Source organism: Dactylosporangium sp. CS-047395 (assembly GCF_050942185.1).
Lineage (GTDB): Bacteria > Actinomycetota > Actinomycetes > Mycobacteriales > Micromonosporaceae > Dactylosporangium.
This window is the reverse complement of the sequence record NZ_CP192015.1, coordinates 1480919-1708458: the sequence shown is the minus strand read 5'-3', so window position 1 is coordinate 1708458 and position 227540 is coordinate 1480919. Positions and strand designations below refer to the sequence as shown.

The following is a 227540-nucleotide window of genomic DNA, read 5'->3' as shown; positions in this document are numbered from 1 at the left end:
GCGCCGGACGGGGCCGGGCGATCGCTGGACGTCGATGACATGCTGATCCCGCAGGTGCGGTGGCACGTGTCACTCGATCAGGATGCCGTTACCGGGGCGTGATGCGGTTGCCGCCCAACGGTGCCCTGACTTGTCCAGATCGTGGGACTTTCAGCCCAGCAGTTCGCCGAGGCCCACGGTGAGGCCGGGGCGGGCGATGACGGAGCGCACCGCCAGCAGTACACCCGGCATGAAGGAAACCCGGTCGTAGGAGTCGTGCCGCAGGGTGAGGGTCTCCCCCGCCGTGCCGAAGAGCACCTCCTGGTGCGCGACCAGGCCGGTGGCCCGCAGCGCGTGCACCCGGATGCCCTCGACGTCGCTGCCGCGGGCGCCGGCCATCTCCTCCTTGGTGGCGTCCGGGACCGCGCCCAGACCTGCCTCCGCGCGCGCCTCGGCGATGATCTGGGCGGTCCGCAGTGCGGTACCACTGGGGGCGTCGATCTTCTTCGGGTGGTGCATCTCGACGATTTCCACCGACTCGAAGTGCCGGGCCGCCCGGGCCGCGAACTCCATCAGCAGGACCGCGCCGATGGCGAAGTTGGGGGCGATCACGATGCCGAGGCCGGGCTTCGCGGCGAGCCGGTCCTGGACCAGCTCGATCCGCTCGGTGGTGAAGCCGGAGGTGCCGACGACGACGTTCACGCCGTGCTCCAGGCACCAGTCGATGTTGCCGAGCACCGCGTCGGGGGTGGTGAAGTCCACCACCACCTGGGCCGTCGCCAGCGCCTCGAGGCTCTCGCCCTCGTCGACGGTGGCGACCAGCTCCAGGTCGTCCGCGCCGCTCACGGCCTTGCACACCTCGGTGCCCATGCGGCCGCGCGCACCCAGCACACCGACCCGGATCGTCTCGCTCACCGGTTCAACCTAGCGGGTCGGCTCCGGGCTCTCAGTGCAGGGCTTCGGAGAACGCGCCCTCGTCGAAGTCACCGATCACGGCGAGCGACATCGGCCGGGCCAGGAGCTCCTCGGTGACCTTGCGGACCTGCTCCGGGGTGACCTCGTCGACCCGGCGCAGGATGTCGTCGACCGACAGCAGGTCGTCGTAGAGCAGCTCGCCCTTGCCCAACCGGCTCATCCGCGACCCGGTGTCCTCCAGGCCGAGCACGACCGCGCCCTTGAGCATCCCCTTGCCCCGCTCGATCTCGGCGTCGGTGAGGCCGTCGGACGCCACGCGGGCCAGCTCCTCGCGGGTGATGGCGAGGACTTCCTCGACCTTGCCCGGCGCGCACCCGGCATAGACACCGAAGAGCCCGGCATCGCTGTACTGCGAGGTGAACGAGTACACCGAGTACGCCAGTCCGCGCTGCTCGCGGATCTGCTGGAACAACCGGCTGGACATGCCGCCGCCGAGCACGTTGTTCAGCGCGCCGAGGGCGAAGCGGTCGTCGTGCTGGCGCGGGTACCCGGTGCAGCCGAGCACCAGGTGCGCCTGCTCGGTGTCCTTGTTGCGCACCACGACCTGCCCGGAGCGGGTGGGCACCCGGGTGGTGCGGGCGCGGCGCGGGGCGGGCACCGCCGGGTCGCCCCAGCCGGCCCGCTCGAACGCGGCGCGCACGGCCCGGACGACCTTGTTGTGGTCGAGGTTGCCGGCGGCCGCGATGACCATGGCCTCCGGGCGGTACCGGCGGCGGTAGAAGCCGTCGATCTGCTTGCGGGTCAGCGCCGAGATGCTCGGCACCGTGCCCGAGATCTGCCGGCCGAGCGGGTGGTTGCCGTAGACGGCCTCGGTGAAGACGTCATGGACCTCGTCACCGGGCTCGTCGTCGTGCATGGCGATCTCCTCGAGGATCACGCCACGCTCGGTCTCCACGTCCGCCTCGGTCAGCACCGAGTCGGTGACCAGGTCACAGACGACGTCGATGGCCAGCGGCAGGTCCGCGTCGAGCACCCGCGCGTAGTAGCACGTGTACTCCTTGGCGGTGAACGCGTTGGTCTCCCCGCCGACCGCCTCGATCTGCGCGGAGATGTCCAGCGCGCTGCGCCGCTTGGTGCCCTTGAAGAGCAGGTGCTCGAGGAAGTGCGAGACGCCCGACAGTGCGGGCGTCTCGTCCCGTGAGCCGATGCCGACCCAGACCCCGAACGAGACGCTCCGCATCGCGGGAATCGCCTCGGTCAGGATCCGGAGCCCGTTGGGCAGCACGGTGCGGCGCACCGTGCCACCCAGCGGGTCGTCGGACAGCGTCTGGGTCTGTGCTCGGCTCGCCATGGATCAGTCGCGCCGGCTGCGCCGACGACGGAACTCGCCGTCCTCGCCCGACGGCGCGCCCTCACCGGACGGCGCGCTCTCGCCACCCTCGCCACCTTCGGCGGAGGCAGCCCGCGGGGCGCGGTCGCCACCGCGGTCGCCGCGGTCACCACCACGGTCGCCGCGGTCACGGCGCGGGCCACGGTCGCCGCGGTCGCCACGGTCACCACCACGGTCGCCGCGGGGCTCACGGGCCGGACGCTCGCCGCCCTCGGCCGGCGCCGGCGGCTGCTCGCCCTCGGCCAGGACCTTGTCGAGGTAGATCTTGCCGCGGTTGTCGATGTCCGCGATCTGCACCTCGACCTTGTCGCCGACGTTGAGGAAGTCCTCGACCTTGTCGACCCGCTTGCCGTTGCCCACCTTGGAGATGTGCAGCAGGCCGTCGCGGCCGGGCAGCAGCGAGATGAAGGCGCCGAACGCGGCCGTCTTCACCACGGTGCCGAGGAACTTGTCGCCGACCTTGGGCATGGTCGGGTTGGCGATCGCGTTGATCCGCTCCACGGCGGCCTCGGCCGACGGGCCGTCGGTCGCGCCGACGTAGATCGTGCCGTCGTCCTCGATGCTGATCTCGGCGCCGGTCTCGTCCTGGATCGCGTTGATGGTCTGACCCTTGGGCCCGATCACCATGCCGATCTTGTCGACCGGGATGCGCACCGTGGTGACCCGCGGCGCGTACTGGCTCATGCCCGCCGGCGACTCGATGGCCTCGGCCATCACGTCGAGGATGACGTGCCGCGCGTCGTGGGCCTGCTGCAGGGCGCCGGCCAGCACGTCCGACGGGATGCCGTCGAGCTTGGTGTCCAGCTGCAGCGCGGTGACGAACTCGCGGGTGCCGGCGACCTTGAAGTCCATGTCGCCGAACGCGTCCTCGGCGCCGAGGATGTCGGTCAGCGTGACGTAGGACGTCTTGCCGTCGACCTCGTCGGAGATGAGGCCCATCGCGATGCCCGCGACCGGCGCCTTCAGCGGCACACCGGCCGACAGCAGGGCCATCGTGGAGGCGCAGACCGAGCCCATGGACGTCGAGCCGTTGGAGCCCAGCGCCTCGGAGACCTGCCGGATCGCGTAGGGGAACTCCTCGCGGGTCGGCAGGACCGGGATCAGCGCCCGCTCGGCCAGCGCGCCGTGGCCGATCTCGCGGCGCTTGGGGGCGCCGACGCGGCCCGTCTCACCGGTCGAGTACGGCGGGAAGTTGTAGTTGTGCATGTACCGCTTGGACTTCTCGGGCGCGAGGGTGTCCAGCGTCTGCTCCATGCGCAGCATGTTCAGCGTGGTGACGCCCAGGATCTGGGTCTCGCCGCGCTCGAACAGCGCCGAGCCGTGCACGCGGGGCAGGACCTGCACCTCGGCGGTCAGCGGCCGGATGTCGCGCGGGCCGCGGCCGTCGATGCGGACCTGCTCGCGCAGCACGCGGGCACGGACCTCGTTCTTCGTCAGCGACCGCAGCGCGGCGCCGATCTCCTTCTCGCGCCCCTCGAGCTGGCCGCCGACCCGCTCGAAGGCGGCCTCCTTGATCCGGTCGAGGGCCTCCTCGCGCTCCGCCTTGCCGGCGATGCGCAGGGCCTCGGCGACCTCGTCCTTCACCGCGCCGGCGACGGCCTCGTAGGCGTCGGGCTGGTAGTCGAGGAAGGTCGGGAACTCCTGCACCGGCTTGGCCGCGACGTCGGCCAGCTCGGCCTGGGCCCGGCACAGCTCGCGGATGGCGGGCTTGGACGCCTCGAGACCGCCGGCGACGACCTCCTCGGTCGGCGCGGGCGCGCCGCCGGCCACGAGGGCGACGGTGTGCTCGGTGGCCTCGGCCTCGACCATCATGATGGCGACGTCACCGTCGGGCAGGACCCGGCCGGCCACGACCATGTCGAAGGTGGCGCGGGCCAGCTCCTCGACGGTCGGGAACGCCACCCACTGCCCGTCGATGTGGGCCATGCGGGTCGCGCCGATCGGGCCGGAGAACGGCAGGCCCGAGAGCTTGGTCGACAGTGAGGCGGCGTTGATCGCCACGACGTCGTACGGGTGGGCCGGGTCGAGCGCCAGCACCGTCTCGACGACCTGGACCTCGTTGCGCAGGCCCTTGACGAAGGACGGGCGCAGCGGGCGGTCGATGAGGCGGCAGGTGAGGATCGCGTCCTCGCTGGGGCGGCCCTCACGGCGGAAGAACGAGCCCGGGATGCGCCCGGCCGCGTACATCCGCTCCTCGACGTCCACCGTCAGCGGGAAGAAGTCGAACTGGTCCTTGGGCTGCTTGCCGGCCGTGGTGGCCGACATGACGACGGTCTCGCCGAGCTGGGCGAGCGCCGAACCGGCCGCCTGCCGCGCGAGGCGCCCGGTGGAGAACGTGATCTCCCGGGTGCCGAACGAGCCGTTGTCGATGACGGCCTTGCTGCTGTGAGTACCGAGAGTGCTTGGCTCGGTCATGTGTGGAATTGCTCCCTTTGGGTCGTTGGTTCGCCCTGGCGGAGCTGTCTGCGGCCGGTCTTCGATCGAAGCTCACGGGGTGTGTCCTTCACCCGGAAGCCACTACCGAGGACCGGTGCGCCGACCCGCTCGGCGGGGCGCTGCCATTCCAGTGTGTCACTACTCGACGGGGGAGCGCCGAATGTCGGCTACTCCCCCGTGAGTGCGTGTCGTGTTATCGCCGCAGGCCGAGGCGCTCGATGAGCGAGCGGTAGCGGGCGATGTCGCTGCGCTGCAGGTAGTTGAGCAGGCGGCGGCGACGGCCGACCAGCAGCAGCAGGCCGCGCCGGCTGTGGTGGTCGTGCTTGTGCTGCTTGAGGTGTTCGGTCAGATCCGCGATCCGCTTGGTCAGCATCGCCACCTGGACCTCCGGCGAACCGGTGTCACCCTCAACGGTGGCGTACTTGCCCATGATCTCGGTCTTCTGCGCAGAGTCGAGCGCCATGTTCTCCCTTTACCGTGGATTCAATCGGCCGGCTCCCGCGGCGTCGTGCAGGCAGCCTGACCCCCGCCGGTCACCCGGCGTCAACCCAAGGCTAACAGACGGCCCGGTTCAGTCCCGAATCGGACCATTGCGCAGCACCTCGCGGGTCTGCTCGACGTCCTCGCCGATCTGCGCGATCAACGGCTCGATCCCCGTGTACACCCGCTGCTCCCGGAGGCGGTCGGCGAAGTCGAGGCTGACCCGCTCGCCGTACAGGTCGCCCTGGAAGTCCAGGACGAAGGCCTCGACCCGGCGCTCCTTGCCGGAGAACGTCGGGTTGGTGCCGATCGACACCGCGGCCGGCAGCCGGACCCCGTCCCGCTCCCGGATGAGCCAGGCGGCGTAGATGCCGTCGGCCGGCACCGCCGCCCGGGCCGGAACGAGCAGGTTGGCGGTCGGGTACCCGAGCTCCCGGCCGCGCTGGTCACCGCGCACGACGACGCCTTCGAGCCGGTGCGGCCGCCCGAGCGCCCGCGCCGCGGCCACCACGTCCCCCGCGTCCACGCAGCTGCGGATGTAGGTCGAGGAGAACACGGTCCCCTCGTCGGCGACGAGGGGCGCACCCTCGACGGCGAACCCGAACGTCCGCCCGAGCCGCGTCAGCAGCTCCACGTCGCCGGCCTGCTTGTGCCCGAACCGGAAGTTCTCCCCCACCACGACCAGCGCGGTGTGCAGGTGCTCGACGAGCGCGTCGTGCACGAACTCCTCGGGCGAGAGCCGCGAGTACTCCGCGGTGAACGGGATGACACACAGCACGTCGACCCCGAGCGCCTCGATCAGGTCCGCCTTGCGCGCCGGCTCGGTCAGCACGGCGGGGTGCGACCCGGGCCGCACGACCTCGGCCGGGTGCGGGTCGAACGTGACCACGACGGACTGCACGCCGAGCTCCCCGGCCCGCTTCACGGCGTGGCCGATGATCTGCTGGTGACCGCGGTGGACACCGTCGAAGACCCCGATCGTCGTGACCGCGCGGCCCCAACCGCCGGGTGCTGCCTGCGTTCCCCGCCACCGCTGCATGCCCTGAGCGTACTTGCCCGCGCGGCGGCTACGGCACCAGGACGATCTCGGGGCGCGCCCTGCCGTCGCGCTCCTGGACGATCGCGAGCACCGTGCCGTCCGGGGCGAACACCGCGTACGGCTCCGCGAGCCCGATCGGCGCCAGCGGCCCGCCGTGGGACAGGATCTTCGCCTCTTCGTCGTCGGCGTCGCGGCGGGCGAAGCAGCGGTCGGCGGCGGCCGGCAGGGGCATCGTCACCGGGTCCTCGCGCTCGGCCAGCTCGTCCAGCGTGGCCGCCTCGGCGAGGGTGAACGCGCCCACGGCCGTGCGCCGCAGCGCGGTCAGGTGCCCGCCGACGCCCAGCGCCCCGCCCAGGTCGCGCGCGAGGGCGCGGATGTACGTGCCGGACGAGCAGGCCACATCCACGTCCAGGTCCACGTGCGCGCCCGCGCGCCGTACGGCCAGCACGTCCAGCCGGGAGACGGTGACCGGGCGGGCGGCGAGCGCGACCTCCTCGCCCTGGCGGACCCGGTGGTACGAGCGCACGCCGTTCACCTTGATCGCCGACACCGAGCTGGGGACCTGGAGGATGTCGCCGCGCAACGGGGCCAGCGCGGTCTCGATCTCGGCGTCCTCGACGGTCGACGCGTCCGTGCGCGCGACCACCTCGCCCTCGGCGTCGTCGGTGATCGTGGCCTCGCCGAGGCGGATCGTCGCGGCGTACTCCTTGGTGCTGCCGATCACGTAGGTCAGCAGCCGGGTCGCCTTCTCCACGCCGATGATCAGCACGCCGGTCGCCATCGGGTCCAGGGTGCCGCCGTGCCCGACCCGCCGCGTCCGCGCGAGCCGGCGCATCCGGGACACCACGTCGTGCGAGGTCATGCCGCCCGGCTTGTCGACGACGACAAGGCCGCCCGCGGTCGCCGCCTTCGAAGCCATGCGCGACACCCTAGCGTTTCAGCCGTACTGGACCAGGCAGTGCCACAGGTACTTGAGCAACTGCAGCACCTCGGCCGGCGTCCCGTAGGCCGCCCAGTCCTGCGGCGCGCGCGCGGCCACGCCGATCAGCGCCGGGTCCACCGCGTCGACCCCGGAGCGCGCACACAGCTCGCGCGCCAGGACCGGCACCTCGGGCCCGCGGAAGTCGTCCGGGATGTGCGCGGGCGCGAGGCGAAACCCGGTCCGCCACTCCACGGCCAGCCCGTAGCGCTCGGCGAGGGTGGTGGCGGCTTCGGCGGTACCACATCCGGAGCCCTTGAAACTGTCGTCCAGGACGAGCGCCTCGACATCGTCGGCCAGTCGCACCGGCCCGTGGATCTGGGCCTCCACGTAGTCGTCGAGCGCGCGTCCGGGCCCGGCGAGCCGTGGCCGGTGCAGCGCGTCCGCGCCGTGGTGCGCGTGCAGTGCGGCGAGCACCGCGTCGAACGCGTCCGCGGTGCCGGCCTCGGTCGGCTCCCGCGCGCTGTCCCCGAACGTGAACGTCGCCCACGCGTTGACGTGCGGACGCAGCCGCAGATGCGCGGACCCGAAGCGCGGCGCGGCGCCGTCGTCGTGGTGCAGCAGGTTGAGCGCCCCGTACTTGGGCCGGTCGGCCGCGCGGACGCCCGGCCGCTGGTAGGCGCCGCCGAACATGCGCTCCTCCCAGCGGTCGCGGTCGCCGCCCGGGAACGCGGTCAGCCCGCCGTTGGAGATGCCGGTCTCGAACTGGCTGCGGAACCGCCCGTCGGCCACGAGCCCCTGCAGGACGGTCCCGGCGCCGGCACTTCGATCGGGGTGGAAGTTGATCGTGATCACCGCCGCGCTCCCGAGCGGCGTCCGCGCACTGCCCCGGCGGCGGACGTAATCGAGCGCCGCCAATTGAGCCTCCGTCAACACCGCGCCAGCGTACGGCGCCGCCGCGTTCAGCGGACGGCGCCCGCCACCGCCCACCGGTCGCCCGCGAGGCGCCAGAGCAGCCCGGCCAGGCGCAGCGCGATGAACAGCGTCAGCGCCATCCACACGCCGCGCAGCCCGGCGTCGAGGAAGTAGGCCAGCCAGATACCCGGCAGGAACCCGCCCAGGGCGCTGACCAGCGTGAGATTGCGCAGGTACCCGACGTCCCCCGCGCCCAGGAACACCCCGTCCAGGGCGAACACGACCCCCGCCGCCGGCATCATCGCCACGAAGAACCACCACGCGTGGCGGGCCTGCGCGTAGACCTCCGGATCGGCGCCGAACCACGGCCGCACCGCCAGCAGCGCCGCCGCCACCAGCAGCGCGAACACGCCCCCCGCGACCAGCCCGGCGGCGGAGATGCGCCGCGCCAGGTGGCGGGCCTCGGCCACCCGTTCGCCCCCGAGCGCCGCGCCGACCAGCGACTGCGCCGCGATCGCCAGCGCGTCGAGCGCCAGCGCGGTGAAGAAGAACAGCTGGATGGCGATCTGGTGGGCGGCCAGCGCGGCGTCGCCGAAGCGTGCCGCGACCGCCGACGCCGAGAGGAAACAGGCCTGGAACGCCGCACCGCGCAGCAGCAGGTCGCGCCCGAGCGCGAGCTGCCGCCCGATCACGGCGAACTGCGGCCGCAGCGGGACCTGCTCGGAGACCAGGGCGCGCACGAACAACAGGCCGACGACGGTCTGCGCGGTCACGTTGGCGACGGCCGAGCCGATCAGGCCGAGGCCCGCCGGGTACACCAGCAGCGGGCACAGCGCCGCCGACAGCGCGTTCGCGGCGAGCACGTAGTACAGCGGGCGGCGGGTGTCCTGCACGCCGCGCATCCAGCCGTTGCCGGCGGTGCCGAGCATGAGCCCGGGTGCGCCCAGGGCGGCGATGCGCAGCCAGCTCTCGGCGTTGGACGCGACGACGCCCGCCCCGCCCGCGAGGGCGCGGGTGAGCGGGCCGGCCGCGGCCTCCAGGACGAGGAGGATGACCAGGCCACCGCCGAGGGCGAGCCAGGACGCCTGGACGCCCTCCTCCACCGCCTCCGCGCGCTGGCCGGCGCCGAAGCGGCGGGCGGCGCGGCCGGTGGTGCCGTACGCCAGCACCGTGCCCAGCCACACCGCGAACGACATGACGGAGCCGCCGATGGCCAGGCCGGCGAGCTGGGAGCGCCCGAGGTGGCCGACGACGGCGGTGTCGACGAGGACGTAGAGGGGTTCGGCGGCGAGTACCACGAGCGCCGGAAGGGCCAGCGCGGCCACCCGGCGCATCGTCGGAGCCTGATCGACCGTCACCCGGTCATCGTAAGGTCAAGCTCGGCCGACGGCACTTACAACGTGACGTGGCACAACCTCCGGGAAACCGTGACGTCGCGCAGGGCGTCCCGGCTTCCCGGAGCTTGTGTCAGCTGGGCTCAGCCCCGGCGGTCCATCGACATCTGCAGGGCGGCGCGGGCGCGCTCGCGGGTGTCGGTGGCCGGCTCCTGCGGCTTCGGCTGGGGCTTCTGCTGGTCAGGCATGACGCTGGTCTCCTCTGTGGCATGGTGCTGATGGTCGGTGCTTGCTCGGTCGCGCCGGGGTCACCGGGAGACACGTGCGGCACACGCCAAGGAGACCGACGTGGGTGTTGTCGGCCTGTTGACACTGGTTGTCGCGCACGTTGTTCCTCGCTTCCGGCGAAATGGATCGGGCCTAGTCACCCGCCGCCGGAGTCCGCTGCTACGAGCGGTGCGCCCGGGGCGGGCAGCGAAGAATTCGTACTGTGCGCATACGACTAAGTTATCGTTCAGTTCCAGCATGTGCGACGTTATCCCGCGATCTGGAACCGGCGTGTCGCGCGGCAGCTGATCAATACCGCAGCTCAGCGGGCCAGCAGGTGCCAGCCCAGCCACCACCAGAACCCGAACATGGCGATCCGCCCGACGGGCAGCGGCCCCACCCGGTAGCGCATGACGACCCCGCACACGTCGCCCAGGCTCGGCACCCGCGACCCCTCGCGCCGGGACGCGATCTCGACCGCCGCGACGAGCCCGAGCGACACCGTGAACAGCACCGCGACGAGCACCTGACCGGCGCTCATCGCCGCACCAGCGCCCAGAAGCCCCACAGCCACCCGAAGTACGCCCCCGCGCGCGCCCAGTAGTGCTCGAGGACCGGATCGGCCAGGCGGGACAGCGTCGGGTACGCGTGCGAGCCGCCCAGAAACGTCACGCCCTCGACCACGCCGAAGAGCAGCAGCGGCACCAGCCACCAGGCGGCGCCGCGGGTCAGCCGGGGTGGCGAGGGCCGGCGCGGCACCGTGGCCGCCGTGCCGAGCCAGAACAGCGCCCCACCTGTGGCCAGGACGAGCAGGTTGGCCCGCAGCCCGAACGACGGTGAGGCGCCCCCGACCAGCGCGATCAGCGCGAAGACGGGCGTGAGCACAACCGGCCGGGCCCAGGCCCGGTCGACCTCCGCGGCGAGCTCCGGTCGGTCCATGAATCGATTGTCACCGCAATGGATGCCCGCGATCCAGCCGTTATAGCCCGGAGATTCTCCCGGAGTTCACCCTGACCCCGCCGGGCAGCGAAGGAGCCGGCAGCAGACCGCGGATCGCGTCGACCACGTCCTCGACCGTGCCGGAGGCGCTGAAGCCGGCCGCGAAGCGGTGCCCGCCCCCACCCAGCGCCACCGCCACCGCGGCGACGTCCACGCCGCCCTTGCTGCGCAGCGAGACCGACCACTCCCCGGCCCGCACCGGCTTGACCACGCACGCGACGTCGGCCTCGGCCACCGGACGCACGCTGTCGATGAGCGCCTCCACGGCCGCCGGCGGCTGCGCGTGCGCGGCGAGGTCCTCGACGGTGAGGTACGTCCAGGCGAACCCCAGCCCGCCCGCACCGGACGGCTCGAGCACCAGGCGCGACAGCGCGACGCCGAACAGCCGCAGCGCCCCGACCGGCCGGGTGTCGAAGAGGCGCCGGGAGATGTCCCCGACCGGGATGCCGGTGGCGATCAGCCGCGCCGCCAGCTCGTGCACGGCCGGCGTGACCGAGGCGAACTTGAACGACCCGGTGTCGGTCGCGAGCGCGACGTACAGGCATTCGGCGATGTCGGCGGTGAGCGGTACACCCAGACGGCGCAACAACCCGTCGGACAATACGGACGTCGCGGCGGCCGCCGGGTCGACGAGATTGATGGCCCCGAAGCGCGGGTTGGAGGCGTGGTGGTCGAGCACGATGCCGACGGGCGCGGCCCGCAGCCGGTCGGCCAGGCCGCCGAGCCGTTCGATGCTCGCCACGTCGAACACGAGCATCGCGTCCGGGGCCGGATCGGCGTCCTCCTCGGCCACGAGCAGCTCGGCGCCGGGCAGCGTGTCGAACGGCGCGGGCACGACCAGCGGCCCCGGGAACGTCGCCGCGAGCCGGTCGAAGCCGAGCGTGCGCAGCCCGAGGGCGACCCCCAGCATGCTGCCGAGCGCGTCGCCGTCGGGGTTCACGTGGCAGGCGAGCAGGACCCGCGCGCCGGGCGGCAACCCGTGCACCGCCGCGACGGCCGCCGCCCAGTCAGCGGCGGCCGCGGGGTCGTCCCCCGCGGCCGCGGCGCTCATCCCCGGTCCCGGCCCACGACGACCTCGTCGTCGGCCTCGAGGTCGTCCGCGTCGGACTCGTCTTCGAGCTTGTACGGCTGCGGGTCGCCCGCGTAGTGCGCGCCGGCCGCGAGGCGCTGCACCTCGGCGTCGGCGCTACGGGCGCTGGCCAGCAGCTCGTCGATGTGCTTGACCTGGTCGGACACGTCGTCGTGGACGAACGCGAGGCTGGGCGAGTGCCGCAGCCCGAGCGCCTTGCCGACGGTCGAGCGCAGCAGGCCCTTGGCGCTCTCCAGGGCGGCCGCGGTGCCCGCCTGGGCCGCCGCGTCGCCGAGCACCGTGTAGAACACCGTCGCCTCGCGCAGATCGGCCGTGATCCGCGCGTCGGTGATCGTGATCATGCCCAGCCGCGGGTCCTTGATCTGCGTCCGCACCACCGATGCGACCAGTTCCCGCACGCGCTCCGCGTGCCGCCGCACCTTCGCCGGATCCGTCATCTCGAACACCTCCGCAGCCAAACGGCCGACCGCCGGCCCTGGGACCGGCCCGCCGGACCTGTAGATCTGACCAACGCCTTGACAGTACCCGCGACCCGCCCGTGAGGCCGCTTCCCGAAGCCAGGTTTACTCGTCGTCGTCACCGTGCAACCGACGGCGCACGGAGAGCAGTTCCAGCTCCGGGCGCCCGGCCACGGCCCGCTCACACGTGTCGAGCACCTCCCGCACATGCGCCGCCTCGGCGGCCACGACGGCGATGCCGATCTCGGCCCGTCCGGTGAGATCGAGCGCCCCGACCTCGGCCACGGACACCTCGAACTTGCGCAGAAACGCCACGAGCGGCCGCACATATGAGCGCTTGGCCTTCAGCGAGCGCGAGTCCCCGGGCAGAAGAAGGTCGAAGACCGCGGTTCCGGTGTACACGGCGCAAGATCCTAACCGCCGACGGTCCTTTTCGCGCCTGGTTAACGAGCAAAAAACGCGGCTCTTGTACTGCCTGTGCCGCGCCGACCCCCGCAAACGCCCGACTGACCGGCCGGCATTCCGCACCGGCCGGCATTCCGCACCGGCCGGCATTCCGCACCGGCCGGCATTCCGCACCGGCCGGCCGAGCAGCGCGGGTGGCCCGCCGCCGGGGCGACCGGCGACCCGGACAGGCGCCCGGACAGGCGGCCGGACAGGCGCCCGGACAGGCGCCGGTCGAGGGGGCGCGCAGCCGTGGCTAGGCGACCAGCAGCGGGGGCTCCTCGGTCGTCGTCAGCGGCGGTTCGAGCGGCGGCCGCGCCACGATCGGCGGCTCCGGCTCGATCGGCACCGCCGCGGCCCCGGCCGCCGGCAGTGGACCCCGCCGGCGCGGGTGGACGGCGCCGGCACTGCCTCCGCGCCCGCGGTACACGTAAAGGGAGTCGGGAGCCACCGCGTCCAGCGCGGCGATCACCGCGGGCAACTGCCGGAACCGCTGCCAGTCGGCCTCGTCGGCGAACCCGAGCTCGAAGACCACCCCGAAGTCCTCGGAGCGGAAGGCCCAGTCCCGGGCCCCGTGGGTCAGCGCGGCCTCGATGAGGGCCGGGCTGTACGCGTCACGCCACGCTCGCGCCGGGTACTCCCCGTCGCGCACCTCGATCGACCACCACGACAGATCCATAATGTGATTCAGGTTACGCCGCGGACCTGAGAAGCCAAAGGGGGCCGCGGCGAACCGCGACCCCCTTCTCGTCATGCCGGCGATCAGGTGCGGGGCTTCTCCCGAAGCTCCCACGTCTCGACGACGTCCCCGACCTGAATGTCGTTGTACGACCCGAGCGTGATACCACACTCGAAGCCCTCGCGGACCTCGGTCGCGTCGTCCTTGAAGCGGCGCAGGCCGGCGATCGTCAGGTTGTCGGCCACCACCGCCCCGTCCCGCATCAGGCGCGCCTTGGTGTTGCGCCGGATCAGGCCGGTGCGGACGATGCAGCCCGCGATGTTGCCGAACTTGGACGAGCGGAAGACCTCGCGGATCTCCGCCGTGCCGAGCTCGACCTCCTCGTAGACCGGCTTGAGCAGGCCCTTGAGCGACGACTCGATGTCCTCGATGGCCTGGTAGATGACGGTGTAGTACCGGATCTCCACGCCCTCGCGGTCGGCCAGGTCGCGCGTGCGGCCCTCGGCCCGCACGTTGAACCCGATGATGATCGCGTCCGAGGCACTGGCCAGGTTGACGTCGTCCTGCGTGACCGCACCGACACCGCGGTGGATGATCCGCAGCTGGACCTCGTCCGAGACGACGATCTTGACCAGCGCGTCCTCGAGCGCCTCGACCGAGCCCGAGCCGTCACCCTTGAGGATGAGGTTGAGCGTGGTCTTCTCGCCCTGCTTGAGCTGGTCGAACAGCGTCTCGAGGGTGACCCGGCCGGTACGGGCGGCCATCTCGGCCGCGCGCCGGCGAGCCTGCCGCTGCTCGGCGATCTGGCGCGCGGTGCGGTCGTCGTCGGCGGCGAGGAACGTGTCGCCGGCGCCGGGCACCGAGGTCAGGCCGAGCACGAGGACCGGACGGGCCGGACCCGCGTGCGGCACGGGCTTGCCGTTCTCGTCGAGCATCGCGCGGACGCGTCCGTAGGCGCGGCCGGCGACGATCGAGTCACCGACGTTGAGCGTGCCCTTCTCCACCAGGACGGTGGCGACCGGGCCGCGGCCGCGGTCGAGGTGCGACTCGATCGCGATGCCCTGGGCCTGGCCGTCGATCGGCGCGCGCAGGTCGAGCGCGGCGTCGGCGGTCAGCAGGATGGCCTCGAGCAGCCCGTCGATGTTGATCCGGCTCTTGGCCGAGATGTCGACGAACATGGTCTCGCCGCCGTACTCCTCGGCCACCAGGCCGTACTGCGTGAGCTCCTGCCGCACCTTGGCCGGGTTGGCCTCGGGCTTGTCGATCTTGTTCACCGCGACCACGATCGGCACCTCGGCCGCCTGGGCGTGGTTGAGCGCCTCGATGGTCTGGGGCATCACGCCGTCGTCGGCCGCGACCACCAGCACCACGATGTCCGTGGCCTGCGCACCACGGGCACGCATGGCGGTGAACGCCTCGTGACCCGGGGTGTCGATGAAGGTGACCGCGCGGTCCTCTTCCTCGTGCTGGACGTGGACCTGGTACGCACCGATGTGCTGGGTGATGCCGCCGGCCTCGCCCGCCGCGACGTTCGTCTGGCGGATCGCGTCGAGCAGCTTCGTCTTACCGTGGTCGACGTGACCCATGACGGTCACGACCGGCGGCCGGACGACCAGGCGCTCCTCGTCCACATCGGCATCGAGGTCGATGTCGAAGCGGGCCAGCAGCTCGCGGTCCTCGTCCTCGGGGCTGACGATCTGCACGTCGAAGCCGAGGTGCTCGCCGAGCAGCTCCAGGGTCTCGTTGGTGCACGACTGCGTCGCGGTCACCATCTCACCCAGGTTGAACATCTCCTGGACGAGCGAGCCCGGGTTGGCGTTGATCCGGTCGGCGAAGTCCGACAGCGACGCACCCTGCGGGAGGCGGATCGTCTGACCCTGACCCCGCGGGGCGCCCGAGCCCATGGTGGGCGCGGAGAGGTTGTCGAACTCCTGTCTGCGCTGCTTCTTCGACTTGCGGCCACGCGTCGGACGGCCACCCGGACGCCCGAAGGCACCCGCGGCACCGCCGCCACGGCCACGACCACCGGCGCCACCGCCGGGACGACCGGCGCCGGCACCCGCGGGCGCTCCGCCGCCGCCACCGGGGCCACCGCGGTAGCCACCGCCACCGCCGGCACCGCCGCCGCCACCGGGACCGCCACGGAAGCCGCCGCCACCGCCGCCGCCCCCACCGGGACCGCCACGGAAGCCGCCACCGCCGCCACCGCCACCGGGACCGCCGGGACGGCCTGCGCCGCCACCGCCGGGACCGCCGCGGAAGCCGCCACCGCCGCCACCGGGACGACCGGGACGGTCACCGCCGGGGCCACCGCCGGGACGACCGGGCCGCTGGCTCGGCATCTGCGACGGGTTGGGCCGCGGGCCGCCCATCTGCGACGGGTTGGGCCGCGGCGGCATGGAGGACGGGTTGGGCCGGGGAATGTTGCCGGGTGTCGGCGGGCGCGGCGAAGCGCCGCCGGACACGCCGAACGGGTTGTTGCCGGGCGAGCGGGCCGGCGGGCGGTTGCCCTGACCGGGACGCGGGCCCTGGCCCGGACGCGGACCGCCCGGAGCCGGAGCGCCACCCGACGGACCCTGCGCGGGTCCGGGACGCGGGCCCGGCGCGGGCGCGCTGGGCGCACCGCCGGACGGCGCCGGGGTGTCCCGGCGCGGGTTCTCCCGCTCCCGCTGACGGGCCTGCTGGGCGGCCTTCATGGTCGCTTCCTGCTCGGCCTTCAGCGCGGCGGCGCGCTGCTCGGCCGCCTGCACCTCGATGTCGTGCGCACTCGTCGGCTTCACGGCCGGCGGGGTCGGACGCGGCGGCCCGGGCACGGGGCCACGGCCGCCCCCACCCTTTCCTTCGGAGCCGCTCGATCCGCCACCCGCGGGCGGCTGGGGCCGCTTCGGGGGCGCGAAGGGTTTCGCCGCTGGAGACGGCGTCGGACGTGGGGCCGTCGGAACGGGCGTCGACGACGGGGTCGACGCGGACGGCGCTGGGGGTGCCGAGGGCGCCGGAGCGGACCCTCCACCGTTTTCGAAGCTCGCACGCAGACGGCGCGCCACGGGCGCCTCGACCGTGCTGGATGCGGACTTCACGTACTCGCCAAGCTCTTGCAGCTTCGCGAGCACGGTCTTGCTTTCGACCCCGAGCTCTTTTGCAAGCTCGTGTACGCGGGCCTTGCCTGCCACTACACTCCTCACCTCGAGGCCGGGCGGCAAGTTCCGCTCCGACCTCACTCGTGCACTTGAAGCCTGGTCATCTCAGGGACTTCATCGTGTGCTCATGTCCGTCGTCCTACCTTGCGATCCGGGTGGGGCGTCGCGCTCCCACCATCGGCGGTTCCGGTCACTGCGTATGCTCCGGCTCCGTCACCGCCGCCGAGGCGACGGCTTCGGCCAGCGGGCCGGTGTCGAAGACCCCGGTGACGCGCAGAGCCCGCCCGAAGGCGCGCCGGCGCTCCGCTAGCGCGAGGCAAGCCGGATCGGGATGCAGGTGCGCGCCCCGGCCCGGCCGTCTGCGAGCCGGATCGGGGACAGCCTCGAACTGGTCGGGGCCGGTCTCGATCGCGACAAATCGCAGCAACTCGGAGGATGACGCACGCTTCCGGCATCCGATGCAGGTGCGAACCGGTTGCTCTCGATCTGCGGTCCGAACGGGCTCAGCTCGATCGGGTGCAGCCGGAATCGCGGGCATGCCAGCCGGGGGCGTGCGACGTACCGTCAAGAAGTCTACCCTGCACTTTCGGCGCGTGCCGCGCCCGGTCCGGTGACGTGATCGACGTTGCCCTCCGGAGCGTTGTCCGGTCTGATATCGATCCGCCATCCGGTGAGCCGCGCGGCGAGCCGCGCGTTCTGGCCCTCTCTGCCGATGGCCAGGGAAAGTTGGAAGTCGGGAACGGTCACCCGGGCGGCCCTGTTGGCCGCGTCGACGACCTCCACGTTGAGCGCTTTCGCGGGAGAAAGGGCATTTCCGACGAACTGCGCGGGGTCCTCGGACCAGTCGATAATGTCGATCTTCTCACCGTGCAGCTCGCTCATGACCGCGCGGACGCGCTGCCCCATCGGGCCGATGCAGGCCCCCTTCGCGTTCACCCCCGCGACCGTGGAACGGACCGCGATCTTGGTGCGGTGGCCGGCCTCGCGGGCGATGGCGGCGATTTCGACGGTACCGTCGGCGATTTCCGGCACTTCCAGCGCGAAGAGGCGCTTCACCAGATTCGGGTGGGAGCGCGAGAGCGTCACCTGCGGGCCGCGGAAGCCCTTGGCCACGTGCACCACGATCGCCTTGATCCGCTGGCCGTGCTCGTAGCGCTCGCCGGGCACCTGCTCGGCCGCCGGGAGCATCCCCTCGATCTTGCCGAGGTCGATCGTCACGATGCCCTTCTCGGCCCGCGCCTCGTGCGCCTGGATCACGCCGGTGACCAGGTCGCCGTCGCGCCCGACGTATTCGCCGAAGTGGGCCTCGTCGGTCGCCTCGCGCAGCCGCTGCAGGATCACCTGCTTGGCCGTCATCGCGGCGATGCGCCCGAAGTCGTGCGGGGTGTCGTCGTACTCGCGCACGATCGACCCGTCCTCGTCGACGTCCTGGGCGAGCACCGAGGCGGCGCCCGTGCGCCGGTCGATCTCCACCCGGGCGTGCGGGTTGGCCCCGTCCGTGTGCCGGTAGGCGGTCAGCAACGCCGTCTCGATCGCCGCCAGGATGGTCTCGAACGGGATCTCGCGCTCGCGCTCCAGTGCGCGGAGGGCCGCAAGGTCGATGTTCACTTCCCGTCCTCCCCTTCCTCGTCGTCGTCTACGTCTGCGTCTTCGTCGATCTCTTCGTCATCGCCCTCGAGCTCGTCGTCCTCGGGGTCGGGCAGCTCCGCGAGGCGCTTGAGCTCCACCTCCACCCGGCCGGGGCCCAGCTCGCCGTAGGGATGGGTGCTCTTCGCCCCGTCCACGTCGAGCGTCACGCCGGTCTCGCTCGCGGCCGTGATGCGGCCGGTCACCTCGCGGCCGGCGACCTTCACCTTCACCAGCCGGCCCCGATTGCGCCGCCAGTGCCGCGGCAGGGTCAGCGGCCGCTCGACACCCGGCGAGCCGACCTCCAGCTCGTACTCCCCCGCGATCAGCTCGTCGCCCTCGGCCTCGGCCTTGTCCAGCGCGGTGGAGATGCTGCGGGACAGCTCGGCCACGGCGTCGAGGTCGACGCCGCTGTCGCTGTCGACCGCGATGCGCAGCAGGTGCCGCCGCCCGACCCGGGTGACGGTGAGGTCCTCGAGGTCGAATCCACCGGCCGCGACGACCGGTTCGACCACCGCGAGGAGGCGCTGTCGATGCTGCTGCGCCATAGATCGACACCCCTCCCGATAGCGCCTCCACGGGCGCACGGCTCAATGCCGCCTGCGCCGAAGCGCGCGGGCGGCTCGTGCAGAGCGTAACGCGGCGCGCCGGGCGGCGTCCCCTCGGCGCTCCGAACGCCACCCGGCAGCGCCATCTACCAGCGCCTTCAGAGGGCGGGTGCGCGGCGAGGGGCGCCGATGGTGTTCACTGTTGCCCGTGCCACTCCGTCGACGCGCCCTGCTTGCCGCCGCGGCGGCCGCGACCGCGTCGCTGGCGGGCTGCGATCTCGGCGGCGATCCCGAGGACCCGCCGTACGACCCGACGAGCGACGCCCTCATGCCGCTGCTGAGCCGCACCGTCGCGCTGCGCGGGCGCTACGGCGAGGTCCTGACCGCCTTCCCGGCCCTGCAGGACCGGCTCGGCCCGCTCAAGGACGACCACGACCAGCACGTGATCGCGCTGGCCCGGGAGATCGGGCTGCCCGAGCGGGGGCCGTTCCCGGCGCCCAGCGGCTCGCCGGCGGTGACGGCCTCGGCCGGCCCGGTGCCGGGCGACCAGTCGGCGGTCCTCACCGAGCTGCAGAAGCTGGAGCAGGACGGCCGCGAGGACGCGGAGGGCGCCTGCCTGGCCGCCCCGTCCTACCGGGCCGCCCTGCTCGGCTCGATCGCCGCCTGCCGGGCCGGGCACCAGGAGGTCCTGAAGTGACGCCGGCCGACGAACGCCTGGTGGCCGCGCTGCAGGCCGAGCACGCCGCCATCTACGGCTACGGCGTGCTGGGGCCCAAGCTCGACGGCGCGACGATCGGCCTGGCCCGGGCGGCCGACACGGCCCACCGCGGCCGCCGCGACGCGCTGCTGGTCCGGCTGACCAGCGACGGGGTCACCCCGCCGCCGACCGCGGCCTCCTACCAGCTGCCCTTCGCCGTCACCGACCGCGCGGCCGCGCTGAAGCTCGCCGTCCAGCTGGAGGACCGCACCGCGGCCCAGTGGCGCCTGGCGCTGCCGGCCACCGACGGCGACGTACGCAAGATCGTGCTGGACGCGCTCATCGACTGCACCACGCGCGCGGTCGCGTTCCGCAAGGCGGCCGGCAGCACGCCACTGGTGCCCGCGTTCCCGGGCAAACCGGACTGAAGCCCCTCTACTCCCGAACTTGTGCCACAGCAAGGCCGCGTCACTCCATCGGGCTGTCCGCTCCGCGACGATCGTTGCATCACGCCACGAGCGTCTAGACGAGAGGAGGGCCAGACATGCGCCGCACCGCGTGGGCCGGTCCGACGATGCAGCCGCGTCGTTAATCAGAACGCCGTCTCGTGAACCTGCCGTCTCGGGGTTTCCACTCCTCCCGAGACGGCCCAGGTTCCTGAAGCACCGGATGGTCTGTCTGGCAGCGGTGTATGCCGCGTTATGTCCTGAAGAGCGGTGGGGGAGCTTCGCTCCACCCACACCCCCTCAAGACCGCACCTGATCCGACCGGCGGCAAGCTGAGCCTAGGGCAGGGTGAGGATTTCGTAGCCGTCCTCGGTGACGACGATCGTGTGCTCGAACTGGGCCGTCCACTTGCGATCCTTCGTCACCACCGTCCAGCCGTCGCGCCACATGTCGTACTCGTGCGTCCCGAGCGTGATCATGGGCTCGATGGTGAAGGTCATCCCCGGCTCCATGATCGTGGTCAGCCGGGGGTTGTCGTAGTGGGGCACGTAGAGCCCGGTGTGGAACACCTCGTTGATGCCGTGCCCGGTGAAGTCGCGCACGACGCCGTAGTGGAAGCGCTTGGCGTAGGCCTCGATGACCCGCCCGATCGCGTTGAGCGGGCGCCCGGGCGCGACCGCGCGGATGCCGCGCATCATCGCCTCCTTGGTCCGCTCGACCAGCAGCCGGTCCTCCTCGGCGACGTTGCCGACGCAGAACGTCGCGTTGGTGTCGCCGTGCACGCCGCCGATGAACGCGGTGACGTCGACGTTGAGGATGTCCCCGTCCTCGATCACCGTCGAGTCGGGGATGCCGTGGCAGATCACCTCGTTCAGCGAGGTGCAGCAGGACTTCGGGAACCCCTTGTAACCCAGCGTCGACGGGTACGCCCCGTTGTCGCACAGGAACTCGTGCACGACCCGGTCGATCTCGTCGGTCGTGACCCCCGGCTCGGCGTGCTTCCCGGCCAGCTCGGTCGCCTGCGCCGCCAGCCGCGACGCCACCCGCATCCGCTCGATGATCTCCGGCGGCTGCACGTCGGACCCGCGGTGCTTGGCCGGCGCCCGCTTGCCGACGTACTCGGGCCGCACGATGTCAGCGGGAACCTGACGCCGGGGCGTCTGCGTGCCGGGGGCGAGCGGGGCGCGAACCTTCATGGCCAGAAGCCTAACGCGCATCAACTCCCGCTTGTCCGGGTAACCACCCAGGCATGATCGACGACGAACGCATCCGCGAGCGGGCCGACCTGCTGCCGGAGGAGCTCGCCGCGGGCTCCGACGACCCCGAGGCCCAGGCCGAAGCCGTCCTGCAGGACTCCGACGACCGCGAGGGTTACCGCGAGACCGCGCCCGACCTGCGCATCGAACACCGCACCTCCGACGAGGCCGCCTCCTAACCCTCGGCGAGCAGCGCCTTCACCGACACCTCACGGGTCAGCACGTATTGGCCGTCGCGCAGTTCGTGCATCAGGACGACGTGGCCCTCCGCCGTCTGTTCCACGCGCCAGTACTGCGGAATCCCGGCCCGCGCGTAAACCCGCGGCTTGAGCATCCGGTCCATGTCGCCGGACGTCGGCGACACCACCTCGACGACGGTCTGCACGATGGCGGCGGACTGTTCGTTGACGGAGTCGTCGACGACCGCGCCGGCCCGTAGCACGGCGATGTCCGGGATTCGGTAATTGGCGTCGTCGATCACGACGCCAATTCCGGGTATTGCCTCCAGCTCACCGCGGCTGAGGTGCAGGAGCAGGTCGCGCTCCACCCGCTGGTGGCCGACGGACGGTGGCGGAACCACCAGGAGCACCCCTTCGTGCAGCTCGAAGCGCATGCCCTCGACGTCGTCCAGTGCGACGACGTCCGCCACGGTCCAGCCGGAGGCCGAGATTTGACGGTCGAGCAATTCGGCTTTCCTCACTGTGCAGAGGGTATCAGCTATTAGGGCCGTGTGGCCACTTGGTCGCGGTGGGCCCGGGCGGCCTCGACGAAGGCGGCGAAGAGGCGGAAGTCCGTGGTGTCCTCGGGGTGCCACTGCACGCCCACCGCGAACGCCTTCGCCGGGTCCTCGACCACCTCGATCAGGTCGTCCTCCGGGCACCAGCCGGTCGGGACCAGGCGCCCCGGGTCGGCGCAGCCCTGGTGGTGGAACGAGTTCACGATCACCGCGTCGCCCAGGATCGCGGCGGTGCGGGAGCCGCGTGCCAGCCGTACCGGATGCTCGCCGAACTTCGGCCCGCTCACCGGGCGGTGGTTGTGGTGCCCGAGGACGTCGGGGAGGTGCTGGTGCAGGCGCCCGCCGTAGGCGACGCACATGAGCTGCATGCCGCGGCAGATGCCGAACAGCGGCAGGTCGGCGTCGAGCGCGGCCCGCATGAGCAGCAGTTCGGCGGCGTCCCGCTCCGGCTTGACCTTGGTGGTGGCGTGCGGGGGCTCGCCGTACAGGTCGGGGTTCACGTCGGAACCGCCGGTGAACATGATGCCGTGCAGCCCGTCGAGCACGTCGGCGTCCGGGTCGTCGGGGGTGACCAGCACCGCCCGGCCGCCCGAGGCGTGCACCGCGTGGACGTAGGAGAGCGGCAGGACCGCGGAGAAGGTGTCGTTGAGCCCGAAGCGGGTTTCCTCGGCGTACGTGGTCAGGCCGATGACCGGTCGCGACATGACCTCAACTTAGCCCCCGCGGGGTGAGGTTGTGCAGGATGTCCATGGCCCGTGCCTCGGCCGCCTCCGGGTCCAGGTCAGGGCCGGCGACGGTGGGGTCGAAGTTGAGGTCGTAGAAGATCTCGGTGACACCCTGGGTGGCGAGCCACGCGACGTCCTCGCGGATCTTCTCCCAGGAACCGGACAGGAAGTCGCGTCCGGGCCGGAACAGCGAACCGCGGCACACGATGCGCACGTCGTCCGGGTCGCGGCCGGCCTTCTCCGCGCCCGCGCGGACGAGGTCGATGTCCTGGGCGATGGTCGACAGGTCGTGGGCGCTGCGCGACACCCAGCCGTCGGCGATCTCGCCGGCCCGGCGCAGGGCGGCCGGCACGGTGCCGCCGAGCAGGATCGGCACGCCGTCCTCCTGGGCCGGCTTGGGGTGCATCCGACCGGCGGGCACGGTGTAGAACTCGCCGTCGAACGCGCTGACGTCGTCGCGCCAGAGGGTGCGCAGTACCGACACGAACTCACGCGTCCGCGCGGGCCGTCGCTCCGCGCTGGCGCCGACCGCGGTGAACTCGGCGTCCGACCATCCGGTGCCCAGGCCGAGATCGATCCGCCCGCCGCTGAGGACGTCGAGGCTGGCGATCTGCTTCGCGAGGTACACCGGATGCACGAACGGCACGTTGATCACGGCGACGCCGAGGCGCACCGTCTGCGTCCGCGCGGCCGCGAACGCCAGCGCGACGACCGGGTCGAGCACGCTGCGGTACACCGGGTCGACCTGCTGATCCTCGCCGACGAACAGGCGCTGGAAGCTCCACAGGGAGTCGTACCCCTGGTGCTCCGCCGCCACCGCCACCCGACCCAGCCGCTCCGGTGTGGCCCACGTGCCCGACACCGGCAGCCCGAACCCGATTCGCATGTCAGTCAACCTACCCAGAAGCGCGCATTCCCACCGCCGCCACGAGGGCCTCGAACGGACGCGGGTCGCCCATCTCCTCCGGGTGCCACTGCACGCCGAGCACGAAGCGCCGGTCGGGGTCCTCGACCGCCTCGATCACGTCGTCGTCCGCCCACCCCGTGACGCTGAGCTTGCCGGGCGAGTCGATGGCCTGGTGGTGGTACGAGTTCACCTCGGCCGCCGGGCCGAAGATCTGCTCCGCGCGGGAGCCGGGCGCGAAGTGGGCCGGGTGCGCGCCGTACACCCCGGGCGCCGGCTGGTGCCGCCCGTTGCCGAGCACGTCGGGCAGGTGCTGCAGCAGCGAGCCGCCGTACGCGACGGCGAGCAGCTCCATGCCGCGGCACACGCCGAGCACCGGCAGGTCGGCGTCGAGCGCGGCGGCGAGCAGGGTGAGCTCCCCCGCGTCGCGGTCGGGGCGGGTCTTGGTGGTCGGGTGCGCGTCCGCGCCGTACCGGGCGGGCTCGATGTCGGCCCCACCGGCGAGGACGAGGCCGTCGAGGCGCCCGATCAGCGCGGCCGCGTCGTCGAGATCATCCGGCGGGAGGACGACGGGCCGGGCGCCGGCCGCGCGCACCATCCGCACGTACGCCTCCGGCACCAGCACCGCGCGGGTGTCCCACACGCCCCACCGCGCCGCCTCGACGTACGCGCTGATCCCCACGATCGGTCGGTTCATGATCAGCCCTACAGCGGTGTGACGTAGGCGCCGGTGATGCCGCCGTCCACGAGGAAGGTCGAGGCGGTGATGAAGGAGGCGTCGTCGCTCGCCAGGAACGCCACCGCGCCCGCGATCTCCTCGGGGGTTCCGAAGCGCCCCATGGGTACGTGCACGAGCCGCCGCTGCGCCCGCTCGGGGTCCTTGGCGAACAGCTCCATGAGCAGCGGCGTCGCGATCGGTCCCGGGCACAGCGCGTTGACCCGCACGCCCTGCCGCGCGAACTGCACCCCGAGCTCGCGGGTCATCGACAGCACGGCGCCCTTCGACGCGGTGTACGCGATCTGCGACGTCGCCGCCCCGAGCAGGGCCACGAAGCTCGCCGTGTTGATGATCGAGCCCTTGCCCTGGGCGAGCATGTGCGGCAGCGCGTACTTGCAGCAGTAGTACACGCTGGTGGTGTTGACCTTGAGCACCCGCTCCCAGGCCTCGACGCCGGTGTCGAGGATCGAGTCGTCGTCCGGCGGCGAGATGCCCGCGTTGTTGAACGCGATGTCCACCCGCCCGTGCCGCTCGGCGACCCCGTCGAACAGGGCCTTGACCGCGGCCTCGTCGGCGACGTCGACGGCCACGAACTCGCCGCCCACCTCGGTCGCGGCGGCCTTGCCGGCCTCCTCGTTGAGGTCGACCGCGATCACCTTGGCGCCCTCGGACGCGAAGCGGCGCGCGGTCGCGAGCCCGATGCCGCTGCCGGCCCCGGTGATGACCGCGACGCGGTCCTGCAGACGTGGCTGCACCTATACCTCCGTGCTGAAGAAGACGTTCTTGACTTCACAGAACGCGGCGACCGCGTCCGGGCCGAGCTCGCGGCCGAGACCGCTCTGCTTGACCCCGCCGAACGGGGTCCAGTACCGCACCGAGGAGTGCGAGTTCACGCTGAGGGCGCCGGTCTCCACGCCCCGCGCGACGCGGATGCCCCGGCCGAGGTCGCGGGTCCAGATCGAGCCGGACAGGCCGTACTCGGTGTCGTTGGCCAGCCGTACCGCCTCGTCCTCGTCCTCGAAGCGCAGGACGGACAGGACCGGGCCGAAGATCTCCTCGCGCCAGTGGCGGTCGTCGGTGGACCGGGCGGTGAGAACGGTCGGCGCCATCCAGTAGCCGGGGCCGTCCGGGGCGCTGCCGCGGAAGGCGACCGCGTCGTCGTCCACATAGGACCGGACGCTGGCCCGCTGCCCGGCCGAGATCAGCGGGCCCATCTGGGCCGACTCCAGGGCCGGGTCCTCGCAGCGGAACGCCTTCACCGACTCCTCGAGCCGGGCCATGAACTCGTCGTAGACGCTCGCCTGCACCAGCAGCCGCGACCGCGCGCAGCAGTCCTGGCCGGCGTTGTCGAACACCGAGCCGGGCGCGGACGCGGCCGCCTTGTCCAGGTCGGCGTCGGCGAACACGATGTTGGCGCTCTTGCCGCCCAGCTCCAGGGTCACCCGCTTCACCTGCTCGGCGCAGCCGGCCATGATGCGCTTGCCGACCTCCGTGGAGCCCGTGAAGCAGACCTTGCGCACCAGCGGATGCGTGACGAAGCGCTGGCCGACGATGGAGCCCTTGCCCGGCAGTACCGTGAAAACGCCCTCCGGCAGGCCCGCCTCCAGGGCCAGCTCGCCCAGCCGGATCGCGGTCAGCGGGGTGAGCTCGGCCGGCTTGAGGACCACGGTGTTGCCGGCGGCCAGGGCGGGCGCGAAGCCCCAGCCGGCGATCGGCATCGGGAAGTTCCAGGGCACGATGACGCCGACGACGCCGAGCGGCTCGTAGAAGGTGACGTCCAGGCCGCCGGCGACCGGGATCTGGCGGCCGCTGAGCCGCTCGGGCGCGCCCGCGTAGTAGTCCAGGACGTCGCGGACGTTGCCCGCCTCCCAGCGCGCGTTGCCGATCGTGTGCCCGGCGTTGCGCACCTCGAGCTGCGCGAGCTCCTCGTTGTGCGCGTCGACCACGGCCGCGAAGCGGCGCAGCAGCCGCGCGCGGTCGCCCGGCGAGACCGCCCGCCACGTCGCGAACGCCGCGTGGGCGCGCTCGATCGCGGCGTCGGTCTCCGCCTCGGAGAGGGACGGGACCGTCGCCACGACCTGTTCGTCGACCGGCGAGATGACGTCGTGCATGGTTCAGACCCCTTACAACCGCTCGAAGCCCCGCATGAGCTCCCAGTCCGTGACCGCCGCGTCGAACGCTGCCAGCTCGACGCGCGCCATGTTGGCGTAATGCGCGACGACGTCCTCGCCGAAGGCCGCGCGGGCGAGGTCGCTCGACTCCCACAGGGCGAGCGCCTCCCGCAGCGTGGCGGGCACCCGCTCGGCGTCCGCGTCCTGGTAGGCGTTGCCGGTGTAGGCGTCCTCGAGCTCCAGGCCGTTGCGGATGCCGTGCAGCGCGCCCGCGCACAGGGCGGCGATGGCGAGGTACGGGTTCACGTCGGCCCCGGGCACCCGGTTCTCCACGCGCATCGACTGCCCGTGCCCGACGAGGCGCAGCGCGCAGGTGCGGTTGTCCAGGCCCCAGCGCACCGCGGTGGGCGCGAACGAGCCGGCCTGGAAGCGTTTGTACGAGTTGATGTTCGGGGCGTACAGCAGGGTGAACTCGCGCAGCGTGGCGAGGATGCCCGCCATCGCGCCGCGGAACATCGGCGACACCCCGTGCGCGCCGTCGCCCGCGACCGCGGAGCGCCCGTCGGCCCCGCGCAGCGAGAAGTGGATGTGGCAGGAGTTGCCCTCCCGCGCGTTCGGCTTGGCCATGAACGTGATGGAGACGCCCTCCTGCGCGGCGATCTCCTTGGCCCCGTTCTTGTACAGCACGTGGCCGTCGGCGTTCGGCAGCGCGGCGTCGTAGCGGAACGCGATCTCCAGCTGCCCGAGGTTGCACTCGCCCTTGGCGCTCTCGGGGGTCAGCCCGGCGCCGGCCATCTCGTTGCGGATGCGGCGCAGCAGCGGCTCGACCCGCGCCGTCTGCAGCAGCGAGTAGTCGGAGTTGAACAGGGTCACCGGGGTCAGCTCGCGGTACGACTGCCGGAACGCGTCCTCGTAGGACTCCCGGAACGCGACGAACTCCAGCTCGGTGCCGGTCCAGGCGCCGTATCCGGCCTCTCGCAGGGCGTCCAGCTGGGCCTGCAGCACCTGGCGGGGCGAGGCGGTGACCGGGCCGCCGGAGAGCAGCTGGAGGTCGGCCAGGACGAGCGCGGTGCCGGGCTGCCACGGGATGCGCCGCAGCGTGGTGAAGTCCGGGATCATCGCGAAGTCGCCGTAGCCGCCGGCCCAGCTCGACATCGCGTAGCCGTCGACGGTGTTCATGTCGACGTCCACGGCCAGCAGATAGTTGCAGCCCTCGGTGCCGTGCGCGACGACGTCGGCCAGGAAGTGCGCGGCGTGGAAGCGCTTGCCCTGCAGCCGGCCCTGCATGTCCGTGATCGCCACGACGACGGTGTCGATCTCGCCCTCGTCCACGGCGATGCGCAGCTGCTCGACGGTCAACATCGGCTTCCCCTAAGGTCTAGAACCAAACCATAAACTCAACCCAGCAGGCCGCGCAACAACGCCGCGGTGGCGTCGCAGTGCTCCTCCATCGCGCTGCGGGCGACCGCCGGGTCGCCCGCGAGAATCGCCTCGACCACGCGCTCGTGCTGAGCGTCGGAGTGGTCGAGATTGCGCCGCAGGACCGGGATCGCGGCCAGCAACCGGTCCAGGCGCAACTGCACGTCGGCGATCGCCGCCGCCACCGAGGTCGAGCCGCCGGCCGCCGCGATCGCCAGGTGCAGCCGCGAGTCGTTGACCCGGCGGGTCAGCGTGTCCCGCGTCCGCGCGGCGGCCAGGCAGGCCACCAGGTGCGCGCGGTCGGGCGCGGACAGCGCGCGGGTCGCGGCGAGCGCGGCCGCGCCCGGCTCCAGCACCCGGCGGAAGTCCAGCGCGTCGTGCAGCGCGTCGCCCATCTCCCGGGCCAGCGCCGCGGCGTCCTGCGCGGAGTCCGAGCCGTGCCCGGACTCGGACCCGTCGCCGGTCGCCCGGACCACGAACGTGCCGCCGGAACGGCCGCGGCGCGACTCGAGGAACCCCGCCTCGCGCAGCGCCGCGATCGCCTCCCGCAGCGTGACCCGGCTGACCTGCAGCCGCTCGGCGAGCTCCCGCTCGGGCGGGAGCCGCTCGCCGACCGGCACGAGGCCGAGCCGGATCGCCTGGGCCAGCCGGGCGACGGTGATCTCGAACGCGTTGCCGCCGCGCACGGGGCGCCACATCGGCACGCCCGACAGCGGCTCGGTCGACACCGGCATCCGGCCTCCCCCGAATCGGTCTCCGGGCCGGCCATCGCGGCGACCGGCCCGGAGACCATCATCCCCTAATCCTGAGCGGCGGCCGTGTCCTCGGCCAGGGCCTGATCGATGGTCCGGATCGGGCCGTTGAACCAGTTGCGGGCCGAGAGCACCCACCACAGGGCCGCCCCGCCGATCACGATGATCATCGCGATCGGGGCATAGTTGACCGCGGTCCACGTGAAGCCCTCGTGGCCCGGGATCGCGGTCGGCGTGAACGGCATGATGAAGTAGATCGACACGATGACGATCTCCACCACCGCGATCCAGCCGAGCACCTTGTACTTGCTGCCCAGCGTCCACGGGCCGGGGACGAACCGGTCGCCCATCCGCAGCCGCAGGTAGATCGGGATGAGGAACGCGACGTAGAGGCCGATGACGGCGACGGAGACGACGGCGTAGAACGCGGTCGGCGCACCGGTCGGGCTCTTGTACAGCGCGGGCAGGGTCAGCACCAGGCCGGCCGCGGCCGCGCCGATGATCGCGTTGACCGGGGTGCCGTTGCGGTCCACTTTGGACCACAACCGCCAGCCCGGCACCGCGCGGTCGCGGCTGAACGCGTACGTCATCCGGGACATGCTCGTCACGCAGCTCATGCCGCAGAAGAACTGCCCGATGGTGGAGATGACGATGACCGCCTTGAAGAAGCCGGGGCTCAGCGCGGTCTCGAAAATGGCGCCGGAGAACCCGGCCGCGGCCGTGATCTCGTCCACGTGCGTCGCTGCGAACAGGAACGACAGCAGCAGGATCCAGCCGCCGATCGCCGAGTAGAAGATGGACTGCCACAGCCCGCGCGCGGCCGCCTTCGACGCGCCCTTCGTCTCCTCGGACACATGGGCACAGGCATCAAAGCCCGTGATCGTGTACTGCGTGAGCAGGAACCCGAACGGCAGCACCAGGAACCAGTAGGTGGCGTCGGAGTACCCGGAGTTGTTGAAGCGCTCGGTGAACACGAACGAGAGGCTCTGGTGCTTCTCCGGCACGAAGATGAGGATCAGCACGATGACCGCCGACCCGGCGACGTGCCACCACACCGAGACGTTCTGCAGGACGTCGATGATGTTGTGACCCCAGATGTTGATGGCCACGTGCGCGGCCAGGATCACCACGAACAGCAGGAACGTCAGGTTGAGGTTGGTGCTGTCCCAGCCGCTGTAGGCGTCCAGGACCAGGCTCATGAATGTCGCGCAGCCGTAGTCGACCGAGGCGGTCACCGCGACCAGGCCGACGAGGTTGAGCCAGCCGGTGAACCAGCCGTGCACCGGCTTGCCCATCTTGGCGGCCCACCAGTAGATGCCGCCGGCCGTCGGGTACGCCGAGACCAGCTCCGACATGCAGAAGCCGATGATGAGGATGAAGATCGAGATGAGCGGCCAGCCCCACGAGATGGCGATCGGGCCGCCGTTCATCCAGGCCTGGCCGAAGGTCGTGAAGCAGCCGGCGAGGATCGAGATGATGGAGAAGGAGATGGCGAAGTTGGAGAACCCGCTCCACTTGCGGTGGAGCTCCTGCTTGTAGCCCAGTTCGGCGAGCCGCTTCTCGTCGTCGTCGTCGAGCGGTAGGCCGGCCTGGGTCGGCGATGCCGACATGGCACCTCCTTGTTAGGGGTTGGGGGTGATGGGATTCCTTCCCGTCGCCGCGCCCAGCAGGCGTCCGAGCGCGGGGTCGTCGAGCGCGCCACGCGCCTGACCCCACTTGTCGGCCGCCTCCGCCTCGTAGTCGAAGCCCACCCGGTCCCCGCCGCGGGCGGCGGCGAGCAGTCCATGGTGGACGGTGAACCACAGGGCCCAGGTCACGTTGGACGCGATGTGGAACAGCCGGACCCGCGCGAGCAGCGCCGGGCTGAGTTCGGCGCCGAAGTACGCCTCGGCCAGCCGGCCGGTGAGGTCCGGGTCGAAGTCCGCCTCGGCGGCGATGTCGCCGAGCTCGAACGCCGGGTCGTTGTTGCCGGAGAGCTGATAGTCGATGATCCGCACGCCGCTGGACGTCGCGATGAAGTTCTCGGCGAGCAGATCGTTGTGGCACGGTACTTTCGGCAGCGGCCGCTCGTGCAGCGCCCGCCGCAGGACGTCCACTGTGGACTCCCCGTCCAGGTAGCCGTCGGGCAGCGGCAGGCCGTTGCGCCGGCACACCTCCAGCAGCTCCGCGCGCTTGGCGAAGATGTCGAAGTCGTTGCCGAACGCGGGCCCCGCGTGCAGCCGCCGGCAGGCCTCGGCGAGCGCCGGGATGACCTCCGGGCGGCGCACCTCGGCCGGCCCGAGCGTGCGCCCGGGCAGGAACTCCAGGACGATCGCGGGGACGTCGGGGAGCGTGGCGTACACCTGCGCCCCCACCGACGCCGCGGCCGCCAGCGTGTTGGCGATCTCGACCGCGGGCGCCACGCCGAGCCCGGCCGCCGAGACCTTCGGTTCGAGCACCCGGAGCACGTAGGGCACCCGATCGACGTCGACCCGGTACACGTGGTGCGACAGCCCTCCCGCGAGCCGCTGCCACTCGACCGCGCGGCCCACCCACGACGGGACCCGCTCCAGCAGGTCCGCGATCGATGGCACCGCACTCATGGCATCCGGCCCCTTCGCCGCCATCCGCCGGCCGAATTCGGGCGAAGCCAGGCCTTTAACCCGGCGACATCCGTGTGACCGGCGTCATGGTGAACCGAGTTAACGCCGCCGTAAGCCACTCGTCAAGAGCGATCCTCACGTTTACGAGCCGGAAACAGTTGGCCCAACACCAGACCTTTTACGGCCCCGCACGAGTCCTATTGCTCGGGCCGGTCGATCACCCGCAGCCACGTCCCGTCGGGCTGGCGGCGCACCACCTGGACCCGTCCGCCGGTGCCGTCCTTGGGCTTCGTCGAGGTCAGCGCCAGTTCCCCGTGGTGGATGGTGGGCAGCGCCTCCTCCACCTCGAAATGCGGGACGTGCTTGAGCATCTCCTCGCACACCGCCTGAATGGCCGCGCGCCCGACCGTCGTGCGGCCCGGCGGGTAGGCCAGCACGGCATCGACCTCGTACAGCGCGGCCAGCCCGGCGGCGTCACCGGCGTTGGCGCGCTCCACGAACAGGCGGGACAGGTCTTCCGGAGTCTTCGCAGTCATGCCTCCATTGTTTTTGGGCCGATCCAGAAGACCAAGACGCATCGAAGACCGGACCTAGAATCACCGCTTATGGAACTGCACCAGCTGGAGTACTTCCTGGCCGTGGCCGAGGAGCGCAGCTTTACCCGCGCGGCCGCGCGCCTGCGGGTCGCCCAGCCCGGCGTGAGCGCCCAGATCCGCAAGCTGGAGCGCGAGCTGGGCCTGCCCCTGCTCGACCGCACGACGCGCTCGGTCCGGCTGACTGCGGCCGGCGAGGCGGTGCTCCCCCACGCCCGCGCCGCCCTGGCGGCGGTGTCCGGCGCGCGCCAGGCCGTCGACGAACTGGCGGGCCTAATGCGCGGTCGCGTGGCCGTCGGTACCGTCACCTCGCACACCGTCGACCTGGCCGCCATCCTCGCCGACTTCAACACCCGCTGGCCCGACGTCGAGATCACCCTCGTCGAGGACGCTTCCGACCACCTGGTGGACGCCGTGCTGGACGGCCGCCTGGACGCCGCGATCGTCGCCTACTCCAACGTCCCCGACGGACTGGACGTCCACGTGGTCACCGACGAGGCCATCGACGCCGCGGTGTGGCCCGGCCACGACCTGGCCACCCGCGACACGGTGACGCTGAGCGACCTGCGCGACCGCGCGCTGATCTGCCTCCCGCGCGGCGGCGGCATCCGCGCGATCCTGGACGCCGCGTGCGCCAAGGCGGGCTTCGCCCCGCGGGTCGCGTTCGAGGCCGGCTCCCCCGCGGTCATCGAACAGCTGGCCGCCCGCCGCCTGGGCATCGCCGTCCTGCCCGAGTCGATCGCCCGCCACCGCGACACCCTGCACCCGCTGCGCATCGTCGAACCGGAACTGCGCGGGCGCCTCGGGCTGGCCTGGCGCGGCAACGGCCCGACCAGCCCGGCCGCCGCGGCCTGGCTCCGCCACGCCCGCGGCTATCTGTAGGCCCGCGCGCTACCAGGGCACGACGCCGTCCTCGTCGTGGAAGGCGCCCGTCGGCCCGTCGTCGGGCAGCGTCGCGAGGCGGACCGCGGCCGTGGCGCCCTGGGTGGGCGTGCGGGGGCCGGAGTGGAAGTTCAGGTCGGTCGCGCAGTACCCGGGGTCGGCCAGGTTCACCTTGATCGGCGTCGACCGCAGCTCGTTGGCGTAGGACAGCGTCACCGCGGCCAGGGCTGTCTTCGAGGAGTTGTAGGCGAGCAGCGGATTCTGCGCGTACACGTGGGACGGGTCCGCGGTGAAGGCCAGCGAGCCCAGGCCACTGCCCAGGTTCACGATGCGCGCGGACGGGGCGCGACGCAGCGCCGGCAGGAAGGCGTTGGTCACGGCCACGACGCCCAGGACGTTGACCTCGAACGTCTCGCGCAGCATGGCCACCGGGGTGGCGCTCGGGAGCGCGCCCCGTTCCAGCAGGATGCCCGCGTTGTTGACCAGCACGTCGAGCACCTCGACCTGCCCGGCCGCGGCGGCGATGGAGTCCGGGTCGGTCACGTCCAGCTGCAGGAACTCGGCGCCGATGGCCGTGGCCGCCTCCTTGCCCCGCAGCGGGTCGCGGGCCCCGACCAGCACGTGCAGCCCGAGCGCGCGCAGCTGCCGGGCGATCTCCAGGCCGATGCCCTTGTTGGCCCCCGTGACGAGGGCGGTCTTGGTCGTCATGCGCTCCACCGTGGCCGCCGCGACCGCGCGGCGGGAGAGGCGCCTTGAACCACGGACCGGCGATCCCTGGTTCGGCGGGGCGCGGGCGCGCAGGATGAGGGGCATGAACCGGGTACAGCTGGCCGAGTTCCTCAAAGACCGCCGGGCCCGGGTGCGGCCCGCCGACGCCGGGTTGCCCGACGGCACCCGCCGGCGGACGCCCGGGCTGCGGCGGGAGGAGGTGGCGCGGCTGGCCGGGATATCCGTGGACTACTACGCGCGGCTCGAACAGGCGCGGGGGCCGCGGCCCTCGCGGCAGGTGCTGGGAGCGCTCGGGCGCGCGCTGCGGCTGTTCGAGGACGAGCGGGCCTACCTGTTCCAGCTGGCCGGCGAGCAACCCGGGCCGCCGGCCGGGCCCAGTCAGGTGGTGCCGGCCGGGATCCGGCACCTGCTCGAGCGGCTCGATGACACGCCGGCGTTCGTGATCGATGCGAAGTACGACATCCTGGCCTGGAACCGGATGGCCGTGCGGCTCATGGGTGAGCCGCCGGCCGAGCGGAACATGATCTGGAACGCGTTCTGCGGGCCGATGGCGATCAACGCCGACTCGCCCGGCGAGGCGCAGACGTTCGCGCAGGAGTCGGTGGCCGATCTGCGGGCCGCGTCCGCGCGGTACCCGGACGACGAGGGGATCCGGAGCCTGATCGCGCGGCTGCACGCCGGGAGTGCCGAGTTCACGCGGCGGTGGAACCAGCACCGGGTCTGCGTGCGGCGTACGACGGTCAAGGTGCTCACCCACCCCGAGTTCGGCGAGCTGCACCTCGAATGCCAGGTCCTGCACGCCGACGACAGCGGGCAGCGGGTCGTGTTCTACACCGCCGCGCCGGGCTCACGAACGGCGGACGTCCTCTGCGGCCTCCGCGAGGGGGCCCGCGTGTGACAGCGTCTCGTCCGGATCGACCCGCCGGGTCCGGTCCGCACCGACCCGACGCGTCCGGTCCGCATCGACGCCACGCGTCTCGTCCGGGTCGGCGCCGCCAACAGCGTCCGGGTCGGCGCTGCGCACAGCGTCCGGGTCGAGGCGCCGGGTAGCCTCCGGGCCGACGAACTCGGTGGCCTTGGTCGACTCGTGCGAGAGCCGCCCCGCCACCAGCGAGGCCTGCCAGGCCAGCCCGAAGACGACCCCGGGCGCCAGCGGCAGCAGCCAGTCGGCCACGAACCCGGTGGCCGGCAGGTGCACGACGATCAGCGTGCCGAACCCGACCACGGCCCCCTGCGCGAACCCCCGCCACGAGGCACGCCCCACGGCCGAGGCGGCGTCGCGGCGGGGCGTCCGCGCGTTGAGGGCCTCGGCGGCGGCGAGGTCGCGGCGGCCGAAGTTGAAGCCGGCGACCCCGGAGGCGACGGTGATGCCCAGCGTGGTGGCGGCGAGCCAGCTGCGGGTCAGGAAGTACGTCAGCCCGAGCACCGCCCCGCCCGCGCCCACGGCGAGGAGGGCGCGCAGCCACTCTTTCTTGTCGCCGGGGTACCAGTAGTAGCGCGTCGTGTTCGGCCCGATCTGCCGGATCAGCTGACCCATGCGACCGCTCCTAGCTGCACCCGAAAAGGGACGGATCCGATATCAGAACAGTACCGTCGCGAACGTCCCGACCTGCTGGAAACCACACCGTTCGTACACCCGGCGGGCCGGCAGGTTGTAGTCGTTCACATACAGGCTGACCGATGGCGCGACGCGGCGCAACGCATCCCGGACGACGGCGGCGATGCCGGCCGTGGCCAGGCCGTGCCCGCGCAGCTCGGGGTCGGTCCAGACGCCCTGGATCTGGGCGGTGTGCCGGGTCACCACGGCCAGCTCGGCCTTGAAGACGACCTTGCCGTGGTGGAAGCGCGCGTACGCCCGGCGGGCCCGGACGAGCTCGCCGATGCGCTCGCGGTAGGAGCGCTCGCCGCCGTCGGCGGTCGGCGAGACGCCGACCTCCTCGGTGTACATGGCCACGGCGGCCGGGAAGAGCAGGTCGATCTCGTCCGGGCGCACGAGGCGCACGTTCGGGTCGGGGGCGATCGGCGAGGGGTTGGAGATGGCCATGAGCGGCTGGTTGGGCCGCACGTCGCGGGACGGGCCCCAGCTCGGCGCGAGATGCGACCACAGCCCGAGGACCGCGTCGGACGCGCCGACGATGGACGAGCAGCCGCGGGGCTCGCCGGCGACCATCTCGGCGAAGGCGGCCACGGCGGCGGACGAGGCGTGCACGGGGATCAGGTTGGCCCCGACCCAGCACAGCGACTCCAGGTTGCGCCGGGAGCCGTAGCCGAAGATCCGCGCGTCCTGCCGCCACCAGGCCAGTCCGGCCATGGAGACCCGCTCGGCGACCTGGGCGCCCGCGAACGGGTCCCGGTCGAGCAGGCGTTCGACCGATCCCCGCTCGGCGTCTCCGAGCAGGCGCGCAGCCACCGTCAGCATGTCTACCAGCCTGCCAGATCTCGCCGAATATGGCTGCACGAACCCCTCGCCATGGTGAAGCCGAGCGAACCGGGCGTCAGTGCACGGTCACGGTCGGCCCGACGAGGCCGCGCAGCTCCTCCGGGAGCTCCACGCCCTGCGCCTCGGCCAGCCGCAGCGCCTCTTCCACCAGGGTCTCCACGATCTGCGACTCGGGCACCGTCTTGATGACCTGGCCCTTGACGAAGATCTGGCCCTTGCCGTTGCCGGAGGCGACGCCCAGGTCGGCCTCGCGGGCCTCGCCGGGGCCGTTGACGACGCAGCCCATGACCGCCACCCGCAGCGGCGCCGGGAACCCGTCCAGCGCGGCGCTGACCTGGTCGGCGAGCGTGTAAACGTCCACCTGGGCCCGGCCGCACGAGGGGCACGAGACGATCTCCAGGCCGCGCTCGCGCAGCCCGAGGGACTCGAGGATGGCCTGGCCGACCTTGATCTCCTCGACCGGCGGCGCGGACAGCGAGACCCGGATCGTGTCGCCGATGCCCTCGGCGAGCAGCGCGCCGAACGCCACGGAGGACTTGATCGTGCCCTGGAACGCCGGGCCGGCCTCGGTCACGCCGAGGTGCAGGGGGTACTCGCACTGCTCGGCCAGCTGCCGGTACGCGCGAATCATGACGACCGGGTCGTTGTGCTTGACCGAGATCTTGATGTCGCGGAAGCCGTGCTCCTCGAACAGCGAGCACTCCCACAGCGCGGACTCGACCAGCGCCTCGGCGGTCGCCTTGCCGTACTTCTCCAGCAGCCGCTTGTCCAGGGATCCCGCGTTGACGCCGATGCGGATCGGGATGCCGGCGTCGGAGGCCGCCTTGGCGATCTCCTTGACCTTGTCGTCGAACTGGCGGATGTTGCCCGGGTTGACGCGGACCGCGGCGCAGCCGGCGTCGATCGCGGCGAACACGTACTTCGGCTGGAAGTGGATGTCCGCGATGACCGGGATCTGCGACTTCTTGGCGATCGCGGGCAGCGCCTCGACGTCGTCCTGGCTGGGCACGGCGACCCGGACGATCTGGCAGCCGGACGCGGTCAGCTCGGCGATCTGCTGCAGGGTGGAGTTGACGTCCGCGGTGAGGGTGGTGCACATGGACTGCACCGACACCGGCGCGCCGCCGCCGACGGGGACAGAGCCGACCATGATCTGACGGGACTTGCGCCGGGGCGCCAGCGGAGGCGGCGGCACGGCGGGCAGGCCGAGGCTGACAGCGGTCATGTGAAGGCCCTTACTTCAGCGTGATCGGGTTGACGAAGTCGGCGGTCACCGTCAGCAGGACGAAGACCCCGAGGACACCGATCATGGCGAGCGTGAGCGGCGCGAGCTTGTAGTAGTCGACGCGGCCCGGGTCGGGCCGGCCCATCCGGGCGGCGATCCAGGAGCGGACCCGCTCGAACCAGGCGATCGCGATGTGCCCGCCGTCCATAGGCAGCAGCGGGAACAGGTTGAAGATGCCGAAGAACAGGTTCAGGGTGGCGAACAGCGACAGCAGCGAGGCCCAGTCGCCGAGCTCGAACAGCTCGCCGCCGATCCGGCTGGCGCCGACGACGCTGACCGGGGTGTCGGGGTCGCGCTCGGCCCCGAAGATCGCGTTCCACAGGTTCGGGATGCGCTGCGGGATGGCCTTGAACGACTCGAACGTGCGCTCGACGAGCGTGGCCGTGGCCGAGGCGGTCTGGCCGGCGCCGTCGAGGGCGCCGTAGCGCAGGACCGGCAGGTCGCTGCTGCGGATGTCGACGGTGATGCCGAGCATGCCCCCGCGCTCGAGGTCGTCCGCGGTGATCTGGTCCGCCGTCTTGGTCACCGACGACTTGACCCGCTGGGCCTCAGGGATCTTGGCAGTCCCGCTGAGGGTCTCTTCCCCTCGCTTGTACTGCACCGTCACCGTCTTGCCCACGTCGTTCTTGAGCTCGTCGCGCAGCGCCTGGTTGCCGCCGATCGCGTGCCCGTCGATGGCCAGGATGATGTCGCCGGGCTGCAGGCCGAGCTGGGCGGCCGGGCTCTGCGGGTCGGTGGCCGGGTCGCAGGTCTTCTGGGTCTTCGTCGTGGGGTCGTACTGGTACGTCGGGCTCACGCACGGGCTGGTCGTGCCGACGCGCACCGGGACCGCGTTGGCCTTGGCCACGTCCGGGACGCCGACGAAGGAGAACAGGATCCACAGCGTGATCAGGGCCAGCGCGAAGTGCGTGATCGAGCCCGCGGCCATCACGATCGTGCGCTTCCACACGGGGAATCGCCACATGGCCTTCGGGTCGTCGGCCCCGGACTTGCCCGTCTCCGGGTCGATGTCCTCTTCCTGCGGCGTCATCCCGACGATCTTGACGAACGCGCCGAAGGGCAGCGCCTTGAGCCCGTACTCCACGCCGTTGCGCTTGAACGCGAAGATCGTCGGGCCGAAACCGATGAAGTAGCGGGTCGCCTTCATGCCGAACCAGCGGGCGGACCAGAAGTGTCCGGCCTCGTGGATCGCCACGGCGATCAGGATGCCCAGCGCGAACAGGACGATCCCCAGCACGAAGGTCATTCGGCCCCTCTCCGGTCGGCACCCGCGGCGATGAGCGCACGGGCGTGGGCCCGCGCCCAGTTCTCGGCGGCGAGCACGTCATCGACGGTACCTGGTTCCGCGAAATCCGGTGCCTCGGCCAGGGTCCGTTCGAGCGTCTCGACGATGCCCAGGAAAGGCAGATCACCGGCTGTGAACGCGGCCACACACTCCTCGTTGGCGGCGTTGAAGATCGCCGGGCGGCACCGGCCGGCCTCCCCGGCCGCCTTGGCCAGGGAAACTGCCGGGAACGCCTCCTCGTCCAGCGGCGCGAGCTCCCAGGTGTGCGACTTGCTCCAGTCAACCGCGGGCGCGGCGTCGGCGACCCGGTCGGGCCAGCCGAGCGCGAGGGCGATGGGGATGCGCATGTCGGGCGGGCTGCACTGGGCGAGGGTGGAGCCGTCGTCGAACTCGACCATGGAGTGGATCACGGACTGCGGGTGGACCATGACGCTGATGTCGGCGTAGGGCACGGCGAACAACTCGTGCGCCTCGATCACCTCCAGCCCCTTGTTCACCAGGGTGGCGGTGTTGATCGTGACGACCGGGCCCATGTTCCAGGTCGGGTGGGCCAGCGCGTCGGCCACGGTCACGTCGCGCAGCTGGTCGCGGGTGCGGCCGCGGAAGGCGCCGCCGGAGGCGGTCAGCACCAGCCGGCGCACCTCGCCGCGGGCGCCCCCGCGCAGGCACTGGGCGAGCGCGGAGTGCTCGGAGTCGACCGGCACGATCTGGCCGGGCTTGGCGACGGCGCGCACCAGGGGGCCGCCGGCGACCAGCGACTCCTTGTTGGCCAGGGCGAGGATGCGCCCGGCGCGCAGGGCGGCCAGGGTGGGCGCGAGCCCGAGGGAGCCGACGACGCCGTTGAGCACGGTGTCGCAGGGCCACTGGGCGAGCTCGGTCATCGCGTCGGGCCCGGCGAGGATCTTCGGCAGCTTGAAGTCGCCGGTGGCCCAGCCGCGGCGCTGCGCCTCGGCGTAGAAGGCGAGCTGCAGGTCCTGGGCGACGCTGGCCCGGGCCACCCCGACGGCCTCGACGCCGAGCTCGAGCGCCTGGGCGGCGAGCAGGGCGACGTTGCCGCCGCCGGCGCCGAGCGCCACCACCCGGAACCGGTCCGGGTTGCGCCGCACGATGTCGATGGCCTGTGTCCCGATGGAGCCGGTGGAGCCGAGCAGCACGATCTCGCGGGGGGTCACGCCCCCATTGTGTCAGGCCCCGCGCGGGCGCGGCCGGAGCCTGCACGGTGGCTCCATCAGGCCCGCGACAAACGTTCACGATCAGGACACCGGAATTGTCCGTCCTTTGTGGATCTCCAGCGGAAAGCGGCCGGCAGTTTCCCCCCGCCGGCCGCTTTCCCTCATGGCCTCGACTGCTCCCGCCGGACATCCTCCACAGCGGCTTGAGCTGGGCCGATACGCAGCACGCAGCGCGTGCCCCCGTGAGTTACCGCGGTGAATCCCAGATGCCGTCCCCGTTCGTACGCATGTTTTAATTATAGATCATCATTAAGTTCCCGACAACCGAATTACTACGGGGTGAGCCGGTGCAGATCGCGCGGGAACAGCGTCGTCTCCCGCACGTTGCCGGCCCCGCTGAGCCGCGCGAGGAAGCGCTCCAGGCCGATCGCGAACCCGCCGTGCGGCGGCATCCCGTGCTTGAACGCGGCCAGGTAGCCCTCCAGCGCCGCCGCCTCGTCGCCCAGCACGGCCAGGTAGTCGGCGTAGCGGTGCCGCCGCTGCCCGCCGGTGACCAGCTCCAGGCCCCGGAACAGCAGGTCGAAGGAGTTTGACCAGCGCGGGTCGGACGGCTGCGGGTGGGTGTAGAACGGGCGCTTGGTCATCGGGTAGCCCTCGACGTACACGAAATCCGATCCGTGCTTCTCGAGTGCCCACGCACCCAGCGCGCGCTCGTGCTCGGGCGCGAGGTCGGGCTCGTGCGGGTCGGCCCCGGCGATCTCGAGCGCCTCGGTGAAGTGCAGGACCGGAATTTCCGGCGGCATCTGTACCGCACCGAGCCCGGCCGCCTCGACCATCGCGCGCACGACGCGGGTCAGGACCGCCATCACGTCCCGATGGTCGCGCACGAACCCGAGCTCGGCGTCGAGCGACGTGTACTGCGCGAGATGCCGCGACGTGTCGTGCGGCTCGGCCCGGAAGACCGGCCCGACCTCGTAGACGCGCTCGAACACCCCGACCATCGTCTGCTTGTAGAACTGCGGCGACTGCGCGAGGTAGGCGCGGCGGCCGAAGTAGTCGAGCGGAAACACGTTCGCGCCGCTCTCGGTCGCGCCCCCGACGATCTTCGGGGTGAAGATCTCGGTGAACCCGAGCCCGTCGAGGGTGGCCCGGAACGCGCCGACGGCCGCCGCCCCCGCGCGGAACACCGCCCGCCGCCCGGGATGGCGCAGGCTGACCGCGGCGTGGTCGAGCAGCGCGGGGAGCCCGGCGTCGAGCTCGGGCCGGAACAGCTCCACCGGCGGCGCCTCGGCCTCACTGAGCACCTCGAGCGCCCCGTACGCGACCTCGTGGCCGCCCGGCGCGACCTCGTTGGCCACGACGGTGCCCGTGACCTCGACCACGGACTCCTCGGGCGGCACGGGCACGCCGGCGGGCACCACGACCTGGGCCAGGCCCGCGCGGTCGCGCACGATCAGGAACGTGACCCGGGCGAGGACGCGGCGGCGATGGACCCAGCCGGCGATCCGGACGGATTCCCCGATGTGCTCGTGGAGTTCGGCGGACATCACGCGGTACGACATGCGACACCTCCTGGAAAGGGACACTCCCCGGAGGCGTGGGCGATGGGGCCGGTCGCGGTGCCACCACACCTTCGCCGCGGCGGGTCTGCCGCGGCCTCTGGCCCGTTGACGCCGGACCGCACGGCGGCACGTTCATCGGCGTTCGTCAGGCGCCCGTCCCGCACTTCCGATCATCGGCCCTCCCACGCGCGGGCGCGACCGGGTTTCCCGTCCGGGTTTTCCATTCGCACACATCGGGAACGCGGTCGGCGTGAGCAGCACGAGGCAGGTGCCCGAGACCAGCAGCATGTCGCGGGACGAGTTGTCCGCCGACGACGCGTGGCAGGCGCTGCGCCACCACGGCGGCTGGACGCTGGTGCGCGAGGCGTTCCTGCGCTTCCGGTACGGCGACGGCTTCAGCCACTCCCGCGCGCTCGGGCTGCAGCTGTGCCTGGCCATCGTGCCGTTCCTGATCGCGCTGGCCGGGCTGGCCGGCAAGCTCGGCGTCGAGGAGGGCGGCGACGTGGTGGCCGACACCGTCCTGGCGCTCACCCCCGGCGCGAGCGAGCAGGTGGTGCACGACCTGCTCACGCCGGGCGACTCCGAGGAGGCGGGCGAGCTCGCGCTGCTGCTCGGGCTGGTCACCGGGATGCTGGCGCTGACCACCACGATGGCCCAGATCGAGCGCGGCGCCAACCGGATCTACGGCGTCGAGCGGGACCGGCCGGCGCTGCTGAAGTACGCGCGGGCGGCGATCCTGGCCGCGGTGGCCGGCGTCCCCGCGCTGGCCGGGTTCCTGATGCTGGTCGGCGGGGACGCGCTCGGCGAGTCGCTGCGGGTGCGCTACCCGGCGTTCGGCGCGCCGTTCGCGACCGTCTGGGCGGTGGCGCGCTGGCCGGCCAGCGTCCTGCTCGTCGTCACCGCCGTCGCGGCGATCTTCCGGTTCGCGCCGCGGCGCCGCCAGCCGGCCTTCTCCTGGCTGCTGTTCGGCGCCGCGCTGTCCACGGCCCTGTGGTGGGGCATCAGCGCCCTGCTGGCCCTCTACGTCCAGGGCAGCGGCGCGTTCGGCGCCACGTACGGCTCGCTGACCGGGATCATGGCGCTGCTGCTGTGGGCGAACGCGACCGGCGTCGTGCTGTTCCTCGGCATCGCCTTCGGCGCCCAGCTCGAGGCCTACCGGGTCGGCGTGCCCGGCCCGATCGTGCCCGACCGGTGGGCCCCGCCGGGGGTCAAGACCGAGCGGTGACCTCGGCCTTCGTGGTCGTGCCGACGCGTACCGCCCCCAGGTCCGCCCGCTGCCCGGCCGCGCTGCCCGCCTCGAAGCCGCCGCCGCTGAGCCGCCGGCGGCGACCGGCGCGCACGTTCGGGTACTCCGCCTCCACCGCGAGATCCACCGCCCGCTCGCGGTCGGCCAGCACCAGCGCGGTGCCGGGCGCGGCGGGCTCCTCGGCCTGGGCCGCCGCGGCGGCGAAGCGCTGCTGGACGGCCGAGCCGAAGCCGATCAGCCACGAGCGGCGCCAGGCGGCCGCCTGCTGCCCGTCCGGGACCGCCTCGCGCAGCATCCCCCGCGCGGCCTGCACCAGCAGCGACGCGAACAGCAGCTCCACCCCGGCCACGTCGGACTCGAAGCCGAACAGGTGCACCGAGACGCGCAGGCCGTCCGCGGTACGCCGCTCGAGCCGGATCGACCGGCACCGCAGCGCGGCCGCCACGACGTGCAGCAGGTACGCCTTCTCGCGCAGGTACGGCGCGGCCAGCTCGACCAGCCGGTTGCCGACGGCCTGGTGGCGCTCCTCGCGGGCGTCGAGCAGGGCCTGGTCGATGCCGTACTTCGCGATCAGCGCCGCGGCCTTGGCGGTCAGCGCCTCGGCCTCCTGCGGCGTGCAGGCCGGGTCCTCGGCCTTGGCCAGCAGCTTGCGAACCTTGTCGAGCAACCTCTACTCGCCCGCGGCCTGGGCGGTGGCGACCGTGTCCGTGGCGGTGTCCGTGGCGACCGCACCGGGCGCCGGGGTGCCGGCCGGCCGCGAGCGCAGCTCGTGCCCGACGCTCGTCAGGCAGCGCCCGCTGGGCAGGTCGAACTTCCAGCCGTGCAGCTGGCAGGTCAGGGTCTTGCCGTCGACGATGCCGAAGCGGGTGAGATCGGCCTTGAGGTGCGGGCACCGCCGCTGCACGATCCAGTCGCCCAGCTTGATGTCCTCGGCGTCGGGCTTCTGCTCGGCGAACCAGCCCTCGGCGTACTGCAGCCGCTCCTCCGAGAGGCACTTGAAGAACGAGTAGACGAACTCGTTGTACTGCCCGATGCGCGCGGCGGAGAACCGGCAGGACAGGAAGAGCGAGTTCACCCAGTCAACCTCCTCGATGAACAGGAGGTGCTCGATCAGCGCGCGCTCGGTCCGGAAGCGGTACCGCACCTTCTCGTCGGCGTACGCGCGCACCTGCTTGCCGGGGAAGTCCACCACGATCGACTCGACCGACTCGCCGTCGTAGCCCACCAGGTCGAAGCGCACCGGGCCGCCGACGCCCTTCGCGAGGTACACGGACTCGTCCAGCAGCGGCTCGATGCGCTCCTGCATGCCCTTGAGCACGTCGATCTCGGGGTGCCGCCAGGTCGCCTTGGCCGCGTCGATCATCGGCCGCTTGCGGGTGCGCATCTCCTCGAGGTGCTCCCGCTTGTGCGCGAAGAAGTCCGCGACGTCGGTCGGGTGCGTGGTGGTCGCGGAGTCGGCGGTGAGCTCCATCACCGAGCCGGGCAGCAGGACGGTCGAGTTGGTGCCGCCGGCCTTCGCGTACTCCTGCTGGAAGACCCACTGGTCCGGGAAGATGTTGCCCTCGTCGCCGAAGATGTCGTTGAACTGCCACAGCTCGTCGTCGAGGAAGCAGGGCGGGCCGGCGATCGGCACGACGTTGGAGGCCTTGAGGTCGTCGATGTAGCGGAACGTCCGGTCGAACTGCCGGTCCCGCTTCTGCTTGCCGAACGCGCGCTTGGCCGCCTCGGGCAGTTCGTAGACCATCGGATACCAGATGGCGCCCGAGAACTGCAGCAGGTGCGCGTGCACGTGGCCGAGCGCGTTGAACGTCGTCAGATCGGTGGGACGGGCGTCGTTCTGATTCAGGACCCGGATGCCGTCGTACTCCACCCACAGCGAGCTGTCGCCGATGGGCCCGTCGGTCGGCGAGGTCAGGGCCTGAATCATGATCTTCAGGCCGCCGTCGAGCTCGTGCACCTGCTCCGACTTGGTCTCCAGGAACCGCGTGAAGCCCAGCGCCTCGAACTCGTCGCGCATCTCGCTGGTCGGAAACTCGGGCAGCAGGACGGTCGCCTTCTTCGACACGAACCGCTTGAGGTGCTCGGCGTCGAAGTGGTCGCGGTGCAGGTGCGAGACGTAGAGGTAGTCGCAGTCGCCGAGGGTCTCCCAGTCGAGCAGCGAGTTGTCCGGGAACGGGAACCACGAGGCGAAGTAGGCGGGATTGACCCACGGGTCGCACAGAATGCTTCCGGCCGGCGTGTCGATGCGCAGGCTGGCGTGGCCGGTCCCGGTGATCCGCACCGCTTTTCCTCCTCGATCGGTACCGCAGATTGCGCGCTCGACGCTACCCGACCGACCCGCAACCGTCCTGGCCGGTGCCGCATGCCAGACTTTCCCGGAAGCCTGTCGCATGCCCGAAAGGACGAGCCGTGTCCGAGCACGAGCCAGTGACCGCACCAGACCAGCTCAAGCCGGGTCACCCGCGCGCGGCCCGCATCGGCGCGGCCGTGTCGGCCCTGATCCTGCTGACCATGATCATCGGCAACCACCACGGCCGCATCGAGGACATCTTCCTCATCGTCGGCGCCGGCCTGCTGGTGCTCGCCATCGTCGGCGACTGGGTGCTGCGCCGCAACGGCCTGCGCTGACGGCCGTCCTTCGGGCGGACGATATGTCGGGCGCTGGCGCGCCACGACATATCGGACTTATACCCCGACGGCGGATACGCCACGGCTGAGCGCTTTGTCGGTTTTTCGTCACGCTGCGTGATCGTCAGACAATGACGAGCAGCTGTCATGTTTCGAACTGTGCACAAACGAAAGGGCGCGCCCGGCTCCGGCCGGACGCGCCCTCTCGACGTTCTGCTTCGGGTCAGCGACGCCGCGTGACGATGTCGCGAACCTCCTTGAGGGCCGCGTCGACCTCGGCCTCGAAGTACCCGCCGGGCACGAGGTTGAAGTGCGACGGGTCGAGGTCGCCGTCGTTCAGCGGGCCGCCGCGGCCGGTCAGCGAGGCCATGACGCCCTCGAAGAGCCGGTCGACCTGGGCCCGGTCGTAGCCGCTGCCGAACCGGCGCAGCTGGAACGTGCGCCGCAGCTGGTCGATGCGGGCCACCTCGGTGGACTGGTGCTGCTGGGCCGGCGGCGGGCCGCCGTACGGGTCGCCCTGGGGCCCGCCGTACGGGTCGCGGTCCGGCGGCGCGCCGTAGGGGTCGCGCTCGGGCGGGGCGCCGTACGGGTCGCGGTCCGGCCCGGGAGCGCCGCCGTAGGCCGGGGGCTCGGGCCGGTCCATGCGGATCTCGGCCGTCATGTCGGCCCGCGGCGCGCGGGGGCCCTGGTCGTAGCCGCGGTCGTCGTCGAAGGCGCCGCCGTAGGTGGGCTCGTCGTAGCGGCCGCCGTAACCGGGTCCGCCACCGGGTCCACCGGGCGGCGGGCCGGCCGGGGCCTGGCCGGGACGGGTCGGCAGCGGCGCGCCGGGCGGCGGGGGCGCGGGCCGCTCCATCGTGCGGTCCACCGGCCGGTCCATGCCCATCGTCCGGTCGACGGGGCGGTCCATGCCCATGGTGCGATCGACCGGGCGGTCCATCCCCATCGTACGGTCGACCGGCCGATCCATCGGCTGACGATCCATCGGCGGGCCCATCCGGTCCATGCCGGGCGGTCCCATGCGGTCGGGTCCGGGCGGTCCCATGCGGTCCGGCCCGGGGCCCATGCGGTCGGCGCCGGGCGGCGGCCCCATCCGGTCCGCGCCCGGGGGCGGGCCCATCCGGTCGGGCGGGGGCGTCATGCCCGTCATGCCGACCCGGTCGGGCATGCGCTGCGGTTCCATCCGGTCCGGCATGCGCTGCTGGTCCATGCGGTCGGGCATGCGCTGCGGCTCCATGCGCTCGGGAGCCATCCGCAGCTCGCCGCTGCGGGAGTCCAGGGCCCGGCCGAAGCCGCCGCCGCTTCCGCTGCCGCGCTCCTCCAGCTCGGCCAGCTGCCGCTCCACGCGGTCGAGGTGCAGGTCGACCTGCCATTCGTCGTAGCCGCCGAAGCGGACGCGGAAGACCACGTCGTGGACCTCCTGCGCGCTGACGGGAGCGCCCATGGAGTCTCCGGAGAGGGTTGCCTCCACCCGGTCGAGGAACGAGTCGACCTCGTCGACCTTGTATCCCCGCCGCATCGCACGGCGCCGGAACCGCTGACCCTGACTCACTGTGTCTCCTCGTTCGCTCGCCGTGCTAGCAAGCCGTCCTCACGCTCTCCCACCTTGCCACCTCCGGAGGCCGCAAGCTGCCCGCAGGCTCCGTCAATCTCCCGACCCCGGGTGTCACGCACCGTAGTGGGCACCCCGGCAGCCCGGAGGCGCCGGACGAACTCCCGCTCGACCGGCTTGGGGCTCGCGTCCCATTGACTCCCCGGTGTCGGATTGAGCGGGATGAGATTGACATGTGCGAGACGGCCGGACAAGAGCCGACCGAGCAGATCCGCCCGCCACGGATGGTCGTTCACATCCCGGATCATTGCGTACTCAATGGACACGCGCCGACCGGTGCGAGCCGCATACTCGAACGCGGCATCAAGCACTTCGGCGACCTTCCAACGTTGGTTGACCGGTACGAGCGTGTCGCGCAGATCATCATCGGGCGCGTGCAGCGACAGCGCAAGCGTCACCGACAGCCCCTCCTGCGTCAACCGGCGCATGGCGGGCACCAGCCCGACGGTCGACACGGTGATGTGCCGCTGGGAGAGCCCGAGGCCCTCCGGCGCGGGCTCGGTCAGCCGCCGTACCGCCGCGATGACCCGGTTGTAGTTGGCCAGCGGCTCGCCCATGCCCATGAACACCACGCGCGAGAGCCGGTCCGGGCAGCCGGGCAGCGCACCGCGCGCGGCCAGCCCGGCGAACCACACGACCTGGTCGACGATCTCGGCGGTGGACAGGTTGCGGGTCAGCCCGGCCTGGCCGGTGGCGCAGAACGGGCAGGCCATGCCGCAGCCGGCCTGGCTGGAGATGCAGACGGTCACGCGGTCGGGGTAGCCCATCAGCACGCTCTCCACGAGCGAGCCGTCGTGCAGCCGCCAGAGCGTCTTGCGGGTGGTGCCGTTGTCGGTGGCGAGCTCGCTCACGGGCGAGAGCAGCTTCGGCAGCAGCGTGCCGGTGATCGCCTCCCGCGTCCGCGCGGGCAGGTCGGTCATCTCCTGCGGCTCGCGCACCAGGCGGCCGAAGTAGTGCGTGGAGATCTGCTGCGCGCGGAAGCCGGGCTCACCGAGCTCGGTGACGGCGGCGCGCCGGCCCGCGAGATCGAGATCCGCGAGGTGGCGCGGGGGCAGGGAGGCACGGCGGCCGCCGGGGGTGGTGCCGGCCGCGGTGGAGGACAGGTTCAGTACGGGCAGCTGCGTCATGACTCATCCAGTGTCCCATGCCCGGCCTCATGATCTGTAAGACCGCTGACCAGCACGGCTGGGCGACGTTTTCCCTGGTCCTCATCGACTCAGGGGGACTGTATATATCCGCTCCGGCGGAGGCTCAGCGGCTCCACGGGACCAGGAACGCCAGTACGGCGTAGGCGGTGGGGAGGGCCAGCAGGACCGAGTCGAGGCGGTCCATGAGGCCGCCGTGGCCGGGCAGCAGGTTGCTCATGTCCTTGACGCCGAGGTCCCGCTTGATCAGCGACTCCCCCAGGTCGCCCAGCACCGAGGCGATCGACACCGCGACGCCGAAGATCGCGCCGTGCCACCAGATCGCGTCGTCGAGCAGCAGCGGCAGGGCGACCGCGCTCCCGGCACCGGTCCAGAAGATCGAGCCGGCGAACCCCTCCCAGGACTTCGCGGGGCTGACCGAGGGCGCCATGGGGTGCTTGCCGAGAAAGACACCCGTCGCGTACCCCCCGGTGTCCGACAACACCACGGCGAGAATCGTCACCAGGACCCGCACGGCTCCGTCGTGGGCCGGATAGGCGAGGAGGGCGGCGAAGGAGCCGAGGAACGGGACGTACACGGCGATGAGGGCACCGGCGGTGACGTCGCGCTGGTAGTGCGGGACGCCGTCGGCGAAGCGCCAGACGAAGACCAGCAGCAGGGTGGCGACCAGGCCCAGGGGCAGCCGCTCGGCCCCGCCGAACCACGCCAGGCAGACCATGAGCGGGGCGCCGAGCAGCAGCGGCACCAGCGGCGGGCGGGCCTTCTGGACGCTGACGGCGCGGACCATCTCCCAGACGCCGATGGTGACGGCGGCGATCACCAGGAAGAGGAAGAGCGTCTTCCAGACGAAGAGCGAGACGACGACGAGGCCGCCGAGGCCGGCCCCTACGCCGATGGCGGCGGGCAGGTTGCGGCCCGCGCGGCTCTTGCGCTTCTCCGGCTCGGGGGTGGCGTTCCCGGCTTCTGTGGCGCTCCGGAGCTCGCCGGAGTCGGTGCCGGTGGACGTCGCGGTGCCGTTGGGCATGACGTCGGGCATGACGTTGGGCATGACGTTGGGCGGCTCGGTGGCATGAGTCGCCGCCGTGCCGTTGGGCGTCGCGGCGACGTCGTTCGAGTCGGTGCCGGTGGACGCGGCGGTGCCGTTCGGAGGCGCGGTGTCGTTCGGGTCGGGGCCGGTGGACGGGGCGCTGCCGTTCGGGGACGCCGCATTGTCGCCGTGGTCCAGTTGGACGTTACGGCGGACGGGGGTACCCGTGGAGGGAGGAGCGGTGGGCAGTGGGAGCGGTGGGGGTACAAAATCCGGCTCTTCTGCTTTTTGCTCTTCTGCAAAGGACTCGGGCGCGGCATGCTCTTGCCGCGCCCGTGTCTTCGACGGGTCGGGGCCCTGCTGAGCCCGCTTGAGGTGGGCCATCAGACCTCGAGTAGCTCGGCTTCCTTGTGCTTGAGCAGCTCGTCGACCTGCGCGACGTACTTGTGCGTCAGGTCCTCGAGCTCCTTCTCCGCGCGGCGCACCTCGTCCTCGCCGGCCTCGCCGTCCTTGACGATGCGGTCGAGCTCCTCCTTGGCCTTGCGGCGCACGTTGCGGATCGCCACGCGCGAGTCCTCGGCCTTGTTGCGCGCCACCTTGATCATGTCGCGGCGGCGCTCCTCCGTCATCTGCGGCAGGAGGATGCGGATCTGGGTGCCCTCGTTGTTGGGGTTCACGCCCAGGTCCGAGTCGCGGATCGCCTTCTCCATCGCGCCGATCTGGGACGCGTCGTACGGCTTGATGATCGCCATGCGCGGCTCGGGGATCGCGATCGAGGACATCTGCGGCAGCGGGGTCGGGGTGCCGTAGTAGTCGACCATCACCTTGCCGAACATCGCCGGAGTGGCGCGGCCGGTACGGATGACCGCGAACTCCTCCTTGGCGTGCTCGATGGCACGCTCCATCTTCTCTTCGGCCTCGAAGAGCGTCTCTTCGATCACGGGGTCTGTCCTCCTCGATCCGGGGCGGGTTCGGCGGTGATGAGCGTCCCGATCCTCTCACCACTCAACGCGCGAGCGACGTTGTCCTCCCCCTCCGCGCCGAAGACGAGCATCGGCAGCGCGTTCTCCTGGCAGAGGCTGAACGCCGTCTGGTCCACCACCCGCAGCCCCTGCAGCAGCGCCTCGGCGAACGTGAGGCTTTCCAGCTTGCGGGCGGTCGGATCGGTGCGCGGGTCGGCGGTGTACACGCCGTCGACGCCGTTCTTGCTCATGAGCACCGTGTGCGCGTGGATCTCCAGCGCGCGCTGGGCGGCGACGGTGTCGGTGGAGAAGTACGGCAGGCCGGCGCCGGCGCCGAAGATCACGACGCGGCCCTTCTCCAGGTGGCGGATCGCCCGCCGGGGGATGTAGGGCTCGGCGACCTGGGCCATCGTGATCGCGCTCTGCACGCGCGTCTCGATGCCCTCCTTCTCCACGAAGTCCTGCAGCGCGAGGCTGTTCATGACCGTGCCGAGCATGCCCATGTAGTCCGCGCGCGAGCGGTCCATCCCGGCCCGGGAGAGCTCGGCGCCGCGGAAGAAGTTGCCGCCGCCCACGACGACGGCGACCTGCACGCCGCGGCGCACGACCGTGGCGATCTGGCGCGCCATGCCGCGCACCACGTTGGGGTCGACGCCGACGGCGCCGCCTCCGAACACCTCACCGGAGAGCTTCAGCACGACGCGCCGCACCCCGATCGGGGCGGGGGTCAGGGGCTGCCTGGCCGCTTCGACGGCGGTGTTCGTCATATGGGCACCCTTCTGTCCTCGTTGTGGAAAGGGGGTCACGGCCTCCATCCGGTGGACCGTGACCCCCTCACTGCTGTTGTACTGCCGGTCAGGCCTGGCCGACCTCGAAGCGTACGAACCGCGTCACTTCGATACCAGCCTCCGCCAGCACCTGCTTGACCGTCTTCTTGTTGTCGCCGACCGAGGGCTGCTCGATCAGGACGAAGTCCTTGAAGAAGGCGTTGACCCGGCCCTCGATGATCTTCGGCAGGGCCTGCTCGGGCTTGCCCTCCTCGCGGGCGGTCTCCTCGGCGATACGCCGCTCGGAGTCGACCACGTCGGCGGGGACCTCGTCGCGGGTGAGGTACTTCGGCCGCATGGCGGCGATCTGCATCGCCACGCCGCGAGCGTCGGCCACGGCCGCCTCGTCGGTCTTGCCGTTGAACTCGACCGCCACGCCGACCTGCGGCGGGAGGTCCGGGCTCTTGCGGTGCATGTAGATCGCGACCGGCTCGTTGAGCACCGCGATGCGGTTGATCACGAGCTTCTCGCCGATGCGGGCCGACTCGGCCTGGATCAGGTCGGCGACCGTGCTGTCACCCAGCTTGGAGGCGAGCAGCGCGTCGACGTCGGCCGGCTTGGTCGCGTCGACGTGGGCCGCCAGCTTCTGGCCCAGCTCGACGAACGCGTCGTTCTTGGCCACGAAGTCGGTCTCGCAGTTGATCTCGACCAGGCCCGAGCCCGAGTGCGCGACGAGGCCGTTGGCGGTGGTGCGCCCGGCACGCTTGCCGACGTCCTTGGCACCCTTGATGCGCAGCAGCTCGACGGCCTTGTCGAAGTCGCCCTCGGCCTCCTCGAGCGCCTTCTTGCAGTCCATCATGCCGGAACCGGTCAGTTCGCGGAGCCGCTTGACGTCCGCGGCGGTGAAGTTGGACATGACTCTCTCTCGCTCTGTGGGTTACGCCTGGTTGGTCTCGTCGGCGGCCGGAGCGGCCTGAGCCGCCGGAGCGGCGGCTGCGGGAGCCTCGCCGGCCTTGGCACCGCCCTCGAGCAGCTCGCGCTCCCACTCGGCAAGCGGCTCGTCACCGGCCACGACGCCCGGCTCGGGCTTCTGGTCGGCACGGGTGGCGCGCCCGGAACGAGCGATCAGGCCGTCGGCCACCGCGTCGGCGACCACGCGGGTCAGCAGCGCCGCGGAGCGGATGGCGTCGTCGTTGCCGGGGATCGGGAAGTCGACCTCGTCGGGGTCGCAGTTCGTGTCGAGCACGGCGATCACCGGGATGCCCAGCTTGCGGGCCTCGTCGACCGCGATGTGCTCCTTCTTGGTGTCGATGACCCAGATCGCCGACGGGAGCTTCTGCATGTCGCGCAGACCGCCCAGGGTCCGGCTCAGCTTGGTCTGCTCGCGGGACAGCTGCAGGGTCTCCTTCTTGGTGTACCCCTGCGCGGTGCCCGTGAGGTCCAGGCTCTCCAGCTCCTTCATCCGCTGAAGGCGCTTGTACACCGTCTGGAAGTTGGTCAGCATGCCGCCGAGCCAGCGGTGGTTGACGTACGGCTGGCCGACGCGCGTCGCCTGCTCGGCGATCGCCTCCTGGGCCTGCTTCTTGGTGCCGACGAACAGCACCGAGCCGCCCTCGGCCACGGTGTTGCGGATGTAGTCGTACGCCTTCTCGATGTAGTCGAGCGTCTGGCGCAGGTCGATGATGTAGATGCCGTTGCGCTCGGTGAAGATGAAGCGCTTCATCTTCGGGTTCCAGCGGCGGGTCTGGTGCCCGAAGTGGACGCCACTCTCGAGCAGCTGGCGCATGGTCACGGCCATGTTCTTGGTGAACCCTCCTGGTTGTCCCACGGCGGACCGGGTGGCCTGCCGTGCCTGGCGCCCGGTCGTCGGCCGTCTCACCCGTCGCACGCGCGGTGGTGCACCGTGCGTTCTCTTGGGACCAGGGCGGCCGCCGCCCTGTGGTAGCTGACCCGTCGCGGGAATACATCCGGCGGGCTAGGGAGGGCGCGCGAGGTCGACCGCACGGTGTGCGGTCGCCGGGGCAAAGTGTACGCGCCGGGGCCGGGCTTCTACGAATCCCCCCACTGGCGTGTAGTTCGCCCGGTTTTGTCCGTCTCCGTTAGGCGGCCATTCCCGCCGCCATGAACAGCAGCACGGCGACCGGCAGATAGCAGAGCGGGGCCCGCAGCCACGGCCGGATGCCCGGGGCGGCGGCGGCTGCTCCACCGATCAGGCCGTACAGGCCGAGGGAGAACATGGGCAGCGCCGGAATCATGAAGATCCCGGCGAGGGTGCCGCCCGCGGGGACCTGATCGGCGGTCATGGCGTCGATGAACAGCCGCAGGACCGGGATCTCGAACAGCACGGTGATCACCACGAGGGCGACGGCGAGGCCGGGGCGCTTGCTGCGGTACACCGCGCCACCCGGATCCCCTCCGTACTGCTGGGGCTGCGGCTGCTGCGGCGCCGGCACGGCGGCGGTCAGGGCGGTGGGGGCGGCGAAGGCGCTGGTGCCTTGAGGTGCGCCGGAGCCGGGCATGGCCGACACGGGGGCGGCCTGCGGGATCGAGCCCAGCGGGCCGCTGCTCGACGGGGTGATCGTCGGCAGGCCCTGGATCGGGGAACCGGAGGTGGTCAGGCCGGGGATCTGGGCTCCGGCCAGGCCGTTGGGGGCCGCGTTCGGTGCCGCGCCGCCGGAGACGGGGCGCTGGAGGGCGCCGCGGTCGATCGCCTCGGAGCGGCGGGCGCGGCTGGCGTACTCGCCGGAGTACTCGCCGGAGTCGCCGCCCGCGCGGCTGGGCAGGGCGGACGGGGGGAACTGGCCGCTGGGGGTGTCGCCGTACGTCAGCGGGTCGGCGCCGTAGGTGCGGCTCGCTCCGGCCGATCCGGGCTGTCCGCCGGGGCCGCCGCTTGCGCCGCGCGGCTCCGGGGCTCGGTAGCCGGGGTCGTCGTACTCGCGCTCGTCGGCGTACCTCGTGGGGGTGTAGCCGCGGTCGGCTTCGCCGTATTGGCGGTCGGCTTCGCCGTAGCCGCGGTCACGGTCCGCTTCGCCGTAGGCGCGGTCGTCGTCGCCGTACCCGCGATCGGCGTCGTCGCGGCGGCGCCCTCGATCGCTGGTGGCGCGGTCGTCGTACCCGCGATCGTCGTATCCACGGCCGTCCGGGTACCAGCGGGAATCCGCATCCGGGTCCGGGGGGAAGTTCCGGCGTCCATCCACGGTGCGTCACGGTAGGCCCTCCACATGATCCTCGCCACCCGGCGAAGGGGCTTGTAATCTGCGTCGCTCCCGGACGTCCACCGGCCTTTCCTTCGCGATCCGGGCATTTGGGACCGCGTGCGTTCCTCTTTCGGGGGCGTCCTGCTGCGCCTCGCCCTTTCGGCTGCCCTGGTTGGCGGGTTCCTGACAGCGCCGGGCGTGTGGTGCTGGGCGTGCCTCCTGGTGGCGCCAGCCTGGTGCTGAACGCGACTCCCGGCAGTGCTCATTTGTCGCCGGTCGTGGATTCCTGCTTGGGAACGCGGGCTTCCCCTCGGTGCTGCTCCTTTGCGGTGTGGGACCGCTGTCCGTGCGAGGCGGCAATAGCAGCTCCGGCGGCGTCTGCTCTCGCGCCTGTCCCTGCGCCCGTGCCTCCTGCACCTCGGACCGCCCCCGTGGCCAGGCGAGCGCCCTCCACCACCGCTTCAGGCCTGACGGCACGCGAGGTCGGCGCAGACTCCCATCGGCCCAGACCGCCCGCAGCGACCGGCCGCGCCCGATCCCGCCACCCCGGCCCCGGAGCCCGCACCCTCGCCTTCCACCGCACGCCCCGGCCCACACCGGCCCGACCGCCCCCCTCGGCCGCATACTCGGTGGGTGACTGACGCCCCGCGTAACCCGCTCATCGCCCGCATGCGCCCGTTCGGCACGACGATCTTCGCGGAGATGTCGGCGCTGGCCGTGCGCACCGGCTCCGTCAACCTCGGGCAGGGCTTCCCCGACACCGACGGCCCGGCCGCGATGCTCGACGCGGCGGCGGCGGCGATCCACGACGGGCGCAACCAGTACCCGCCGGGACCCGGCATCCCGGAGCTGCGCGCCGCGATCTCGGCTCACCAGCGGGCGTTCTGGGGCCTCGAGTACGACCCGGACGGCGAGATCCTGGTCACCGCCGGCGCCACCGAGGCCATCGCCGCGAGCATCCTCGCCCTGTGCGAACCCGGCGACGAGGTCGTCTGCTTCGAGCCCTACTACGACTCGTACGCGGCCTCGATCGCCCTCGCCGGCGCCGTCCGCCGCCCGGTCACCCTGCGCGCCGTCGACGGCCGCTACGCCTTCGACCCCGCCGAGCTGCGCGCCGCCTTCGGCCCGAAGACCCGCCTCGTGCTGCTCAACTCGCCGCACAACCCGACCGGCAAGGTCTTCACCGCCGCCGAGCTCGCCACGATCGCCGAGCTGTGCATCGAGCACGACGCCCTCGCCATCACCGACGAGGTCTACGAGCACCTGGTCTTCAGCGACGCGTCCGCCCCGCACGTCCCGCTCGCCGGCCTTCCCGGCATGCGCGACCGTACGGTCCAGATCTCCTCGGCCGGCAAGACCTTCTCCTGCACCGGTTGGAAGATCGGCTGGGTCTGCAGCACCCGCTCCCTGGTGTCGGCCGTGACGCGCGTGAAGCAGTTCCTCACGTACGTCAACGCCGGCCCCCTCCAGCCCGCGATCGCGGTCGCCCTGCAGTCGCCGCCGTCCTACTACCAGGAGTTCCGCGACGACCTGCAGCGCAAGCGCGACCGCCTGTGCAAGGGCCTGACCGAGGCCGGTTTCGCGGTACTGCAGCCCGAGGGCACCTACTTCGTCACCGCCGACATCACCCCGCTGGGCGGCACCGACGGCGTCGACTTCTGCCTGTCGCTGCCGGAGCGCTGCGGCGTCGTCGCCGTCCCGACCCAGGTCTTCTACGACAACGTCGAGGCCGGCCGGCGCCTGGTGCGGTTCGCGTTCTGCAAGCGAGACGAGGTCCTCGACGAGGCGGTGGCCCGCCTCCAGCGGCTCTGAACCATCCACCTCCTCGATGGCGCCGCGGCTCGGCCGCAGCGGCCCGGAACGGTTCACCGCTAGCCCGTCTCGCCCTGAGGTCGCCACGTCCTCGATGACGCCGCGGCTCGGCCGCAGCGGCTCTGCATCGTCCGCCGCTCCCTCGCCTCGCCCTGAAGTCGCCACGTCCTCGATGACGCCGCGGCTCCGCTGCGGCGGCCCGGAACGGTTCATCGCGCCCCACCGCCACCCACGACCCGACGGTGGCGGCCCCGACCCGTTCATCGCGACCCATCGCCAACCGTGGCCCGGCAGTTGCGGCTCCGGCTTGCTCACCGCTCCCCCTCCTCGCCGATCGCAGCCCGGGGCACGTTGCTGAGCCGGTACCCGTCCGGCGCCGACACCACGAACCCGAGCTCCTCCAGCAGCGGCAGATTCCGCCGCGCGTCGCGCCCGCTCACCCCCGCCGTGGCGGCGATCTGCTCCGCCGTGGACGCCCGCCGCGGCCGCACCGCGTCGAGAATGCGCGCCTGCAACGGATCGAGGTTGTCCTCGGGCCGCCCCACTCCATGGATCGGCGTGGCCAGGTCCCCGACGCTGCCGATCTCCTCGACGATCTCCTCCACCCGCGTCACCAGCACCGTGCCCGGCTGCCGCAGCTCGATGTGGCACCCGACCGACATCGGCGAGTTGATCGGCCCCGGCACGACCATCACCGAGCGTTGCAGCAGCCTGGCGTACCCGAGCGTGCTCCGCGCCCCGCTGCGTGACCCGGCCTCGACCATCACCGTGCCCTTCGTCGCCGCGGCGATGACCCGATTGCGGGTCAGGAACCGCGTCTTGTGCGGCTGGGTGCCCGGCGGCCACTCGGTCAGCAGCAGCCCCTCGGCCCCGATCTGCTCGAACACCGCCGCATTCGCCGCCGGGTACGCCTTGTCGATCCCGCATGCCAGCACCGCGACCGTCGCCCCTCCCCCGGCCAACGCGCCCCGATGCGCCGCGACGTCCACCCCGAGCGCCCCGCCCGACACGACGGTCCACCCGCACTCCGCGAGCCCGTACGCGAACTCCGAGGCGACGAACCCGCCGTACCCGGAGACCGCCCGCGCCCCGACCACGGCCACGGCCCGCTCCAGCGTCTCGCCGAGCCGCAGCGGCCCCCGCAACCAGATGCACATCGGCGGATCGGTGTCCCGCCGCAGAATGTTCCCGGGACGACTGGCCAGAACCAGATCGTCGAGCGCCGCCGGCCACTCCTCATCCGCCGCGGTGACGATCCGCGCCCCGAGCCGCTCCGCGAGCTCGCCCATCCGCCCGGCAACCGTGCCGGCCACGTCGCCGTCGCCGTCCACGCCCGCTTTCTGCATCCTCGCCTGTACCGCACCAGCCAGCCCAGCCGAGATCCCGTACCCGCCGACTACCCGGACCAGCGCCTCCTGCGCGCCCACGGACCGCACCAGCACGCCCAGCTCACGACAGCCAGGTTCGACGAGCATCCCGAGCGCCATACGCGCCGCCCGCTCCCCTCCATCGCTCACAGCACGCTCCTCGAACGCAGCTCAAGCGCCTCACGCACATCGGCGGCGTCTGGCCGCTCCCGCCCGTCGAGATCCGCGATCGTCCACGCCACGCGCATCGAGCGTTCGAATCCTCGGGCCGAGATCCGGCCGCGATCGAGTTCGATGGTCAGCGGATGGAGCACCGGCCTCGGGAGCCGGTACCTCTTGTCCCGCAACACCGAGGCCGGGACGTCGCCGTTCGTCTTCGCGTGAGGTCCCCAGCGATCCGACGCGATCTCTCTGGCTCCCAGCACCCGCTTCGCGATGATCGCGGAGGGCTCGACGTGCTCGGTGGTGAGCAACGCGGTGGATCGAACCGGGTCGAGGTCGACCTGCAGGTCCACGCGATCCATCAGCGGACCCGACAGCCGGGACTGATACCGCCGGCGGACTATCGACGGGCACTGACATGCCGGGCGGCCACCGGGTTTCGCGCACGGACACGGGTTGGCGGCCATGACCAACTGGGTTCGGGCCGGGTAGGCGGTCTCGCCGTACGTTCGCCGGAGCCTGACCTCCCCGTCCTCCAGAGGCTGCCGCAGGGCGTCCAGCACGCCGGAGGAGAACTCGGCACATTCGTCGAGGAAGAGCACACCGTTGTGGGCGAGGCTCACCGCGCCGGGCTTGGCGAGGCCGGACCCGCCCCCGACCAGCGCTGCGACCGACGCCGTGTGATGTGGGGCCTGCAACGGTGCCCGGCGGATCAGCGCCGCACCCGGTGCGAGCGTGCCGGCGATCGAGTGCAGCGCCGTGACCTCGATCGCCTCCTGGTCGTCGAGGGGCGGCAGCACTCCGGGCAGGCGGGCGGCAAGCATGGTCTTGCCGGTGCCGGGCGGCCCGAACATCGCGACGTGGTGCCGTCCCGCGGCGGCGAGCTCGATGACGCGGCGGCCGCGTTCCTGGCCGAGCACGTCAGCGAGGTCGAGCGGGGCGGCTTCGTCCGGTGGCGGCTGCGCGGCCGGGTCGAGCAGCGACTCCTGCCCGTGCAGGTACCCGATGAGCCGGCCGAGACTGTCGGTGCCCAGGACCTCGATGTCGGGTACCAGGCGGGCCTCGGTGACGTTGGCCAGCGGTACCAGGGCCATGGCCTTGCCGGCCCGGCTCGCCGCGAGGACCGCCGGCAGCACCCCGCGCACCGGCCGAACCGTGCCGTCCAGGCCCAGCTCGCCGAGGACGACGGCTTCGTTGAGACGGGCCACGGGCAGATCGGAGCTGGCCGCGAGGATGGCGAGGGCGACCGCCGTGTCGAAGCCGGAGCCGTGCTTGCGGACATGGGCGGGCAGCAGGTTGACGATGATGCGTTCCAGCGGCCACTTGCCACCGGAATTGGTCACGGCCGACCGCACCCGGTCCCGAGCCTCGCTCAGCGCCGCGTCGGGCAGCCCGGAGACGACGAAGTTGGGAAGTCCGAAACTCACGTCCGCCTCGACGACGATGACCTCGCCGGCCACGCCGTGCAGGGCGACGGAGTAGACCTGGGCGTAGCCCATCAGAACGCCCCGCGCAGGTGCTGCAGCGCCACCGACCGGCCGATGAGCACGCTGATCACGTCGAATCGGATACGTTCGCAGCGCTCGTCGTGCTCGGCCAGCCACATCCGGGCGAGCGAGCGGATCCGGCGGACCTTGGCGGGCACGAGAGCCTCGACCGGCTGGCCGTAGCGGACGCTGCTGCGGGTCTTGACCTCGACGAACACCAGGTCGCCGCCGTCGCGGGCGACGACATCGAGTTCACCCGCCCGGCTGCGCCAGTTGCGGTCGAGCAGTACGAGGCCCTGTGACACGAGGTACCGGCAGGCCACGCGTTCGCCGAGGCCGCCGACGAGCTGGTTGCGGTTCGTCATGCGGCGACTCTGGCCGATTCGGGCGATCAACGTCGGGCGATGACGGCCAACCTGTGGACAACGGGGTGCTTGTGGATAACTTCGGACACGTCATGTGATGTTGGTATGGGGCGCAGGTCAGGTGGCTTGGGGCCATTCCCGAGCGCGGCTCAGAAAATTTTCCGCCAGTGCTGGTGTACGAGATCATGGCCGTACGCCGGGGCCCGCTCCTCGTGATCCAGCTCGAACCCGGCGCGCTGGTACAGCCGGCGGGCCGCGCCGAGGATGTCGTGCGTGAACAGGACCATCTCCCGGTAGCCGGCGCTGCGGGCGAAGCGCACGCACTCGTCGACCAGGCGGGCGCCGACGCCGAGGCCGCGGGCCTTCGGCTCGACGAGCAGCAGCCGGAGCTTCGCGGTCTTCCCCTCGGCGCGGACGCAGAAGATCGAGCCGACGGGCTCGCCGTCGACCTCGGCGATCCAGCCGCGGTCCCAGCGCGGGTCGTGCGACTCGGCGTAGTCCGCGACGATGCGCGCGACCATCGCCTCGAACTCGTCGTTCCAGCCGTACTCCGCGGTGTAGAGCGCACCGTGGCGCTGGACGACCCAGCCGAGGTCACCCGGTCCCGGCGGGCGCAGGACGACCGTGGGCGCGGAGGCGGTGCCGCCGCCGAGGATCGTCTCGATGGCGTCCATGGCACCGATCAGCCGGCGGCGGTCCGTCTCCGGCACCGCGCCCAGCAGCGCCGCCGCCTGCGCGTCCGAGCGCTGGTCGAGTTCGGCCTGGGCGGTACGCCCGGCGTCGGTGAGCCGGATGCGCTGCTTGCGGGCGTCCGCGTCCGAGCGTTCCCGCACGACGAGCCCTTCGCTCTCGAACTTGCCGAGGATGCGGCTCAGGTACCCGGCGTCCATGTCGAGCCCCTGCCGCAGGTCGGCCACGTCCAGCACCCGCGCGGGCGCGGCGGCGAGCTCGTACAGCACGCGCGCCTCGGCGAGCGAGTACGGCGAGTCGAGCAGGCCGGCCCGCAGCACGCCGATCAGATTTGTGTAGAAGCGATTGAACTGCCGGAACGCGGCGACCGGCTCGATAGTCATAGTTGACATCGTCATGCGATTCGTTGACTTTGTCAACGAACCAAGAAAGCGGAGCGACGTGGCGTTGTAACGGACGGGAAACGCTGCGTCGTCAGGCTTGCCCCATGTCGCTACGTCGCGTGATCGTCGAACTTCCCGACCGGCCCGGCTCCCTCGGCCAGGTGACCACACTGCTCGGCCGCCTCGGGGTCGACATCCGCCAGATGCGCGTCCTCGACCGCGACGGCGCCGTGGCGACGGACGAGTTCGTGGTCAGCGTGCCTGGCCCCGTGATCGACCGGACCCTGCCGGAACTGCTCGAAGAAATTCAGGGCGTACGGGTCCGATCGGTCGCGGCAACCGATAGCGATAGCGGGATATCGGGCGCTATCGTGGCGGTATGACTGCTCCGGTCGACAAGCTCGTGGAGCTGCTCGAGACGCTCCCGGCCACGACGCGCCAAGAGATCACCGCCTGGCTGCTCGGACGCACCGTGCCCGTCGACCGCAGCGCGCTGTTCGCCACCGCGGCGCTGCGCGGGCGCAACCTCATCGGCCCGCCGGACCTCGGCCAGGAGACGGCCTCGCACGGGGCCCTCGGCGGCTCACTACCGCCCGGCGAGGAGAGCCAGCTGGTCACGTTCCGCCTGCCGGCTGAGCGTCACGCGGAACTGCGCACCTGGTGCACCGAGCACGGCTTCACGATGGCGGCCGTGGTGCGCGGTCTGATCGAGCGGTTCCTCGAAGAGCAGCAGCGGCGTTGACCTCCCACCAGCCGGAGGCGGGCGGCGCGCCCGACCGGCTCCGCGACATCGTGGCGGCGGGGCGCCCGAGCGCCGAGCCCGGCCGCGAAGCAAGCCGCGGCGCCGATCGCGGAGAGCCGCGTGAGCGTGGCGCGGACGCGACGAGGGCCGGCACAGGTGCAGGGCCCTCCGGAGCAGGCACACGATCCGGAGCAGCTGCACGGTCCGGGCAAAGTCGCGGCGGACGTGGCCGGGGCAACGCGCCCGCGCCCGGAACCGCCGAGATGCACGAGCGCCTGCCGCCGGCCATGCGCGACGCCGTGGACGACTTCGCCCGGTACCTCGCCGCGGAGCGCAACCGTTCGGCCCACACGGTGCGCGCGTACGTCGGCGACGTGGTGTCCCTCCTCGACCACGCCGCGACCGGCGGCACGGACACCCCCGCCGGCGTGACGCTCGCCGAGCTGCGCGGCTGGCTCGCGCGGCGGCGCGCGGCCGGCGACGCCCGGACGAGCCTGGCCCGCCACGCGGCCGCCGCGCGGACGTTCACCGCCTGGGCGAAGCGCGAAGGACTCCTCGAAACCGACCCGGGCCAGCGCCTGGCCAGCCCGAAGGCGCACCGCGACCTGCCGGCGGTGCTGCGCGCCGACCAGGCGGAGACGCTGGTGACCCAGCCCGCGGGCCGCGCGGACGCGCTCGGGCTGCGGGACCGGCTGGTGCTGGAGCTGTTGTACGGCACGGGAATCCGCGTCAGCGAGCTGTGCGGCCTCGACCTCGGCGACGTCGACCGGATGCGGCGCGTCGTGCGCGTCGTCGGCAAGGGCGACAAGGAGCGTGCGGTGCCGTACGGCCTGCCCGCCGACGACGCGCTGACCGCCTGGCTCCGCCATGGCCGGCCGGCCCTGGAGACGCCCCAGAGCGGCCAGGCGTTGCTGCTCGGCGCGCGCGGGGGCCGGCTGCAGGCGGGGGCGGCGCGACGGGTCGTGGACGCGTACGCGCGGGCGGCCGGGCTGCCGCACACGTCGCCGCACGACCTGCGGCACTCCGCGGCCACGCACCTGCTGGAGGGCGGCGCCGACCTGCGATCCGTCCAGGAGCTGCTCGGGCACGCCTCGCTGTCCAGCACGCAGATCTACACCCACGTGTCGATCGAGCGGCTGCGCAAGGCATACGAGCAGGCGCACCCGCGCGCCTAGCAGCGCCGCTCGCCGCGAGCCCCGCTCCTGCCCGTTCATCGCGTGAGGCACGCTGCCAGTGCCGCTGACGAGGGCAGTTCAACCACGACGGTGATCTCACCGGCCACGAGTCGTGGCCAAGGCACCGCGTGCGGCCAGGATCAAATCATTGCTCTTCCCTCCCTTAGAGATAAAAGCTTGTGGCTCTTCGCTTTTGACCCTTCGGGCTCGCGCTGCAAGGGACCGTCGGCGGCCAGGCCCGGCCTCAGCGGGGACCACGGATCCGCCCGTAACTGTTCCGAACCTTGCCGTCCAAGCGGGCCATGATCTTTTGACCACCCACGGCGCCACGGTCGGGTGCGGGTCGTGGCGTCGTGCGGATCCGTCAGCGTGTCGAGGGGGATGAGGCGGGGTGGGTGCCCGGCAACCAGGAGCGCCACCCCGCCCGAGGGCCCTAAGATCGTGGATGTGTCCGCTCCCGAGCCCATTCCCGGCGCTCGTCTGCTGTTCTCGCATGACGCGGCCGTCGCGCACCTGAACCACGGGGCGTTCGGGATGGTGCCGGCCGCGGTCCAGCGGGCCCAGCAGCGGGTACGCGAGGAGATGGAAGCCAACCCGCACCGGTTCTTCGCCGTCGGGCTCGAGGAGCGCATCGCGCACGTGCGGCGGCACCTCGCCGGGTTCGTGGGAGCCGATCCCGAGGGTACGGCGCTCGTCGAGAACGCTTCGACGGGCACGTCGATCGTGCTCGGGAGCCTCGATCTGAGCGCCGAGGACGAGATCGTGACGACCGACCACGGGTACGGTGCCGTCGACCTCGCCGTGGCCGCCACCTGCCGGCGCACGGGAGCGGTGCATCGGGTCGCGCGGGTGCCGCTCGAAGCGGACGACGCCGCGGTGACCGCGGCGGTCCTCGACGCGACCACGTCCCGGACCCGGCTGGTGATCGTCGATCACATCACCGCCGCGACCGCGCGTGTGTTCCCGGTGCGGCGCATCGTCGTGGCGGTGCGCGAGCGCTGGGGCGGCCGCGCGGCGGTGCACGTCGACGCCGCGCACGTGCCCGGCATTCTCGACCCGCGGGTGGGCGAGCTCGGGGCCGACTTCTGGGTCGGCAACCTGCACAAGTGGGCGTTCGCGCCGCGGGGCACGGCGCTGCTGGCCGTCGCGCCCGCGCGCCGGGAGCGAATCCGGCCGCTGGTCCTGTCGTGGTCGACCGAGGCCGGCTTCCCCGCGAGCCTGGAGTGGCTCGGATCGCATGACTACACGCCCTGGCTGGCCGCGCCGACCGGGGTGTTCGTGCTGCGCTCGCTGGGCATCGAGGCGGTGCGGCGGCACAACACGGCGCTGGCCGAGTACGGGCAGCGCGTCGTCGCCGAGGCGATCGGCGCCGAGGTCCCGTCCGCGACCGGACTGCCGATGACGCTGATCCCGCTGGGCGCGGGCGTGGCGGACGATCCGTCGGCGGCGGCGGCACTGCGCCGGCGGATCTCGGACGAGCTGTCGGCCGAGGTGGGCATGGCGGCGTGGCGCGGGCGTGGTTACCTGCGACTGTCGGCCCAGATCTACAACCGGCCCGAGGACTACCAGCGGCTGGCGGCGGGTCTGCCGAAGCTGCTGGAACGGCCATAGCGCTGCAGCGGCGAAGAAGGGGCGTTCAGGCCATCGCGAACAGCCTCACCCGCGTGTGGCGCAGCAGTGACAGCGGATCGAGGTACACCTTGTCGTCGGTTCTCAGCCCCCAGTGCAGGCACGCCGGCGCCGGACAGCTCGGATGTCCGGGTCTCAGGGTGCCCAGGGGCGTTCCCGGCGCGACCGCCTGCCCGCGCACCACCGTCCAGGCGACCGGTTCGTAGGTCGTGCGCACCCCGCCCGGATGCTCCACGCTGACCACCGGCCGTCCGCCGACCATCCCGGCGAAGACGACGGTGCCCTCGCCTGCGCTGCGGACGGTCTGGCCGGGAACGCCCGCCAGATCAACGCCGCGGTGGCCGGCGGCATAGCGGTCCGACGGCGGCTCGAAGCCCCGCGTGACCGTCACCGGACCGTCCAGCGGGGCCTCGAACTGACCGGGGACCGGCGGGGCCTCAGCGGGGTTCTCAGGGGCCCCGAAACCGGCGGCCTGCGGTTCAGCGGCAGCGGCCGGCGGCGGGGTGGAGAAGACCGCCGAGGCGGCCGCGATGGCGGAGGAGGCGGCGGCGATGGCGGTAGCGGCAAGGACGAGAAGGCCGACGCGGGCCAGAGTCTTGAACATGGCGGCGAGATTGGCCCAGTCCGCCGCCTCGGGGCAATTGGCTATCGGCGGTATCCGACAAGGCGGTACAAAAGAACCCCGGCCCGCACGCGGAGTGTCAGGCCGGGGTCACGATGCGTCGAACTGGTCGGCGAAACGTGCTGAACGGACGCTCAGCCGCCGAAGCCGTTGTCGGGCAGCGAGATGTCCGGCTTCTCGAGCTCTTCGACGTTGACGTCCTTGAACGTCATGACCCGGACGTTCTTCACGAACCGGGCCGGCCGGTACATGTCCCACACCCAGGCGTCGTGCATCTCGACCTCGAAGTAGACCTCGCCGTCGGAGTTGCGCACGTGCAGGTCGACCTGGTTGGCCAGGTAGAACCGGCGCTCGGTCTCCACCACGTAGGAGAACTGGCGGACGATGTCGCGGTACTCCCGGTAGAGCTGGAGCTCCATCTCGGTTTCGTACTTCTCGAGATCTTCGGCGCTCATCGCGGTCCGCCTTCCATAGCCACATTGTCGCCCACTTGCGCCGGAACCCGTGCGGCCTCGCCGGGCGCCACGCCGACGTTACCGCGCCGTGCGCCCGGCCGCCCCACCGCCGCGACGTTCGCGTAGGAGAAACGGTGCTCGGGGCACGGGCCGTGGGCGGTGAGAGCCGCGCCGTGGTCCGGAGTCACATAACCTTTGTGCTCGTCGAAGCCGTACTGCGGGTACGACTCGTGCAGTTGTTCCATGATGCGATCCCGCGTGACCTTCGCCACGACGCTCGCGGCCGCGACGCACGCCGCGACCTGGTCGCCCTTCCAGACCGCGAGGCCGGGAATGCCCAGGCCGTCCACCTTGAAGCCGTCGGTCAGCGCGTACTCCGGCCGCACCGAGAGCCCCGCGAGGGCGCGACGCATGCCGGCGAGGTTGCACACGTGCAGGCCGCGGCGGTCGATGTCACCCGGCGGGATGATGATCGCGGTCCACGCCTCCGCGCGCCGCACGACCTGTTCGTAGACGCGCTCCCGCGCGGCGTGGGTCATCAGCTTGGAGTCGTTGAGTTCGTCGATCTCGCCGCGGCGGCCCTGGGGCAGGATGACGGCGGCCACCACGAGCGGCCCCGCACACGCCCCACGGCCCGCCTCGTCGGCGCCGGCGACCCGGTTGAAGCCGCGGCGCTGCAGGGCCCGCTCGAGGGCCCACAGGCCCGCCGCGCGGTGCACGACGGTGCGCGGAGGCGCGAGCATCAGGCCGCCACCTCCCGCACGAGCAGCGCGAGGTCAGCGGGGTAGAAGCGCTCCGACGTCGCGTCGAGCTCCTCGGCCGACCACCAGCGCGCGGCGTCCACGCTGCTGACCTCGTAGTCGTGGAGGTGGGACAGGTCGGCGGTGAACGCCTCCGAGCGCACCACGAAGAACGACTGCTCCTGGGAGTACCAGCGGCCATCGAACGGGAATTGGATCTGGTCGGTGCGGACGGGCCCGACCAGGTCGGCGCGCGTGATGCGCAGCCCGGTCTCCTCGTAGACCTCGCGCACGGCCGCGTCGATGAGCGACTCGCCCGGTTCGAGGCCGCCGCCGACCGTGAACCAGTAGCGGTGCTCGGGCCGGGCCGGATCGCATCCGCGCAGCAGCAGGACGCGGCCGGACGGGTCGAGCAGCAGCACCCGCGCCGCCCGGCGGTCGATGTCTGCCGCAGCCTCCGTCATACCGACGAGACTACGACGCAATCACTTCGACGTCGGATCCGGCACCTTGTCGAAGGTGTCCGGGACGCTGAGCCACTTGGCCCGGTTGAAGGGCCAGAAGACCACGAACGCCCGGCCGATCACGTCGTCCTCGTTGATCGTCGCCTGGTTCGGGTCCTTCGTGCGAATGAAGTTGTACCGCGAGTCGCCCGACCGCGAACGGTGGTCCCCCATGACCCACAGCCGGCCCTTGGGCACCGTGACGTCGAACTGCTCCTCGCTCGGCAGGTCCTGCAGCCCGTCCGCGTTGGCGTAGATGTACGTCTCGTCCAGCGGCGTGCCGTTGACCGTGATGCGCTGCTTGTCGTCGCAGCAGATGACGTGATCGCCGCCGACGGCGATGACACGCTTGATGAAGTCCTCCTCGGACGGGTCGTTGCGCCACGAGTCGGGAGCGGTGAAGACGATGACCTCGCCGCGGTGCGGGGAGCGGAAGTCGTACACCAGCTTGTTGACGAGCACACGGTCCTTGATGAGCAGCGTGTTCTCCATCGACTCCGACGGGATGTAGAACGTCTGCAGGACGAAGGCGCGTACGACGACGGCGACGATGATCGCCACGCCCAGCAACACCGGCAGTTCGCGCCAGAAGCTACTGGACTTTTTGGTCTGCTCGTCAATCACGTCCTGAAGGGTACGTGTTCGTCAACTATCGCGACGCCTCAACCGTTCTTGACGCGCCGAACGGGTCGAAAGCGAGATTGAGACAGCGATCGGTACAAGTACCATATCCGGGACCAACGGGGCGTTCGGCGCACGCGTGACATGTGGACCGGGCGGGGGCAGGGCCTGTGGTTTCGGTACGTTCTTGAACGTATCGGGCACCGGCAGCCAGCCCCAGCGGTCGCTGGGCCACAGGATCACGAACGCGCGGCCGATCACGTTGTCGATCGGCACCTGGCCCTGGCAGCGCGAATCCTGAGAGACGCCGCGATGGTCGCCCATCACGAACATCTGCCCGGCCTGGACCTGGATCGGGCCGAACCGGCGCGCCGTGCACTGCTTCGGGTTCGGGGCGGCGTCCAGCGGCGAGTTGTCGTAGAGGTACGACGACTCGTCGAGCGGATAGCCGTTGACCGTGACCCGCCCGTCGACGTCGCAGCACGCGACCTTGTCGCCGGGCAGGCCGATCACCCGTTTGATGAAGTCTTTTTCACCCGGTTGGGAGAACCCGACGAGGTCGCCGACGGTGCGGCCGAGCTCGGCGAAGAAGCCGGCGTCCTTGTCGACCTGGTTCTCCGGCGCCCACGTGTCCGGCCCGGTGAACACGACGACCTCGCCGCGCTCGGGCTCCCGCACGTCGTACAGCACCTTGTTGACCAGCACCCGGTCGCCGACGAGCAGCGTGTTCTCCATCGACCCGGAGGGGATGAAGAACGCCTGCACCAGGAACGTGCGGATGAGCACGGCCAGGCAGAACGCGACGATCAGCAGCAGTGGCAGCTCCTGCCACAGCGGCATGTTCTTGCGCTTGCGGCGGACCTTGCTGCGCCAGGTCGACACCGAGTCGTCCTCGTCGTAGGCGTCGCCCCGGCGCGGGCGCGATCCCGAACCCGAGCCGATCGAGCGCTCACCACGGTCATAGCTGCGTTCGTACCGCTCCCCGCGCTCCCGGTCGCGACGTTCCCGCGGATCGTCGTAGCCGAGGTCCTCGTAGCCGCTGCCGCGCTCCCGTTCGAGCTCACGTTCGCGCTCGAACCCGCGGTCGCGCACCATCGGCGGCTCGTCGCGGCCCCACTGGCCGCGCCGTGAGCCGTACGGGTCGTCGTCGTAGCCGCGCCCGCGGTTCCAGTCCTCGCGCTCGTCGCCGCGGCTCCAGCCGCGCTCCGGCTCGCGACCCCAGTCGCCCCGGCCGCCCGACGTCCAGTCGTCCTCGCGCTGATAGCCACCCTGGCCCGGCGCGGGATCGCGGCGGGCCACCTCCCGACGACCGGGCACCACGTCGCGGCCGGGCGGGGCCTCGTTGCGGCCCTGGGCATCGCGGTCGTCGCCGCGGGACCAGCCGCCGTCGTAGGCGCGCTGCACCTCTTCGGCGTCCGGTCGCCCCGTCGTGGACCAGTAGTCGTGGCCCGGGTAGCTGACCCCGCCGAAGGGTTGCTGCTGCCCGCGCCGTCCGTCCCCCTGGTCCAGGCGGGGATCGCGCGGGTGTTGGTCGTCGGCGCGATCGTCGTAACCATCGCGGCCGTAGGGGTCACTTGCCATCGGCGTCAGCCTAGATGCACAAGACCACTTTGGGGAGACCGGCTCCAGATGACCGAAAGACCCGATCCCGGACGCGACGCAGGGAGGGTGCGCATCGCGCCCCTCCCCGTCGACGATCCGGCGAAACGCACGGTCAGCTGCTGACCTTGGTCTCGCGCTTCTCCTTGATCTTGGCCTTCTTGCCCCGCAGGTCGCGCAGGTAGTACAGCTTGGCGCGGCGCACGTCGCCGCGCGTCACGACCTCGGTCCGGTCGACGGCCGGGCTGTTGACCGGGTAGGTGCGCTCGACGCCGACGCCGAAGCTCACCTTCCGGACGGAGAAGGTCTCCCGCAGGCCCGCGCCCTGGCGACGGATCACGACGCCCTGGAAGACCTGGACCCGGGACCGGTTGCCCTCGACAACCCGGGCGTGCACCTTGACGGTGTCGCCGGCGCGGAAGCTCGGGATATCGGTCCGCTGCGACTGTGCGTCCAGCGCGTCCAGCGTGTTCATCGCGGCTGTTCCTCGTCACTCAAGGCACGCCCGATCTCCGCGGCGCGCGAGGGTTTGTGATCATGAGCCGGGCACGGCTGGCCGCGGCAACCTCACTACTTTGCCACATCGACGTGCCGAACCTGAAATCAGGCTCCTTGATCACGCTCGGCGGTGCGTCGTTCGAGGGCGGCGATGAGGTCCGGGCGGCGCTCGGCGGTGCGCTCCAGGGCCTGCTCGCGGCGCCACCGCGCGATCCGGCCGTGATCACCGGAGCGCAGGATCTCGGGCACGTCCAGGCCGCGCCAGCTGGGCGGCTTGGTGTACATCGGGGCCTCGAGCACCCCGTCGGCGTGGGACTCTTCCAGCAGCGAGTCGGCGTTGCCCAGCACGCCCGGGAGCAGCCGGGTGACCGCCTCGAGCACGACCAGGACCGCGACCTCGCCCCCGAAGAGCACATAGTCGCCGAGCGAGACCTCGCTCACCCGCATCCGCGCGGCAGCGTGATCGAAGACGCGCTGATCGATTCCCTCGTACCGCCCGCACGCGAACAGCAGGTGCTCGTCCTCCGCGAGGGCACGCGCGGTCGCCTGGGTGAACGGGTCACCGGCCGGGCTGGGCACGATCAGGTGGGTCTCGGGGCCGGCCAGAGCGTCGAGGGCCTGCCCCCACGGCTCGGGCCGCATCACCATGCCCGGGCCGCCGCCGTACGGCGTGTCGTCCACGGTCCGGTGCACGTCATGGGTCCACTGCCGCAGGTCGTGCACCGCGAGCCGCAGCGTCCCGTTCGCGCGCGCCTTGCCGATCAGGGACAGGTCGAGCGGCGCGAGGTACTCCGGGAAGATCGTGACGACGTCGACCCTCATAGGTCGAACAGGCCTTCCGGCGGGGTGATCACGATCCGCCGCCCGGGCACGTCGACCTCGGGGACGATCTCGCGCACGAACGGCACCAGGCCGGTGCGCCCGTCGGTGAGCCGCACGACGAGCAGGTCGTGCGCGGGCGCGTGGTCGATGCGCTGCAGTTCCCCGACCTTCTCCCCCGCGGCGTCGACGACGTCGAGCCCGATGAGCTCGTGGTCGTTGAACTCGTCGGGGTCGTCGCTGGCCGGGATCGTGGCGCTGTCCACGCACAGCAGGACGCCGCGCATGTCCTCGGCGAGGTTGCGGTCGTAGATGCCCTCGAAGACCACCAGCAGGCGGCCCTGGTGCGGGCGGATCGACTCGATGGTGAGCGTCGGCGGCGGCTTCCACGCGCCCGCGGGCACGGTCTGCAGATGCCGCACCGCCGTCGAGTCGGTCTCCAGGACCGACCCGACGGCGAAACGCTCAGCCGGCGCATCCGTGCGCACGTCCACGACAACCTCGCCGCGGACGCCGTGCGCGCGGAAAATCTGACCGACGACGAGCAGCATGCGTCAGTACGCGTCGACGATCTCGACGCGCACGCCGCGGCCGCCGATCGACGTGATGACCTGCCGCAGCGCCTTGGCCGTCCGGCCGCCACGCCCGATCACGGTGCCCAGGTCCTCCGGGTTGACCCGGACCTCCAGCCGCTGTCCGCGGCGGGAGTCGACCATGCGCACGCGGACATCGTCAGGATTGTCGACGATGCCCTTGACCAGGTGCTCGAGCGCGGGGCGCAGCACGTCAGGCCTCCGCGCCGGCGCCGGCACCGGACTGCTCCTCCGCCTGCGCGGCCGGAGCCTCGGCCTCGGCCTTCTTCTTCGGTTCCGCGGCCTTCTTCGCCTTCGGCGCGTCGGCCAGACCGGCGGCGGCCTGCGCCTCGGCCTCGTAGGCAGCCTTACGGTCCGGCGCGGCCGCGCGGACCTTCAGCGGCTCGGCCGGCGCGGGCAGACCCTTGAACTTCTGCCAGTCGCCGGTCTTGGACAGGATGGCCTGCACGGCCTCGCTCGGCTGCGCGCCGACGGAGAGCCAGTGCTGGACACGCTCGGAGTTGACCTCGATACGCGAGGGCTCCTCCTTCGGGTGGTACAGCCCGACGAACTCGATCGCCCGACCATCGCGCTTGGTGCGCGAGTCGGCGATGACGATGCGGTACTGCGGGTTGCGGATCTTGCCCATCCGCAGGAGCCGGATCTTGACGGCCACTTGGTTGCTCGCTCCTGGATCTGTTGGAAGCCGAGCGACCGCCCGGACACCGTGGGGATGGTGCCGTCGGCTGCTCTGTTGGACTGGCGCTACGCCGGGTTAGAGGGCTCGGACGCACACCGGATACCAGCAGACCATTGTGCCAGACCCGCTACCGTGCGCAAAAACGACCCCTGTGCACCTGCCATCGTCCCCCGGGAAAGCGGAAGGTTCTCCCTTTTCAGCCGATTTCGCCGGTACCTCCAGTGCAGTCACCCCACACCTCACCCCGCGCGCAACGCTCCCTCGCGCACGGACGCGTGGCCCGCCCAGTTCCCCGCCGATCCGGTTCGCCGACGCCCGGGCGCGGGCCGGCTCCCCCGCCCGGCCCGAGCCCCAGGCTGTCGCGGATCTCAGCGCAGCGCCGGGCGGTCCCACCCGGGCGGGAGGTCGGGCAACTCCCACTCGGCCGGCGGCATGAAGTCCGTCCAGGTGCCGTCGAACGGGAACGCACCGGCCTCGATCTCCTTGACGACGCGGAGCCCTTCCTCGCGTACCGCCACCTCGTCGTCCACCCAGTAGTGCTCCGGAATGGCGACGCGCTCGGCGAACTCCTCCTCGTCCTTCCACTGCCAGCTGCGGTCGGGCGCGACGATGATGTCGAGGTCCTCGTCGGTCACGTCGACCCCGGACGCACCGCCCGGGTCGCTCCAGCGGATCGCCGGGCGCTCCAGGTTGACGTACCACCCGGTGAACTGATCGGCGTCGTTACGGAACCACCACACCGAGTGCGCAGGGTCGCCGGGCCGGTGCAGCTTCAGCACCCCGGGCCCGTCCCAGGTCCCGTGCTTGAGCGAGGTCCCCAGCGTGACAAACTCGGCGAACGGCATCGTCCGCATCCCGCGCCCGTCCCCGGACACCTCGTTGACGACGGGCGTATGCCGCGCGATCCACAGCAACAGCCCACGCTCGTCGTCGGACACGACGCGCGCGGGCCGCACCCACCCGATCCGCCCGCGCCGCGTGTTCCGATGCATGATCACCTGACCGGGCGTGAAGACGATGCTCAACCGGCGCTCCCTAGGTCGATGTCCGCTGCTCTGACCGGCCGCCACCGCCGACCGGCGCGGCCCTCACCGGTTCCCGCACGACCGGCGACGCTGCCGATCACGCGCGCCGCCGACGACGCTCCCGCGCGGCCCGCGACGCTACCGATCACGCGCGCCGCCGACGACGCTCCCGCGCGGCCACGACGTTCCCGCTCCGCCCGCGACGCTACCGATCACGCGCCCGGCCGAGGGTGCCATCGCGCGGGCGGCGGCATTGCCGACCACGCGCGCTGCCGACCACGCGTGCTGCCGAATATGTGCGCCGCCGAAGGTGCGGCCGCGAGACCAGTGGCATGGCCGATCACGCGCGTCTCCGGATGGCGTTGTCGCGCGGGCGGCGGTGTCGCCGGTCACGGACGCTGCCGAGGACGGTCCCAGCCCTCGGTCACAGGCTCGGGGATGGTCCACTCGGCCGGCGGCCGGAAGTCGGTCCACGTGCCGTCGAACGGCCACGACCCCGTCTCGATCGCCGGTACAACCGCGCGGCCCTGAGCCCAGACGGCGTCGGGATCGCTCACCCAGTACGCGTCCGGGTAGGCCAGGCGCTCCTCGAGCTCGTCCTCGTCCTTCCAGCCCCAGCGCCGGTCGGGCCAGACCCACATGTCGAGGTCCTGGTCGGTCAGGTCGATCCCGGCGACGTCGCCGTCGTCCCAGGTGATGCCGGGCTCTTCGAGGTTCACGTACCACGCGCGGAAGCGGAACTCGGGGTCGAACAGCCACCAGACCGAGTAGGCAGCCCCGCGCGGGTGAAACTTCAGCGTGTTCGGCCCGCGGTACACGTCGTGGATGATCTTCTTCGGCTGCTCGATCCACTTCGCGAACGGCATCCCGCGCGGGCCCTGGCCGTCGTCGCTGACCTGGCGGATTACGGGGCTGCCGGTGGCGAGCCAGAGGCGGGTGCCCTGCTCGTCGTCGGAGACCACCCGCGTCAACGGCGCCCAGACCAGCGTGTCATGGGTGAAGTGCCGGTGCAGGACCGGTCTTCCGGGACGCAACGGCACCCGCCAATTATATCGGCCCGACGCTCCCGCGCCCGTGCGCGACAGCCGCGTGCCAGCCGACCGTGTGCCCTCATTCACACCCCGACCCGCCGCCGCACGCGTTCATCTAGCCTGGCGACGCACCACGGCCCGGGGACGAAGCATCAGCGGATCACGCGTCCGAGCGCGACTCCGCGGTCCGGGCGGAACACCAGCGCACCACCCAGCCTCGCAGCCACGCCGCTAGGCCACCACGGAGGACGATGCACCCCGGCGAGGCATCAATGAACTAAGAAGCCGAGCGAGACGATCTGGCGGGGACGAAACGCCGGCGCGCTGCCCGGCCGCGCGGACGAGACGGCCGCGGCGGGACCTCAGCGCACCACGCGGCCGCGTAGGACGATGCGGCGGGGGCGGAGCAGGGTCGTGAGGTCGGTGCGGGGGTCTTCGCCGTACACGACGAGGTCGGCCAGGCCGCCCTCCTCCAGGCCCGGGAACCCGAGCCAGGCCCGGGCGCCCCAGGAGCCCGCGTGCAGGACCGCCTCCGCCGGCAGGCCTGCCTCGCGGTGCAGCAGCAGCATCTCCTCGGCGGCCAGGCCGTGGTCGATGCCGCCGCCCGCGTCGCTGCCCACGTAGATCGGGACGCCGGCCTCGTGGGCGGCGCGCACGAGGGACGGGAAGCGGTCGCGCAGGGCGAGCATGTGCCGGGCGTACGACGGGAACTTCTCCTCCGCCTGCGCCGCGATCCCGCCGAACGTCGCGATGTTGATCATTGTGGGGACCAGGGCTGTGCCGCGGCGGGCCATTTCGTCGATGTCGGACTCGTTCAGGCCGGTGCCGTGCTCGACAGAGTCGACGCCGGCGCGGACCAGGGCGGCGACGGACTCCTCGGCGAAGGTGTGGACCGCTACTCGCGCGCCCGCGGCGTGGGCGGCCTCGATCGCGCCGGCCATCGCGGTCACGTCCCAGGCGGGGGCCAGGTCGCCGACGCCGCGGTCGATCCAGTCGCCGACGAGCTTGACCCAGCCGCTGCCGAGGCCGGCCTGGCGGGTGATCTCGCCGGCCAGGTCCGCCTCGCCGACCTCCACGCCGATGTCGCGCAGGTACCGCTTCGGCGGCGCCACATGCCTGCCCGCGCGTACCAGCCGGGGCACGTCGGGGTCGTCGTCGAGCGAGGCGTACGGGATCGGCGAACCGGCGTCGCGGATCGCGAGGACGCCCGCGTCGCGGTCCACCACGGCGAGCGACCGCGCCTGGTCGACGCCGTCGGACGGGCGGCCGCCGGGCTGGATGCCGAGGTGGCAGTGGGCGTCGACGAGGCCCGGGAGGATGAAGCCCTCGTCGGCGACGGTCATCGCCCCGGCGACGGGCGAGAAGGTCACCCGGTCGCCGACGAGCCAGAGGTCGCGCCGCTCGCCGGAGGGCAGGATCGTGCCCCGGACGTGCAGCGGTACCGGCGGCTCAGTTGTCCTTGTCACGCTTCTGCAGCTTCGAGAAGTCGATCTTCGGGAGGCGGAAGCCCGGGGGCATGCCGGCCGCGTTCGGGTCCATGGCGGCCGGGTCGAAGCCCGGCGGGAGCTGCGGCATGCCGCCACCGAGGCGCGGCTGGCGCATGCCGCCGGAGTTGCCGCCCTTGGTGCCCTTGCGCTTGTTCTTCGGCGACTTGGTCGCCTTGCGGCGGCCGCCGGGCAGGCCCATCATGCCGCCCATCTGCTTCATCATCTTCTGCGCGTCGGCGAAGCGGGTGAGCAGTTGGTTGACGTCGGTGACCGAGACGCCCGAGCCGTTGGCGATGCGCACGCGGCGGGAGGCGTTGAGGATCTTCGGGTTGGAGCGCTCCTTCGGGGTCATCGAGCGGATGATCGCGGTGACCCGGTCGAAGTGCTTGTCGTCGATCTCGGCCAGCTGGTCCTTCATCTGGTTCATGCCCGGCATCATGGCGAGCACGTTGGCGATGGGACCCATCCGGCGCACGGCCTGCAGCTGCTCCAGGAAGTCCTCGAGGGTGAACTCCTGGCCGCCCATGAGCTTGGCGGCCATCCGCTCCTTCTCGTCATCGGCGAAGGCCTGCTCGGCCTGCTCGATGAGGGTGAGCACGTCGCCCATGCCGAGGATGCGCGAGGCCATCCGGTCGGGGTGGAAGACGTCGAAGTCCTCGAGCTTCTCACCGGTGGAGGCGAACATGATCGGCTGGCCGGTGACGTGGCGCACGGAGAGCGCGGCGCCACCGCGCGCGTCGCCGTCGAGCTTGGAGAGCACGACGCCGCTGATGCCGACGCCGTCGCGGAAGGCCTCGGCGGTCGTGACCGCGTCCTGACCGACCATGGCGTCGATGACGAACAGGACCTCGTCGGGGTCGACCGCGTCGCGGATGTCGGCGGCCTGCTGCATCATCTCGGTGTCGATACCGAGGCGGCCGGCGGTGTCGACGATGACGATGTCGCGCATCTGGCGCTTCGCGTGCTCGATCGACTCGCGGGCGACCTGGACCGGGTTGCCGACGCCGTTGCCGGGCTCGGGCGCGTAGACCTCGACGCCCGCGCGGCCGCCCAGCACCTGCAGCTGGTTGACGGCGTTGGGCCGCTGGAGGTCGGCCGCGACGAGCAGCGGCTGGTGGCCCTGGCCCTTGAGCCAGCGGGCGAGCTTGCCGGCGAGGGTGGTCTTACCGGAACCCTGCAGACCGGCGAGCATGATCACGGTCGGCGGGTTCTTGGCGAACTGCAGGCGGCGCGCCTCGCCACCGAGCGTCGCCACGAGCTCCTCGTGGACGATCTTGATGACCTGCTGGGCCGGGTTGAGTGCCTGCGACACCTCGGAGCCGCGCGCCCGCTCCTTGAGCCGGGCGATGAACGCCTTGACCACGGGCAGGGCGACATCGGCCTCGAGCAGGGCCAGGCGGATCTCGCGCGCGGTCGCGTCGACGTCGGCGTCGGTCAGCCGTCCCTTGCTCCGCAGCTTCGAGAAGATGCCGGAAAGCCGGTCACTCAGGGTGTCAAACACGACGAATCCGTCCTCGGTGTAGGAGTTCCTTGAAGGGTACGCGACCGCGAACAGTGCGTCGCGGCCTGCGCCGCCGCCGCTCCGCGCGCCCACCGAGCCACAAAGCGCTGCCGTCGAGGCGCACGGCGCTGCTATCAAGCGAAAAGCGGCAAACCGAGGATAAACCTGAGGAAAGCCGCGTCAGGCGGTGGTCGCGGCCCGCAGGACGGCCGCCTCGACGCCCGCCCGGGCGTCCTCGTCCCACTCGCCGGCCAGGTAGAACGCGTCCACCACCTCGCCACCGAGCGTCGAGATGCGCGTCGAGCGGACGTCCGCGCCCGCGTCCTCCAGCGCGCTGGCCACCCGGAACAGCAGGCCGGCGGTGTCGGTCGCGCGCAGCTCCAGGACCGTCGCGTCGGTGGCCGCCGCCGGCGGTTGCCACACCACGCGCGGGGGCGCGGTCACGGTGCCGGACCGGCGGGTCGAGCGCTCCCGCGCCGCCAGGCGTTCGGCCACCGGCAGGTCGCCGGTCACCGCGCGGCGCAGGTCGGACACGACGGCGTCGCGGTCGATGTCGCCGCCGTAGCGGGGCTGGACGGCGCACACCATCCGCGCGAGCCCGTCCACCGTGACCGTGTCGGCCGCCACGACGTCGAGCCGGTGCAGCGAGAGGCAGCCGGCCACGGCCGCCAGCAGGCCCCGGCGGTCGGGCGCGGTCACGGCGACGGAGTCGGTGTCCAGCAGGACCGCCGGGAGCTTGGCCGGCACCGCGAGCGCCGCGGCCGGGGACGGCGGCGCGGCCACCACGCCGGTGTCCAGGGCGCGCTCCACGTGGCGGACCAGCTCGGCGATGAGCCGGCCCTTCCAGTCCGACCAGGCTGCCGGGCCGGTCGCGGCCGCGTCCGCGCGGGCCAGGGCGTGCAGGAGCGAGAGCGTCGAGGCGTCCCCGACGGCGCCGGCGACCGTGGCGATGGTCTGCGGGTCGGACAGGTCGCGGCGGGTCGCGGTGTCGGGGACGAGCAGGTGCAGGCGTACCACCTTCTCGACCTGGGCCACGTCGGCGTCGCTGAGGCCGAGGCGGGCGGCCACCGCGGCCGCGATCGGGGCGCCGACGATGCTGTGGTCGCCCGGGAGCCCCTTGCCGATGTCGTGCAGCAGGCCGCAGAGCACGAGCAGGTCGGGCCGGTCGACGTCGCGGGTGAGGCGGGCGGCCTGGCGGGCGGTCTCGACCAGGTGGCGGTCGACGGTGAACAGGTGGACCGGGTTGTGCTGCGGCAGGCTGCGCACCCGCGCCCACTCGGGCAGCCAGTTGACCACCAGGCCGTACCGGTCGCAGGCCTCCCACACCGAGATCATCGACGGGCCGCTGCCGAGCAGGGTGAGCAGCGCGTCGCGCGCGGGCGCGGGCCACGGGTGCGGCATCGGGCCGGCGAACCCGCCGAGCCACTCCAGGGTGGCGTGCGAGATGGGCAGGTCGGCCCGGGCGGCGGCCGCGGCGACGCGCAGCGGCAGCGACGGGTCCGGGCGCGGGGTCACGGCCGCACGGGCCAGGACGACCTCGCCGCGCTGCTCGACCACGTCACAGGCGAGGGGGCGGCGGTCACGGTGGCCGCGCGAGGTCGGGGCGGCCCAGCGCTCGACGGCGCGCCAGGCGTCGTCGCTGGCATAGGCGATGGTGCGCGCGGACTCGGCGATGCGCCGCAGCACCTCGTCGCGGTCGCCGAGGTCGAGCAGCTCGGCGACCTCGTCGCGGTCCTGGGCGAGGAGGCGGTCGACGCGGCGTCCGCGCACCGTGTGCAGGGCGTCGCGCACGTCGAGCAGCGTGCGGTGGGCGCCGCGCACGGCCGGGCGGGGGCCGTCGGCGACGCCGGCGAAGCCGATGCCGCGCAGGACGCCGAAGTCGCGCAGACCGCCGCGGGACTCTTTGACGTCGCCCTCGAGGAGGAACGCGAGCTCGCCGTGGGCCTTCCAGCGGTCCTGCGTGAGCGACTGCAGCGCCGGGAGCAGGTGGCGGGCCTCGCGGCGCCACTGGGCGACCGCGTCGGCGTGCAGGGCCGCGAGGAGCTCGGCGTTGCCGGCCACGAGGCGGGCGTCGAGCAGGCCGAGGGCCACCTTGAGGTCCTGCCGGGCGACGTCGAGGGCCTGGCCGGGGCTGCGGGTCGAGTGGTCGAGCGCGAACTTGGCGTCCCACACCTCGTACCAGATGCGGCTGCCCAGCTCGTCGGCCGCGGCCTCGTCACCCGGGCCGCCCGGGTGCAGCAGCACCAGGTCGAGATCGCTGCGCGGGGCACATTCCCGGCGGCCCAGCCCGCCGACCGCGACAAGGGCGGCTCTGGAAGTACCACCGCCGGCACTTGAAAAGATCTTTTTGAGCCACTCGTCGATCGCGTCCGAGCGCTCGGCACGCGCGTCGGCGCCCGCCCCGGACGAGAGGACCGGAGCGGGCGCCGACGGTTGCGTCATCTGACTGAATTCAGGCGGCTTAGAGGGCGTCGAGCCCGCGCTCGCCGGTGCGGACGCGAACCACCTCGTCGACCGAGGTGACCCAGACCTTGCCGTCACCGATCTTGCCGGTGCGGGCGGCGGTCACGATGGCGTCCACGACCTTCTCGAAGTCCAGCTCGTCGGTGACGATCTCGACCCGGATCTTGGGGACGAACTCCACCGTGTACTCCGCGCCGCGGTAGACCTCGGTGTGGCCCTTCTGACGGCCGTAGCCCTGAACCTCGCTCACGGTGAGGCCCGCCACGCCGAGCGCGTGGAGCGCCTCCTTCACCGCGTCGAGCTGATACGGCTTGATGACCGCGGTCACCAGCTTCATGCCCATTCCCTCCGACATCCCTCGACGCTATCCGGCTACCTTTTCCGACGCCGGGGCTTCCGCCGCCGGCGCAGGGGCCTTGCTTGTGCCAACACCCGCGAGGGCGAACGCGCCAGCGCCGCTGCTGCCGGTCCCCGGGGTGAGGTCGTAGGCGCTCTCCGCGTGCTCCGCGATGTCGATGCCCTCGACCTCGGCCTCGGTGCTGACCCGGAAGCCGACCGTCTTCTCGATGATGAAGGCGAGCGCGAAGGCGATGGCGAACGAGTAGACCGTGACAATAGCGCTCGCGGCCGCCTGGGAGCCGAGCTGGCCGACGCCGCCGCCCATGAACAGGCCGTTCTTGGCGCCGAGGCCGCCGCTGATGGCCGAGTTGAGCTTGTCGTTGGCGAAGAAGCCGAGCCACAGCGAGCCGATCCACCCGCCGACGAAGTGCACGCCGACCACGTCGAGCGAGTCGTCGAAGCCGAAGCGGTACTTCAGGCTCACCGCGAGGGCGCACACGAGGCCGGCGACGAGGCCGAGCAGAACCGCAGCCCACGAGTCGATGAAGCCACAGGCGGGGGTGATCGCGACGAGGCCCGCGACCGCGCCCGAGGACGCGCCGACGAGGGTGGGCTTGCGGTCGCGGATCCACTCGACGATGACCCAGCCGAGGACGGCCGCGGCGGTGGCGGCCTGGGTGTTGACGAAGGCGAGGCCGGTGACGCCGTCGACGGTCAGCTCGGAGCCGGCGTTGAAGCCGAACCAGCCGAACCACAGCAGGCCGGCGCCGATCGCGACGAAGGGCACGTTGTGCGGCTTCATGCTCTCCCGCGGCCAGCCCACGCGCTTGCCGAGGACCAGCGCGACACCGAGCGCGGCCGCGCCGGCGTTGATGTGCACAGCGGTACCACCGGCGAAGTCCAGCGGGTGCAGGTGCTGGAAGATCCAGCCGCCGCCCCACACGTTGTGGGCGACCGGGAAGTACACCAGGGTGGCCCAGCCGAACGCGAACAGCAGCCAGCCGCCGAACTTGGCGCGGTCGGAGATCGCGCCGCTGATGAGCGCGACGGTGATCACGGCGAACGTCATCTGGAAGACCATGAAGACGTACGTCGGGATGCCGATGCCGCTCGGGTTCTCGGTGGTGGCGCCCCACATCTGGTCGATGTAGGTCTTGCTGCCGAAGTACTGCCCGAGGTCACCGAAGAGGCCGCCGGCCGAGTCGGTGCCGAACGCAGCGCTGAAGCCGTAGAACAACCAGAGGACGCTGACGAGCCCGATCGTCGAGAAGCTCATCATCATCATGTTGAGGACGCCCTTGGAACGGTTCAGGCCACCGTAGAACAGTGCCAGAGCCGGCGTCATGAGCAGCACAAGAGCGGTCGACACGAGCAACCATGCGGTGTTGCCGGTATCGATAGTCGCTTCAGGCACGCTGGCCTCCTAGTAGTCGAGATCCTCCCTCCCGACCTTCGAGGCAGCGTTGCCCTCCAGCCGGTTGCGCGAGAGCTTGTCGGGCTCACGTTTCGCGCACCGGCGCTGCGCGGTTTCTACCGCGTCACGTCATGTTTCCAGCGTGTGAAGAAACGCTCACACATTGAAAACTGCCTATCGAAGAGCGTACTCCAGCGTGTGCCGCTCGTAGTCGATGAGCCGCAGGTCGCGAACGGGCCGGCGGAGGTGGCCCTTGTGCACGATGCGGACGAACGCGGGGTCGCCCGCGGCCGCCATCCGCCGGATGCCCTCGATGTGGTCGACGATGCGCTTGCGGATGACGCGCACGAGGCGGTGCCGGTCGCGCGGGGTCAGCCCGTAGGCGTCGGCGAACATGCGCAGGCGGCGCGGGCGGTTGGGGCGCTTCCAGCCCAGCGTGTACGAGTCGCGGTCGGAGAACAGCGGCACCCATGTCCACGCGGCGTACGCGACGTCGTAGATCCGCGCCCCGGGTGAGGCCAGGTCGAAGTCGATCAGCGACAGCGTGCCGTCCGGGCGCCAGATGACGTTGTGCGGCGCGGCGTCGTGGTGACAGATGACCTCGGTGTCCGGCGGCGGGGGGCCGAACGAGCGCCAGACGGCGTTCGGGGCCGGCCGGAAGCCCGCCTGGGCGTCGTGGAACATCCGCAGCATGGTGGCCACGGTGACCATCGCCTCGTCGGTCACCCAGTGCGGGGCCAGGGGGTACTCGCCGCACTCCCCCTCGAGGTACTGCAGCACCTCGCGCCCGCGCTCGTCGATGCCGAAGGCACGCGGGGCGCCGGTGAAGCCGACGTACTCCAGGTGGCGTAGCAGCGCGTGCACCGCGGGCGTCCACGGGCCCGCGTTGCGGCGCACGGTGTCGCCCGAGCGCACCACGACGGAGGTGTTCCCGCCGTGGAGCGGGATCTCCTGCTGCGTCACGTCTGTCGTCCTTCGCTGACCCGACCGGGGGGAGCCTTGCTGTACCGCTTCCCGGCCGCCGAAACCGCGCGGCCGGGCCTTACCGTCCCAAGGTACCGTCCGAGGTTACGCGTCCGCGCCAACGAGGGCGTCGACGAACTGTCGGGCATCGAACGGAGCAAGGTCGTCCGGGCCCTCGCCGAGGCCGACGAGCTTGACCGGAATGCCCAGTTTGCGCTGAACCGCGATGACGATGCCGCCCTTCGCGGTGCCGTCGAGCTTGGTGAGCACGACGCCGGTGACGTCCACCACCTCGGTGAACACCCGCGCCTGCTCCAGGCCGTTCTGGCCGGTGGTGGCGTCGAGGATGAGCAGCGTCTCGTCGACCGGGCCGTGCTTCTCCACGACCCGCTTGACCTTGCCGAGCTCGTCCATCAGGCCGACCTTGTTCTGCAGCCGGCCCGCCGTGTCGATGAGCACCGTGTCCACACCCGCGTCAATACCCCGTTTGACGGCGTCGAACGCCACCGAGGCGGGATCCGCTCCTTCGGGTCCGCGCACGACGTCGGCGCCGACCCGCCCGGCCCACGTGGCCAGCTGCTCGGCCGCGGCCGCGCGGAAGGTGTCGGCGGCGCCGAGGACCACGCTGTGCCCGTCGGCGACCAGCACCCGGGCGATCTTGCCGCAGGTCGTGGTCTTGCCCGCGCCGTTGACGCCGACGACGAGCAGCACTGCGGGGCGGCCGTCGCGCTGGGTGGCCGCCAGGGAGCGGTCCAGGTCTGGCTGCAGGGCCGAGACGAGCTCGTCGGCGAGCATGCCGCGCAGGTCGGCGGCCGTGGCCGTGCCGTGGATGCGCGCGCGCTCGCGCAGCTTTTCGACGATCTCGGTTGTCGCCTGTACCCCCACGTCGGCGCCGATCAGCGTCTCCTCGACCTCGTCCCAGGTGTCGTCGTCGAGCTTGTCCCGGGAGAGCAGGGCGAGCAGGCCCTTGCCGAACACGTTCTGCGAGCGGCTCAGGCGCGCGCGGAGGCGGACCAGGCGGCCGGCCGTCGGCTCGGGGGTCTCGAGCTCGGGCGCCGGCGGCGCCACCTCTGCAGGCTTGGGGGGCGCCTCGACGACCGGCGCGGGCGGCGCCTCCGCGACCGGCGTGGGCGCCTCGGTCACCGTCGGCGGCTGGGGCTTCTCCTCCGGCTTGACCTCCGGCCGGGTCGGCGGGAGCGTCGGAGGCTTGCGGAAACGGGGCGCGATCAGCGCAAGTGTGGCCCCGATCACCACAACGAGCAGCACCAGGCCGAAGACGATGTACGACTCCATGGCAGGAATACTCCCAGACGTTGCGCCCGGCGGCCCGCAGTGGCGCCGAGACCGGCCGAGCAGGATCATTCGGGATGCAACCCGCCGCCCGCTCGACCCGCCCCCGGAGGTCGCAACGCCATGTCGGAAACCGAACTCGACCACGCCCGCGGACCCCTGGTGCTCGGCCCCGTCCTGCGGCGCGTCGAGGGCGACCGGGCCACGGTCTGGGTGGAGACGGCGCAGCCGGGCACGGTCGAGGTCGACGCCGGGGCCGCCGGCGGTGCAGCCCGCACGTTCACCGTGCACGGGCACCACTACGCCCTGGTCGTGGTCACGGGGCTGCCGGAGGACGCCGTCACGCCGTACCGAGTGCGCATCGACGGCACCGAGGTCTGGCCGCGCCCGGACGACCCGTTCCCGGCCCCGGCGATCCGCACCCGCCGCGCGGGCGCGCCCGTGCGGCTGCTGTTCGGCTCCTGCCGCGAGGCGAGCCCGCTCAGCGTCACCCGGTATCCCCCGGACGCGCTGGACGCCTACGCGGACCGGCTGGTGGCCTCCATCCGCGCGGACGCGCCGACCCAGTGGCCCGACCTCATGATCCTGCTCGGCGACCAGGTCTACGCCGACGAGACGCCGGAGAAGATCCAGCGCTGGCTCAAGCGACGCCGCAAGCAGCGCCGCGCGGACGCGCCGACGACGCAGGTGGTGGATTTCCACGAGTACACGAAGCTGTACCTGGACTCCTGGGGCGACCCGGAGATCCGCTGGCTGCTCTCCACCGTGCCAAGCGTGATGATCTTCGACGACCACGAGATCATCGACGACTGGAACACCTCGCAGCGTTGGCGTGAGCAGATGGACACGTTGAGCTGGTGGCCGCAGCGCATCCAGGCCGGGCTCGCGTCGTACTGGGTGTACCAGCACATGGGCAACCTCGCCCCGAGCGCCCTGGCCGAGTGCCCGATCTACGCGGCCGTGAGCTCGACCGGCGACGCGACGGAGATCCTCGACGACTTCGGCACCCGCGCCGACCGCGACCGCGCGCAGGTGTACCGCTGGAGCTACACCGTCGACATCGACCGCACCCGCCTGGTGATGGTCGACAACCGCGCCGCCCGCGAGCTGGAGCAGGGCAAGCGCGCGATGCTGCCCGACAGCGAGTGGGCCTGGTTCGCCAAGCAGCTCCCGGGCGACTACGACCACCTGCTGATCGGCTCCTCGCTGCCGTGGCTCCTGCCGCCCGCCATCCACCACCTGGAGGCCGCGACCGAGCGCCTCGCGGAATCGCCGCGGGGCTGGGTGGGCCGGTTCGGCGAGAAGTTGCGCCAGGCCGTGGACCTCGAACACTGGGCCGCCTTCGGGCGGTCCTTCGACGCGCTGAGCGCGCTGCTCACCCAGATCGCGGCCGGGCAGGGCGGCGTCTCACCGGCCCCCGCCACGATCAACGTCCTGTCGGGTGATGTTCACCACTCCTACGCCGCGCGGGCCGACCTCGGGCCGGAGACGATCAGCGCGGTCCACCAGCTGACGTGCTCCCCCGTGCACAACGACATGCCGAAGCTCGTCCGGCCGGCGATGAAGTTCGGCTGGAACCCGCCGGCGGCGAAGATGATGCGCTCCCTCGCGCGGTCGCTGGGGCTGCGCAAGCCGGTCGTGCGGTGGCGCAAGACGGCTGGGCCGTACTTCGGCAACGCGGTCGGGCAGCTGCTGCTGGAGGGCCGCTCGGCGCACGTCAGGATCGAGGGGACGCGGCCGGACAAGTCGCTGGGTGAGGTGGCCTCGCTCCAGCTCAGCTGAGCGGCAACGCTCCGTGGAGCGCACCGTTCGAGCCGAGCCCACCGCTCAGCTGAGCGCGACGTGCGGGTGGGTCACGGGCGGCTCGTTGAGGTCGGTCCAGGTCCACAGGGTCGCCACCCGCGCGCGGCCGGTGAGAAAGGACACAGCCGGCTCCCGGATCGGGGCGAACCACATCCGGCTGAGGCGCTCGACGGCCTCCTCGATCGGCACCCACGCGCCCGAGCCGTCGTGCGGGCCCACGCCGGTCACCTCGAAGCCCAGCATCTCGTACTCGATGCCACCCGCGGGGTAGCGCGCCACCCAGACGAGGCGCTCGGCCAGCACCGAGGCATAGCCCGCCTCCTGGCCGACCTTGGCCAGCAGGGGCTCGCCGGCCTCCACGGCACCGCCCGGGAGCGCCCAGTCCGGGGGATCGCTGATCAGCAGGACGTCCTTGCCCCGGCGCAGCACGGCGCCCACGGCGAGTTGGAGACCGGTCACGCCTCACCCTAGGCCGCGCGGCCGCGCCCGCACCGACCGGGCGCATGGCCGCGCACACAGGCGGGCGCGAACGCAGGGCCGTCCAGACTCACCGACCACGCTGAGGCCGCGCCGGCGCGAGCAGCGCACCGGCAGAGCCGCCACCATCCCAGCCCCGGCATACGATCAATGCCATGAGCTTCTACGACGTCGAAATCGCTGACCTGCAGGGAAAGCCGTTAGATCTCGGCCAGTTCCGCGGCCGCCCCGTCCTCGTGGTCAACGTTGCGTCCCGCTGCGGCCTGACCCCGCAGTACGCCGATCTCGAGGCCCTGCACAAGGAGTACGAAGGCCGCGGCTTCTCGGTCCTGGGCGTGCCCTGCAACCAGTTCGCCGGGCAGGAACCGGGCACCTCCGAGGAGATCGCCGAGTTCTGCAGCACCACCTACGGTGTGACGTTCCCCATGACCGAGAAGGTCGAGGTCAACGGCGACGGCCGGCACCCGCTGTACGACCTGCTCACCCCGGTGCCGGACGCCGAGGGGCACACCGGCGACATCCGCTGGAACTTCGAGAAGTTCCTCGTCGGCGCCGACGGCACGGTCGCGAACCGGTTCGGGCCGCGCACCGAGCCGAAGTCGGCCGAGGTCGTGCAGGCCGTGGAAGCCAGCCTCTAAGGGCCTTCGAAGAGCTTAGGAAAGGCCCAGCGCCCGGCGGGGGTACGAGAGATCGTCGCCGGGCGTGTAGCGGTACGCGGTCAGCCCCGCCGCCCGGGCACCGCGGATCATCCGGTCCGTGTCGTCGACCAGCAGGCAGCGCGCGGGCGGGGTCTCGATCAGGGCGCACGCCGCCTGGAAGTACTCCTTCGCCGGCTTGTGCACGCCCAGTTCCGCCGAGACCGCGACCGCGTCGAACTCGTCGGTCAGTCCGAACGTCGCGAGGACGTCGCGGAACTCGATCGTCGAGTTCGTGGCCAGGCACACCGGCAGTCCGGCCGCGCGTACGTCGCGGACGAAGGCGAGTACCGACGGATCGATGGCGCCGGGATAGACCTCCCACTCGGCCATGAGCTCCGCGGCCCGCTCGGGACCGCCGACCTGGTCGGCGAGGTGCGCGGCGACCGCCGCCAGCCACTCAGCGCGCGTCTGGCGGCCCGTGATGGCCGGCAGCAGGCGATCCCACTCCAGGGCGGTCGCGAGAACCGTGCCGGGCTCCAGGCCGTACCGTTGCTCGATCTTGGCGTTTGTGGAGGGGTCGAACGTGCGCAGGACCCCGTCGAAATCGATCAACAGGGCCGTGGGCCGTTGGATCACGCTGCCTCTTCCGTCCGCAGGCGCTGGGAGATGACCTCCGTCACGCCGGATCGCATGGTCACGCCGTAGAGGGCGTCGGCGACCTCCATCGTGCGCTTCTGGTGAGTGATGATGATCAGCTGGCTGCGCTCGCGCAACTGCTCGAAGAGGGTGATGAGGCGGCCCAGGTTGACGTCGTCCAGCGCGGCCTCGACCTCGTCCATGATGTAGAACGGGCTGGGGCGGGCGCGGAAGATCGCGCAGAGCAGCGCCACGGCGGTCAGCGAGCGCTCGCCGCCGGACAGCAGCGACAGCCGCTTGATCTTCTTGCCGGGCGGCCGCGCCTCGACCTCGATGCCGGTGGTGAGCATGTCCTCGGGGTCGGTGAGCACGAGGCGCCCCTCGCCGCCGGGGAAGAGCACCGAGAAGACCTGCTCGAACTCCCGCGCGGTGTCGTGGTAGGCGCTGGTGAACACCTCGAGGATGCGGTCGTCGACGTCCTTGACCACGGTGAGCAGGTCGCGGCGGGTCGCCTTCAGGTCCTCGAGCTGGTCGGAGAGGAACTTGTAGCGCTCCTCCATCGCGGCGAACTCCTCGAGCGCCAGCGGGTTGACCTTGCCCAGCAGGTTCAGCTCGCGTTCGGCCTTGGCGGAGCGCTTCTCCTGGGTCGCGCGGTCGTACGGCACCGGCTCGGGCGCGGGCCGCCCGTCGGCCTCGGCCGCGGCGAGCTCGGGCGCGGTCGGCGGGACCGGCAGGTGCGGCCCGTACTCGGCGACGAGGGTGTCGGCGTCGAGGCCGAACTCCTCGGCCGAGCGGGCCTCCAGCTGCTCGATGCGCATGCGCTGCTCGGCCCGGGCGACCTCGTCGCGGTGCACGGCGTTGGTGAGCTTGTCGAGCTCGGTGGTGAAGTGCTTGGCGCGCCCGCGCACCTCGGTGAGGGCGGACTCGCGCTCGGCGCGCGTGGCGGCGAGGGTGTCGCGGGTCTCCTGGGCCTCGGCGATCGACTCACCGAGGCGTTCCAGGGCGAACGCGGCGCCCTCGGCGACGGCTTCGGCGATGCGGGCCCCGCGGGCGCGGGTGGCCTTGCGGGCGGCGGCGCGCTCCCGCGCGGCCCGTTCGGCGGCGGCCTGGCGCAGCAACGCGTCCGCGCGTCCGGCGAGGGCGCCGACGCGCTCCTCCGCGGTACGCACGGCCAGGCGCACCTCCATCTCCTGCTGCCGCGCGACCGGCACCTCGCCGGCGAGGTCGTCGCGCTCCTGGGTGGAGGGGTCGTCGTCGATCGGGGTGTCCTGGGCCAGGAGCAGCCGCTCCTCGAGCTCGGCGAGGCTGGCGCGGCCGGAGTTCCGGGCCGCCTCGGCCTTGGCCTTGGCCGCGGCGTGCCGCTCGACCTCGGCCCGGGCCGACTTCGCGGCGGCGCCCAGCTCGGCGAGGCGGCGCGCGGCCGCGTTGCGGACGCTGTCGGCCTCCTTCTTGGCCGCGGCGGTCTCGGCGACGATCTGCTTGGCCGCGGTCGCGGCGCCGCGGGCCAGGCCCAGCAGCTCCCGCGCCTCGGCGACGCGGTGCTCGGCGTCGACCTTCTGCTGGCGGGCCTCCTCGACGGCCGCCTGGACCTCGATGAAGCTGTGCTGCTTACCGGAGCCGCCGGCCGCGGCGTACGCGCCGATGACGTCGCCCTCGGGCGTGACGGCCCGCAGCGCGGGCGCGTAGGAGACGATGCGGCGCGCGGTCGCGAGGTCGGGGGCGAAGACGACGTCGCCGACGGCGCGCTCCAGGGCGGGCCGCAGCTCATCGGGGGCACGGACGAGATCCATGGCCCACGACGCGCCCGGTGGCAGCGGCACCCGCTCGACCGGCGGGGCGTCGAGCATCGGCGCGGACCCGATGAGCAGCGCGGCGCGGCCGGCGTCGTCCTGCTTGAGCATCTCCACGGCGGCGACGGCGCCCTCGACGCCCGAGACCGCCACGGCGTCGGCCAGGGAGCCCAGCGCGGCGGCGAGCGCGGCCTCGTGGCCGGCCTCGACGGACAGCAGGGCGGCGACGCTGCCGAGCAGGCCGGGGACGCGGTCGGAGCGGGCCAGCAGGGTGCCGGCACCGTCCTTGCGGCGCAGGCCCATCGCGAGCGCCTCCTCGCGGGCCTTCCACTGCGCGGCGTCCTTCTCGGCGGCGCGCTCGGCGTCGTTGTGGGTGCGCACCTCGTTGTTGATCGTGTCGAGCTCGCGGGTCGCCTCCTGGTGGCGCATCTCCAGGTCGGCGTTGGTGTGATCGGCGACGGTCGCGCCGGCGCTCGCCTCGTCCCAGAGCCCCTGGGCCGCCTCCGCGCGCGCCTCGGCCTCGGCCAGCTGGACGGCGAGCCGCTCGATCTCGTCCCCGGCGGCGTTGGCCCGCGACCGCGCGGACTCGACCTGTCCGGTGAGCTTGGCCAGGCCCTCGCGGCGGTCGGCGATGGCCTTGTGCGCCGCGACGATGGCCTTCTCGGCGAAGGCCAGGCGGCGTTCGAGGTCCTGGCGGCGCTCGACGGCCTCGGCCAGGCGCTCCTGGCTCGCCTCCAGCGCGGCGCGCAGCTCCTCCTCCTGCTCGCGGACCTTGTCGGCCTCGGCGGTGAGCTGGTCGGGATCGCGCCCGGGCCGCTCGTCGACGGGGGCGGCGGAGAGGTTGCGGTGGCGTTCGGCGGCGAGCTGATGCAGGGAGCGGTAGCGCTCCTGGAGCGTCGACAGCTGGTACCAGGTGTCCTGGGCCTCGGCCAGCACCGGAGCGTCGGCGGCGTGCTCGGCCTCGAGGACGGCGAGCCGCTCGTTGATCGCCTCGACCTCGGCCTCGACCTCCTCGCGCCGCGCGCGCAGCGCCGTCTCGTCGGCGATCTCCCGGTCAAGGGTCTCGCGCAGCGTGTGCAGGTCGTCGGCGAGCAGCCGCAGCCGGGCGTCGCGCAGGTCGGCCTGGATGCCGGCGGCGCGGCGGGCCACCTCGGCCTGGCGCCCGAGCGGCTTGAGCTGGCGGCGCAGCTCGGTGGTCAGGTCGCCGAGGCGGTTGAGGTTGGCGGCCATCGCCTCGAGCTTGCGGATGGCCTTCTCTTTGCGCTTGCGGTGCTTGAGGACGCCGGCGGCCTCCTCGATGAAGGCGCGGCGGTCCTCGGGCCGGGCGTGCAGGACGCCGTCGAGGCGGTTCTGGCCGACGATCACGTGCATCTCGCGGCCGATGCCGGAGTCGGAGAGCAGTTCCTGGATGTCGAGCAGCCGGCACGAGTTACCGTTGATCTCGTACTCGCTCTCGCCCGACCGGAACATCCGGCGGGTGATCGACACCTCGGTGTAGTCGATCGGCAGCGCACCGTCGTTGTTGTCGATCGTGAGGGTGACCTCGGCGCGTCCCAGTGGGGCGCGATTGGCCGTACCGGCGAAGATGACGTCTTCCATCTTGCCGCCGCGCAGTGCCTTCGCGCCCTGCTCACCGAGCACCCAGGCGATGGCGTCGACCACGTTGGACTTGCCGGAGCCGTTCGGCCCGACGACGCAGGTGATGCCCGGCTCGAGCTTCAGCGTGGTGGTCGACGCGAAGGACTTGAAGCCCTTGGCCGTCAGGGTCTTGAGGTGCACGGATCTCCACGGTGGTCGAGGTGTGTTACCGGGCAGGCTACCGCCGGGACACTACGCTCCCCTGCAGTCCCGCACACCATAATGCGCGTGTCGTGGGCACACCGCCCACTTGGGCCGCTTACGTCCCTTGCGCAACCAACCGGACGACCGGGTCGTTACATGACTGCGCGCCGAGACCCAGAGGATGTCGGCGCGCGGGTTTACTGTGCAGTTCTGCGCTGGCTGCGGTGACCTGAAATCTTCAGGCCATCGCCGGCTCGGCGAGGCGGACCAGGTGATCCGTCTCCGAAGCCGCAGCGGCGAGCCGGTCGTTCTCGGCACGGAGCCGAACAACCTCGAACTCGAGCGCCCGAACCTTGGCGCGCAGTTGGGTGACCTCGTCGACAAGGCGCCGGTCGGGCGCGCTGCCTACGTGGCCGTAGAGGGCCTTAGCCATATCGTCTCCTTGTTAAGCGCAGCCGGTCGACTCCGGCAAACGCGCGCCCAGCACCCGCGACCGAAGCACAAGGGCATAATTGGGCGCGACTGGCGACCCCTCTATGTTCCTTCCGGGGCGCGACTTAGTCAAGCGCAGAGGCACGCCAAACGTCCTGGCCAGGGTGTTCTCACTCACCCGGGTGCGTGATCATCACGCCGCGCCGATCGTGGCAGTGTGCCACCAGTTGCCCCGCGGCGCCACCGCAAAGTAGCGTCATGGCCGGGAAAACTGGGGCAGACGGGACCGGGGAGCGTGCGATGACGGGTCTCACCGCGAGACTCGGCCCCCTCGGTATCGCCGGCGTAGCCACCGCCGTACTGATCGTGTTCGGCCTCGGCGCCGTGATCATTCCCGGCCTCACCGGCGGCGGAGACGACCGCCCGGCCGCCGCCCCCGCCGCGGCCCGGTCGGCCGCCGCGCCTCCGCCGGCCCCGTCCAGCGCTCCCCCGGCCGCCGAGGAGCCCACGGCCACCCCGACCACGGCCCAGACCACCCTCGTCGCGGCGAACTTCAACGCCAGCTACGAGGACCGCGTCGTGCAGCTGATCAACGGCGAGCGGCGCAAGAAGCGCTGCGAGGCGGTCAAGGTCGAGGGCAAGCTGCGCGCGGCCGCGCGCGGGCACGCGGCCGACATGGCGGCCCGCGACTTCACCGGCACCAAGGGCACCAACGGCAGCAGTCCCCAGGACCGCGTCTCCGCGGCCGGCTTCAGCGGCGGCTTCGCCGAGGAGCTGACCGCCAAGGGCGGCGACGCGGGCGACGTCGTGAAGCACTGGATGCGCGACGACGACGCCAAGGATGCCCTGCTCGACTGCGACATCACATCGATCGGTGTCGGGGCCGCCATGCGCGGCCGCACGCCGTACTGGACCGTGGACACGGGCCGTGCTTGAGGGGGCCCAGCATCGTTAGTCCGGTCGTGGACCGGGTTCCGACGCTCCTGCCACTGCGGGCGCATCCGCTGGCCCGGCCACACGCATGGGAGATCGTCGCGGGCCACGGTCCGGCGTTCACCGTCGTCGTCGACGTCGCGGGCGGGCCCGGCAGCGGCCGGGACCCGCTCTGGACCGCGGCCATGAGCCGCCTGGCCGAGGCGGGGGTGCGGCTGCTCGGCTACGTGGACATGGACTACGGCACGCGCCCGGTCGCGCAGATCCGCGCCGACGTGTACCGCTGGAGCGGCTACCCGGTGCGCGGCGTCTTCCTCGACCACACGCCCGTGAGCCCGTACGCGATCGGCCCGGTCGCGGTCGTCGCCCAGTCCGCCGCCCGCGCGGACCTGCCCGAGGTCGTGCTCAACCCGGGCGAGCCGCCGGACGGGGCGTACCGCGACCTCGGCCTGCCCGTGTGCGTCTTCGACGGCAGCTGGCGGGAGTACCGGCGCTGGTCCGGCGAGGGCGCGCACCCGGGCGACGGGCACCTCGTGCACGCGGTACCGCCGTGGGAGCTCGACGAGGCGGCGCAGCTGCAGGTCGCGCGCGGGGCCGGCTTCGGGCTCGTCACCGATCTCGGCGCCCCCGACCCGTACGCGGACCTGCCCGCCTGGTGCGGCCTGGTGCCGGGCCTGGCCGAGCTCGGCGCCGAGCGGGACCGCCCGACCCCGGCGCCGCGGCGTCCGCGCCCCTACCGCGCGCTCAGCGTGGTGCGCGACGGTGCCACAGCCACCCGGGCGAAGACCGGCGCGTAGCGGCGCGCTACCGCGCGAGGCGCGGCCGCGGCTGGCACTTGGGGCACGAGAACGACGACCGGTTCATGAACGCCTCCCGGCGGATCGGGCTGCCGCAGCGGTTGCACGGCAGGCCCTCGCGGCCGTAGGCGTTCAGGGAGCGCTCGAAGTACCCGCTCTCCCCGTTGACGTTGACGTACAGCGCGTCGAAGCTCGTCCCGCCCTGCCCGATCGCCTCGTTGAGCACGTCGCGGACGTGACCGAGCAGGCGCCGCGCGGCCGGGCGGGACAGCTGCGACGTGTCCCGCACGCCGTGCAGCCCGGCCCGCCACAGCGCCTCGTCCGCGTAGATGTTGCCGACGCCGGAGATCAGCGTCTGGTCGAGCAGCGCCCGTTTGACCTCGGTGCGCCGCTTGCGCAGCCGCTCCACGAACACGTCGTCGACGAACAGCGGGTCGACGGGGTCCAGCGCGATGTGGGCGAGTTCGCCGGGCAGCACGGCGCCCCCGAGCGAGACGCTGAGGCCGCCGAACGTGCGCTGATCGACGAAGCGCAGCTCCGGCCCGTCGTCGTCGAAGGTCAGCCGGACCCGCAGGTGGATCTCCGCCGCGGCGTCCCCGGGCTGCATGAGCAGCTGCCCGGACATGCCGAGGTGGCCGATCAGGGCGTCCTCGTCGTCCAGGGGCAGCCAGAGGTACTTCCCGCGGCGCATCACCGCGCCCACGCGCCGGCCCGCGAGGATGCCCGCGAAGTGCTCGGCGCCCGCGACGTGGCGGCGGACGGCGCGCGGATGCAGCACCTCGACCGTGGCGATGCGCCGGCCGGACACCCACTTGTCCAGGCCGCGCCGGACGGTCTCGACCTCGGGCAGCTCAGGCATGGAATCCCTCTAGATCGCGTAGTGCCACACGGTGATCAGATACGAGCCGTACCACAGCCCGAACACGCCGCAGGCCGCCAAGACTAGCGCCGCCGTGCGCGGCCGCGCGCGACCGAGCGCGATGGCCGGCGGCACCAGGATCAGCAGCGCGGGCACGAGCAGGCGCGGCTTGGAGTGGAAGTACCCGGCCTGGCCGAGCACGAGGACCAGCACGATCAGGCCGTACACCGTCAGCGGCGGCCAGACCCGGCGCACCACCGCGAGCACGGCCAGGATCACGACCCCGACGAGCATCCACGCGATGCTGACCTGAATCCAGCCGTCGCCCGCCTTGAACGCGTCGTGCAGGAACGACAGCGTCGAGGAGCCATAGTCGAACGTCGTTCCCCAGCCCGCCGTCTGGATGTCGAACCACGCCCCCAGATCGCCCACGCGCAGCCCGACCCACAGCAGATAGGCCGGCACCCCCGCGAGGGCCACAGCGGCGCCCAGGACCGGTTTCCAGATCCCCGCGGGTGTACTTTCCGTGCTCTTACGATCCCGATAGATCGCCATCCCCGCCGCCACCGCGAGCGCGATCGCCGCGGCCGCGCCCGTGGGCCGGGTCAGGCCGGCGGCGAGCCCGAACGCGCCGGCCAGCAGCCAGTCGCCGCGGTGCGCGAACAGCAGCATGCCGACGACCAGCGCGGTGAACAGCGCCTCCGAGTACCCCATGGACAGCGCCATCGACATCGGCTGCAGGCAGAACAGCGCGGTGAGGGACAGGCCGACCCGCTCGTCGTACAGCCGGGTGCCGAGCGCGCACAGCAGCACCGCCGCGACCGCGCCCGCCAGCCACGAGACGGTGATCGCCGCGGTGCCATAGTCGAGGCGCGTCACGAGGTGCACGAGGCGCACCGTCATCGGGTACCCGGGGAAGAACGCCAGCCCGTTGCCGGTCAGGTGCCCCTCGCCGTCGTAGGTGTAGCCGGCCGGGTAGCCCTCCTCGGCGACGCGCACGAAGTGCCCGCCGTCCCAGGCGAGCAGGCGGTCGCGGATCTTGTCGTCGGGCGACATCCACCACAGCAGCGCCAGTTGTACGAGCCGGCTCAGCGCATAAATGCCCAGCGGGAACGCGAACAGCGTGGTGCGGGCGCGCTGGGTGATCTCATTGGCGCGCGTCATCGTCGTCATCGGATGGCGGTTCCTCGGCGATGTCGGAATCGGGGGTCTCCGCGCTACGTCGCGCGTGCTTGCCGGATCTTCTGGAGTTCCCGCCGCCGTTGCCGGGGGCCGCGTCGTCGGCGGGCTCGGTCACGTACGCCGCCGACTCGGGCTGGACGCCGGACAGCTCGCGCCAGGCGGCCTCGGCCGCGCGCTGCTCGGCCTCCTTCTTGCTGCCGCCCTGCGAGCCGCCGTAGCGCTTCCCGGCGACGATCACCCAGGCGGTGAACCGCTTGGCGTGGTCGGGGCCCTCCTCGTCGATGCGGTACTCGGGCACCCCCAGCCCGCGCCCGGCGGTCAGCTCCTGCAGGCTGGTCTTCCAGTCCAGGCCGGCGCCGCGCATGGCGGCCTCGGCCATCAGGCTGTCGAACAGCTTGTGGATCACCTGGGCCGTCATGTCCAGCCCGTACTGCAGGTAGATGGCGCCGATCAGCGCCTCCAGCGTGTCGGCGAGGATGCTGGCCTTGTCGCGGCCGCCGGTCGCCTCCTCGCCGCGTCCGAGCAGCAGGAACGGGCCGATGCCGCCGGGTCCGAGCCGGCGCGCGACGTCCGCGAGGGCGCGCATGTTCACCACGCTGGCGCGGAGCTTGGCCAGTTGTCCCTCGGCGAGCTTGGGGTGGTTCTGGAACAGCGCGGTGGTGATGACCACGCCCAGGACCGCGTCGCCGAGGAACTCGAGCCGCTCATTGGTGGGCAGGCCGCCGTTCTCGTACGCGTACGAGCGGTGGGTCAGCGCCCGCTTGAGCATCTCCGGGTCGAAATCGACGCCGAACGCGGCCTCGAGGCTGTTCTGGTTCTTCACGAGCGCTCTCCCAGTGCGTCACGGACGGTGAGCCCGCCGGCCGAGGAGAGTTCGGCCAGCAGATCATCAGCGAGACCCGCGACCGCCGGGGTGATGCGGTCGCGGTGAAGACGTGCGGCGAGGGCGATGCCGTCGGCGATCTCCGCGCCGCCGGCCGAGCCATGGCAGACCACGACGTCGCCGGCCACGCCGAGCAGGACGGCCGCGGCCTCGAACTGTCCGGCCGGCCCGGGCGCGCCGGTGCTCGACCGAGCCGTGCTCATGGCGCCCTCGAGGCCCTTGAGCAGGACGTTTCCGGTGAATCCATCGGTCACGACGATGTCGGCGGGGCCTCCGCGCGGCACGTCGAAACCCTCCACGAGCCCGACGTAGCGCCCGCCCGCCGGCAGCGGGATGTCCGACAGCGCGATCGAGACCGCGCGGCGCAGCCGATCGCCCTTGCCCGGCTCGCTGCCGATGGACAGCAGCCCCACGCGCGGGCGCGCGATGCCGAGGGCCACGGAGGCGTAGGCGGTGCCGAGCACGGCGTGCTGGACGAGCTCCAGCATGGTCGCGTCGAGGGTCACTCCGACGTCGAGCAGGAGCATCGGCCCGTGCGCGGTGGGCAGCTGGGCGGCCAGACCCGGCCGGCGTACTCCTCGGAGGCGGCCGAGGACGTGCGCGGACGCGGCGACGGCGGCGCCGCTGGAGCCCGCCGAGACCATCGCGTCCGCGCGGCCGGCGTAGACCGCCTCCGCGGCCGCGCGCACCGACGTGGATCGGCGGATGTTGCGCAGCGGGGAGTCGGCCATGGCGATCGCGTCGTCGACGACGATGACGCCGGCGCGCTCGCGGTCATTGACCGGGAGCGCGCCGATGACCTCGTCGGCCGCGTCGCGCGGCCCTACGAGGAGAAGCTTGAGGTCTGGATCGGCGCTGCATGCGCGCAGAGCGCCGTCAACCACGACGGCGGGAGCCCCGTCCCCGCCGAGGAGGTCGACGGCGATCCGCGCGACGCCGGACGGGATTTCCCCGCCGTGCGGCGATCGGTCGGATCGCGTCACCCGGATCCGGTTGTCAGACCTCGATGACCTGGCGGCCGTTGTACGTGCCGCAGACCGAGCACGCCGCGTGCGGCAGCTTGGGCGAGCGGCACTGCGGGCACGGCTGGGTGGAAACCGCGACGGCTTTCCACTGGCTCCGGCGCGACCGGGTGTTGCTGCGCGACATCTTCCGCTTGGGAACAGCCACTGGACCTACTCCTCTGACGTCTTGATCTGGGACAGGGCAGCCCAGCGCGGGTCGATCTGCTCGTGGGTGTGACCCTCGGGCAATTCGTCGATCGGTGTCCCGCACTCGGGGCACAGACCTGGGCAGTCTTCACGGCACACGGGGTTGGCGGCCAGGGCGAGCACCACCGCGTCCCGCAGTGCCGGCTCCAGGTCGATCAGGTCGCCCTGCAGCCGTCCAACCTCGTCCTCGTCGGTCGTCTCGTCCGTCGTGCTGTGCTCGTAGGCATAGAACTCTTGGAGCGGGACGTCCAGCGTGTCGCTGATCGGGCGTAGGCAGCGCCCGCACTCGCCCACCAGCGGTCCGGTGACGGTGCCGGAGACGAGGACGCCTTCGGAAACCGACTCCATCCGCAGCTGGAGGTCGAGCTCGGCGCCTTGGGGCACGCCGATCAGCTCCAGACCGAGGTCCTCGGGTGCCGGCACCTTCCGGTGTACCGCATGCAGAGCGCCCGGTCGGCGGGGAAGGTCTCTCGTCTCGAGGACCAGCGGCGACCGGGGATCCAGGTGCGGGTGCTGTGGTTGGTGTGGCATCTTCTCAGACTCCGGCCAGGTAGGGCCGACGGACTAGGGTACCCGAGCGGCAGATCTTCCGTCGAATCGGCTCCAACGGTACCGCGCCCGTCAGAACGGCAGCGGCCGGTCGTCCTCACCGGACGGGGTGAACGAGCCGATCTCCCGCAGCGCGTGCATCTTGTCGCGCCCGCGCTCGATCGAGGCCAGGGACCGGGTGAGGAACTGCTCGAAGTTGGCCAGCGCCGTGTCGACGTAGTCGTCGACCTCGTCGCGCAGCCGCTGGGTCTCGGCGCGGGCCTCGTTGATCATCCGCGAGGACTCGTGCTCGGCCGAGACCACGATCTCGTTGATCGACACCAGCCGCGTGTGCTCGGCCTCGGCCTCGGCGATGATCCGCTCCGCCTCGCGCCGGCCGGCGTCGACGATCTTGTCCCGCTCGTCGAGCAGCGCGCTCGCGCGCCGCAGCTCCCCGGGCAGGTCGGCGCGCAGCTGGTCGAGCAGATTGATCATGTCGGCGCGGTCGAACACGAAGTTGCTCCGCGACATCGGTGCCGACCGCGCACCCTCGACCAGCGCAATGATCTGGTCGATGCTCTCGAGCGGATCCACCTGCGGTCACTCCTGTTCACAACGTCGAACGACGTAACCATCATGCGGCCCGGACCCCGCAGCCGCTCCATCGCCACTCGGGTGTTGCTCAGACTTTCGCGGTCTCAGACGGCCTTCGGCAGGCTGGCGAACCGCTCACGCAGCCGATTTGCCACGAGATCGGGGACATGTGGGGAAACGTCGCCGCCCCACTTCGCGACCTCTTTGATGAGACTCGACGAGACGAACGAATATTTCGGGTTGGTCGGCATGAACAGCGTCTCGATACCGCCGAGGCCGTAGTTCATCTGCGCCATCTGCAGCTCGTAGTCGAAGTCGCCGGCCACCCGCACGCCCTTGACGATCGCGCCGATGTCGTTGGCGTGGCAGAAGTCGACCAGGAGCCCCTGGAACGCGTCGACCCGGACGTTGGCGTACGGCGCGCTGACCGTCGCGAGCATCTCCAGCCGCTCGTCGACCGAGAACAGCCCGGCCTTGCTCTGATTGATCAACACCGCGACGACGACCTCATCGAACATCTGCGATGCCCGACCCACGATGTCCAGGTGCCCGTTGGTGACCGGATCGAACGAACCCGGACAGACCGCGCGCCTCATTGCACCAGCCCAAGCCTCATGAGCGGGGACCGTACCAAAGGATCGCTTAAGCCGTGCGGGAGCCATCCTGATCGCGTCGGGCGTACCACAGTGAGGTCTCCCCGTAGCGCCGCTCGGCGACCGCGCCCAGCCCGCCCGGCCAGGCCAGGGCCGGTCCGCGGCTCGACCGCTCGACCACCACGACGGCGTCCGCGGCCAGCCAGCGCTCGACGAGCGCCTCCAGCACCGCGCGGACGCGCTCGTCGGTCACCGCGTAGGGCGGGTCGATGAACACCGCGTCGTACGCCCCGTCCGGCTCCCCCGCGAGCAGCCGCTCGACCTTGTCGGTGACGAGCCGCACCCGCGCGGCCACGCCGAGCGTCGCGATGTTGCCGCGGATGACGCGCGCCGCCTTGGCGTCGGCCTCGGCCAGCAGCACGTGGGCGGCGCCGCGGGAGCAGGCCTCCAGCCCGACCGCGCCCGAGCCCGCGTAGAGGTCGGCGAACCGCGATCCGTCCAGGTCCAGGAGGTTGTCGAGGCTGCTGAACAGCGCCTCGCGCACCCGGTCCGACGTGGGCCGCGTGCCCTGCCCGGCCGGCACGGTCAACCGGCGCCCGCCGAGCACCCCGGCCACGATCCGCGTCACGCGTCCACATTAGGCGGTGCGGCCGGCCGCCCTGAGCAGCCACCGGCCGGCCGGTGTGAGAAGCGTCACCCCTTTTCGAGGTACTCCGCCCGCTCCTCGTCCACCAGCCGCGCGATCGTCGCCGCCAGCGCCGGGTGCTTGTCCAGCTCCCGGTCCTCCGCGATCAGCTCCGCCGCCTCCGCGCGCGCCTCGCCGATCAGCTCCGCGTCGCGCAGCAGCGACAGCAGGCGCAGGTGCGAGCGGTGCCCGGACTGCGAGGCGCCGAGCACGTCGCCCTCGCGCCGCTGCTCCAGATCCAGCTCCGCGAGCTTGAACCCGTCGGTCGTGGAGGCCACCGCGTCCAGCCGCGTCCGCGCGGGCGTGCCCTCGCCGGACTCGGTGACGAGCAGGCAGAGCCCCGGCGCGCTGCCCCGCCCGACGCGCCCGCGCAGCTGGTGCAGCTGGGAGACGCCGAAGCGGTCCGCGTCGAGGATCATCATCATCGTCGAGTTCGGCACGTCGACGCCGACCTCGATGACCGTCGTGGCCACGAGGACGTCCAGGTTGCCCGCGGCGAAGGTCCGCATGACGGTGTCCTTCTCCTCGGCCGGCAGCCGCCCGTGCAGGACGCCGATGCGCAGCCCGTGCAGCGGCCCGTCCTCGAGCTGCGGCGCCACGTCCAGCACGGCGACCGGCGGGCGCCGCCCGTCGTCGCCGGCCGGGGGCACGTCCTCCCCTTCGGACTTGGCGGCGTCGCCGATGCGCGGACACACGATGTACGCCTGGTGCCCCTTCGCCACCTCCTCGCGCAGCCGCCGCCAGCCGCGGTCCAGGAACGCCGGCTTCTCGGTGACCGGCACCACGTGCGAGGCGATCGGCGAGCGCCCGCGCGGCAGCTGGCTCAGGACCGAGGTCTCCAGGTCACCGAACACGGTCATCGCGACCGTGCGCGGGATCGGGGTGGCCGTCATGACCAGCACGTGCGGCGGCTGGTCGGCCTTGGTGCGCAGGGCGTCGCGCTGCTCGACGCCGAAGCGGTGCTGCTCGTCGACGACGACCAGGCCCAGGTCGGCGAAGTCGACGCCCTCGTAGAGCAGCGCGTGGGTGCCGACGACGACGCCCGCGGTGCCGCTGCGGATCTCCTCCAGGACCTTCCGCCGCGCGGCCGCGCCCAGCGACCCGGTGAGCAGCGTCACCCGGGTCGCGTCCGGCGCGGCGTCGAGCTCGCCGGCCCGGCCCATGCCGCCGAGCAGGTCGGTGATGTTGCGGTGGTGCTGGGCGGCGAGCACCTCGGTCGGGGCGAGCATCGCGGCCTGGCCGCCTGCGTCGACGACCTGGAGCATCGCGCGGAGGGCGCACAGCGTCTTGCCGGAACCGACCTCGCCCTGCAGCAGGCGGTGCATCGGGTGGGCGCGCTCCAGGTCGGCCGCGATCTCGTCGCCGACGTCGCGCTGGCCCCGGGTCAGCTCGTACGGCAGCCCGGCGTCGAACGCGGCGAGCAGCCCGTCGGCGCGGCGCGGGCGCGGGACCGCCGGCCAGTCCTCGGCCCGCTTCTTGCGCTGGACCAGGGTCAGCTGCAACGCGAACGCCTCGTCCCACTTGAGGCGCCTCCGAGCGACAGCCAGGGACTGCTGCGACTCGGGCCGATGGATCTCCCGCAGCGCCTTGTCCAGCGAGCTCAGCCGCCGGTTGGCCCGCGTCGTGGCCGGCACCGGGTCGGGCGTCGGGGGCAGCACGTCGAGCACGGTGCGCACCGCCGAGGCGATGCGCCAGGTGGGGACGCGCGCGGTCGCGGGGTACACCGGAATGATCGCTCCGGCGAACTCCTCGACCGCCTCCTCACCCTCGCCCGCGTCGAGCAGCACGTAGTCGGGCTGGTTGAGCTGCAGCTTGTGGTTGAACCGGCCGACCTTGCCGGAGAAGAGCCCCCATCGGCCCGGGCGCAGCTGGTTCTCCCGCCATGGTTGGTTGAAGAACGTGACGCTGATCTCGCCGCCGCTGTCGTCGCCGATGACCGCCTCGACCAGCGAGCCCCGCTTGCCCCGGGTGTTGCCCCGCTTCTGCTCGAACTGCCGCGAGTTCACGCGTTTGACCTGCCCGAACACGGTGACGTCGGTGTCGATCTCCAGCGCCCGGATGTCGGTGTGCTCGCCGCGCTCCTCGTACCGGCGCGGGAAGTGGTACACGAGGTCGCCCACCGTGTGCAGATCGAGGTGCTCGGCGAGCAGCTTCGCGCCGTTCGCTCCGAGCACCTTCGACAGCGGTGTGGACAGGTCGATGTCGGCCACGGTCAGGCTTCCTCTACTCGACGCCCACCAGGAGTGGGTAGTGCGGCTGGCCCCCTTCGTAACACTGGACCTCGACGAACGGCCAGGAGCGCTCGACGTGGGCGCGCAGGGCCGCCCCGAGCCCGGCGGGGGCGTCGCGGCCGGCGATGAGGGTGACGAGCTCCCCGCCGCCCCCGAGCATCCGGTCCAGCAGCAGGCAGGCCGTCTCCGGCAGATCCTGCCCGATGAGGTTGACCTCGCCGTCGACGATCGCGAGGACATCACCCGGCTGGCAGCGCCCGGCGACGGTCAGTGCCTCCCGCGCGGCGATGGAGACCTCGGCCGACCGGCACCGCGCGGCCGCCTCGGCCATGGCGATCACGTCGTCCTCGAAGCGGCGCGTGCCGTCGCGCACGGCCATCGCCGCGAGCGCCTGCACCGGCGAGCGGGTCGGCACGACCCCCGCGCGGACGCCCGCGGCGCGCGCCTCGCCGGCCGCGGCGGTGGCCACGGCCTGGACGTTCGCGTCGTTGGGCAGCACGACGACGCGCTCCGCGCCCGTGCGCAGGATCGCGTCGAGCAGCTGGCGGGTCGAGGGGTTGCCGGTCAGCACCTCGGCGCCCTCGGCCTCCAGCAGCTCCGCGAGGCCGGGACCGCTGCACACGACCACGACGGCGCGGTCGCGGGGCCCGGCGCCGGCCGCCTCCTCGGCGCGCGCGGCCGCGGCGATCTGGTCCTCGAAACGGGTCACCGTGATGCGGCTCGGGCGCCCCGCGTCGACGCCGGCCTCGACCGCCGCCCCGACGTCGTTGACGTGCACGTGGACGTGCCAGGTGGGCTCGTCGCCGACGATCACCAGCGAGTCGCCGAGCGCCGCGAGGGTGTCGCGCAGCGTCTCGACCGCGTCCGCGCGCGCGTCCAGCAGGAACTGCACCTCATAGGCGAACTCGGCCGAACCGGTCTCCCGTTCGGCGGTCGTGCGGGGACGGCCGCCGGTCGGTACCGCCGCGATGACCGGCTCGTCCGGCGGCTCCTCCCCGGTCAGGGTCTCCACCAGCGCGTCGAGCAGCACCACGAGGCCCCGCCCGCCGGCGTCGACGACCCCGGCCCGGGCCAGCGCCGGCAGCTGCTCGGGCGTCCGCGCGAGCGCCTCGCGCGCGGCCTGGGCGGCGGTGCGGGCCACGGCGACCACGCCCCCGTGCGCTGCGGCGTCGACGGCGGCGGACCCGGCGGCCACCCCGACGGTCAGCACGGTGCCCTCGACGGGCGCGGCGACCGCGGCGTAGGCCCCGCGGGCGGCCTCGTTCAGCGCCCCGGCCAGCACCGCGCCGGTCACCGGGGCCGCGCCCGCGCGCTCCAGCCCGGCGGCGAGCCCCTTGAACAGCTGGGCCAGGATGATCCCGGAGTTTCCGCGGGCCCCGAGCAGCGCGCCCCGGGCGGCGCCGCGTACGGCCTCGGCCGCCGTGTCGCCCACCGCCGCCTCGACCGCCGATGACATCGTCAGCACCAGGTTGGTGCCGGTGTCGCCGTCCGGCACGGGGTACACGTTGAGCGCGTCGATCTCGGCCTGGTGGCGCCGCAGCGCGGCCAGGCCGGCGGCACACCACCGGCGGACGGCGGCTGCGTCCACACTGTCTGGCACGCGGCAGAGCCTAACGGTGAAGCCCGTCGTTCCCCACCACGGCGGCCGCGGAAGGGCCGATTGGGTGTGGCGGGGTCGGATCAGGTAACCTTGCTGGGTTGCCCGCCGTTCACCCGGCCGGTGACGCCTGGAATGGGAGCCGCGAAGCGGGTCCGTTCCGATCCAGACTGCAAACAACCCAGGAGATCCCCGTGGCTAGCGTGTGCGACGTCTGCGGCAAGGGACCGGGCTTCGGCCACAACGTGTCCCACTCGCACCGGCGGACCAACCGCCGTTGGAACCCCAACATTCAGACGGTGCGCACCCCGGCCGGTGGCGGCACCACGCGGAAGGTGCAGGTCTGCACCTCCTGCCTCAAGGCCGGCAAGGTCGTCCGGGGCTGACCCAGGCACCGTAAAGGCCCCGTGACCGAGTCACGGGGCCTTTCGTCGTGCCCGGAAGGTTTCAGAGGTTCCGGCCGAACGAGCGCACGTCGGGATAGCCCTTGTAGTGCCCGAAGTCGTCGATCCGCGCGTACCCGCACCGCTCGTAGAGGCCGATCGCCTCCGGCTGCGCGGTGCCCGTCTCCAGCCACATCCGCGTCCGGCCCGCCGACCGCGCGACGTCCTCCACGGCGCGCAGCAGCGCCTTGGCGACCCCGCGGCCGCGGTACTCCGGCGCGACGTACATGCGTTTGAGCTCCGCCGTCTCGTCGTCCCCGGCGAACGTGCGGTAGCCGGCGCAGCCGGCCGGCACACGGTCCACGTAGGCGACGAGGAACGCGCCCTCGGGCGGGTCGAACTCGACGGGCTCGATGGGCGTGGAATCACCCTCGCCGCCGTACCGCAGGCTCAGGTCAGCGAGCGCGGCGGTGGTCAGCTCGGAGGCGACCCGCGAGCCGTAGCGGGTCATCCTGATGTCGATCTCGGTCACGAGCGTCGAGGGTACCGGGCCTTACCGGAAGCCTTACCGGAAGTGGTCCCAGCCTGGGGCGCCGCCCGTGTACCGGCGACCGTCCACGGTCACGCCGTCACCCGCCGTGAACAGACTGGCGGGCAGCACCGAGCCGACCACGAGCCACTCGTCGCTCAGCTGTACGTCGGGCGGGAAGGTGGCCGCCAGCGCGTGGTCGTCGCCGCCGGCGAGCAGCCAGCCGTACGGGTCCACGCCGAGCGCGGTCGCGGCGGCGTGCATCGCCTCGGGCACTGTGAACGCGTCGCGGCGCAGATCGATGCCGACGGCGCTGGCCGTCGCGATGTGCCCGAGATCGGCCAGCAGGCCGTCGGAGACGTCGATCATGGACGTCGCGCCCATCCGCGCGGCGACCGGCCCCAGGTGGTACGGCACGTCGGGCCGCCGGTGCGCGTCCACGAGCAGCTTCGGCGAGCGGAAGCCGCGGGACAGGATGGTGTACCCGGCCGCGGCGTGCCCGATCCGGCCCGCCACCGCCACCACGTCGCCCGGACGCGCACCCGAGCGCACCACCGGCGCCCGCCCCTCCAGGTCGCCCAGCGCGGTCACCGCGATCGTCAGCGTCGGGCTCGACGAGGTGTCCCCGCCCACGACCGTCGCGCCGGTCTTCGCCGCCTCCGCGGCCAGGCCGTCCGCGAGGTCCTCGGCCCACGCGATCTGCAGATCCGCCGGGGTGCACAGGGCCACCAGCAGCGCCGTGGGCCGCGCGCCCATGGCCGCGATGTCGGCGAGGTTAGCCGCGGCCGCGCGGTGGCCCACGTCGCGCCCGGTCGACCAGTCGCGGCGGAAATGCCGCCCGTCCACGAGCACGTCCGTGCTCGCCACGACGCGCGCGTCCGGGACCGCGACGATCGCCGCGTCGTCGCCGGGTCCGAGCAGTACCGAGGGCGAGGGCGCCCCGAGCCGGGCCGTGATCCGCGAGATGAGCCCGAACTCACCGGCGGTTGCTACGGTCACCCGTCCTCCAACTGATGCTCGATAGTGTCGCCGACGCCGCGTGTCATGGCATGATCACGCACGGCGGTTGAGTTTTCGATTCCATCCTGCGGTAGGTTGACGGCTGATCAGCGCGCGGACGGCGCAGGGAGGGAGTCGTGTCGTGGTACAGGCATACATCCTGATCCAAACAGAGGTCGGCAAGGCCCGCGACGTGGCCACGGCCATTCAGGGCCTCAACGGTGTGGTACGCGTGGACGCGGTCACCGGCCCGTACGACGTCGTGGTCCTCACCGAGGCCCGCAACATCGACGAGCTGGGCCAGCTCATCGTGTCGAAGGTGCAACTGGTGCCGGGCATCACGCGCACCGTCACGTGCTCGGTCGTGCACCTGTAGTCTCATGCCCGTCATGACTACGGACGCACCCGAGCGCCGCGCACCGAGCCCGGCCCGAGTCGCCACCATCGCGGCGTTGCCCGTCGCCCTGGTGGCCGGGGTCGTCGCGTTCTGGGGGCTCGGCGGCTTTCCTTCGGGACCAAGTTCCGCAGTTGTACCGGCTGAGGCCCCACAGCTCGACCCGTCCCCGGCCGCGATGTGCCGGGCTCTGGTCTCCCGGCTGCCCGAAGAACTCGGCGGCCTGCACCGCCGCCAGGTGACCGCCGGCGGCGAGCAGAACGCCGCGTTCGGCGACCCGGCGATCCTGCTGTCGTGCGGCGGCGCGGCCCCGGCGATCCCGCCGGACGCGCAGTTCCTGGGCCTGTCCGACGTGTGCTGGTTCACCCAGGAGCAGTCCAGGCAGACGGTCTGGCACAGCGTCGACCGCCAGGTGCCGCTGCGCGTCGTGGTGCCCAAGGACGCCGACGGGTCGTGGTTGGTGAATCTTTCACCGGCGATCGTGGCCACGATCCCAACCGCGCCCGCGGGCGAGTCGCACTGCTGAGCATCCGCGGACTGGGCGTATGCCCTCCGGTTCTTGCCTTTATCGGCTCTGCGTGGCTTATGACCTTGTGAGCGCTGCGCGGCGTTCGGCTTTCGTCAGCCCCGCGCAGCGTTGAGGTCCTGGACGGTGATGGGTGCGGTCAGCCCTGCGCGGCGTTGAGGGCCCGCAGGACGTCCGCGACCAGGTCGTCGGTGTCCTCGACGCCGCACGAGAAGCGCACGAGGCCCTCGGGCGCGTCGTCGCCCCACTGCGCCCGGCGATCCGCCGAGGAGTGCAGGCCGCCGAAGGACGTCGCGGCGAACACCAGCTCGGACGCGCCCAGGAAGCGGTCCACCGCCGCCTTGTCGGCCAGCACGAACGTCACCACGCCCGGGATGCGGCGCATCTGCCGGACCGCGCCCTCGTAGGAGGGGTCGCCCGCGCGCCCGGGCCACCGCACGGACGCGACCGCCGGATGGCCGGCCAGCAGCTCCGCCACGGCCGCCGCGTTGGCCGTCTGCCGGGCCAGCCGCAGGTCCAGCGTCCCGAGCGACCGGTGCGCGAGCCACGCCTCGAACGCGCCCGGAATCGCCCCCGTCCGCCCGCGCCAGGTGCGGATCGACTCGATGAGCCGCGGGTCGCGCGCGCAGACGTAGCCGAGCAACATGTCGGAGTGCCCGGTCAGCGCCTTGGTCGCCGAGGCGACGGAGAAGTCCGCGCCCAGGTCGAGCGGCCGCTGCCCGAGCGGCGTCGGCGTGGTGTTGTCGACCGCGACGAGCCCGCCCCCGGCATGCGTCCGCGCGGCGAGCTCGGTGATGTCGCACACGTCCAGGCCCGGGTTGGAGGGCGTCTCGAGCAGCAGCAGCCGCACGTCGTCCAGCGCCGGGTACGGTCCCGCCGTCGGCATCGTCCGCACCTCGACCCCACGCTCGGGCAGGTGCTCGCCGGCGAAGGCGCGGGTCAGGAAGTACCCGTCGGACGGCAGCACGACCGCGTCACCCGCACGCAGCGTGGACAGCAGCACCGCGGTGATCGCCGCCATCCCGGAGGCGAAGACGACGCAATCGCCGCCTTCCAGCTCCCCGATCGCCCGCTCCAGGTTGCGGTACGTCCGGTTGTCCGACCGCCCGTACCCGTCCACGCCCGCCTGCGGCCCCGCCACCGGATCGAGGTGGTACGGCGCCCCGAACACCGGCGAGGGCAGGAAGGGCTCCCCCACGACCGCCGCGGGGACCCCGGCGTGCACGACCCGCGTCCCGTCCCCGCGCCCGAGCGCTCCGGCACCGTCTGCGTCCATGTCGCCGTCCCCCTTCGTCGCGTCGTCTCCGCGCATCATCCCGTCCCCATGTTTCGGGCGCTCACTCATCCATAGTCGGCCGCCGTCCCCGCCCCGTCCGCGCGGACGCGCACCTCGTCCCCGCGGACGCGCACCTCGTGCCCGCGGACGCGCACCTCGTGCCCGCGGACGCGCACCTCGTCCCTGCGGACGCGCGCCGAGCCGGGGCCGTCGGCGCGCGCACGGTTCCCGGCCCTCCGCGCGGACGCGCATCGACCGCCGCACGCATGAACGCGCGTCGGTCCGCGTTGCGAGCGCAGGCCGAGTCGCCGTTACGCGCCCACGCAGGCCGGTCGCCGTGACGCACCCGCGCAGGCCGGTCGCCGCGGCGCGCCCGCGCAGGCCGGCGTGGACTGCTCGCGGCGGCGATGGGCGACGGCTACTGACCGGTCGAGGGCACGCCCGGTCGCTCCGGCTTGGTCTCGCGCGACATCAGCGCCGCCAGGGCCTTGAGCGGGTCCACGCCCTCGTGGCACACCTGCTCGACCTGCTCGGTGATGGGCATCTCCACGCCGACGCTGTGCGCGAGGTCGCGGATCGACAGGCAGCTCTTCACGCCCTCCGCGGTCTGGCGCGTCGCGGCCTGGGCCTGCTCGAGGGTCTCGCCGCGGCCGAGGCGCTCACCGAACGTGCGGTTGCGCGACAGCGGGGACGAGCACGTCGCGATGAGGTCGCCCAGGCCGGCGAGGCCCGCGAACGTCATCGGGTTGGCCCCGAGCGCCGCGCCCAGCCGTGCGGTCTCGGCCAGGCCCCGCGTGATCAGGGTGGCCTTGGTGTTGTCGCCGAAGCCGAGCGCGGAGGCCATCCCGTAGGCCAGGGCGATCGCGTTCTTCACGGCGCCGCCGAGCTCGCAGCCGACGACGTCGTCGTTGGTGTACGGCCGCAGGTAACGCGTGCTGATCGCCCGCTGGACGAGCTCGGCGCGGCGGATGTCCTGGCAGGCCACGACGGTGCCCGCGATCTGCTCGGCGGCGATTTCCGGCGCCAGGTTGGGCCCGGTGACGACGGCGACGCGGTCCGGCTCCACCCCGGCGACCTCGACGATCACCTCGCTCATCCGCTTGAGCGTGTCGAGCTCGATGCCCTTCATGAGGCTCACGAGCGTCGCGTCCGCGCCGATCCCGCCGCTCCAGGCGCTCAGGTTGGCCCGCAGGGTCTGCGACGGCACCGCCAGTACGACCAGGTCCGCCCCGTCGATCGCCTCGTGCGCGTCCGCGGTGGCCGTGACGGCGTCCGGGAGCCACATCGCGGGCAGGTAGTCGTGGTTGTGGTGGTCGTCGCGGATGGACGCCGCGAGCTCGGGCCGGCGGGACCACACGGTCACCGAAGGCGTCCCGGCGTCGGCGAGGACCTTCGCGAACGCCGTGCCCCACGAACCCGCCCCCAGGACGGCCGCGCGCTGGATGCTCATGCCGTCTGCTCTTCGGGCCGCTGCACGGTGGACTGCTGCTGCGTGGCGGGCCGCTTCGGCGACCACAGCGGCGGCGGGGTGCCCTCGCGGATCCCGGCCAGCATGTCGCGCAGGTGCAGCATGATGTGGTCGGTGATCTCGTTCAGGGTCTGCGCCGTCGGCTGCGCGCCCGCCCAGGCCGACAGGTCGAGCGGGTCACCCGCGACGATGGTGACCTTCGCGCGCGGGAGCAGCTTGAGCTTCTTCGTCCGCGGGTCGTAGATCTGCTCCGGGCCCCACATCACGATCGGGATCACCGGTGCGCGGGTGTCCAGCCAGAGCCGCGCCGCACCGGTCTTGCCGCGCATGGGCCACAGGTCCGGCTCCCGCGACGTGGTGCCCTCGGGGTAGATCACCACGGCCGCGCCGGTCTGCACGCCCACCCGCGCGGCCTCGAGGGCCTTCACGGCGTCGGTCGTCCCGCGGCGTACCGGGATCTGGTGGACGGCCTTGAGCAGATAGCCCAGCACCGGCACGTCGAACAGGCTGGACTTGGCCAGGAACGACGGCCAGCGCCCGGAGTCGTAGATGAAATGCGCCACTGCCAGCGGGTCGGCGTGGGAGATGTGGTTCACCACAATGATCACCCCGCCCTCGGCCGGGATGTGCTCCATCCCGCGCCAGGTGCGGCGGGTCAGCACCTGGATCATGGGCTTGACGGTCATGACGGCGAAACGCCGCCAGAAGCCGAGCCTCCGGCGCACCATCTCACCCTCCCCTCACGGTTCTGCTGCGAATCATGCCACTGCCAGGCGCCCAGTGGCCGTGTCAGGATGGCTCATGCACAGCCACGGCCAGTCGACCACCCAGCCGACCGCGTCCGAGCGGCCGGCCGCCTGGGTGGCGGTGGTCCCGGTCAAGCCGCTGCCCGCGGCCAAGACGCGCCTGCGGGGCGCGGTGCCCGAGGCCGTACACCCCGATCTCGTCCTTGCCATGGCACGCGACACGGTAGCTGCCGCCCTCGCCTGCCGCGCGATCGCCCGGGTGGTCGTCATCTGCGACGACCCCGCGGTGTGCACGGAGCTGACCGCGCTTGGGGCGTTGTGCCTGCCTGACGCGCCCGCGGCCGGGCTGAACGCGGCCCTGGCATATGGCGCGCAGGCCGCCCGCCTGATCCTCGCCGCGCCCGCGCCCGGCCCTGTTCCCGGGGCACACGCACTCGCCGCTGACCGCGTCCCCCCGGCCCACGCCGCTGACCGCGTCCCTCCGGCCCACGCCTCCACGGCGCAGGTCGCGGGCCCCGCCTCTGCCACGCACACCCTTGATCCTGCGTCCGCGCCGTATGCCCCAGGCCAGGTCTCCGCGGGGCACGCGTCCGGGCCTGACGACGTCGCCAGGACGACCGAGCGTATGGACCCGAACGGCGGCCGCGACGACACGCGCGCGGACGCGCAGCGCACCGGCGTGGTCGCGCTCACCGCCGACCTGCCCGCGATGCGGCCCGAGGATCTCGAGGCGGCCCTCGTCGCGGCCGCGCGGACGGGGCGGCGGGCGTTCGTGCCCGACCTGGAGGGCACGGGCACGGTCCTGCTCGCGGCGCCGCCCGGGGAGACCCTCGCGCCGCAGTTCGGACCCGGGTCGGCGGCGGCACACCAGCGCTCGGGCGCGGTACGGCTGGACGGCGCATGGCCGAGCCTGCGCCGCGACGTGGACACCGCGGCCGATCTCGATGCCGCCGCGAGGCTGGGACTCGGCACACATACCGGACAAGTCCTCTGCACGGTAGCGTGATCGGCATGCAGGGCACGGTGGCGACATTCGACGACGAGAGTCGCACCGGGACGGTGCTGCTCGACGACGGGGTCGAGGTGGCCTTCCCGGCCGCGGCGTTCGACGCGTCCGGGCTGCGCCATCTGCGGCTGGGTCAGCGGGTCCGGCTGGACCGCGACGGTGTGGGAACGATCACGAAGGTCACGCTGCCCACGTTTCCGTAAATGGCCAAGCAGCGGGAAGTTCATGTTCAGACCGGCACAAACGGGCCATGATGATCCGGTGGACGAGAGCACGACCGGTCGAGGCCGCCCGCGCAGCGCAGCCCAGCGAGCCGAACCGGCCAGTGCGCCGCCCAAGACGACGAGGTCCGGTGGGAACGGGGCCCCGACACGGGCTCGTCGAGTCACCAAGGCCGCGCCCACGGCGCCGGCCGACGAAGCCACGGTGAGCGAGGTCACGGTGAACGAGGCCACGACAGAATCAGCGAAGGCCCCCGAGCGGGTGCCCGCCCAGAAGTCCCCGACCAAGCCGGCCGCCACCAAGCCGGCGGAGACCGCGCAGCCGGAACCCGCCGAGCCCGCCGCCACTGGACCTGCCGCACCGGCCGCGTCCGCGCCCGCAAAGCCCGCGGCCTCCACGCCGGCGAAGCCCGCCGCGTCCGCGCCCGCGAAGCCCGCCGCGTCCGCGCCCGCGAAGTCTGCCGCTTCCACGGCCGCGCCGGCGGAGACCGAGCCGAAGGTGGCCGCGCCCGCCGTCCAGCCGTCCGCCACCACGCCGCCGGCGACCAAGCCCGCAGCCGCAAAGCCCGCGGCTACAGCGCCCGCGAAGTCCTCGGTGACTGCTCCTGCGAAGCCCGGGGTGACCGAGCCGGCGAAACCCGCGGCCGCCGCCGCGCCCGGCGTCAACGGTCGTCCCTCGACGCCCGCCAAGCCCGTCGAGAGCGCCGCTGCCGCCGTGGATAGTCCGGCGACAGGCGTGGGTAACCCCAAGGGAGCCGAGGCCGCCCAGAGCACGGACGCGATCGAGGACGACGCGACCGCGCGCGACGGCGACGAGCGGCCGGAGTGGTTCGAGTCCGGAGGGAGCGACGTGCAGGTACCGGAAGAAGAGAAGCCGCTGCCCGAGGACCGCTATCTCAACCGTGAACTGTCGTGGCTGGACTTCAACGCGCGGGTGCTCACGCTCGCCGAGGACCCCACGACGCCCCTGCTGGAACGGGCCAAGTTCCTCGCGATCTTCGCCAGCAACCTCGACGAGTTCTACATGGTGCGCGTCGCCGGGCTGAAGCGGCGCCTGCAGACCGGCCTGCCGGTACGCCGCCCACCGGGCTTCCTGCCGCCCACCGAGCAGCTGGAGCAGATCGCCGAGCGAACGACCGGGCTGATGGCGCGCCAGTCGCGGGTCTTCGCTGACGAGATCGCGCCGGCGATGGCCGAGGAGAACATCCACATCGTTCGCTGGACGGAGCTGGACCCGGCGGAGCGCGAGCGGATGCGCGCGGCGTTCCGCGAGCAGATCTTCCCGGTACTCACCCCGCTGGCCGTCGATCCTGCGCACCCGTTCCCGTACATCTCGGGGCTGTCGCTGAACCTGGCCGTCGTCGTCCGCGAGAAGGACGGCGGGCCGGAGCTGTTCGCGCGGATCAAGGTGCCGAACAACGTGCCGCGGTTCTACGCGCTGCACTCCGCGCGCGACGGTGCGCGGGTGATGCGGTTCCTGCCGGTCGAGGAGCTCATCGCGGCGCACCTCGGGCAGCTGTTCTCGGGCATGCAGGTGCTCGAGCACCACCTGTTCCGGGTGACCCGCAACGCCGAGGTCGAGCTTGACGAGGACCGCGACGAGGATCTGCTGCAGGCGCTGGAGCGCGAGCTCGCGCGGAGGCGCTTCGGCCCGCCCGTGCGCCTGGAGGTCGCGGCGTCGATCTCCGACCACGTGCTGGAGCTGCTCGTCCGCGAGCTCGACATGGACTCCCACGACGTGCTGCGGGTGCCCGGGTGGCTCGACCTGACCGCGTTGTGGCAGGTGTACAACGGCGTCGACCGGCCCGATCTCAAGGACCCGCCGTTCGTACCCGCGACGCATCCGCACTTCGCCGAGGGCGAGACGCCGCGCAGCGTCTTCGCGCGGTTGCGGGACCACGACATCCTCGTGCACCACCCGTACCACTCGTTCTCCACGAGCGTGCAGCGCTTCATCGAGCAGGCCGCGGCCGACCCGAACGTGCTGGCGATCAAGCTGACGCTGTACCGCACCAGCGGCGACTCCCCCATCGTCGACGCGCTCGTCGACGCGGCCGAGGCCGGCAAGCAGGTCGTCGTGCTGGTAGAGGTCAAGGCGCGCTTCGACGAGAAGGCCAACATCGGCTGGGCGCGGACGCTGGAGCGGGCGGGCTGTCACGTCGTCTACGGCCTCGTCGGGCTCAAGACGCACACGAAGACGGCCCTCGTGGTGCGCCAGGAGGGCAACCACATCCGCCGCTACTGCCACATCGGCACCGGGAACTACCACCCGAAGACGGCGCGGCTCTACGAGGACTACGGGCTGCTGACGGCCGACCCCGAGGTGGGCGCCGACCTGACCGACCTGTTCAACGTGCTCACCGGCTACAGCCGGCAGACGTCGTACCGGCGGCTGCTCGTCGCACCGCACGGCGTACGCCGCGGGATCATCGAGCGGATCGAGCGCGAGGTCGCGTACGGCGCCGACGGCCTCGTCCAGATCAAGGTGAACTCGCTGGTCGACGAGGAGGTCATCGACGCGCTCTACCGTGCCAGCCGCGCGGGGACGCGGATCGACCTGATCGTGCGGGGCATCTGCGCGCTGCGGCCAGAGGTGCCGGACCTGTCGGAGAACATTCGGGTCCGGTCGGTTCTGGGCCGGTTCCTGGAGCACTCGCGGGTGTTCCGCTTCGGCCACGGCACCCGCGCGGAGTACTGGATCGGCTCGGCCGACCTCATGCACCGCAACCTCGACCGCCGCGTGGAGGCGCTGGTGCAGGTGACCGATCCGGCCTCGACGGACGAGCTGCACCGGGTGCTGAGCCTGATGATGAGCGAGGACACGGGCGCGTTCGAGCTCTCGGGCAATGGCCAGTGGCACCGCCGGGCGGGCAAGAACCCGCAGGAGGCCCTGCTGCGCCGCATCGTCGACCGGGTGGAGTGAGCCCGGCTGACCTCTTTAGGGTGACTGGATGCTGGAGGAAGAGCGCAAGTACCTGGCCGACGACGGGTTCACCATGCCCGACCTCGGCGCCGCCGGGTGGGTGAGCGCGCGGGAGCCCGAGACGCTGCGGGCGACCTACTACGACACCCCGGAGCGGCTGCTCGCCCGCCACGGGGTCTCGCTGCGGTACCGCAAGAGCGACGCCGCCCCGAAGGAGTGGACGGTGAAGCTGCCGTCCTCGCGGGTGGGCGTACGCCACGAGTACTCCCAGCCATCGCGGGGCTCCGGCGTGGTGCCTCCGCAGCTGCTCGACCTCGTCACGGCCTACCGGCGCGGGCGCAAGCTCGCCCCGGCCGCGATCCTGCGCACCGTGCGCACCGTCTACGAGGTGACCGACGCCGACGGCCGGCTGCTGGCTGAGGTCGCCGACGACGACGTGAGCGTGTACTGGGGCCGCGAGGTCGCGCTGCGCTTCCGCGAGATCGAGGTCGAGCGGGCCGAGGGCGGCCGGGACCTGCTCGACCGGATCGAGGAGCTGCTGCTGGACGCGGGCGCCCGGGCGGGCGAGTTCGTGCCCAAGCACGTGCGGGCGATGGAGGCGTACGCGCCGCTGGACGAGCCCATGCTGGCCGCGCCCGCGCGCAAGCGCACCGTCTACGCGGGCGACGTGGTCGCCGAGGCGATCCGCCGCGACGTCACGCGGATCTTCAAGCACGACCCGTTCGCACGGCTGCGCGAGACGATGCCCAACGGCGACACCCCGGTGCACCAGATGCGGGTCGGCACCCGGCGCCTGCGCAGCGACCTGCAGACCTTCCAGGCGCTGCTGGACCCGCACTGGACGGCCCGGCTGCGCGAGGAGCTGGCGTGGCTGGCCGGTGCGCTCGGCGGCGCCCGCGACCTGGAGGTGCTGCGGGAGCGGCTGCACCGCACCGCCGAGGCCGACCCGCTGGTGCCGGCCGACCGGCGCTCGGTCGCGCGCATCGACGCCGCGCTGGCCGCCCGGCAGGACGCGGCGCTGCGGGAGCTGGACGAGGCGCTGCATTCGCGGCGGTACGTCAAGCTGCTCGACGCCCTCGTCGGCGCCGTGGAGGAGCCCCGCCTCGCGCCGCCGGCCTGGGAGCAGGCGGAGGACGTGCTGCCCGGGATCGTCCAGCGGCCCTGGCGGCGCCTGGTGGAGGGCGGTGGCGGCGTCGTGGGTGCCGGCGACCTGACCCCGGATCTGCCCGACGACGACTGGCACGAGGTCCGCAAGCGGGCCAAGCGGGCCCGCTACGCCGCCGACGCGGTCTCGGCGGTCGTCGGCCCGGAGGCGCGGCTGCTGGCCAAGGCGATCGGGAAGGCGCAAGGGGTCCTCGGGGAGCACCAGGACGCGGCGATCGCCGCGGACGCGTGGCTGGCGGCGGCCGCCGACGAGCCGCGCGACCACGAGCTGGCGGTCACGGCCGGACGGCTCTTCGAGCGTGAGCGGGCCGCGGTGACGCGCGCCCGGGCGGACTTCCCGGCTGTGTGGGCGGCCGTCATGGAGGATAAGAACATCGCATGGCTGAAGTGAACTCGGTCGTCCGCGCGGCGGGCGGGGTGGTGTGGCGGCGATCCGCCGGTGGGGCAACGGAGATCGTCCTGGTGCACCGGCCGCGGTACAACGACTGGTCACTGCCGAAGGGAAAGCTCGATCCGGGCGAGCACGAGCTGACCGCCGCGGTGCGCGAGGTCTTCGAGGAGACCTCGGTCGAGGCGGTGCCCCAGGTGCGGCTGCCGTCCGTGCGGTACCTCACCGGCGAGCCGGGCGTGGAGAAGAGCGTGGACTTCTGGTCGATGCGCGCGGTCGCGTGGGCGCCGCGCCCGGCCGACCACGAGATCGAGGAGGCCCGGTGGGTCGCCGCGACCGACGCGCACACGCTGCTGAGCTACGCGCACGACCGGGGCGTCGTGAGGGCGTTTCTCGACGTGCCGCCGGTGACCGGGGTGGTCGCGCTGGTACGGCACGCGAAGGCCGGCAAGCGCAAGGAGTGGAAGGGTCCGGACGGGCAGCGACCCCTCGAGCCCAGCGGAGAACGTGACGCGCGGGCCCTCAGCGGCCTGCTGACGCTCCTGCGGCCGGACCGGGTGGTGTCGGCCACCCCCTTGCGCTGCCGGCAGACGGTGGAGCCGCTGGGCCTGCCGGTGGCGATCGAGCCGGCCTTCGACGAGGAGGCCGAGCCGGGCCCCGCCGCGGAAGCGCTGGCGGCGGGGGCGCTTCGTGGGGGTACAACCGTGATCTGCAGCCAGGGAAAACTCATGCCGCCGCTGCTGACGACGCTCACCCACCGGGCCGACGTCGACTTTCACACCCGCAAAGGCGCCGGTTGGGTGTTGTGTTTCGCCGGCGCGCAAATCGTCGGCCGGGACCGCATCGCGCCGGTGTCGCTGCGATAGCGCGCAAACAGTGAAAGGGCGGCCCCGCGATCGCGGGGCCGCCCTTTTCGTTTGCCTGAGTTACTTGGCGGCGGCCTTCTTGGCCGGGGCCTTCTTGGCGGCAGTAGTGGTCTTGGCGGCGGCCGTGGTGGCCGTCGTCGTCTTGCGGGCCGTGGTGGACGCCGCAGCGCGGGTCGTCTTGGCGGCCGTCTTCTTCGCCGGAGCGGTCTTGGTGGCGGCCTTGGCCGGCGCGGTCTTGGTGGCGGTGGCCTTGGCCGGAGTGGCCTTCGCCGTCGTCGCCTTCGCCGTGGTGGCCTTGGCGGTCGTCGCCTTCGCCGTGGTCGTCTTGGCGGCGGTCGTCTTCTTCGCGGCGGCGGCGACCTTCGGCACCTTGCCGCTGGCGACCATCTCGCGGAAGCTGGCGCCCGCACGGAACGCGGGAACCGACGTCTTCTTCACCTTCACCGCTTCGCCGGTGCGCGGGTTGCGGGCGGTTCTCGCACCGCGAATGCGCTTCTCGAAGACGCCGAAGCCGGTGATGGCAACCTTGTCGCCCTTGGTCACGGCGGCCTGGATCTCGGCCAGCACCGCGTCCAGCGCCGCGTTCGCCGACTTCTTGTCGCCCAGGCGAGCGCTGAGCGCCTCGATGAGCTCGGCCTTGTTCACGTTTCCTCCCGTACCAGAAATGAAGTCCCTGTGGGCAAGGTATCCCAACGCACACAGGATACAAACATATGACGGAAAAGAAATCGTTGTGGAGTAACGGATTCGGCCGAAGGCTCATCGAGACGCCCTGCGGGGGCTAGCGAACGACGGGTGTCCACTCCGGACGGCCTTGTTCGAAGGCGGTGATAGCGTCCTCGTGGCGAAGGGTGAGGCCGATGTCATCGAGGCCTTCCAGCAACCGCCAACGACTGAAATCGTCCAGCGGGAAGTCCCATTCGTCGGCGCCTGCACGCAACTGGCGATCCTGGAGGTCGACCGTTACCTCGAGCTTCGGGTCGGCCTCGATCGCCGCCCACAGTTTCTCGACGTTTTCGCTGCCGAGCTCGACCGGGAGCAGGCCGCCCTTGAGCGCGTTTCCCCGGAAGATGTCGCCGAAACGCGGCGCGACCACCGCCCGGAATCCATAGTCCTGCAAAGCCCAAACAGCGTGCTCACGCGATGAGCCGGTGCCGAACTCGGGGCCGGCGACGAGGATCGAGGCACCCTCGTACACGGGATTGTTGAGCACGAATTCCGGGTCCGAGCGCCAGGCGTTGAACAGTCCGTCGGCGAACCCGGTGCGGGTGACGCGCTTGAGGTAGACGGCGGGGATGATCTGGTCGGTGTCCACGTTGGACCGGCGCAGCGGAACTGCCGTACCGGTGTGGACGGTGAACTTGTCCATGAGTGTCCGTGTCCCTTTTAGTTCAGGTCGGCAGGGGCGGCGAGATGACCGGCGACGGCGGTCGCCGCGGCCACCGGAGGCGAAACCAGGTGGGTGCGGCCACCGCGGCCCTGGCGGCCCTCGAAGTTGCGGTTGGAAGTCGAGGCGGAGCGCTCGCCGGGCTTCAGTGTGTCGGGATTCATACCCAAACACATGGAGCAGCCCGCGAAGCGCCACTCCGCACCGGCCTCCGTGAAGACCTTGTCGAGGCCCTCCTCCTCCGCGGCCGCGCGCACGGACGCGGAGCCCGGCACCACGAGCATCCGGACGCTCTCGGAGACCCGGCGGCCGCGCAGCACGTCGGCCGCGGCGCGCAGGTCCTCGAGCCGGCCGTTGGTGCAGGAGCCGAGGAACACCACGTCGATCGCGACGTCGCGCAGCGCGGTGCCGGGCGTCAGCGCCATGTACTCCAGCGCCTTCTCCGCCGCGACGCGCTCGGCGTTCTCGGTGAAGTCGTCCGGGCTGGGCACGAAGCCGCCGAGCGGCGCGCCCTGGCCGGGGTTGGTGCCCCAGGTGACGAACGGGGTCAGCTGGGAGATGTCCAGCGTCACCTCGGTGTCGAACTTGGCGCCGTCGTCGGTGCGCAGGCTCGCCCAGTACTCCTTGGCCCGGTCCCAGTCGGCACCCTTCGGCGCGTACTCGCGGCCCTCGATGTAGGCGAACGTCGTCTCGTCCGGCGCGATCATGCCGGCCTTGGCGCCCCACTCGATGGACATGTTGGAGATGGTCATCCGACCCTCCATGGACAGCTTCTCGATCGCGGGGCCGCGGTACTCCACCACGTGCCCGCGCCCGCCGCCCGTGCCGACCTGGCTGATGAGCGCCAGCACCAGGTCCTTGGCGGTCACGCCGGGGCCGAGCTCGCCGACCACGTTGACCGCCATGGTGCGCGGACGCGCCTGCGACAGCGTCTGGGTGGCGAGCACGTGCTCGACCTCGGAGGTACCGATGCCGAACGCGAGGGCGCCGAACGCGCCGTGCGTGGAGGTGTGCGAGTCGCCGCACACGATGGTCATGCCGGGCTGGGACAGGCCCAGCTGCGGTCCCATCACGTGGACCACACCCTGCTGGGCGTCGCCCAGCGAGTGCACGCGGATGCCGAACTCCTCGGTGTTGCGCCGCAGCGTCTCGATCTGCGTGCGCGAAACCGGGTCGCTGATGGTCAGCAGGTTGTCGGTCGGCGTGTTGTGGTCCTCGGTCGCGATGGTCAGCTCGGGCCGGCGTACCGGGCGCCCGGACATGCGCAGGCCGTCGAACGCCTGCGGGCTGGTGACCTCGTGCACGAGATGCAGGTCGATGTAGAGCAGGTCCGGCTCGCCGGCGGCGGACCGCACGACGTGCGCATCCCACACCTTCTCCGCCAGCGTTCGCGGCTGTTGTTGGGCTTCTCCCACCATCTGGACATCCTAAAATTTGGGAGGTATGTTTCGGTCTGTGGGACACAGTATGAGCGGTGTCGGCGTGCTCGACAAGGCGGTCGTCATCCTCGCCGCCTGCGTCGACGGCGCCAGCCTGGCGGAATTGGTGGAGCGGACGAAGCTTCCGCGCGCCACCGCGCACCGTCTGGCACAGGCATTGGAGATCCACCGCTTGCTGGTCCGCGACGCCCAGGGACGCTGGCGGCCGGGCCCGCGCCTCGGGGAACTCGCCAACGCCGCCCCCGACGTCCTGCTGACCGCCGCGGAGCCGATGCTGACCGCCCTGCGCGACGCGACGGGTGAGAGCGCGCAGTTGTACCTCCGCCGCGCCGACGAGCGCCTGTGCGTGGCCGCGGCCGAGCGCGCCAGCGGTCTGCGCGACACCGTGCCGATCGGCGCCGTGCTGCCGATGACGGCCGGCTCGGCCGCGCAGGTCCTCCTCGCCTGGGAGCCGCCGGAGGCTGTGATGCCGCTCCTGCCGCGGTGCAAGTTCACCGGGCGCACCCTCGCGGAGGTCCGGCGGCGGGGCTGGGCCCAGAGCGTGGCCGAGCGCGAGCCGGGTGTGGCGAGCGTGTCCGCGCCGATCCGGGACCGGACGGGGCGGGTCATCGCGGCGATCAGCGTTTCCGGCCCCATAGAGCGTCTGGGGCGGCGACCGGGCGACCGGCACGCGATGGCCGTGGTGCGCGCGGGACAGCGGCTGTCGGGGCTCTAGAGGCCACAGGCACGGCGATCGGCTCGGCATTGCTGCCGGGCCGATGCTGCGTTTGCGGCGGCACCCACCCCGCCGCGGCCGCCTGCTCACCCGCGCGGACGTGGCGCGCCCCGGCTACGACGGCGGCGGCTGCGCGCGGGCGCGGCATGCGCCGGCACCCGGCACGCGGAGGCGCGGCATGCGCGGGCACCGGCGGCACGCCCGGCTTCGACAGCGCCGGCTACGCGCCGGCACTCGGCACGCGCCGGGCCCCCGGCACGCGCGGGCGCGGCACGCTCGGGCGCGGCGGGCGCGGGCGCGGCGGGCGCGGGCGCGGCGGGCGCGGGCGCGGCGGGCGCGGGCGCGGCGGGCGCGGGCGCGGCGGGCGCGGGCGCGGCGGGCGCGGGCGCGGCGGGCGCGGGCGCGGCGGGCGCGGGCACCTACAAGCGTGGGTACCCGGCACGCGCGGGCATTCGGCCGGATCAGGCCCATGGGGCGCTCGGTCTCAGGGTTGCGCGCCGCGCGGACGCGCATACCATCGGCGGGGCGTGCCGTGCGGAGTTTTCCGGTGTACCGCCGCGGCGCGTCTTGCATCGGCGAATCCGGGGCGCGGTCCCGGAGCGCATCAGCTGGAAGGAACGCCAGTGCCCGATTCGACCACCCCAGCGAGCCCCGAGCCGGACGGCTCGGCGGGCCTCCACGCCTCCCCCTCGTCCGGCACGCCGTCGTCCCCGCCGAGCTCAGGCGGCCCTGGCGGCCCGGACGCGCCCGACTCCCCCACCACGCCGCAGGACCCTCAGCTTCCGCCTCCGGCCCCGGCTCCGACGTCGGGCGGCACCGGCCGCGGCGGCTGCATGTCGCTGATCGTCGCCCTCGTCGTGTTCATCGCGGCGATCCTGGGCATCGCCACGCAGCTGTAGCCGCATCCGGGACGCGACCGCGCGCTGCCTCGGCCGGCTATCCGCCGCGGCAGCGCTCCGGCCGCGGGCCCTCCATGGATGCGCAACATCGGTGCCCCGGCCCGCTGCTCAGGCTCTGATCCGGACGAAAGCGTCGAATCCCCGCAGGCCGCCGCGTCGGGCGGACGGGCTCGATCGAGCCCGGAAACGCAAACAGCCGCTGCGAGGTCTGGCGCCTCGAAGCGGCTGGCACATGCGCTGTAGCCCCGACCGGATTCGAACCGGCGCTACCGCCTTGAGAGGGCGGCGTCCTGGGCCGCTAGACGACGGGGCCCCAGTACTTGCCTTGCGTGCTGACGTGCGGTGGAACACTACAGCACCGCGATCTTGCTGCGGTGCTGGGGTACCAGGACTCGAACCTAGACTAACTGAGCCAGAATCAGTCGGGCTGCCAATTACCCCATACCCCATTGGCGCTTACCGCGCCGAAAGAGAACTTTACCGGAGGTCCCCTCCCTAGCCAAATCGGTTGTCGCCAACACGCCTATTCCAAGGTCAGAACCTTGTTGGCGAGCGCGCCGACTCCCTCGATCGAGACCACGACCTCGTCGCCGTGGGCCATCGGGGACACGCCGGCCGGGGTGCCGGTCAGGATCACGTCACCGGGCAGCAGCGTCATCACATGTGACACATACGACACGAGGGTCGGCACGTCGAACACCATGTCCTTGGTCCGGCCGAGCTGGCGGACCTCCTCGTTGACCTCGCAGCGCACCTCGACGTCGCTGACGTCCACGCCGGTCACGATCCACGGCCCGATCGGGCAGAACGAGTCGAAGCCCTTGGCCCGGGTGAACTGGACGTCCTTGCGCTGCAGGTCGCGCGCGGTCACGTCATTCGCGCAGGTGTACCCGAAGATCGCCGCCGCCGCGCCCGCGCGATCCACGCGCCGTGCGCCGGTGACGCCGATGACGACGGCCAGCTCGGCCTCGTGCTCGACCTGCTGCGACTGCGGCGGGATCCGGATCGCGTCGTTGGGGCCGATCACGGACGTGGAGGGCTTGAGAAAGAGCAGCGGCTCCTTCGGGACGTCGTTGCCGAGCTCGGCCGCGTGGTCGGCGTAGTTCCGCCCGACGCACACCACCTTGCTGGGCAGAATGGGCGAGAGCAGCCGCACGTCGGCGACGGCCCAGCGCTGGCCGGTGAAGCGGAGTTCCCCGAAGGGGTGACCGTCGATCTCGGCGACGGTGAGCCCGGCCAGGCCGGCCGACGGCTCACCCTCCACGACCCCGAACGACATGCCACTGCTGTGGGCGAAACGAGCGATACGCACGGAACGAAATCTACCCCCCGCTCCCGCGCCGCCTCCACGAACGCGTTCCGCCTCGCCTCGGCCGCGCCCGCGCCCGCGCCCGCTACAGCGCGAACACGTAACGCACCGCCTTGGCCGCGCCCGCGCGCACTACACCGCGAACACGTACGCACGCCTTAACCGCGCCGGCGCGTGCTACGCCGCGAACACGTGGCGCACCACCTGGGCTGTGCCCGCGCGCTACGCCCCGAACACGTAACGCACCGCCTTAGCCACGTCCGCGCGCGCTACGCCGCGAACACGTGGCGCACCGCCTCGGCCGCGCCCGCGCGCTACGCCGCGAACACGTGGCGCTCGACGAAGGCGTTGCGGAAGGTTCCCGCCGGGTCCAGCCGTGCGGCGAGCGCGGCGAAGTCGCCCCCGCGCGGATACCCGGGAGCGCTGCGGAACACCTTGCCCCAGTGCGGGCGCGGCGCGAACGGCGCGAGGACCTCCTCCAGCGCGTCAACCGCCCGAAGAACAAGATCATCATTTGGTACCCACGTGAAGTGCAGCGCCACACTGTCGCGCTCGTAGTGCGGGCTGAGCCACAGCCGGTCCGCCGCGATCGTCCGGACCTCGGAGATCTGCAGCGCCGGCACGACGACGTCGCGGACCCGCTCAACGGCCGCGAACGCCGCAACCGCGTCCGCGCGCGCCACGAAGTACTCCGTCTGCAGCTCCTCGCCGCTGCTCGGCGTGAACTCGAGCTTGAAGTGGGGCAGCCGCTCGTGCCAGGGCCCAGGTACGCCGCCCTGCTCGGTGCAGTGCTCCGGCGACATGACGGCGATCGGGTGCCGCTTCCCGCTCGCCGGCACCGCCCCGAACAGCTCCGCGGGCGCGGCCGCGTCCTCGTCGCGCCGCTTGATCCACACCTGGTCGACGGTGTCGCCGTGCCAGCCGGTGAACAGGCTGACGCTGTACCCCGCCGCCGCGATCTCCTTCCAGTGCGCATCGAGCTCCGCGCGCGGGAGCCGCTCGTAGACGTGCTGGCTGACCCGGTACGAGGGCTCGATGTCCAGCGCCACCCGCACCACGATGCCGAGCGCCCCGAGGGCCACCACGGCGCCGTCGAAGTCCGCGTCCCCGCGACGCAGCGAGACGAGCTCGCCCCCGCCGGACACGATGTCCACGGCGGAGATCGCGGTGGCGAGATTGCCGAGCCCGACTCCCGACCCGTGCGTCCCGGTCGCGACCGCGCCCGCGACGGAGATGTGCGGTAGCGACCCGAGGTTGTGCAGCGCGTACCCCTCGGCGTCCAGCCGGCGCGCCAGCTCCCCGTAGCGCACCCCGCCCGCGACGCTGACCGTCCGCGCGTCACCGTCGATCCGGATGTCCGCGGGCAGCCCGGCCACGCTGACGAGATCGGCGGGCGTGTCCGCGATCGCGTTGAACGAGTGCCCGGTCCCGAGCGCGCGGACGCGTTCCGCGCCGGCCACGACCTCCTGCACCTGCTCGACGCTGCTCGGGCGATGCACCCGGGCCGCGCCGAACTCGATGTTCCCCGCCCAGTTGCGCAACCGCTCGCCCATCTGCCGCCTCCCAGCCTCACGAGCCCGGTACTGCCCGCCACGGTAGCGACCCAGCCTTCCCCGCGCCTCCGCGCGTCGCACCAGACCCGCCGACGCCTCGAGCCCGCGATTGGACGCGCCAGGCGGCATGCCGCTCCAGGGCAGGGCAGCGACCACGTCCAAAGCGGGGCCTCGCAGGGTGCCACGTCCAGGGGCAAGGGCCGGGCCGGGTGCCACGAGTCCACGGGTAAGGGCCGAGCAGGGCTCCACTTCCATGGCAGGGGCCGGGCCGTGTCTGGGGCAGGACTGGTCAGAGGGCGCCTCGGGCCACCTGACCATGCCGCGTCAGTCGGCATCCTGAGTCCGTGGCCATGCCGCGTCAGTTGGCATCCCGAGTCCGCGGCCAGGCGGCGCCAGGCGGCGCCTTCCTCGGCCATGCCGCCGTTCTCGCCTTCAGAGCCAGGGCGTGGCCGCCCATCGCCCTGTTGGACCGCCCTGACAGAAGGCTGACCCGCGCCTACGGGAGCGCGCGGGAAGCAGGCCGTCCCGCGTCGGTGGGCAGCGCGCGGACGCGTGGCGGATCAGGCGGGCGGATTGAGGAACCGCAGCATCTGCTGGATCTCGGCGGTCCGCGACTCGTCGATGCGCTTGGCCAGGTCGAGGGCCCCCGGGTTGACGCCCGTACCCGTCTCCATCCGTGCGATCTCGATCGCGTTGTGCTGGTGGGCGATCAGCAGGTTGAGGAACTTGGTCTCGAAGTCGCGCCCGGAGGCGGCCTGCAGCGCCTTGAGGTCGTCCGGGTTGGTGCCGTGCGCGCCGCCGTGACCGGCGTGCGCGGATGCGTCGGCGGCCGGGGGCTGGCCCCACGTGTCGAGCCAGACCTGCATGGTCTTGAGCTCGTCGGTCTCGGTGACGTCGATCGCGGCCGCGAGGGTGCGGACGTCCTCGCGCTCGGCCTTGGACCGGGCCAGGCGCACCATCTCCAGGGCCTGGCCGTGGTGGGCGACCATCATCTGGCTGAACATGACGTCGGTGTCGTTGAAGACGCGATGCTCGGTGCCTGCGGGGGCGGGCTGGGCCGGGGCGGCGGCGCAGCCCGCCAGCAGGAACGCCGCGAGCACAAGCGCGATGCGTTTCATGGATCTCCCTGCGCGGGGGCGGCGCCCCGGTGGGACGGGACGCCGCCTTTCTCAGCGGTACCGGACGGTCAGACGCGCTGCCACAGGGCCGGGACGTTGGGCGGCTCCCAGCCGGCGATCGCGGTGTGCGCCTGGCGGCACTGGTACGTCACGCCGTTGTAGGTGACGCGGTCGCCGACCTTGTACGCGGTGCCGGCGGCCCAGGTGGTCGTGCCCGACGGCGGCGGCGTGGTCGGGCTGGTGGTCGGGGTCGGGCTCGGACGCGTCGGCGTCGGCGACGGCTGCGTGGGCGTCGGCGTCGGGTTTCCGCCGCCGGTGCCGACCTGCAGGTCGACGCACGAGTAGAACGCGTTGCCGGTGTCGGCGATGTTCCACCGGGCCAGCACCAGGATGCGCCCGGTGCGGCCGCCCAGGTTGACCGTGTGGGAGGCGGTCGCGTCGGGCTGACGGCCTCCGCCGTCGATGTTGGCGATGCGGGTGCCGCCCACGAAGTACTCGAAGTTCGACGTGGCGTGGCGGGCGGTGAACACCCAGTTGAAGGTGACGGTGTTGCCGACCGACGTGGCCGGCCAACCCTTGTTCGGGTCGTCGAGCTGCGAGAAGCGGCTGTTGCCGCCGCTGCAGAGCATCGAGCCCTTGGGCGCCTCGACACTCTGCGGCTCGTAGACGATCTCGCCGCAGTTGGCCACGCGGCCCTGGGCGCACATCGCCTGACGACTCGGTGGCGAGGAGATGTACCCGTGCGCGGACGCGGAAGACGCCGTGCCCACGAGGGCGGCGGCCGTGGCGGCCAGCGTGAGGGGTACCGCAGCGATCGCTTTACGCATCCAATCGCTCCTTCCAGCGGTGGGGGTGGATGCCGCTCAATGTAAAGGAAGCATTGTTAACAGTAAATAACCTTTATGAATATCGGTCAATGGAGCGCTCTCACTTGAGGTAGGGTTCAGCGCTCCTTAAGGCGGCCCCGCGCGGGCCCCACCCCGACGGGTGAGATTGCTTCCGCGCATCGCGGTCAGAGCGGGTGACGAGCCCGCCCGGCTCGCACCCGGACCCGCGAGGAGACGTCATGCCCTTCATCACCACGTCCGACGGCGCCCAGATCTTCTACAAGGACTGGGGCTCGGGCCGTCCCGTCGTGTTCAGCCACGGCTGGCCGCTCAACGCCGACGCCTGGGACAACCAGATGATGCTGCTCGCATCGCGGGGCTACCGCGCGGTCGCGCACGATCGCCGCGGGCACGGCCGATCCACGCAGACGTGGCAGGGCAACGACATGGACACCTACGCCGACGATCTCGCGGAGCTGATGGACCAGCTCGGGCTCACCGACGCGGTCGTGATCGGCCACTCCACCGGGGGTGGTGAGGTCACGCGGTACCTCGGGCGGCACGGCACGTCGCGCGTCTCCAAGGCGGTGCTGGTGGGCGCGATCCCGCCGCTGATGCTCAAGACCGAGGCCAACCCCGAGGGCACCCCGCGCTCCGTGTTCGACGAGATGCGCGCGACGATGGCCGCCGACCGCGCGCAGTTCTACCGCGACCTGAGCGCACCGTTCTACGGCGCCAACCGGCCCGGCAGCAAGATCTCCGACGGCCTGCGCGAGCAGTTCTGGCGGCTGAGCATGCAGGTGGGGCTCAAGGCGGCGTACGACTGCATCCGCGTGTTCTCCGAGACCGACTTCACCGAGGACCTGCAGCGCATCGACATCCCGGTGTTCGTGGCCCAGGGCGACGACGACCAGATCGTCCCCATCCAGGCGGCGTCGCTCAAGTCCGTGCGGCTGCTCAAGAACGCGAGCCTGAAGGTGTACCCGGGGGCGCCGCACGGCATCAGCGGCGACTACGAGGCGGCGTTCAACGCCGACCTCCTCGCGTTCATCCAGGACTGAGCTCGGATCGCCGGACCGAGCGCGGGACGCCGGCTGGACGATCCGCTGGTGCGCGGCCGCACGCGTGAGGTGCGGCGCCGCGAGGCGTCACGGCCGCCGGCGATCCACCGTCTCCGGTGGCCGCGACGTCGCTCCCGCCGGCCTGACCGTCGCTGCGCTGCGCACCGTCGCGCGGGAGCGGGCGAGACATCGACAAGCAGGCCGAGCACTGGTTGCCTGAAGGCCATGGATGACGTGATCGTGCTCGGCGCCGGCGTTGTCGGGCTGGCGTGCGCGGTACGGCTGCTCGAGGCCGGCGCGCGGGTGCGGGTCGTCTCGGCCGAGGAACCCGGAAGCTCGGTGTCCCGGCTGGCGGCGGCGGTGTGGTACCCGACGCACACCGACGCCGACGCACGGGTGCTGACGTGGGCTCACCGGACGTACGACGAGATGATGAGCCAGGCCGGGAACGGTGTGCCGGGTGTGGCGCCCCGCCCCACCCGGATGGTGGTGCGCCGCGGCGTGACCGAGACGCCGTGGTGGGCCGCCGCCGTGCCCGACTTCTCGGCGCGTCCGGGCGGCCCCGGCTCCGCTCCGGACGCTGGCGAGTGGCGGTTCACCGTGCCGTCGGCCGAGATGGAGACGTACCTGCCCTGGCTCGCCGAACGCGCCCGCGCCCTCGGCGGCCGGTTCGCGCTCGGACGCGTCGAGCACCTCGCCGACCTGGACGGCCAGGCCGGCACGGTGGTCAACGCGACCGGACTCGCCGCCCGCATCCTCGCCGACGACGCGACGGTGTTCCCGGCCCGGGGACAGATCGTGATCGTGGCCAACCCGGGCTTGGACACGTCGGTACGGGACGAGGAGCACCCGGACGGCATGACGTACGTCCACCCGCGCTCACGCGACGTCGTGCTCGGCGGCACCTTTCAGCCCGGGGACTGGAACGAGCTCCCCGACCCGGCCACGACGGCGGCCATTCTGCGCCGCTGCGCGGACCTGGTGCCCGAACTCGCCGGCGCACGGCCGCTGCGGGAGGCGGCCGGCCTGCGTGCCGCGCGGGAGGGCGGGCCGCGGCTCGAGGCGGACCCCGAGCCGCTCCCGCGCGGCACCCGCGTCGTGCACTGCTACGGCCACGGCGGGGCCGGCGTCACGCTGTCCTGGGGCTGCGCCGACGAGGTCACCCGCCTCGTGCGGTAGCGCGGCTCAGGCGTCGCGGGTCTTGAACAGGAACGCCGCGACGGCCAGCAGCAGCACCGTCCACCCCGAGAAGACCGCGTACCCCTCCCACGGCGACAGCAGCGAGTCCGCCGGCACCGCCTGCTCGAAGACCAGCTGCCCGGCGTTGGTCGGCATCCACGCGTTGACGTGCGCGCCCCAGCGGCCCGGCAGCAGCGACGTCAGCTGGGACACGATGAGGATCAGGCCGAGCACGGCCGTGATGGCGCCGGCGGTGTGCCGGATGATCGCGCCCAGGGCGAGCGAGAAGAGCCCGAGCATCGCCGTGTACAGCCCGGCCCCGATCACGGCGCGCGTGACGCCCGGGTCGCCGAGGGAGACCGCGACGTGCGAGGACAGGATCACCTTGCCCGCGAAGAACGCCCCGAACGACAGCACCTCGCCGACGCCCAGCATCAGCGCGGCGAAGACCAGCACCTTCGCGGCGAGCACGGTCAGACGGCGCGGTTGCGCCTGGAGGGTGGAGCGGATCATGCCGGTCGTGTACTCCGCCGAGATCACCATCACCCCGAGCACCGCGACCACGAGCTGCGCGATGAACAGCGGCTGCGACAGGATCAGATCGAGCGGGTGCTCGGCCAGGTAGCTCTGGCTGCCGGGGCCGGCCGTGTCCCACTGGCGCATCACCGCCCACGCGATGATCGACATTAGCCCGATCGCGATGCCCGCCATGGCCACCAGCGACCACACGGTCGAACGCACGGTGCGCAGCTTCGTCCACTCCGAGCGGAGCATGCCGGACAGTCCGGCGCGTGGCAGTACAAGATCGGTCATCGCTTCTCCCCCGGCACGGCCGCGTGGTACTCCACGCTGTCCTTGGTCAGTTCCATGAACGCCTGCTCCAGCGACGCCTGGAGCGGGGCGAGTTCGTGCAGCCGGACGCCGCCGTCGAAGGCGAGGTCGCCCACGCGCGGGAGCGACAGTTCGGTGATCAGCAGGGCACCGTCGGGCTCGGGCGCGACCTTGCCGCCCGCGGCGGTGACGAGCTCGGCGAGCCTTCCGGGTTCGGGCGTCCGCGCGCGTACCGCGAGCGCCGAGTTCCGGTCGATGAACTCCCGCACCGTGCAGTCCGCGATGAGCCGGCCGCGGCCGATCACGAGCAGGTGGTCCGCGGTGTGCTCCATCTCGGACATGAGGTGGCTGGAGACGAGCACCGTGCGGCCCTCGGACGCGAGGGAGCGCATCAGGTTGCGGATCCACAGGATGCCCTCGGGGTCGAGGCCGTTGACCGGCTCGTCGAACATGAGCACCTTCGGGTCGCCGAGCAGGGCGGTGGCGATGCCGAGGCGCTGCCCCATGCCGAGCGAGAAGCCCTTCGAGCGCTTCCGCGCGACGCCCGTGAGCCCGACCATCTCGAGCACCTCGCCGACCCGCCGTCGCGGCAGGTTGTTGCTCTGGGCCAGGCACAGCAGGTGGTTGTACGCGCTGCGCCCGCCGTGGATGGCCTTGGCGTCCAGCAGCGCACCGACTTCACGCATCGGGCTGTGCAGGGCGGCGAACGCGCGTCCGTTGATCGTGACGGTGCCCTCGGTCGGCGCGTCCAGGCCCAGAATCATGCGCATCGTGGTCGACTTGCCGGCTCCGTTCGGGCCGAGAAAGCCCGTGACCTGCCCGGGCCGGACCGTGAACGACAGCCGGTCGACGGCTACGCGCTCGCCGTACCGCTTCGTGAGGCCGACAGCCTCGATCATGATGTGTCCCCTCCGCTGCGACTGGCTCGGGCGCGTCCGCGCGGTCGCGCCGTCCAGGCAGGACGACCGGCGCCGACGCGGCGTGCGAGCCGAGGCGCCCCCGTGCGGACGCGCCGTCGCAGCGAAGGTAAGGCGATGTTGCTGTGGCGAGGCTAAGAGGAGCTGTGACGCCCCTCAGCCACGGGTGTACGTCAGGTCGAAGTCCTTGGTCCACTTGAGGCCGTCCTTGGACATCTCCCAGTACGCGTCGATGCGCTTGCCGTCCTGGGCGATCGCGGCGGTGAAGCGCTGGTTGAAGCCCTCGGCCGCGCGCCAGATGCGCCACGTGCCGCCGTCGACGTCCATGCCGTACACGCGCAGGACGCCGCGCCGGTCGGAGTACAGCATGGTGAAGGTCTTGCTGCCGTCGTCGAAGCCGATCACGGACGTCGTCGGAAAGGGCGAGTTGTCGATCCATTCACGGGGCACGTCCTCGCCGGGCGGGTCCGCGTCCGCGCGCTGGACGAGGAACTCCCCGTCGTCGGCCCACGCGAAGCTCGCCCAGCCGCGCATCGTGACCTTGCCGTTCACGGTGGCGACGGTGTCCCACATGCCGAGCAGGGATCCTAAACGCCGCCGTACCTCGCTCATCGCCACTCCCCGGAGAGTTCCCGCCAGAACATGAACCCGACTTATACACCAGGCGGGCACCCGCGGGTTCCTCCCGGCGGTCAGTCGGCGACGGCCTCCAGGAGCGCCTCGCACTCGGCGATCAGGCGCTCGCGGAGCGGCGCGGCGCGCTCGGCGAAGGTGCGCTCGGCCTCGATGTTGCGGGCCCGGCCGTCGGGGGTCTCGATCGGTCAGTCGGCGACGGCCTCCAGGAGCGCCTCGCACTCGGCGATCAGGCGCTCGCGGAGCGGCGCGGCACGCTCGGCGAAGGTGCGCTGGGCCTCGATGTAGCGGGCCCGGCCGTCGGGGGTCTCGATGCGCACCGGGTCGTAGCCGAGATCGGCCAGGTCGTACGGCGAGGCGCGCATGTCGAGCGTCCGCACGTCGCGGGCGAGCTCGAAGCAGTCGGCGATCAGCTCGGCGGGCACGAGCGGTGACAGCTTGTACGCGTGCTTGTACAAGTCCATGTTCGCGTGCAGGCAGCCCGGCTGTTCGTTGGCCGCCTGGGTCTCCCGGGTCGGCTGCAGCAGGTTCAGCGGCCGCGCGAGCGCGGTGTAGAACCGGAACGCGTCGAAGTGGCTGCACCGGATCCGGCTCGCCTGGACGACGGCGTCGGTGCCGGCCGGGCCCAGGCGCAGTGGCCAGGCGTTGTGGCGCAGCTCGTCCTGCGTCTGCCGGTACACCATGGCCCACTCGTGCAACCCGAAGCACCCCAGGTGCGGCGTCCGCCCGGCAGTCGCCACGAGCAGGTCGCGGATCCACGCGATCGCGTCCGCGCGGCGGGCCGGCACCGTCGCCGCCTCCGCGCCCGAGCCGTCCAGTTCGACGCCCGCGCCGGGGTGCCAGCGGCGCAGCTGCGCGGGCCGGTACGAGTAATACGTGAACAGAAAGTCCTCGACCGGATGCTTGCGCCCGAGCCGGCGGCGGGCGAGGTGCGGCTGGATCCACGCGTCCACGCGCGCCTCGTGGGCGGCGCGACGGGCCTCCCAGGTCGGCCGGTCGAGAACGGTGAGCTGCACCGTCCAAGCTTACGGAAGGGTAGCGTCGGTGCCATGCGCAAGCTCGCCGCCCTGCTGCTCGCCTGCACGCTGCCCCTCGCCGCCTGCTCGAACGCGCCCGGTGACTCGGCGCAGCCCGCGCCCGCGCGGCCGGGTCCTTCGGGCTCGAACAGTTCCGCCGCCGCCCCGGCCCTCGGTGCGCCGACCCGGGTCAAGGTCGAGGTGCCCTCCGGCCTCGCGGCCGCGCCGTTCAACCAGGACCGGTACCTCCAGCTGCCCGCCGGCTGGACGGCGTCCGTCTACGCGCGGGTGGACAAGGCCCGGTTCATGGCCCTGACGCCGAGCGGCGACCTGCTCGTGTCGCAGCCCGGCGCCGGAAAGGTGCAGCTCGTCCGCGCGGGCGCGGTGTCCGAGTTCGCGACCGGCCTGCGCCAGCCCCACGACATGGTGTTCGCGCCGGTCAACGGGCAGATGTTCCTGTTCGTCGCCGAATCGAACCGCGTCGTGCGGTACCCGTACACCAACGGCGACACGAAGGCGCACGACGGCCAGGTCGTCGTGGACGGGCTGCCCGACACCAGCACGCCCGAGCTGCGCGGCACCTACGCGCACGTGCTCAAGAACATCGCCGTGCGCGGAGACACGCTGTACGTCTCGATCGCCTCCACCTGCAACGCCTGCGTCTCCGACACCGAGAGCGACCCGCAGCGCGCCACGATCTACACGTACGCCGCGAGCGGGAAGAACACGTCGCGGCACCTCCTCGCGCGCGGCATCCGCAACGCCGAGGGCCTCGCCTTCCGGCCCGGCACCGACGAGCTGTGGATCGTGGTCAACAACCGCGACAACACCCTCGTCCCGGACGACCGCGACGTCGACGGCGACGGCAAGTCCGACAAGGGCAAGCGCATGCCCGAGTTCGTCGACGACTACCCGCCGGAGGAGTTCATCAAGGTCCGCGACGGCGGCTTCTACGGCTGGCCGTTCTGCAACCCGAACAGCGACAACGGCCTGCGCAACATGGGCTTCCTGCGCGACTACGAGCTCAACCGCGACGGCTCGAAGGCCGACTGCAGCAAGGCCGACCCGATCGATCTGGGCCTGCCCCCGCACAGCGCACCCCTCGGCCTGACCTTCTTCAACGGCGCGGCGATCGTGCCGCTGCACGGCTCCTGGAACCGCACGAAGCCCGCCGGCTACAAGGTCCTTTACATCCCGTGGACCGCGAACGGCCCGGGCGACCCGGTCGACCTGGCCACCGGCTTCGTGGGCGCCGACGGCAAGTGGTGGGGCCGCCCGGTCGACGCCGCGGTCGACACCGACGGGACGCTCCTCATCAGTGACGACGGCAGCGGTACCGTCCTGCGCCTGACGCCCCCGCGCGCCGGCTGACCCTCTGCTGCCTGCCGCCGCTCACCCCGCCGACGCACGTCCGCCGTAGGCACACCTCGCTCGCTTGGCGCCGCCGCGTGGGCAGGGCTTGGCGCGCGCCGGCGGTGACATCGGTGGGCGGAGACGCGGGTCCCGGCGGGCGCGGGCGCGCTAGGCGGGGCGAGCGATACGGGCCGGACTGCCGTCGGTGTTGTGGAACGTCACGCCGAGTGGTCCATTGTGGACCGTGAGTTGCCCCGCGGCGGTCACGCTCACATCGAGTTCGCCGTCGGCGACTTTGAGGCCACGGATGCGGTACGCGCCGACCGGGGACGGGGTCAGCGGGGCGAACGTGATGCGGCCGCCCGGGACGTCGACGTCCAGGCCGAGCAGCGCGGTCAGGATCGCCGGGGCCACGGCCGCGGCCCAGGCCTGGGGGCGGCACGCGGACGGGTACGGGGTGGGGAGGTCGTCCCCGCCGTACAGCTCCGGCAGCCGGTACTCGAAGCGCTCCGCCGCGTCGAGCAGTGCCGCGATGACCGCTGCCGCCTCCGCGCGGTGGCCGTCACGCGCCAGCCCCAGCAGGGCGATCGCGTTGTCGTGCGGCCAGACGGAGCCGAGATGGTAGGACAGGAAGTCGTAGCCGGCCGAGTTCGGTGACACCGTACGAATGCCGAAGGGCGAACGCAGCCCGGCGAGGCGCACGGCCACGGCAGTGCTCTCCTGCGGGGTGAGCAGTCCGGTTCCGAGCAGGTGTCCCATGTTGGACCCCACCAGGTCGACCCGGACTCCGTCGCCGTCGAGCGCGATCGCCGGGTGCCCGTCGGGGCACCAGAACGCCGCTCGGAAGCGCTCGGCGAGCTGGTCGGCCCATGCTCGATAGCGCTTCGCCTCGTCCAGGTCGGCGTGCGACGGGTCCGCGCCCGCCGCCGCGTCCGTGCGCCGCGACGTCGTGCTGGAACTGCTCACATCCTTGCCGCTTGCCGACTCCGCGAGCCACGCATCCAGGCCGCGCAGTCCCGAGGCCAGATCAGGCGGTCCGGCGGTCAGATCCTGTTCGCCGGCGGATGCGTCGGGTGAGGTGGCGGACGTGTGCTGATGGTTGGCGCGCTCGGGGGCGTTGTCGGCGAGCTGTTCGAGGAGCCAGGCGGCGTCCAGGGCGGCGCGGTAGGCGTACGCCTGGACTTCGCTCAGGGCGATCGGCCCCCGCGCGGGTCGGCCATCGGCGTGCTGGATGGCCTCGTCTGAGTCCTTCCAGCCCTGGTTGGTCAGGCCGGGGCCGTCGGTGTGGTGGGCGAGGAAGCCGTCGTGGGCGGTGAGCCAGGCCAGGGCGCGGCGGACGTTCGGGAGCAGGGAGCGAGCGGTTGCGGCAGGCAAACCCCAGCGGTACGCCTCGGCAACGGTGGTCACGAACAGCGGGGTGGCGTCGATCGTGCCGTAGTAGACCGGGGGGAAGGTGGGGGCCGCGTCCGGGCGCCGGAGTTCGTGGAGGATTCGGCCCGGCTCCTCCTCCGTGGCCGGGTCGTGTTCGGTGCCCTGACGGGCCGCCAGGGCGCGAAGGGTGCCCGCGGCGACGTCGTGGCCCAAGGGAAGGGCCAGGCGGGCGGTCCAGAGTGCGTCGCGGCCGAAGAGGGTCAGGTACCAGGGACTGCCGGCGGCGTAGTAGGCGTCCGCGCCGTCGGTGCGGCGGAGGGCGTCGAGGTCCTGGACGCCGGCGCGGACGAGGGCGTCGAGGCGGCGGTCGTCGGCGGTGACGCGCAGGGTGCTGAAGCGCTTGGGCCTGGCGATCGGTGGGATGTCGGTGCGGGTGAGGCGGACCTCGGCGGACCAACTGCCGCGCGGGGGCACGACCGCCTGCCAGATCAGGGACGCCTCCGCGCCGACCAGGGAGGAACGGGCCGCTTCCGAATCCGCCGGGAGGGGCCGAGCGACCTCTGGGCCGGCCGGAGAAGACTTGGCGACCGGGTTGCCGGCCGACGAAGGCCGGGCAATCTCGGGGTCGGCGATGGGCTGAGCGACGGGCTCGGCACGCGACGGCGTCTGCGCGGTAGCGATGGCAGCCGGCGGATTCGTCTGGATGTGCACCGCCATGCCGTCCGACGACAGCCAATCGATGTTGCCGTGCTTGGCATCACCCCGGTCGGCCGCCGGACCTATGTCGGAGGAGGTGCGAGGCAGGTCCGGGTCGGTCAGGGTCGGCTTGGCGGCGCGGCCGGCGCGGACGTCGCCCAGGGCGGCGAAGTCGGTGGCGGCTCGCACCGTGACCGTGACCGCGATCGGGGTGGCCGAGGCGTTGGACAGCGTGATGGTCTCCGTCCCGCCCGTCGGTTCGGCGAGGCGGCGGCGCTGGACGGTCAGGGTCGGCTCGGGAGCCACCGCTGAGAAGACCGCCGATGACGCGCCCGTGCGGTGGGCGGTCAGGGTGGTCGGTTCGGAGCCGTTGAGGGTCAGGTGCCAGCGTGACAGGAGGCGGCGGTCCTCGACGTACAGGCCGTCGGCGCCGTCGGTCAGGGTGCCCGCCGGGCGGGACAGCCACGTGGCGGGGGCGGCGACGCAGGTGAGGTGGTCGTGGAGGTACGGCTGGGGCATGCTCAGCCGCCGATGACGTTCACGGCTCGGGCGACCACCAGCAGGACCGTCACCAGGGAGATGCCGGACTCGGCGACCATCAGCATCTTGGCGCGCATCGTCATCGGCAGGGTGTCGGTCGGGCTGAAGGCGGTCGCGTTGGTGAAGGCCAGGTAGAAGTAGTCGAAGAAGGCCGGTTCCCAGTCGCGGTGGGCGAGTTCGGGGACCTGCATCTGGGTGAACAGGAAGTCGGGGTGCGGGGTGTCCGCGTCCGCGCGGGCGGCGGGGCCGCCGCGGTCGGTCTCCCAGAACCACAGGGCGAACACGATGACGTTGGTCAGCCAGATGGCGGCGCCCCAGAGCAGCAGGTGGGCGGGCGGGAGCTCGTCCTGGGACTTGTCGAACAGGGCCTGCACGAGCAGCCAGACGGACCAGGCGGTGACCAGGGTCAGCAGCGTGACGAGGGCCAGCGCGAGGGGGCGCAGGACGCGGGTCTCGCGGTTGATGCGCAGCGGGTTGACCACCATGATCGTCAGCAGCATGGCGCCTTCGAGGCTCGGCAGCAGCCAGCGCGGGCGCGGGGCGAGGTCGGCGGGCAGGACCTGGTGGATGACGATCGCGATCGCGATGACGAGCGCGGCCGGCCAGCGCTGCTCCGCTTCGGTGCGGCGCAGCCAGCCGGGCAGCTGGGCGGGCTTGGCCGGCTCGGGCGCGCTGTTGGCGCCGATGTCGTGCGCGGGCGGCAGATCACTCACGGCAGCCAACCGTAGACCCGCGCCCGCGCGGGAGCCAGCAGGACCGCCGCGGACGCGGAGAACGGATGGGGACGGGAGACGCGTCAGGCCAGGAGTTGGTACACCCGCCAGCCGAGCGCGGCGGTGCCGGCGAGGGCCAGGATGCCGAGGTACGCCAGGACGAGCCGGGTGTCGCGCAGGACGCATTTCGAGCGGGTGAGGCCCTGGCGGCGGGCGCGCAGGTAGCCGGCGAAGCCCAGCAGGGCGAATCCGACCACCGCGATCGGACCCAGCAGCCAGGCGAGGGCGGCGATCGTGGCGTAGACGCACAGCCGCAACGGGTCGTAGGGCTTCGACGCCGGCGGGCTCGTCATGGCGTCACCGCCGCGTCCGCCCCAGCAGCCGAAGCGGGCGCCGTCGAGCCGCAAAGCGACAACGCCGAAGGGCACGGCCCGGAGCCGCAATGCGACGACTCGGAAGCACACGGACCGAAGCCGCGATGCGAAGACCCCGAAAGACACGGCACGACGGGGTGGGCCGTCGGCGTCACGGCGTCACCTCCGAGGTCGCACCCGCGCGCGGGGCGAGGGGAAGCAGCGGCCGGGTCGACCTCGGCAGGCGCTGGGCGGACAGCGCCGGCCAGGCCTGGACCGCGCAGAACGGTGCGCACTGGTCGTGGGTGCCCTCCGCGTCCGTGCGGCGGGTGGCGACGTGGACGCAGCACTGCAGGAGCCGCTCCTCGATCATGGTGTGCAGGTCCATGAACGGCTTGACGGTGATGCGTTTGACGCGTTCGCCCAGCATCTTGCGCAGGCGGTTGCGGCCGCCCGGGAGCGAGGCCGAGACCAGCGTGGTGAGGGTGGAGATGCCGAGGTCGCAGTTCTCGCAGATGTCCCGCCACAGGTTGCCGACGTCCGGGTGGGACAGCGACGACTGCTCGGACAACAGGCCCAACAGCGAGTCCTTGACGGCGGTACGCAGGGCCGCGGGCAGCTGGACGTCCGCGATGCGGTTGGCGACCAGGTCGGGGGCGAGGTCGAGGAACTCCAGCAGGCGGTCGTGGCCGATGAGGGCGGTCATCGACTTCCAGTCGCCCGCGTCGTCGCGCAGGAGGTACCCGACGGAGCAGCAGTGCGGGTGGGAGCAGGGCAGGGCCGTGAGGTCGCGCCAGGTGACCAGGTCGCCGGTCTGCGGGCCGAGGCGGGCCAGGACGCCGGTGTGGGTGAGACGGTCGAGCGGGTCGATCGCGCCCGAGCGGCCCGAGCCGAACTGGGGCTGGAGGGAGACACCGCCGACGTAGGGGGTGTCCAGGGCCCGCTTCACGACCGCGCCGATCTCGTCGTCGTTGACGCCCAGGGCGCAGGTCATGGTGAGGGTGGTGAAGATGCCGCGCGCGGAGAGGCGGTCGACGGCCTGGTCCTTGAGGCGGCGCAGGTCGGCGCCCCGGTGGTGGCGGGCGGCGCGCTCGGACACGCCGTCGTACTGCAGGTAGACCTCGACGCGCTCGCGGTGGCGGGTGAGGAGGTCCAGCAGCGCGTCGTCACGCGCGATCCGCACGCCGTTGGAGTTGATCAGGACCCGGACCACGTTGCGGGCGCTGACCTCGGCGAGCAGCTCCTCCAGCCAGGGGTAGAGGGTCGGCTCACCGCCGGAGAGCATGAGCACGTCGATGCGGCCGTTCTCGCGCGACAGTTTGGTGTCGACGCTGGCGAGGACGTCGGCGAGCGGTACGGCGCCCTCGATGGCCGGCGAGGAGTCGGTGAAGCAGGTCGGGCAGCGCAGGTTGCAGCTGTCGGTGAGGTCGGCGAGCAGGATGCAGGTGTGCTGGGTCTGCATCTCCGGCAGGCCGGCCAGGTACGCGGACGGGACCGGGGCGAAGTTGCCCGCGACGTCGGGGATGTGCGTCTTGGTGGGGGCGGTCCAGCGCTCGAGGTACCGCAGAATCTCGGGATTCTCGTCGTAGAGCGTGCGGACCAGGCCGTGGACCGGGCATCCGCGCTCGAGCCAGATCCGCCCGTCGCGCTCGGCGAGCCAGCCCGAGAGCCGCTGCACCGTCTCCAGTGGAGGGTTGCCGGCCGCGCAGGTGGGGCAGAACGCGTTGACGTAGCGATGGATGCGGTCGCCCCGCAGTTGCATGCCGGTGCCGGTAGTCATAGCTGTCCCTGGTTGCTGACGATGGCAAGGCAGACGCCGATGCCGACGACGGGGCAGATCAGCACGCTGGCGCCCCAGCCGATGAGGAGACCAAGGCCCAGGCCCCGGTCCTTGCGCACGATCCAGACGATGCCGATCGTGAGGCAGGCCACGAAGATCGCGACCTGCAGGATGACCTCGAGCCACACGCCGAGCAGGCCGTTCTCCGAGTTGGAGCTGTTGTTGCCCAGCACCACCGCGCCGACGCCCAGCAGGACGGCCACGACCTGGGCGGCGAGGACCAGGCCGATGCCGAGGAAGACCTGCCGGGTACGAATCGGCCGCTCGGGCCCGGGCGGCGGTGGCGGCGGGGGAACGGTCCAGCTCATGTGCCCTCCGAAAAGCGCCAGTGCTTCCAGGTCATGTGCCCTCCGAAGAGCGCCGGTGCGTCCAGGTCATGTGCCCTCCGAAGAGCGCCGGTGCGTCCAGCTCATGTGACCTCCACGGGGCGACCGCGCGTGTGTGTCCAGGCGAAGCGGGCGACGGTCAGCGGCAGCAATCCCAGCAGGAACAGCTGGGAGCGGGTGAGGCCGCCCCAGACGACCTCGTTGCCGCGCACGAACTCGACGCCGAAGCGGAACGCGGCGTACGCGGCGAGGTAGTACGTGAACAGCCGCCCGGGCGCGGTGACGCGTCCGCGCAGCGCGACGAGGGCGGCGAAGGCGGCCATGTGGAACAGGATCTCGTACACGAACGAGGGATGCAGCGGCACGTTCGCGGGGACGTGCATGGCCGCGGCGTGCGCGTCGTCGAGGCGGATGCCCCACGGCAGGCTCGTCGGGGTGCCTGGCGGCTCGGCCAGGAGGCAGCCGATCCGGCCGACCGCCATGCCCGCAGCGACGGCGGGGGCGAACAGGTTGCCGGTCTTGTGCGGGTATCCGCCGATCCGCTTGCCGAGCAGGGCGCCCAGGTAGGCGCCGAGGAGTCCGGAGAGGATGCTGCGGTTGCCGTACGCCCACTGCTCCAGCAGCCCCGCGTTGTCCCGCGGGTCGAGGTGCTGCGCCCAGGTGCCCAGCCGTGCGAGGAGGGCGCCGCCGACGAGGGCGCCGGCCAGGACGTACCAGAGGCGCTCGTCCTGGGCCTGGCGCCGGCGGATCTCCCAGAGCAGCACGAGGGCGGCGACCCCGACGCCGAGCGCGACGAAGACGTCGTGGGACAGGACCGCCACCGGGCCGATCCGCGCCAACACCGGGTGCACGGATGCCGAGCCTAGTGCCACCGCGCGACGTCGGGCGGCTCTTCCACGCTGCCCGAATGGTCACACCCCGCCCACGCGACCGCGCGAGGACGCGAGACGCGACCGCGCGAGGACACGAGAGGACACGAGAACGCGCGGACGCGAGACAGAAGGCGCGCGGACGCGAGACGCGAGGACGCGTGGGCGCGAGACGCGAGACGCGTGGGCGCGAGACGCGAGACGCGTGGGGACGCGAGGACGCGCGGGGACGAAGCAGCCATGCAGCGGAAGCCGGAAGAAGGGAGCCATGGAAGAACCGACAAGAAGGCGACGTGAAGGTCGTGTGACGAACGGGCTGCTCGTTGCGTGGCTCGCCTAGGCTGGCGGGATGGTCACCACGGAGGACACCCTGCCGTTGCTGCCCGAGAAGCCGGTGCGGCCTCGGCGGCGCCGGTGGTGGAGCGCCGTGGTCTGGCTGATGGCGATCCCGTTCGTGATCTGGGCCGTGTTTCGGGTGTTCGGGCTGGACAGTGGGTTCCCGACGGTACAACTGATCGCTTTCACACCATATGTCGCGGCCGCCTCGTTGGTGCCGTTGCTGGTCGCGGTCCTGACCAAGCGAGTCTGGCCGGCGCTGATCACGGCGATCGCGACGGTGGCGCTCGCGGCGTGTGTGTTGCCGCGGTGGATCTCGGACACGTCGCCGGAGCCGCAGGACGGGCCGGGGTTGCGGGTGCTGAGCGTCAACATGCTCATGGGCGGCGCGGACGCGTCGACGATCGTCGGGCTCGTGCAGCGGCTGGACGTGGATCTGGTGGCGTTGCAGGAGTACACGCCGGAGGCCAAGGCGGCGCTCAACTCGGCGGGGCTGGACGCCGTGCTGCCCAACGCGGTGTCGTACCCGCGTCCGGGCGTGACCGGGTCGGCGGTGTACAGCCGGTTTCCGGTGACCGACCTGGGATACCGGCAGTTTCCTTCGACGTTCGGCCAGGCGCAGGCGGGCGTGGCGGTCCCGGGCGCGAAGGACGTGCGGGTCGAGTCCGCGCATCCGTGCGCGCCCGCGACCGCGCACGGGGCCGGGTGCTGGGAGCGCGACATCCTGCAGGAGCCCGCGGCCACCCCGGACGGGCCGGTCAACCTGCTCATCGGCGATTTCAACGCGACGCTGGACCACGAGAAGTTCCGGGCGCTGCTCGACACGGGCTACCGCGACGCCGCGGACGTCGCGGGGGCGGGGTTCGAGGCGTCGTGGCCGTACGACGAACGGTGGTTCATTCCCGGCGTCGTCCTGGACCACGTGGTGGCGGACAAGCGCGTGGGGGTCCGGAAGGTGTCGGTCCACCGCATCCCGGCCAGCGACCACAAGGCCGTGTTCGCCGAACTCGTGCTGCCCAAGCAGTAACGAAGCCGACTCCCGAGGCCAGCAGCAACGAAGCCGACCCGGGGGCCAGCAGCAACGAAGCCGGGACCGGGAACCCACGCCGCAAGAAGCCGAGACCGGGAACCCACGCCGCAAAGAGGCCGAGGCGGGGGACGCAGGCCGTAAAGAAGCCGAAGAGCCAAAGAAGCTGCCGGAGCGGCGAAGCGGCTGCCCAGGCGGCAAAGCGGCCGAACGGCGCAAAACGAAAGAGACCCAGAAACCGGGCCGAACGTACCGAAGGCGTACCTCCGGCTATACGCGGTTCGTTGGCCGGGAGTACCTTCACGTACGTATCGGGCCCCCGCCCGAACGGAACCACGTTGGAGCAGATGGGTGACACGAACGTTTCGCGGCCTCGCGCTCGCCATCGCCGTGCCGCTGATCCTGAGCGCGGCGGCCGCCTGCTCGGACAGCAAGGACGACGAGGCGGACTCGCCGTCCGACCGGCCGACGGTGGAGGTGACCGCGCAGCCGCAGGACGCGCAGTCGGCGCAGGTCGCGGCCGAGCAGCTGTTCGACAACCTGTCGGAGGGCGACTGGGCCGGGGCCTACGACCTGTGGACCGATGACGCCAAGGCATCGATCGGCAAGGACGCCTACATCGAGCTGGTGGCCACCTGCACGGGACAGCAGGGGCAATACCAGGTGACCGGCGTGACGCCGGTCGACGATTCGACGGCGACGATCAAGTGGACGCACACCCCCGTCGCCGGCAGTGGGCAGACGACGGGGCAGAACACAGTGAAGTACCAGAGCGGCGTTTGGCGGTTTGTTCCTGATCCTGCCGCGCTTGCCGCTTATCAACAGAACAAGTGCCCGTAGCGAGCAGGGGGCGGTCCCACCCGGGGCCGCCCCCGCGCGTCTGGCTCAGACCCGCACGGCGTGCGAGAGGCCGTAGGTGAGCGCGTCGACGAGGGCCTGCCAGCTGGCCTCGACGACGTTCTCGTGCACCCCGACGGTCGTCCAGTCGTCCCCGGTCGCGTGGGTCTCGACGAGGACCCGCGTGACCGCGCCCGTGCCGTGGCTGCCCTCGAGGATGCGGACCTTGTAGTCGGCCAGCTGGAAGCGGCCGAGCTCCGGGTAGTGCTTGGTGAGGGCCACGCGCAGCGCCTCGTCGAGCGCGTTGACGGGGCCGTTGCCCTCGGCGGTGGCGATGACCCGCTCCCCGCGGACGCGCACCTTCACGGTCGCCTCGGAGACCACGGCGCCGTCCTCGCGGTGCTCGACCAGCACGCGGTACGACTCCAGGGCGAACGGCTTGGGCACGGCGCCCTCGGCCAGCTCCGCGCGTGCGAGCAGCTCGAACGACGCGTCCGCGGCCTCGAAGGACCAGCCCTGCGCCTCCAGCTCCTTGACCCGGTTCGTGACGCGGGAGAGCGCCTCCGGGTTGCCGGCCAGGTCGACACCGAGCTCGCGCGCCTTGAGCTCGATGCTGGCCCGGCCGGCCATCTCGGTGACCAGGATCCGCATGTCGTTGCCCACGACGACGGGGTCGATGTGGTTGTACAGCACGGGATCCACTTTGATCGCGCTCGCGTGCAGGCCCGCCTTGTGAGCGAACGCTGACGACCCGACGTAGGCCTGGTGGGTGTCGGGTGCGATGTTGGCGATCTCGGCGATGGAGTGCGAGACGCGCACCATCTGCTCGATGCAGCCCTCCGGTAGGACGGGCATGCCGAGCTTGAGCTGCAGGTTGCCGACGACGGCGAAGAGGTCGGCGTTGCCGGGGCGCTCGCCGTAGCCGTTGGCGGTGCACTGGAAGTGCGGTACGCCGGCCTCGACGGCGGCGACGGTGTTCGCGACCGCGCAGGACGTGTCGTTCTGGCAGTGGATGCCCAGGCGCGCGACGGCCTCCTCGGCGCTGACCCCGAGGGCGACCGCGAGGCGGTCCTTGACCTCGGCGATCGTGCGGCTGATGAGGGACGGCAGCATGCCGCCGTTGGTGTCGCACATGACGGCCGCTTCCGCGCCCGCGGCGAGCGCGGCGGCGGCGACGCTGGCGGTGTAGTCGGGGTCGAAACGGTACCCGTCGAAGAAATGCTCGCAGTCGAGGAAGACGCGGCGGCCCTCGGAGACGAAGTATTCGACGGTGTCGCGCACCATCGCGAGGTTCTCCTCGCGGGTGGTCCGCAGCGCGCGCTCCACGTGGCGGATGTCGGACTTGGCCACCAGCGTGACGGCGGGGGTCTCGGCGTCGAGCAGCGCGCGGACCTGGGGGTCGTCCTGCACGCGGATGCCGGCCTTGCGGGTGGCGCCGAACGCGACGAACACGGCGTGCTTGAGGTTGAGCTCCGTGCGCGCCCGCCGGAAGAACTCGGTGTCCTTGGGCATGGCTCCGGGCCAGCCACCCTCGATGAAGCCGACGCCGAACTCGTCGAGCAGTCGTGCGACCGCGAGCTTGTCGACGACGGAGTAGCTGATCGCCTCGCGCTGGGCCCCGTCGCGCAGCGTCGTGTCGTACACCTGCATGGTTGTGCTCCTTTGGCGGGAAGAGGGGGGCCTTGGGCTCGGCGGATCGGGGCCAACAAAAAGACCCCCCGCAAATGCGAGAGGTCTGCGCGTCCGGCGGATGGATGCCGGGCGCGCTAGGGGCCAATAATGAGCCGAGTCACGTTCGGTAGCTTGCCACGCATGCGCCATCCGTGACACGTGATTCCGGATTTTGAGAACCGGGGTGATCTGCTTCACGATTCACCCTGTTCGTCACGTCCCCGTAACGAGCGTCGGTCACTGTTGAACCCAGTTCGGCACGGCGTCCCGCTCGGGGGCGTCGATCACCGTTGGTGAGGGGGTGAGGAACGTGGGTCTGGAGACGCTCAGGGCGACCATCCCGTCGTACGCGCGCGATCTGCTCATCAACCTCGACTCCGTCCTCGCCACGGACCTGCTGGACGAGCAGCAGCTGTGGGGCGCCGTGCTCGCGAGCGCGATGACGACCCGCAGTGTGCCGGTGATCCGCGCGGTCACCGCCGAGGCCACGGACCGGCTCAAGCCGGAGGCGATCGAGGCCGCGAAGGCCGTCGCGTCGCGGATGGCCCTCCACAACGTCTACTTCCGCGCCAAGCACCTGATCGGTGACGAGGCGTACCAGGGCCTGCCCGCGCGTCTGCGCCGCCAGGTCTCCTCCACGCCCGGGGTCGGCGCCGCCGACGTCGAGGCGTGGTCAGTGGCAGTATCCGCGATCACCGGGTGCGGGGTGTGCCTGGAATCGCACGAAAGATCGCTTCGTGGTGCAGGGGTGTCCCGCGAAGCGGTCGACGAGGTGTTGCGCGTCGCCGCGGTTGTACACGCGCTGGCGGTAACCCTCGATGCAGAGGCGGCTTCCGACTAGGAGCTTTCCTCTTGTACGGGTGTCGGGGTGGCGGCCCCGGCACCCGTACGCATTTCTGCCCCTTTGTCCCCACGTCCGGCTTAACCCGTCTGTGCAAGTTGCGCACAGCGTGTCTGCGTTCCGGGCGGGATCGCCGTTACCGTTGTGGCTAATCGGCACATCGGGTGCGCATTTTTGGTCTCGGGCAATTGGGGGCGCGACATGATCGACGGAGTTCCGCGAGAACCGGCCGCCGAGCCGCCGGTCGATCCGCCCGTCGGCTGCGCCGATCCGATGCTCTGGCGCGTCGCGCGGGCGCTGCACGACGCGCATCGTCCGCGGACCGACAACTTCTGCGAGTGCAAGGCGTTCTGGCCGTGCGCGGACGCGCAGCTGGCCGAGGAGGCGCTGCAGCTCGCCTACGACCGCCCGTCGCCCCGCGGCACGCGCCCGGGCGCCGGCCGCAATTCCAATCTGGGTCGCTGGACGGCCTGAGGCACCCCGAAGGCGCGTTCGGCGAACCCGTCAAGAGCGGGAAAATCCCCACCGAATCGGCTATTCGGGAATGTCCGAAAAGGCAAAAGCGGCGCCGGAAGCGAATCCCGGCGCCGCCCTTGTGAACGGTTTATTACAGGACGCGATGCACCCAGCCGTACGGGTCGGGGGCGGTGCCGCGCTGGATCGACACGAGCTGTTCACGCAGCCCCATCGTCACGTCGCCGGCCTTGCCGTCGCCGACCGTGAACTCGCCGTCGCCGTCGCGGACGGTACCGATGGGAGTGATGACGGCGGCCGTCCCGCACGCGAACGCCTCGCGCAACCGCCCGGACGCCGCGTCCGCGCGCCATTGCTCGTACGAGTACAGCTCCTCCCGCACCGCATGCCCCTTGTCCGCGGCGAGGCGCAGGACCGACTCGCGCGTGATGCCGGGCAGGATCGAGCCGGACAGCGGCGGCGTCGTGATCGAACCGTCCTCGAAGACGTAGAACACGTTCATGCCGCCGAGCTCCTCGACGTACTTCTGCTCGACCGCGTCCAGGAAGACGACCTGGTCACAGCCGTGCTCGATGGCCTCGGCCTGGGCCACGAGGCTCGCCGCGTAGTTGCCGCCGCACTTGGCCGCGCCGGTGCCGCCGGGTGCCGCCCGCGTGTAGTCGCGCGTCACCCAGACGCTGACCGGCTGCACGCCGCCCTTGAAGTAGCTGCCGACGGGCGAGGCGATGACCACGAAGAGGTACTCCGAGGACGGCTTCACGCCCAGGAAGACCTCGCTGGCGTACTGGAAGGGCCGCAGGTAGAGACTGCCCTCGGCCTCGGTCGGCACCCAGTCCCGGTCGGCCCGGATGAGCTGCTCGAGGGAGTCCAGGAACAGCCGGTCGGGCACCGGCGCCATGGCCAGGCGCTGTGCCGAGTTGCGGAACCGGGCCGCGTTCGCGTCCGGGCGGAACATCGTCACGCCGCCGTCGGCCGCGCGGTAGGCCTTGAGCCCCTCGAAGATCTCCTGCGCGTAGTGCAGCACCGCGCTGGCCGGGTCCATCGGGATGGGCGCGCGCGCCTCGACGCGCGCGTCGTACCACCCCTTGCCGTCGGCGTAGCGCACGGTGACCATGTGGTCGGTGAAGATCCGGCCGAATCCCGGGTTGACCATGAGCGCGGATCGCTCCGCGGCGGCTACGGGCTGCGGATTCGGACGAATCTCGAAATCGAGCGTTTCACCGCCGTTCATGCATGCCTCCACAAAAGGTCGCGGCGGCACGCTCACTGCGCGTGCCGTGCCGCCAACTTACCCGAACGGACGTTCAATCGCAGCCAGCACGCGGCGTCTTGCTACGCGGCGGCGCTTGCTACGCGACAGCGGCGGCCAGGCGGTCGCCGATCGCGTCGGTCGACAGCGCCGAGCCGGGCGTCCGCGTGGCGACCTCGTTGCCGACGGCCTCGGTGACGCGCGCGGACGCCTCGGGGTTGCCGAGGTGGTCCAGCAGCAGCGCGGTGGACAGTACGGCGGCCGACGGGTCGGCGACGCCCTTGCCGGCGATGTCGGGAGCCGATCCGTGTACCGGCTCGAACATCGACGGGAACGCCCGCTCCGGGTTGATCGAGCCGCTGGCGGCCAGGCCGATGCCGCCGGTGACCGCGGCGGCGATGTCGGTGAGGATGTCGCCGAAGAGGTTGTCGGTGACGACCACGTCGTAGCGCTGCGGGTTGCTCACCAGGAACATCGCCGCCGCGTCCACGTGCTGGTACTCGGTCTCGATGTCCGGGAACTCGGCCTTCACCGCGTTGAAGGTCCGCGCCCACAGCCCGCCGGCGTGGGTGAGCACGTTGGTCTTGTGGACCAGCGTGACCTTGCGCCGCGCGCGCTTGGCCGCGCGGGCGAACGCGTCGCGGATGACGCGCTCGACGCCGTGGCGGGTGTTGAGGCTCTCCTCGGTCGCGACCTCGGCCGGGGTGCCGGGGTGCAGGTTGCCGCCGGACCCGACGTACAGGCCCTCGGTGCCCTCCCGGACCACGACGAGGTCGATCTCGCCCGGCTTGACCCCGGCGAGGGGGCTCGTGGTGCCGGGCCAGAGGCGGGAGGGGCGCAGGTTGACGTACTGGTCGAAGTCGAAGCGCAGCTTCAGCAGCAGGCCCCGCTCCAGCACGCCCGGCGGGACGCTGGGGTCGCCGACCGCGCCGAGCAGGATGGCGTCGTGGCCGCGCAGCTCCTCCAGGACGCTGTCGGGCAGCACTTCGCCGGTGCGGTTGTACCGGGCGGCGCCCAGGTCGTAGTCGGTCGTCTCGACGCCGGGCAGCACCACGCGAAGCACCTTCAGTGCCTGCGCCACCACCTCCGTGCCGATGCCGTCACCGGCCACAACCGCGATCTTCGCCACCACGCGCCCCTCTCGATAGACCGCCCAACCGTACGCCGCCGTCCTAATCAGTGGACGCACGTCCCATGAAATGAGAATGAGGGCGGGGAGCGCCGCCACGCTCCCCGCCCTCGTAAGAGGAAAGTCTCTTAGTCGGCGGACAGGTCCGCCGTGCTTGCCGCGGTCGCGCCGATCGCCTGCTGGGCCTCGCCGAGCAGGTCCGCCGCGACCGCCTGGTCGACGGTCAGCGTCATGAGCGCCTCCCCGCCGGCCTCGCGCCGCGCGACCTGCATCGCCGCGATGTTGACCCCCGCGGACCCCAGTATCGACCCCACCGTGCCCACCACGCCGGGGCGGTCGGCGTAGCGGAAGAACAGCAGCACGCCGTCGGCCGCCAGCTCGAGACTGAAGCCGTCGATCTCAGTCAGCTTCAGCGCCTCGCGCGGGCCCGCGACATACGTACCGGACACCGAGGCTACCCGCCCGTCGGGCAGGGCTCCACGCACGGTCACCAGGTTGGGCTGGTCGGAGGAGTCGGTGAAGACCGCGAGTGCTACTTCGACGCCGCGGTCGGCCGCCAGATGGGGTGCGTTCACGTACGTCACCTGCTCCGCCACCACGCTGCCGAACAGGCCCTTGGTCGCGGCCAGCTTGAGGACCGACACGTCGTGCTTGGCCACCTCGCCGTGCACCTCGACCGTCACCGACGCCGCGATGCCGCCCGCGACCGCGGTGAACACGGCGCCCAGCTTCTCTGCCAGCGGCAGCAGCGGCCGCACCTCCTCCGCGACCACGCCGCCGACCTGCACGTTCACCGCGTCGGGGACGAACTCGCCGTCGAGGGCGAGCTTGACGGAGCGCGCGACGGCCAGACCGGCCTTGTCCTGGGCCTCCACCGTGGAGGCGCCCAGGTGCGGCGTGGCCACGACGTTGTCGAACGCGAACAGCGGCGACGCGACGCACGGCTCCTTGCTGAACACGTCGATGCCCGCGCCCGCGACCCGGCCGTCGGCGATCGCGTCGGCCAGCGCCTGCTCGTCGACGAGGCCCCCGCGCGCCGCGTTGATGATCCGCACGCCGGGCTTGACGATGCCGAGCTCGCGCACGCCGATCAGCCCGACGGTCTCCGGCGTCTTGGGCAGGTGGATCGAGATGAAGTCGCTCTCCCGCAGCAATTCATCCAACCCCAGCAGTCGTACTCCCAGTGCCGCGGCCCGCGCCGGCTGGATGTACGGGTCGTAGGCGACCAGCCGGACCCCGAACGCGGCCATCCGCTGGGCGAAGAGCACGCCGATGCGACCGAGCCCGACGACGCCGACGACCTTGCCGGACAGCTCCACGCCGGTGTACTTCGAGCGCTTCCACTCCCCCGCCTTCAACGCCGCCGACGCCGCGGCCGTATTGCGCGCGACGGCGAGCAGCAGCGCGACGGCCTGCTCGGCCGCGGAGACGATGTTGGACGTAGGAGCGTTGACGACCATCACGCCGCGCGCGGTCGCGGCCGGCACGTCGACGTTGTCCAGGCCGACCCCGGCCCGGGCGACGACCTTGAGCCGCGGCGCCGCGCCCACGGCCTCCGCATCGATGCGCGTGGCACTGCGAACGATCACGGCACTCGCGTCGGCGAGCGCGGCCAGCAAAGCGGGGCGGTCGGTTCCGTCGATGTGGCGGACCTCGTAGTCGTCGGCGAGCACCTCGAGAGCGGCGGGTGCCAGCTCCTCGGCGATGAGCACCACCGGGCGTTCGGGAGGGAGGATCATCGGACCTCGACTTCCAGGCTTCGGTCGGCGTCGGCTGCGCGGGCGCGCGACACTGCCCGCCACGCACTGGGGGAACCGCGACGGGGCCGGGCGGACGGCCTCTTCCCGCGATGGTAGGCCCGCCGCCCCACCCGCTACGTACCCAAACAAGTGAGCGCGATCACAGCGCGCTTGCGCTGTCGCCTCGAAGTGGTCGGCGGTGGGTAGTCGAGCGCTCACTGCGCGGGCGCGCGGAGGCGGGCGCGCGCGGGCGCGCGGAGGCGGCTTGTGCGGACCCGCGGAGGCGGGCTTGCGCGGGCGCGCGGAGGCGGGCTCGCGCGGAGGCGGGCTTGCGCGGACGCGCGGAGGCGGGCTTGCGCGGACGCGCGGAGGCGGGCTTGCGCGGACGCGCGGAGGCGGGCTTGCACGGACGCGCGGAGGCGGGCTTGCGCGGACGCGCGGAGGCGGGCTTGCGCGGGCGCGGCTGCACGGGCGTGGGCGCGGGGGCGCGGGCTGCGCGGAGGCGGGGTGCGCGGGCGCGTGATGGCCGCCGGCGGGTGGTCGAGCGCTCACCCGCGTCCGCGCGGAGGCGGCTGTGCGGGCGCGCGATGCGGCTGGCGGTGTCGCACTCCTGACCGTCGGCGGCTGAACCCGGGGCGGCGCGGGCGACGTGTCCATCGGCGTCAGCGATACCCGATACCGGCGAGGAGAGCGATATGAGCGACTACGACGACGGCGGCTACGACGCCGGCCAGGAGCACGGGTACGAGGCGGGCTACGACGCGGGACACGAGCCGGCGTACGACGCGGGGCACCAGCCCGGCTACGACGCCCACGCGCACGAGGGCGACTACAAGGCGGGCTACGACGCGCACGACGGCGACTACAAGGCCGGCTACGACGCGCACGGGGACATCGAGGAGAAGATCCACGAGGCCATCGAGCGCATCGAGGAGCGGGTCCACGGCTACGAGGCAGGGCACGAGCCGGCGTACGACGAGCAGAAGCACTACGCCGACGACCACGAGCCGAAGGACTACGACGGCGAGAAGGCGTACGAGGGCGAGAAGGCGTACGAGGGTGACCAGGCCTACGACGCGGACAAGGCGTATGCCGACGAGCACGCGTACGGCGAGGACAAGGCGTACGGCGGGGACAAGGACTACGCCGCCGAGCAGCCGTACGGCGACGACAAGGACTACGTGCGCTCCTGATCTCGCGGAAGCTCACGGACGACCGAACGGCCCCGGCGCGAAACTCTCTGCCCGCCGGGGCCGTTCTCGTCGATCACGTCACGCCGCGACGCCAGAGATCGAGCACGCCACGCGGCAACACCGGAAGCCGATCCCTGCCGCGACGTCGCGCCAGAAAAGTCGATCACGCCGCGACGTAGCGCAGAAACCCGGGTCACCCCGCGACGTAGCGCCACAACAGCCGGGTCACGCCGCGACGTCGCGAGAGAAAAGCCGATCACGTCGCGAGAAAAAGGCCTGTCACGCCGCGAGAAAAAGCCGGTCAGGACGCGACGTAGCGCCAGAAGTCGTACATCCACGCCGGCGTCCCCGGTCCCGCCATCGCGACCTGCGTAAAGAGCACCGCGACGGTATCCGAAGAGGGCGTCACGAACGCCGACGTGCCGGTCCCCCCGACCCACCCGTAGCGCCCAGGCACAAGGCCCAGCGGGGAAGACGCCAGGTCCACCGACCCCCCGAAGCTCCACCCCTGCCCCTCCTCGAAGAAAAGCAGCCCGGACGCGCGCTGTTCGGCCGTCGTCTGGTCGGTGAGCATCGCCCGCACGGACGCCTCCGAGAGCAGCCGCCGCCCGTCCGGCGCGACGCCGCCCGCCAGCAGCATGCGACCGAACGCCGCCCAGTCGCCCGCGGTCATGACCAGGCCGCCGTTGCCGAGTTCGAATGCCGGCGGCGCCGCGAAGTCGCCCGCTGGCGCGTCGTAGAGCTCGAGACCGGCCGAGCCCAGCTGGTAGCAGGCGGTGAACCGGTCCAGGCTCGCCGCCGGGACGTGGAACGCGGCGTCGCGCATGCCGAGGGGCCCGAAGAAGCGCTCCGCCATCACCTCGCCCAGCGTGCGGCCGGTCACGCGCTCGATGAGCGCGCCCTGGAGGGTGGAGCTCGTGTCGTACAACCAGGCCTGTCCAGGCTGATGGAGCATGGGCACGCCGGCCAGCCGTCGCAGCCACTCGTCGCGCGGCGGGAACGCGCGGACGCGGCGGCCGTCGGGCTGGACCGGGAACAGCGCCTGGACGGCCGGCAGCTCGAAGTCGGAGGGGAATCCCCAGCCCGTCGTGGAGTTCAGCAGGTCGTGGACGGTGATCGGCCGGGTCGCGGGCACGAGGTCGAGGGTGTCGGGCGTCCGCGCGACCATCGGGGCCGCCAGCTCGGGGAGCCATTGACGCGCGGGAGCGTCCAGCTGTACCGCGCCGTCGTCCACCAGGGTCAGCAGCGTCGCCGCCGTGATGGGCTTGGTGGCCGAGGCGATCCGGAAGATGGAGTCGGGCGTCATCGCGGCGCCGGGAAGGACCGCCGAGCCCACGGCGGCGACCTCGGTCCGGCCGCCGCGGTCGACCACGGCGACCGCGCCGGGAAGGACCGCCGAGCCCACGGCGGCGACCTCGGTCCGGCCGCCGCGGTCGACCACGGCGACCGCGCCGGGAAGGACCGCCGAGCCCACGGCGGCGACCTCGGTCCGGCCGCCGCGGTCGACGACGGCGACCGCGCCGGGAAGTTCGCCGCGGTCCACGTAGGGTGCGAGAAACTCGATCACCGGGTCACGGTAACAACGGGGTTGACTCTCCAGCGGCTGGAGACTTCACGCTGGGAGCATGACGATGAACCTAACCCCCGACGAGAAGCGCGAGCTGTTCGGTGAGTTCGACCCCGACCAGCACGCCGAGGAGGCCGAGCAGCGGTGGGGCTCCACCGATGCGTACAAGGAGTCGGCTCGGCGCACCGCGCAGTACACGAAAAGCGACTGGGAGCGGATCAAGCAGGAGGCGGCCGAGAACACCGGGGCCTTCGCCGCGGCGTTCGAGGACGGGACGCCCGCCACCGACGCGCGGGCGATGGACCTGGCCGAGGCGCACCGGCAGCACATCAGCCGGTGGTTCTACGACTGCTCGCTCGAGATCCACCAGGGCCTCGGCGACATGTACGTCGCGGACCCCCGCTTCACCGCCAACTACGACACCGACCATCCGGGCCTGGCGGCGTACATCCGCGACGCGATCCGGGCCAACGCCGCGCGGTAGACACGAAGCGGGGCCCTCCGAAGAGGGCCCCGCTCGACGAACGATCAGGCGGTCTCGGTGATGGGCCGGTCGACCCAGCTCATCATCGAGCGGAGCTGACGCCCCGTCTCCTCGATCGGGTGGTTGGCACCCTGCTCGCGGTACTTCGTGAAGTTCGGCCGACCCGCGTCGTCCTCGGCGATCAGCTCGCGGGCGAACTCGCCCGACTGGATCTCGCCCAGGATGCGCTTCATCTCCTCCTTGACCCGGCCGTCGATGACGCGCGGGCCACGGGTGTAGTCGCCGTACTCGGCCGTGTCGGAGACGCTGTAGCGCATCCGCGCGATGCCGCCCTCGTACATGAGGTCCACGATGAGCTTGAGCTCGTGCAGGCACTCGAAGTAGGCGATCTCCGGGGCGTAGCCCGCCTCGGTGAGCACCTCGAAACCGGTCTGGACCAGGGCCGACGCGCCGCCGCAGAGCACGGCCTGCTCGCCGAAGAGGTCAGTCTCGGTCTCCTCCTTGAACGTGGTCTTGATCACGCCGGCGCGGGTGCCGCCGATGCCGGCCGCGTAGGCCAGCGCCAGCTGCTGCGCGTTGCCGGTGGCGTCCTGCTCGATCGCGATGAGGCAGGGCACGCCCTTGCCGTCGACGAACTGGCGGCGGACCAGGTGACCCGGTCCCTTCGGGGCGACCATGCACACGTCGACGTCCGCGGGCGGCGTGATGAGGCCGAAGCGGATGTTGAGGCCGTGGCCGAAGAAGAGCGCCTTGCCGGCGGTCAGGTTCGGGGCGACGTGCTCGGCGTACAGGGAGCGCTGGACCGTGTCGGGCGCGAGGATCATGATCACGTCCGCCTCGGCGCTCGCCTCGGCCGGGGTGAGGACGCGCAGGCCCTGCTCCTCGGCCTTGGCGCGGCTCTTGGACCCCTCGGGCAGGCCGATGCGCACGTCGACGCCGGAGTCGCGCAGGCTCAGCGCGTGGGCGTGGCCCTGGCTGCCGTAGCCCAGCACCGCGACCTTGCGGCCCTGAATCAACGACAGGTCGGCGTCGTCGTCGTAAAACACCTCGGCGGGCATTGACTTTCCTCTCAAAACGACCGAAACCGGTCAAACGATCAGAACCAACGAGCGAAAGTTCTCAGGCCGCGGCGCGGAGCGCCGGGCCGGTCGTGATGGAGCGCGAACCGCGGCCGATGGCCACGACGCCCGACTGGACCATTTCTTTGATACCGAACGGCTCCAGGTCACGAAGCAGCGCGTCCAGCTTTTCCGACGTCCCGGTCGCCTCGATGGTGAGGGCGTCCGCGGCGACGTCGACCACACGGGCCCGGAACAGCGCCACGGTCTCGAGGACCTGCGAGCGCACCGGGCGTTCCGCGCGGACCTTCACCAGCAGCAGCTCGCGCTGCACGCTGGCGGTGGTGTCGAGTTCGACGATCTTCAGCACCTGCACGAGCTTGTTGAGCTGCTTGGTGACCTGTTCCAGCGGCGATTCGTCCGCGTTGACCACGATCGTCATCCGGGAGACCTCGGGGTGCTCGGTCTCGCCGACGGCCAGGGAGTCGATGTTGAAGCCCCGGCGGGCGAACAGCCCCGCGACGCGGGCCAGTATGCCGGGCTTGTTCTCCACCAGGACGGAGAGCGTGTGCTTGGCCATGGTTGCGAGGTCTCCCTACACGTCGTCCTGGTCGAACGCGGGACGGACGCCCCGCGCGAACATGATCTCGTCGTTGCTGGTGCCGGCGGCCACCATGGGCCACACCATCGCGTCCTTGCCGACCACGAAGTCGATCACCACGGGCTGGTCGGTGACCTTCATCGCGGCCTCGATCGTCGCGTCGACGTCGCGCTTGGTCTCGCAGCGCAGCCCCACGCATCCGAGCGCGTCGGCCAGCTTCACGAAGTCCGGGATCCGGTGCTTGTGGGTGCCGAGCTCGGTGTTGGAGTACCGCTGGTCGTAGAACAGCGTCTGCCACTGCCGGACCATCCCCAGGTTGCCGTTGTTGATCACGGCGACCTTGATCGGGATGCCCTCCAGCGCGCAGGTGGCCAGCTCCTGGTTGGTCATCTGGAAGCAGCCGTCGCCGTCGATCGCCCAGACCACCTTGTCCGGTCGGCCGACCTTGGCCCCCATCGCCGCGGGCACCGCGTAGCCCATGGTGCCCAGGCCGCCCGAGTTGAGCCAGGTGGCCGGGTGCTCGTACTTGATGAACTGGGCGGCCCACATCTGGTGCTGCCCGACGCCGGCCGTGTAGATCGCGTCCGGGCCGACCAGGCTGCCGATCCGCTCGATCACGTACTGCGGCGCGAGGGTGCCGTCGGAGGGCTCCTCGTAGCCCAGCGGGTACCGGCCGCGGATGTCGTCCAGGGTCGCCCACCAGTCCTTGAGGACCGGCTTGCGCCCGGCCGCGTGCTCGGCCGAGACCGCGGCGATGAGCTCCTCGATCACGTGCTTGGCGTCGCCCACGATCGGCACGTCGGCGGTGCGGTTCTTGCCGATCTCGGCCGGGTCGATGTCGGCGTGGATGACGGCCGCGTTCGGCGCGAAGGTCGACAGCTCGCCGGTGACCCGGTCGTCGAACCGGGCGCCGAGGGTGATCAGCAGGTCCGACTTCTGCAGCGCGTACACCGCGCCGACCGAACCGTGCATGCCCGGCATGCCCATGTGCTGCGGGTGCGAGTCGGGGAACGCGCCGCGGGCCATCAGCGTGGTGACGACCGGGGCGCCGGTCAGCTCGGCCAGCTTCAGCAGCACCTCGGAGGCCTGGGCCTTCACGACGCCGCCGCCGACATAGAGCACCGGGCGGCGGGCGCCGGCGATCAGGCGGGCCGCCTCGCGGATCTGCTTGCCGTGCGGGTGCAGCGTCGGGTGGTACCCCGGAAGCTCCATCGTCGGCGGCCACTTGAACGTGGTCTTGTTCTGCAGCACGTCCTTCGGGATGTCGACCAGCACCGGGCCGGGGCGACCGGTGCCGGCCAGGTGGAACGCCTCGGCGAGCACCCGCGGCAGCTCCTCGCCCGACTGGACCAGGTAGTTGTGCTTGGTGATCGGCAGCGTGATGCCGGCGATGTCCGCCTCCTGGAAGGCGTCCGTGCCGATCGAGGCCGAGCTGACCTGCCCGGTGATCGCGACCATGGCGACCGAGTCCATGTAGGCGTCGGCGATCGGGGTGACCAGGTTGGTCGCGCCCGGGCCCGACGTCGCCATGCACACGCCGACCTTGCCGGTCGCCTGCGCGTAGCCGGTCGCGGCGTGCCCGGCGCCCTGCTCGTGGCGGACCAGGATGTGCCGGACGCTCTCCGAGTCGAACAGCGGGTCGTACGCCGGGAGGATCGCGCCGCCGGGAATGCCGAACACGACGTCGGCCCCGAGGGCCTCGAGCGAGCGGACGAGTACCTGCGCGCCGGTGAGCAGTTCCGCGGAGACCGGCTGCGCGGCCTTCTTCGGGTCGGCCGCCGGCGGGGTCGGATGCGCTCGGTGGGCGAGGACTTCTGGCGTGGGTCTCGTCATCGCAGTTCGCACTTTCGCTCGAAGGTGTCTAGGCAAAGGCTCCGGACATGAAAAAACCCCACGTGCTCGGCACGGGGGGCTAGCGCGCTGACGGCAGGCGTCGGCGCGCTAGATGATAAGTACTCGGAGCGACCTCGACGACATGAGCCCACTTTGGCGCATCTCATGGCCTGAGTCAACCTATCCCAGGATGCGGAACGTGTCAGACTCGCAGGTATGCCCGAGCTGCGGTCCAAGACCTCCACTTCTGGTCGCAACATGGCCGGCGCACGCGCCCTCTGGCGCGCCACCGGCATGACCGACTCCGACTTCGGTAAGCCGATTGTCGCCATCGCCAACAGTTTCACGCAGTTCGTGCCGGGCCACGTCCACCTTCGCAACCTCGGCATGATCGTCGCCGACGCGGTCGCGGAGGCGGGAGGCGTCGCCAAGGAGTTCAACACCATCGCCGTCGACGACGGCATCGCCATGGGCCACGGCGGGATGCTCTACTCGCTGCCCAGTCGCGAGCTCATCGCCGACGCCGTCGAGTACATGGTGCAGGCCCACTGCGCCGATGCCCTCGTGTGCATCTCCAACTGCGACAAGATCACCCCCGGCATGCTGCTCGCCGCCCTCCGCCTCAACATCCCCACCGTCTTCGTCTCCGGCGGCCCCATGGAAGCCGGCAAGACCGTCGCCATCGAGGGCGTCGTCCACGAGAAGGACGCCAAGCTCGACCTCATCGACGCGATGATCGCCTCCGCCAACGAGGCCGTCTCGGACGCGCAGCTCGACCAGATCGAGCGCTCCGCCTGCCCGACGTGCGGCTCCTGCTCCGGCATGTTCACCGCCAACTCGATGAACTGCCTCACCGAGGCGATCGGCCTGGCCCTGCCCGGCAACGGCTCGACGCTGGCCACCCACGCCGCGCGCAAGGCCCTGTTCGAAAAGGCCGGATCGCTGATCGTCGAGCTCTGCCGCCGGTACTACACGAATGACGACGCGTCCGTGCTCCCGCGCGCGATCGCGTCCCGCCCCGCCTTCGAGAACGCCGTCGCGCTGGACGTCGCGATGGGCGGCTCCACCAACACGGTGCTGCATTTGCTCGCGGCCGCGCGTGAGGCCCAGCTCGACTTCTCGGTGGCCGACATCGACGCGATCTCGCGCCGCGTGCCGTGCCTGGCAAAGGTGGCGCCGAACACGCAGAAGTACCACATGGAGGACGTCCACCGGGCCGGCGGCATCCCGGCCATCATGGGCGAGCTGTCGCGCGGAGGCCTGCTGGACGAGTCGGTGTCCTCCGTGCACTCCGCGTCGTTCCGCGAGTGGCTGGACGACTGGGACATCCGCGGCGGCAAGGCCACCGATCAGGCGCTCGCGCTGTTCCACGCCGCGCCGGGCGGTGTCCGTACCACGGAACCGTTCTCGACCGAGAACCGCTGGAACTCGCTCGACACGGACGGCGCGGACGGCTGCATCCGCAGCGTCGAGCACGCCTACACCAAGGACGGCGGCCTCGCGATCCTGTTCGGCAACCTCGCGCCCGAGGGCGCCGTGGTGAAGACGGCGGGCGTGCCCGAGGAGAACCTGACCTTCACCGGCACCGCGAAGGTCTTCGAGTCGCAGGAGGCCGCGGTCGACGGCATCCTCGCGAAGCACATCGTCCCGGGCGACGTCGTGGTGATCCGCTACGAGGGCCCCAAGGGCGGTCCCGGCATGCAGGAGATGTTGTACCCCACGAGCTTCCTCAAGGGCCGCGGGCTCGGACGCGCGTGTGCGCTGATCACCGACGGGCGCTTCTCCGGCGGCACCTCCGGCCTCTCCATCGGCCACATCAGCCCGGAGGCGGCCGGCGGCGGGCTCATCGCGCTCGTCGAGGACGGCGACCGCATCGAGATCGACATCCCGAACCGCTCCATCCACCTCGCCGTGCCCGACGAGGAGCTGGCCGCGCGCCGCATCGCGCAGGAGAAGCGCGAGCGCCCGTTCACCCCGCTCGACCGCGAGCGCCCGGTGTCGGCGGCGCTGCGTGCATACGCGTCGATGGCCACCTCGGCCAGCGACGGCGCGTACCGCCGCGTGCCGTAGGTTTCCGCTAGGATGTGCGCCAGTTACCGCGACTGGCGCACATCAAGGTGGAACCGACCACCGGGGAGCTTCCGATCGCGGGCACCGCGCGCCTGGGTGCCCCGGCGTATCAGGAGGCTGCGCATGCGCGTTGCTCTGGAACAAGCGGATCCCCAGGTCGCCGCCCTCATCCGGGCCGAGACCGAGCGCCAGCACGACACCCTGCGGATGATCGCCTCGGAGAACTACGTCTCCCAGGCCGTCCTCGAGGCGACCGGCTCGGTGCTGACCAACAAGTACTCCGAGGGCTACCCCGGCAAGCGCTACTACGAGGGCCAGCGCTTCATCGACCCGCTCGAGGAGCTGGCGATCGCCCGGGCCCGGTCCCTGTTCGGCGTCGATCACGCCAACGTCCAGCCGTACTCCGGCTCGCCCGCGAACCTCGCCGTGTACCTGGCCCTGGCCCAGCCGGGCGACACGGTCATGGGCATGGCGCTGCCGATGGGCGGTCACCTCACGCACGGCTGGCCGGTCTCGGCGACGGGCGCGTGGTTCCGCGCCGTCCAATACGGGGTCCGCCGCGACACGGGCCGCGTCGACTTCGACGAGGTGCGTGACCTGGCCCTGCGCGAGCGTCCAAAGATCATTTTCTGCGGGGGTACCGCGCTCCCGCGCACCATCGACTTCCCGCGCTTCGCCGAGATCGCCCGGGAGGTCGGCGCCGTGCTCGTGGCCGACATCGCGCACATCGCGGGCCTCATCGCCGGCGGCGCGCATCCGAGCCCGGCCGGCCACGCCGAGGTCATCTCCACCACCACGCACAAGACCCTCCGCGGCCCGCGCGGCGCGATGCTCATGTGCGACGAACGGCACGCGAAGGCCATCGACAAGGCGGTGTTCCCGGGCCTGCAGGGCGGCCCGCACAACCACACCACGGCGGGCATCGCGGTCGCGCTGGGCGAGGCCTCGCAGCCTTCCTTTTCGGTGTACGCCCAGCAGGTCGTCGCCAACGCCCACGCCCTCGCGTCGGCGCTGCTCGAGCACGGCTTCGATCTCGTCAGTGGCGGTACCGACAACCACCTGCTCCTGCTCGACCTCACCGGCAAGTCCATCGGCGGCAAGCCCGCCGCCAAGGCCCTGGACCGCGCCGGCATCGAGACGAACTACAACACAGTGCCGTACGACACGCGCAAGCCCTTCGACCCCTCGGGCCTGCGCATCGGCACGCCCGCCCTGACCACGCGCGGCCTCACGCCCGCCGAGATGCCCCAGGTCGCGACCTGGATCTCCCGCGCCGTGGACGCCGCCCTGAAGTCGGACGACGCGGCGCTGGACGTGATCGCCGCGGAGGTACGCGAACTGCTGTCCGCCTACCCGATGCCGGGCCGGGACTGACCTCGCTTTTCGGGGCGCCTCTTCCTCAGGGGCGCCCCGATCGCCTCATTTCCGGCCCAGGAACCGGCGGCCCTTCTTCTCCTTGGGCTCCTCGTCGAGATTGAGCTCCAGGGGCGCGAGGTCCTCGAACGCCGAAAGCTCCCGCTTACGCTGCTCGGGAATCCGCTCCGGCGGCGGCTTCTGGCCACCCCAGTCGTCGTTCCGGGGCTCATTCCGCGCGGCCGGCCGCTCCTCATCGCGCGGCATCGGGCGGTCTTCGTTGCGCGGCATCGGGCGGTCTTCGTTGCGCGGCGCCGGGCGGTCTTCGTTGGTGGCCGCACTGCGGTCCCAGCGCGTGGTCGCCTCGCCGGCCCAATCGTTGCCGGACTCCTCGGGCTGCTTCTTGGCGTCCTTGTCCTTGTTACGGCCCCAGCGGGACTTCTTGCCCTTCTCCTCGGCCGGCGCAGGCGCGGGAGCGGCGGTTGCCGGGTCCCACCAGGCCTCCTCGCCCTGCGCGGGCTGCGCGGACCACGCCTGGGTCGGCGCCGGCTCGGGAGCGGCGGACCACGGCTGGGTGGGCGGCGGCGGCTCGGGAGCGGCAGACCAGGCCTGATTGGCCGGGCGCTGTTCCGCCGCAGGGGCGGAGTTCCGCTCCCAGGCATCGGTGGGCCGCCGATCCCGCACCGGCGGCGCGGGCTGGTTCCCCCACGGCTCATTCCCGGGCTGAGGCTGCTGCGGGCGGCCCGCATTGCCGACGTTTCCAGAATTGCCGACGTTTCCAGCATTGTCGGCGTTGTAGGCATCGTCGGCATTGTCGGCGGCCCATGCCTGAGTGCGCTCAAACGGCCGGTTGAAATCCGCGCTGTCCCCAGCCGGCGGATACATTCCCTGAGACGCATGCTGATCGACGTTCTCGACGTCGCCCGGCGCCCGATCCCGCCGCCGAATGGACCGCGAAGCGGGATCCGACTCCCACGTACGCCGCAACTCCAGCGGCTTCGCCACCAACTCGGGCGCGTCCCCGTCGAACAGGTTTCCGGTGAACGCCTGCCGCTCGGGGCGACGTCGCTGTTCCTGCTGCTGCGGCGCCTCACGCCCGGCAGGCTCCTGCGGCCACTCGCTCCCGGCGCGCTCCTGCGGCGCCTGACGCCCGGCGCGCTCCTGCGGCCACTCGCTCTCAGCGCGCTCCTGGGGCCACTCACTCCCGGCACGCTCCTGCGGCAACTCGCTCCCGGCGCGCTCCTGGGGCAACTCGCTCCCGGCGCGCCATTCGACGGACGGCCGCTCAGACGCGCCGGCGGGTGGCCACGCCACGGAGGGCCGCGCGGACGCGGCAGAACCGGCCCGCCACTCAACCGACGGCCGCTCGGACGCGGGCGGCGCGAACTGCCCCGACTGCGCCGACTGCTCAGCCCGCGATCGCCAGTCTTCGGCCGGCGCCTGCTCCGATCCGGCCCGCCACTCAACCGCCGGCCGCGCGGACGACTCCGACTCCGACCGCCAGTCCCCCGGCGCCGGCTGATTCCCCGGCTGCCAGTCCACATTGGCCCGCGCGGACGCGTCCGAGCCGGACCGCCAGTCCCCCGACGCCTGCTCACTGCCCGCCTGCCAGTCCACATTCGGCCGCCCGGACGCATCCGAGCTGGACCGCCAGTCCGTCGATGGCTGCTCGTTCCCAGGCCGCCAGTCCACAGCCGGCCGCCCGGACGCGTCCGAGCTGGACCGCCAGTCCGCCGATGGCTGTTCATTGCCCGGTTGCCAGTCCACCTGAGGCCGCGCGGACGCCTCCGGAGCGGACCGCCACTCGACGGAGGGCCGCTCGGTCATCCGCTGCACCGGCTCCGCAGGCGGCGGCCACTCCGCCGCGGGCCGCTCGGACGCGCGCGCACCCCGCCAGGATTCGGCCACCGGCTCCGGCGCACGGGAGTCCCGCCACGACGGTTCAGCGACAGGCTCGGGCGCGCGCGAATCCCGCCAGGACTCGCTTACCGGCTCGGGCGTCCGCTGATCACGCCACGACCGCTCCACCACCGGCTCCGGCGCACGCTGATCACGCCACGACTCCGCGACCGGCTCGGGGGCACGCTGATCACGCCACGAGGGCTCCGCCACGGGCTCGGGCGCACGCTGATCACGCCAGGACTCGGCCACCGGCTCCGGCGTACGCGCGTCGCGCCACGACGGCTCCACGACCGGCTCCGGACTCTGGCTCGCGCGCCACGACGGCTCGGCCACCGGCTCGGACGTGCGGCTGTCACGCCACGACTCGCCAGCCGGCTCGGACGTGCGGCCGTCACGCCACGACTCGCCAGCCGGCTCCGACGCGTGATCGTCACGCCACGACCGCTCGGCCGCTGGCTGCGACGCGCGGCTGTCGCGCCAAGACTGCTCCGCCGCGGGCTCGGACGCGCGGCTCTCACGCCAAGACTGCTCCGCCACCGGCTCCGACGTGCGGCTCTCACGCCACGAGTCTGCGGGCGGCTCTGACGTGCGGGATTCGCGTGGCGTGTCGGCGGGCTGCGCGGAAGCGCGGTAGTCCGTCTCACCCCAGGAGGACGCCCGGTCGGGCCGGCCGTTCTCCGGAGAGTCGGTCCATGTGCCGGGCTCGTAGCTCACCGGGAAGTCATCGGCGTCGCTGGACCACCGGAACCGCTCGCCCGGCGCGGGAGTCTCCCCGCCCATCGGCGACCAGGAGCGGCGCCCGGAGGAATCGCTGCCGTCCTCGGCCGCCCAGGCGGCCAGCTGGCTCGCGGAGTCGTTGTCCCAGTTTCCGACGAGTTCGCGGGTGGCCCGGGCCTCCCACGACGCGTCCGGTTCTTCCTGCGCGGACGCGTCCGAGCGGCGCCCGGGAGCGCCAGACTCGCCATCGCGACCACCGCCGTACGACGGGTCGCGATCGGGGCGCCCGTCGATGCCGTAGTCCGAGTTCCGCTCAGAACGCAAGCCAGCTCCAATGTCCGAATCGCGGCCTGATCGGAGACCGGCACCGATGCCGGAATCACGTTCAGGACGCGCACCAGCACCAAGGTTCGAATTGCCATCAGCGCCCGAGCCGCCACCGCGGCCTAGCGACGCTTTCGCAGAGTCGGAATCGCGCTCCAAGCGACCCGTGGAACCAAACTCGGCGTCACGTTCTCCGCGATCCGCGGAACCGAACGCAGCATCGCGATCGTCCGCACCGAACTCGTCGCCACGGTCGATGCGGCCCGCAGACCCGAAATCCGCCCCGCGACCCTCGGAACCGAACTCGCCATCACGGTCGCGACGGCCCGCAGAACCGAAATCCGCACCACGACCCTCGGAACCGAACTCGCCACTACGGTCACCTCGGCCCGCAGAACCGAAATCCGCACCATGGCCCTCGGAACCGAACTCGCCATTTCGGCCGCGACGGCCCGCAGAACCGGGCTCCGTGTCATGATCCGCGGAACCGGAACCGGCATTGCGGCGGCGACGGGCCGCGGAACCGTATTCCGCATCACTGTCGAAACGGCCCGTGGCATCAGGATCGCGCTTGCGGCCTGTGCGCGAGCGGGAACCGGCTTTCGTTGCGGTACCGGATAAGTCGGAAACGCTCGAAATGGCGTCGGCCCCGAATGCATCGTCGGCGTCCGCGTCGGAGTCGGGCGGGACTTCCAGGGCGGCGTCGCCGGCCTCGCCGCGCGCGGATGCGCTTCTGGCCAGGCGGCCGAGCTTTGCCCGCATGACGCCGTTGCCGGGGCGCCACGTCGCGGCGGGGGTGGTCGGTTCCGGGGTGGCGCCGCCCAGCACGGTGGGCAGCGCGCCGGGAGCGCCCGGGGGCGAGGACGCCGCGGCGGCGAAGGCGGCGTCGGTCGGCGACGTGGCGGGCGTGCGCTCCTCCGACGACGCGGCCTCGCGGGCGAAGGTGCGCGGGAGCGACAGGGGCTCCGGCAGCTCGTTGCCCGCCGCGAGGACGAGGAGGCGCTCCATGACGTGGAGGTCGACGCGGTACGGCTCCGCGGCCAGCCAGCGCCCCGCGGCGTCGGCCATCTCGTGGGAGTGCACGAGGTGCAGGTGCTCGCCGGGCGCCACCGAGATGACGAGGTCCTCGGAGACGTCGCCGCGGGAGGGGGCGACCACGAGGTACCCGCGGACGGAGCCGCCGACCTTGGCCAGCTGCTCGCGCCAGGTGTGCACCTCCGCGGCCAGGCCGTCGACGTCCTCCGAGCCCGGCACGAACAGGCGGCCGCCGCGCAGGACCTGGCCCGCGGCGTCCATCGTGAACTCGCCGTGCGGCCAGACCGTCGGCAGGAAGAGCGCGACGCGGCGGCCGGCGGAGACGAGATGCGTGCAGCCGCCCTCGCCCAGGGCGAAGAAACGGGCGCTGGGAATCGCCTCGAGCTCTTTCAGGCGCGGGAGCGTGTCGTCGGGCTTGCCCCACCAACGGCGCCCGCTCACCGCCTCGTCGATCGACAGACGTGATACCCGGCGGGCGTCCATGAGGAGGGCGGAAAGGAAAGATCCGGCCAGCGGTACCACATAAGCGAGATTGATGCCGATGAAGCCAAGAACGCCGAGGATGTCGAACCAGCTGTCCGGCAGGCGACCGCGCGTGGCCACACCCCAGGCGACCGCGCCCGCCACGATGGTCAGGATCGCGAAGAGCGGGAAGCCGCGCAGCGTGAGCACCACCACACCGGCGAGCGCGATGATCGCCGCGGCGCCCCAGATGATGCTGAGTTCCTTGATCCCCCAGCCGGCCACGGCCAGCGCGACCAGCACCGAGGCGACGACCAGCGCGGTGGCGACGGCCCCGGTCGGCCGCACCGCGACCCGCTTGCTGCGCTTGATGCCCTCGGCCCACTGGGCGGGCGCATCGCGGCGGAAAGTGGTGGTCACGTCCTGCCCTCCCCCCACGGGCACCAACCCGCAAAGCCGGACATATCGACGTCGATCGCCCGACGAGCCCCCCGGCCGGTCGCGATCTCGTCAAACACGGCACCGAGCGTAACCCCGGCGACCGGCGTCGGCGAAGGGCGGCCGTTCTGATCCCCCACGGCGCTCAGTATGCCCGCCCGGGCGCGCGGAGGCAGTTCCTCGAAAGGTGGGAGGATGGCTGTGTGAGCAACCAGGTCAAGGTCAAGTTCCGGCGCAGCGCCGCCCTCGCCGTGGCGGCGGGCATCACCGTGATCGGTGCCGTTCCGCTGGCCGCCGAGAGCCTCTGGTTCCTGCTGGTACTCCTGATTCCCCTGGCCATCGCCGTCTGGGCCTGGCGCGCGGGCACGGACGTGAGCGAGCGCGGCTTCACGGTGCGCGCCCTGTTCGGCAGCCGCTCGTTCCAGTGGGCCGCGGTGGACGGCCTCGTGACGTCGGACGGCACGGTGTACGCCCGCCTGGCCAACGGCCACCTGGTCCCCCTGGACGCCGTGCGCCCGAGCGACGTCCCGCGCGTGATCAAAGCCAGCGGTCAGCCCCTCGATTCCGACCAAACGGCGGACACGGACGCGACGGACGGTGCGGGCGCCGACACCGACGATGACCACGAGGACACCCCGCAGCCCGCGAAGTAGCCCGCGAAGTAGCCCGCCCTCCCGCGCGGACGCGCCGCGAACCGCCGCGACGCCGCCGGGCATACCGATATACAAGCGAGACCTGGACGCCGCCTGCCGGGGGGAACCCGATCACCGGGCCACGACGCAACGTCCGTACGCGCGGACGCGGCGTGAGGCAGATCTGACGCGCCACTGCGGCCGCGGCATGAAACAGCCACGCGGACGCGCCACGTAGCGCCGGCCGCCGAACGCCACGGGCAATCCCAGTCGCGCGGAGGCGACCCGCGGCGCGGGCAAAGCACGACGCGCGGAAGCGAGCACCGCGGAAGCGACGCGCGGAGGCGGGCACCGCGGACGCGACGCGCGGGCGCGGCCCGCTGAGCGCGGGGCAATCCGATACGCAGGCACGATGAGTTGCCGTCCGTCACGACGCGACCGAGCGCGCCAACAACGCAGCCCCCGAAGCCACCGGTAAACGCAAACGCAAAGCGCAACGTCGCGCCGACAAATGCGACGCACAAATGGCGCCGAGGTGACCACGCAATGACCCCGCGCGATACGGGCACGTCGCGCGCAGGAGGAGGTTGGGAAGACAGCAGGGTGGAAGGGCGGTTCGAAAACGCCGCGCTCAGGGGGCAACGCTACGCTTGGGCGGGTGAGCGCCCGGACGTACCGTTTTGCCGGCCGGAAAGCCGGTCGTAGCCTCGCCGTCGTCTGCGCGGCTGCGGCCGCCATGGCCCTCGGGGCCTGTTCGTTCGGGCCGCCCCCGCCGGACGAGCTCGGGTCGCCGCCGAAGATGTCGCCCTATCCCTCGCCGACCAGGTCGGGGTCCGGCAGCGACGAGGACGGTGGGGCCGAGGTCTCGGTGACGGTGCTGGCCAAGGGGCTGGCGGTGCCGTGGGGCATCGCGTTCCTGCCGGACGGGTCCGGGCTGGTGACCGAGCGGGACAGCAAGCGGCTGCTCAAGGTCGGCAAGGAGACCACGTCCGACGGGATGCTGGTCGCCGAGCTGCAGAAGATCGACGCGGCCGTGCCCGGGGGCGAGGGCGGACTGCTCGGGATCGCTGTTTCGCCGCAGTACGACACGGATAAGACGATCTTTGTGTACTACACCACGCAGGACGACAACCGCGTGGCCAAGCTGACGCTGGGCCAGGCGCCCGCGCCGATTCTGACCGGCATCCCCAAGGGCAGCGTGCACAACGGCGGGCAGATCCGGTTCGGGCCGGACGGGTTCCTGTACGTCGCGACCGGCGACGCCGACAAGCAGGAGACGGCGCAGGACCTCGGCAGCCTGGGCGGCAAGATCCTGCGCATCCAGCCCGACGGGAAGCCGGCGCCCGGTAACCCGTTCGGAACCGCCGTGTACAGCTACGGACATCGCAACGTGCAAGGGTTCGCCTGGGACAAGAACAAGCGCATGTACGCGATGGAGTACGGGGCGGCGGATGCCGATGAGCTCAACGTGATCGAGGCCGGCAAGAACTACGGCTGGCCCGCGGTGGAGGGCAAGGGCACCGACCCCAAGTTCACGAACCCGATCTACACCTGGAAGACGGCCGACGCGTCGTGCGCGGGGCTGGCCTATCTCAGCGGGTTCCTCGTGACCTCCTGTCTCAAGGGCCAGCGGATGTACGTCATGCAGGTCACCGACACCGGCACGCTCCTCGGCGCGCCCGCGCCGCTGCTGCAGGACAAGTACGGCCGGTTGCGCGCGGCCGCGGTCGCCCCGGACGGCAGCCTGTGGATCTCGACGTCGAACAAGGACGGCCGGGGCGAGGCCAAGCCGGACGACGACCAGATCCTGCGCCTGGTGATCAGCGATGTCGGCGAGGCCGGCAAGAGTTGACCTCGCCGTTCCGCCGTCGCGCCGCGCTGGCCGCCCGCAGGGCGCGGCGGCGGGCGATCGTCATGGCCGCCGGGCGCCGGCACCACCCGGCCGGCCCGGCGAGCGGCCGCGTGCGGCCCCCGAAGCACCCGCGGTTGCGCCGGCTCGGGCGCGGGCTCCTCGTGGGCCTGGTGGCCGTCGTCGGCATGCTGATCGGGGTCTCCCTCGGCGGGACGACGACGCAGGACATCGGCCCCTTCCGCGCGCAGCTGTCGCTCACCCCGTCGTTCTACGGCGACACCTCGGTCGAGATCCCGCCGCTGGGCTCGCTGGAGCTGGACAGCCACGACGGGCCGGCGCACCTGCGCATCCGGCTGGAGTCGCTGGACGAGGCGCGCACCCGCGCGTTCGCGGCGAAGTCGGGCAACCTCGAGCAGATCAGCCACGACGCGGTCGACCAGCTCAACCTCGGCGTACGGCGGCTTGCGCTGCAGACGGCGGGCTGCGGCCTGCTCGGCGGCATGATCCTGGTCTTCCTGGTGTTCCGGGCCCGGCGCGAGACCGCGATCGCGGGGATCGTGGTGATCGGCGTGCTCGCCTCGACCGGCGCGGCCACGCTGCTGACGTTCAAGCCGGCCGCGATCCAGGAGCCGACGTACCGTGGCCTGCTCGTCAACGCCCCGGCCATCATCGGTGACGCGCGGCGGATCACCGACCGGTACGAGGAGTACCGCGACCAGCTGCAGAAGCTCGTGCTCAACGTCAGCAAGCTGTACGGCACGATCTCGTCGCTGCCGGTGTACGAGCCGGACACGAGCGCGACCAAGGTGCTGCACATCTCCGACATGCACCTGAACCCCGCGGCGTGGGGCGTCGTGCGCTCGGTCGCGGACCAGTTCGACATCGACATGATCGTCGATACGGGTGACATCAACGACTGGGGCAGCGAGCCCGAGGCGTCGTACGTGAACGCCATCGGCGAGCTGAAGGTCCCGTACCTGTACATCCGCGGCAACCACGACTCGGCGGTCACCGCGGCCGCGGTCGGCCGCCAGCCCAACGCCATCGTGCTCGACGACACGATCGTCACGGTCAAGGGGATCACCTTCGCCGGCATCGGCGACCCGCGGTTCACCCCGGACAAGTCGACCGACGAGTCGAACGAGGAGCAGCACCAGGAGGTCGTCGCGTCGGGCGACATGCTCGCCGACAAGATCCGCACCAGCGGCAAGACGGTCGACGTCGCGATGGTGCACGACCCGGTCGCCGCTCAGGAGCTGGCCGGGCTGTGCCCGCTGGTGCTGGCCGGGCACAAGCACGAGCGCTCGGTCGCGCGGCTCAACCCCAACCCGGGCGTCCTCGCGCCGCTGCCGCAGGCCTCGCCGTCGACGTCCGCGTCGCCCGCGGTCAAGGCGCTGCAGGAGCGCACCCTGCTCATGGTCGAGGGCTCCACCGGCGGGGCGGGACTGCGCGGACTGGAGAGCACGAAGCCCTTGCCGCTCGCCCTTTCGATTTTGTACTTCGATCAGAACCGCCACCTTTCCGCCTACGACGACATCCAGGTGGGCGGCACCGGCCTGACCGAGGTCGCCCTGCAGCGCCACATCGTGCAGCCGGACACCAAGGCCGCCCCGACGCCGGAGCCGTCCGCGCCCGCGTCGTCACCCGCGGCGTCCCCCACCCCGTCGCGGTAGACGGACAGCCCGGGTCCCGAACCCGCGGCGTCCCGGGCCGTCGCGGAAGACGACGGCGGGGCGTCCGCGCGCGGCGCCCCCGCGCCGTCGCGACAGACGACAGCACGCGTCCGCGCGGCAGATGACAGCGTGGCGTCCCCCGTGCCGTCGTGGCAGACGGCAGCGGGGCGTCCGCGCGCGGCGTCCCCCGTTCGCGTCGTTCCCCACACCGGCGCAAGTAGACGACGATGCGGTCCCAGCGCGCGGCGTCCCTCACATCGGCGCAAGTAGACGCCGATGGGGGGTCCAACGCGCGGCGTCCCCCACACCGGCGCGGGAGGCGGGCGGTGCGGGGGACGCACAGGCGGTACAAGAGCGGCAGTTTTAAGAAAGACGCGAAATGATCAGCTCGCGCACCGTCTTGGCGTCGGCCTTGCCGCCGGTGGCCTTCATGACCGCGCCGACCAGCGCGCCCGCGGCCGCGACCTTGCCCTCGCGGACCTTGGTGGCGATGTCGGGGTTGGCCGCGATCGCCTCGTCGACGGCCTTGGTCAGCGCGCCCTCGTCGGACACGACCTCCAGGCCCCGCGCGGCCACGACCTCGGTCGGCGTGCCCTCGCCGGCGATGACGCCCTCGAGGACGACGCGGGCGAGCTTGTCATTGATCTTGCCGCTGTCGACCAGGCCCTGCAGCTCCGCGACCGCGCCCGGGGTGACGCCCAGGGCATCGAGCTCGGTCTCGCTCTCGTTGGCCCGGCGGGCCAGCTCGCCGAGCCACCACTTGCGCGCGGACGCGGCCGTCGCGCCCGCCTCGACGGTCGCCGAGATGAGCTCGACGGCGCCGGCGTTGACCACCGACTGCATGTCGAGGTCGGAGAAGCCCCACTCGGCCTGCAGGCGCCCGCGACGTACCCGCGGGAGCTCCGGCAGCGCCGCCTTGAGCTCGGCGATCCAGTCGGCCGACGGGGCGAGGGGGACGAGGTCGGGCTCCGGGAAGTACCGGTAGTCCGTCGCCGTCTCCTTGCTGCGCCCGGACGTGGTGTCGCCGGTCTCCTCGTGGAAGTGCCGCGTCTCCTGGATGATCTTGCCGCCGTCGGTCAGCACGCCGGCCTGGCGGATGATCTCGGAGCGGACGGCGCGCTCGACGGAGCGCAGCGAGTTGACGTTCTTGGTCTCCGTACGGGTGCCCCACTCCGCGCCCGGGCGGTTGAGCGAGGTGTTCACGTCGCAGCGCATCGAGCCCTGCTCCATGCGCACGTCGGACACGTCGAGGGTGCGGATGACGTCGCGCAGCTCGGTGACGTACGCGCGGGCCACCTCGGGCGCCCGCGCGCCGGTGCCGGGGACCGGCTTGGTGACGATCTCGACGAGCGGGATGCCGGCGCGGTTGTAGTCCACGAGGGACTCGGTCGCGCCGTGGATGCGCCCGGTCGCGCCGCCGACGTGCAGCGTCTTGCCGGTGTCCTCCTCGAGGTGCACCCGCTCGATGCCGATGCGCACAAGCTCGCCGTCGATCTCCACGTCGAGGTAGCCGTCCACGCAGAGCGGCTCGTCGTACTGGCTGATCTGGAAGTTCTTCGGCATGTCGGGGTAGAAGTAGTTCTTGCGCGCGAAGCGGCCCCACGGCGCGATCGAGCAGTTCAGCGCGAGGCCGATGCGGATCGTGGCCTCGATCGCGGCGCGGTTGGCGACCGGCAGCGCGCCGGGCAGGCCGAGGCAGACCGGGCAGACCTGGGTGTTCGGCTCGGCGCCGAACGCGGTCGGGCAGCCGCAGAACATCTTGGTGTTGGTGCCGAGTTCGACGTGCGTCTCCAGGCCGATGACCGGCTCGAACGCGGCCACCGCCTCCTCGTACGACATGTGCGTCACGGTGCTCATGGTCAATGCCTGCTTTCAGCCTTGTGTATCCACGCACGACATTGGGTATCCATCGCACACCTGGAGGGAGCGACGTCATGCCGGTGCAGTTTCGGAAGAGCAAGAAGTTCGGCCCGTTCATTTTCCACTTCACGCAGGAGGGTTTCTCCTCGTGGAGCTTCAAGCTGGGCCCCTGGTCGTGGAACTCGCGGAGCAAGAAGAACCGCGTGGACCTGCCCGGCCCGTTCTCGTGGCGGCAGGGCAGCCGGGGCTGAGCCGGCCCCGGCTTCCCGCGTCACAGCGACGGTGGGGTGAGTGGCGGCAGCGCTGATTCCAGCGCGGCCGCCACCCGGTACATCCGGTCGTCGGCCATCGTCGGCGCCATGATCTGCAGGCCGACGGGCAGCCCCTCGGACAGGCCGGCCGGCACCGAGATCGCCGGGCCGCCGTAGAGGTTCGACGGGATCGTGTACAGGTCGGCCAGGTACATCTGGTACGGGTCCGACGTGCGCGAGCCCAGCGGGAACGCCACGAACGGCGTCGTCGGCGCGATCAGCACGTCGGCGAGCTCGAACGCCGCGGTGAAGTCGCGGGTGATCAGCGTGCGGACCTTCTGCGCCTGGCCGTAGTACGCGTCGTAGTAGCCGGCCGAGAGCGCGTAGGTGCCGAGGATGATGCGCCGCTTGACCTCCGGGCCGAAGCCCTCCGCGCGCGTGATCGTCATGACCTCTTCCAGCGAGTGCTTGCCGTCGTCGCCGGAGCGCAGGCCGTAGCGCACGCCGTCGAAGCGCGCGAGGTTGGACGAGCACTCGCTCGGGGCGATCAGGTAGTACGCCGGCAGCGCGAACTTGAAGCTCGGGCAGGACACCTCGACGATCTCCGCGCCGAGCTTGACGAGGGCGTCGACCGACTCGCGGTACGCCGCGGCGACGCCGGGCTCCGCGCCCTCGCCCGCGAACTCCTTGACCAGGCCCAGCCGCACGCCGCTCAGGTCGCCCGTCGCGCCCAGGCGCGCGGCCGCGACGACGTCGGGGACCGGCTGCGGAATCGAGGTCGAGTCGCGCGGGTCGTGGCCGCCCATGACCGCGTGCAGCAGCGCGGCGTCCTCGACGGTGCGCGCGCACGGGCCGGGGGTGTCCAGCGACGAGGAGAAGGCGATGAGGCCGTACCGCGACGTGCCCCCGTAGGTCGGCTTGGCGCCCACGGTGCCGGTCACGGCGGCCGGCTGGCGGATCGAGCCACCGGTGTCCGTCCCGATGGCCAGCGGCGCCTCGTAGGCGGCCACCGCGGCCGCGGAGCCACCGCCGGAGCCGCCGGGGATGCGCGTGGTGTCCCAGGGGTTGAACGTCGGCCCGTAGGCCGAGTACTCCGTCGAGGAGCCCATCGCGAACTCGTCCATGTTGGTCTTGCCGACCATCACGAGCCCGGCCTCGCGCAGGCGCGTGGTGATGGTCGCGTCGTACGGCGGGCGCCAGTTCTCCAGGATCTTCGAGCCCGCGGTCGTGGGGACGCCGCGCGTGGCGATGACGTCCTTGACGGCGATCGGCACCCCGTCGAGCGGGCCGAGCGCGGCACCCTTGGCGCGGCGCTCGTCGGCGGCGCGGGCGGCCTCGAGCGCGCCCTCGCGGTCGACGTGCAGGAAGGCGTGGATCTTGCCCTCGACGGCCTCGATGCGGTCCAGGTGCGCGGAGGCGACCTCGGTGGCCGAGACCTCCTTGGCGTCCAGGCGGCGGCCGAGCTCGGCGGCGGACAGCTTGATCAGGTCACTCACGGCTCAGGCCTCCTCGTCCAGGATCCGCGGGACGCGGAAGCGGTTCTCCTCGGCGTCGGGCGCGCCGGCCAGCGCGTCCGCGCGCGAGAGGCCGGGGACGACGACGTCGTCGCGGTACACGTTGGTCAGCGGCACGGAGTGCGAGGTCGGCGGCACATCGGCGGCGGCGACCTCCCCCACCTGGGCGACGGCCTGCAGGATCACGTCGAGCTGCCCGGCGAAGGTGTCGAGCTCCTCATCGGTGACGGCAAGCCGCGCGAGGCGCGCGAGATGCGCCACCTCCTCGCGGGAAATCGTGGCCATCGGCGCGCTTCTCCTTCAGATCGTCGGCTTGGACGCAGCGTGACATGCCCGCGTCAACCCGACGAGTCTATTTCGTGGTGATGACGGGCCGTGCGGCAGTCTTCGACAGCCAGTCCAGCAGGCGATCAGGCGGCATCGGCCGGGCGAAGTACCAGCCCTGCGCGACGTCGCAGCCGGCCGCCACCAGCATCCGCCACGTGCGCTCGTCCTCCACGCCCTCCGCGACGACGCGCAGCCCCAGCGCCCGGGCCAGGTCGATCATGGAGCGCACGATCGCGGCGTCGTCGGGGTCGGTCGCCACGCCGAGCACGAACGAGCGGTCGATCTTGACCTCGGCGAGGGGCAGGCGGCGCAGGTGGAGCATCGAGGAGTACCCGGTGCCGAAGTCGTCCAGCGCGATCGCGACGCCCAGCTTCTTCAGGCGTCCGAGCGTGCTGAGCACCCGGCGCGGGTCGGCCATCAGCGCGCTCTCGGTGATCTCCAGCTCCAGCCGCGACGGGTCGACCGACATCTGCGCGAGCTTGGCCGCGATCCGGTCGGCGATCTCCCCCGTGTGCAGGTCGCGCACGCTCACGTTGACCGCGACGCGCACGCCCTCGGTCGCGGGCGCCGTCTCCCGCCACGCCGCGAGCTGCCCGATCGCCTCGTCCACGACGCGCAGGGTGAGCAGCCGCATCACCGGGCTGTGCTCGGCGACCTTGATCAGCTCCTCGGGGTCGACCGGGCCGCGGCGCGGGTGCCGCCACCGCAGCAGCGCCTCGACGCCCACGACCGCGCCCGTGGCCAGCTCGACCTGCGGCTGGTAGTACAGCTCGATGCCGCCCTCCGGCCCCGCCTCGAGCGCCTTGCGCAGGTCCGCGAGCAGGCTCAGCCGCTCGGGCGTGTTGTGGTCGCTCTCGGGCGCGTAGACGGCCAGGTTGTCGCCGCGCCCCTTCGCGTCGTACATCGCGACGTCCGCGTGCTGCATCAGCTCGGCGAAGTCGGTGCCGTGCTCGGGGTACACGGCGACGCCGACCGACGCGCCCACGTCGATCGGCAGCCCGTCCAGCAGCACCGGCTCGGACAGCGCGCACATGATCTCGGCGGCGCAGCGCCGGGCGTCGGCGGTGTCGCGCAGATGCGGTACCACGACGGCGAACTCGTCGCCCCCGAGCCGCCCGACGAGGTTGTCCTCGCTCGACGCCCGCGCGGCCGCGGTGAGCCGTTCGCCGACCTCGACCAGCAGCCGGTCCCCGACCCGGTGCCCGAGCGCGTCGTTGACCTGTTTGAAGGCGTCCAGATCGAGCAGCAGCAGGGCGAGGCGCCGCTCGGCCGCCCCGCCCTCGGCCCGCTCCGCGTGCTCCTGCAGCCGCGCCGCGACCTCGCGCTCCAGGGCCTTGCGGTTCGCGAGCCCGGTCAGCGGATCGAGCCGCCCGGCCAGCGCCCGCTGCGCCGCGAGCTTGGTCATGCGCCTAACCGCAAAAAGCGTCAGAAGCGCCAGTGGTACCAGTAGTGCATTCACATACGCCGCCGCCACCAACCCCGGCGCGGCGAGCAGCAGCGCCCCGTTCGGCAGCGCGTCGTTGCGCACGGCGCGGGTGAACACGACGCGCCACTGCCCGCCGAAGCGCAGCCACAGCGCGGTCGCGACGAGCAGGTTGTTGACCACGAACCAGGTCACGACGGCGGCGAGCACCCACGGGATGTTCGGCGTGCTCAGCAGTTCGCGCGCGCCCTGGATCGACCCGGTGCCGGTCCTGGGCAGCAGCGTCCCCGCGGCCAGGAACGAGATCATGTACTGCGCGGCGTTGAACGCCGCCCGCCAGAACGTGTGCTTGAGCCACACCGCGGCGACGATGACCGCCCCGAGCTGCACCGCGACCGCCGGCGCGCACCCGTACGCGATCAGCACGGCGAACGTGAAGCACACCGACGGGAACGTCGGCACGTTCTCGTCGCGCGATCCCTGCACGAACGGCGGCGTGTCGGCCAGCACGGCCAGCCCCGCGAACACCCAGAACGCGGCGTCGACCCGCAGGCCCTCGTGCAGCAGGCTCCCGACCAGCAGGAACGCGGCGAGCCCGACAACCACCGCGACGTACGCGAAGAACCGATGACGATGCCGAGGCGGCGCGACGTTGCGCAGCGCGCTCTGCTCCATCCGTTCCCCGCTTTCCGATGGCCCCGGCCCGAGATTGCCCGCCGGGGGCGGTTGAAGATCCGCTGACGAGGTGCTGACGCCATGCGAGCCTGCACCCTGAGCGCGGCAAATATCGGGAAAGGATGCCGAATCGATGCAGAACCGCCGCGCTATTCAACCGACCGGGCGATCCCACAATGGACAGATCAGCTTGAATATCCGTGAAGCGTAACGCTTCCGGGACGCTGCGTGTCCATTCCCCATCGACTGCGGTCTTAGTTGGTGATTACCCAAGATGGCGGCTCGACTACGCTCCGGCGCCTTGTTTCGCGGTGCTGCGGTAAGCCTTTCCTAACCGCCTTGGGATCGCGCCTTCGACCGCTCTCAGGAACGGGCTGGGCCACCGCCCTCGCGATCGTTGGCCTCGGGTTCCGCCGTCTTGGCTTCGGCGTTCGCGGCCTGGGTGTGCTCTCGTCTGGCGTCTGGCGTCCGGCGCGTCGCTTCCGCGGCCGCCCGCCATCACACGCCCTGCCCGCCAGCCGCGTGCCCTGTCGGCCTCCCGCTGCCGTGTGCCCTGCTCGCCGCGCGCCTACCCTGCCCGCCGCCCGCGGCCCGGCCTGTCGCGGCCTTCCCAGCCCTCGCTCGCCGACCCCCGTCCCGGCGTTGTCGCGGCCGTCCTGATCCCCCTACTCGTCGGCCGCCGCGTCCGCCTGGGCCACCGCCTCCGCCTCCTCGGCCGCCGCGCCCTCGTCCTGGGGCAGCACCGCCGCGCGCGCCGCGTCCGGCCCCTCGGTCAGCAGCAGCTCGAACCCGGCCTCATCCAGGATCGGCACCTTCAGCGCCTCCGCCTTCTCGGCCTTCGAGCCGGGCGACTCCCCCACCACCACGAAGCCGGTCTTCTTCGACACCGAGCCCGACACCTTGCCCCCGCGCGAGGTCACCGCCGCCGTCGCCTCGTCGCGCGAGTACCGCTCGAGCGAGCCGGTCACCACCACGGTCACGCCCTCCAGCGGACGCGGGCCGGTGTCGGTGCGCTCCTCGACCATGCGTACCCCGGCCGCGGCCCACCGCTCGACCCACGCCCGGTGCCAGTCCACCGTGAACCAGTCCTGCACGGCGCGGGCGATGGTCGGGCCGACGCCCTCGACGGCGACGAGCTCCTCGGTCGTGGCGTTGGCGATCGCCTCCATCGAGCCCAGCGAGTTGGCCAGGGCCTGCGCCGCCGTCGGCCCGACGTGGCGGATCGACAGGGCCACGAGCACCCGCCAGAGCGGCCGCTGCTTGACCTCTTCGAGGTTGGCCAGCAGGCTCAGCGCGTTCGAGCCCAGCGCGCCGTTCTGGTTGACGAAGAACGGCGCCTGCGCGAGGCGCTCGGCGTTGACGTCGAACAGCTCGCTCTCGTTGGGGATCACCGACTCCAGCAGCGCCCCGGCCGCCTGCCAGCCCAGCGCCTCGATGTCGAAGGCACCCCGGGCGGCCAGGCCGAAGAGCCGCTCATGCAGCTGGGCCTTGCAGAACTGGGCGTTGGGGCAGCGGATGTCGACGTCGCCCTCCTTGCCGGGCGCGAGCGTCGTGCCGCACGACGGGCACTCCTGTGGCATCACGAACGCGCGCTCGGTGCCGTCGCGGCGGTCCACGACCGGGCCGAGCACCTCGGGAATCACCTCGCCGGCGCGGCGGATGACCACCGTGTCGCCGATGAGCACGCCCTTGCGCACGACCTCCTGCGCGTTGTGCAGCGTCGCCTGCTCCACGGTGACGCCGCCGACGAACACCGGCTCCATCACCGCGAACGGGGTGACCCGCCCGGTCCGCCCGACGTTGACCTGGATGTCGAGGAGCTTGGTCATCGCCTCCTCGGGCGGGTACTTGAACGCGATCGCCCACCGCGGTGCCTTGCTCGTCGACCCGAGCCGCCGCTGGATCGACATCTGGTCGATCTTGACGACGACGCCGTCGATCTCGTGCTCGAGCTTGTGCCGGCGCTCGCCGTACTCCTCGATGTAGGCCTTCACGCCCGCCATGTCCGCGCACACCCGGTAGCGGGCCGAGGTCGGCAGCCCCCACGCGTGCATCAGCTCGTAGGCCTCGGACTGGCTGGCCGGGTTGAACCCCTCGCGCGCGCCGAACCCGTGCACCAGCATGCGCATCGGCCGGGTCGCGGTGATGTGCGGGTCCTTCTGACGCAGGCTCCCGCTGGCCGCGTTGCGCGGGTTGGCGAACGGCCGCTCCCCCGCCGCCACCTGGGCCGCGTTGACCTCCTGGAAGCCCTCCAGCGTGAAGAACACCTCGCCGCGTACTTCCAGCAGGTCGGGCACGTTGTCGCCGGCCAGCTGCTCGGGGATCTCGCGGATGGTCCGTGCGTTGAGCGTGATGTCCTCGCCGGTGCGCCCGTCGCCGCGGGTGGCCGCGCGGGTGAGCCGCCCCTTCTCGTACGTCAGGTTCAGCGCCAGCCCGTCGATCTTCAGCTCGCACAGGTAGCGCGGCGGCGACCCGGCGTCCCGCTCCACCCGCTCCGCCCACGACTCCAGCGCCGGCTCGTTGAGGGCGTTGTCGAGGCTGAGCATGCGCTCGCGGTGATCGACGGAGGCGAACTCGGTCGAGAAGGTGCCGCCGACCCGCTGGCTGGGCGAGTCCGGGGTGATCAGCGACGGGAACCGGGCCTCGATGGCCTCCAGCTCCCGCATGAGCCCGTCGTACACCGAGTCGTCCACGGCGGGCGCCTGCAGCACGTAGTACCGGTACTGGTGTTCGTCCAGTTCACGGGCCAGTTCCGCGTGCCGCTCTCGCGCCTCTTCGGTGGGTTCGGACTCAGCGTCGGTCATGGCTAGGAACTTACCCCGGGGGTACGACAAAAAGTGCGTCAGTCGAGGTCAGCGGTCAGGCGCCGGCCCGCCTCGCGCACCGCGGTCAGCGTCGAGCGAACCTTCGCGTCGGCGGGCAGCCCACACGGCGGCGTCACGACCACCTGGGCGGGCAGGGACTTCTTGGAAAAGCCCAGCTTGCGCCACAGATCGCGGACCTGGTCGGCCTGTTCGGCGGCCGAGCGCCCGGACACTCCGGCCAGCAGGCCCAGCCCCGAGTCCAGCTGCTCGCCGAGCGCATCGAGGTCGCGCACCAGCGACAGGTCGAGCGCCACGCCGATCGCACCGGCCTCACGAAGCAGCGTCAGCGGTACCGACGACGCACAACAATGCACGACGCTCGGCACCCCGGCAGCGGACATGACCGCCGACAACGCCGACCGCGCGACCGACGGGTCCACGGAGCGCAGCGTCCCGAACCCGCTCTCGGTCGGCACCCGCCCGGCCAGCACCGCCGGCAGCGACGGCTCGTCCAATTGCAGCAGCACGCTCGCGCGCGGGAGCCTGGCCCGGACCTCCGCGACGTGCGCGCGGACGCCCTCCGCGAGCGAGTCCGCGAGGTCGCGCGCGGCACCGTGGTCGCGCAGCACCTGCCCGCCGATCGGCAGACCCAGCGACGCCGCGAGCGTCCACGGCCCCGGCACCTGGATCTTGTACAGCCCGCTGTACTCCCCGGCCTGCTCCGTCATCGTGTCCAGGTCGCGTTCGAGCAGGTCCCGCGCGACGCGCAGGTCGTGCCCGGGCCGGGCGGCGACACGCCACCGCGCGGCGTACAGCTCGATCGGGATCCCGTCCAGGAATGTGCCCCCGCGCCCGATCATGTCCGCCCCGGGGCCCCGCGCGGGCAGCTCGGGCAGGTGCGGCAGGTCGGGCAGCTCGCCGAGCACGAGGCGTTGCGCCTCGGCGACGTCGGTGCCGGGCATGGAGCCGATGCCGGTCGCGCTGCCGACCGGCCAGGGAAACGACGTCACGGCATGTACTCCGAGGTCAGAGAGGCGTGCGAGACACAAGTCAAGCGGGTTGGCGAACCGATCCGGCGGCCTTGCGGACCGGCTCGGCGGCCTTTTTGACCGGCCCGGCGGCCTTGCGGACCGGCCCGGCGGCCTTGCGGACCGGCCCGGCGGCCTTGCGGACCGGCCCGGCGGGCTAGCGGACCGGCCTGGCGGATTTGCGGCGCGGTTGGTCGGGTTCGTGCGATGCAGGTCAGACGCGCCGCCGTGAGGTTCGGGCGACGTGCAATGCCCGACAGACGCGACGCCGCGAGGTCCGGGCAACGTGCAAAGCCCGACAGACGCGACGCCGCGAGGTCCGGGCAACGTGCAAAGCCCGACAGACGCGACGCCGCGAGGTCCGGGCGACCTGCAATGCCCGTCGGACGCGACGCCGCGAGGTTCGGGCGGCGTGCGAGCTGGAGGGCATCGCGCGCGGACGGTGGCCGGCGGCCGGTCATCAGGAGGTCTGGGCGATGGTGGCCGAGCCGAGCACGATGTCACCGTCCGGCGACGGCTCGTAGCACACGATGGCCTGCCCGGTCGCGATCCCGCGCGCCGGGCGCCCGAGCGCGGCCACGAGGCGGCCTTCCTCCAGCCGCACGGTCGCCGGGTGCGTTTCACCATGAGCCCGCATCTGTACCTCGCACGCGACCGAGCCCGCCGCCGGCACGGTCCACACGGGCCGCTCACCGACCACCGACGACACGTCGAGCGCGGCCGCGGGCCCGACGGTCACCGTGTTGGTCACGGGCGTGATCGACAACACGTAGCGCGGCTGCCGGTCGGGCGCGGACACCCGCAGATCGAGGCCGCGGCGCTGGCCGACCGTATACGCGTAAGCGCCCTCGTGCCGCCCGACCACCGCTCCGGTGGTGGCGTCGACGATGTCGCCCGGCGCCTGCCCGAGCCGCTCCGCGAGGAAGCGCTTGGTGTCGCCGTCGGCGATGAAGCAGATGTCGTGGCTGTCGGGCTTGTCGGCCACCGCGAGCCCGCGCTCGGCCGCCTCCGCGCGCACCTGGGCCTTGGTCGAGTCGCCGAGCGGGAACATGGCCCGGTCGAGCTGCGCGCGGGTCAGCACGGCCAGCACGTACGACTGGTCCTTGGCCAGGTCGACGCTGCGCCGCAGCAGCCCGTCGCTCCCGAGCCGCGCATGATGCCCGGTGACGACCGCATCGAACCCCAGCGCCACCGCCCGATCGAGCACCGCCGCGAACTTGATCTTCTCGTTGCACCGCAGGCACGGGTTCGGCGTCCGCCCGGCCGCGTACTCCGCCACGAAGTCGTCCACCACGTCCTCGTGGAACTGCTCCGCCATGTCCCACACGTAGAACGGGATCCCGATCACGTCCGCGGCCCGCCGCGCATCGCGCGAGTCCTCGAGCGTGCAGCACCCCCGCGCGCCCGTGCGGTAGGTCTGCGGATTCCGCGCGAGGGCAAGGTGCACCCCGGTCACGTCATGCCCGGCCGCCACGGCGCGAGCAGCCGCAACCGCCGAGTCGACCCCGCCGGACATCGCCGCTAGCACTCTCACACCCCCAGCCTACCGGCGCGCGGGAGCGCGTTTTCCCGCGGAAGACGAAGGCGGCGGTTCGGCCCTGGCGTCGGCCCCTCACCGTCAGCCGACAACGCGCCACCGCCCGGCCTCACCACCACGCCGCCTCACCGCCCCACCACGCGTCCCCACCGCCACGCCGCCTCTCCGCCACGCGGCCCCACCGCCACGCGACCTCGCGGGCGTGCGGCCCTGCCTCCACGCAGGCGTGCGGCCCCTCAGGCGCTTGGCCCCACCACCGTGCGCCTCGCAGACGTCCGGGCGCGTAGACGCATGACCGCACAGACGCCTGGGGTGCACACGCCAGCATTCGCCGACGTGGGAACGCGATGTGCAGGCCTGAAGGCAATCGGCCGCATCGCGGCGGACCTCCCAACCACTCTCGCAGCCACACGCGGACGCGGCGAACGGTGCGCTCGCGGACGCGGCGAACGGTGCGCAACTGCCGGAAACGAAGCCGCGCCCGAGCGCGGCCGAGTCGGCGCGTCCGGGCGCGGGGAAACGCGCGAGGCTGGGGTCAGACGGCGATCTGGTACAGGTCGCCGTAGACCCGCCACTGCAGGGGCGGATCGAGGTCGAAGTTGCGGGCGGCCAGGAACACCCGCTGGGCGTCCTCCACGCGGCTCTCGTCGTCATGGGCCTCCTCGTCCTCCATGAGGGCCACGCGGGCGTCGAGGAAGGCCTCCAGGTACGCCGCCTCGTCGCCGCCGCGCGCGGGCGGGGGTGCTACCTGGGCGGCGGCACGGCGGAGCTTGGTCAGGCCGTTCGCGCCGTGCATGACGATCGCGTCGTAGTAGATGAACTGGCCGAGGATGCGCAGGCCGTCCTGTTTGGCCTGGCTCAGGGCCGGGTTGAAGTACATGCGGTCGCGCTCGGCGTCCTGGGCGGCCCGGAACGCGGGGTCGGCCGCGGCGGCCTTCCAGTCGGCGGTGAAGTTCGGGTCGAGCCCGGTGTGCGCGGCGCTGCCGTTGAGCCGCTTGAGGGCCGGCAGGTACGCGGCCAGCTTGTTGCCCGGCACCGCCTCCGCGTAGCGCTGGATGACGGCGCGCATGTCGCCGGTGCCGCTGCAGAAGCCCACGATGCCCGCCGTGTACCCGCGGCCGTCGTGGATGTCCTCGATGTAGCCGTACTGCGCCGTCCAGTCCAGCGTCGAGTTCTCCGCACTGGACACGAGCCGCATGGCGATGTCCTTCTTCTGCGGGTCGGACAGGTCGCCGCGGATCTTCTGGTTCGGGACGACGCGCACGGAGCGGCGGCCGTCGGGGCTGGGCGCCACCGATGCGGTCTCGCCCGGCGTACGGCCCACGGCGGGCGACGCGGCCGCCGCGGTGTCCGTCGCCCCGTCGTCACTTCGCTCGGGCGCGCGCACCGCGAGCGAGGCCAGGGCCAGCGAGGCCACTACGAACGCCGCGGCGCCAAGGCCCCGGCGCACCGAGATGGGCGGCACTCAGTCCTCCTCACCGTCGCGCTCGGCCGCGGCGGAGCGCAGCACCGACGAGTGCGACACCGCGTACAGCACGGCCGTGTGCTCGGAAACCCGATGCCCGGGCGAGGACGCGTTGGGCACCCGGGCCACCCCGCGACTCGACCCGCCCCCGTCGCCGTCTCCGAGCCCTGCCGAACCGTCATGCCCGCCACCGCGCCCGCCAGCACCTTCCCCGCCACTGTCACGCCCAGCACCGTCACGCCCAGCACCGTCACGCCCGGCACCGTCACGCCCAGCACCGTCGCTATCGCCGTCGCCGACCGCGGAAGCACCGGTACCAACGCTCGCAACGTCGAAGCCGTCCCAGCGCGTGGAGGCGCCGTACAGGCCGCGCGGCGCGTCCAGGTCGTTGCCACGTGCGGAGGCGCTGTAGAGGCCGCGCGGCGAGTCGAGCTCGGCGCCGCGCGCGGACGCGCCATAGGGGCTGTGTGGCGAGTCGAGGTCGTTGCCACGCGCGGACGCGGTGACGTCGCGGCTCACCGAAGCGAACCCGTCGCCCACCATCGGAGCCTCATCAGACGCCGCAGCGGCCGTCGGGGTCCTCGCCACGCTGCGGTCCGCCGATCCCAGGTCCGACGCGCCGGCCCGCGTACCAACTGGAGAGCCGGCCCGCGAACCAACCTGCGCCGGGCCCGCCAGCGAGGCTGCCGAGGCCGACGAGGACACGCCGAGCGGCGACGTCTCGGGCGCGGTCGCCGCAGCAGGCGACGTCTCGGGCACACGGTCGGCAGGCGGCGTCGTGGCCTGGACCGGAAACGGCGCGCCGGCCGTGGGCGACGTCGCGGCCTGAGACGGGAACGAAGCGCCAGCCATGGGCGGCGTCGCGGCCTGAGACGGGACCGAAGCGCCGGCCGTGGGCGACGGAGCGGCCTGGGAGGAGGACAGAGCGCCAACCGTGGGCGACGTCGCGGCCTGAGACGGGAACGGAGCGCTCGCCCCGGCCGACCCCGCGCGGTGCAGCTTGTGCCAGCGCAGCCGCGCCCCCGTCAGCGCCGTGCCCATCGACTGGATGAGGACGATGTACATCAGCTGGCGGTACACGAACTGTTGCAGTGGCAACACCCACAGCGGCCGCAGCTTCTCCTTGTCCAGGCGGAACGCCACGATCGCGGTGATCAGCTGCATGGTGAACATCGCCAGCCACGCGGCCGTGGTGATCTTCCAGCTGGAGAAGAACAGGCCGTAGACGAGCAGGATGTCGATCAGCGGCGCCAGCAGGGGCAGGGCGATGCCGAAGAACGCGATGAACGGCAGGCCCACGCGTCCGAAGCGGCCGGACGGTCCGCTGTCCACGATGGACCGGCGGTGCTTCCACATCGCCTGCATCGTGCCGTAGCTCCAGCGGTACCGCTGCAGCCAGAGCTGGCGCAGGGTGCTCGGGGCCTCGGTCCACGCGCGGGCGCGCTCCTCGTAGACGACCCGCCAGCCGCTCCGGCACAGGGCCATGGTGGCGTCGGTGTCCTCGGCGAGCGTGTCGTGGCTGATGCCGCCGATGTCGCGCAGGGCCTGGCGCCGGAATGCCCCGATGGCGCCCGGGATCGTGGGCATGACCTGCAGGATGTCGTACAGCCGGCGGTCGAGGTTGAAGCCGATGACGTACTCGATGTGCTGCCACCGCGCGACGATCGACTTTCGGTTGCCGACCTTGACGTTGCCCGCGACCGCGCCGACGGTGGGGTCGGCGAAGGGCTGGACCAGGTGGCGTACCGAATCCGGCTCGAAAACGGTGTCGCCGTCGACCATGACGATGATGTCGTGCCTGGCCAGGGCCACGCCGGTGTTGAGCGCGTTGGGCTTGCCGCCGTTGGGGATGCGCACGACGCGCACGTTGGGCAACTGCAGCGCCTGGACCAGCTCGCTGGTGTTGTCGGTCGAGCCGTCGTCGACGACCACCACCTCGATGCCGCCGGGATGGTCGCCGCTCGCGAGGGAGCGCACGGCCGCCTCGATGCCCTCCTTCTCGTTGTAGGCGGGCACGATGACCGAGACCGGCTCGGTGATCGCCGGGCCCCACTGCCACGTCTTGGCGCGGCGCCTCCGCGCGTGGCGGCCGGCGAGCAGGAACAGCGCGACGGTGCGGGCGATCGTCAGGATGCCGACGATGAGGAACAGGATGCGCAGGAGCTCCATGATCGAGTCCGCGACCGTGACCGCGGTGACGAGCGCGAAGGCGCGCCGCTGGTCGGTCGGGGTGGCCGGGGCCTCCAGGGCGATGCTCTGACCCGCCAGCGCCTTGGTCAGGCCGCCGGAGACGGTCGTGAAGGCGTACCCCCGCTGCTGCATCATCGGGATGAACTTGTCGAGCGCCTCGACGGTCTGCTTGCGGTCGCCGCCCGCGTCGTGCATGAGCACGATCGAGCCCTTGGTGCCCTCGGGCGTCGCGCCGGCCACGATCTTGTCGACGCCCGGCAGGCTCCAGTCGCGGCTGTCGGTGTCGGTCATGATCGACAGGTACCCGAGGCGACCGGCGTCCTTGATCAGGGGCCAGTTGGCGTCGTCGATGGCGTCGGCGCTGGACGAGTACGGCAGCCGCAGCAGCGCCGACTTCTGCCCGGTCGCTTTGACCACGGCGAGCTGGGTCTGGGAGTACTCCAGTTCCCGCTGCCACTGGGTGAGCTGGTCCAGGCGCGGGTGCGTGAAGCTGTGGATGCCGATCTCGTCGCCTCCGCGCGCGAGCTCGGCCACGATGTCGGCGTGCCGGGTCACCTGGGTGCCGACGACGAAGAACGTCGCGTTCACGTTGTGCCGGCGCAGCACCTCCATGATCTGCGGCGTCCACTCGGGGTCGGGGCCGTCGTCGAAGGTGAGCGCGATGGTCTTCTCGGGCAGCGCGTACGAGTGGACCTGGTTGTTGCGGGTGTCGATGATCGGGCCGCCGTCGATGACCGCCTGCGGCACGGTGGCCTGCTTGCCGCCGCTCTCGCTGTGGTCGGGGTGGAACTCGGCGTTGACGTACGCCTCGACGAACAGCACGCCCGCGAGCATGCTCAGCAGGACGATGCCGAAGACGAGACGGGTGAACGAGAAGCGTTTCCTACCGCCCTTCGCGGCCTTCCTCTTGCGGCTCACGCCGGGCCCAGGCTCGCGGTGGCGCTTGGGTTCGCGTTGGTACCCCCAGAGCCTCCATCACTCCCGCCCGAACTCGTGGCGACGGGCGTCGCGCCCGGGAGCCCGGCGGCGTCGTCGTTGACCGGCACCGTGCCCGGCGTCTGGCCCGACCCGCCCGTCTCGACCGGAAGCGCGGTCGCGGTGCCCTCGGTCGCCGTCGGCGTCGGCGTGCCGGTCGGCCCCTTGGTCGGCTCCGCGCTCTTCGTCGGCGTCGGCGAGGCGCTCGGACGCGTGCTCGGCTGGGTCGTCGGCGGAGCATCCGTCGCCTCCGCGGGCGGCGTCGCGGTCGCCGTCGCGCCGGGCGTGGCGGGTGCGCTTCCGGTGGGTACCGCGATGGCGCCGCCCTGCGCCGGCCGGTTCGACGGGTTGATCTTCTTGGCCGTGGCGACCGCGGCCTGCTTGGCGGCGGCCGTGCTCTTGGCGCCGGGCTGCGTCGCGGGTTGACCCTGGTCGAGCACGGGCAGGTTGTTCACCAGCTCCGGGAACGGCAGCAGCTGTTGCGGCTTGAGCGGGCCGCCGGCGAGGCTCGTGGCCACCAGCGCTCCATAGACGAGCGTCGCCGCTCCAAGCGCGCCGAAAACAATTCGGATTCGCTTTCCTCGGCGTCCCGACGCATCGACGAATACCGGCGACGAAAGATCGTCTCGGGCGATGATGTCGGTGGCTTCATCCACGGAAGGGGTTTCGACAGACACGGCGCAAACATAGGGTGAGCGGCCGACTTAAGCCGCAGGAAAAACGTCAGAGAATGGCCGTAACCAAATCCATCGCCGCGCTAGCTGGACATATTCGCAGCACCCGTCGCTAATTCACCCATTCGGCTTCACCCCCTTGACCGACCACTTCCGGCGTTCCTCATCGGTAGCTCACCCTGCTCCGGACCGTTCGGTTGAGGGCGTACCGCCTGTTCAGCACCCCGCCGAAGGCCGGACGAGGGAACGTGCGCCGATCGACTTCGGCCGGATTTAAGGCTGTTTACCGGCGCCCCGGACGGCAACGCGCGGGTGCGAGGCCACGGGTGTCAAGGCCGCGACCGCGGGAGGGTGGGGTCGGATCGGGTCAGCTCTTCTTGGTCTTCGTGGACGCCCGGTAGGCCCGCTCCACCGCGCCCGGAAGCGCGGCAACGAGCGCGTCCACGTCGTCCATGGTCGACGTGTGCCCGAGCGTGAAGCGCAGCGACGAGCGCGCCCGCGCGTCGTCGGCGCCCATGGCCAGCAGTACGTGCGAAGGCTGTGCGACGCCCGCCGAGCAGGCTGAGCCCGTCGAGCAGGCGATGTCCTGCGCGTCGAGGAGGAGCAGCAGCGCGTCGCCCTCGCAGCCCGGGAAGGAGAAGTGCGCGTTGCCCGGCAGGCGGTCGGCTGGGTCGCCGTTGAGGATGGCCTCGGGTACGGCCGCGCGGACGCGTTCCACGAGGGCGTCGCGGAGTCGGCCGATGCGCTCGGCGGACTCGCGCTGGGTCTTCACCGACAGTTCCAGGGCGACCGCGAACGCCACGATGGCCGGGACGTCGAGGGTGCCGGAGCGCACGTCGCGCTCCTGGCCGCCGCCGTGGGCCAGGGGGGTGCAGTCGATCTCGCGGGCGAGCAGCAGCGCGCCCGCGCCGATGGGGCCGCCCAGCTTGTGGCCGCTGACGGTGAGGGCGGCCGCGCCGCTGTGGGCGAAGTCGACCGGGATCTGGCCGACGGCCTGGACGGCGTCGGTGTGGAAGGGCACGCCGGCGCGGGCGGACAGGGCGGCCAGCTCGGCGACCGGCTGGACGGTGCCGACCTCGTTGTTGGCCCACATGGACGTGACGATCGCGACGTCGTCGGCCGCCAGGGCCTCGGCCAGTGCGTCGGGGTGTACGCGCCCGGACGCGTCGACGGGCAGCCAGGTGACGGCGGCGCCCTCGTGGGCCTCGAGCCAGGCCACGGAGTCGAGGACGGCGTGGTGCTCGACCGAGCTCGCGACGACACGGTTGCGGCGCGGGTCGGCGGCGCGGCGGGCCCAGAAGACGCCCTTGACGGCGAGGTTGTCGCTCTCCGTGCCGCCGCCGGTGAAAATCACCTCCGACGGGCGCGCCACCAGCGCGGCGGCGATCCGCTCGCGGGACTCCTCGACCCGGCGGCGGGCGTGGCGGCCGGGGGCGTGCAACGACGAGGCGTTGCCGACTTCGCGCGCGGTGGCGACGTAGGCGTCGAGCGCCTCCGGGAGCATCGGCGTGGTTGCGGCGTGGTCGAGGTACGGCATCGGGGCCAAGCCTAACGGCCGGGCACCCCTTACCACCCCTCCGGTATGGCGGCGTTCGCCACGCTCCCGCGCCCCGCCGCCGCCAGCCGTCCCCGCTGAGCGGACCGCCGGTAACGGGCGGTGCCATCGATCCTGGTCGCAGCCCAGGCACGATACCTTCCCGGGACCCAGCGTGATCGGTTAGGCGCGCTAAGTCTTCACTCTCGCAATCTGAAGAAATTTTCCTCGGTCGGCGCATCCGCTGGGTAGGTGAACAGCGAATGCTTGATCGGACCCGATCCCCGAGAAGGACGTACCCCGTGCGATGGCGGCGACCGCGGCATCCGGGCGGCCCCCGGTGACTCCCGCGCGCCCGCACGACGACGGCCCAGATCCCCAAAACGGGCGAAACACCGCCGATCCGCGCAAAGCGCACGACGGCACCGCCCCGCACAACGCGCACGACGCCACAGGGCCACACCCAGCACACGACGGCGCCAACGCACGCCAGGCGCACGACGGCAACGCGCCGCACGCAGCGCACGACGGAGCCGGGCCGTACAAAGCCCAGGACGACGCGTTCCTTGAGCTCTTCCGGGCGGGCGACGAGCGCGCGCTACGCGAGGCGTACGAGCGGTTCGGCCCGGCCGTGTTCCATCTCGCGGTGCGCGGCGTCGGCAGTGTCACCGACGCCGAGGACGTGACGCAGGCCGTGTTCGTGGCCGCCTGGCTCGGGCGCGAGGGGTTCGACCCCGGCCGCGGCTCGCTGCTCGGCTGGCTGCTCGGCATCGCCCGGCGCAAGGTCGTCGACCAGATCCGCGCGGCCGCGCGGGACGGGCGGATCGCCGAGGAGGCGCGGCGGATGGCCGGGCCGGCCCGCGACGGAGCGGGAGAGGCGCCGCCGGAGCGGATCGTCGACCGCCTGGTGCTCGCCGACGAGATGGCGCGGCTTCCCGGCGAGCAGCGGCGCGTGCTCGAGTTGGCGTTCTACGACGACCTGACCCATCCTCAGATCGCCGCGTTGACCGGGCTGCCGCTCGGCACCGTGAAGAGCCACCTGCGGCGCGGGATGGCCCGGCTGCGCAGCCGATGGGAGGTGGACGGTGCCGCATTTGGAGCCCGAGCGGCTGGTACTCCTGGCGCTCGGTGAAGAGACGCTCGACCAGCATGAAACCGGCCACCTCGACGTGTGCGAGCAGTGCCGCGGGGAGATGGACTCGCTGCGTATCGTCGCGGGTCTGGGCCGGCAGACCTCCCGCCTGCGCGACCTCCCGCCGCCGCCCGAGCACGTCTGGCACCGCATCCGCGCGGAACTCGCGGCGTCGGATCGCGCCCTCCCACCGCCGGCGGTCACCCTGCACACCGACCCCCCGCCACCCCGCCCGGCCGCGACAGACCAGCGACCCCATGAAAACGTGGAACCGCGGCCGGACACGAAGCCCAGGAGCGCGAGCCGGCGGCCACCCGACCGGATGGAGCGCAAGCGGCCCACGTGGCTCCGAACCGCCGCCGTTGCCGTCGCGGCCGCGATCGTCGCCGCCGGGGGTACCGCGCTCTGGCTGGGCCGCAGCGACGCCGGAGACCAGTGCCGGGCCCAGGACGCGCGGGTGCGGCTCGAGGCGCTCCCCGACGCCCCCAGCGGCGCGGCCGGCTACGCGTGCCTGCGCGTCGTGGACGGCCAGCGGCGCCTGATCGTGCACACCGAGGGCATGCCCACGCAGGCCGACGGGGACTACGAGGCGTGGCTGCTGGACCGGGACGAGCCGACCGTGCGCATGGAGGCGCTCGGAGTGGTCGCGCAGGGCCGGACCGAACCGGCGTTGGCCGTGCCGGACTCGCTCGACCTCACGCGGTACAACATCATCGACATCTCGGCGGAGCCACACGACGGGAACGCCGCGCACTCCGGCCGCAGCATGCTCCGAGGGACCTTGCAATAAAGAAGCGCCCGTCATTGACGGGCGCCTCCTCAACACACAAACGCTACTTACGCTTGCGGATCTCCTCCGCGGCCTGCGGGACGACCTTGAACAGGTCACCCACGACGCCGAAGTCGGCCAGCTCGAAGATCGGCGCCTCGGGGTCCTTGTTGACCGCGACGATCGTCTTCGAGGTCTGCATGCCGGCCCGGTGCTGGATCGCGCCGGAGATGCCCAGGGCCACGTAGAGCTGCGGGGACACCGTCTTGCCGGTCTGCCCGACCTGGAACTGGTGCGGGTAGAAGCCGGAGTCGACGGCCGCGCGGGAGGCGCCCACGGCGCCGCCGAGCAGGTCGGCCAGCTCCTCGACCAGCTTGAAGTTGTCCGCGCTGGCCACGCCGCGGCCGCCGGAGACGACGATCGAGGCCTCGGCCAGCTCGGGGCGGGCGCCCTTGGCCTCGATCTTGCGCTCGACGACCTTCGCGAGCTTGTCCTTGTCCTCCACGGTGACCTCCACGGCCTCGACCGAAGGAGTCGCGGGCGCGGGGGCGGGGGTGAGGGAGTTCGGGCGCACGGTCACGATCGGCAGGCCCTTGGTGACCTTGGACTTGACGATCGTCGAGCCGGCGAACGCGACCTGCGTGGCGGTGCCGTCGGCGTCCAGGGCGACCACGTCGGTCAGGATGCCGTTGTCGAGCTTGACCGCGACGCGCGCCGCGATCTCCTTGCCCTCCTGCGAGGACGCGACCAGGACGGCCGCCGGGGCGACCCGCTGGACCAGGGCGGCGAGGGCGGTGGCCTTCGGGGCGACCAGGTAGTCGTCGAGGTCCGCGCCCGCGGCGGCGTAGATCTTGGTGGCGCCGTACTCACCGAGCTTGTCGGCGAACGCGGCAGGGTCGCCGAACACGACGGCGGCGACGTCGCCCCCGAGCGTGCGGGCCAGGGTCAGCATCTCGAGCGTGACCTTCTTGAGGACGCCCTGCGAGGAGGCCTCTACTACGACCAGAACTTCAGCCATGGCGATGTCTCCCCTTACACGAACTTCTCGGAGGCGAGGTACTCGACGAGCTTCACGCCGCCGTCGTCACCCGCGTCGATCTTGTTGCCGGCCTGGCGCGGCGGGCGCTTGCTGTGCTCGACGACGGAGCTGGTCGCGCCGTCGAAGCCGACCTCGCCGGCCGCGATGCCCAGGTCGGCCAGTGACAGGGTCTGCAGCGGCTTCTTCTTGGCGGCCATGATGCCCTTGAAGGACGGGTACCGCGGGTCGTTGATCGTGTCCCAGACGGAGACGATCGCCGGGGTCGCGGCGGTGACGACCTCGTAGCCCTCGTCGGTCTGGCGCTCGACGGTCAGCTGGGAGCCCTCGACGGTGACCTTGCGGGCGCCCGTCAGCGCGGCGATGCCAAGCCGCTCGGCGATCATGTGCGGCATGACCTGGACGCGGCCGTCGGTCGACTCGGCGCCGCAGATGACCAGGTCGGCCTGCTGCTGGCCGATGGCGGCGGCGAGCACCTTGGACGTCGCGACCGCGCACGAGCCGTGCAGCGCGTCGTCGACGACGTGGACGGCCGAGTCGGGGCCCATGGACAGCGCCTTGCGGATCGACTCCGTGGCGCGGTCCGGGCCGACGGTCAGGACGACGACCTCGCCGCCGTGCGCCTCCTGGAGGCGCAGCGCCTCCTCGATGGCGTACTCGTCCATCTCGTTGATCACATTGTTCGCCGACGCGCGGTCGACGGTGTTGTCGTCACTGCGCAGGTTGCGCTCCGCGCCGGAGTCCGGCACCTGCTTGACGAGTACGACGATCTTCATCGTGGTCCGAGGTCCTCCTGCTTGACAGTCACCGCGCCGTCGCTGGCGACTTGTGCCCCACGTTACGGCTCACGGCGAGCGAGAACGGGTCGGCCACCCGAATGTTACTGGGCAGTAGGTTCACGGTGGCGGTGAAAAGCATCACGAACCGGGCGCACCCTGGGGTGAGGAGGTGGGTGAAATGCCGCAAAAATCCGTCGAGTTCGAGGTACAACGCCCGCTGTCGGCGGCCGTCGCCCAGCACGCTGCGGAATTGGTCACACACCGTCGGCGGGAGGCGCCGGACGAGCACCTCTGCACGTGCGGGCGGCCGCGCGAATCCTGTGTGTCGGACACCATCCGGGAGCTCTGGCAGCTCAACGAGCGATCCTGAGCCAGTACGTTGTCAGCATGTCGATCTGGCGGACGGTTCGCCTGTGGTTCGATCCCGACGAGGTCCGCTCGGTCGGCACCACCCCGGACTACCGCTTCTCGCTGGCCAACGAGCGCACGTTCCTGGCCTGGATGCGCACCGCCCTGGCGCTGATCGGTGGCGGCCTCGCGGTCGCCCAGTTCCTGCCCCACCACCGGCTGCGCGTCGCGATCGCGGTCTCGCTGCTCGCGCTCGGGGGGCTCGTCGCGATCCGGTCGGTGGATCACTGGGCCCGCAGCGAGAAGGCGATGCGGCAGAACGAGGCGCTACCCCCGTCGCGCTTCCCCGCGATCCTGGCCATCGTGATCACCGTCGGCGCGGCCGTACTGCTGATCGCGACGCTGGTCTGAGCCCGCGGGCATGAGCGGACCGGCGCCACCGGGCGCGCAGATCGAGCGCACGCAGCTGTCGTGGCGGCGGACGCTGGTCTCGGTGACCGCGGTCGCGCTGCTGCTGGCCCGGCTGGTGGCGGTACACCTGCCGCCAGTGCCCGCGGCGTGCGCGGTCGCCGCCGTCGGGCTCGTCTGGGCCGCCGCGGTGCGGCTCGTGCGGCATCGGATGCGCACGGTCGCCACCCCGATCGGGCGGGAATTGCCGGTGCTGGTCGGGCTCATCCTGCTGTACTGCGCGATGGGCACCCTGTTGCTGATGTCATGACCCCCTTCGACGAGTCATGATGGCGCCATGGGACGCGCACTGCCCTTCTTGATCGTGCTGGTCGTGACGCTGTACGCGCTGATCGACTGCCTGTCCTCGGAACGCGGGGACATCCGCGGGCTGCCCCGGCCCGTGTGGTTCCTCGTGATCCTGCTCGTGCCGGTCATCGGCCCGATCGCCTGGTTCGTCGCCGGCCGGCCGCGCTCGCTGGAACAGCGGGCCGGCGTGGTCGCCGGGCGCGCGCGGAAGCGGGTCACCGCTCCCGACGACGACCCGGACTTCCTGCGCGGCATCGACACGGCTCAGTCCCGCAAGGACGCCGAGCTGCTGCGGCGCTGGGAGGAAGACCTCAAACGGCGCGAAGACGACAATCCCTGACGAATATCCCCACCTAGGACGACGGCACGCAGACGACCAGCGCGCCGGGCCGAACGCGCGCGGCCAGCCGCCGCGCGGGCGCGATGACGTCCCCGTCGAGCTCCCGCGGCTCGTCCCGCGCGGCGTGCACCTCGACCGAGCGCGCCCGGAACGTCTCCAGGCCGTGGGTGTCCGACCCGCGGCGCAGCACGACGCCGGCCGCCAGCCGTACCCAATCGGCCAGATGACGCGGCGTGAGCACCGCGACGTCCAGCGTCCCGTCGTCGGGCGCCGCGTCGGGCAGCAGCGGCAGCCCGCCCTGCAGCCGCCCCACGTTCGCCACGAGCACCGTGCTGGCCTTGCGGTGCATCCACTGCCCGCCGTCGAGGCGGATGCGCACGGACGCGCGGTGGCGGGTGAGATTGCGCAGCCCTGTCGCGACGTACGCGGCCCACCCGAAGCGGGCCTTGGCCGAGTCGGGCGTCTCGCCGACCATCGCGGCGTCGAAGCCCATCCCGGCCATGACCGTGAAGATGCCGCACCCCTCGACCTCGCCCACGTCGATGCGGCGGCGCTCGCCGGTGATGGCCACCGCGACCGCCTCCGCGACGTCCAGCGGGATGCCCAGGTTGGTCGCGAGCAGGTTCCCGGTGCCCGAGGGGATGAGCGCGACCGCGACGTCGGTCCCGGCCAGCTCGCCGGCCACCGCCATCACGGTGCCGTCGCCGCCGCAGACCAGCACCACCTCGGCTCCGGCCGCCGCGGCCTCGCGGGCCATGCCGCAGCCCGGGTCCTCAGGGGTGGTCTCCAGCCAGATCGGCTCGGGCCAGCCCGCGTCCGCGAGGGCGCCGCACAGCTCGCGCCGGCGCTCCTGCAGATCGAGGACCTTGGAGGGGTTGATGACGACGGCCGCCTGAACGGTCACGATCCCACCTTGCGGTACTTGGCCTGGAAGAAGCAGTAGACGGCGAACGCGACGACGCCGAGGGCGATGGCCAGGAGCAGGAACTTCCCGTACGGCTGCCCGGCCACCGTGTGCAGCGCGGCGTCGAGCCCGCGCGACTTCTGCGGGTCGTTCTTGACCGCCGCCTCGATCAGCAGGTACCCGACGATGCCGAACGCCACGCCCTTGGCCGCGTAGCCGATCTGACCGGCGCGGATCGCCGCCTGGTGCCCGCGCGGCCCGGCGAAGTGCAGCTTTTTCTCGAACTTGCGCTTCAGGCCGTACCAGAGCATGCCGATGCCGAAGCCGAGCACCACGACGCCGGCCAGCCCGACCAGCCACTCCCCGGCGGGCTTGGCCATGATGCCCGCGGCCGCCTCCTGCTGCTGCTGGGCGCTGGACGAGGGGGCGCCGAAGAGGACCTTGCCGGCGGTGAAGGCCAGCACGGCGTAGAGGATCACGCGGGCGCCGGACGAGACGCGCTCCATGATGCGGTCCTTGCCCTCGACGTCGGTGTGGCCCCAGATCGCCAGGATGACCTGCCAGACGGCCAGCGCGACCAGGCAGATGAGCACGAACCACAGCAGCACCGCGCCGAACGGCTGCTCGGCGAGCTCCTGGAAGGCGCCGGACTGGTCGCCCTCCTGGCCGCCCTCCCCGAACGCGATCTGCGCGGCCACCCAGGCGAGCGCGAGGTGCAACAGACCGTAGCCGATGAACCCGACTCGCGTGAGGTACTTCAGCAGATCGTTGTTCGTCATGTTCTGCCAATCCCCAGGTTGGGCATGCAATCAAACGTGAGACGTGACAAGGCCGCTCTGCTGCGCATGACCGGGTTCGGGGCCGCGGCCCTGCTGTTCAGCGTGCTCGTGATCGCGGTGCGGGTGCGGTGGCTGCCGCTGGAGTCCGTCGACCGCGGGGTCGCCGACGGCCTGAATCGCCTGGTCGCGCCGAGTGACTTCCTGGTCAGCCTGATGGGTGGCATCAGCCGGCTGGGCAGTTTCGGCGTGCTCGCCTGGCTGGTGGTGATTGCCGCGACGGTACTGCTGGTGCGCCGCCGCTACCGCCTGACCGGCTTCCTGCTCGCGACCGCGCTCGGAGGCCTCGTCCTCGATCCGGTGCTCAAGCTGGCGGTCGGCCGCCTGCGCCCGGTCGTCGAGCAGCCCGTCGCGCACGGGGGCGGCAACAGCTTCCCCAGCGGCCACTCGCTCAACTCCTTCATCTGCTACGCCGCGCTGGTCCTGGTGTTCCTCCCGGCCCTCGAGGCGCGGTGGCGCCGCCCACTGCTCATCACCGTCGGCGCGATCGTGGCCCTGATCGGCTTCAGCCGCCTCGCCCTCGGCGTGCACTTCCTCTCCGACGTGGTCGGCGGCTGGTCCCTCGCGGTGGCCTGGGTGGGGCTCTGCGCGGCCGCGTTCGAGCTGTGGCGGTACGAGCACGGCCGGCGGGTCACCGAGCCGCTCACGGAGGGCCTGGAGCCCGAGGCGGCCGACGATCTGCACCCGACCGCCCCGCATCCGCGCGAGCCCGAGCGGGCCGGGCACGGCCGCGCGTGGGTCGTCGCCGGGCTCGGGGTGGGCTGGGTGCTGACCTTCGGCGCGCTCGTCGCGCTCGGCATCCCGCTCGCCCGCTACCGCGACGGCAACGGCAACGTGCTGGGCGACAGCACCATCCCGCACTGGTTCGCCGAGCACCGCGCGGACGCGCTGGGCCGCTTCACCCTCATCGGCAGCGAGGTCGGCAACACCCACGCCATCCTGGCCATCGGCCTGGTCGTCGGCGCCCTCGCGCTGGCCGTGGTGCGCCGCTGGCGCCCGGTCGTCTTCCTGGTCACGGTCATGTTCGGGGAGCTGAGCCTGTTCCTGGGCAGCGCCGCGATCGTCGGGCGGGCCCGCCCGGACGTGGAGAACATGGACGGCCCGATGCCCACCTCCAGCTTCCCGTCCGGCCACGTCGCGGCGACCATCTGCATCTGGGCCACCGCCGCCGTCCTCGTCATGCCGCGCACCCGCGCGTGGTGGCGCTGGCTGTTCGTGGCCGCGGCCGTGATCATGCCGCTGTGGGTGGCGGTCGCCCGGATGTACCGCGGCATGCACCACCCCACCGACATCCTGGGCAGCTGTCTGCTGGCCGCCCTGTGGGTGGGCGCCGCGTGGTGGCTCCTGCGGCCCAACCACGACCTGGTGCAGGAGCCGGCCCCCGCGCGGGCGCGGCCGGCGGTGACGGCGGCGAGCGCATGAGCGACTGGTTCCTGAGCGCCCAGGAGCGCGACAACCCGCACTCGGACCTGGCCCCGTGGACCGAGGGCAACGCCGCGCGCCCGCTCATCGACGGCCGCGAGTACTACGGGGCGCTGCTGCCCGCCGTGCGCCGGATGCGCCGCGGCGACCTGCTGCTGTTCACCGACTGGCGCGGCGACCCGGACGAGCGCCTCGACGGCGAGGGCACCGAGATCTCGCGCGTGCTGTGCGAGGCGGCCGAGCGCGGGGTGATCGTCAAGGGCCTGGTCTGGCGCTCGCACTTCGACCGCCTGCAGTTCAGCGAGGACGAGAACCAGCACCTCGGCGAGAAGATCGAGGCGGCCGGCGGGGAGTGCCTGCGCGACATGCGCGTGCGTACCGGCGGTTCGCACCACCAGAAGTTCATCGTGCTGCGCCACCCGGGCCGCCCCGAGCTCGACGTCGCGTGGGTCGGCGGGATCGACCTCTGCCACGGCCGTGCCGACTCCGACGCGCACGAGGGCGACCCGCAGGCGGTTTCCATGGCTCCCGTGTACGGCCCACGCCCGCCCTGGCACGACGTGCAGCTCGAGCTGCGGGGTCCGGCCGTCGGGCAGATCGAGGCGACGTTCCGCGAGCGCTGGACCGACCCGACCCCCCTGTCGCGCAACCCGTTCTTCCGCCTGCACGACCGCCTGTACCGCGAGGACACGCACGCCGACCCGCTGCCGGAGCAGCTGCCGGACCCCGAGCCGGCCGGCGATCTGGCCGTGCAGGTGCTGCGGACGTACCCGCACCGGCGCGCGGGCGCGTACCCGTTCGCCCCGGACGGCGAGCGCACCGTCGCGCGCGGCTACCGCAAGGCCGTCGGGCGGGCGCGCCGCCTCATCTACATCGAGGACCAGTACCTCTGGTCGCCACAGGTCGCGGAGTGCTTCGCCGAGGCCCTGCGGAACGCGCCCGACCTGCACCTCGTCGCCGTCGTGCCGCGGCACCCGGACGCGCCCGGGCGATTCGCCAAGAGCCCGCAGTTGTACGGCCGGGAGCGCGCCCTGGCGATTCTCGACGACGCCGGCGGGGACCGGGTGCACGTCTTCAGCCCCGAGAACGCCCACGGCACGCCCATCTACGTGCACGCCAAGGTCTGCGTGGTCGACGACGCGTGGGCGACCGTCGGCTCCGACAACGTGAGCATGCGCTCGTGGACCCACGACTCGGAGCTGACCTGCGCGGTCGCGGACGCTACCGGGCAGTACGCTCGGTCACTGCGCCGCCGCCTGGCCCGCGAGCACCTCGGCATCGATATCGATGACGATCAACCGGAAACGTTCATCGCGGCGTTCGAGGAGGCGGCCGCGGAGCTCCACCGGTGGTACGAGAACGGGCGGGCCGGCGATCGGCCGCCCGGACGCGTCCTCACCTACGACGCGCCCCAGCTGACCTGGTGGACCCGGCAGTGGTCCGGGGTGCTCTACCGCTTCGTGCACGACCCCGACGGGCGGCCGCGCAAACTGCGGCGGCCGGGTGCCTTCTGACGGTTTTGTGCCGTTCACTCTCCGGCCTCCTGGCCATGCTCATATCGCGTGATGACCGCGTGGCAACTCGCCTGCATCGACATGGCAGGCACTACGGTGCGTGATGACGGCCTGGTCGAGCAGGCCTTCACGGTGGCCTTCGCCGGCGAAGGCGTGGCTCCCGGAACCCCGCAGCACGAACGCATGCTCGCCGTAGTCCGCAAGACGATGGGGCAGAGCCGCATCGAGGTGTTCCGCCTCCTGCTCGACGGGGACGAGGAGCGGGCCCAGGCCGCCAACGAGACGTTCGAGGAGGCGTACGGGCTGCTCGTCGACGAGGGCGCCGTGCTGCCGATCCCGGGCGCCATCGAGGCGATCAAGACGCTGCGCGCGAACGGCATCAAGGTGGCGCTCACCACCGGATTCGCCCGGGCCACCCAGGAGGCGATCATCGACGCGCTCGGCTGGTGGGGCCAGGTCGACCTGGTGCTCTCCCCCGCCGACGCCGGCCGCGGCCGGCCCTTCCCCGACTTCATGCTCGTCTCGGCGCTCAAGCTCGGCGTCGAGGACGTGCGCCGCATGGTCGTCGTGGGCGACACGCCGCTGGACCTCATCGCGGGCCAGCGCGCGGGCGCGGGGCTGCTCGTCGGCGTGCTCACGGGCGCGGGCGACCGGCAGGCGCTGCAGGCCGCCGGTGCCCACGAGGTGATCGGCTCGATCGGCTCCCTGCCCCGCCTGCTCGGGCTGGAGTAGCGCTTCGGGCTGTCTGTCAGGGCTTCTGTCAGGGCTTTCAGTCCCGGCTTCAGTCAGGGCTTTCAGTCAGGGCTTTCAGCCCGTGTCAGGCCAGGTTGGAAGAACGCGGGTAGGCGTCCTCGGGGTCCGTCAGGACGTTCACGAGATAGGGCACCCCGGCTGAGAACGCGCGTCCGAGCGCCCCGGCGAGATCCCCGGGCTTCTCGACCGTCTCACCGGCGCCCCCGAGCGCCTTCACCACGTCGTCGTAGCGCAGGCCCGGCTGCAGATCGGCGGCCATGTCGTACCCGTAGATCTGGCGCATGGGGTGCTTCTCCAGCCCCCAGATGCCGTTGTTGCCGACCACGATCACGACCGGCAGCTGCTGGCGCACGAGCGACTCGACGTCCATGAGCGAGAAGCCGGCCGCGCCGTCGCCCATGAGCACGCAGATCTGGCGGTCCGGGTACGTGACCCGCGCGCCCATCGCGTAGCCCATGCCGGTGCCGAGACAGCCGTACGGGCCCGGGTCGAGCCACGTGCCGGGCTGGGCGGGCTCGAGGTACTTGCCGGCGTAGGAGACGAAGTCCCCGCCGTCGCCGATGGTCACCGCGTCGTCGGCCAGCACCTTGCGCAGCTCGCCGTAGACGCGGCTCGGCTTGATCGGGTCGGTGTCGGCTTCCAGGGCCTCCGTCTCGCGCCCGCGCGCGGCGTTCTCGGCGGCGCGCAGGGTCGCGATCCACTCCTCGTGGTCCGCGATCATTCCCGTGTACGCCGCGAAGGCCGACAACACCAGCCGCAGATCGCCCACCGGCGCCGCCGCCGGGGTGACGTGCCCCGCCTTCTGCGACGCCGCGTCGGTGACGTGTACGACCTGCGCCCCGCCGAAGTCGCCGAAGTTCAGCCGGAAGTCCAGCGGGGTGCCGATGACCGCGACGACGTCCGCCCCGCCGAACGCGGGCTTGCGCGCCCGCGCGAACGCGAGCGGGTGCCCAGGCGGCAGCGAGCCGCGGCCCATGCCGTTGGCGAAGACCGGGATGCGCAGCGCCTCGGCCGCCTCGCGCAACGCCGCGGTGGCGTCGCCGGCCCAGACGTCCGACCCGGCCACGATGACCGGCCGCTCGGCCGCGGCCAGCAGACTCACGGCGCGGTGGACCTCGTCGGGATCGGCTTCTGCGGACGGTACCGAAGCAGGATCTTGCTCTTCAATGCCGTCGGCGGTGGAGAAGACCACCTCCAGCGGCAGGTCGACGAAGACCGGCCCGCGGTGCGGGGTGAGCGCGGTGAGCGCGGCCGCACGCATCCGCGCGTAGACCTCGTCGGTGGAGAAGATCGTCTCGGCGTGCTTGGTGACCGCCCGGACGATCGGCAGGTGATCCATCTCCTGGAGGCTGCCCGAGCCCCACCGGAACTGCGGCGCGCGGCCGCCCAGCACGACGACCGGCGTGCCGTTGAACATCGCGCTGGTCAGGCCGGAGACGCCGTTGGTGACGCCGGGGCCGGCGGTCAGCACGGCCAGGCCCGGGCGCCGCTGCAACTTCGCCACCGCCTCGGCCGCGAACACCGCGGACTGCTCGTGGCGCACGTCGACGACGCGTACGCCGGCCTTCTTCGCCGCGTCGTACAGCGGAAAGACGTGGCCGCCGGACAGGGTGAACATCTCGTTGACCCCGAACCCGCGAAGCGCCGCCAGCGCAAGATCCCCGCCGTGCCCGTCGATCGTCGTCATGCGCGAATCCTACTCACGTTCACCCTCCCGACGCGCCCAAGCTTCCCGGCAAGCCGCCTCCCGACCACGCGCGGACGCGCCCCAGCGACCGCCTCATCATGACGCCGGAGGACGTGCCAGCGCACGGAGCACGGCCCGACGCGCGGAAGCGGCACGACGGGAACGACGCGCGTCATGGCGCGCGGACGCGGCACGACGCACTGGGGCGGCCAGGACGTGTGAAAGCGGCGCGACGAGGCGCTACGTCGCAGCGCGCGGACACGTCGCAGCGCGCGGACACGTCGCAGCGCGCGGACACGTCGCAGCGCGCGGACACGTCGCAGCGCGCGGACACGTCGCAGCGCGCGGACACGTCGCAGCGCGCGGACACGTCGCAGCGCGCGGACACGTCGCAGCGCGCGGACACGTCGCAGCGCGCGGACACGTCGCAGCGCGCGGACACGTCGCAGCGCGCGGACACGTCGCAGCGCGCGGACACGTCGCAGCGCGCGGACACGTCGCAGCGCGCGGACACGTCGCAGCGCGCGGACACGTCGCAGCGCGCGGGCGCCATGACGCGGCGCGGGCGCCATGACGCGGCGCGGGCGCCATGACGCGGCGCGGGCGCCATGACGTTGGCGCGGCACGACGAGCCGCTACCTCATTGGCGCGGACCCATCGCGGCGCGGGACGTCATGGCGCGCGGGACGTCATAGCGCCCGGGAGCGTCAGGACGGGTTGGAGCCGAACCAGTCCTGCAGGAGCGGCGGGAGGTGGTCGGTGGTCAAGTAGTACGAGATCACACCGGCGATCAGCGGGACCGCAATGATCAGGACGATGACGACCAGGACACGCATCATCCGGCCCGCCCGGCCGCGGTGGCGGGTGCCGTCGTAGACCTTCGCGTACTCGGCGACCTGGTTGGCCTGGCGTGCCGGCGGGCCCTGCGGCGCCGGCGCAGGAGCTGGAGCGGGGCGCTGTTGGGGCTGGTCGGACTTGAAGGGCCGGCCGTACTCGTCGTAGCGGGTCGCGGGCTCCGGCACGCCCACGCTCGGAGTCGAGCCGTAGACCCGGCCTGAGCTCGTCGGCCGGTTCGGCGGTGATGAGACCGGAGGGGCGGAGATCGGGCGCGCGGATGCTGAAGGAGGACCGGAGACCGGCGGCGGCGGGACCTGATAGCCGGACGGCGGACCGGAGACCGGGGGTGTCGAGACCGGACGCGCGGACGCGGACTGGGAACCGTAAACCGGCGGCCCGGAAACCGGATACCCGGACCCGGGCGGCGGTGAGGAGACCGGCGAGGCCGACGGCGGAACCGAGACCGGCGCGATCGGCGGCGGCGTTTCCGGCCACACGGGACTGTTCGCAGGCGGCGACGAGATCGGAGTCCCGAACCGGCTCGGCGGCGGCATGGTGAAGCCCGACGGCGCAGCGTCCGGCGGCGCGGAAACCGGCGGCGTAGAGCCCAAAGCCCCCGAACCCGAAGACGCCGAACCCGAACCCCCAGAACCCGAACCCGGACCCGTCGACCCCGAAGGCGCCCAGCCCAAAGGCGTCGAACCCGAAGACACAGAGCCCGAAGACGCCGAACCAACAGACGCCGAACCCGCAGGCGCCGACCCCAAAGGCGCCGACGGCTGCTCCCAAGGAAACCCCGGCACCTCCGGCATGACCCCCGTAGCCGGCCCAGGTGCGGGCTGCGCGGTCGCCTGGGTGGAGGTCGAGCCGGTCAGCATGCTGCCCTCGGCCACGACCAGTTCGGGCTGTTCGATGGCGGTCGGCGCGGTGCCCAGCATCCGGTGCAGCAGGGTTGCCACGAGCGGGATCCGGCTGGAGCCGCCGACCAGGAAGACGCCCGCTACCGCGCCCTCGCTCAGTTGGGCCCAGCGCATGACGCCCTGGGTCACTCGGACGGTCTGCTCGATCATGGGGCGGGCGAGGGTTTCGAGTTCGTCGCGCGTCAGGTGTACATCGAAGTTGAGCAACGGGATGGTCAGGTCGGACGCCGGCTGGCGGGAGAGGCGCTCCTTGGCCACCCGCGCGTCGTCCCACAGCAGGCGGCGGTGGCGGCGGTCCTCGACCGTCTGCGGGCTCACGAGGCGGGCCCATTCCTGCGGAGCGCGCGGTTCGCAGATGGTGCCGATGTGGTTGACGATCGCGGCGTCCACGTCGATGCCGCCGATGTCGTCGCGGCCGTCGACGGCCAGGGCCTCGAAGCCGTCAGCGGTACGGGCGACCACGCTCGCGTCGAAGGTGCCCGCGCCGAAGTCGTGGACGACCACGACCGAGCCGACCTTGACCTCGTGGCCCAGGACCTGGGTGAAGTACGCGGCCGCGGCGACCGGCTCGGGGACCAGGCGCACCTTGCCCAGGCCGGCGGACGCGGCGGCGTCGGCCACCGCGAGGCGGCGGGTCGCGCCCCAGGACGCGGGTACGGTGACCGTCACCTCCGGCACCGCGTCCGCGCCGACGGTGTGGGCGAACTCGTCGCGCACGCGGCGCAGTACCGCGGCGATGAGGTCGTTGACCGGGACCTCGCGGTCGCCGAGCAGCACCGTGCCCTCGTCGATGCGCCGCTTCGGGTTGGGCTCGAAGCGCGCGGGCTCCAGCCGGGCGCTGTGCACCGCGTCGCGGCCGACGATGATGGTGCCGCCGGGCTCGACGTAGACGGCCGAGGGCAGCAGCGGCGAGCCGTCGAAGATGAGCGGCCGGGAGCGCCCGTCCGGCCACCGTACGACGGCGACGGTGTTCGAGGTGCCGAAGTCGACCCCGAGCCGGATCCCTGGCGTAGGCATGACCCGAAGTCTAGGCCGCGGTTACGAACCGGGCGCTGGAGGCGGCTTTGCGACAGGTGGCCGGGGCGGGCGCCGCGTCCACCGCCGGGAGCCGGGCAGCAGGAGCATCGCGGTGGACAGCGCGAACACGCACGCCGGGATGATCGTCCAGTAACCGCCGCCCTCCGTCGTGAGCGCCGCGTTGGTCACGGTCACGACAAGGCAGAGCGCCAGGGGGTACCAGTGATGCCCGCTCGCCGGCCGCCTGGCCCGGATCGCACCGTTGATGAGCAACGTGGCCGCGACCGCGCAGATGATCGACCATTCCAGCGAGTCGGAGGTGAGCTGGTCGATCTGCGCCTGGTCCCACCCCTCGGGCGGGTCGTCGAGGAACCGGGGCAACACGGCGGCCAGCACCAGCGGGACGGTGAGCAGGTACAACAGGATGCCGTAGGTCGTCATGAACCCGGCCGGCCACCGGATCGACCACGGTCCCAGCCGCATCGGGACCGGCATCACCGGATAGAAGACGGGCGCGGGCGCGTACACGGGCCGCGGCGGCACCGGATAACCCGCATAAGGCGGCCGCTGCACCGGCGGAAAACCACCCACAGGAGAAGGCGAAGCGGGCGAAGGCGAAACCGGCCCCCGAGCGACCGCCGGCGGCAATAAAGACGGCGAAACCGGCAAAGGCGAAACCGGCGAAGGCGACATCGGCGAAGGCGACATCGGCGAAGGCGAGATGGGCGGAGGCGAGATGGGCGAGGGCGAGACCGGCGGCGCCGAGACAGAGGGCGCGACGCCCGAAGGAGCCGTGAGCTCCATCCGCGGCCGCTTCGTCGGGACCGCCCGGCCGACCAGCACGCTCCCCTCGGCGACCACCATCTCCGGCTGCTCGATCGTCACCGGCGCCCGCCCGAACTCCCGGTGCAGCTCGGTCGCGACGAGCGGCATCTGGCTCGCCCCGCCCACCAGGAAAATCCCCGCGACCCGGTCGGGGGTGAGCCGCGACAGCCGCAGCGTCTCGGCCAGCGACGCGACCGAGCGCACGACGAGGGGGCGCGCGGCCGTCTCGAACTCGTCCCGCGTCACCGGTACGTCCACGTCGAGCGCCGGCACCATCACCGTCACCGACGACGCGCGCGACAGCCGCTCCTTCGCCTCCCGCGCCTCGTCGCGCAGCTGCCGGGCGGCGCGTGGGTCGGCGGTCACCCGGGCCCAGTCGTCCGCGGGCAGGGCGCGGCTCACGAGGCCGACCACCAGCTCGTCGAAGTCGAGGCCGCCCAGGTCGTCGCGACCGCCGACGGCGCGGACGTCGAAGCCGGCCGCGGTGCGGGCGACCACGCTGCCGTCGAAGGTGCCGGCGCCGAGGTCGTACACGACGACGCCGGAGCCGACGGGGACCAGGTGGCGCAGGACGCTGACGAAGTAGGTGGCCGCCGCGACCGGCTCGGGGACCAGGACGGCGCCCGGGAGTCCGGCCCGGCGGACCGCCTCCTGCAGCGTCGTGCGGCGCGTCGTGGCCCAGCCCGCCGGGTGGGTGACGGTGACCGCGTCGGGCGCGCCGCCGGCCGTCCGGGCGAACTCGTCCACGACGCGGCGCAGCACCGCGGTCACCATGTCCGGCACCGCGACCGTCCGCGCGCCGAGCAGCACGGATCCGTCGTCGATGCGGCGCTTGGGGTTGGGCTCGAACCGCTCGGGCGCGCGACGGGCGGCGTGCACCGCGTCGCGGCCGACCACGAGGCCCTGCTCCTCCAGGGTGACCGCGGAGGGCAGCAGCGGCGAGCCGTCGAACAGCAGCGGCCGCGCCCGCCCGTCGGGCCACCGCGCCACCGCCACCGTGTGCGACGTGCCGAAGTCCACACCCAGCGCGACCATGCGGCGCAGTCTAGGCGACCACGCCACGCCCCGAAGCCGGCCGAAGACCGAAGCCGACCGATAAAAGAGCCGCCGACCGAGAAAAGAGCAGCCGATGGATGAAGCGAAGCCGAAAAGCTAGGCGGACTGCTCGACCGCCCGCTGCAGCGCCCGGTAGATCTGCCCGAACTTGGGCGCATCGGTCGTCGAGTAGATCATCGAGTCGCCGTCGGTGGTGCGCACCCAGATCTCGTGCACGCCCTTGCCGTGGTCGTGGGCGCGGTCGAGCAGGTCGAGCAGCCCCTCCAGGCAGAAGGCGACCACCCCGCCGATGACGACGACCGCGAGGATGCCGCCCGCGATGTACATCGTGCGCTTCTCGCCGCTGAAGTCGAGCCGCCGCGCGCCCATCCCGGCCGCGATGAGCAGCCCGATCACGAGGAGCACGGCGCCGCCGCGGGTGCCGATCATGTACGCCCCGTGCCGGAGCCGGCCCGTGCGCTCGTGCCAGATGTAGGTGAGGGTGTCCAGCGGATACCAGGATTCAGCGACGCGCACACCGCCGGAGCTGATGTGCACCACGTTGTCGCGGTAGTACGTGGTGGCCATGGCACCTCAGACGGTACAGCGGAATACGCTCCGGGCAACGACAACGACGTTGAGGAGACACACGTGACCACGGAAACCCCGCTCGTGCGGCTCGAGGTCGACGGCGGCATCGGCACCATCCGGCTCGACCGCCCGCCGATGAACGCCCTGAACATCGCCGTGCAGGAGCAGCTGCGGGCGGCCTCCCAGGAGGCGACCGCGCGCGACGACGTGCGCGCGGTGGTCCTCTACGGCGGCGAGAAGGTCTTCGCGGCCGGGGCCGACATCAAGGAGATGGCCGGCATGGGCTACCCCGAGATGGCCGCCCGCGCGGGCGCGCTCACCTCGGCCTTCGACGCCGTGGCGCGGATTCCCAAGCCCGTGGTCGCCGCGATCACCGGGTACGCCCTGGGCGGCGGCTGCGAGCTCGCGCTGACCGCCGACTGGCGCGTGGCCGCGGAGGACGCCCAGCTCGGCCAGCCGGAGATCACCCTGGGCATCATTCCGGGCGCGGGCGGGACGCAGCGCCTGGCCCGCCTGGTCGGCCCGGCCCGGGCCAAGGAGCTCATCATGTCGGGCCGCTTCGTGCCCGCGGCCGAGGCGCTCGCCATCGGCCTGGTCGACCGCGTGGTGCCCCGCGAGGACGTCTACGCGGCCGCCCTCGACCTGGTGCGCCCGTACGTCAACGGCCCGGCCATGGCGCTGCGCGCGGCCAAGGAGGCGGTCGACGGCGGGCTGGACATGGACCTCGCCTCGGGCCTGCGGCTGGAGAGCCAGCTCTTCGCGGCGCTGTTCGCGACCGAGGACAAGGCCGAGGGGATGACCGCGTTCGTGGAGAAGCGCAAGCCGTCCTTCAAGGGGCGCTGAATCCTCAGGACGCCTGCGCGTGGAAGCGGCCGTCCAGCGTGGAGAGCTGCAACGGCAGGCCGAACGCCTGGGACAGGTTGTCGGCGGTGATCGTGTCGCGCAGGAGCCCCTGCGCGACCGCACCGCCGTCGCGCATGAGCATCGCGTGGGTGAATCCCGGCGGGATCTCCTCCACGTGGTGCGTGACGAGCACGATCGCCGGCGCGTCCGGGTCGGCCGCGAGGTCCGCCAGCCGGCGCACCAGGTCCTCCCGCGCGCCCAGGTCCAGCCCGGCCGACGGCTCGTCGAGCAGCAGCAGCTCCGGGTCGGTCATCAGGGCCCGCGCGATCTGTACCCGCTTGCGCTCCCCCTCGGACAGCGTGCCGTACACGCGGTCGGCGAGGCCCGCGACCCCGAGCTGGTCCAGCAGCGCGAGGGCGCGCCCCTCGTCCATCCGGTCGTAGCGCTCGCGGTAGCGCCCGACCACCGCCCAGGACGCGGTCAGCACGACGTCGCGCGCCGTCTCCTCGAAGGGCAGCCGCAGCGCGTTGGAGGAAAAGCCGATCCGGGTCTTGAGCTCGGCGATGTTCGTCCTGCCGAGCTGCTCGCCGAGCACGGTGACCGTGCCCTCGGACGGGTGCATCCGCGCGCCCGCGAGATTGAGCAGCGTGGTCTTCCCGGCACCGTTCGGGCCCAGGATCACCCAGCGCTCGTCCAGCTCGACCTGCCAGCTCACCGATCGGATGAGCTGGTTGCCGTTGCGGGTGACCGTGGCGTTCTCCACCGCGATGACAAGGTCATCTGACACGTGCCAATCCAACCACGCCCCGTATATCGATGACTGCCGGGGCCCCGCGCGCGGGAGCGAGGCCGTATTGTGCGCTGCGATGACACCGGCACTGGAAATCGACGGACTCGTCAAGACGTACCAGAGCGTGTTCGGCAAGCCACGCGCCGCTCTCGACCGCCTCGACATGCTGGTCGAGCCCGGGCAGATCCACGGCTTCCTCGGCCCGAACGGCTCCGGCAAGTCCACGACGCTCAAGACGCTGCTGGGGCTGCTGCGCGCGGACGGTGGCCAGATGCGCATCTTCGGTGAGCCCGTCCCGCGGATGCAGGCCGAGGTGGCCGACCGGGTGGGCGCGATCGTCGAGGCGCCGGCGTTCTTCGGCAACCTCACGGGGTACAAAACCCTCTCCCTGCTGGCGAAGGCCGGTGGCGTGCCGAAACAGCGGATCGGGGTGGTCCTCGACCAGGTCGGGCTGTCCGACCGCTCGGAGGACATGGTGCGGTCCTACTCCCTGGGCATGCGCCAGCGCCTCGCGGTCGCGTCCGCGCTGCTGAAGAACCCCGATCTGCTGATCCTCGACGAGCCCAACAACGGGCTCGACCCGGCGGGCGTGCGCGAGATGCGCGACCTGCTGCGCGGGCACGCGGATCAGGGCAAGACGGTCGTCATCTCCAGCCACATCCTGGCCGAGATCGCGCAGGTCTGCGACGCCGTCACCATCATCTCGCGTGGGCGCACCGTCGCCGCCGGGCCGGTGTCGGAGGTGCTCGCGGTGGCCGACAAGGGCTCATACCGCGTCCGCGTCGACGAGCTCCAGCACGCCGCCGAGATCCTCGCCGAGGCGGGCGCGGAGGTGAGCCTGGCCGGGGACCACCTCGTCGTGCACGACCTGGCCGAGCCCGCGTGGGTGTCGTACACCCTGGGCGTGCACAACCTCTGGGTCCGCGAACTGGCGCCCGTCGCCCAACTCGAGGACGCGTTCCTCGCCATCACCGGCGGAGGCCCGCGCGGCTCGTTCCGCCAGGTCGACAACTCCGACTGGCAGACCGAGGAGCACCCGGCATGAGCCGCCTGTTCGCCGCCGAGTGGTCCCGGCTCTTCAGCCGCCGCATCACGCTCATCACCTCGCTGCTGGTGGGCACGATGCTGGTCTTCCTCGCCTTCGGCTTCACCCTGTCCGGCAGCGCACCGACCAACGACGAGATCGCCAGCGCCAAGGAGCGCGCGGTCTCGCTCGGCCAGCTGTGGGACGAGCGCACCGAGCACTGCGGCCGGGTGCAGAGCGGCCTGGAACAGGCCCAGCCGGGCGAGGACCTCCCGCGCGGATGCGACTACGGCCCGCGGCCGACCCAGGACTCACTGCTGGACTACGGCTTCTCGTTCCACCGCCAATGGCCCAATTTGTACTACGGTGCCGCCGTCCTGTTCGCGCTGGCCGGATTCGTGCTCGGGGCGTCGTTCGTCGGGGTCGAGTGGAGCTCGGGCGGGATGGCGAGCCTGCTGCTGTGGGCGCCCCGGCGCGGGCACGTGCTCGGGGCCAAGCTGCTGGCCGCGCTGGCCGGCGTCGGGCTGCTGTCCATCGTGTACCTCACGCTGTGGACCGGCGCCTTCATGGTCATCGCGGCCGGCAACGGCACCGTGAGCCAGATGAGCGCCGGCGAGTTCGGCTCGGTGCTGCTCACGGCGCTGCGCGTGGTGTTCATCGCGATGGCCGGGACGGCCCTGGGCTTCTCGGTCGCCTCGATCGGGCGGCACACGTCGGCCGCGCTCGGCGTCGGCATCACGTACCTGCTGCTCTGGGAGTTCGGCAGCACCGTCGTGTTCACCGTGATGGGAACCGAGGACTACGCCGAGCCGTACCGGCTGTCGAGCTGGGCCCGCGCCTGGCTGCAGAAGGGCATCCAGGCCACCGAGGCCAACCCGGCGACGGGCGTGGCGAAGTCGACCTTCCACGCGTCGTGGGAGCAGGGCGGCCTGGTGGTGCTGGTCGTGGCGATCGCGGTCGCCGCGGCGGCGTTCGTCTCGATGAACCGCCGCGACGCCCGGTAACGCCGCGACGGTCACGCCGTCGAGCCGAAGACCTCTTCGCGTACCGCATCCAGGCCCGTCAGGATCGCGCCGTGCAGGACCGGCTCGGCGGCCACCTCGGTGGTCACCACGCGGGGTGAGACGACCGCGATCGCGGCCACCTCGTGCTGCACCCGCTGGGCCAGGTCCATGCCGCCGGCCTGCCCGACGTCGCCGGCCAGCACCACCAGCTCGGGGTCGAGGACGAGGCCGACCGACGCGACGCCCAGCGAGATGCGCCGGGCCAGCTCGTCGAGGAAGGGGCTGCCGGCGGTACCGGCGGCGATGGCGGCGCGCACCGCCTCCGCCGCGCCCGCGGACTTGAAGCCGTGGGTCTTGGCGATCGCGCGTACCGCCGCGGCGTCGACCAGCATCCGGAAGCCGTTCTTGGAGCGCCGGGACACGTCGCGGCTCACCTGGGTGCCGGCGACCGGGAGGTAGCCGATCTCGCCCGCCGCGCCCGCGCTGCCGCGGTGCAGGCGGCCGCCCAGCACGACCGCGGTGCCGACGCCGCGGTCCAGCCAGACCAGCACGAAGTCCTGGGCGCCCACGGCCGCGCCGGAGTGCTGCTCGGCGATCGCGGCCAGGTTCACGTCGTTCTCGAACATGACGGGCCGGCCGAGGTCCTCGCGCAGGGCGGTGAGCAGGCCGCGGTGCCAGCGCGGCAGGTCCCAGGCGAAGGTGATCTCGCCGCTGTTCGGGTCGACCAGGCCGGGCGTGCCGAGCACGATGCGCCGGATCCGGTCGATCGGCGCCCCGGCGGCCTGCGCGGCCTCCACGACCGCGGCGTGCACGACCTTGACCGGGTCGTCGCCCTCGCCGATCGCGACGTCGGTGCGCCCGACGATGTTGCCCGTGATGTCCGCCACCCCGGCCACGACGTGGGCGGGACCGGCATCGACGCCGACCACGTACGCCGTGGCGGGCACCACCGCGTACATCTGGGCGTTGGGGCCGCGCCCGCCCGCCTGCTCGCCCACCCGGGCCACCAGCCCGCGCTCCTCCAGCCGCTCCACCAGCTGCGATGCGGTGACCTTGGACAGTCCCGTGAGCTCGCCGAGCTGGGCGCGGGTGAGCGGTCCCCGGCTCAGCAGCAGCTCGAGGGCGGCACGATCGTTGAGGGCGCGCAGCAGCCGAGGCGTGCCGGGCAGTCGGGCGGAACTCATCGTGACGAAGACCCCTAGTATTTAGGAAACTTTCCTATTAGCGTGCCACTCGCAACCTATTCGGAGAGCGTACGGCCGGACCAACCGGTCGGCCTACGCACAACCGGTCAAGAAGCTCTTACGATTTGGACAGTGCATCGGACGAGTGTGCAGCCCCGCCGCCGCACCCGCGTCCGCGCGCGCAAAGGGGGAACATCGTGTCGACCGATCCCGGACTCCGCCGGCTGGCCCTGGGCACACTGCTGGGCGCCTTCCGCGGGGAGCAGGCCCCGGCGTGGGCCGTGGACCTCCTCGCCGAGGGGATGGCCGGACACCTGCTCTTCGGCTTCAACATCGTCGAGCGGGAGCAGGTCGCCGCGCTCACCGCGAACCTGCACGCCGCGCGCGAGGGCGTGCTCATCGCCATCGACGAGGAGGGCGGCGACGTCACCCGCCTGGCCCACCGCGCCGGCAGCCCCTACCCGGGCAACGCCGCGCTGGGCGCGCTCGGTGACCCCGCCGTCACCCGCCGCGTGTACCGCACGATCGGCGCCGAGCTCGACGGGCTCGGGATCAACCTGAACCTCGCGCCGACGGTCGACGTGAACACCGCCGACGACAACCCGATCATCGGTACCCGCAGCTTCGGCGCCGACCCAATCGCCGTCGCCACCCACACCGCCGCGGCCGTGCTGGGCCTGCAGGGCGCGGGTGTCGCGGCGTGCGCCAAGCACTTCCCCGGCCACGGCGCGACCCTCGCCGACTCGCACCGGGAGCTGCCGACCGTCGACATCGACGCGTCGCTGCTGCGCGGGCGCGAGCTACCGCCGTTCGTCGCCGCCATCGAGGCGGGGGCCAAGTCGATCATGTCGGCGCACATCCGGGTCCCCGACCTCACCGGCGACGCCCCGGCCACCTTCAGCCGCGCCGTCCTGGTCGACCTGCTGCGCGGCGAGCTGGGCTTCACCGGCGTCGTGGTGACCGACGCGCTGGAGATGCTGGGCGCGGCCCGCTACGCCGGCGGCATTCCCCAGGGCGCCGTCCTGGCCCTCGCGGCGGGCGCCGATCTGCTGTGCATCGGGGCCGACATCGACGAGCAGATCACGCGCGCCTGCGCGGAGGAGATCGTGGCCGCGGTACAGGATGGGCGCCTTGCCCTGCCCCGCCTGGAAGAGGCCGCGGCCCGCGTGGCCGACCTGTCCGCGTGGACGCGCAGCGGGGACCGCACGGACCGCGAGGAGCCGGGTCTGGGCTATCCGGCGGCGCTGAGCGCGGTGCGCATCGAGGGCACCCACGACCGCGAGACCGCCCCGCTGCTGGTCCAGCTGGAGTCCGAGTCGTCGATCGCGGCCGGGCGGGTGCCGTGGGGCCTCGGGCCGCACGTGAACGGCACCGAGCAGGTCCGCATCGTGGCCGCGACCGCCGACCCGGCCGACCTCCGCGCCCGCGCGGGGGGCCGGCCGATCGTGGTCGTAGGCCGCAACGTCCACCGCCTGCCGGGCGCCCGCGCGCTGGTGGAAGGCCTGGCCGAGACGCACGCGGTGACCGTGGTCGAGATGGGCTGGCCGTCGTCGTGGCGGCCGTCCGGCGCCCGCGCGTTCATCACGACGTGGGGCGCCAGCCACGCCAACGGCCGCGCCGCCGCAGAGACCCTGGGCCTGGCGGCGTAACCCCGAAAGACGAAGCGGCCCCCGGCGTCCGAGGACACCGGGGGCCGCCGTGCAATGTCAGGCCGCCGAGGCCCGGACCAGGGTGCGGATCTGGCGCAGCAGCACTGACAGCGCGGCCAGGTCGCCCGGGGAGTCGCCGAACTCGCCGATGGCGTTGCGCGTCCGCGCGATGGACGTCGCGTTGCTCTGCTCCCACTCGTGCACCCGCGCCTCGGTGTCGGCGTCCGGGGACGTCGCGTTGAGGACCTCGGCGGTGAGGGCCGCCAGCGCCGCGTACAGGTCGTAGCGCAGCGCCATCCGGGCCAGGGTCTGCCAGCGGTCCTCGCGCGGGAGCGCCGAGATGCGCGAGAGCAGGTCGTCGACCCGGAACCGCTCGCTGAGCAGGTAGTACACCGTCGCGACCTCGTTGACGTCGCGGCCCGTGGTGGAGGCGACCTCGACGATGTCGAGCAGGCCGAAGCCGTACATGATGCGGGTGGTGCTGTCCGCGATCTCCTCCGGCAGCCCGAGCTCCCGCAGGCCCTCGGCGTTGGCGTGCAGGGCCTCCCGCTCGCGGCCGCGGAAGAGGGTGTCCAGCTGCGGCAGGAGGCGGGCGATGCCGGGGCGCAGGCGGGCGATCTCGCCGGGGACGTCGATCGGGAGCCGGCGGTTGGAGACCAGCCAGCGCACCGCGCGGTCGAGCAGGCGGCGCATCTCCAGGTACACCGCGGTCTGCGACTTGGTCGGGATCCGGTTGTCGAGCGATTCCACGGCGCGGCGCAGTTCGCTCAGGCCGTACACCTCGTTGACGACGACCGAGGCCCGCAGCACGTCCGCCGCGCCCGCGCCCGTCTCCTCCGAGGCGCGGTGGAAGAACGACGTGCCGCCCCGGTTGACCGCCTCGTTGACCACGGCCGTGGTGACGATCTCGCGGCGCAGCGGGTGCTCGGCCATCGCCTCGGCGAACCGCTCGCGCAGCGGGGTCGGGAAGTAGTCGACCAGCACGTCGGTGGTCCACTCCTCGTCCGGCAGGTTCGAGTCGAGGATCTCGTGCTCCAGCACGATCTTGACGTAGGACAGCAGCACCGCGAACTCGGGCGAGGTGAGCCCGACCCCGGACGCCGCGCGCTCGTCGAGCTGCTCGTCGTTCGGCAGGCCCTCCAGGGCGCGATCGAGCTGGCCCCGCCGCTCAAGATCGGCGATGAGCCGCTTGTGTACCGGCAGCAGCGACCGCGACTGCGCCCGCGCGTTGCCCAGCGCCGTGGCCTGGTCGTAGTTGTCGCGCAAGACCAGCTCGCCGACCTCGTCGGTCATCTCGGCCAGCAGCGGGTTGCGGTCCGCCGCCTCCAGCTCCCCCGCCGCGACCGCGCGGTCGAGCAGGATCTTGATGTTGACCTCGTGGTCGGAGCAGTCGACGCCGGCCGAGTTGTCGATGAAGTCGGTGGCGATGCGGCCGCCGTTGAGCGCGTACTCGATCCGCCCGCGCTGGGTCAGGCCAAGGTTGCCGCCCTCGCCGACCACCTTGGCCCGCAGCTCCCGGCCGTTGACCCGGATGTAGTCGTTGGCCTTGTCGCCGACGTCGGCGTGCGACTCGCCGGTCGCCTTGACGTAGGTGCCGATGCCGCCGTTCCAGAACAGGTCGACCGGCGCGGCGAGGATCGCGTGCATCAGGTCGTTCGGGGCGAGCGGACCCGGGGTGGTGATCCCGAGCGCCTCCCGGGCCTCGTCGGACAGGTTGATCGACTTCGCCGCCCGGTTGAAGACGCCGCCGCCGGCCGAGATCTTCGACCGGTCGTAGTCGTCCCACGAGGACCGCGGGAGCGCGAAGAGGCGGGTCCGCTCGGCGAAGCCCACGGCCGCGGAGGGATCGGGGTCGATGAAGATGTGCCGGTGGTCGAACGCCGCGACCAGGCGGATGTGCTCGGACAGCAGCATCCCGTTGCCGAACACGTCGCCCGACATGTCGCCCACCCCGACCACCGTGAACTCGGTCGTCTGGGTGTCCAGGCCGAGCTCGCGGAAGTGCCGCTTGACCGACTCCCACGCCCCCTTGGCCGTGATCCCCATCTTCTTGTGGTCATAGCCCGCCGACCCGCCCGAGGCGAAGGCGTCACCGAGCCAGAACCCGTACCGCACCGAGATCTCGTTGGCGATGTCGGAGAACGTCGCGGTGCCCTTGTCCGCCGCCACCACCAGATACGGATCGTCCGGATCGTGCCGCACCACGTCCGGCGGCGCCACGACCTTCCCGCCGTCGAGGTTGTCGGTCACGTCCAGCAGCGCCGAGATGAACAGCTGATAGCAGGCCACCGCCTCGTCCCGATCCCCCGGGACCTGCTTGAGCACGAACCCGCCCTTCGCACCGGTCGGCACGATCACGGCGTTCTTCACCATCTGCGCCTTGACCAGCCCCAGGATCTCCGTCCGGAAATCCTCCCGCCGATCCGACCAGCGCAACCCGCCCCGGGCCACCGAACCGAAGCGCAGGTGGACACCCTCGAAGCGCGGGGAGTACACGAAAATCTCGAAACGCGGCCGGGGAGCCGGCAGATCCGGAATCGACTGCGGATCCAACTTGAACGCCGTGTAAGACTTCGGCCGGCCACCATCGCCCCGCTGGAAGAACGACGTGCGCAGCGTGGCCTGGATCAGGTGCAGGAACGACCGCAGGATCCGGTCCTGGTCGAGGCTGGTCACCTCGTCGAGGTCGGCGTTGATGGCCGCCACGAGCTCCTTGGACTGCACCGTGCGGGTCGCCTCGGACAGCTGCAGCCGCGGGTCGAAGCGGGCCGCGAACAGCGCGACCAGCTTGGACGCCACCGCCGGGTAGGCCAGCAGCGTCGTCTCCATGTAGTCCTGGGAGAAGACGGTGCCCGCCTGGCGCAGGTACTTCGCGTAGGCCCGCAGCACCACGACCTCGCGCCAGGTCAGGCCGGCCTTGAGCACGAGGCTGTTGAAGTTGTCCACCTCGGCCTCGCCGCGCCAGGTGGCCGAGAACGCGTTCTCCAGGTGCGGGCGCACGTCGGCGATGGCGCGGGAGTCGGGTGGCAGTTGCAGCCCGAAGTCGTACAGGTAGATCGTCCCGTCCCCGCGCACGACCTCGTAGGGCCGCTCGTCGGTGACCTTGACCCCGAGCGAGTGCAGCACCGGCAGGACGGCCGAGAGCAGCATGGGCTCGCCGGCCCGGAAGACCTTGAAGCGGATGTCCGACTCGTCCTGGCGGCGCCGGTACACGTGCATGACCAGCTGGCCCGGCTCGTCGAGCAGCTCCAGCTTGGCGACGTCCTTCACGGCCTCGTACGGCGTGTGCTCGTCCTTGTACGTGTCCGAGATCGCCCCGCCGTAGCGCTGGTAGAGCACCTTGGCCTGGTGCTCGTCGTTGAGCTTGCGCTCCAGGACCAGCCGGAAGTCGTCGTCCCACAGCCGGGTCGCCTCGGACAGGCGCTCGGTGAGGTCGTCGACGTCGATCCAGCCGGGCGGGTTGCCGGGCTCGGTGCGCACGATGAAGTGCACGCGGGCGAACTTGGACTCGCTGACCCGGGTCGTGTAGTCCACGCCGACGCCGTTGAGCTCGGCCAGCAGGATCTGCTGGATGCGCAGCCGGTTGGCCGTGGTGAACCGGTCCCGGGGCAGGTAGACCAGGCAGGAGATGAAGCGGCCGTAGGCGTCGCGGCGCAGGAACACCTTGAGCTGGCGACGACCGGCCAGGCGCAGCACGCCCATGACGGCGTTGTACAGCTCGCCGGTCGCGATCTGGAACAGCTCGTCGCGCGGGTACGTCTCCAGCGTCTCCATCAGGTCCTTGCCCGAGTGGGAGCGCGGTGAGAGGCCGGAGCGCTCGACCACCTCGGCGACCTTGCGCTTGACGACCGGCAGATCGCGGACGCTCGTGCGGTACGCCGCGGAGGAGAACAGGCCCAGGAAGCGCCTTTCGCCGATCACGTTGCCGTCGGCGTCGAACATCTTGAAGCCGATGTAGTCCAGGTAGGCCGACCGGTGCACGGTGGCCCGGGAGTTCGCCTTCGTGATGATGAGCAGCCGCTTCTCCAGCGCCTTGGCGTAGGCCTCGGCGGTCATGGAGGACAGTGCCCGCGGCTTGACCTGGTCCCCGCGCAGGATGCCCAGGCCGCTGCCGAGCACCGCCTGCAGGAGTTCCTCGCCGTTCTCGCCCTTGATCAGCTTGTACTGCCGGAAGCCCAGAAACGTGAAGTGATCGTCCACGAGCCAGCGGAGCAGCTCCACCGAGTCCGTGATGTCCTTGTCCGGGACCGGCAGCTGGGCGGAGCCGAGCTCGTCGGCGAGCGCCAGCGCCCGGGTGCGCATCTTCGGCCAGTCCTCGACCGCCTCCCGCACGTCGTTGAGCACGCGGGCCAGGTCGGTGCGCAGCTCCTCGAGCTCGGCCTCGTCGCGGATCCGGTCGACCTCGATGCGGATCCAGCTCTCGACGATGTCGCCGGGCAGCGCGTCCTCGGGCTCGACCCCGACGCGGATGTCCTCCAGCGCGCCGAGCGGGGCGCGGCGCAGTACGACCAGCGGGTGCACCAGCAGGTTGACGTCGATGTTGCGCGACGACAGCGCGCTGGTGACCGAGTCGACCAGGAACGGCATGTCGTCGGTGACGATCTCCACCGCGGTGCCGCCGGTGACGCTGAGCCCGAGTCGCAGCTTCAGCTCGCCGGGGGTCCGCTGCTGGGCCAGCTCCAGGTGCGACTGGGTGGCGTCGACCATCTTGGCGACATTGCAGGCGGCCAGCTCCTCGTCGGGCACCAGGCGCCAATAGGCCGCGACCAGTTCCGGATCCGCATCCTGCGCGGTGGCCAGGACGACCGCCTCCGCCACCAGGTGCTCCGCGTTGGGCACTGACTGCTCCAGCTCGTCGTCTTCGACCGCCGGTTCGGGGGCTCGCGCGTCGCGTAATGCGCGGGCGCCGTCCTGCACCGGGGTGGCCCCAGGCCGATTCATCGGTTGTTCTCCCCTCGCCCACCACGTTGTGGGTTGTCCTCGCTCAGCCTAAAGCTCTGCGGAGGGTTCGCCTCAGTCCGGTTCACCTTCGTCGTGTACCCGATCAAGCGGCGCTCGGCGTACAGAATTGTCCTACTTATGCGATCTTGGGGCGTGCAGATCCGTGCTTTCATAGCGCAGAATCGCCCACATGGCCGTTTCGATCCGTCGCGTCACCGCACTCGTCGCCGCCGTGGCGCTGCTCGGCACGCTGCCCGCGTGCTCCAGTAAGCCGCCGGACGACTCCTTCAAGACCTTCCTCGGGGCGTGGGAGCAGGGCAACATCGCCGGCCTGAAGTTCTTGGGTCAGGACGGTAAAGCCCTGACCGGCGACGCGGCGCAGAAGCTGTGGACGACCGTCGCGGGCGATCTGGCCGCCCATCCGCCCAAGCTCACCCTCAAGGGCGCGCCGGTGGTCAAGGACGACAACAGCAGCGCGATCGTGCACGTGGCGTGGCCGGTGGCCGACTCGACGTGGGAGTACGACACGACGGTCGACGCCAAGCGGGTCGACAAGGCCTGGACCGTGATCTTCGACGCCAGGACCATCAACCCGAAGCTCGAGTCCACCGACAAGCTCGCGATCCGCAAGACCGCCGGATCGCGCGGCAGCATTCTCGACGGCGCCGGCCAGCCGATCGTGAGCAGCAAGCCGGTCGTGATCGTCGGCGTCCAGCCGCGCTCGATCACCGACATCAACATCGTGGTCAGAAATCTGACAGACGCCTTCAAGGCGGCGAACGTCGACGTCGACGTCTCCGGCCTGCCCGACAAGGTGAAGAAGGCCGCACCCGACGCCTTTGTGCAGATTGTCACCCTGCGCAAGGAGGTCTTCGACCCGATCGCCAACAAGCTGAACTCGACGCCCGGCGTGATCACCCGCAACTCGACGCAGTCCCTGGCCCCCTCCGCCCAGTTCGCCCGCGCCCTGCTGGGCAGCACCGGCGAGGTGACGAAGGAGATCATGGACAAGAACCCCGGCAAGTACCAGGTCGGGGACGTGGTCGGGCTGAGCGGCCTGCAGCAGCGCTACGACGCCGTGCTGCAGGGCAAGCCCGGCGTGAAGGTGATCGTGTCCATGCCCCAGGGCACCCCGGACAAGGAGTTCTTCAGCGCCGACCCCACCACCGGCACCGGGATCAAGCTGACCATCGACCAGAACATGCAGAACGCGGCCGAGCAGGCCCTCGCCGGCGAGACCCGGCGCTCGGCCCTGGTCGCGATCCGGGTCAGCGACAACTCGATCGTCGCGGTCGCCAACGGCCCGGGCGCGGCCGCGAACAACTTCGCCCTCGTCGGGCAGACCCCGCCCGGCTCCATGCTCAAGACCGTCACCGCGCTCGCGGTGCTGGACAAGGGCATGACCGGCGAGTCGATGGTGGCCTGCCCGAAGAACCTGACGGTGGACGGCCGCACGTTCAAGAACTCGCACGACGAGGAGCTGGGCAACGTACCGCTGCGAACCGATTTTTCGAAGTCCTGCAACACGGCGTTCGCCTCGCTCGCGCCGCAGATCGCCCCCGACGGCCTGGGCAAGACCGCGCAGACCCTCGGCCTGGGCGTCCCGTGGGACCTCGGCGCCGACGTCTTCTCCGGCAAGATCTCGGTGAACGGCTCCAAGGCCGAGCAGGCCGCGGCCGCCTTCGGCCAGGGCACCAACCTGGTCTCCCCGGTCGTCATGGCCGCCGCCGCGGCCGGCATCGCCCGCGGCCAGTGGAAGCAGCCGCAGCTCGTCCTCGACCCGGCCCCGAAGAGCCCGGCCGCGGACGGCCCGCAGCTCAAGCAGTCGTCCCTCGACCCGCTGCGCCAGATGATGCGCGAGGTGGTCACCGACGGCACGGCCAACCAGCTCAAGAACCTGCCGGGCGACCTGCGGGGCAAGACGGGCACCGCCGAGTACGACAACGACCCGGCCCACACCCACTCCTGGTTCATGGGCTACCGCGGGGACATCGCCTTCTGCGTCTTCGTGGAGAACGGCGGCGCGTCGACGGCCGCCGCGGTCCCGATCGCCGGCAAGTTCTTCCAGACGATCGGCTGAGATTTCGCGTACGCCGGCCGGGCCCCTCAGGAGCCCGGCCGCTGCGCCTCTTCCTCGTCCACGGGCGTCCGCGCGGCCGGCACGACATCGGTGAGCGGCGACTCGGGCGACTCGTCGGGCCCGCGCCGAGCAGCCTGACTGGGCACGAAGGGGCCGCGCTTGAGCCCACCGGGCCCTTGGTCGTCCCGCGGCAGCGAGTCCAAGGACAACGAAGCCCCGCGACTGTACCGCCCGAGCAACCACGCCGGCTTCCCGTCCGCCGCCGCCGGCTCAACCTCAGCCAGCTCTTCGACGAGCGCCGCTTCCTCCGCCTCCGGCTCCTCCGACACCTCCGCGCCCGCGCGCGAGTCCTCCAACCCCGCGTCACCTGAGCCCGCGTCGTCCACGGGGTCCACGCGCCGCAGCAGCCCACCCGCACGCGACTCCTCAGGCACGTTGTCGTTTTCCGTAGCCAGGGCGTCCGAGCGCGCGTCATCGGCGGCGGTCGCACGGCGGAGCAGGCCGCCCGAGCGTTGCCGGCCAGGGCGAAGCCGTTCGAGGCCGCGTCGCACACCCGACCCGAGTTCGCCTACACCGGGAGCGCGTCCGAGCGTTGCTACGCCGCGTTCGTCCTCCCCTTCGAGGCTGCGCGTCTCATCGCCCTCACCCTCGCCGCGGCGCGACTCTGCACCTTCCTCCTCGCGGTGACGCAACTCTTCGCCCGACATTTCGGAAATGTCGGAAATGTCGCCCAAAGCACCCACCGCGGAAGGCATCGCGGGAGAAGTGGGCGCCGCGGCAGCAACCTCCACGTCGAGCGGCGCGAAGTCCTCCTCCGGCTCCGCGTAGAAATCCAGATCCCCCGAAGCCGGCTCCGCGAAGAAGTCGAGCTCCCCCACCGCCGGCTCCGCAGCCCCCGGATCCAAGGCAGGCGGCAACGGAGCAGCCACCGGCGGCGCGGAGATCGGCGGCGCCGAAACCGGATCAGCGAACGGCGGCGCCGAGATCACCGGATCCGGCGAGGACGCCACCAACGCCGACGACGTGATCAACGGCTCGAGGCCGGCCACCAGCACGTCGGCCACCTCGGCCGCGTACTGCCCGTCCGGGTCGTAGTCCGGATCGAACACCGTGACCTGCGCACCCAGGCAGCGCGGATCGGAGACCAGCCCGCTGAGCAGAATCTCCAGCTCCCGGTACGCGATCCCGCCCACGTCCGGCGCGTCGACCGCCGGCATCACGGCGGGGTCGAGCACGTCCACGTCGATGTGCACCCAGAACCCGGCGCAGTCGCGGAGCTGGTCGCGCGCCCACTGCGCGGATCGCGCAGCCCCGTCTGAGCGCAGTTCCGGCACCGCCCGCGCGACGATGCCCGCGGCCTGCAGATCCAGCCGGTACTCGTCGTGCGTGCGAATGCCCAGCAGCGCCACGTCGACGTCGCGGAAGTACGGGCGGCGCTGCTCGATCGAGGCGAGGTTGGCCTGTCCGCGCCCGGTCGCGAGGGCCAGTGCCTCGCCCGCCGCGGCGCCGACGTAGGACGCGTTGCCGTCGTGGCGGAAGTCGGAGTGGCCGTCGACGTAGACCAGGCCGATGCGGCCCCCGGCCTCATTTTGGAAGCGGCGCATGGCCAGGCCGGCCCCGAGCAGGATCGAGCAGTCCCCGCCGAGCACGAGCGGGAAGTCGCCCGCGGCGAGGACCGAGCCGATGCGGTCGGCCAGGCGCTTGACGAACACGGCGATCTCGGCCGACTGGGCCACCCCGTCGCCGGGCTGCCACCCCGCCGGGTCATACCGCGGCGGGGTGATGCAGCCGGCGTCGCGCGCACCGAGGCGGGCCAGCAGGTTGTGGTCACGCAGCGCACCGGGCGCCTTGGCGCAGCCGGGCACCGAGGATGCGGTCGGTGGCCGTAACCCCAGGTTGCTCGGCGCGTCGACGACGGCGATGCGGCGCACGGCCGGGCCCGTCAGAAGAGCGCGCTCGCCAGTGCCCGGCGGGCCTTGGCGACCGCGGGGTCGTCGGGGCCGGCGACGGTGAACAGCGAGAGAAGGTGCTTGCGCACGGCCTCGCGCTCGTCGCCCGCCGTGCGGCGGATGAGGCCGACCAGGCGCGTGTAGCCCTTGTCGGCCTCGCCGGTGAGGACCTCGACGTCGGCCGCGAGCAGCTGCGCGTCGAGGTCGTCCGGGGACTTGTCGGCGGCGGCGAGGGCGGCGGCGAGGTCCAGGCCGTCGGTCCGGCGCAGCAGCCCGACCTGGGCCAGCCCGGACTCGGCGACGACGTCGTTCGGCGTCTCGTCGAGGATCTTGCGGTACGCGGCCTCGGCGGCGTCGAGATCGCCGTCGGCCATCGCGTCGTCGGCCTGCAGCAGGCGCGGGTCCTCGGGCTGCTCGACCTCGATGCCGGCCGCCTTGAGCACCGCGTCGATCCACTGGCGCAGGTGCGGCTCGGGCAGCGGCTGGTTGAACGCGTCGACGGGCTGCCCGCCGACGATGGCCACGACGAACGGGATGTTCTGGATGCGGAACATCTGTGCGAGGCGCGGGCTGGTCTCGACGTCGACCCGGGCGAGCGTCCAGGCGCCCGCGCCCTCGTCCGCGAGCTGGGCCAGCAGCGGCGAGAACTGCTGGTCCGGCGCGCTGCCGGCGACGTAGAAGTCGATGACCACCGGCACCGTCAGCGAACGCTGGATGACGTCCTGCTGGAAGCTCGCCTCCGTGACCTCGATCACGTTGGCGCCGGCGGGGGTGCCCGGGGTGGACTCGGCGGCGGGCCGCTGCGCGGCCGTCGCGTTGCCGCGTGCGGCCAGGGCGCCGAGGTCCACCGCCCCGCGGGTGAAGATCGACTGAGACTGGCGTGGGTCCGTCATGGCCCTAGTTTTGCACGTGCCCCTAGTGATCTGCCGCAAGTGATCGGTCGGATCCACCCGCCACCAGCGTCACGGACCCGTCGATGTGCTCAACGGTGAAGAGCGTGCCCGGGGGGAAGTCACCAAGAACCTCAGGCGGCAGCTGTACCGTCCCGTCGCCCGCCACCACCGCGAAGTCCTGCCCGTCGCGGCCTTCCGCGCCCACGCGCCCGTCGCGGATGGTCACCGCGCGGCCGAGCCGGGTGCCGACGTCACCGTCGTGGGTGACGACCACGATCGTCGTGTTGCGCTCGCGGTTGACGGTCTCCAGGGCCTCCAGCACCTCGTCGCGCCCGTGCGTGTCGAGCTGGCTGGTGGGCTCGTCCACGAGCAGCAGGCCGGGGCCGGCCGCGATGCCGACGGCGAGCGCCGCCCGTTGCCGCGCGCCCGGTGCGAGCTCGTCGATGCGGGCGCGTCCGAGCCCGGGCAGCCCGACGAGGTCGAGGATGCGGTCCGGGTCGTCGAGCTTGATGCCCTCGGTGCGGGCCGCGCGCCGCTGGGCCAGCCAGATGTTGCGGTGCAGCGACGCGTACGGCAGCAGGTTGCGCGCGGCGCCCTGCAGCACGACGCCGATCTCGGTGCCGCGCAGCCGGGCGATCTCGCTGTCGGAGAGCTTGCCCATGTCGTACGTGCCGATGTTGACCCGGCCGGCCGACGGGCGCATCAGCCCGGCCAGCAGGGAGATCAGCGTCGACTTGCCGGAGCCGGAGGGCCCGACGAGCGCCAGCGTCTCGCCCGGCCCGATCGACAGGTCGACACCGGCCAGGGCCACGACGTCGCCCGCCTCGGCCCGGTAGATGTGCACGACCCGCCGGCAGGCGACCGCCAATCCGTTCATCGCGTCCCCATCCTCTCGCAGTACACGATCAGCGCTTCAACGTCGCGGCCGCGCGCAGCCTGGCTCCGGCGACGATCGCCGCCACGGCCAGCAGCACCGCGGCGGCCCCCCAGGCGACGGCGACCGGGAGGGGTGACGGCCAGTATGAGGCCTCGAATCCCTGCGCGTCGTCACTGAAGACCGGAAGATACTCGCGCACCAGCAGCCAGCTGGCCAGGGTGGCGAACGGGGCGAGCACGACCGCGGTGCCGACCAGCGCGAGGTAGCCGTTGGCGGCGGCGTCGCGCCGGGTCACGCCCTGGGCCCGCAGCGCCCGCAGCTCCCCCAGCCGGCGCTGCCGGTCGAGGCTGGCGACCAGCCACAGCGCGCCGATGGCGAGGATGACCGCCAGCACCCCGGCGAGCTCGTGGAAGCGCAGCGCGACGGCCGGCCCCTGCTCGTCGAGCGCGTCGCGGACCGGTCCCAGCCGGGTGTCGGCGCTGACGATCAGGCCCTGCTTGCGCAGCTGCTCGACCACGTCCGCGGGCGCCTTCGGACCCAGGAAGATCCGCGGGTACTCCGCGTCACCCCCGTCCGTCGCCATCCGCTCGGCGTAGTCCAGGTCGACGATCCCGCCGCTGTACCCGAGCCGCGGCACGGTGTTCACCTCGCCGACCACGTCGATCGCCTGCCGCGACTCGTCCAGCCCGGTCATGTGGTCGCCCACCCCGGCGGAGCGGGCGGCGATCACGGGCAGCGGCGACGGTACGTCCGTGGGCATCACCCGCATCGCGGTGTCGGCGCCCTTGTAGTTGGAGATCTCGGCCCGCAGCCCGTCCTGCTCGGCGGACAGCGTCGGCACGAGCAGCTTCGGCCCCGGCGTGTCCGGCACCCGCCAGGTCTCGGACCGGGCGAACGCGGCCTCGTCGACGATGGCCTTGCCGTGCTGGCTGAGGCTGTGCAGGACGACGTTGGCGTCGAAGCCACGCTGCTCGGGCTGCTCGAGCTCCAGGGCGGCCAGGCGGCACTTGTTGACGCACATCGGCAGGTTGCGCACGTAGGTGTTCCGGCCGGTGGTGACCTTGCCCAGGTCGACCCGGCCGACGTCGCCGCCGTCCTCGGGCACCACGACCGCGACCCAGTGCACCCGGAACGCGTCGACGAGGTTGTCGATGGTGACGTCGAGCGAGAGCTCCTTGTTGTCGACCTCGATCGACTCCCGCTCGGCCGCCGGGTGCAGCAGCTTGGCCGCCTCCTCGGCGGAGAGCCGCGAGTCGTCCCACACCGCGGTGGCGGCCAGCGCGCGGCTGTCCACGGCGAGCATCGGGGCGACCGAGTCCTCGGAGACCGGCAGCATCGCGGTGGCCATCGCGAACTCGCCCTTGGGGTCGACCGCGCGGACCTTGGCCAGCAGGGCGGCCCGGCTGAGCGGGTCGACGGTGAGCACCCGCTCCGCGCCGAGCTGGACGCTGGCGCGGTGGTCGCGGGCGTCCCCGGCCGCGCTGGACGCGGTGGCCGCGAAGACCAGCAGGCCGATGGCGACCACGAACAGCGCGAGGATGCGCTGGGTGCCGGGGCGGCGGGACAGCGCGTACGCGGCCAGCATCGGCCCGATCCGGCCGTTGCGGGCGGCGCGGCGCCCGATCCGCTCGGCGATCGGCAGCACGGCCCGGGCGGCGAGCAGGGCGACCGCGATCACCACCGCCGACGGGGCGACGAGCGCGAAGCCGGTGAGCCCGCTGCCGCCCCGGCGCAGCTGCACGACGGAGACGACGGCCAGCACCACCACGACGACCTCGAAGATCGGCGCGCCCCAGCGGGAGATCCGGCTGGGCACGTTGCGCAACAGGTCGACGGTCCGCTTGGCCAGCTCGCCGCGCTGGGCGAGCAGGGCGGCCAGCAGCGCGCCGAGCAGCGACGCCGCCGCCCACCGGTTGAACCCGGCCGAGATCGGCACGTCGGACGAGGTGCTCAGCAGGAACCACGCGGCCGCGCGGACCACGTAGTGGCCGAGGAAGAAGCCCACCACGGCGCCGGCCAGGATCGGCACGATGCTCTCGCCGGCCGCGAGCCACCAGCGCCGCGGGGCCGTCAGCCCGCGAAGGGAGAACAGCCCGAGCTCGCGGCGGCGCTCCTGGGTCGCCGAGGCCACCGCGATGAAGAGCACGAACCAGCACAGCAGCACGAGGGGTACCGCCGCGACCGGCACGACCTGCGCGACGAGGCTGCGGTCGCCGTCGATCCGCTGGAGCAGGGCCGGCAGGCCGGTGTGCACGACCGCGTGGCCGGGCAGCGCCTCGAGCTTGCTCTTGCCCGCGTCGACCTGGGCGCTGATCTCGCTCAGCGACTCCCGGTTGATCGCCGAGTCGTCGATGACGACGTCGAGGGCCTGCTTCTCCGGCCCGTGGTCCATCGCCTCCAGGGTCAGCCGGCCGGCGAAGACGGGCTCGGTGGTGTACCGCGAGCTGGCCCGCGGATTGAAGTAGTCCAGGTCCGACCAGTACGTGTCGGCCTTGTTCAGCGGCTCGAACGTGCCGACGACGGTGAGCAGCGACGGCTTGCCGGCCTCGAAGTACTCCCCGGCATTCGGGTCGATCTTGGCGTAGGCGGCGGTGACGGTGTCGCCGACGCGCAGGCCGAGCGTCTCCATCTGCCCGGCGCTGAGGATCACCTCGGTCTCGCTGACGTAGCAGCGCCCGGCGGTGATGCGGACGTGGGCGCACGCGTCGTCGCGGTACACGAAGCGCGGCGCGGGGTGCGACTGCTTCACGTCGCGCGGGGTCAGCAGGATGTCGTACTCGGTGCTGAACACGCTCACGAACCCGTTGCCGTTGAACAGCTGCGGCAGCAGGTTCTCGAAGTCGTGGTCCTGCGGCGTGGGCGAGGTCCGCCGGGCCTGCACGACGCGATCGGCGATCGGCGCCGCCGCGACCTGGCTGTGCACGACGGCCCGGTCGGCGGTGGTGGAGTACACCGGCGCGCTCACGGCCGCGGCCATCGCGAACACAGCCAGCAGGAAGGCCGTGAGCGCCTGTCCCGGCCGCGCACGCACCATCGCCAAAGCGAGCCCGATCACGCCGCCACCTCCGCAAGCTCCGGCGTCGACGCGATCGCCGAACTGTGCCCCCGGTGAGCGGCTCTTCCGCTCCGCTCCAGCCCGCTCACGGCGCGCTCCATCCGTCGGCGAAGTAGGGCAGGACGTCGCCGATGTAGGCGCGCAGGACGGCGGCCAGTATCAGGCCGAACAGCAGCGAGGCGATGGCCAGCACGAGGTACCCCTCGATGCCGACGCGGCGGATGAGCGCGGCCGGCGCGCCCTGGTGCCGCAGCGCCCCCAGCTCCTTGGCCCGCGGCCGGCGCTCGACGGCCCCGACCACCACCGCCGCGCCGATCGCCAGGGCCAGCCCGACCACCGCCGACAGCAGCATGAACTGCAGGGTGAGCGGCGGGCCGAAGGAGGCGTAGCGCTCGGCCGTGCCGTCGATCGACTCCTCGCCCAGCACGATGATGCCCTGGTCCCGCAGCGACGTCGTGATGCTCGCGGGCGCGGACGCGTTGAGCCAGACCTGCAGCGACTCGCCGGCCCCGAAGTCGGCGCCGAGCCGGTCGGCGTACTCCAGGTCGATCAGCACGCCCCGGGTCCCCAGCCGCGGCAGCGCGGTCGCGGTGCCGGCGATCTGCTCGGAGATGGAGACCGAGCCGTAGTTGACCCGCTGGTCGCCGACGAGCCGCGGTTGCAGCTTGGTGGCCCGGATGCTGGCGAGCGGGGCGGGGGTGTCCAGCGGGTACACCCCGGGGTCACTGATGCCGCCGGACCGGATCGGCGCGACGGTCAGGTGCAGCCCGTCGTCGACCGGCGTGACGATGAGGTTGGGCGGGTTGCCGTTGACCCCCAGCCGCCACCGCGTCCGGTCGCTCAGCATGTCCTTGCTCAGCACCGGCTGCCCGGCCGCGGTCATGCCGTGCAGGACGACGTCGATGCCCGGCCGCGCCGCGAAGAAGATCTTCTGGTCGGTGGTGGTCTGCAGGACCTGCAGCGAGCTGAGCCGGCAGCCGGGCGCGGCCGCGCACTCGGGCACCGCCGCCTGCACCGTCCGGCGCCCCTCGGCCAGCGGGCCGATGCGGGCCGCGACCCGCGCGCCCTTCGCGTTGGCGAAGACGACGTCGAGGAACGCCACCCGGTTCGCGTCCTCGTCGGAGAAGTGGGTGGTGAAGTCGACCGCCAGCTCGCCGCCGGTCATCGTGACCGGCGCGGGCGCCTGCGGGTGCAGGATCTCGGCGGTGCGCTCGGCGCTCGGGCCGTACTCCGGGCGCCAGGTCGCCACCTTGGCCAGCCGCGGACTGTCCACGAGCAGGACCCGGTCGGAGGCCGAGCGGATCGACTCGACCGCGGCCATCGCGTGCTCGCCGGTGGGATCGGCCGTGCGGACGGCGTTGAGCAGCTGCAGGCGGTTCTCGGCCCGCACCGTGAGCACCTTGTCCGCGCCGACCTCGAGCTGGGCCCGGGTCTCGCCCGCGGTCCGCCCGGAGTTCCAGGTCAGCGCCGAGGTGACCAGCAGCGCAACGGTGGCGATCATCAGCGCGGCGAGGCGGTGCACGCCCGGGCGGCGGGCCAGGTAGATCGCGGTCAGCGCGCGGGCGGGGCGGCCGTGGCGCAGCGCGCCCTCGACCATCCGGCTCGCCGAGAACGTGATCAGGCGCGCGGCCACGAGCGCGAAGGCCAGCGCGGCCAAGCCGGGCGCGAGTAGCGCGAGGCCCGCGGCGTCGCCCGAGGCGCGGCTCTTGACCTGGTACACGGCGACCACCGCGAGCACCACGAACAGCAGGTCGAACAGGTCGCGCCAGATGCGGCTGCGCGCGGACGCCTGGCGCAGCAGCTCCGAGACGCTGGAGGAGAGCGCGCGGCGCTCGGCCAGCAGCGCGGCCAGCAGCGCGCCGAGCACGGCCAGCGCGGCCGCCCCGACCGAGAGCGAGGCCGCCTGCGCGTTGACCGCCGAGTCCTTGATGACGCCGGTGACCGCGGTCGCCGCGACGTAGCCGATCGGCAGGCCCAGCACCGCGCCGAGCAGCATCGGCAGCGCGCTCTGGCCGCTGACCAGGGCCCAGGTGCGCAGGCGGGTGGCGCCGCGCAGCTTGACCAGGCCGATGTCGGGGCGCCGTTCCTCGCCGGTGTACTTCACCGCCAGGTAGAGCGCGAACCAGCACAGCACGAGCAGTTGGAAGGCACCCACCGGTACACCCAAGGAAACCAACTGCCGGTCCCGCTCGACCTTGTCGATGGTCGCGGGCAGCTGGGTGTTGAGCGTGAGCCGGTTGTTGCCGGCGGCCACGGTCGCGCCCGCGAGGCTGGAGCTGACGTCCTCGGGCGCGTTGTCGACGAGCAGCGAGGGCTGGGCGACCATGTCGACGATCGTGCGGACCGTCATCCCGGTCAGGCTCTTGTCGAACAGCGCGGGCGCGGCCAGCAGGGCGTCGTCGACCGGCTCGGTGATCTCCGGCGGCGCGCTGGTCGGCAGGTCCTTGGCCACGAGCTGCTCGTTGCTGCTCCAGAACGGGGCGGCCGGGTCGTCCGGTCGGTACACGCCGACAACCTTGAGCTGCAGCGGCTTGGTGAGGTTCAGCGCGGAGTAGGTGATCGTGTCGCCGGCCTTGACCCGCAGCCAGTGCGCGGTGCGGTAGCTGACCGCGACCTCGTCGGCCGCGCTCGGGCAGCGGCCCTCGAACGTCGCGCGGTCGCACGCCCCGCCGCGGAAGGCGAGCTGGGAGTCGGTGGTGTGCACGTCGGTGCCGCCACCCTTGGCCTCCTGCGCGCTGCCCGTGCCGCCGGTGCCGGCCGTGCCGGTCAGATACGCCTCGGTGTACGTCACGAAGCCCGACAGCCCCACGATGCGCTGGGTCAGGTCGGACTGGGCGGCGAGATGGGCCTCGACCGACCCACCCTCGACGGGACCCTCGCCGATCGTTTCCAGCGACCGCTCCTGGATCGGAGCGTTGTCCACGTGCCGGGTGGCGATCCGTTCCGTCGAGGCCAGCACGTACCAGGGCGCGGCCGCCGCGGCCGCCGCGGCAAGGGTGCTGAGCAGCACCAACGTCAGCGCCTGGACGCGCCGGGCCCGCAGCGCGGCGAGCACGAGTGCCAGCAAGGCCCCTCCCCCGTTGGTCAAGGTCGTCGTAGGAAGACCAGCGGGGGACGGAACCGGTTGCGGTCTTGTATTGCGGTTCGGTAACGCAGGCGTGACGTCAGAACCGGGCGGGTTCCCGGTAGATGCCCCACTCCTCCTTGAGCGCGCCGCAGATCTCGCCGAGCGTCGCCTCCGCGCGCGCGGCGTCGAGCATCGCCGGGATCATGTTCTCCCCGCCGCGAGCGGCCGCGACCATGGCCTCGAGCCGGGCCTTGACCAGCGCGTTGTCCCGCTCGGCGCGACGCTGCCCGAGCAACTGCTTCTGCTCGACCTCGACCTCGTGGGAGACGCGCAGGATGTCCAGGTCGCGGGTGAGCGAGCCGGTGTGCACGTTGACCCCGACGACGCGCTTGTCGCCCTTCTCCAGCGCCTGCTGGTACACGAAGGCGGCATCGGCGATCTCCGACATGAACCAGCCGTCCTCGATCCCGCGCAGGATGCCCGCGGTGATCGAGCCGTCCGAACCCATGTCGCGGATGCGCTGGAAGATCGCCTCGGCCTCGGCCTCGATGCGGTCGGTGAGGGCCTCGACGTACCAGGAGCCGCCGAGCGGATCGGCGACGTTGGTGATGCCGGTCTCCTCCATGAGCACCTGCTGGGTGCGCAGCGCGATCTCGGCCGCCTCGTCGGTGGGCAGCGCCAGCGTCTCGTCCAGCGCGTTGGTGTGCAGCGAGTTGGTGCCGCCGAGCACGGCCGAGAGCGCCTCCACGGCGGTGCGCACCACGTTGTTGTACGGCTGCTGCGCCGTCAGCGACACGCCTGCGGTCTGGGTGTGGAAGCGCAGCCAGAGCGCCTTCTCGCTGGTCGCGCCGTACACGTCGCGCAGCCACCGGGCCCAGATCCGCCGCGCCGCGCGGAACTTGGCGATCTCCTCGAAGAAGTCGATGTGCGCGTCGAAGAAGAAGCTCAGCCCGGGCGCGAACGTGTTGACGTCGAGCCCGCGCGACTGCCCCAGCTCGACGTAGCCGAAGCCGTCGGCGAGCGTGAACGCGAGCTCCTGCGCGGCGGTGGAGCCGGCCTCCCGGATGTGGTACCCGGACACCGACAGCGGCTTGTAGCGCGGGATGTGCTTCCCGGTGTACTCCATGAGGTCACCGATGAGCCGCAGGTGCGGCTCGGGCGGGAACAGCCACTCCTTCTGCGCGATGTACTCCTTGAAGATGTCCGTCTGCAGGGTGCCGTCCAGCCGCGACAGGTCGGCGCCCTGGCGCTCGGCGGCCACGAGGTACATGCAGAACACCGGCACCGCCGGCCCGGAGATCGTCATGCTCGTCGTCACGTCGGCCAGCGGGATGCCCTCGAACAGCACGTCCATGTCGGCCGCGGAGTCGATGGCGACGCCGCAGTGGCCGACCTCGCCCAGCGACTGCGGCTCGTCGGAGTCGCGGCCCATCAGCGTGGGCATGTCGAAGGCGACGCTGAGCCCGCCGCCGCCCGCTTCGAGCAGCATCTTGTACCGCGCGTTGGTCTGCCGGGCGTTACCGAACCCGGAGAACTGGCGGATCGTCCACGTGCGGCCGCGATAGCCCGTCGGATGCAGGCCGCGGGTGTACGGGTACTCCCCCGGCCAGCCGATACGCTCGAAACCAGGTACGACGGCGCCCTCGGGCGGGCCGTAGACGGGCTCGACCGGCGAGCCGGACAGCGTGGTGAAATCGGCGTCGCGCTTGCGGGCCTCGTCGTAACGGCGCTGCCACCGCGCGCGCCCGTCGGCGATGTCGTGGGCGTCCATACCATGATGCTAGCGGCCCACCTGAACGATCGCTAAGGTCCGTGCCTGAACGCGGGCTTTGCGCGGGTGCTACGTAGGCCGAGGCCCGCACCGAAGCGCGGGCCTTGCGGGGTGCCACGCGGGCTGAGGCCCGCACCGGAGCGCGGGCCTCGCGGGGGTTGTTGCTACGCGGCGGGCTTGGGCTCTTTGTCCTCGTCGCTCACGTGCACGTCGTCCACGACGATGTCCACCGCGGTGACCTCGAGCCCGAGCAGGTTCTCGACCGAGCTGATCACCTGGGCGCGCACCTTCTCGGCCACCGAGTACACGACGTAGCCGTACTCGATCACCAGCGTCACCCGCACGGTCGCGGTGCGTCCTTCGAGGCGCACGGAGACGCCCCGGTTGCCGTTCTCCCGCTCGTCGTCGCCGAGCCCGATCCGGTCCCGCACGGCCGCGAACACCCGCGCGACGTCGCCGCCCAGGTCGTACACGCCCTCAACCTTGCGCGCCGCGATCCCGGCGATCTTCTCGACCACCTCGTCGGCGATGGTCGTGCTGCCCCGCTCGGCGGCCAGCTCCGCGTTGTTGCGCAGCCGGTCGACGACCTGCGAGGCAACCCGCCCGGACGCGGCCGCCGTGTTCGCCGCGAACTCCCCGACCTTGTCCGCCGCCCCGCTCGCGAACGTGCTGACCTTCTCGGCCGCCTC

General features: G+C 72.1%; 200 protein-coding genes, 2 tRNA genes, 2 pseudogenes and 1 riboswitch (2 of these 205 running past the window's edge). Of the genes and pseudogenes, 56 read left to right on the top strand and 148 right to left on the bottom strand.

The features are described from left to right. Nucleotides 1-102, top strand: partial view of an N-acetyltransferase family protein gene (locus ACQP00_RS07900; protein ID WP_433216486.1) — the final stretch only. 510 nt of this gene lie to the left of the window's left edge; 102 of the gene's 612 nt are visible here — the last part of the coding sequence; its start codon lies off the left edge, out of view; the stop codon is at nucleotides 100-102. A gap of 48 nt (nucleotides 103-150) precedes the next feature. Here the strand turns inward: ACQP00_RS07900 and dapB are convergent, their stop codons facing one another. From dapB to rimP, 18 genes are all read right to left on the bottom strand, one after another. Continuing rightward, nucleotides 151-849 carry a 4-hydroxy-tetrahydrodipicolinate reductase gene (gene dapB / locus ACQP00_RS07895; protein ID WP_433223762.1) on the bottom strand — a complete coding sequence of 233 codons (699 nt, stop codon included), beginning with the start codon at nucleotides 847-849 and terminating at the stop codon, nucleotides 151-153. A gap of 76 nt (nucleotides 850-925) precedes the next feature. Further along, nucleotides 926-2245, bottom strand: a complete 1320-nt coding sequence (locus ACQP00_RS07890; RefSeq protein WP_433216483.1) for a M16 family metallopeptidase — start codon at nucleotides 2243-2245, stop codon at nucleotides 926-928. 3 nt (nucleotides 2246-2248) lie between these two features. Continuing rightward, entirely contained in the window at nucleotides 2249-4699 is a 2451-nt protein-coding gene (locus tag ACQP00_RS07885) for a polyribonucleotide nucleotidyltransferase (RefSeq protein WP_433216480.1), read from the bottom strand. Between the two features lie 214 nt (nucleotides 4700-4913). Beyond that, nucleotides 4914-5183 carry a 30S ribosomal protein S15 gene (gene rpsO / locus ACQP00_RS07880; RefSeq protein WP_433216477.1) on the bottom strand — a complete coding sequence of 90 codons (270 nt, stop codon included), beginning with the start codon at nucleotides 5181-5183 and terminating at the stop codon, nucleotides 4914-4916. A 108-nt stretch (nucleotides 5184-5291) separates the two neighbouring features. Further along, nucleotides 5292-6239, bottom strand: a complete 948-nt coding sequence (locus ACQP00_RS07875; protein WP_433216474.1) for a bifunctional riboflavin kinase/FAD synthetase — start codon at nucleotides 6237-6239, stop codon at nucleotides 5292-5294. Nucleotides 6240-6267: 28 nt separating this feature from the next. Continuing rightward, on the bottom strand, nucleotides 6268-7158 hold the full coding sequence (truB, locus tag ACQP00_RS07870; RefSeq protein ID WP_433216471.1) for a tRNA pseudouridine(55) synthase TruB: 891 nt from the start codon (nucleotides 7156-7158) through the stop codon (nucleotides 6268-6270). An 18-nt stretch (nucleotides 7159-7176) separates the two neighbouring features. Next, the gene (locus tag ACQP00_RS07865) at nucleotides 7177-8094 is read right to left on the bottom strand and encodes a DUF3626 domain-containing protein (RefSeq protein ID WP_433216468.1); all 918 of its coding nucleotides are present in this window, start codon (nucleotides 8092-8094) and stop codon (nucleotides 7177-7179) included. Nucleotides 8095-8120: 26 nt separating this feature from the next. After that, nucleotides 8121-9407 (bottom strand): MATE family efflux transporter, encoded by a 1287-nt coding sequence (locus tag ACQP00_RS07860; RefSeq protein WP_433223760.1) that lies wholly within the window; start codon nucleotides 9405-9407, stop codon nucleotides 8121-8123. Nucleotides 9408-9996: 589 nt separating this feature from the next. Beyond that, a complete protein-coding gene (locus ACQP00_RS07855) occupies nucleotides 9997-10215 on the bottom strand; it encodes a DUF6186 family protein (protein ID WP_433216465.1) in 219 nt (72 codons plus the stop codon). Next, the gene (locus ACQP00_RS07850; RefSeq protein ID WP_433216462.1) at nucleotides 10212-10613 is read right to left on the bottom strand and encodes a hypothetical protein; all 402 of its coding nucleotides are present in this window, start codon (nucleotides 10611-10613) and stop codon (nucleotides 10212-10214) included. The genes ACQP00_RS07855 and ACQP00_RS07850 overlap by 4 nt, the downstream gene beginning before the upstream one ends. 40 nt (nucleotides 10614-10653) lie before the next feature. Then, nucleotides 10654-11724, bottom strand: coding sequence for a DHH family phosphoesterase (locus ACQP00_RS07845; protein WP_433216459.1), 1071 nt, complete (start codon nucleotides 11722-11724; stop codon nucleotides 10654-10656). After that, a complete protein-coding gene (gene rbfA, locus ACQP00_RS07840; RefSeq protein WP_433216456.1) occupies nucleotides 11721-12200 on the bottom strand; it encodes a 30S ribosome-binding factor RbfA in 480 nt (159 codons plus the stop codon). Before rbfA ends, ACQP00_RS07845 begins: the two co-directional genes overlap by 4 nt. Nucleotides 12201-12326: 126 nt before the next feature. Next, nucleotides 12327-12623, bottom strand: coding sequence for a DUF503 domain-containing protein (locus tag ACQP00_RS07835; protein WP_433216453.1), 297 nt, complete (start codon nucleotides 12621-12623; stop codon nucleotides 12327-12329). Nucleotides 12624-12921: 298 nt separating this feature from the next. Beyond that, complete coding sequence (locus tag ACQP00_RS07830; protein WP_433216450.1) at nucleotides 12922-13344, bottom strand: hypothetical protein; 423 nt, start codon at nucleotides 13342-13344, stop codon at nucleotides 12922-12924. 83 nt (nucleotides 13345-13427) lie between these two features. Further along, nucleotides 13428-16514 carry a translation initiation factor IF-2 gene (gene infB / locus ACQP00_RS07825; protein ID WP_433223758.1) on the bottom strand — a complete coding sequence of 1029 codons (3087 nt, stop codon included), beginning with the start codon at nucleotides 16512-16514 and terminating at the stop codon, nucleotides 13428-13430. A 157-nt stretch (nucleotides 16515-16671) separates the two neighbouring features. Then, on the bottom strand, nucleotides 16672-16908 hold the full coding sequence (locus ACQP00_RS07820; protein ID WP_433216447.1) for a YlxR family protein: 237 nt from the start codon (nucleotides 16906-16908) through the stop codon (nucleotides 16672-16674). Between the two features lie 146 nt (nucleotides 16909-17054). Then, complete coding sequence (gene nusA, locus ACQP00_RS07815; protein ID WP_433216444.1) at nucleotides 17055-18089, bottom strand: transcription termination factor NusA; 1035 nt, start codon at nucleotides 18087-18089, stop codon at nucleotides 17055-17057. Then, complete coding sequence (gene rimP / locus ACQP00_RS07810) at nucleotides 18086-18655, bottom strand: ribosome maturation factor RimP (RefSeq protein WP_433216441.1); 570 nt, start codon at nucleotides 18653-18655, stop codon at nucleotides 18086-18088. Before rimP ends, nusA begins: the two co-directional genes overlap by 4 nt. A 208-nt stretch (nucleotides 18656-18863) precedes the next feature. On the opposite strand from rimP, the gene ACQP00_RS07805 reads away from it, so the two are divergent. Further along, on the top strand, nucleotides 18864-19352 hold the full coding sequence (locus tag ACQP00_RS07805) for a hypothetical protein (RefSeq protein ID WP_433216438.1): 489 nt from the start codon (nucleotides 18864-18866) through the stop codon (nucleotides 19350-19352). Further along, a complete protein-coding gene (locus ACQP00_RS07800; protein WP_433216435.1) occupies nucleotides 19349-19780 on the top strand; it encodes a ferritin-like domain-containing protein in 432 nt (143 codons plus the stop codon). The genes ACQP00_RS07805 and ACQP00_RS07800 overlap by 4 nt, the downstream gene beginning before the upstream one ends. A 356-nt stretch (nucleotides 19781-20136) precedes the next feature. Here the strand turns inward: ACQP00_RS07800 and map are convergent, their stop codons facing one another. Then, nucleotides 20137-20994, bottom strand: a complete 858-nt coding sequence (gene map / locus ACQP00_RS07795; RefSeq protein WP_433216433.1) for a type I methionyl aminopeptidase — start codon at nucleotides 20992-20994, stop codon at nucleotides 20137-20139. Between the two features lie 53 nt (nucleotides 20995-21047). Here map and ACQP00_RS07790 point away from each other — a divergent pair, with 53 nt between their 5' ends. After that, nucleotides 21048-21233: a hypothetical protein gene (locus tag ACQP00_RS07790; RefSeq protein ID WP_433216430.1), complete on the top strand. Its 186-nt coding sequence runs from the start codon at nucleotides 21048-21050 to the stop codon at nucleotides 21231-21233. Here ACQP00_RS07790 and ACQP00_RS07785 read toward each other — a convergent pair. The 11 genes from ACQP00_RS07785 to ACQP00_RS07735 all read right to left on the bottom strand — a co-directional run bounded on the left by ACQP00_RS07785 (nucleotide 21230) and on the right by ACQP00_RS07735 (nucleotide 31537). Continuing rightward, a complete protein-coding gene (locus tag ACQP00_RS07785) occupies nucleotides 21230-21754 on the bottom strand; it encodes a Uma2 family endonuclease (protein WP_433216427.1) in 525 nt (174 codons plus the stop codon). The two genes, ACQP00_RS07790 and ACQP00_RS07785, sit on opposite strands and share 4 nt — an antisense overlap. Nucleotides 21755-21774: 20 nt before the next feature. After that, complete coding sequence (locus ACQP00_RS07780) at nucleotides 21775-22494, bottom strand: gamma-glutamyl-gamma-aminobutyrate hydrolase family protein (RefSeq protein ID WP_433216424.1); 720 nt, start codon at nucleotides 22492-22494, stop codon at nucleotides 21775-21777. Between the two features lie 4 nt (nucleotides 22495-22498). Further along, nucleotides 22499-23401, bottom strand: a complete 903-nt coding sequence (locus ACQP00_RS07775; RefSeq protein ID WP_433216421.1) for an LLM class flavin-dependent oxidoreductase — start codon at nucleotides 23399-23401, stop codon at nucleotides 22499-22501. Between the two features lie 10 nt (nucleotides 23402-23411). Next, a complete protein-coding gene (locus ACQP00_RS07770) occupies nucleotides 23412-24116 on the bottom strand; it encodes a gamma-glutamyl-gamma-aminobutyrate hydrolase family protein (RefSeq protein ID WP_433216418.1) in 705 nt (234 codons plus the stop codon). 8 nt (nucleotides 24117-24124) lie between these two features. Beyond that, nucleotides 24125-24892: a 3-oxoacyl-ACP reductase gene (locus tag ACQP00_RS07765; RefSeq protein ID WP_433216415.1), complete on the bottom strand. Its 768-nt coding sequence runs from the start codon at nucleotides 24890-24892 to the stop codon at nucleotides 24125-24127. Next, the gene (locus ACQP00_RS07760) at nucleotides 24893-26248 is read right to left on the bottom strand and encodes an aldehyde dehydrogenase family protein (RefSeq protein ID WP_433216412.1); all 1356 of its coding nucleotides are present in this window, start codon (nucleotides 26246-26248) and stop codon (nucleotides 24893-24895) included. 12 nt (nucleotides 26249-26260) lie between these two features. Continuing rightward, nucleotides 26261-27610 (bottom strand): glutamine synthetase family protein, encoded by a 1350-nt coding sequence (locus ACQP00_RS07755; RefSeq protein WP_433216409.1) that lies wholly within the window; start codon nucleotides 27608-27610, stop codon nucleotides 26261-26263. 35 nt (nucleotides 27611-27645) lie between these two features. Next, a complete protein-coding gene (locus ACQP00_RS07750; protein ID WP_433216406.1) occupies nucleotides 27646-28401 on the bottom strand; it encodes a FadR/GntR family transcriptional regulator in 756 nt (251 codons plus the stop codon). A gap of 65 nt (nucleotides 28402-28466) precedes the next feature. Continuing rightward, the gene (locus tag ACQP00_RS07745) at nucleotides 28467-30029 is read right to left on the bottom strand and encodes an amino acid permease (RefSeq protein WP_433216403.1); all 1563 of its coding nucleotides are present in this window, start codon (nucleotides 30027-30029) and stop codon (nucleotides 28467-28469) included. A 12-nt stretch (nucleotides 30030-30041) separates the two neighbouring features. Beyond that, complete coding sequence (locus ACQP00_RS07740) at nucleotides 30042-31001, bottom strand: phosphotransferase (RefSeq protein ID WP_433216400.1); 960 nt, start codon at nucleotides 30999-31001, stop codon at nucleotides 30042-30044. A gap of 197 nt (nucleotides 31002-31198) precedes the next feature. After that, complete coding sequence (locus tag ACQP00_RS07735) at nucleotides 31199-31537, bottom strand: YybH family protein (RefSeq protein WP_433216397.1); 339 nt, start codon at nucleotides 31535-31537, stop codon at nucleotides 31199-31201. Between the two features lie 69 nt (nucleotides 31538-31606). On the opposite strand from ACQP00_RS07735, the gene ACQP00_RS07730 reads away from it, so the two are divergent. Then, nucleotides 31607-32476: a LysR family transcriptional regulator gene (locus ACQP00_RS07730; RefSeq protein ID WP_433216394.1), complete on the top strand. Its 870-nt coding sequence runs from the start codon at nucleotides 31607-31609 to the stop codon at nucleotides 32474-32476. 9 nt (nucleotides 32477-32485) lie between these two features. On the opposite strand, the gene ACQP00_RS07725 is transcribed toward ACQP00_RS07730, so the two are convergent. After that, nucleotides 32486-33184 (bottom strand): SDR family oxidoreductase, encoded by a 699-nt coding sequence (locus ACQP00_RS07725; protein WP_433216391.1) that lies wholly within the window; start codon nucleotides 33182-33184, stop codon nucleotides 32486-32488. A 103-nt stretch (nucleotides 33185-33287) separates the two neighbouring features. On the opposite strand from ACQP00_RS07725, the gene ACQP00_RS07720 reads away from it, so the two are divergent. Beyond that, nucleotides 33288-34103, top strand: coding sequence for a helix-turn-helix transcriptional regulator (locus ACQP00_RS07720; protein WP_433216388.1), 816 nt, complete (start codon nucleotides 33288-33290; stop codon nucleotides 34101-34103). Here the strand turns inward: ACQP00_RS07720 and ACQP00_RS07715 are convergent. The 6 genes from ACQP00_RS07715 to aspS all read right to left on the bottom strand — a co-directional run bounded on the left by ACQP00_RS07715 (nucleotide 34053) and on the right by aspS (nucleotide 40949). Then, complete coding sequence (locus tag ACQP00_RS07715; protein WP_433216385.1) at nucleotides 34053-34742, bottom strand: hypothetical protein; 690 nt, start codon at nucleotides 34740-34742, stop codon at nucleotides 34053-34055. The genes ACQP00_RS07720 and ACQP00_RS07715 overlap by 51 nt on opposite strands. A 42-nt stretch (nucleotides 34743-34784) precedes the next feature. Then, on the bottom strand, nucleotides 34785-35624 hold the full coding sequence (locus tag ACQP00_RS07710) for a GNAT family N-acetyltransferase (protein ID WP_433216382.1): 840 nt from the start codon (nucleotides 35622-35624) through the stop codon (nucleotides 34785-34787). Nucleotides 35625-35700: 76 nt separating this feature from the next. Beyond that, nucleotides 35701-36870 carry a flavodoxin-dependent (E)-4-hydroxy-3-methylbut-2-enyl-diphosphate synthase gene (gene ispG, locus ACQP00_RS07705; RefSeq protein WP_433216379.1) on the bottom strand — a complete coding sequence of 390 codons (1170 nt, stop codon included), beginning with the start codon at nucleotides 36868-36870 and terminating at the stop codon, nucleotides 35701-35703. 10 nt (nucleotides 36871-36880) lie between these two features. Further along, nucleotides 36881-38176, bottom strand: a complete 1296-nt coding sequence (locus ACQP00_RS07700; protein WP_433216376.1) for a M50 family metallopeptidase — start codon at nucleotides 38174-38176, stop codon at nucleotides 36881-36883. Then, nucleotides 38173-39369, bottom strand: a complete 1197-nt coding sequence (gene dxr, locus ACQP00_RS07695; protein WP_433223756.1) for a 1-deoxy-D-xylulose-5-phosphate reductoisomerase — start codon at nucleotides 39367-39369, stop codon at nucleotides 38173-38175. Before dxr ends, ACQP00_RS07700 begins: the two co-directional genes overlap by 4 nt. Nucleotides 39370-39719: 350 nt before the next feature. Then, nucleotides 39720-40949, bottom strand: a complete 1230-nt coding sequence (aspS, locus tag ACQP00_RS07690) for an aspartate--tRNA(Asn) ligase (RefSeq protein ID WP_433216373.1) — start codon at nucleotides 40947-40949, stop codon at nucleotides 39720-39722. Nucleotides 40950-41199: 250 nt separating this feature from the next. On the opposite strand from aspS, the gene ACQP00_RS07685 reads away from it, so the two are divergent. Continuing rightward, nucleotides 41200-42174 carry a YihY/virulence factor BrkB family protein gene (locus ACQP00_RS07685; RefSeq protein ID WP_433216370.1) on the top strand — a complete coding sequence of 325 codons (975 nt, stop codon included), beginning with the start codon at nucleotides 41200-41202 and terminating at the stop codon, nucleotides 42172-42174. Here the strand turns inward: ACQP00_RS07685 and ACQP00_RS07680 are convergent. Both ACQP00_RS07680 and ACQP00_RS07675 read right to left on the bottom strand, forming a co-directional pair. After that, a complete protein-coding gene (locus tag ACQP00_RS07680) occupies nucleotides 42158-42862 on the bottom strand; it encodes a DUF2786 domain-containing protein (RefSeq protein WP_433216367.1) in 705 nt (234 codons plus the stop codon). The genes ACQP00_RS07685 and ACQP00_RS07680 overlap by 17 nt on opposite strands. Nucleotides 42863-42865: 3 nt before the next feature. Beyond that, the gene (locus ACQP00_RS07675; protein ID WP_433223754.1) at nucleotides 42866-44470 is read right to left on the bottom strand and encodes a Rieske 2Fe-2S domain-containing protein; all 1605 of its coding nucleotides are present in this window, start codon (nucleotides 44468-44470) and stop codon (nucleotides 42866-42868) included. Between the two features lie 134 nt (nucleotides 44471-44604). Here ACQP00_RS07675 and ACQP00_RS07670 point away from each other — a divergent pair, with 134 nt between their 5' ends. Further along, a complete protein-coding gene (locus ACQP00_RS07670) occupies nucleotides 44605-44823 on the top strand; it encodes a DUF2631 domain-containing protein (RefSeq protein ID WP_433216364.1) in 219 nt (72 codons plus the stop codon). A 223-nt stretch (nucleotides 44824-45046) separates the two neighbouring features. Here ACQP00_RS07670 and ACQP00_RS07665 read toward each other — a convergent pair whose 3' ends face one another. The 8 genes from ACQP00_RS07665 to ACQP00_RS07630 form a co-directional block, all read right to left on the bottom strand. Then, entirely contained in the window at nucleotides 45047-46372 is a 1326-nt protein-coding gene (locus ACQP00_RS07665; protein WP_433216361.1) for a DivIVA domain-containing protein, read from the bottom strand. Next, nucleotides 46369-47559, bottom strand: a complete 1191-nt coding sequence (gene rlmN, locus ACQP00_RS07660) for a 23S rRNA (adenine(2503)-C(2))-methyltransferase RlmN (RefSeq protein WP_433216358.1) — start codon at nucleotides 47557-47559, stop codon at nucleotides 46369-46371. The genes ACQP00_RS07665 and rlmN overlap by 4 nt, the downstream gene beginning before the upstream one ends. A 124-nt stretch (nucleotides 47560-47683) precedes the next feature. Continuing rightward, entirely contained in the window at nucleotides 47684-48988 is a 1305-nt protein-coding gene (locus tag ACQP00_RS07655; RefSeq protein WP_433216355.1) for a phosphatidate cytidylyltransferase, read from the bottom strand. Beyond that, nucleotides 48988-49545 carry a ribosome recycling factor gene (gene frr, locus ACQP00_RS07650; RefSeq protein WP_433216352.1) on the bottom strand — a complete coding sequence of 186 codons (558 nt, stop codon included), beginning with the start codon at nucleotides 49543-49545 and terminating at the stop codon, nucleotides 48988-48990. Before frr ends, ACQP00_RS07655 begins: the two co-directional genes overlap by 1 nt. After that, nucleotides 49542-50333 carry a UMP kinase gene (gene pyrH, locus ACQP00_RS07645; protein ID WP_433216349.1) on the bottom strand — a complete coding sequence of 264 codons (792 nt, stop codon included), beginning with the start codon at nucleotides 50331-50333 and terminating at the stop codon, nucleotides 49542-49544. The genes frr and pyrH overlap by 4 nt, the downstream gene beginning before the upstream one ends. Nucleotides 50334-50421: 88 nt before the next feature. Then, nucleotides 50422-51249, bottom strand: a complete 828-nt coding sequence (gene tsf / locus ACQP00_RS07640; protein WP_433216346.1) for a translation elongation factor Ts — start codon at nucleotides 51247-51249, stop codon at nucleotides 50422-50424. Between the two features lie 21 nt (nucleotides 51250-51270). Further along, complete coding sequence (gene rpsB / locus ACQP00_RS07635) at nucleotides 51271-52119, bottom strand: 30S ribosomal protein S2 (RefSeq protein WP_433223752.1); 849 nt, start codon at nucleotides 52117-52119, stop codon at nucleotides 51271-51273. A 313-nt stretch (nucleotides 52120-52432) separates the two neighbouring features. Then, entirely contained in the window at nucleotides 52433-53530 is a 1098-nt protein-coding gene (locus tag ACQP00_RS07630; protein WP_433216343.1) for a hypothetical protein, read from the bottom strand. 669 nt (nucleotides 53531-54199) lie between these two features. On the opposite strand from ACQP00_RS07630, the gene ACQP00_RS07625 reads away from it, so the two are divergent. After that, complete coding sequence (locus tag ACQP00_RS07625) at nucleotides 54200-55342, top strand: pyridoxal phosphate-dependent aminotransferase (RefSeq protein WP_433223750.1); 1143 nt, start codon at nucleotides 54200-54202, stop codon at nucleotides 55340-55342. Nucleotides 55343-55653: 311 nt separating this feature from the next. Here ACQP00_RS07625 and dprA read toward each other — a convergent pair whose 3' ends face one another. From dprA to ACQP00_RS07605, 4 genes are all read right to left on the bottom strand, one after another. After that, nucleotides 55654-56859 (bottom strand): DNA-processing protein DprA, encoded by a 1206-nt coding sequence (gene dprA / locus ACQP00_RS07620; protein WP_433216340.1) that lies wholly within the window; start codon nucleotides 56857-56859, stop codon nucleotides 55654-55656. Further along, entirely contained in the window at nucleotides 56856-58370 is a 1515-nt protein-coding gene (locus ACQP00_RS07615; protein WP_433216337.1) for a YifB family Mg chelatase-like AAA ATPase, read from the bottom strand. Before ACQP00_RS07615 ends, dprA begins: the two co-directional genes overlap by 4 nt. Continuing rightward, nucleotides 58370-58723 (bottom strand): YraN family protein, encoded by a 354-nt coding sequence (locus ACQP00_RS07610; RefSeq protein ID WP_433216334.1) that lies wholly within the window; start codon nucleotides 58721-58723, stop codon nucleotides 58370-58372. Before ACQP00_RS07610 ends, ACQP00_RS07615 begins: the two co-directional genes overlap by 1 nt. A 149-nt stretch (nucleotides 58724-58872) precedes the next feature. Further along, nucleotides 58873-59796 carry a bifunctional helix-turn-helix transcriptional regulator/GNAT family N-acetyltransferase gene (locus ACQP00_RS07605; RefSeq protein ID WP_433216331.1) on the bottom strand — a complete coding sequence of 308 codons (924 nt, stop codon included), beginning with the start codon at nucleotides 59794-59796 and terminating at the stop codon, nucleotides 58873-58875. Between the two features lie 104 nt (nucleotides 59797-59900). Here ACQP00_RS07605 and ACQP00_RS07600 point away from each other — a divergent pair, with 104 nt between their 5' ends. The 4 genes from ACQP00_RS07600 (at nucleotide 59901) to ACQP00_RS07585 (ending at nucleotide 63324) form a co-directional block, all read left to right on the top strand. After that, complete coding sequence (locus ACQP00_RS07600) at nucleotides 59901-60179, top strand: ACT domain-containing protein (protein WP_433216328.1); 279 nt, start codon at nucleotides 59901-59903, stop codon at nucleotides 60177-60179. After that, a complete protein-coding gene (locus ACQP00_RS07595; RefSeq protein WP_433216325.1) occupies nucleotides 60176-60538 on the top strand; it encodes a hypothetical protein in 363 nt (120 codons plus the stop codon). Before ACQP00_RS07600 ends, ACQP00_RS07595 begins: the two co-directional genes overlap by 4 nt. 263 nt (nucleotides 60539-60801) lie before the next feature. Continuing rightward, nucleotides 60802-61713: a tyrosine recombinase XerC gene (locus ACQP00_RS07590; protein ID WP_433216322.1), complete on the top strand. Its 912-nt coding sequence runs from the start codon at nucleotides 60802-60804 to the stop codon at nucleotides 61711-61713. A gap of 447 nt (nucleotides 61714-62160) precedes the next feature. Then, nucleotides 62161-63324, top strand: coding sequence for an aminotransferase class V-fold PLP-dependent enzyme (locus ACQP00_RS07585; RefSeq protein ID WP_433216319.1), 1164 nt, complete (start codon nucleotides 62161-62163; stop codon nucleotides 63322-63324). A 25-nt stretch (nucleotides 63325-63349) separates the two neighbouring features. Here the strand turns inward: ACQP00_RS07585 and ACQP00_RS07580 are convergent, their stop codons facing one another. The 20 genes from ACQP00_RS07580 to ftsY all read right to left on the bottom strand — a co-directional run bounded on the left by ACQP00_RS07580 (nucleotide 63350) and on the right by ftsY (nucleotide 81987). Next, nucleotides 63350-63946: a M23 family metallopeptidase gene (locus ACQP00_RS07580; protein WP_433216316.1), complete on the bottom strand. Its 597-nt coding sequence runs from the start codon at nucleotides 63944-63946 to the stop codon at nucleotides 63350-63352. A gap of 152 nt (nucleotides 63947-64098) precedes the next feature. Beyond that, complete coding sequence (locus ACQP00_RS07575; protein WP_033357832.1) at nucleotides 64099-64419, bottom strand: DUF2469 domain-containing protein; 321 nt, start codon at nucleotides 64417-64419, stop codon at nucleotides 64099-64101. Then, entirely contained in the window at nucleotides 64416-65162 is a 747-nt protein-coding gene (locus ACQP00_RS07570; protein WP_433216313.1) for a ribonuclease HII, read from the bottom strand. The genes ACQP00_RS07575 and ACQP00_RS07570 overlap by 4 nt, the downstream gene beginning before the upstream one ends. After that, nucleotides 65162-65623 (bottom strand): NUDIX hydrolase, encoded by a 462-nt coding sequence (locus ACQP00_RS07565; RefSeq protein WP_433216310.1) that lies wholly within the window; start codon nucleotides 65621-65623, stop codon nucleotides 65162-65164. The genes ACQP00_RS07570 and ACQP00_RS07565 overlap by 1 nt, the downstream gene beginning before the upstream one ends. 21 nt (nucleotides 65624-65644) lie before the next feature. Next, nucleotides 65645-66286 (bottom strand): signal peptidase I, encoded by a 642-nt coding sequence (gene lepB, locus ACQP00_RS07560; protein ID WP_433216307.1) that lies wholly within the window; start codon nucleotides 66284-66286, stop codon nucleotides 65645-65647. A 21-nt stretch (nucleotides 66287-66307) separates the two neighbouring features. Continuing rightward, nucleotides 66308-67165, bottom strand: a complete 858-nt coding sequence (lepB, locus tag ACQP00_RS07555) for a signal peptidase I (RefSeq protein ID WP_433223748.1) — start codon at nucleotides 67163-67165, stop codon at nucleotides 66308-66310. Between the two features lie 832 nt (nucleotides 67166-67997). Then, nucleotides 67998-68357 carry a 50S ribosomal protein L19 gene (gene rplS / locus ACQP00_RS07550; protein WP_433216304.1) on the bottom strand — a complete coding sequence of 120 codons (360 nt, stop codon included), beginning with the start codon at nucleotides 68355-68357 and terminating at the stop codon, nucleotides 67998-68000. 128 nt (nucleotides 68358-68485) lie between these two features. Further along, a complete protein-coding gene (trmD, locus tag ACQP00_RS07545; protein ID WP_433216301.1) occupies nucleotides 68486-69202 on the bottom strand; it encodes a tRNA (guanosine(37)-N1)-methyltransferase TrmD in 717 nt (238 codons plus the stop codon). Next, nucleotides 69199-69747 carry a ribosome maturation factor RimM gene (rimM, locus tag ACQP00_RS07540; RefSeq protein WP_433223747.1) on the bottom strand — a complete coding sequence of 183 codons (549 nt, stop codon included), beginning with the start codon at nucleotides 69745-69747 and terminating at the stop codon, nucleotides 69199-69201. The genes trmD and rimM overlap by 4 nt, the downstream gene beginning before the upstream one ends. Before the next feature lie 6 nt (nucleotides 69748-69753). Continuing rightward, nucleotides 69754-70011: an RNA-binding protein gene (locus tag ACQP00_RS07535; protein ID WP_033357826.1), complete on the bottom strand. Its 258-nt coding sequence runs from the start codon at nucleotides 70009-70011 to the stop codon at nucleotides 69754-69756. Further along, on the bottom strand, nucleotides 69986-70447 hold the full coding sequence (gene rpsP, locus ACQP00_RS07530; protein ID WP_433216298.1) for a 30S ribosomal protein S16: 462 nt from the start codon (nucleotides 70445-70447) through the stop codon (nucleotides 69986-69988). The genes ACQP00_RS07535 and rpsP overlap by 26 nt, the downstream gene beginning before the upstream one ends. A 392-nt stretch (nucleotides 70448-70839) precedes the next feature. Beyond that, the gene (locus tag ACQP00_RS07525) at nucleotides 70840-71490 is read right to left on the bottom strand and encodes a DUF402 domain-containing protein (RefSeq protein ID WP_433223745.1); all 651 of its coding nucleotides are present in this window, start codon (nucleotides 71488-71490) and stop codon (nucleotides 70840-70842) included. Between the two features lie 395 nt (nucleotides 71491-71885). After that, a complete protein-coding gene (locus tag ACQP00_RS07520) occupies nucleotides 71886-72536 on the bottom strand; it encodes a DUF402 domain-containing protein (RefSeq protein WP_433216295.1) in 651 nt (216 codons plus the stop codon). A 353-nt stretch (nucleotides 72537-72889) separates the two neighbouring features. Then, complete coding sequence (locus ACQP00_RS07515; RefSeq protein WP_433216292.1) at nucleotides 72890-73993, bottom strand: amidohydrolase family protein; 1104 nt, start codon at nucleotides 73991-73993, stop codon at nucleotides 72890-72892. Next, entirely contained in the window at nucleotides 73977-75515 is a 1539-nt protein-coding gene (gene ffh / locus ACQP00_RS07510; protein WP_433216289.1) for a signal recognition particle protein, read from the bottom strand. Before ffh ends, ACQP00_RS07515 begins: the two co-directional genes overlap by 17 nt. Before the next feature lie 180 nt (nucleotides 75516-75695). Further along, nucleotides 75696-77957, bottom strand: coding sequence for a [protein-PII] uridylyltransferase (locus ACQP00_RS07505; RefSeq protein WP_433216286.1), 2262 nt, complete (start codon nucleotides 77955-77957; stop codon nucleotides 75696-75698). Between the two features lie 19 nt (nucleotides 77958-77976). Next, nucleotides 77977-78315, bottom strand: a complete 339-nt coding sequence (locus tag ACQP00_RS07500; RefSeq protein WP_190249674.1) for a P-II family nitrogen regulator — start codon at nucleotides 78313-78315, stop codon at nucleotides 77977-77979. 27 nt (nucleotides 78316-78342) lie between these two features. Beyond that, nucleotides 78343-79731, bottom strand: coding sequence for an ammonium transporter (locus ACQP00_RS07495; protein WP_433216283.1), 1389 nt, complete (start codon nucleotides 79729-79731; stop codon nucleotides 78343-78345). Between the two features lie 174 nt (nucleotides 79732-79905). Then, a complete protein-coding gene (locus ACQP00_RS07490) occupies nucleotides 79906-80694 on the bottom strand; it encodes a phosphotransferase (RefSeq protein WP_433057402.1) in 789 nt (262 codons plus the stop codon). 105 nt (nucleotides 80695-80799) lie between these two features. After that, the gene (ftsY, locus tag ACQP00_RS07485; protein ID WP_433216280.1) at nucleotides 80800-81987 is read right to left on the bottom strand and encodes a signal recognition particle-docking protein FtsY; all 1188 of its coding nucleotides are present in this window, start codon (nucleotides 81985-81987) and stop codon (nucleotides 80800-80802) included. Between the two features lie 120 nt (nucleotides 81988-82107). Here ftsY and ACQP00_RS07480 point away from each other — a divergent pair, with 120 nt between their 5' ends. Beyond that, entirely contained in the window at nucleotides 82108-83766 is a 1659-nt protein-coding gene (locus ACQP00_RS07480; RefSeq protein ID WP_433216277.1) for an alkaline phosphatase D family protein, read from the top strand. Nucleotides 83767-83811: 45 nt separating this feature from the next. On the opposite strand, the gene ACQP00_RS07475 is transcribed toward ACQP00_RS07480, so the two are convergent. Then, complete coding sequence (locus tag ACQP00_RS07475) at nucleotides 83812-84246, bottom strand: NUDIX hydrolase (RefSeq protein WP_433216274.1); 435 nt, start codon at nucleotides 84244-84246, stop codon at nucleotides 83812-83814. Between the two features lie 173 nt (nucleotides 84247-84419). Here ACQP00_RS07475 and ACQP00_RS07470 point away from each other — a divergent pair, with 173 nt between their 5' ends. After that, nucleotides 84420-84902 (top strand): glutathione peroxidase, encoded by a 483-nt coding sequence (locus ACQP00_RS07470; RefSeq protein ID WP_433216271.1) that lies wholly within the window; start codon nucleotides 84420-84422, stop codon nucleotides 84900-84902. A gap of 15 nt (nucleotides 84903-84917) precedes the next feature. On the opposite strand, the gene ACQP00_RS07465 is transcribed toward ACQP00_RS07470, so the two are convergent. The 3 genes from ACQP00_RS07465 to ACQP00_RS07455 form a co-directional block, all read right to left on the bottom strand. Beyond that, nucleotides 84918-85538, bottom strand: a complete 621-nt coding sequence (locus ACQP00_RS07465) for an HAD family hydrolase (RefSeq protein ID WP_433216268.1) — start codon at nucleotides 85536-85538, stop codon at nucleotides 84918-84920. Further along, nucleotides 85535-89107 (bottom strand): chromosome segregation protein SMC, encoded by a 3573-nt coding sequence (gene smc, locus ACQP00_RS07460; RefSeq protein ID WP_433216265.1) that lies wholly within the window; start codon nucleotides 89105-89107, stop codon nucleotides 85535-85537. The genes ACQP00_RS07465 and smc overlap by 4 nt, the downstream gene beginning before the upstream one ends. Before the next feature lie 241 nt (nucleotides 89108-89348). Then, nucleotides 89349-89543 (bottom strand): hypothetical protein, encoded by a 195-nt coding sequence (locus ACQP00_RS07455; RefSeq protein ID WP_426510601.1) that lies wholly within the window; start codon nucleotides 89541-89543, stop codon nucleotides 89349-89351. Nucleotides 89544-89842: 299 nt separating this feature from the next. Between ACQP00_RS07455 and ACQP00_RS07450 the strand changes: the two genes are divergently transcribed. Continuing rightward, nucleotides 89843-90478 carry a CAP domain-containing protein gene (locus tag ACQP00_RS07450; protein ID WP_433216262.1) on the top strand — a complete coding sequence of 212 codons (636 nt, stop codon included), beginning with the start codon at nucleotides 89843-89845 and terminating at the stop codon, nucleotides 90476-90478. 26 nt (nucleotides 90479-90504) lie between these two features. Continuing rightward, the gene (locus tag ACQP00_RS07445; protein ID WP_433216259.1) at nucleotides 90505-91272 is read left to right on the top strand and encodes a spherulation-specific family 4 protein; all 768 of its coding nucleotides are present in this window, start codon (nucleotides 90505-90507) and stop codon (nucleotides 91270-91272) included. A gap of 7 nt (nucleotides 91273-91279) precedes the next feature. Here the strand turns inward: ACQP00_RS07445 and mutM are convergent, their stop codons facing one another. The 11 genes from mutM to ACQP00_RS07390 all read right to left on the bottom strand — a co-directional run bounded on the left by mutM (nucleotide 91280) and on the right by ACQP00_RS07390 (nucleotide 101638). Continuing rightward, nucleotides 91280-92131 (bottom strand): bifunctional DNA-formamidopyrimidine glycosylase/DNA-(apurinic or apyrimidinic site) lyase, encoded by an 852-nt coding sequence (mutM, locus tag ACQP00_RS07440; RefSeq protein WP_433216256.1) that lies wholly within the window; start codon nucleotides 92129-92131, stop codon nucleotides 91280-91282. Nucleotides 92132-92140: 9 nt separating this feature from the next. Then, nucleotides 92141-93295 carry a mannosyltransferase family protein gene (locus tag ACQP00_RS07435; RefSeq protein ID WP_433216253.1) on the bottom strand — a complete coding sequence of 385 codons (1155 nt, stop codon included), beginning with the start codon at nucleotides 93293-93295 and terminating at the stop codon, nucleotides 92141-92143. Beyond that, a complete protein-coding gene (gene rnc, locus ACQP00_RS07430; protein ID WP_433223743.1) occupies nucleotides 93279-94082 on the bottom strand; it encodes a ribonuclease III in 804 nt (267 codons plus the stop codon). Before rnc ends, ACQP00_RS07435 begins: the two co-directional genes overlap by 17 nt. Nucleotides 94083-94132: 50 nt before the next feature. Further along, the gene (locus ACQP00_RS07425) at nucleotides 94133-95143 is read right to left on the bottom strand and encodes a phosphate acyltransferase PlsX (protein WP_433223741.1); all 1011 of its coding nucleotides are present in this window, start codon (nucleotides 95141-95143) and stop codon (nucleotides 94133-94135) included. A gap of 49 nt (nucleotides 95144-95192) precedes the next feature. After that, nucleotides 95193-95366, bottom strand: a complete 174-nt coding sequence (gene rpmF, locus ACQP00_RS07420; protein WP_259861936.1) for a 50S ribosomal protein L32 — start codon at nucleotides 95364-95366, stop codon at nucleotides 95193-95195. A gap of 5 nt (nucleotides 95367-95371) precedes the next feature. Next, nucleotides 95372-95938: a YceD family protein gene (locus tag ACQP00_RS07415; RefSeq protein ID WP_433216250.1), complete on the bottom strand. Its 567-nt coding sequence runs from the start codon at nucleotides 95936-95938 to the stop codon at nucleotides 95372-95374. Nucleotides 95939-96028: 90 nt separating this feature from the next. After that, the gene (locus tag ACQP00_RS07410) at nucleotides 96029-96529 is read right to left on the bottom strand and encodes a hypothetical protein (RefSeq protein WP_433216247.1); all 501 of its coding nucleotides are present in this window, start codon (nucleotides 96527-96529) and stop codon (nucleotides 96029-96031) included. A 104-nt stretch (nucleotides 96530-96633) separates the two neighbouring features. Continuing rightward, complete coding sequence (gene coaD / locus ACQP00_RS07405; RefSeq protein ID WP_433216244.1) at nucleotides 96634-97125, bottom strand: pantetheine-phosphate adenylyltransferase; 492 nt, start codon at nucleotides 97123-97125, stop codon at nucleotides 96634-96636. 46 nt (nucleotides 97126-97171) lie between these two features. After that, a complete protein-coding gene (rsmD, locus tag ACQP00_RS07400; protein WP_433216241.1) occupies nucleotides 97172-97750 on the bottom strand; it encodes a 16S rRNA (guanine(966)-N(2))-methyltransferase RsmD in 579 nt (192 codons plus the stop codon). A gap of 65 nt (nucleotides 97751-97815) precedes the next feature. Continuing rightward, complete coding sequence (recG, locus tag ACQP00_RS07395) at nucleotides 97816-100017, bottom strand: ATP-dependent DNA helicase RecG (protein ID WP_433216238.1); 2202 nt, start codon at nucleotides 100015-100017, stop codon at nucleotides 97816-97818. Nucleotides 100018-100030: 13 nt separating this feature from the next. Further along, entirely contained in the window at nucleotides 100031-101638 is a 1608-nt protein-coding gene (locus ACQP00_RS07390; RefSeq protein ID WP_433216235.1) for a DAK2 domain-containing protein, read from the bottom strand. Nucleotides 101639-101829: 191 nt separating this feature from the next. On the opposite strand from ACQP00_RS07390, the gene rpmB reads away from it, so the two are divergent. Beyond that, nucleotides 101830-102021: a 50S ribosomal protein L28 gene (gene rpmB, locus ACQP00_RS07385; RefSeq protein ID WP_190249618.1), complete on the top strand. Its 192-nt coding sequence runs from the start codon at nucleotides 101830-101832 to the stop codon at nucleotides 102019-102021. Nucleotides 102022-102082: 61 nt separating this feature from the next. On the opposite strand, the gene ACQP00_RS07380 is transcribed toward rpmB, so the two are convergent. Together ACQP00_RS07380 and ACQP00_RS07375 are read right to left on the bottom strand one after the other, a co-directional pair. Beyond that, nucleotides 102083-102550: a GNAT family N-acetyltransferase gene (locus tag ACQP00_RS07380; RefSeq protein WP_433216232.1), complete on the bottom strand. Its 468-nt coding sequence runs from the start codon at nucleotides 102548-102550 to the stop codon at nucleotides 102083-102085. 33 nt (nucleotides 102551-102583) lie between these two features. Next, on the bottom strand, nucleotides 102584-103546 hold the full coding sequence (locus ACQP00_RS07375; RefSeq protein ID WP_433216229.1) for a thiamine-phosphate kinase: 963 nt from the start codon (nucleotides 103544-103546) through the stop codon (nucleotides 102584-102586). A 142-nt stretch (nucleotides 103547-103688) separates the two neighbouring features. Between ACQP00_RS07375 and ACQP00_RS07370 the strand changes: the two genes are divergently transcribed. Together ACQP00_RS07370 and ACQP00_RS07365 are read left to right on the top strand one after the other, a co-directional pair. Continuing rightward, on the top strand, nucleotides 103689-103922 hold the full coding sequence (locus ACQP00_RS07370; protein ID WP_433057384.1) for an Lrp/AsnC family transcriptional regulator: 234 nt from the start codon (nucleotides 103689-103691) through the stop codon (nucleotides 103920-103922). 13 nt (nucleotides 103923-103935) lie between these two features. Continuing rightward, complete coding sequence (locus ACQP00_RS07365; protein WP_433216226.1) at nucleotides 103936-104466, top strand: DUF3515 domain-containing protein; 531 nt, start codon at nucleotides 103936-103938, stop codon at nucleotides 104464-104466. Nucleotides 104467-104605: 139 nt separating this feature from the next. Here the strand turns inward: ACQP00_RS07365 and ACQP00_RS07360 are convergent, their stop codons facing one another. From ACQP00_RS07360 to ACQP00_RS07350, 3 genes are all read right to left on the bottom strand, one after another. Further along, a complete protein-coding gene (locus tag ACQP00_RS07360; RefSeq protein WP_433216223.1) occupies nucleotides 104606-105742 on the bottom strand; it encodes a cystathionine gamma-lyase in 1137 nt (378 codons plus the stop codon). Between the two features lie 418 nt (nucleotides 105743-106160). Beyond that, nucleotides 106161-107192 (bottom strand): NAD(P)H-dependent glycerol-3-phosphate dehydrogenase, encoded by a 1032-nt coding sequence (locus ACQP00_RS07355; protein ID WP_433216220.1) that lies wholly within the window; start codon nucleotides 107190-107192, stop codon nucleotides 106161-106163. Beyond that, a complete protein-coding gene (locus ACQP00_RS07350) occupies nucleotides 107189-107938 on the bottom strand; it encodes a lysophospholipid acyltransferase family protein (protein WP_433216217.1) in 750 nt (249 codons plus the stop codon). The genes ACQP00_RS07355 and ACQP00_RS07350 overlap by 4 nt, the downstream gene beginning before the upstream one ends. Nucleotides 107939-108635: 697 nt before the next feature. Here ACQP00_RS07350 and ACQP00_RS07345 point away from each other — a divergent pair. From ACQP00_RS07345 to ACQP00_RS07325, 5 genes and pseudogenes are all read left to right on the top strand, one after another. After that, nucleotides 108636-108962, top strand: a pseudogene (locus ACQP00_RS07345) (2-phospho-L-lactate guanylyltransferase); the annotation flags it as partial. A 5-nt stretch (nucleotides 108963-108967) separates the two neighbouring features. After that, nucleotides 108968-109165, top strand: coding sequence for a cold-shock protein (locus ACQP00_RS07340; protein ID WP_433216214.1), 198 nt, complete (start codon nucleotides 108968-108970; stop codon nucleotides 109163-109165). Nucleotides 109166-109802: 637 nt separating this feature from the next. Further along, nucleotides 109803-112106 carry an RNA degradosome polyphosphate kinase gene (locus ACQP00_RS07335; RefSeq protein ID WP_433223739.1) on the top strand — a complete coding sequence of 768 codons (2304 nt, stop codon included), beginning with the start codon at nucleotides 109803-109805 and terminating at the stop codon, nucleotides 112104-112106. A gap of 28 nt (nucleotides 112107-112134) precedes the next feature. Next, on the top strand, nucleotides 112135-113661 hold the full coding sequence (locus ACQP00_RS07330) for a CHAD domain-containing protein (RefSeq protein ID WP_433216211.1): 1527 nt from the start codon (nucleotides 112135-112137) through the stop codon (nucleotides 113659-113661). Continuing rightward, nucleotides 113649-114524 carry an NUDIX hydrolase gene (locus ACQP00_RS07325; protein WP_433216208.1) on the top strand — a complete coding sequence of 292 codons (876 nt, stop codon included), beginning with the start codon at nucleotides 113649-113651 and terminating at the stop codon, nucleotides 114522-114524. The genes ACQP00_RS07330 and ACQP00_RS07325 overlap by 13 nt, the downstream gene beginning before the upstream one ends. Nucleotides 114525-114584: 60 nt before the next feature. Here the strand turns inward: ACQP00_RS07325 and ACQP00_RS07320 are convergent, their stop codons facing one another. From ACQP00_RS07320 to leuC, 3 genes are all read right to left on the bottom strand, one after another. Then, entirely contained in the window at nucleotides 114585-115169 is a 585-nt protein-coding gene (locus tag ACQP00_RS07320; RefSeq protein WP_433216205.1) for an HU family DNA-binding protein, read from the bottom strand. A 136-nt stretch (nucleotides 115170-115305) separates the two neighbouring features. After that, nucleotides 115306-115893, bottom strand: a complete 588-nt coding sequence (leuD, locus tag ACQP00_RS07315; RefSeq protein WP_433216202.1) for a 3-isopropylmalate dehydratase small subunit — start codon at nucleotides 115891-115893, stop codon at nucleotides 115306-115308. Between the two features lie 17 nt (nucleotides 115894-115910). Beyond that, nucleotides 115911-117329 (bottom strand): 3-isopropylmalate dehydratase large subunit, encoded by a 1419-nt coding sequence (gene leuC, locus ACQP00_RS07310; protein WP_433216199.1) that lies wholly within the window; start codon nucleotides 117327-117329, stop codon nucleotides 115911-115913. Between the two features lie 49 nt (nucleotides 117330-117378). On the opposite strand from leuC, the gene ACQP00_RS07305 reads away from it, so the two are divergent. Beyond that, nucleotides 117379-118065: an IclR family transcriptional regulator gene (locus tag ACQP00_RS07305; protein ID WP_223101757.1), complete on the top strand. Its 687-nt coding sequence runs from the start codon at nucleotides 117379-117381 to the stop codon at nucleotides 118063-118065. A gap of 623 nt (nucleotides 118066-118688) precedes the next feature. Next, nucleotides 118689-118964 (top strand): hypothetical protein, encoded by a 276-nt coding sequence (locus tag ACQP00_RS07300; protein ID WP_433216196.1) that lies wholly within the window; start codon nucleotides 118689-118691, stop codon nucleotides 118962-118964. Nucleotides 118965-119204: 240 nt separating this feature from the next. On the opposite strand, the gene ACQP00_RS07295 is transcribed toward ACQP00_RS07300, so the two are convergent. From ACQP00_RS07295 to ACQP00_RS07270, 6 genes are all read right to left on the bottom strand, one after another. After that, nucleotides 119205-119277: transfer RNA gene (locus ACQP00_RS07295), tRNA-Glu, on the bottom strand. Nucleotides 119278-119341: 64 nt separating this feature from the next. Further along, a tRNA-Gln gene (locus tag ACQP00_RS07290) sits at nucleotides 119342-119413 on the bottom strand. 74 nt (nucleotides 119414-119487) lie between these two features. Continuing rightward, nucleotides 119488-120276, bottom strand: a complete 789-nt coding sequence (locus ACQP00_RS07285) for a fumarylacetoacetate hydrolase family protein (protein ID WP_433216193.1) — start codon at nucleotides 120274-120276, stop codon at nucleotides 119488-119490. 311 nt (nucleotides 120277-120587) lie between these two features. Then, entirely contained in the window at nucleotides 120588-121826 is a 1239-nt protein-coding gene (locus ACQP00_RS07280) for an FAD-binding protein (protein ID WP_433216190.1), read from the bottom strand. Nucleotides 121827-122386: 560 nt separating this feature from the next. After that, nucleotides 122387-122944: a DUF305 domain-containing protein gene (locus ACQP00_RS07275; protein ID WP_433216187.1), complete on the bottom strand. Its 558-nt coding sequence runs from the start codon at nucleotides 122942-122944 to the stop codon at nucleotides 122387-122389. A gap of 68 nt (nucleotides 122945-123012) precedes the next feature. After that, a complete protein-coding gene (locus ACQP00_RS07270; protein WP_433216184.1) occupies nucleotides 123013-123771 on the bottom strand; it encodes a lytic polysaccharide monooxygenase in 759 nt (252 codons plus the stop codon). Nucleotides 123772-124010: 239 nt separating this feature from the next. Here ACQP00_RS07270 and ACQP00_RS07265 point away from each other — a divergent pair, with 239 nt between their 5' ends. Beyond that, nucleotides 124011-124832: an alpha/beta fold hydrolase gene (locus tag ACQP00_RS07265; protein WP_433216181.1), complete on the top strand. Its 822-nt coding sequence runs from the start codon at nucleotides 124011-124013 to the stop codon at nucleotides 124830-124832. Between the two features lie 225 nt (nucleotides 124833-125057). After that, nucleotides 125058-126011: an FAD-dependent oxidoreductase gene (locus ACQP00_RS07260; RefSeq protein ID WP_433216178.1), complete on the top strand. Its 954-nt coding sequence runs from the start codon at nucleotides 125058-125060 to the stop codon at nucleotides 126009-126011. A gap of 6 nt (nucleotides 126012-126017) precedes the next feature. Here the strand turns inward: ACQP00_RS07260 and ACQP00_RS07255 are convergent, their stop codons facing one another. From ACQP00_RS07255 to ACQP00_RS07240, 4 genes are all read right to left on the bottom strand, one after another. Next, the gene (locus ACQP00_RS07255; RefSeq protein ID WP_433216175.1) at nucleotides 126018-126824 is read right to left on the bottom strand and encodes an ABC transporter permease subunit; all 807 of its coding nucleotides are present in this window, start codon (nucleotides 126822-126824) and stop codon (nucleotides 126018-126020) included. Continuing rightward, on the bottom strand, nucleotides 126821-127741 hold the full coding sequence (locus ACQP00_RS07250) for an ABC transporter ATP-binding protein (protein WP_433216172.1): 921 nt from the start codon (nucleotides 127739-127741) through the stop codon (nucleotides 126821-126823). The genes ACQP00_RS07255 and ACQP00_RS07250 overlap by 4 nt, the downstream gene beginning before the upstream one ends. Before the next feature lie 174 nt (nucleotides 127742-127915). Beyond that, nucleotides 127916-128332, bottom strand: a complete 417-nt coding sequence (locus tag ACQP00_RS07245) for a hypothetical protein (RefSeq protein WP_433216169.1) — start codon at nucleotides 128330-128332, stop codon at nucleotides 127916-127918. A 248-nt stretch (nucleotides 128333-128580) separates the two neighbouring features. Continuing rightward, nucleotides 128581-129408, bottom strand: a complete 828-nt coding sequence (locus tag ACQP00_RS07240) for a 3-methyladenine DNA glycosylase (RefSeq protein ID WP_433216166.1) — start codon at nucleotides 129406-129408, stop codon at nucleotides 128581-128583. Between the two features lie 33 nt (nucleotides 129409-129441). On the opposite strand from ACQP00_RS07240, the gene ACQP00_RS07235 reads away from it, so the two are divergent. Then, a complete protein-coding gene (locus ACQP00_RS07235; protein WP_433216163.1) occupies nucleotides 129442-130779 on the top strand; it encodes a gluconolaconase in 1338 nt (445 codons plus the stop codon). A gap of 150 nt (nucleotides 130780-130929) precedes the next feature. On the opposite strand, the gene ACQP00_RS07230 is transcribed toward ACQP00_RS07235, so the two are convergent. The 6 genes from ACQP00_RS07230 to ACQP00_RS07205 form a co-directional block, all read right to left on the bottom strand. Continuing rightward, nucleotides 130930-133347 carry a glycogen debranching N-terminal domain-containing protein gene (locus ACQP00_RS07230; protein WP_433216160.1) on the bottom strand — a complete coding sequence of 806 codons (2418 nt, stop codon included), beginning with the start codon at nucleotides 133345-133347 and terminating at the stop codon, nucleotides 130930-130932. Between the two features lie 2 nt (nucleotides 133348-133349). After that, nucleotides 133350-134081, bottom strand: a complete 732-nt coding sequence (locus ACQP00_RS07225; protein ID WP_433216157.1) for a hypothetical protein — start codon at nucleotides 134079-134081, stop codon at nucleotides 133350-133352. 83 nt (nucleotides 134082-134164) lie between these two features. Next, a complete protein-coding gene (locus ACQP00_RS07220; RefSeq protein ID WP_433216154.1) occupies nucleotides 134165-134434 on the bottom strand; it encodes a hypothetical protein in 270 nt (89 codons plus the stop codon). Nucleotides 134435-134606: 172 nt separating this feature from the next. Further along, a complete protein-coding gene (locus tag ACQP00_RS07215; RefSeq protein ID WP_433216151.1) occupies nucleotides 134607-136214 on the bottom strand; it encodes a radical SAM protein in 1608 nt (535 codons plus the stop codon). Continuing rightward, entirely contained in the window at nucleotides 136211-136582 is a 372-nt protein-coding gene (locus tag ACQP00_RS07210) for a hypothetical protein (protein WP_433216148.1), read from the bottom strand. Before ACQP00_RS07210 ends, ACQP00_RS07215 begins: the two co-directional genes overlap by 4 nt. Before the next feature lie 101 nt (nucleotides 136583-136683). After that, on the bottom strand, nucleotides 136684-137451 hold the full coding sequence (locus ACQP00_RS07205) for a prolipoprotein diacylglyceryl transferase (RefSeq protein WP_433216145.1): 768 nt from the start codon (nucleotides 137449-137451) through the stop codon (nucleotides 136684-136686). A gap of 367 nt (nucleotides 137452-137818) precedes the next feature. On the opposite strand from ACQP00_RS07205, the gene ACQP00_RS07200 reads away from it, so the two are divergent. Both ACQP00_RS07200 and ACQP00_RS07195 read left to right on the top strand, forming a co-directional pair. Further along, nucleotides 137819-138832, top strand: coding sequence for an endonuclease/exonuclease/phosphatase family protein (locus tag ACQP00_RS07200; protein WP_433216142.1), 1014 nt, complete (start codon nucleotides 137819-137821; stop codon nucleotides 138830-138832). Nucleotides 138833-139183: 351 nt separating this feature from the next. Further along, nucleotides 139184-139672, top strand: a complete 489-nt coding sequence (locus ACQP00_RS07195) for a hypothetical protein (RefSeq protein WP_433216140.1) — start codon at nucleotides 139184-139186, stop codon at nucleotides 139670-139672. A gap of 45 nt (nucleotides 139673-139717) precedes the next feature. Here ACQP00_RS07195 and cimA read toward each other — a convergent pair whose 3' ends face one another. Further along, complete coding sequence (cimA, locus tag ACQP00_RS07190) at nucleotides 139718-141319, bottom strand: citramalate synthase (RefSeq protein ID WP_433216137.1); 1602 nt, start codon at nucleotides 141317-141319, stop codon at nucleotides 139718-139720. Nucleotides 141320-141641: 322 nt separating this feature from the next. On the opposite strand from cimA, the gene ACQP00_RS07185 reads away from it, so the two are divergent. Beyond that, nucleotides 141642-142181 (top strand): carboxymuconolactone decarboxylase family protein, encoded by a 540-nt coding sequence (locus ACQP00_RS07185; protein WP_433216134.1) that lies wholly within the window; start codon nucleotides 141642-141644, stop codon nucleotides 142179-142181. Nucleotides 142182-142382: 201 nt separating this feature from the next. After that, nucleotides 142383-142655 carry a hypothetical protein gene (locus tag ACQP00_RS07180; RefSeq protein WP_433216131.1) on the top strand — a complete coding sequence of 91 codons (273 nt, stop codon included), beginning with the start codon at nucleotides 142383-142385 and terminating at the stop codon, nucleotides 142653-142655. A gap of 133 nt (nucleotides 142656-142788) precedes the next feature. Here the strand turns inward: ACQP00_RS07180 and ACQP00_RS07175 are convergent, their stop codons facing one another. The 3 genes from ACQP00_RS07175 to serA form a co-directional block, all read right to left on the bottom strand. Continuing rightward, on the bottom strand, nucleotides 142789-143886 hold the full coding sequence (locus tag ACQP00_RS07175) for a branched-chain amino acid aminotransferase (RefSeq protein ID WP_433216128.1): 1098 nt from the start codon (nucleotides 143884-143886) through the stop codon (nucleotides 142789-142791). A 118-nt stretch (nucleotides 143887-144004) separates the two neighbouring features. Beyond that, the gene (locus tag ACQP00_RS07170) at nucleotides 144005-145033 is read right to left on the bottom strand and encodes a 3-isopropylmalate dehydrogenase (RefSeq protein ID WP_433216125.1); all 1029 of its coding nucleotides are present in this window, start codon (nucleotides 145031-145033) and stop codon (nucleotides 144005-144007) included. 128 nt (nucleotides 145034-145161) lie between these two features. Next, entirely contained in the window at nucleotides 145162-146772 is a 1611-nt protein-coding gene (serA, locus tag ACQP00_RS07165) for a phosphoglycerate dehydrogenase (RefSeq protein WP_433216122.1), read from the bottom strand. A gap of 695 nt (nucleotides 146773-147467) precedes the next feature. Between serA and ACQP00_RS07160 the strand changes: the two genes are divergently transcribed. Further along, nucleotides 147468-147965, top strand: coding sequence for a hypothetical protein (locus ACQP00_RS07160; RefSeq protein ID WP_433216120.1), 498 nt, complete (start codon nucleotides 147468-147470; stop codon nucleotides 147963-147965). A gap of 301 nt (nucleotides 147966-148266) precedes the next feature. On the opposite strand, the gene ACQP00_RS07155 is transcribed toward ACQP00_RS07160, so the two are convergent. Next, entirely contained in the window at nucleotides 148267-149532 is a 1266-nt protein-coding gene (locus ACQP00_RS07155) for a serine hydrolase domain-containing protein (protein ID WP_433216117.1), read from the bottom strand. Between the two features lie 58 nt (nucleotides 149533-149590). Between ACQP00_RS07155 and ACQP00_RS07150 the strand changes: the two genes are divergently transcribed. Further along, nucleotides 149591-150016: a TipAS antibiotic-recognition domain-containing protein gene (locus ACQP00_RS07150; RefSeq protein WP_433216114.1), complete on the top strand. Its 426-nt coding sequence runs from the start codon at nucleotides 149591-149593 to the stop codon at nucleotides 150014-150016. A gap of 44 nt (nucleotides 150017-150060) precedes the next feature. Here ACQP00_RS07150 and ilvC read toward each other — a convergent pair whose 3' ends face one another. From ilvC to ACQP00_RS07135, 3 genes are all read right to left on the bottom strand, one after another. Then, the gene (ilvC, locus tag ACQP00_RS07145; RefSeq protein ID WP_433216111.1) at nucleotides 150061-151074 is read right to left on the bottom strand and encodes a ketol-acid reductoisomerase; all 1014 of its coding nucleotides are present in this window, start codon (nucleotides 151072-151074) and stop codon (nucleotides 150061-150063) included. 61 nt (nucleotides 151075-151135) lie between these two features. Continuing rightward, nucleotides 151136-151654: an acetolactate synthase small subunit gene (ilvN, locus tag ACQP00_RS07140; RefSeq protein WP_433216108.1), complete on the bottom strand. Its 519-nt coding sequence runs from the start codon at nucleotides 151652-151654 to the stop codon at nucleotides 151136-151138. 15 nt (nucleotides 151655-151669) lie between these two features. Beyond that, nucleotides 151670-153508, bottom strand: a complete 1839-nt coding sequence (locus ACQP00_RS07135) for an acetolactate synthase large subunit (protein ID WP_433216105.1) — start codon at nucleotides 153506-153508, stop codon at nucleotides 151670-151672. 216 nt (nucleotides 153509-153724) lie between these two features. Here ACQP00_RS07135 and ilvD point away from each other — a divergent pair, with 216 nt between their 5' ends. Beyond that, nucleotides 153725-155578, top strand: coding sequence for a dihydroxy-acid dehydratase (ilvD, locus tag ACQP00_RS07130; protein WP_433216102.1), 1854 nt, complete (start codon nucleotides 153725-153727; stop codon nucleotides 155576-155578). A gap of 18 nt (nucleotides 155579-155596) precedes the next feature. Beyond that, a riboswitch (ZMP/ZTP riboswitch) is annotated at nucleotides 155597-155683 on the top strand. An 18-nt stretch (nucleotides 155684-155701) separates the two neighbouring features. Further along, nucleotides 155702-156952 (top strand): serine hydroxymethyltransferase, encoded by a 1251-nt coding sequence (glyA, locus tag ACQP00_RS07125; RefSeq protein ID WP_433216099.1) that lies wholly within the window; start codon nucleotides 155702-155704, stop codon nucleotides 156950-156952. 45 nt (nucleotides 156953-156997) lie between these two features. On the opposite strand, the gene ACQP00_RS07120 is transcribed toward glyA, so the two are convergent. Next, nucleotides 156998-161791, bottom strand: coding sequence for a hypothetical protein (locus tag ACQP00_RS07120; protein ID WP_433216096.1), 4794 nt, complete (start codon nucleotides 161789-161791; stop codon nucleotides 156998-157000). Between the two features lie 221 nt (nucleotides 161792-162012). Between ACQP00_RS07120 and ACQP00_RS07115 the strand changes: the two genes are divergently transcribed. The 3 genes from ACQP00_RS07115 (at nucleotide 162013) to ACQP00_RS07105 (ending at nucleotide 165966) form a co-directional block, all read left to right on the top strand. Then, nucleotides 162013-162462 carry a PH domain-containing protein gene (locus tag ACQP00_RS07115; RefSeq protein WP_433216093.1) on the top strand — a complete coding sequence of 150 codons (450 nt, stop codon included), beginning with the start codon at nucleotides 162013-162015 and terminating at the stop codon, nucleotides 162460-162462. 637 nt (nucleotides 162463-163099) lie between these two features. Next, nucleotides 163100-164293, top strand: a complete 1194-nt coding sequence (locus ACQP00_RS07110; protein WP_433216090.1) for a PQQ-dependent sugar dehydrogenase — start codon at nucleotides 163100-163102, stop codon at nucleotides 164291-164293. After that, entirely contained in the window at nucleotides 164290-165966 is a 1677-nt protein-coding gene (locus tag ACQP00_RS07105; protein WP_433216087.1) for a metallophosphoesterase family protein, read from the top strand. Before ACQP00_RS07110 ends, ACQP00_RS07105 begins: the two co-directional genes overlap by 4 nt. Before the next feature lie 363 nt (nucleotides 165967-166329). Here ACQP00_RS07105 and gatB read toward each other — a convergent pair whose 3' ends face one another. Then, nucleotides 166330-167805 (bottom strand): Asp-tRNA(Asn)/Glu-tRNA(Gln) amidotransferase subunit GatB, encoded by a 1476-nt coding sequence (gatB, locus tag ACQP00_RS07100; protein WP_433223737.1) that lies wholly within the window; start codon nucleotides 167803-167805, stop codon nucleotides 166330-166332. A gap of 95 nt (nucleotides 167806-167900) precedes the next feature. On the opposite strand from gatB, the gene ACQP00_RS07095 reads away from it, so the two are divergent. Further along, entirely contained in the window at nucleotides 167901-168077 is a 177-nt protein-coding gene (locus ACQP00_RS07095; RefSeq protein ID WP_327005912.1) for a DUF4236 domain-containing protein, read from the top strand. 20 nt (nucleotides 168078-168097) lie between these two features. On the opposite strand, the gene gatA is transcribed toward ACQP00_RS07095, so the two are convergent. The 10 genes from gatA to ACQP00_RS07045 form a co-directional block, all read right to left on the bottom strand. Further along, on the bottom strand, nucleotides 168098-169573 hold the full coding sequence (gene gatA / locus ACQP00_RS07090; protein WP_433216084.1) for an Asp-tRNA(Asn)/Glu-tRNA(Gln) amidotransferase subunit GatA: 1476 nt from the start codon (nucleotides 169571-169573) through the stop codon (nucleotides 168098-168100). A 3-nt stretch (nucleotides 169574-169576) separates the two neighbouring features. Next, nucleotides 169577-169876, bottom strand: a complete 300-nt coding sequence (gatC, locus tag ACQP00_RS07085) for an Asp-tRNA(Asn)/Glu-tRNA(Gln) amidotransferase subunit GatC (RefSeq protein WP_433216081.1) — start codon at nucleotides 169874-169876, stop codon at nucleotides 169577-169579. Nucleotides 169877-169943: 67 nt separating this feature from the next. Continuing rightward, complete coding sequence (locus ACQP00_RS07080) at nucleotides 169944-172016, bottom strand: putative bifunctional diguanylate cyclase/phosphodiesterase (protein ID WP_433216078.1); 2073 nt, start codon at nucleotides 172014-172016, stop codon at nucleotides 169944-169946. A gap of 665 nt (nucleotides 172017-172681) precedes the next feature. Further along, a complete protein-coding gene (ligA, locus tag ACQP00_RS07075) occupies nucleotides 172682-174820 on the bottom strand; it encodes an NAD-dependent DNA ligase LigA (protein ID WP_433216075.1) in 2139 nt (712 codons plus the stop codon). A gap of 38 nt (nucleotides 174821-174858) precedes the next feature. Next, entirely contained in the window at nucleotides 174859-175782 is a 924-nt protein-coding gene (locus ACQP00_RS07070) for a methionine synthase (protein WP_433223735.1), read from the bottom strand. Between the two features lie 526 nt (nucleotides 175783-176308). Beyond that, nucleotides 176309-177382 carry a tRNA 2-thiouridine(34) synthase MnmA gene (mnmA, locus tag ACQP00_RS07065; RefSeq protein ID WP_433216072.1) on the bottom strand — a complete coding sequence of 358 codons (1074 nt, stop codon included), beginning with the start codon at nucleotides 177380-177382 and terminating at the stop codon, nucleotides 176309-176311. A 538-nt stretch (nucleotides 177383-177920) separates the two neighbouring features. Further along, entirely contained in the window at nucleotides 177921-178850 is a 930-nt protein-coding gene (locus ACQP00_RS07060; protein ID WP_433216069.1) for a chitosanase, read from the bottom strand. Beyond that, nucleotides 178851-181958 (bottom strand): glycosyltransferase, encoded by a 3108-nt coding sequence (locus ACQP00_RS07055; RefSeq protein ID WP_433216066.1) that lies wholly within the window; start codon nucleotides 181956-181958, stop codon nucleotides 178851-178853. Continuing rightward, nucleotides 181955-182533 carry a hypothetical protein gene (locus ACQP00_RS07050; protein ID WP_433216063.1) on the bottom strand — a complete coding sequence of 193 codons (579 nt, stop codon included), beginning with the start codon at nucleotides 182531-182533 and terminating at the stop codon, nucleotides 181955-181957. The genes ACQP00_RS07055 and ACQP00_RS07050 overlap by 4 nt, the downstream gene beginning before the upstream one ends. 523 nt (nucleotides 182534-183056) lie before the next feature. Continuing rightward, nucleotides 183057-184226, bottom strand: coding sequence for a cysteine desulfurase family protein (locus tag ACQP00_RS07045; RefSeq protein WP_433216060.1), 1170 nt, complete (start codon nucleotides 184224-184226; stop codon nucleotides 183057-183059). A gap of 337 nt (nucleotides 184227-184563) precedes the next feature. On the opposite strand from ACQP00_RS07045, the gene ACQP00_RS07040 reads away from it, so the two are divergent. Together ACQP00_RS07040 and ACQP00_RS07035 are read left to right on the top strand one after the other, a co-directional pair. After that, entirely contained in the window at nucleotides 184564-185355 is a 792-nt protein-coding gene (locus ACQP00_RS07040) for an RNA polymerase sigma factor (RefSeq protein WP_433216057.1), read from the top strand. Continuing rightward, nucleotides 185309-186145, top strand: coding sequence for an anti-sigma factor domain-containing protein (locus tag ACQP00_RS07035; RefSeq protein ID WP_433216054.1), 837 nt, complete (start codon nucleotides 185309-185311; stop codon nucleotides 186143-186145). Before ACQP00_RS07040 ends, ACQP00_RS07035 begins: the two co-directional genes overlap by 47 nt. Nucleotides 186146-186188: 43 nt before the next feature. Here the strand turns inward: ACQP00_RS07035 and ACQP00_RS07030 are convergent, their stop codons facing one another. Next, complete coding sequence (locus tag ACQP00_RS07030; RefSeq protein WP_433216051.1) at nucleotides 186189-187142, bottom strand: electron transfer flavoprotein subunit alpha/FixB family protein; 954 nt, start codon at nucleotides 187140-187142, stop codon at nucleotides 186189-186191. Between the two features lie 14 nt (nucleotides 187143-187156). Next, nucleotides 187157-187936, bottom strand: coding sequence for an electron transfer flavoprotein subunit beta/FixA family protein (locus ACQP00_RS07025; protein ID WP_433216048.1), 780 nt, complete (start codon nucleotides 187934-187936; stop codon nucleotides 187157-187159). A gap of 396 nt (nucleotides 187937-188332) precedes the next feature. Between ACQP00_RS07025 and ACQP00_RS07020 the strand changes: the two genes are divergently transcribed. Genes ACQP00_RS07020 through ACQP00_RS07010 form a run of 3 tightly spaced genes read left to right on the top strand, consistent with a single transcriptional unit; the run spans nucleotide 188333 to nucleotide 189383 of the window. Then, nucleotides 188333-188698 (top strand): YidH family protein, encoded by a 366-nt coding sequence (locus tag ACQP00_RS07020; RefSeq protein ID WP_433223733.1) that lies wholly within the window; start codon nucleotides 188333-188335, stop codon nucleotides 188696-188698. Nucleotides 188699-188708: 10 nt separating this feature from the next. Next, complete coding sequence (locus tag ACQP00_RS07015; protein WP_433216045.1) at nucleotides 188709-189005, top strand: DUF202 domain-containing protein; 297 nt, start codon at nucleotides 188709-188711, stop codon at nucleotides 189003-189005. 27 nt (nucleotides 189006-189032) lie between these two features. Then, nucleotides 189033-189383, top strand: a complete 351-nt coding sequence (locus ACQP00_RS07010) for a PLD nuclease N-terminal domain-containing protein (RefSeq protein ID WP_433057318.1) — start codon at nucleotides 189033-189035, stop codon at nucleotides 189381-189383. 13 nt (nucleotides 189384-189396) lie between these two features. Here the strand turns inward: ACQP00_RS07010 and ACQP00_RS07005 are convergent, their stop codons facing one another. Continuing rightward, on the bottom strand, nucleotides 189397-190287 hold the full coding sequence (locus ACQP00_RS07005) for a diacylglycerol/lipid kinase family protein (protein ID WP_433216042.1): 891 nt from the start codon (nucleotides 190285-190287) through the stop codon (nucleotides 189397-189399). After that, nucleotides 190284-191066, bottom strand: a complete 783-nt coding sequence (locus ACQP00_RS07000) for a DUF1206 domain-containing protein (protein ID WP_433216040.1) — start codon at nucleotides 191064-191066, stop codon at nucleotides 190284-190286. The genes ACQP00_RS07005 and ACQP00_RS07000 overlap by 4 nt, the downstream gene beginning before the upstream one ends. A gap of 36 nt (nucleotides 191067-191102) precedes the next feature. Between ACQP00_RS07000 and ACQP00_RS06995 the strand changes: the two genes are divergently transcribed. The 3 genes from ACQP00_RS06995 to ACQP00_RS06985 all read left to right on the top strand — a co-directional run bounded on the left by ACQP00_RS06995 (nucleotide 191103) and on the right by ACQP00_RS06985 (nucleotide 194791). Beyond that, nucleotides 191103-192545, top strand: a complete 1443-nt coding sequence (locus tag ACQP00_RS06995) for a phosphatase PAP2 family protein (RefSeq protein ID WP_433216037.1) — start codon at nucleotides 191103-191105, stop codon at nucleotides 192543-192545. Continuing rightward, nucleotides 192542-194059, top strand: coding sequence for a phospholipase D family protein (locus ACQP00_RS06990; RefSeq protein ID WP_433216034.1), 1518 nt, complete (start codon nucleotides 192542-192544; stop codon nucleotides 194057-194059). Before ACQP00_RS06995 ends, ACQP00_RS06990 begins: the two co-directional genes overlap by 4 nt. 81 nt (nucleotides 194060-194140) lie before the next feature. Then, complete coding sequence (locus ACQP00_RS06985; RefSeq protein WP_433057308.1) at nucleotides 194141-194791, top strand: phosphonatase-like hydrolase; 651 nt, start codon at nucleotides 194141-194143, stop codon at nucleotides 194789-194791. 85 nt (nucleotides 194792-194876) lie between these two features. On the opposite strand, the gene ACQP00_RS06980 is transcribed toward ACQP00_RS06985, so the two are convergent. Then, on the bottom strand, nucleotides 194877-196499 hold the full coding sequence (locus ACQP00_RS06980) for an acetolactate synthase (RefSeq protein WP_433216031.1): 1623 nt from the start codon (nucleotides 196497-196499) through the stop codon (nucleotides 194877-194879). 98 nt (nucleotides 196500-196597) lie between these two features. On the opposite strand from ACQP00_RS06980, the gene ACQP00_RS06975 reads away from it, so the two are divergent. Then, nucleotides 196598-197092 (top strand): hypothetical protein, encoded by a 495-nt coding sequence (locus ACQP00_RS06975; RefSeq protein ID WP_433216028.1) that lies wholly within the window; start codon nucleotides 196598-196600, stop codon nucleotides 197090-197092. 114 nt (nucleotides 197093-197206) lie between these two features. On the opposite strand, the gene ACQP00_RS06970 is transcribed toward ACQP00_RS06975, so the two are convergent. The 3 genes from ACQP00_RS06970 to ACQP00_RS06960 form a co-directional block, all read right to left on the bottom strand. Continuing rightward, nucleotides 197207-199273 carry an Hsp70 family protein gene (locus ACQP00_RS06970; RefSeq protein ID WP_433216025.1) on the bottom strand — a complete coding sequence of 689 codons (2067 nt, stop codon included), beginning with the start codon at nucleotides 199271-199273 and terminating at the stop codon, nucleotides 197207-197209. Nucleotides 199274-199294: 21 nt separating this feature from the next. After that, entirely contained in the window at nucleotides 199295-201133 is a 1839-nt protein-coding gene (locus ACQP00_RS06965; RefSeq protein WP_433216022.1) for an Hsp70 family protein, read from the bottom strand. A gap of 117 nt (nucleotides 201134-201250) precedes the next feature. Further along, nucleotides 201251-201721 (bottom strand): DUF6232 family protein, encoded by a 471-nt coding sequence (locus ACQP00_RS06960; RefSeq protein ID WP_433216019.1) that lies wholly within the window; start codon nucleotides 201719-201721, stop codon nucleotides 201251-201253. A 63-nt stretch (nucleotides 201722-201784) separates the two neighbouring features. Between ACQP00_RS06960 and ACQP00_RS06955 the strand changes: the two genes are divergently transcribed. Continuing rightward, on the top strand, nucleotides 201785-202567 hold the full coding sequence (locus ACQP00_RS06955) for an enoyl-CoA hydratase/isomerase family protein (RefSeq protein WP_433216016.1): 783 nt from the start codon (nucleotides 201785-201787) through the stop codon (nucleotides 202565-202567). Between the two features lie 4 nt (nucleotides 202568-202571). Here ACQP00_RS06955 and ACQP00_RS06950 read toward each other — a convergent pair whose 3' ends face one another. Further along, complete coding sequence (locus ACQP00_RS06950) at nucleotides 202572-203354, bottom strand: ABC transporter ATP-binding protein (RefSeq protein ID WP_433216013.1); 783 nt, start codon at nucleotides 203352-203354, stop codon at nucleotides 202572-202574. A 79-nt stretch (nucleotides 203355-203433) separates the two neighbouring features. Here ACQP00_RS06950 and ACQP00_RS06945 point away from each other — a divergent pair, with 79 nt between their 5' ends. After that, nucleotides 203434-204402 carry an ATP-binding cassette domain-containing protein gene (locus tag ACQP00_RS06945; protein WP_433216010.1) on the top strand — a complete coding sequence of 323 codons (969 nt, stop codon included), beginning with the start codon at nucleotides 203434-203436 and terminating at the stop codon, nucleotides 204400-204402. Beyond that, the gene (locus ACQP00_RS06940; protein ID WP_433216007.1) at nucleotides 204399-205385 is read left to right on the top strand and encodes an ABC transporter permease subunit; all 987 of its coding nucleotides are present in this window, start codon (nucleotides 204399-204401) and stop codon (nucleotides 205383-205385) included. The genes ACQP00_RS06945 and ACQP00_RS06940 overlap by 4 nt, the downstream gene beginning before the upstream one ends. Nucleotides 205386-205396: 11 nt before the next feature. On the opposite strand, the gene ACQP00_RS06935 is transcribed toward ACQP00_RS06940, so the two are convergent. Next, nucleotides 205397-206569: an ROK family transcriptional regulator gene (locus ACQP00_RS06935; RefSeq protein ID WP_433216004.1), complete on the bottom strand. Its 1173-nt coding sequence runs from the start codon at nucleotides 206567-206569 to the stop codon at nucleotides 205397-205399. A 197-nt stretch (nucleotides 206570-206766) separates the two neighbouring features. On the opposite strand from ACQP00_RS06935, the gene ACQP00_RS06930 reads away from it, so the two are divergent. Next, nucleotides 206767-208218 carry a glycoside hydrolase family 3 protein gene (locus ACQP00_RS06930; protein ID WP_433216001.1) on the top strand — a complete coding sequence of 484 codons (1452 nt, stop codon included), beginning with the start codon at nucleotides 206767-206769 and terminating at the stop codon, nucleotides 208216-208218. 57 nt (nucleotides 208219-208275) lie between these two features. Here ACQP00_RS06930 and ACQP00_RS06925 read toward each other — a convergent pair whose 3' ends face one another. Beyond that, on the bottom strand, nucleotides 208276-213159 hold the full coding sequence (locus tag ACQP00_RS06925) for an NAD-glutamate dehydrogenase (RefSeq protein ID WP_433215998.1): 4884 nt from the start codon (nucleotides 213157-213159) through the stop codon (nucleotides 208276-208278). Nucleotides 213160-213349: 190 nt separating this feature from the next. Here ACQP00_RS06925 and ACQP00_RS06920 point away from each other — a divergent pair, with 190 nt between their 5' ends. Beyond that, on the top strand, nucleotides 213350-215239 hold the full coding sequence (locus tag ACQP00_RS06920; protein WP_433215996.1) for a penicillin-binding transpeptidase domain-containing protein: 1890 nt from the start codon (nucleotides 213350-213352) through the stop codon (nucleotides 215237-215239). A gap of 1030 nt (nucleotides 215240-216269) precedes the next feature. On the opposite strand, the pseudogene ACQP00_RS06915 reads toward ACQP00_RS06920, so the two are convergent. From ACQP00_RS06915 to ACQP00_RS06885, 7 genes and pseudogenes are all read right to left on the bottom strand, one after another. Further along, a pseudogene (locus ACQP00_RS06915) lies at nucleotides 216270-217170 on the bottom strand (arginase family protein); the annotation flags it as partial. 11 nt (nucleotides 217171-217181) lie between these two features. Beyond that, a complete protein-coding gene (locus ACQP00_RS06910; protein WP_433215993.1) occupies nucleotides 217182-218081 on the bottom strand; it encodes a tetratricopeptide repeat protein in 900 nt (299 codons plus the stop codon). Nucleotides 218082-218103: 22 nt separating this feature from the next. After that, complete coding sequence (locus ACQP00_RS06905) at nucleotides 218104-218958, bottom strand: ABC transporter ATP-binding protein (protein WP_433057280.1); 855 nt, start codon at nucleotides 218956-218958, stop codon at nucleotides 218104-218106. Between the two features lie 28 nt (nucleotides 218959-218986). Then, the gene (locus ACQP00_RS06900) at nucleotides 218987-222013 is read right to left on the bottom strand and encodes an ABC transporter permease (RefSeq protein WP_433215989.1); all 3027 of its coding nucleotides are present in this window, start codon (nucleotides 222011-222013) and stop codon (nucleotides 218987-218989) included. An 85-nt stretch (nucleotides 222014-222098) separates the two neighbouring features. After that, nucleotides 222099-225080, bottom strand: coding sequence for an FtsX-like permease family protein (locus ACQP00_RS06895; RefSeq protein ID WP_433215986.1), 2982 nt, complete (start codon nucleotides 225078-225080; stop codon nucleotides 222099-222101). A gap of 97 nt (nucleotides 225081-225177) precedes the next feature. After that, the gene (locus ACQP00_RS06890; protein WP_433215984.1) at nucleotides 225178-226851 is read right to left on the bottom strand and encodes an acyl-CoA mutase large subunit family protein; all 1674 of its coding nucleotides are present in this window, start codon (nucleotides 226849-226851) and stop codon (nucleotides 225178-225180) included. Nucleotides 226852-227015: 164 nt separating this feature from the next. Next, a protein-coding gene (locus tag ACQP00_RS06885; protein ID WP_433215981.1) for an Asp23/Gls24 family envelope stress response protein crosses the window boundary here: on the bottom strand, nucleotides 227016-227540 show its 3' portion. Its footprint extends 150 nt past the window's final position; only the last 525 of its 675 coding nucleotides appear in the window; its start codon lies off the right edge, out of view; it ends in the stop codon at nucleotides 227016-227018.

Excerpts from the sequence above, each read along its gene's own strand:
- dapB (WP_433223762.1), bottom strand. The coding sequence starts at position 849 with ATGGGCACCGAGGTGTGCAAGGCCGTGAGCGGCGCGGACGACCTGGAG.
- ACQP00_RS07890 (WP_433216483.1), bottom strand. The coding sequence starts at position 2,245 with ATGGCGAGCCGAGCACAGACCCAGACGCTGTCCGACGACCCGCTGGGT.
- ACQP00_RS07885 (WP_433216480.1), bottom strand. The coding sequence starts at position 4,699 with ATGACCGAGCCAAGCACTCTCGGTACTCACAGCAGCAAGGCCGTCATC.
- rpsO (WP_433216477.1), bottom strand. The coding sequence starts at position 5,183 with ATGGCGCTCGACTCTGCGCAGAAGACCGAGATCATGGGCAAGTACGCC.
- ACQP00_RS07875 (WP_433216474.1), bottom strand. The coding sequence starts at position 6,239 with ATGCAGCGGTGGCGGGGAACGCAGGCAGCACCCGGCGGTTGGGGCCGC.
- truB (WP_433216471.1), bottom strand. The coding sequence starts at position 7,158 with ATGGCTTCGAAGGCGGCGACCGCGGGCGGCCTTGTCGTCGTCGACAAG.
- ACQP00_RS07860 (WP_433223760.1), bottom strand. The coding sequence starts at position 9,407 with ATGCGCCGGGTGGCCGCGCTGGCCCTTCCGGCGCTCGTGGTACTCGCC.
- ACQP00_RS07855 (WP_433216465.1), bottom strand. The coding sequence starts at position 10,215 with ATGAGCGCCGGTCAGGTGCTCGTCGCGGTGCTGTTCACGGTGTCGCTC.
- ACQP00_RS07850 (WP_433216462.1), bottom strand. The coding sequence starts at position 10,613 with ATGGACCGACCGGAGCTCGCCGCGGAGGTCGACCGGGCCTGGGCCCGG.
- ACQP00_RS07845 (WP_433216459.1), bottom strand. The coding sequence starts at position 11,724 with ATGAGCGCCGCGGCCGCGGGGGACGACCCCGCGGCCGCCGCTGACTGG.
- rbfA (WP_433216456.1), bottom strand. The coding sequence starts at position 12,200 with ATGACGGATCCGGCGAAGGTGCGGCGGCACGCGGAGCGCGTGCGGGAA.
- ACQP00_RS07830 (WP_433216450.1), bottom strand. The coding sequence starts at position 13,344 with ATGGATCTGTCGTGGTGGTCGATCGAGGTGCGCGACGGGGAGTACCCG.
- rimP (WP_433216441.1), bottom strand. The coding sequence starts at position 18,655 with ATGGCGCAGCAGCATCGACAGCGCCTCCTCGCGGTGGTCGAACCGGTC.
- map (WP_433216433.1), bottom strand. The coding sequence starts at position 20,994 with ATGAAGGTTCGCGCCCCGCTCGCCCCCGGCACGCAGACGCCCCGGCGT.
- ACQP00_RS07790 (WP_433216430.1), top strand. The coding sequence starts at position 21,048 with ATGATCGACGACGAACGCATCCGCGAGCGGGCCGACCTGCTGCCGGAG.
- ACQP00_RS07780 (WP_433216424.1), bottom strand. The coding sequence starts at position 22,494 with ATGTCGCGACCGGTCATCGGCCTGACCACGTACGCCGAGGAAACCCGC.
- ACQP00_RS07775 (WP_433216421.1), bottom strand. The coding sequence starts at position 23,401 with ATGCGAATCGGGTTCGGGCTGCCGGTGTCGGGCACGTGGGCCACACCG.
- ACQP00_RS07770 (WP_433216418.1), bottom strand. The coding sequence starts at position 24,116 with ATGAACCGACCGATCGTGGGGATCAGCGCGTACGTCGAGGCGGCGCGG.
- ACQP00_RS07760 (WP_433216412.1), bottom strand. The coding sequence starts at position 26,248 with ATGCACGACGTCATCTCGCCGGTCGACGAACAGGTCGTGGCGACGGTC.
- ACQP00_RS07755 (WP_433216409.1), bottom strand. The coding sequence starts at position 27,610 with ATGTTGACCGTCGAGCAGCTGCGCATCGCCGTGGACGAGGGCGAGATC.
- ACQP00_RS07750 (WP_433216406.1), bottom strand. The coding sequence starts at position 28,401 with ATGCCGGTGTCGACCGAGCCGCTGTCGGGCGTGCCGATGTGGCGCCCC.
- ACQP00_RS07745 (WP_433216403.1), bottom strand. The coding sequence starts at position 30,029 with ATGTCGGCATCGCCGACCCAGGCCGGCCTACCGCTCGACGACGACGAC.
- ACQP00_RS07740 (WP_433216400.1), bottom strand. The coding sequence starts at position 31,001 with ATGAGTGCGGTGCCATCGATCGCGGACCTGCTGGAGCGGGTCCCGTCG.
- ACQP00_RS07735 (WP_433216397.1), bottom strand. The coding sequence starts at position 31,537 with ATGACTGCGAAGACTCCGGAAGACCTGTCCCGCCTGTTCGTGGAGCGC.
- ACQP00_RS07730 (WP_433216394.1), top strand. The coding sequence starts at position 31,607 with ATGGAACTGCACCAGCTGGAGTACTTCCTGGCCGTGGCCGAGGAGCGC.
- ACQP00_RS07725 (WP_433216391.1), bottom strand. The coding sequence starts at position 33,184 with ATGACGACCAAGACCGCCCTCGTCACGGGGGCCAACAAGGGCATCGGC.
- ACQP00_RS07720 (WP_433216388.1), top strand. The coding sequence starts at position 33,288 with ATGAACCGGGTACAGCTGGCCGAGTTCCTCAAAGACCGCCGGGCCCGG.
- ACQP00_RS07715 (WP_433216385.1), bottom strand. The coding sequence starts at position 34,742 with ATGGGTCAGCTGATCCGGCAGATCGGGCCGAACACGACGCGCTACTAC.
- ACQP00_RS07710 (WP_433216382.1), bottom strand. The coding sequence starts at position 35,624 with ATGCTGACGGTGGCTGCGCGCCTGCTCGGAGACGCCGAGCGGGGATCG.
- ispG (WP_433216379.1), bottom strand. The coding sequence starts at position 36,870 with ATGACCGCTGTCAGCCTCGGCCTGCCCGCCGTGCCGCCGCCTCCGCTG.
- ACQP00_RS07700 (WP_433216376.1), bottom strand. The coding sequence starts at position 38,176 with ATGACCTTCGTGCTGGGGATCGTCCTGTTCGCGCTGGGCATCCTGATC.
- aspS (WP_433216373.1), bottom strand. The coding sequence starts at position 40,949 with ATGTCGTACCGCGTGATGTCCGCCGAACTCCACGAGCACATCGGGGAA.
- rlmN (WP_433216358.1), bottom strand. The coding sequence starts at position 47,559 with ATGACGCAGCTGCCCGTACTGAACCTGTCCTCCACCGCGGCCGGCACC.
- ACQP00_RS07655 (WP_433216355.1), bottom strand. The coding sequence starts at position 48,988 with ATGGCCCACCTCAAGCGGGCTCAGCAGGGCCCCGACCCGTCGAAGACA.
- pyrH (WP_433216349.1), bottom strand. The coding sequence starts at position 50,333 with ATGACGAACACCGCCGTCGAAGCGGCCAGGCAGCCCCTGACCCCCGCC.
- tsf (WP_433216346.1), bottom strand. The coding sequence starts at position 51,249 with ATGTCCAACTTCACCGCCGCGGACGTCAAGCGGCTCCGCGAACTGACC.
- rpsB (WP_433223752.1), bottom strand. The coding sequence starts at position 52,119 with ATGCGCCAGCTGCTCGAGAGTGGCGTCCACTTCGGGCACCAGACCCGC.
- ACQP00_RS07625 (WP_433223750.1), top strand. The coding sequence starts at position 54,200 with ATGCGCCCGTTCGGCACGACGATCTTCGCGGAGATGTCGGCGCTGGCC.
- ACQP00_RS07615 (WP_433216337.1), bottom strand. The coding sequence starts at position 58,370 with ATGGGCTACGCCCAGGTCTACTCCGTCGCCCTGCACGGCGTGGCCGGC.
- ACQP00_RS07610 (WP_433216334.1), bottom strand. The coding sequence starts at position 58,723 with ATGACGAACCGCAACCAGCTCGTCGGCGGCCTCGGCGAACGCGTGGCC.
- ACQP00_RS07605 (WP_433216331.1), bottom strand. The coding sequence starts at position 59,796 with ATGACTATCGAGCCGGTCGCCGCGTTCCGGCAGTTCAATCGCTTCTAC.
- ACQP00_RS07600 (WP_433216328.1), top strand. The coding sequence starts at position 59,901 with ATGTCGCTACGTCGCGTGATCGTCGAACTTCCCGACCGGCCCGGCTCC.
- ACQP00_RS07595 (WP_433216325.1), top strand. The coding sequence starts at position 60,176 with ATGACTGCTCCGGTCGACAAGCTCGTGGAGCTGCTCGAGACGCTCCCG.
- ACQP00_RS07590 (WP_433216322.1), top strand. The coding sequence starts at position 60,802 with ATGCACGAGCGCCTGCCGCCGGCCATGCGCGACGCCGTGGACGACTTC.
- ACQP00_RS07580 (WP_433216316.1), bottom strand. The coding sequence starts at position 63,946 with ATGTTCAAGACTCTGGCCCGCGTCGGCCTTCTCGTCCTTGCCGCTACC.
- ACQP00_RS07575 (WP_033357832.1), bottom strand. The coding sequence starts at position 64,419 with ATGAGCGCCGAAGATCTCGAGAAGTACGAAACCGAGATGGAGCTCCAG.
- ACQP00_RS07570 (WP_433216313.1), bottom strand. The coding sequence starts at position 65,162 with ATGCTCGCGCCTCCGCGCACCGTCGTGCACCGCGCGGCGGGCCTGTGG.
- ACQP00_RS07565 (WP_433216310.1), bottom strand. The coding sequence starts at position 65,623 with ATGACGGAGGCTGCGGCAGACATCGACCGCCGGGCGGCGCGGGTGCTG.
- rplS (WP_433216304.1), bottom strand. The coding sequence starts at position 68,357 with ATGAACACGCTGGACGCGCTGGACGCACAGTCGCAGCGGACCGATATC.
- trmD (WP_433216301.1), bottom strand. The coding sequence starts at position 69,202 with ATGAGGGTCGACGTCGTCACGATCTTCCCGGAGTACCTCGCGCCGCTC.
- ACQP00_RS07505 (WP_433216286.1), bottom strand. The coding sequence starts at position 77,957 with ATGACGCAACCGTCGGCGCCCGCTCCGGTCCTCTCGTCCGGGGCGGGC.
- ACQP00_RS07500 (WP_190249674.1), bottom strand. The coding sequence starts at position 78,315 with ATGAAGCTGGTGACCGCGGTCATCAAGCCGTATCAGCTCGACGCGGTG.
- ftsY (WP_433216280.1), bottom strand. The coding sequence starts at position 81,987 with ATGGAGTCGTACATCGTCTTCGGCCTGGTGCTGCTCGTTGTGGTGATC.
- ACQP00_RS07480 (WP_433216277.1), top strand. The coding sequence starts at position 82,108 with ATGTCGGAAACCGAACTCGACCACGCCCGCGGACCCCTGGTGCTCGGC.
- ACQP00_RS07470 (WP_433216271.1), top strand. The coding sequence starts at position 84,420 with ATGAGCTTCTACGACGTCGAAATCGCTGACCTGCAGGGAAAGCCGTTA.
- ACQP00_RS07455 (WP_426510601.1), bottom strand. The coding sequence starts at position 89,543 with ATGGCTAAGGCCCTCTACGGCCACGTAGGCAGCGCGCCCGACCGGCGC.
- ACQP00_RS07450 (WP_433216262.1), top strand. The coding sequence starts at position 89,843 with ATGACGGGTCTCACCGCGAGACTCGGCCCCCTCGGTATCGCCGGCGTA.
- mutM (WP_433216256.1), bottom strand. The coding sequence starts at position 92,131 with ATGCCTGAGCTGCCCGAGGTCGAGACCGTCCGGCGCGGCCTGGACAAG.
- ACQP00_RS07435 (WP_433216253.1), bottom strand. The coding sequence starts at position 93,295 with ATGACGCGCGCCAATGAGATCACCCAGCGCGCCCGCACCACGCTGTTC.
- rnc (WP_433223743.1), bottom strand. The coding sequence starts at position 94,082 with ATGCTCAAGCGGGCGCTGACCCACCGCTCGTACGCGTACGAGAACGGC.
- ACQP00_RS07415 (WP_433216250.1), bottom strand. The coding sequence starts at position 95,938 with ATGCCACACCAACCACAGCACCCGCACCTGGATCCCCGGTCGCCGCTG.
- coaD (WP_433216244.1), bottom strand. The coding sequence starts at position 97,125 with ATGAGGCGCGCGGTCTGTCCGGGTTCGTTCGATCCGGTCACCAACGGG.
- ACQP00_RS07365 (WP_433216226.1), top strand. The coding sequence starts at position 103,936 with ATGACTACGGACGCACCCGAGCGCCGCGCACCGAGCCCGGCCCGAGTC.
- ACQP00_RS07360 (WP_433216223.1), bottom strand. The coding sequence starts at position 105,742 with ATGGACGCAGACGGTGCCGGAGCGCTCGGGCGCGGGGACGGGACGCGG.
- ACQP00_RS07355 (WP_433216220.1), bottom strand. The coding sequence starts at position 107,192 with ATGAGCATCCAGCGCGCGGCCGTCCTGGGGGCGGGTTCGTGGGGCACG.
- ACQP00_RS07350 (WP_433216217.1), bottom strand. The coding sequence starts at position 107,938 with ATGGTGCGCCGGAGGCTCGGCTTCTGGCGGCGTTTCGCCGTCATGACC.
- ACQP00_RS07340 (WP_433216214.1), top strand. The coding sequence starts at position 108,968 with ATGCAGGGCACGGTGGCGACATTCGACGACGAGAGTCGCACCGGGACG.
- ACQP00_RS07330 (WP_433216211.1), top strand. The coding sequence starts at position 112,135 with ATGCTGGAGGAAGAGCGCAAGTACCTGGCCGACGACGGGTTCACCATG.
- ACQP00_RS07325 (WP_433216208.1), top strand. The coding sequence starts at position 113,649 with ATGGCTGAAGTGAACTCGGTCGTCCGCGCGGCGGGCGGGGTGGTGTGG.
- leuD (WP_433216202.1), bottom strand. The coding sequence starts at position 115,893 with ATGGACAAGTTCACCGTCCACACCGGTACGGCAGTTCCGCTGCGCCGG.
- leuC (WP_433216199.1), bottom strand. The coding sequence starts at position 117,329 with ATGGTGGGAGAAGCCCAACAACAGCCGCGAACGCTGGCGGAGAAGGTG.
- ACQP00_RS07305 (WP_223101757.1), top strand. The coding sequence starts at position 117,379 with ATGAGCGGTGTCGGCGTGCTCGACAAGGCGGTCGTCATCCTCGCCGCC.
- ACQP00_RS07280 (WP_433216190.1), bottom strand. The coding sequence starts at position 121,826 with ATGGGCGAGCGGTTGCGCAACTGGGCGGGGAACATCGAGTTCGGCGCG.
- ACQP00_RS07275 (WP_433216187.1), bottom strand. The coding sequence starts at position 122,944 with ATGAAACGCATCGCGCTTGTGCTCGCGGCGTTCCTGCTGGCGGGCTGC.
- ACQP00_RS07270 (WP_433216184.1), bottom strand. The coding sequence starts at position 123,771 with ATGCGTAAAGCGATCGCTGCGGTACCCCTCACGCTGGCCGCCACGGCC.
- ACQP00_RS07265 (WP_433216181.1), top strand. The coding sequence starts at position 124,011 with ATGCCCTTCATCACCACGTCCGACGGCGCCCAGATCTTCTACAAGGAC.
- ACQP00_RS07260 (WP_433216178.1), top strand. The coding sequence starts at position 125,058 with ATGGATGACGTGATCGTGCTCGGCGCCGGCGTTGTCGGGCTGGCGTGC.
- ACQP00_RS07255 (WP_433216175.1), bottom strand. The coding sequence starts at position 126,824 with ATGACCGATCTTGTACTGCCACGCGCCGGACTGTCCGGCATGCTCCGC.
- ACQP00_RS07250 (WP_433216172.1), bottom strand. The coding sequence starts at position 127,741 with ATGATCGAGGCTGTCGGCCTCACGAAGCGGTACGGCGAGCGCGTAGCC.
- ACQP00_RS07245 (WP_433216169.1), bottom strand. The coding sequence starts at position 128,332 with ATGTGGGACACCGTCGCCACCGTGAACGGCAAGGTCACGATGCGCGGC.
- ACQP00_RS07235 (WP_433216163.1), top strand. The coding sequence starts at position 129,442 with ATGCGCAAGCTCGCCGCCCTGCTGCTCGCCTGCACGCTGCCCCTCGCC.
- ACQP00_RS07230 (WP_433216160.1), bottom strand. The coding sequence starts at position 133,347 with ATGCCCCAGCCGTACCTCCACGACCACCTCACCTGCGTCGCCGCCCCC.
- ACQP00_RS07220 (WP_433216154.1), bottom strand. The coding sequence starts at position 134,434 with ATGACGAGCCCGCCGGCGTCGAAGCCCTACGACCCGTTGCGGCTGTGC.
- ACQP00_RS07215 (WP_433216151.1), bottom strand. The coding sequence starts at position 136,214 with ATGACTACCGGCACCGGCATGCAACTGCGGGGCGACCGCATCCATCGC.
- ACQP00_RS07210 (WP_433216148.1), bottom strand. The coding sequence starts at position 136,582 with ATGAGCTGGACCGTTCCCCCGCCGCCACCGCCGCCCGGGCCCGAGCGG.
- ACQP00_RS07200 (WP_433216142.1), top strand. The coding sequence starts at position 137,819 with ATGGTCACCACGGAGGACACCCTGCCGTTGCTGCCCGAGAAGCCGGTG.
- cimA (WP_433216137.1), bottom strand. The coding sequence starts at position 141,319 with ATGCAGGTGTACGACACGACGCTGCGCGACGGGGCCCAGCGCGAGGCG.
- ACQP00_RS07180 (WP_433216131.1), top strand. The coding sequence starts at position 142,383 with ATGATCGACGGAGTTCCGCGAGAACCGGCCGCCGAGCCGCCGGTCGAT.
- ACQP00_RS07175 (WP_433216128.1), bottom strand. The coding sequence starts at position 143,886 with ATGAACGGCGGTGAAACGCTCGATTTCGAGATTCGTCCGAATCCGCAG.
- serA (WP_433216122.1), bottom strand. The coding sequence starts at position 146,772 with ATGATCCTCCCTCCCGAACGCCCGGTGGTGCTCATCGCCGAGGAGCTG.
- ACQP00_RS07160 (WP_433216120.1), top strand. The coding sequence starts at position 147,468 with ATGAGCGACTACGACGACGGCGGCTACGACGCCGGCCAGGAGCACGGG.
- ACQP00_RS07150 (WP_433216114.1), top strand. The coding sequence starts at position 149,591 with ATGACGATGAACCTAACCCCCGACGAGAAGCGCGAGCTGTTCGGTGAG.
- ilvC (WP_433216111.1), bottom strand. The coding sequence starts at position 151,074 with ATGCCCGCCGAGGTGTTTTACGACGACGACGCCGACCTGTCGTTGATT.
- ilvN (WP_433216108.1), bottom strand. The coding sequence starts at position 151,654 with ATGGCCAAGCACACGCTCTCCGTCCTGGTGGAGAACAAGCCCGGCATA.
- ACQP00_RS07135 (WP_433216105.1), bottom strand. The coding sequence starts at position 153,508 with ATGACGAGACCCACGCCAGAAGTCCTCGCCCACCGAGCGCATCCGACC.
- ilvD (WP_433216102.1), top strand. The coding sequence starts at position 153,725 with ATGCCCGAGCTGCGGTCCAAGACCTCCACTTCTGGTCGCAACATGGCC.
- glyA (WP_433216099.1), top strand. The coding sequence starts at position 155,702 with ATGCGCGTTGCTCTGGAACAAGCGGATCCCCAGGTCGCCGCCCTCATC.
- gatB (WP_433223737.1), bottom strand. The coding sequence starts at position 167,805 with ATGTCGTACGAGGAGGCGGTGGCCGCGTTCGAGCCGGTCATCGGCCTG.
- ACQP00_RS07095 (WP_327005912.1), top strand. The coding sequence starts at position 167,901 with ATGCCGGTGCAGTTTCGGAAGAGCAAGAAGTTCGGCCCGTTCATTTTC.
- gatC (WP_433216081.1), bottom strand. The coding sequence starts at position 169,876 with ATGGCCACGATTTCCCGCGAGGAGGTGGCGCATCTCGCGCGCCTCGCG.
- ACQP00_RS07080 (WP_433216078.1), bottom strand. The coding sequence starts at position 172,016 with ATGGAGCAGAGCGCGCTGCGCAACGTCGCGCCGCCTCGGCATCGTCAT.
- ligA (WP_433216075.1), bottom strand. The coding sequence starts at position 174,820 with ATGACCGACGCTGAGTCCGAACCCACCGAAGAGGCGCGAGAGCGGCAC.
- ACQP00_RS07070 (WP_433223735.1), bottom strand. The coding sequence starts at position 175,782 with ATGCCCGGCACCGACGTCGCCGAGGCGCAACGCCTCGTGCTCGGCGAG.
- ACQP00_RS07045 (WP_433216060.1), bottom strand. The coding sequence starts at position 184,226 with ATGCCGTACCTCGACCACGCCGCAACCACGCCGATGCTCCCGGAGGCG.
- ACQP00_RS07030 (WP_433216051.1), bottom strand. The coding sequence starts at position 187,142 with ATGGCTGAAGTTCTGGTCGTAGTAGAGGCCTCCTCGCAGGGCGTCCTC.
- ACQP00_RS07025 (WP_433216048.1), bottom strand. The coding sequence starts at position 187,936 with ATGAAGATCGTCGTACTCGTCAAGCAGGTGCCGGACTCCGGCGCGGAG.
- ACQP00_RS07015 (WP_433216045.1), top strand. The coding sequence starts at position 188,709 with ATGAGCGGACCGGCGCCACCGGGCGCGCAGATCGAGCGCACGCAGCTG.
- ACQP00_RS07010 (WP_433057318.1), top strand. The coding sequence starts at position 189,033 with ATGGGACGCGCACTGCCCTTCTTGATCGTGCTGGTCGTGACGCTGTAC.
- ACQP00_RS07000 (WP_433216040.1), bottom strand. The coding sequence starts at position 191,066 with ATGACGAACAACGATCTGCTGAAGTACCTCACGCGAGTCGGGTTCATC.
- ACQP00_RS06990 (WP_433216034.1), top strand. The coding sequence starts at position 192,542 with ATGAGCGACTGGTTCCTGAGCGCCCAGGAGCGCGACAACCCGCACTCG.
- ACQP00_RS06985 (WP_433057308.1), top strand. The coding sequence starts at position 194,141 with ATGGCAGGCACTACGGTGCGTGATGACGGCCTGGTCGAGCAGGCCTTC.
- ACQP00_RS06980 (WP_433216031.1), bottom strand. The coding sequence starts at position 196,499 with ATGACGACGATCGACGGGCACGGCGGGGATCTTGCGCTGGCGGCGCTT.
- ACQP00_RS06975 (WP_433216028.1), top strand. The coding sequence starts at position 196,598 with ATGACGCCGGAGGACGTGCCAGCGCACGGAGCACGGCCCGACGCGCGG.
- ACQP00_RS06970 (WP_433216025.1), bottom strand. The coding sequence starts at position 199,273 with ATGCCTACGCCAGGGATCCGGCTCGGGGTCGACTTCGGCACCTCGAAC.
- ACQP00_RS06965 (WP_433216022.1), bottom strand. The coding sequence starts at position 201,133 with ATGGTCGCGCTGGGTGTGGACTTCGGCACGTCGCACACGGTGGCGGTG.
- ACQP00_RS06960 (WP_433216019.1), bottom strand. The coding sequence starts at position 201,721 with ATGGCCACCACGTACTACCGCGACAACGTGGTGCACATCAGCTCCGGC.
- ACQP00_RS06945 (WP_433216010.1), top strand. The coding sequence starts at position 203,434 with ATGACACCGGCACTGGAAATCGACGGACTCGTCAAGACGTACCAGAGC.
- ACQP00_RS06940 (WP_433216007.1), top strand. The coding sequence starts at position 204,399 with ATGAGCCGCCTGTTCGCCGCCGAGTGGTCCCGGCTCTTCAGCCGCCGC.
- ACQP00_RS06935 (WP_433216004.1), bottom strand. The coding sequence starts at position 206,569 with ATGAGTTCCGCCCGACTGCCCGGCACGCCTCGGCTGCTGCGCGCCCTC.
- ACQP00_RS06925 (WP_433215998.1), bottom strand. The coding sequence starts at position 213,159 with ATGAATCGGCCTGGGGCCACCCCGGTGCAGGACGGCGCCCGCGCATTA.
- ACQP00_RS06920 (WP_433215996.1), top strand. The coding sequence starts at position 213,350 with ATGGCCGTTTCGATCCGTCGCGTCACCGCACTCGTCGCCGCCGTGGCG.
- ACQP00_RS06910 (WP_433215993.1), bottom strand. The coding sequence starts at position 218,081 with ATGACGGACCCACGCCAGTCTCAGTCGATCTTCACCCGCGGGGCGGTG.
- ACQP00_RS06905 (WP_433057280.1), bottom strand. The coding sequence starts at position 218,958 with ATGAACGGATTGGCGGTCGCCTGCCGGCGGGTCGTGCACATCTACCGG.
- ACQP00_RS06890 (WP_433215984.1), bottom strand. The coding sequence starts at position 226,851 with ATGGACGCCCACGACATCGCCGACGGGCGCGCGCGGTGGCAGCGCCGT.